This window comes from Roseateles flavus, from assembly GCF_039872765.1.
Taxonomy (GTDB): Bacteria; Pseudomonadota; Gammaproteobacteria; order Burkholderiales; family Burkholderiaceae_C; genus Roseateles_B; species Roseateles_B flavus.
Window position 1 is genome coordinate 390563 of the sequence record NZ_JBDPZC010000001.1, and the last position, 225433, is coordinate 615995.

Sequence of the window (225433 nt, forward strand, 5' to 3'; positions counted from 1 at the left end):
CTCGCATGGCCGCACCCTGGAGTTCAGATGGAGAACACCTGCTTTGCCGACGATGGTTCAGCCTCTGCATGGGCAACCGTGCGCCTGTACGAACACGGCTTTGTTGGCCGCGTGAGGTTCGTAGTGGACGTCGCACACGACAGTTCCGTTTGGCACGAATGCCTAAGGTTCAGAGACACTCACCAACAAGCCCTTGAAGACGCTCGCGCTGATGCGCGGAAGCTGGTTCAGCTGTGGGAGCATGATCGCGTGCGACTGAGCGACTGCGACTAGGCGGCAAGTACAGGATTTCCATGGTGCGCTGAACGAAATTCGGCGGCTCGGCGAAAGCGTCGCGCAAGAGGTGCACTGCTAGACTAGCTTTGAAGTCGAAACTCGTGTTCGACCTCCCTGCTTTTCCTCCCTTGTATCTTGTCGGCTCGGACTGGCCAAGGTAGCTCGATCCTCCCCGGGGCTTCGAAGCCCGTTGCTCAGCGATGAGCGCCTTGGCCGGACCGTCTTCTCCTCAACCCGAACGGTTGTTGGAACTCAGAGTTCGCATAGGCAAGGAAGGGAACGAGAGGACATGTCCGAACCCGTGTTTGTTGGAATCGACGTCGCAAGCGCGACGCTAGAGGTGGCGTGCTCAGGCTGCCCTGGGACTTGGCAAGTGACGAATGACGAAGCCGGCATAGCTGAGCTTGGGCTTCGCGTTGCTGAACTGCGCCCCGCGCTGGTCGTACTGGAGGCGACCGGTGGCTATGAGTTCTCAGCAGCTTCGACATTGCAGTCGCAGGGGCTCGCCGTTGCGGTTGTCAACCCTCGAACGGCTCGTGCTTTCGCCCGAGCGATGGGCTTGCTGGCAAAGACCGACGCTTTGGACGCCCGTCTACTGGCGTCATTTGCGCGCGTGCTGCATCAGCATCCTGAGCGTGACCGATTCGTGAAGCCGCTGGCTGACGATGCACGGCAGCAATTGCAAGCGCTGGTGCAGAGGCGCCGGCAGTTGGTTGAGATGCAGACCGCTGAGAAGCTGCGTCGCCGGCAGGCCCAGGCCGCGTCCAGCGCCAGCGTCGGACGCGTTCTCGCATTCTTGGCACAAGAGCTGGCCGAAAACCAATCCGCGATAGCGGCCCACTTGCAGCAGCATCACTCAGATTTGGCGGAAGCGCTCGCCACCGTTCCGGGTGTCGGACAGACAAGCGTGGCCGTGTTGATTGCCGATCTGCCGGAGCTTGGCAAGATCGACCGACGAAAAATAGCTGCGCTGGTTGGTGTTGCCCCGATGAATCGCGACTCCGGCCAGATGCGCGGCCAACGGTCCATCTGGGGTGGTCGCCACGATGTGCGCCGGACCCTTTACATGGCCACTCTGGTTGCAGTTCGGTTCTGCAGCGTTTTTCGGACGTTTTACCAGCACCTGCTGGCGAAGGGAAAGGCCAAAAAGGTCGCGCTCGTAGCGTCGATGCGCAAGCTGCTTGCGACGCTGAACTCGATGGCCAAGCACGGCTCCCGATGGAACCCCATGCTCCACGACGGATGTGTCCCAGTCACGACATGACCTGGTGCCACGACTAAAAGATCAGTCATCCGCGTCTGCATTCCAACGTGCAAAATGGTACGCGAGCGTTCCGCTCCCTGCTGTCCTCCCTCGGCAGGCTCGGTGCCGTCATCGGACCGAGGTTCCACCCCAGGCCAGCCTTGGCCTGGGGCTTTTCTCCCGCACGAGCGTCGGCGGCCAGGCGCTGCCATCACGCATCGGGCCTGCGCGTCACCCCTGTCAATCCCTGTCAGCTTCGAGACGGCGATGCCAATTCGTACCGGCATGACAGCGCTTTCTGACGAAAGTCAAAACTATTGCGCAACACGCGAGAAATGTAACCACCGGCGGCTGAGCACCAACCAGTTCTAGCCCTCGACAATCCGCTGCCGTCGATTTCTGACGGCATTTTTGCTTCATAGCTCTTCTTCAACCTTCAACCTTCAGACCTCAACCCACAAATGACTCTCGACAAGCTCAAAGTCTCGACTCGCTTGAACCTGCTTGCTGGTGTCCTTGGCCTGTTGTTGTTCTTGGTCGGGGCCATCGCTCTGTTGGGCCTGGAGCGCTCCAATGAAGCGCTCCGCACGGTCTACGAAGACAGCACCGTCCCCATGGGGCAGCTCGGCGAAATCAACGCCCTGATCCTGCACAACCGTGTAGCCATCAATGCCGTCCTCGTCACGCCGACGGACGACGTCGTCAAGACTCAAACGGCCGACATCGAAGCCAACATTGCCAAGGCCGGCAAGCTCTGGGATGTGTACATGGCCACCAGCCTCTCGCCAGAGGAGGCCAAGCTTGCCAAGGACTTCGCTGAGAAACGCAAAGCGTTTGTCGCCGAGGCCCTCCTGCCCATCGTGGCGGCCCAGCGGGCCGGCGACTTTCAGGGTGCCCACGACCTGGTCGCCACCAAGCTCCGCTCGATGGCCGCCCCTCTTGAGTCGAGCCTCGCGGCGCTGATTCAGCTGCAGATCGACGTGGCGAAGAAGAAGTTCGAAGACGGCGAGTCGCGCTATCACTTCATCCGCTCGATCTCCATCGGCATGGTCGTTGGCGGCCTGCTGTTCGCCATCGTCTTTGCCACGATGGTGGTCCGTTCGTTCTCGCGGCAACTCGGGGGTGAGCCCGGCTACGCAGCCAGGATCGCGCAGCAGGTTGCCGCCGGCGAGCTCAGCGTTCCGATCACGGTTCGCGCCGGCGATACCGCAAGCCTGATGGCGCAACTCAAGGCCATGCAAGACAGCCTTGCCGATGTCGTTTCCAAGGTCCGCAGCAATGCAGAAAGCGTTGCCACGGCCAGCGCCCAGATTGCCCAGGGCAACCAGGACCTGTCCAGCCGCACCGAAGAGCAGGCCAGTGCGTTGCAGCAGACCGCGGCTTCGATGGACCAACTGGGTTCGACCATCAGCCAGAACGCTGACAACGCCCGCCAGGCCAATCAGCTCGCGCTCGGCGCCAGCACGGTGGCCGTCAAGGGGGGCGAGGTCGTCGGGCGCGTCGTCGAGACCATGAAGGGCATCAACGACAGCTCCAAGAAGATCGCTGACATCATTGGCGTCATTGACGGCATCGCCTTCCAGACCAACATCCTGGCGCTGAACGCGGCCGTCGAGGCCGCCCGCGCCGGCGAGCAGGGCCGTGGCTTCGCGGTCGTCGCCGGCGAAGTGCGCAACCTCGCTCAGCGCAGCGCCGAGGCCGCCAAGGAAATCAAGTCCCTCATCACGGCAAGCGTGGAGCGTGTCGAGCAAGGCTCCGTGTTGGTAGACGAGGCCGGCACGACGATGACCGAAATCGTGAACTCCATCCGCCGCGTCACGGACATCATGGGCGAAATCAGCTCGGCCAGCGCTGAGCAGAGTTCCGGCGTGGCGCAGATCGGCGGCGCGGTGAGCCAAATGGACCAGGCAACGCAACAGAACGCAGCCCTGGTGGAAGAGAGCGCTGCGGCAGCCGAAAGCCTCAAGGCGCAAGCGAATGGCCTGGTCGAAGCCGTGGCCGTCTTCAAGCTCGCACACGCCGCCACTGGTGCCGCACCGCGGGTCCGAGCAGCCGCCGGCGCAGCGCGCCTGTCGCCAAGCCTGGCCACAGTGGCGAAGCCGAAGGGCGCAGCCAAGGTGCAGGCTCGACGGGCCCCCGCCCCTGCCGCCGACAAAGCGACGTTTGCGAGCCCCGGCGCTGACGAGGAATGGGCAAGCTTCTGAACCGGCCTGCACCCGCGCCACGGTTAGGACCAGACGCGGGTAGCTGAGTGCGCGGGCCAGGGCAGTGCGCTTTCACGCACGCCCGTGGTCGGGCCTTCCGGCGCTTCAACCTGCGGCTGGGTTTCTCCGCGTGAGCAGCCGGCCACACGTCATCGCCTCTGGCCGGCATCGTCCGCAATCAATCGTAGACTTGTAACAGAAGCGCTCCACCGCCTCGGTAGAGCGTTGCCTGCCTGTTGCGAGTGACCCGAGGTTGCCAGCGATGCATGCCCAGCGAACCCATAGATGCGCCTTCTGAGGTCTCTGCCCGGCCGGCTTGTCGCTGCTCTGCTGATGGCAGTCGCGCCACTACTCGCGGCGTCTGCGCGAGCGCAGCCTGTGGACGCCGCGGCGGTCGGCGAAATCAGGGTCGCCTACGACGCCGGCTTCGCTCCCATCAGCTATGCGGCCGAGGATGGCGAGGCCAAGGGTCTGGCAGTCGAAATCTTTCGTCGCACGGCCGAAGCCGCCAAGATCAAGTACCGCCTCACGGCCTTCCCCTCGTTTGGTACGGCACTGGCCGCACTCAAATCCGGGCAAGCCGATGTGGTTCTTGCCGCTGTGCGCAGCCCCGAGCGACTCGAGTTCGCGACATTCGTCGGACCGTACTACACCTCTCCGTCCGCCCTGGTGTCCCGGCTCGATGGCGGTGGCTGGCCCTCTCTGGACACGCTCGCCAATGGCAGCCTCGCTATTGACCAGGACCACTACCTCATACCCGTCATCCAGCGCGAGCATCCGCGCCTGCTGCTGAGGGTCGTGCCATCTGTCGAGCAGGTCCTGGTTGCGGTCGCTGACGGCCGAGCGGAGGCCGGACTGGCCAATGTCGAATTTGCGGCAGCCCAGATCGCGACGCGGTATGCAGGCCGGCTACAGGTTTCTGGCACCGTGGATCGACATCCCAGCGACCTGAGCTTCATGGTGCGTGCCGACCGGCCCGACGTCGAGGCGGCACTCAGGATGGGGCTCACGGCCGTACCTGAGCGTGAACGTCACATGCTGGCCAATGCGCTTCTGCGCACCAAGATTCCCACCGGACTGCAGTGGCGAGACGTCGCCCTCACGGTCGCGCCCTTCTTCGCCGGTCTGCTCGGGCTGCTGCTTGCGACCTTGCTCTACGCGCGCCGCCTGAAACTCGCCCGCGAAGAGCTGCGCCTGCAGCGGGACCTGGCCCGCAACGAGGCGCAAGCCAAGGCTGCCTTTCTGGCCGACGTAGGCCACGACGTTCGCACGCCTTTGGCAGCGTTGGCAAAGGGACTTCAGTTGCTCCAGAGGGAGCCTCTGGGCGACAAAGGGCGCGACATGGTCGGCGTCCTGCGCGGTTCGGCCGAGCGGCTGGTTGAACTGCTCAATGGGCTGCTCGACATTGCCAGGCTGGAGATGGGCCGCCTCGAACTCATGCGCCGCCCCGGCGACTTGCTTCAGTTGGTCAACGAAGCGGTCGAGCAGTTCCGTCCAATGGCGACCGCCCGCAACCTGGACCTCCGCGTCGAACTCCCGAAGCACCTGCCACTGCTGATGCTGGATTCGGCCCGCACGGCGCAGGTCGTCAACAACCTGCTGAGCAACGCGCTCAAGTTCACGGAGCAAGGATTCGTCCGGGTCACCATGACGGCCAAGCCGGTATCGGTGCGACTCTGGAAGATCACCCTGGTCGTCGCGGACACCGGGGTCGGCATGGACGAGACGACGAGAGTCCGCTTGTTCGAACGCTTCCGGCAAGGGCCCGACGCGCAACGACTGCATGGCGGGCATGGGCTGGGTATGTCCATCGTCAGCCAAATATTGCAACTGGCCCAGGGACGGGTCGATGTCCGTAGCACGCCAGGACAAGGGACCGAAGTCGAGGTCGCTGTGCTGATGGAAGAAGCCAACCAGACGGAACCTCTGTCGCGGGCCCAAGCGGCGCGCAGCGTCCTTCTCGTCGACGACGACGCCGTGGCCCAGATCGTCCTCGGCGAGCAACTGCGCAGCAAGGGCTTTGAAGTATCCGTCGCAGCGACCGCCGAAGAGGCTCTACAGCGTCTACATGAGGGGGGCATCGACGTACTCATCTCCGACGCCAACCTGGGCGTCGACTCGTCTGGCCTAGCCTTGGCAGCGCAGGCAAAAGGGGGCGCGAACGGAGCCGGCCTACGGGTCTTGATCCTTTCCGGGGATGCCGGGCCCCAATCGTTGCCGCCGTCCATTGACGGCTGGGTCCAAAAGCCGGTGAGCCCGGCCGATGAATCCTGGATGCAAGAGGTGAGCCGGCTGCTGAACGTTGGCAACCCGCAGGCGGCCTCGAGCAGTTGATGCCCTGATCGACGGGCGAGAGAAATCGACCACTTGCAGCGAGCCCCTTTGCTCTTGCGGGGCTTGGCAGGGAAACTGATGCGGGTCAACAAGAGCTTTGTGGCCGTCAACCAACCTGGGAGCGAGGCATGGAATTCTTGAACAACTGGCGCTTGCGCACGCGTGTCCTGGCAGGCTTTGCGCTGGTCATGGCGCTGCTGATTGGCGCCTCTGCCGTGGGTGTTGTCCGTGTCTCGAAGCTAGACCAGAGCATCGAGCAGATGGTCGAGGTCGACATGCGGGCGCTGGAGTTGACCCGCCAGTGGGCCGGCTTGAGCGAAATCAGCATCCAGCGCCGGGTCGTGTCGATGGCCGTCGATGACGAAGCCTTCGTCAAGGCGTTCACGCGCAAGTCCAAAGAGACCTCGGCCAGCATCGACAAGATTCAAAGCGAGCTGGACAAGCTTGCCCGCACGCCTGAGGCCGACAAGTTGACAGATGTGATCGGCGAGGCCCGCAAGAAGTACCAGGCGTCACGAGAGGAGCTCGTCAAGGCCAAGGCCGCCGGGACGGACATCAAGCCGCGGGTCATCGAGGAACTCATCCCCGCGATGGAGAACTATCTTCAGGCCATCAACGCCTACGCCGACTACACCCACACGCTCCTGGATGCCTCCAAGATTGCAGCCCGTGACGCGGCCTCGGCCACGCGCTCCATCGTGCTGGGCTTGCTGGCCCTGGCAACGCTGCTGGGCATCGGTGTGGCATTCGCGATTGCCGGTTCGGTCACTGGCCCTGCGGCTCAGGCGCGCCAGCTCGCCATGAGCATCGCCGACGGTGACTTGACCCAGCAAACAAGGCATCAAGGCCGCGACGAGATGGCTGAGCTGAATCAGGCGTTGGCGCACATGCAGACCAAGCTGGCCAGCACCATCCAAGGAGTTCGGAATGCGGCCGAGCAGGTCCGACTGGCTTCCAGCGAAATCGCGACCGGCAATCTCGACCTGTCGAATCGAACGGAACAGGCGGCGAGTTCGCTCGAAGAAACGGGCGCGGCAATGCAGGCCCTCAGCGAGGGTGTGCAGCAGAACGCAGACGCAGCACGTCAGGCGGATGGTTTGGCCAAGGAAGCCTCCACAGTGGCCGGCCGCGGCGGCGAGATGGTGGAGCAGGTCATCCAGACCATGGCCGAGATTCAGCAGTCGTCGACCAAGATCGGTGACATCATCGGCGTGATTGATGGCATCGCGTTCCAGACCAACATCCTGGCGCTGAACGCCGCCGTCGAAGCAGCCCGTGCTGGCGAGCAGGGCCGCGGCTTCGCCGTCGTGGCAAGCGAGGTGCGGGCACTGGCCCAGCGCAGCGCGCAGGCCGCGCGTGAAATCAAGACGCTGATTTCAGCATCAACCGAGCGCGTGGAGAGCGGCAGCCGCCAGGTCACCGAGACCGGAAGCACGATGCGGGACGTGGTGGGCAGCGTGCAGCGTGTGACGCAGATCATTGGGGAGATTTCCTCGTCCAGCGCCAGCCAGGCCCTGACCCTCGGCGAGATTGGCCAGGCGGTGAGCCATCTAGACCAGATGACCCAGCAGAATGCCGCGCTGGTCGAGCAGTCGGCTGCGGCGGCACAGAGTCTCAAGGAGCAGGCGCAGGAACTGGTGCAAGCTGTCGAAAGCTTCCGACTCTGATCGGTTGACGCGCTGGCTCGGAGTGCATCTCAGGCTGTGCGAGGGCGTCTCACTCTGTCTTGCCGTCATACACGAGGTCATGCGCAGTGCTTGCGCCGACGTAGCGCTTGGTTATGGCTTCCATCGTGCCGTCGCGGATCATGTCGTTGAGCGCCATCCGGATGCGGCGCCTGTCCTGGTCGCTGACGCGAGTGCGGGACAGAGCCAAACACACGACCGTCTTGTCTCCCTGGCCCCACGGGGGAAGGTGCAGCGACTCCGTGGGCTTCACGAGCTTCAATAACGCCGGGTAGCTCAACGGATTTACAACGATGGCGTCGACGCGACCCGCCTCGAAAAGCCTGGCCGCGGCGGCGAAGTCAGCCATCTCCTCGACGCGCCGCTGCGCGCGAAGTTGGCCGAGCCAGCCGTCGATCTTGGCACCATAGAGATAGGTCTTCACCACAGCAACCCGCAGCTGACTCGCGGCGACGAACGAGTCCGCGTTTGGAAGCTCAGCAGCGAGAGCGCCCCGAGTCACGACGAAGGAGCGGCCCTTCAGGTAGGGAACCAGTTCCGCCAGTTGTTCGCGCTCCGGAGAGGGCACTGCGGACAGCGTGATGTCCAAGGCTCCATGCCTGAATTGGCCCCAGATTCGAACCCGGGACTCAAGCACTTCGACGAGATTGCAACCCGTGCGGCGCGCCAGTTCACGGGCAACGTCAGCATCAACCCCTGCTTCTCGTCCCTGCTCGTCGCGGAAGAAGAGAAGGCCTTGCGCGTAGTGAGCAACCCTGTAGGTTGCGCAGGGCTCAGCTCTGACGGACTCACTCGCTCCCAGCAGGGCTAGCGTAATCAGGGCCGTCCATGGGGCAGCTGGCTGCCTCATCTGAAAACGGGCCCTGCCCACCTGCAGACTTTTCCGTCTTAGGAACAAACCTAGGCCCCCATCCCAACACCCCCGACTCTCGCGGGTTTTTCATGTATCAAGTTGTAGCACACTTAACGAACATCCCAACAAATGAGCGGCTGAATGCGGTTGCGCAAAGAAGTTGGCGCCACGGCCATGAAGCTGCCAGAGTTGGCGGGAGCTGATGATGGGGCGGAGAGTGATGGACATAGTCTGCGGGGCTGGCTTGGCGCCCAAGGGCCGATTCGGCGCGATAGACGTAGGCTCGACCACTCGACGGATACGGACGCCGTCCGATTGCCGCGCCCCTCGGTCAAACAGGGCGCGTAGAGCCATGCCAGGCGCAGTGCTCAGCGATGGCGCGCTGCGCGACACCTACCGACGCACCTGCCGGGTATCGACATGGCTGGTGGCCGCCGTCACCGCCGTCGACGCGGTAGCGCTGGCCGCACTTGGACTGCCCTTGTGGCGCTACCCGGCTGCGCTGAGCTTGCTGGCGGTGGTCATGCAGTGGGGCATGGTCGTCAGGTTGAGCGCCGAGGCCTTCGTTGGGTTGCTGGTCCTGGTGCTGTTGGCGCTCAGCGCCACGGCTGGCGTGCTCACTCTGGAGCTCGGTGTGGAGCCAGGCTTTCACATGCCGCTGTACGCCGTGGTCTTGCTGATTGCCGTGGCCAGCCGGCTTGGCCCCTTGTTCAAGCTGGTGATGGCGCTTGGTTTCGGCGCCGCCCTGCAGTTGCTGGAATTGCAGGCCAAAGGGGTGGATTCACATGCGGTCCTGGGGGAGTCGGTCAGCCACGCCTTCCGGAGCTTCAACCTGGCGGTGCTCTGCCTGACGAGCTTTGGCATCGCGCTGAGCTACCAGCTGCTGGCGCAGCGTCAACAGCAGGCGCTGCTGGCTTTGGCCGAGACTGACACATTGACGGGGTTGCCGAACCGACGGGCGCTGAATCACGCTGTCAGTCTGCTGCTGGCGCAGCGGGAGCGTCACGCCATGGTGATCGCCGTGGTGCTGGCCGACCTGGACCACTTCAAGAGCATCGACGACCGCGCCGGCCACGAGGCGGGCGATGCCGTTCTGCGTGAAGCCAGCCGGCGCCTTCAGGGCGCGCTGCGCCGAGGCGATTTGCTGGCGCGCTGGGGCGGCGAGGAGTTCGTCGCCGTGCTTCCTTTCACCGGCCTGGCCGGTGCCGAGAGCCTGGCGCAACGCATGCGGGAGGCCATGGAGGCCAGCCAGGTTCAGATCGGACATTTGCCGGTCGCGGTCACCGCGACGTTCGGCGTCACGGAAATGGGTTTGGGCGAGCCCCTCGAGGAGGCGTTGAATCGCGCAGACCAGGCGCTTTATCAAGGCAAGCGTGAAGGGCGCAACCGCGTCGTGGCACAAGCCTCCGGTCTGTCCACGGGGCAATCGTCATGAAGGTGACCCTGCTGCTTCTTTTGATGTGGGCGGGTGGCGCGCAGGCCGCCGACTGCCCTCGAGTGGTGTTTTCGGCGAACCCGAATTACCCACCGTTTCACTGGGTCGAGGACGGCAAGCTGGTGGGCGCCAGCATCGAGCTGACGGAGCGAGTCTTCAGAGAGTTGGGCGTCAGTGCTGAGGCTCGCTACCTCGGCCCCTGGAACAGAGTTTTGCGCGCGGCCGAGCTGGGGCAGATCGACATGGTCGCTGCCTTGAAAGTCACCCCTGAGCGCGAGGTCTACCTGGACTTTACAAGCGCGCGCTTCTCAGCAAATCCGATGGCGGTCTTTGTGCGCGCCAACCATCGGATTCCCTACGGCGGCTGGACCGACCTGATTGGACGTACCGGTCTCGTCGCGCGCGGCGACCGGTTCGGCGACGGCTTTGACGATTTCCTGCATGAGAAGCTGCAGGTCATGTCCAGCAACGACATGGCGGACGGATTTGCCAATCTGCAACGAGGCCGCGCCGAGTATTTTGTGACCAGCTACTTGGTAGGGAGTGCCTACCTGGCCGCAACGCGCCTCGACACCACCATGTTTCCGCTAAGCCCGATGGTTAACTCCGGCTCGATCCATCACGGATTTGTGCGTCAGTCGCCGTGCCTCAAGTACAAGGGAGCGGTTTCCGCCAAGCTAGTGTCCTACGAAGCAGACGGCACGACAGCGAAGCTGATCGAGAAGTACGACCAGCTGTGGAGGAAGAGGTCAGGCAATCAGGCCGAGTGACGTGAGTGAGCATTGACGGAACTACCCCGCATTGGCGGACAAGAACCTAGGTCCGTGCCCGCTTGCCGGCCAGACAGCCCCTTGCTCCAGGCCGCCTCAAGACGGCTTTCCCAAGACCGGAGACGATTTTCTTGAGATGCGGGCTATCAGGGCCATCGCCTCTGCACCTGCTCCCGTGCTCGGCTGCTGCGATTTGAGCAGCGGCTTCAAGAGACGACCAACTTCGGCGAGCTCGCACGCCAATTCCGCGTACAGCGATGGATGGCCATCACGAAGTTCTGCAGGCATGCACTGAATCAAATGCACGTCAGCAGCCCGGCAGAGCTCTTCAGCCGAGCCAATCAGTTTCTCGACCAACGTCACGAGCCTCTCATGCTCGTTCTGGTCAAACGGGAACGGGTCGCCCCGCAAGTGCACGCAGACGATGTGCATCGCCTCCAGCAACTCGAACATGGCACCCGACACCAAGCCAGCAATGTTTTCGTCTTCTGTCGGCTGGACCGAAAGGCTCATACAGCTGACCCCTGCATCGAGCAGTGATTCAAGCCTCGAGTTGCAACAGTGCAAGGCTCGCAGCTTTCGCGCCGGCACTCAAGGTGTGCAGGCTTTCCCCGAATGGTAGCGATTTGGGCAGCAAGGATTCATCTTCTGCTGCCGTGGCCTATTGACGATTAAGACGGTTGCTGAGCAGGTGCTTCGGCGTGATGACAGCGACGAAGCATTGTCGCCCCGGCCTCGTGCCGGGGTTTTTCTTTCCCTCGACGGGGTCTCGGTCGAAGAGCCTGTGAAGCTTACGAAATCTCCGGAGAGAGTCCATGACCGCTGAGCGGGTTGATAAGCATTCAACATCGCCCAGGATCACGTAGATGGCACTCCGAGTACGAGGCCCAGGGGGCAGGTTTTGACGGATGGATGTTGCTACCGGCCTAGCACCTTGCTGTGAAGCCGCAGCCCGAGCCTAACGATTCCCCCAAAGGAGTGACGAGGGCAAATCCGCAGTCTCGCAGCTAGCTGCCCGCCCATAATTGGCCGGACGGCCTCTTCAATTTCGATCCAACCCTCAGTAGCCACCGAAATCGGGCTCGGTGGCTCAATTCAACAAGGTTTACCTGCCGCGATCTGCGCCCGGCCTATGCCCTGCGGCGGCATATAGCCACTGACTGTTGGCATCGCAAGACGAGTTGGCTGTCAAGGTACGGCGCTCCAATCAGCTGTCATCCTCAACGGGCTATAGACTAACTCCGCCATTCGATCAGGACTCAACGCCATGTCGCTTCCAGCTCCCTTCGGACTGTTCATGGGAATGCAACTCACTGACTTTGCCGAGCCACTGCGGGAAGTTGCACCTTTCAAATTTGCACTTGACGTTCCGCCTAAGCCCCATCCGGCCTTTTCGCTTTACGTGCTGCAAATTACGCCAAAACATGGCCTCTCTTGGATCAAAGCAATCGGCCATGACGTCAAGACCAGCAGCTACGGACTTGAGCTAAAGGGCGCATTTGATGCAATGGAAGGGAAGCTCAAGAACACCTATGGTTCGAGTACGCGGAATGACTTCTTGATGGTGGATAGCATCTGGAACGAGCCCAAAGACTGGATGATGGCATTGCTAAAAAATGAGCGATTTCTGAGCAGCGTCTGGGATGCGAAGTCCGGCGCGAAACTTACAGAGGCAATCGAATCAATATATTTGGGCGCTTCGGGGTCGGACTCTGATACTGGCTACATAACGATTGAGTACAACCTGAAGAGCGGCGCTCAGGCCGATGCGGAGATCGCTGAAATTCAAGACGAGGTGCTGTAGTTACCGCTAGCCTACGTAGGTGCTTCCTGCGCCCCACCAGCTTGAACTGACCCCCAGAAGTTGGACAGCCAGGGTCCTTGCCTGGGCGAAGATGTGCAACCGGGTTGAGTAAAAGATTAGGGGACGGCTTTGCAGCATTCTCGGACGGTCGGTGGCTGCCGTCTTATGCACGCTGTTCGACTCATCGCGGTCATCGGGAGCCAAACCCCTATCGTGACATCAGCGACTTGTCTCTGGGGTGCGGCTGCCGTTCAGCGTGCGCGCGGCTATGGCCCTGCCGCCGTCCGGTCAGATGTCCGGTTCGAAAGCTATCGCACTCGCGTTGTCGATCCTGTGCCGACTTTCGTATTCACCGCCCCGGTCGATGCCGGTGACGGTGATGTGGCAGTTTCTATCAACGCCTGTAGTTCAGAGGCAACCTTCAGCGAAGCGTTCCACCCAAAGCTCGCCGCTGAGCAGAGGTTCGAACACGGAATCGACCTTTCTAGCCGCCAAAGGTGAATGAGGATTGCCCAGCCCGAAGAACTCTGTGGAATCACCCAAGAGCGCCTGAGGCAGGTGAAGTTGAGCGAAATCAAGGCGGCGGGCCAAGGGGTTGATCCTCCGTAAATTGTCCAAACCCGCCTCGGCCAACCAACGAATCGGCTCAATCTGACTGCCCTTAAGCTCTTGCTCGACCCGCTCGCCGAAGGTGATTGCGCGTGCATGTACCGAAGGCAAATCAATGCCAAGCGCTTCAATTGCTTGTCTCGCAACCGCCTCAGCTTCGTCTAGCGTCAAGCCGGGCTTGTGCGGAAGGCACCGTGTCATGAGATGGAAAGCAGTCCCTAGGTCCCGTGATCGAAGGCCATCACGCATCCGACGGCTGAAGGCATGATCGCTCGGCAGCCTGACCCGACGCATGAGCTCCTCATCTGCCGCCAATTCGTCAAACGCCTCGTCTGTGAGATTGAGGCAGACGCGTGTGAGCACCGCACACACGGCGAACGCACTGCCTACGTCCGGAGTTCCAAGCACGTTTGCTGCAAGGTGTACACAGACCGAGTATTCGGTGATGTCGGGGTTGTAAAGGTAGTCCATCAACCGCCGTGAAATCTCTCTCCGTTCGACGATGCCGTAGTCCTCGACGAGCGCCGAAACAAGGCCCATCCGGAACGCCGTCTCCTGCGCCATAGCGGACGATTCAAGGATGGAGACAGTTGACATGGGAGACCTAACCATCTCCTCGTCTGCCGCGTTGCTGAATCGTTGAAACAGGATGGGTCGGCCAGTGACCCTTCCATCCTTATCGAACACCTGACCCGCAGTGACGGTCGCGCGCCACGGCCGAGTGTTTTCAGCACCCCGCTTTACGGTGTAGTAGTCGGGCAGAGCAATGCTTCGCAGGAGGTCATAGAAGCGCTTTGCGTTCCAGAACTGGGCTTCATCCTGCTGAAATGCATCGCTGCAGGAGTATGCGGAGTTCATGCAGGACAGCAATTTCATACCCCATACCGTCGAAGTGCTGTCGACAAAATGGGTGTACTCGTGGGCGGCGAGCGGCATCACCTTCGCCATAGCCTCGTACTGAGGGCCTGAAAGCCTCTCTCCTCCCGCCAAGATTTCGCGCTGTTGAATGATGGCGTCGACATCACTTCGTTCTAAGCTCTCGAAGGACACCGTGGCTGTGCCGAAGTGATAGCTGCCCGCGACGTCGGATCGCTTCAGCACGTTGAAACGCTGTGTAGCTTGCTTAAATTCTTCAAAGTTCATTGATTTGTTCTCCCTTGACCGAGTAGCTATTGAAGCACCGAGGCGAGAGTGCACGTCGATCAGACTGAGGGGCACCTTGCCCGTTACGTTACCGCCACCAACGATGTACGCCCATGGATTCGGCGGGTGATGCCGAATTCCGCCTCGCGTGTTGCTGTATGACCGGTCCAGTAACAAGTGGCCGCCCGGTCTCCAGAATCGAGCGACGGCTGCCAGCCTGAAGCCGCCGGCGCCCCAGAAGGATCACGCCGACCTAGGGGTCAGCAGCAAGCTCTCGGGACCGCCACTGCTTAAGCTACCAAGTTGGGCGAAAGCACCAACTCTTGAAGTGCACCATCAAACTCATGGTTCGTGATGGGGTGCGCCCCCAGCAACTCCTCGATCAGCGACCGCACGACAAGTTCGACTTGATTGGCTGAGGCCTGCTCCCGTGCTCCAGCTGTGAAGCGCTGGTTGGTCACCGCTACCTTGCGGAACCTAGTGCCACGAAACCGAGCTTGGTATCTGGCTGCGCCGGCCGTCACCTCCTTGATGGCGTCCCAACCAATGTCTGCAGACTTCGAGCTCTTGCATTGCAGGAGTTCACCTTCCCGGTCCTTCAACGCAACAACGTCGATGCCACCATCACCGCCCCTCTTAGGTGTGACCGTTGCTTGGAATCCTTGCTTAGACCACAGCAAGCAGCAGAACACTTCGAACCCGTCTCCGTCCATGCGGTCGACGTCATCCATCGTCAGGTAGCGCTTCGGCAAGGCCTCGCCAGTTCCACCGCCCCCAACCAACTCGCTAAAGGTGGCGTCCCCACCGGAGCCATTGAGCATTGATGTCAGGCCGCCGTCGTCCAAGGTAGAGCCGGCCAACCCTGCTTTGCGTTTCAGCAGTTGGTCAAGGCGAACCTCGAAGGTATGAAAGTCGTCGGCAACTACCGTTGGGCAGTACACAAAAACATCCCGCTCCTGTCCAATGCGAAATGCTCGGTCGGTGGCCTGCGCCTCCTTCGAGGGGTTCCATGCACGGGTGAAATGAAACACATGATTTGCAGCCGTCACATTGAGGCCCGCTCCCGCAGCCAGCGTGGACAAGATGATGACGTCAAAGCCGGGCTTCGCCGAGAACCTGTCGATGTACCCCTGGCGCCCCTGCGAGTCTCCGTTGATGATGAACGGACGGATGCCGAAGCTCTCCTTCAGGAAGTAGTACAAGGCTGCCTGCGCTTCACGCAATTCCGTGAACACGATGGCCTTCTCGCCTGCCTGCTGAATTTCAGCCAAGCGGGCCAGCAACCAATCCAACTTGGGCGAGTTCGCAAGGTGGGGCTCCCGTCCGGCCTTGTCGACCATGAATTTCGCGCCCGGGAGGCAGTACGGCTCGGCGCAAACCGCCTTCATGAGGTGCAGCGCACCGAATGACAACTGTGCACGCTTTCGCCCGTTCGTCTCGTTGGCAGCGTCTTGCAGCTTCTTGAGCCCACCCTTGTAGAGAATGCGTTGATGCTCCGTGAGCCCAATTTCGAGCAATTCATGCTCGCCCAGGATGGGCTTGAACTGCAGCTCGACATCCGAAGCCTTCTTCATTGCGAAGAACTTCTTCGGTAGGTCTGCAGCGATGTCGGCCTTCGTGCGTCGCAGCGTCTGCGGCCCAATCGCTGTCTGAAGCCGCTTCAGCGCGGCCATCTGGTCTTCGGTCTCGCATTCAATGGGTCGCCGGTAAGTCTTCCCGAACTCTTCCAAGGCCCCAAGCAGCCCAGGTTGCACCAGGTCGAACAGGCACCAAAGGTCGGCGAGCGAGTTCTCGACAGGCGTTCCCGTACAGGCTATGCGGAAGTCAGCCTTCAACTTCTTGGCCGCCAACGTCACTAAGGTCCCCGGTGTCTTGATGCGCTGGGCCTCATCGCAGATGAGGAACGCGAAGGGCTGCTTGGCTAGCGAAAACTCGTAGGAGGTCAGCACCTCATAGGTAGTGATGACAACCTTCGCCGTCCCCGCCCAGTTCGGCATGAGCAGCTCCACGATGCCCTTATCCCTCAGTTGGCTGTCGATGAGTCCAAGCGGCTGCTTGCGTGCCTTCAGCTCGTCCCCATACAAGACCAGCACTTCCGGGAAGGAGTCGTTGAAAAACTTCTTGGCCTCATTCGCCCAGTTCTCCAGCAAGCTCTTGGGCGCAAAGATGACGGACGGAGCCGCATTCGGGTTAGCTTCGTAGTACCAGCTCAGCACCGACAGCAACTGCAGAGTCTTGCCGAGCCCCATGTCGTCGGCCAGAAGCGCCCCGCGGCATTCCGAGGGTGCCTTCGACACCAGATGCTGGAACCATGCGACTCCGTATTGCTGATGCGCCTTTAACTGGATGGACTGCCGCAGCGACCGCGGTAGCTCGGCCTTCCAACCGTCAGGCAAGGCAAGCGATGTCCGACGTTCCTCGAGGTAGTCAACGCCGTGAAAATTGGTCTTAACTAGCAAGGTTTCGCGCGGAGCCTGCTTCTCCTTCGGCTTCGACTCGCCCTCGACTTTCACCTTGTCTTGGCTCCCCAGCATCGCCTTGAAGCCGTCTGCAAGAGTGCGTGCTTGCGCGGTTGCAATGGACGTCGGCAGGCTCTCGTTCTTAACCTCGGCCGCGCCCTGTTGCTCAGCTTCCGCAACCTGTTTGTCGAAGTCCTTGACCCAGTCCTTCGTCAGGGGGATGAGCACCTGGCCCTCGTGTCCCTGCAGGGTCACCTTGACCATCGGTGTCAGGTCAGACGGAAGCCACCCTGAGTCGTCATCGCCGTCTTTCTTCTCCCGCTGAAAAACTGGCACGTAGATGGGCTTGGCCACACCGATGCCTTCGATGCGCCCACTGTATCCATCAAGCTGGTAGACGTCGTCAAAGCTGATGCGCTCCGCGGGCTGATTGCGCCAGAGGTGGGCAAGCTGCATACCTTGCTCAAGCTGCGCAGTAGATTCCGCGTCAACTGTCAGGTCGTATTCATCCCAAGCAAACCGTTCACGGTCCTGCTCGAGGGCGCCTCGTAGCGTCGCAAGAAACAAGTCCAGCTCTTCGGACGTTTTGAAGGTCTTAACGTCAGTTCTGGCGGAGCCGTCACCGAAGTGTTCCGTGACGAGCAAGTCAACCGTGTTGATGCGCCCGTGCTCAGTCCGACCAACGACGCTGAAGACCGCGGCAACAGCCCCAGCCTCCGCTCGGTCAGCCTCGAACTCGTCCTCCTTGAGCACCTCGTGCGCCGCATCGCCAAGAAACGCGAACGGGTTGTGAATGAACTTCTCAGCCTTTGCACCGGCGACCTTGCGTCCGGGCATCTCCCGTTTAATGACCGAAAGCACTTTTCGCACTGGGTCGGAGATGACTACGCGGACTCGGCCTGCGCCCCGCGTCAGGTCGTAGTGCGATTGCACAGAGTTGAACCCGTCGAAAGCGGTAAGCCACCCGTCGGGTGCGCCTTCAAAGGTCGGAGAGACAGTCAAGACCCGACCGAACGGCGTCTCGTCTTTCGACAGCGGAAGGCGAAGTGAGTCCGGCGTCAGTACGAGCGTCGTCTCGAGGTATGGGTTCGCATAGAGGGCTCCCGCACGGTCCGCAAGGCCTCGAATCCGCCCCCACGCAAGTTCTTGAGCATGCTGGTTCCGGCCTGATGAAGAACGCGAGCGCAGGGCACCAATCTCAGCGACAGTGGCCCAAGCCCACGACGACAACATTTGCGGCTTACCGCCGACCGTTGCCACTGCGCCTTCGAGGCCGTCGACCCGCACCTGCTGAGCACCATCGGTCCATCCTGCGACCTCCAGGTCAAAGTCATCCGACGACAAGGTTCCAGAGCCATCGACTATTGGACGCAACGGCCCTTGTGGCGGCAGGCCGAGAAGCTTCAACGCGCCTACGTGCTCGGCCGATGCCAGCAGGGCATAGACGTCTGACCACGGGATGGTTGCGCTGCCCAAGCCCAATCGGCACCGCCCCTCGGAGGCCAACTGGGCCAGGTAAGCCCCAAGCACGGTGTCCTCGGCGCCAGCTTCGTGGATGGCGTCCAGCAATCCTTCGGAGGTGGGCTCGGAAAGCTCCCGGGCAAAGTCAATGCGAACGCCTTCTTCCGTCCACGTGGTCTTGAGCGTTGACTCGGCCGCCTTGGAGATCGTTGAGCGCTTGAGAAAGTCGAACAGGCCCATCAAATCTCCGGGTAGTACCAAGCCTGCCGACTATTGGCCCACTTGAATCCAAGGGCCGTCAGCTCCGAGCCGAGTTGCACACGATTAAGGGGGTCTTCGACCCAAAGTCTTCCACCACTCGATGATGTCCGCCGGTCATCGACGGAGGCTCCCCTAAAGCGGCTGATAAGGGTGTTGAGCGTTGCCATGTCGGGCCCAGGAGGACTCGCGCCGTGCGCCACCGAAGTAGCGCGCTCTGCAGGCCGAGTTCCGGCGGTCGTGCTTGTTGTGCCTGCAGCTGGTACTCGACGAGGTGCGGGCTCGTCGGGGAGGATTCCAAGCTGGCGAAGGTCTTGCTCCGCGCGCCACCCCCAGCCTTCACGGTGGACGATGCGCAACGCGCAGCCAACGCGGAAGCCGGCAGCCAGGTCGGCCGTTCCGCCGTCATAGTGGCGGTCATACGGTTCGAATGGGAGTTGGTCTGCCTGATAGACGTAGCAGGCATTGGGCTTCTTGCTGAACTCGATAATGAGGTAAGAGCCGACCTGCATCATGAACGCATCGACTTCGGGCTTACTCGTGAGCTGCGCGTAGGCACCCTCCTCACGCGCTATGAGCTCGCGCACCCCTGCGTTAGTTCGCTTCAACGCCATCGTGTCGGCGCCAAACACAAGCCGAGTCCATGAAATTTGCTTTAGGTACTTTGACCAGAATGCGAGTCGCCCTTCATCGGCGTTATTCCGAGCTGCGAGGATGTCAAAGAAGTCTTTGAGATTGCGCTCGTTGACCCAACCCAGCACCATCCGCCACACCGGGTCTGGCACCCTGTTCCAAGCTGTCGCAATTCCCGCAGCCTTGAGCTTCGGGTTTTTCCAAACGGAGGGCTGACACACGAAGTCGCGCAGCCGCTCGTCGGGAGGTGCACCCTTGCACGCGTGGTACCTAATGAGGATGGTCTCTAACGCCTCGTCCCGAAACCCTGGCTTGCCTTGAATGAGCTTTAGTAGCTGCGGCACAAGCCTCCGGAACTCAGCATCGGCTTCAGTAGTTGCGCCTCGAACAGCTCCGAGGACCAACGCATGCCAGAACCAGCTCGACGGAGGAATTCCAAGGTCTTCTGCGAGACGGTCCGTTGGTTCGGTCTCTCCGCGCAAGTAGTCCATTGAATATTTCTCAACCGGCCCGGTGGTGAGGACTGATGCTTCCTTCCGCAGCACCTGCACCCAGTCTGGAACCATGTCCTCCCCGGCCTGGCTATCAATCAGAGGCCAAGTGCTCTCGAGAAAGTCCCGCAGAGCCTCCCACCCAGCGCGAGTGGGCTCGTCCTTGCCCGCCTCCGGATCAAAGTTGAAGTACGAGTACAGCAGGCCGTGCCAAGTCAGTCGCCACAGGTCACCTCGCTTCACCTCCTCTTGGTAAGAGGCTAGCAAAGACGGAAAGCGCTTCGATGCCAGAGCCGTAGCTCCTGACTGCTCGCGGATGGGCTCTGCGAGGGCAGAGGCGACGAGGTCGCGCTGCCACGCATCCAGCGGTTGGCCTCGCACGAAGGTGCGGGCAGCCGCGTAAGCGTCTTCCTTGCTGGGCTTTGCCTTCGCGTACCCCTGGAACAGTAGCTCGGCCTCACGCGTGGGCTTCTCGACAAGTTCAGGTCGGCCGAACTCCCCCACGCTCAGCCCCATCGCCGCGATAGAGGCCGTCAGGTCACGAGTCAACTGTAGGAATGCAGATTCGGCTAGCACCGACCGAACTCCTTGCCCTTCAGGACGTCGCTGGCACTTGGTACTCGCTCTTCCAAGCCCCAGAAATCAATCTTGAATTCCACACGCCGACTCTCGGCTTTGTCCTTCTTGATGGAGTTGAACGAGTAGCCTCCGACCAAAAACAGTTCCTGGACCTTGCGCAGTTGCTCTGGCGTCAGCGCCTCTGAAGCGCCGCTGCCCTGGAATAGGGAGCAGACGACACTTCGGCTGCGGTCCAGACTCAGCTGCAGGTTGTAGAGGTAGGTGCCGTCCTCATCGGTGAACCCTTCAACTACGACGCTGCGAATCCATCGCTGCCCTTCCGGGGTGTCTTTGGCCCGAAGGAGCACAGGGATATAGCTGCGCAGGAACTGCCCTGCTGTCGCACTGATGATGTAGCTGCCACTGTCGAACCGAACTTTCTTGCCGAGGTCGATGCGGTAGTTCTGCTGGTCAACACCAACTCCCGCGCTCTTCGGGTCCTTCGCAATCAGGGACATGATGCGGTTGATAGCAGCGCTGCGCTCTATGGTTGCGCGCGTTGCTGCGTCGATGCTCTGCGTGACCGACACCAACGTCACCGCCATCACGACCAGGAACAGCACCATCAGCGCCGACATCAGGTCCGAGAAGGAAATCCAAAATGGACTTTCCCCCTCGTGCTTGGCGCCTCGCTTGAGAACGAGTCGGGCAAGCACGTCAGGCCCTCTTCATGCGTTGAACAGCGTTTGCGAGTTCCTGCACTACGCCGTTGAGGTGACCGGTGCCTTGGGCAAGATGGCGGTCGGTCTCGGCGATAGTCGACTTGACTTGACTCACCAGGGAGTTTCCAAAGTCGCTGAAGGCCTTCACCAAAGCAGCGTTGACCTGGTCCAGATGCGAGCGCGCCTCCGCCTCAGACTGCCGCATGGTCTCGGCACTGGATTTGATGCTGTCGACCAACTCCTGCGACACGCCCGCTTCCCTCTTGACGGACTCGATGAGTCCCATGAGCGCAGCGACTTGCGTGTCCACCGTCCTACGCGTGGAGTCATATTGCTCGAACCCACGCTGAACTGCAGTCGACGCCGCCTGCAGCGACGCCGCAGTTGTTGCCAGTGTGTCCGCAACCTTTGTTGAACGGTCGAAAGCGCCGGTCACTGCAACACCTGCGGTCTCAAATCGCTGGGCGGCTGACCCCATGGTCAGCGCGCCCTGGTTCATGCCGTCGATGGCACGCAGCGATACGTCGCCTAGAGCGTCGATGTTGCGTTGAGTCTTTGCGACCTGGTCCGAGACCGCGCCAAGCAAAGACTCGACCTGCGTGGTCAGGCCCCCGACAAGCTGGTTCGTCTGTGTAGCCAACTTATCATTCCGGGTTCCCTCTTCTGCTGCAGACGCCTTTCGCACGTTCTCAAGCCCTTCCATAGCCATGGACACCTCGCCGAGGACCTTCATCACCGCCTCATCCATGGCGTGCTTGGACTTGTTCTGCTCTTCGGTCACCAGGCGACGGAAATCCTGCACGAACTCGCGCATCTGGTCCGTTAGCAGTTGCTGGTTGTCCGCAGCCTTCTTCATAGCGTCCTCGAGCGTCCCACTCATTTGCGAGGCAGCCTGCTCATTGGTTCGCTGAATATCACCGAGGAGCCCTTGCAGAGACGACTGAACGGCCGCCATCGAATCCATCGACCGCTGCATTTGCTCGTTGATGCCACGCATCTGGCCGCCAAAGGTATCCTCCAACTTGGCCATGAATCCGGTCAGCAGCGTCTCAAGCATGGAGTTCACCTGCTCGCCATTGCCACGTGACGTGACCTCCATGGCTTCCCCAACGCGTTTCATCGGTTCGGCGATAGCCGTCGAGATGGACTCGCCGATGTGCTTGCCCAAGGCAAGCGACGAAGCTTCTTGCGCCGCGATTTGCCGGTCGACCAAGTTGGTCATCATCTTGTGGAGGTCCTCCACAAGCGCGTCTTTGAGTTGCGCGGTGCTCGCCGCGTTTTGCTCCGAGGACTTGACCAGCCGCGCCAGGTACTCCTCACCTGCGCCAGTCGCGTACAGGCTGTCTACGGCATGGGTCAAGTGCTCGACCAACCGATATAGATAGGCCAGGGCGAGCCGGCTGATGAAGACCACCAGCATGGCACACGCGATAGCGGCGCCCGAAGCCAGAAATGCGTGCTGCACCCCCACCAGCAGCGGACCAAGCCCATTGACCGTGTTCTGGATTTTCTCCGGGTCGACCTTGAATTTCTCCAGCCCTTCCAGCAGGCCAGCGAACGTACCGATGATGCCAAGTCCCGTCAGGACGCCAGGAAGGTGGCGAGTGAACTCATCGAAAAGACGACCATCAACCAGAACTTCTCTGGTGAACATTGACTCTGCCGGGACTGTTGCTCGGAACTCGGTTTGGACAGTTGCCCCTGAAGCGGCCTTGCGCAATTCATGCAGCGTGTCAGCGTACTCTTCCCATAGGTGCTTGAGGGGCTCCCATCGAAATGCGCGGCCGACGTCTTTGGGGTCTGGAGCGACTCCCGACTTGCGAAAGCCGCGCACCTCCTTGAGGACGAACCGTATTTGCCACCAGACCTGGGTTCCCTTGATGGCATAGCCAACAAGAAATACGAAAGTCAGAACCGCAACAAGTAGGAAGACATAGAGCGGAAGCCCATGGAGAGCTTGAAGCGAAGGATGGACCGCGCCCAATGCCTTTGAGAATTCATTCACTTTTCTGTCCTCCCTGCCTAGCGCCCTTCATTGAGGGACTGGCAGTTTTATCGTCGATGTCGTTGCGCAAGCAAAACTCTTCGACCAAAACTTCGAGCATGTTCGTGAGACTTCGCCGCTCATGCTCGGCCGCAGCAGCGAGTAGCCTCTTGGTCCTGGGAGTTACCCTGAAGGAAATTCCGACGGTTTTCTCGGCTTGCATGTTTCAATGTATTGCGTTGCGCAACACACTTTACATATGTCCAAGTTTTCAAGCTAGGGCGAGCAGGGTCCTACCACTTGAAATGCGGGCTCCGGGGTCAACGGAATCAACTTGAGCATTGGCGCGCGCCATCAAAATCGCCGAAGCATCGGAACTCATTGAACCGGGGAAACCCAGGTGTCGTGTCCATCCAATCATCGCTATCCCAGCCTCCTCTGGCCGGCTGGCGCCGCCAACACCAACGGCATCCCGATCAGATGCCCGCGCCGCTTGCTGCGCATGATCTTTCTTGGCTCGCTATTGGCTGGGTTCCTTCTCGTACTTCATTCAGCAGCCTATGCGGAGACGCTCGTAGGCGAAGTCGTCGGCCTTGTCGATGGTGACACCGTCGCCGTACTCGCCACGAACAAGGTGATCCACAAGATTCGGATTGCGGGCATCGACGCTCCCGAGAAGCCGCAGCCGTTCGCAGGCCAATCGCGGCAACGGTTAGCCGATCTGGTCTTCCGCAAGCAAGTGATAGTCGACTGGCATAAGACCGACCGGTATGGCCGCATCATCGGCAAAGTTTCCGTCGGCGATGTCGACGCAGGGCTTGAGCAGATTCGAGCTGGCATGGCCTGGCACTACAAACAGTACGCTCACGAGCAGTCACCCGAGGACCGCGACATCTACTCCGCAGCCGAAGATTTGGCTCGGCAGAATCGGATCGGACTATGGCGACATGAGGAGCCCGTTGCACCATGGAAATTTCGTCGCGCGGCTGCGCGGACGGATCGTGACCGGTGAGCTTGGCCGCCCGGATCAAGCTCATGATTGCCGCAGCTCGCTGCCTACGCAGCTACCTTACACCATCGACGATTTGCTAAGTTGAAGCCCTGCCACCTGCTGCTCCGGAACTGTTGCGGTACCTCGGCGGGCGGCCGCATGAGCACTGCACAGGAACAAAGCGAACAAAGGCGGCGAGCCCTCATCGCCCCCCCGGGAAAGCTCTGGCTATAACCATAAAATCATTGTGGAAATTCCGGTTCGGCGGAGATGCCTCGATTTACAGAGCATGGGAGGGCATCGGGGTGCTACGACGAGAAGGAAATCATGATTCCAGCAGCAGTAGATGAAGCAGACGTCGACATCGACGCAGACGACGCGGAAAGCCTGAAAAGCTACCAGCGGCTGCCTGAGCACGAGCTCTGGTTGGCCAAGGTGTTCAAGATGGATGGCGACCAGCTGCTCGCTGCGCTTGCCATCAAAAAGCACACCCAAGCAGGCTACCTTCCATCGGAAGTGCTCGTGACATTGGCTCGCAACGGCTATGGCGGTAGCGCGCGAGTGCGTAATGCCATCGCAATCGCCCTAAACGAGCGCCTGGTTATCGGGTTCAAGGGCTACCTGAACCGCCACCTCAAATGGTTCAAGGTGGTGACGCGCAGCAGCGAGGCGCAGGTGGAGGGCGTGGCGTACGTACGCGAACGCATCTTCCGGAGTCGCGCTGAGGTGAGCTTTGCTGAGGCCCGGTTCGGAATGTTCGTCGGCATGCGGCTGTTGGACTGGTTCAAGTCGCAAACGGCGCTGAAGAACAAGGCGCCGTCGGTGGACGGTGAGCTGGCACCAAAGGACGAGGACGGAAACCAGCTCTCGTTGGCTGACCAGGTGCCCGATGAGGTTGGGCTCACCCCCGAGGCCGCCCTGCAGCAGAAGCAACTCTTCGCAAGCTGCCGCAGTGCCGTTCTCTCGCTGCCGGACAAGCAGCGAACTGCAGTGCTCCTTTGCTTTCATCAGAACATGACGCACAAGGAAGCCGGCAAGGTGATGGGCCTGGGCGAGAGCTCAGTGCAAAAGTATGTGATGGCGGCGCTGAACGCGCTGCGAAATGGAGACTGGCATGACTGACATGACGCGCTCGGCCAGCAGTGAAGCTTCGGACCTGATTGAAGCCTTCCTTGCGGCCAACCCACTCCCCTCCTCGGAGCAGTGGAAGGCGTTCACCCTTGCGAATCCGGAGCATGCGGCGCAGATCGCCGATACCGCGCTGATGCTGACGCTCGATGACGCTGACTTTGATGCCGAGGAATTGGATGTCGAACTGTTCAACGCCACTCGTAGCGCGATGCTCAACGCCGTCCACCTGAGTAGTGTCCCGGTCGCGGCGGCCAAGACCGCGCTGAAGGTATGTCGGGGGCCAATTGCACGCCGATATGCGCGAGACATTGGACTGGGTGAGCGTGTCGACCTATTCAACCAGATGCTTGCCGGAGAACTCTCCGCCCCGTACGTGCTCGTGAAGCGCCTCGCTAAGACCTTGCAGGTGCGCATGACGGCCCTGGCGGAGGTGTTCGCCTTGAACTTCCAGAACCAGCCGGTTCAGTCCTACAAGGCGGATGGCAAACCGAATGCTCTTCGGCAGCCCGTGAGCTGGGAGCAAGCGGTCAGGGATGCTGGGATCACCGGGGAGGAGGCCGCTCGCCTGCTCCACCTGGAGAAAGAGATGGACTGAGGTGAATCCTTTTCTGCGTGCGCGTGAAGAGGCGTTGAAGCTTCGAGAAGAGCTGGTGGGCAAGCAGGCGGGGTCGCCGGTTTCCTCGAAAGACCTGCTGTCCCGGGTCGAAGAGGTCATCGGCGAGCTTGGCATTCAACCAGTGCCAAAGGCCAGCGGAGTTCTGCGGGGCGCCAAGGCGACGCTTAGGCGCAATGAAGGATTCATCTACTACCGCGACGACTACGACTGGCCCAAGCAGGCGTATCTCATTGCCCATGAGTTGGGGCACTTCAAGCTCGATCCGGATGTCGATGAAGACGACCTCCATCGCGACGCTGAGGAGTTCGTGCCGGCGTCACCCACGGCGGCACACGTCGAAGCCTACGGGGCAAGAGAACGCGACGAGCTGCAGAAGAACGTCTTCGGCAGAGAGTTGCTGTTGCCCCGCCAGGTTGCTCGTGCGATGTTCTTTGCGGGCCAAGGCCCCCGAGCTATCGCGAAGGACCTGGGCATTCCGCTGGAGGTTGCCCGGCAACAGGTGCTGGATGCGGTGCTGCTGCCACCCTACGTGCCTCTGCCTCCAGGGCCACTTCCAAAGCCAAGCGCGGACCAGTTAAAGGCCATTTACGCGACGGAGAAACACGTCCATGTAGTGGCCGGCCCAGGAACCGGCAAGACGACTACGCTTGTACATCGGGTCAAGAAACTCATCGAGGAGGACAACGTCGATCCACGCAAGATTCTGGTCCTCACGTTCACAAACAAAGCCGCGGCGGAGCTGGTCGACAGGCTGCAGCGGGCCGGGGTCAGAGGCGCGTCCGAGATTTGGGCAGGCACCTTCCATGCCTTCGGACTGGAGTTCCTACGCAAGTATTTCCAGCACTTCAATGTGTCGCAGGACGTCGCTGTCGCGGACAAGATTACCCAGCTGACGCTCACAGCTCGGGCACTGGCGAACGCGCATCTAGAGTTCTACAAGCGCACCGACGACCCCTACGAATGGCTGCCACCGGTCCTCGAGACCGCGCTGCGCGTCAAGGAAGAGCTAGTTCCCATCGACGAGTACCTCGCAGCCGCGTTGGAAACGACGGATGACGACATAGAACGGGCTCGCTTCCGCGACGTAGCGACCGTCGCACGGACCTACGAGGACGCACTTCAAGAGCGAGGCGTTGTGGACTTCGTCGACCTGGTGGCCATGCCAGCGCAGGCCATAGCAACGGACCGAGCGAAATTCACTGATGTCGCTGACCGCTACGAGCATGTGCTGGTGGATGAGTTTCAGGACCTGACTTCCGCCATGCTTGCGATGACCGCAGAGCTGTCCAGGAATGCTCAATCCCTTTGGGTGGTGGGAGATGTCCGCCAAGCGATCTATCACTGGCGCGGAGCATCCTTGGATGCCCTGTTGGGTTTCGAACGGCGCTTCGCACGCGCGAAGCGGTACGACCTCGTTGAGAACCGACGCAGCGTGCAGGAGGTGATCGACCTCACCGCATTCGCCGGTGAGGTGCACCCCCTACAGGACGAGTTTCCGCTGACCGAAGCCAAGTGCAAACGAGGTCCCAGCGGGCGCCCACCGGTCATCTACCGGTCTACGGCTCGGCCTGCAATGTGGACCGCGTTGGCGAACAACATCCGGCAGGAGCTCAAAGACGGAATTGCGCTGCGGAACCAGGTGGTACTAGCCCGCAAGGGTGCTGTCGTTGCCGCAGCCGCCAAGGAGCTGAAGGAAGCGGGCATCCCAGTGGTGTACGTTGGCGAGTTGATGGAGCGTCAGGAGGTGAAGGACCTGCTGGCGTTTATTCAGCTGGTCGTCGAACGAAGCCCGCGGGCCTTGCTACGCATCGGCGAGCTCGTCGAGCCAAAGATGGGCACAGCGGACATCATGGCGACCCTTCAGGCCGTTGCCGATGACTCTTCGCTTCACCGAGCGGAGTGGGTCAATTCAAGCGAGGTTCCGTTGTCGCGGGGCGGGCACGCAAGCAGACGCGCTCTCGCTAAATTGATGCGTGGCTTCTCCTGGTCTTCAAGTCCCTGGGACTTCTTGTGCGAGCTGCTACTTGAGCGACGATTCCTCCTTGCAGACCTCGACGACCATTCAATTGATGGGCACCTTCGGAGATTGGCTCAGTGGCAGTTCGCCTACATGGCCCGCGTGGGCGATGGCGACAGGAAGCGAACGACGCTGTTCCGATTGCTCCACCGCGTCCGACTGCGTCAGCAAGTCCGCGACATCTACGTGGACCGCGAGCTGCCGCCTGAGACGAACGGACTGGAAGGCGTCAGAGTCCTGACCGTCCACGGCAGCAAAGGCCTTGAGTTCCAGGCGGTGCATCTCGCGTGTGTCAATGGCCGCGACTTTGCTGGCGACGATGAAGAGAACCCGCTGTTGCCGCCCGAAGCTATCCGCAGCACCGTGGAACAGCACCAGTTCGAAGCGGAGGTGGAGAAACACAACCTGCTGTACGTCGCCGTCTCACGCGCGAAGGATGCAATCTCCATCTACGAAAACAGCAAGGAGTTCCCCTTTGACCATGTAGTGGCGCTTGAGGAGGCAGTGGGAAGTGGGGTCTTGATCGAGCAAGATGGGCCCATCGGGAAAAGCGCAACGTCCTCTGCTACCAAGCCGACAAGCGGCACTGCGCCGGCCTACGTTGCACATGACCAACTCATGGCCTATGACCGCTGCCCACGTCAGTATCTCTATCGGTTTGGCTTCGAGCTGGGCCAAGAGCTGTCGCCAAATCCGGCGCTGCAGGCTCGTGCGCTGGTACGGCGAACATTGAAGGAGCTCGCCGAAGCCAATCAGTACGACAGGCTTGCGGAGACTTTTGCTCGGGCCTGGGCGCAGGCGCGCCTTCCGGACGCGAGTGCCGACCCCCAGCTTTGGTCACAAGCCTGGGCGTCAGCCGTGAGCGGTTCAACCTACCTATCGGGGCTCCAAGGAAAGTTCCTTCAGGCTTCAGCGGACGTTCGAAGCCTTGAGGTTGGACTGCCATGGGGCGTGGTGATCCGCGCACCTGGCGGATGGCACCTGCATTGCGTTGACTTCTACAGCGCATCGAAAACCACGCTCGAACGGCATGACAAGTTCCTCGGCCAGCTGATGCACCTCACCCCCATTGGGGGCAAAGTAGTCGCAGCGTCATTGCTTGATCTAAGTCGAGGTACTTCGCGGGACGTTACGCCTATCTACGTGGCGGATAGGTCGCTGCTCTCGACGCGCTCGCAGGGGCTCGCGAGCGGCGACTTCAATCCCAGCGGAGGCCGCTATCCGTGCGCGCGTTGCGCGTACTCGTATGTCTGCCCGTCCCTGCCATCCACCTGAGGTTTTCGAGGTCAGAGCAATTCGGGTTTGGGAGAGATGCGTCGATTGAGTAGGTGAGGGCCACATGTTGCATGGCCCGCTGAAAGAAGACCATGACCCAAGTTTTCCTGCAGTCCGAACTGCTCTCCGACGTCGAGGTTCTCGAACTCCACGAGGGTGCCACAAAGCATGACCTGCGCCAGGCTTGCCTGGCACGCATGCCCTCCAGCGAGCACCACGAGGCGCTCATCCTCTTCATCGAGGACGATGACGACGAGGGCGCTATCGACAAGCTCGAGGCCATCGTCGACGGCCTGCGTCTGCACCTGCACCGGCTCAAGGCCATCACGGTCAACGTTCGCTACGCCGGCCGTGAGGCGCACCGAACCTTCCGTCCCAACGCCACCATCTCTCGCGTCAAGCGCTGGGCGACGGATGAGTTCGGCATCGTTGCCTCCGACGCAGCGGAGCTCATGCTCCAGATCGCCGGCACCGACATCCGCCCGGACCCGGATGTGCACCTCGGTAGCCTGGTCAAGGCGCCACAGCAATCGGTCAGCTTCGACCTCGTGCCTGCTCCTCGCGTCAACGGCTAAGAGGACGCCATGAACCAGGAACTCCAAGCGCTGGAGGCGCACCTCGCTCAGGGCCGCTTCAAGGCGGGGGCCAGTCGCGGAAGGTGGCGACTGGTCACTCTCGCCTGGCCGTTCGCCTTCATTGAGGTTTTCGACCGCGACGGGCGGCCCACCTGCATCCGATTCGATTGCAGCGGCTACCCGGCGCGACCGCCTCAAGGAACACCCTGGGACCGCAGTTCGCAGCAGCAGCTCCCTGGAAACCTCTGGCCGCGCGGCGGCCGCGTGTCCCAGGTCTTCAACCCTGGCTGGAAGGGCGGCGCTGCGCTCTACATCCCCTGTGATCGTGAGTCCATCGTGGGTCACGACAACTGGTATTCCGAGTTGCCGCACCTCATCTGGAATCCCGCGCGCGGGCTTGTCCAGTACGTCGAAGCAATCCACGAGGTTCTGCAGAGCAATGAACTCCAACCGGCTTGAAGTATCGAGGGGGACGTGGCTCGACCTGATGGCGGACCTCCGCCAACGCGGGGGTGGAAGGAGAGAGTCGGGGGCGTTCTTGCTCGGACAGGTGCAGGGAAATACCCGGCATGTGCACTCTTGGGTGCCGTACGACGACCTCGACCCGGAAGCCTTGACGAAGGGCTACGTGAGGTTGGGAACAGCAGCCTTCACGAGGTTGTGGGCCGTGTGCGCGGCCCGCCAGCAGATGGTGGTTGCAGATGTGCATACCCACCCGCGAGGGCCGTATCAAAGCCTGTCTGACCGGACGAACCCGATGGTTTCCCAGGCCGGGCACATGGCGTTGATCGTGCCGCGCTACGCGCAGGGCAAGGTGACTCCCCGCTCCGTCAGCGTCAATGTTTACCTGGGCGCGAAGAGTTGGGCCAGCTACCTGGACCTCGAGGCCGAGACACGCATTCACTTGGTTTAAAGGGGATACCTTCATGCATGCAGATTCGTTCCATCGGTTGATGAAGATGCTCGTCGACAGCGGTGAGGTGGCGACTATCGACGAGGCAATCATTACTTTCGCTGGCTACGGCGTGTGCCTGACGCTGGGCGAAGACGTCGCGCAAGACAGCGGGCTTCAGATCATGGCGCTGACCGTTATTAACACCGCTGCGAGGAGCTTTCAGGGCAACGTCCACATCGTCGGCGACCTTAGTTTGACGCTGAACGTGCCTGGCTTTGAAGGCTCCTCTTTGGCCTCATTCGTCGGATGGGCAGGGGTGAACTCCACCTGCATACCTACAGAGGCTTGGCCGGAGATTCGAGTGGGTCGTTGTTCGGACCCGACCAGTCGCACGTCCCTGGAGCCGTGGGCAGCAGGGTGGCGCTTCGGCATCGGCCCGGCTCCCGCATCAAGGCACGCAGTCTTTGCACCGGCCTGCGTCGCGGCCGCGTCACTCGCTGTGAGTGAGGCCTTCTCCCTGCTCCGTAGAGACAACCCGTATGCGGGGCGCCGCCCTCTGTCGATGTCCCTCTGGTCGATGAAAGCCGATGCTGCGCAACCTACTGGAGACGTTGGCAGTGCGGTTAGTGGCGACCTATGGGTCGTCGGACTCGGTCACCTTGGACAGGCCTACTGCTGGACATTGGGCATGATGAAGCGCAGCAGCTTCACGCGACTGGTTTTGCAGGACATTGACGTCATCACGCAGTCGACCCTGACCACCTCGGTGCTGTCGAGCCCGGGCGACATCGGAAGCAAGAAGACCAGAACCGTGGCCTCCTGGATGGAGGCGCGTGGTTTCGATACGCGAATCGTTGAACGGCGGTTTGACGCAAACACCCGCCTTGCGCCCGGCGAGCCAACAACTGCGCTCTTCGGCGTGGACAACCCTAGCGCACGTCGAGTCTGTGAGGGCGCCGGCTTCTCACTGGTCTTGGACGCTGGGCTAGGCTCGGGGCACCGAGACTTCAGGGCATTACGGGTGCGGGGATTCCCGGGCACATCATCGGCCTCGCGAATCTGGGCACGCGATGACCTCGGAGCTTCGACGCAACTCGCGCCTGCATACCGTGCGCTCCTGCAGTCCGGCCGCGACCCTTGCGGCGTCACGACCTTGGCAACGAGGTCCGTTGGGGCTCCTTTTGTGGGGTGCTATGCCGCAGCTGTCCTCCTCGCCGAGTGGATTCGCCGTCAGGCTGGCCTCGCTGCACATAGCGTCATTGACGTGACCCTCCGGGCCCCAGATCGGCTCGAGGCTGCCTGAGTGAGGCTTGTTGAATGAATTCCAGTTTGGCGTCAGGAAGCCGCGGGAACCTGAGATGCCCGGCGCACCCACAACCCCCAACTGGGCGAGACGCGACAGTGGGCGCGCAAGAGTAGTCCACCGCCCGCGTGCTTGGACATTGCAACCATGCTGGCGACCCCAGGGCATTGCCGCTTCATCGCCAGTCCCTTCGATCTACGGCTAGGGCAAGCAGCACGTCTTGTACTTGCGTCCGCTACCGCAGTGGCATGGGTCCTTTAGCCCGATCTTCATTCGCCCTACCTCTCTCACGTATTCGGGGAGGGTAGCGATGCCGGAAAATGCAACCACCACAACAAAATCCAGGGAGAGAAGATGGCCAATACTTGCATCGTTTGCGGCCAGGCTGCTGGCTCGGGGGAGCATGTCTTCCCGGCGGCGCTCGGCGGGCGGCGGACCAACAAGAATATCTATTGCACGACCCACGATAACGGCTATTCCAGCCTAGTCGCGGACTTGGCGAACCAAGTAGATGTTCTCAATGCCATGCTCGGCGTTGTCCCGGACCATTCGGACGACGTCAAAAGCGTGCTTGCGCGCGACGACAGTTCGGGTGAGGAGGTGAGGCTCTCGGTAAAGGAGAGTTCGTTCACATCACCGCGCGTCATCTCCCAAGAACTCGTCGCCAATGGCGTGGTTATGAACATGTCCTTTCCGAGCCGGCAGGCGCTGAACCAATGGCTCGCCGAGCAGAAGGCCAATGGGATCGACGTGACGCCGCTGCAGAAGGCCCAGGAGCACCCTTACTACCTCGGGGCTGTCCACCACCAGCGGCGCTTTGGCGGTCCATGTGGCCTCGGCGCGGTGGCGTATGTGACGCAGACCTTCTTGGCCCAAGCGTTTCCCGCCCTCGCGCGCTCTGGCGACGTGGCGCAGTTCATCGCATACACGCAGGCCATCGCCAAGCTCGCCCAAATTTCGAGCGGATGCGGCGAGCCTAATGATGGCCCGGCCAATCCAAGGTTGGAAACTGCGCGACAGGCATTTGAGGCCGCGCTCGCGCCATGGGGTGGGCAGGCGCCCGTGTGGTGGGACTTCGACATTCAGCCGGATGCGGCCCCCAATGCCTTCGAGTTCGGCCACCGCGTGACGGTGGGCGTTGATGCGTCGGATGGGCAAATCTTTGGCCGCCTTTCGCTGTTCTCGTCGATCCACTTCGGCATGCGGTTTGGGACGGCGAGCGCGGGCGCCGAGACTAAGACCGTTACGGTGGACATCGACCCAATGGCGGCCCGTCCTCCCAACGACATCAAGAAGGTCGAGAGCGCCTCGGCCATCGCCCGAGTGGCGGTCCCCAAGCAGCCCACGGCGGGTCTGGCCGCCGCGATTTCTAATGGGAGCCAAGACGGCGTGTTCTCGGAGTTGCTACGCAAGATCGAGGCTCGTTCGTTGGGCAAGGCCGCAGCCAAGATGCATGCCGAACTCGCCGCCTATTCGACGCTGGCTGAGTTTGAGGGCGAGCAACTCATCAGCCGCGTGCTCGAGGGACAAGCGCAGCGCGTGTTGAACATCGCCAAGTGGGTGCTTCAAAATTTCAAGGCGACGCTCCCGGCTGAGGTGCTCCCTGGGCTGCAGCCAACGATTGATGCGATGACTGCCCACGATCCGAGTTCAACCAACGGGCTCACGCCCATGGCGAGCGCGACGCTGGCACTAGCCATCGGCGCGCTGGCCGCTCAGCTGCGCGAAGACATCAAGGCTGGCCGCCTCGACGAGCACCGCATTGCCGAGTTAATGGGAGAGGGGCCTGGCGCCGCAGTCGTAGGACGAGCTGTTCTGGCTCCGATTGTGCAGGCGCTGTCGCAGTGAACCGCACCTTGAAACATGTCAGCGTGTTTCAACTCTCCGGCGACGGTCAGCGCCGACCGCGTAGTTCCTCTCGCTGACGAAGGAGGGCGTCACCTGTGACGAACTCGACTAGGGCATGGAGCGCGTGACCGTTGGCGCAAAGGGGAGGTCCGGCTGATGACGAGGCCGAGCCACATGGGACGCCAATTTCGTCGCCGCGGGCTCAGGTTCGACCGCTGTGCCGATGGAAACCGGGGTCGACCAGGCGCGTGCAAGATTGCTAAGAGGCGGCCGATGACCGCCAACATGGGCACAACCGAGCCGGGCAGCTATCGTATTCGTACCGTACCTGTACCAGCCGCTCTGAGCGTTTCCGTCCGGGGGCCGAAAATTCCCTTCATCTGCTTCGCCGAGCGCCAACTACTCGCCCAGACTCGCGGCGATTTTCTCTGCCAAATTGAATCCCAGGAGCAATGCCGCTCTGGTGCTCACGTCCGCACGTCCGGCGTTCACGTAGCTGTACGCAGCGCGCATTGCGGTTAGCAACTCGCGGCCGGCCTGTGCAACCTCCTGCTCGCCTCGATCCATCGCGACTACGAGGCGCAGGACCTCGATAAGACGATCCGCCTCGCTCAGTTGCGCTCGAAGCTGACGCTGCCAAGGCTTGGACGTCGGCAAGGAAGTCAGGACGGCTCGCACGAGCGCGTCCAAGTCGCCGATAGCCTTCGCTACGAACCGAAGGTCAAGCGCTTCAGGCGTATGGGTCTGGGCATTCATATGGAGGCCCGCCGAGTCCGGCTTGAAACCGAGTTCCATGTAGTCGTTGTAATAGTACCGGAGTCACAAATCAAACGTGAAATCCGGAATGAATCCAACTTGCTCACCCTTTGCGCGATAGCCCAGACTATTTGAAACAACACGACACCGCCCTGCCTGATAGATATTGGGACAATGAAGATGGCCGTGAGCCCAAACATCGACGTAAGGGAATAAATGGTCTAGGGAATTGCAAAATCCAGCTGTACCCGGTGTAATTCCATAGCGCGGATCAGCGCTACGAAGGCTCGGGGCGAAATGTGAAACAACTAGGGTCTTTCCTTCAAATGGCTCAGCCAATGCGGTGGTAAGCCATTTTTGACAGGTCAATCCGAGCTCTCGTATGTCAGCCGCCAACAGCTGAGCTCCCCCAGCAAGGGTTGAGTTCTTCCGCAGATAGAAATTGGCCGCTCGAAATGCCTTCTCTCTAATGGCAATCGCCTTCTCATTATCCACTGGGCCCTTAAGCGTTGCGGTAAGTGCGTCGAAATCGCTCCAGAGCGTAGTTCCCAGTATTCTGATTCCGCTTAAGACAATGCTACTTCGCTCTAAGAACGTAATGCCTAAAGATTCACAAACATCAGCCAGACGAGAATGAGTTTCAAGGAAGTCAAGCTGATCGTATTCGTGGTTGCCAGGCACAAACAGAACATGATCCCATGGGCCGGACGATGGGGAAAAGCGAGAAAGACCAAAATCTCTAGCGGCGAGCAAAGACCCCGACTGGTAAGAGCCTATGTCCCCGGCGAGAATCAAAACTTCGGCGCCCTTAGCTGGCCGACATTGGAACAAAGGATCACGTTCCAAGTGCAGGTCTGAAATCAACTGGAATCGCATCCTCAGTCCGTATCTGGAAATCTAATCGAGCTTTGCTCGCAAGGGAACCACGCTCCCGCCTTTGAGAGCAACAAGCTCAACTCTCAGTTTGCGAATTTGCCTTAAGAGCGAAATTTCTCTACTGTACCCCGAAATAATTTTTGCCTCCGCTACAGCCAATTTTTCCCTGAGTTCAGCCAGGGCGTCCTTTCTCTTAGTTTCATCGCCTGAAGGCGATGACTTTCCAGCAGCCTTCTTAATCTCGCTGCGCAAGAAATCGAATTCAGGGCGAGACTTTTTTATACTCCCGGGTTTGCGGCCGGCCTCGCGGGATACAGAGTCATTGTTAATCTTCTCGCCCCGTTCCTTAAGTCGTTCAAGGGCATCAAAATAATCCTGAAGATCAGAGCTCATTGGAGGTGCCTTTCTCCTACCTGACGCAGGCGGGCGAGAATGTCTGCCTCGAAATTGTACTCGGAACTCTCCGGGCAAATCTTCGACAACCGCGCAACCTCCGACTCCTGACTGCGGATTATTAGTTTCAGCCTGTCCTTAACGCCAAGCATATGGCGACAATCATTCTCCAGGCAGTTCAAAGGCAGCCACTCAAGCGGAGGGATTTTGCATGGTTCAGGATTCGTGCAACCACCGAGTACAGTCTCTTTAAATCCAAGTTCACCTCGCTTAAACGCAGCCAAGGTATCTGATCTACGAGAGAATACAATCGGGTTTTCGGTCTTCAGATGCAGGGCAGAAAATGAGCTGTGTGCCCCGAATAGTTCGCCTTCCGGCAGAAATATTGCTTTCGTGTAGCCGGTGAATTCGGCCAGCGCCGTTGCTTCGTTCCATTCATGTGCAAAATGATCTGGATTCATTCTTATGAATTTATCCGCGAATGCTGAGCCCTTTGCGTAATACCTCGCCATTGCCGCCAAAATATGTTTCAGTTGGCGCTTCAGTGTGGGAATCGAGACAATGCCGCTGGCATGGGCGTATAACGCCAAGCTGCGCCTGAGTTGGTGGGGTGCGATTGGCCACACCTTACCAACCGTGAACTTCGCATCGGACTCCCATGGGCGAAATGGGTCGATGAGACACAACTCTTCGATGTCTTGATCCTGAATTGTGAGCGAATAGCGCCGGCTGATAGCACGGAAGTACGCTGGTAATCCTGAACTCTGCACGTCAGGCAAGTATCCTCTGCCTAGATACCCAGTACGGCAGAACAGCAAATAACTCCCGTCCTTCGATTTCAAATGTTTTCCGCCGCCCAGTATTTTGTGAAAAACTCCAAAGATGGTTTGGGCGAGACGTACGGCGCGTACGCCAATATCCGACGTAACCCACGTTGCACGAGCAGGACTTTTTTTAAGCTTTGTCGTAACGCCCTGGATGAGTGGGTACGCGTTCGGGCCACCTAGACCCAGATTCAGGCAGTTGAACGGCAAGCTAGACATCTCCTGCAATCGCATGCCTGAAAAGGTAATGATCGCGAGGCCGCAAACGCCACTTACTCGCGTAAGGATTTGTGCTACGCCGTGCGAACCATTTCTTAAACCCTCATCTTTGAGATACGAGGCAAGCTGCTCAGGGACTTCTGCGTTCGGGAAGCCTATGGCCAGACCATCGCTTAGATAGGCGCATAACGGCTGACATATGCCTTCTAGATTAGATAGGTCGCCCTCTAGGCTAGAGATGAGCTGAGAATAAATACGGGCCGGTATCGGTGGCGTCTGGTTGTATTGGAACTCGTGATGGGCTTTGAGAAGTTCTTTTCTGACCTCGGAAAATGGCACTTTCAGTGTTGTCTTGCTCTGCCCAAGCGCAACGAGCTTTCGAAGTAATGCATGAAGCCGAATCGCAGCTCTTTTTTGGGCTTGACCCGCTCCCAGAAAAGCTACGATGGAGCTCTTTGACTCCAGCGCTTGGAATACCGTTGCCCCCTTTTCGGCGGCATGCCTTGCGAGCATCCTCAGGAGGTACGCAGCATTTGTAATAGTATCGAGTTTAATTGGACCTGACGCATCTTTCAACCAGACATTAAATAGAATTGCTTTGGTCTGATTGGTCAAATCATGGCGCAGGGCCGGAGAGATAAAATCTGGCAGTAGATTTTCCCAGCATATTCCTCGCTCCCCTTGCGATCCCGCGTAAGCGCTGAGGTTCCAATACATATCAGAGAATCGCGAAGCTACTTCTTTGGACTTCCCAAATGTGACGGCGGTGTCATCGCTCGGAATAAATCCGTCAATTGCGACAACTGCTGCCATTGATGTTGGATCGCGCTGAATTTTCATATGATTCCTAGTTCGATAAGCTGGGATAGTTTTCCTTCCCAGTATGGATCAAGGTTTCCGTTTTCATATACATCTAACCGTATGCGCTCTATTTCGGAACTCGGCATATGGTTTTCTATGGTGCTCAAGACGTCGTCAATTCGTTTGATCAGGCTGGTTAGCCCATCATCATTCGTTGGAGTGGGGGAGAGCTCGAGGGTTAGGCTCAGGCACTTGCGGCAGCTGAGCAGCTTCCGAATATCTTTCTCGTCGGCATGCGGACGAAAATTCATGCAGAAGAGGCAACCCACTCCAGTGCCGCAAGCAACCTGGACCGGTGCGCTGGGGCTGATGGGTGTGGGGCTATTACGCGAACCACAGTGGCCCGTCGCGATCTCGTTCTCAGCTTGCTGCCTGGTAGAGGCTCGCTCCAACCCCTTAAGGTATGCCGACATCTCTTCTCGGTGAGCCTCGGCAGAGCCATTCGAGTAGGCCATTAGTGTGGTCTGGAGCGATTGCCCCATCACCTCTGCAGTGACCTTAGGGCTTTCCGTCCTAATTAGCCTATCGTGCTTTGCTGCGCGAAGCTTTCGTGAGAACAACCTCGGCAGCTCAATACCGAGCGTCGCCAACTTACCAAAAAGACGAGTTTGAAATGTATCCGTGATTTCACGAGGCGAAAGATATCTGTCTTGCGCGATCAGAAGTGTTCTGATTTTGGCCTCGCCAACAATATGACTTCGAAGTTGAAGAAAACGTCTTAGCAGCGGAATAAATGAGACAGGGAGCTCGATGAAAACTTCGTTGCCGTTAGCGCGAAACTTAATAGAGCGAAAGAGCTGGCGTGATACTTCAGCCTTGCTGATACGCCCTTCTAACTCTGAATCAAACTCTAGGTCACAAAGAGGTTGAAGATTCCAGCCCGAAGCCTGCGAAAGAATCATGCCGAAGCAATATGCAGCCGTATGGGCTAGTTCGCGTCTTGGACGATGATCGACGGAACTTGAGACGAGTTGGGTCCTGCGATGGATCGAATGTATATTGTGTGCAGTTTCACGCGGGTATTTGTACTTGTGCCCAATCGAGTCTCTTAGCTCGGCATAGGTTCGGGGTAGGCCAGTGACTTCATTCCAATGAGGATTGGATTTGAGGCTTGTGCGACCATCAGCCATGAAGATCACATTGATGCTCTCCGGATCAGGACCGAATGGTCCCGTTATTGAATGCGGGAAATTCTCTGGATTTAGTATGAGATTTGATATGCCAACGAACAATTGCTTGCATGCAGCATATAAGACGCCCAGGTCGGTTGTTGGTGGAACCTCTGTGGGTTGAGTATCTGATTTCGAATGCCTTAATCTGCGTAGTCGATTGCCCCATTGTTCGTCTTCGAAGATACCGCGAAATATGGATAGGATGCTGCCTTGATCCTGCGCCATTCCATTATTGCGGCTAGCTCCCAACGCGACTTCGCTGATTCCGTGTGCGAAATATCTCTCAACTAAAAGCTCCATCCTATAGGAGGAGTTGAGATTTACGGGGTACCTATTTTTATCTGCCCAATCAAGAAATGCTTCCAACCCGGCTAGGCGAGAATAGACGGACGCGGGCCGTAGGGCTTCAACGGTTTCAAAGGTGGACGCTAGCTTGATGACTTTTCTTATAAATTCATCGCGAATGTCTGTCTTGGAGTGCGGTGAGAAGTAGTGCTTTATCCTTTTGTTATTCGACGTATCTCTATTGAAAAACGCAAACTTTCCAAGATCAAATTTTCGGCCATAGCCCGGCCACGTCAGCATTGCCATCGAAGGGTCGATGACCGAATATGCCTCTGGCACGGGCATGACTACGTCGACAGTCTGTCTCATGTAGCCATCGCTTGCGAAGCTAAATCTTCCAAGTGAGCGAACCAACCATCATTCGCCTCGCGGGCCCAATTGGTCGACTCACGATACTTGATGTAGCGCTCAGTAATTTCCGTTGAGTCGTGCCATAAGAGTTGCGCTAGGTCCTGTAAGACCTTTTCCCTGCTCGTCGATCCGTCAGCAATCCTTGGTTGATTGAACTCCAGATAGTTCAGGCCGTAGGTGCCACGCAGGTCGTGGAACTGGTAGGTGAAATCCTGATCCTCTAGGATTTTTCGCATCGCCGGTATTACACGATTGGTCATAAACGCGCGGATTCCTTGCCCGGTCTTTACAGAGCGGAGGTCCTCACGAAGACGCCCAGCGATGATGTCTTCTTGTGTGTCGTAGAAGGACTGACCGCGCTGGCTGAGGAACAGGAATTGGTCGATGGAATAACCCAATGGTGACTTGCTGGCGCGATGTTTCCACCTGTCGCTCTGCAGGTACGTGTAAAGCGAAACATATAGCCACTTCGGCATAACGATTATTCCCCTCTTGTTCCGCTTGGTATCTATCCCTGTTAAGGGGCCGGCTGGAATCGGAATGTAGTCGCGCCTGATTTTTGACGGGGGCGTTAGGAAGTGGCCCTTACGGAGAGTTGAGACAGTCTGAATCCTGACGCCGGTAGAAAGAGACGAGACATGCATCAACGTCATTTCCGTGTTTCTCAGCTGCCGCAGGACAGTGATTAGCGCATGCTGCTCCTTCTTAGGTAAAGGTCGAATTTTTCCACCGTCCTCAATCCGGTCGTCATATGGGTTCTTTGACCTGCTCTCTTTAAGGGGAAGATCGGTCGATGCCAGTTCCTTTGAGTGCCGTTGACCTTCTTTGGTGCCGAAGAATATAGTCACCGTCTTCTCGTCCCATGGCGGATTCTCAAGGACGAGATATTTTGACTTAACCAGGTGTTTGTAAAATCGGATGACGCTTCTGATTATTCGATTGGCGTAACTCGAGGAAATTTCGCCTGCAGTGTGCAGAGTAAAGAGATATCTACGGAACTTGTATGTGGGGCGCCGGTTCTTGTCCTTAGGAAAGTCTGTCCATTCCGTACCAGAGTTCTCTAAGTACCTGCGATAGAAGGCCAAATCAGACGCCGACGTGGAGTAGTTGGACATCTTCGGGGCGTAATCGAGTTCCAGTCGATCAAGCAGGTAAAGCGTCGCCTCGGCCCAGGGCGTACCGTCGCTACAGAGCACGAGCGGGAAGAATGGATAGACCGACTTCTCCTCCGGCTCTTCAAAGCCTGGATGAGCAGCGTCCCGATGGGCGTACTGGTCCGATTCGGAACCAGTGTCGAGGTTCACAAGGATCGCGTCGCGGTCAGTCGGTTCAACCAGCTCTGTCAGGAAGAGCTTGGGGATGGTGAAGGGCTGGGCCAGGGCCATCGCATCGACTCCAACGATTCGGGGTGATGCTGTCCATCATAAAAAGAGTTGCTAGGCTCTTGTCAATGGCAAAGAGTTGCTAGTAGGCCGTGGATCCACAGCTGCACGCCGGGCATCAGCGCCTCGTCGTCATTGCAGAAGCTGGCGGTGCCGGGCTGCTTGCCGTAGCGTGGGTCGGCGCTCTTCAGGCTGGGGGCGAAATGGGTGATGACCACGGTGGCGTCCACGGCCTCGCCGCCGGTCACCGGCAGCGTGCGCTCCAGCCAGGCGCGGTTCTCCAGGCCCAGGCGTCGCACGGCCTCGGCTCCGAAGGGCTGGCCGTCCAGGCGGGCCGCCATGACGCGCTGGAAATAGCCGGCCGCGCGCATGGCACGCTCGCGCTGGGCGCTGCCGAAGACTTCGAAATCGCTCCAGCGCGTGGAGCCCAGGAAGCGGATGCGGCGGCCCTGGCTGTCATCCAGCACCAGGGCCTCGTCATCGAGCATGCGCAGGCCCAGGCGTTCGCATTCGCGGCGCAGCACGGCGCTGGTCTCGCGGATCTCGCGCTGGTCGTATTCATGGTTGCCCGGCACGAAAAGCACCGGCACCGGCCAGCCGGCGAAGGCCGAGAGGCCGCGCCAGCTGCTGTCCACATCGCCGGCCAGCACCAGCAGCTCGGCGCCGGGCGCCGGCTGGGGCTCGAAGGCCTCGGTCTCCATGTGGAGGTCCGAGAGGATCTGCAGCTTCATGGCGATGTCATCGCAGCGATGCCAGTCCCGGGCGGCGCCGGCGGCCGGCGCTCAGTTGGCGCCGTGGCACTGCTTGTACTTGCGACCCGAGCCGCAGGGGCAGGGGTCATTGCGGCCCACCTTGGGCGTGTCACGGCGCACCGCCTCGACCTTGTAGCGCAGGTCGGTGGTGAGGTCGTAGAGATCGGCCACATTGACCACCAGGTCCTCGATGGCGTCGTCGATGTCCTTGAGCGGGTGCTCGCGGTCCAGGGTGGCGACGATTTCCTTCTCCTCTGCCGTCTCCGCCGGCAGGTGGCGGTACAGGCGCGCCATGGCGTTCATCACGCCTTCGTCGTCCAGCTCGCCCAGCTCGGGGAAGCACAGGGCGGCATGCTGGAAGCCGGCCACCCAGGGCAGCAGGGTGCGGGCGATGGGCGAGAGCTGCTCGTCATCGGCCGCGTCAGCTTCGGGCTGCTCGCCGGACTCGGCCGCCGCGGCCGCTTCGGCGTCGAGATCCAGCACGACCGGGTCGAACCAGCCGTGCTCGGCCAGGCTGCGGTTCAGCGCGGCATGGCGGCGCAGCACCAGCTCCTGGATGCGGGCCAGCCACGCCGGGTCGGCATCGGCCGGCAGCTCGCCGCCGTCGTAGTCAAAGATGGGCGGCAGCCATTCCTCGACCTCGATCAGGCGGGGCTGGACCAGCACGCCACAGAGGTAGCCGTCCAGCATGGAGGCGTCCAGGGCTTGCAGGGGTGCGGGCGTGGTGGCCAGCAGTTCGTCGAGTTCGGCGAACTCGGTGTCGTTCAGGTCGGCGATCTTGCTCATCCGGCGATTGTCGCTGATCGCTGTCGTCCGCCGTTCAGGACGCTGCCAGCGCCGCGGCCAGCAGCAGCCGTTCCCGAAGCCAGCGCTGGGGCGGGCGGTCCTCGTTGCGCATGTGCCAGAGCATGTCCACGTGCACCGGCGCGAGGGCGAAGGGCAGGGGGCGCTCGATCAGCTCGCTCTTGTAGCCGGTGGCGCTCACGAAGCGCGCAGGCAGCACCGTCAGCAGGTCGGACTGGGCCACCACGCGGCCGGCGGTGAAGAACTGGTTGACCGTCAGCACGATGCGCCGGCTGCGGCCCAGCGCCGCCAGGGATTCGTCCACGAAGCCGTGTGGGCGGCCCGAGAAGCTCACCAGCAGGTGGTGGGCGGCGCAGTAGGTCTCCAGGTCCAGGGGCGCCTGCGCCAAGGGGTGGTCCCTGCGCATCACGCAGACGTACTGGCTCTCGTACAGCCGGTGCTGGCGGATGGCCGCCAGGTGGCCCTGCCCCTGCAACGCGGCGACCGCCTGAGGGAAATAGCCCAGGGCGAAGTCCGCCTCGCCTTGTTCCAGCAGGCTGCGGGGATCGCGGGTGGTCAGCGGCAGCACATGGACGCGCGCCCGGGCCTGCTGAGCCTCCAGATCCGCCACCAGCGGCGGCAGCACCAGGGCAGCGGTGGCGTCGGCCATGGCGATCTGGAAGGTGGCGTCCTCGCTTGCCGGCAGGTACTCGCGCGGATCCAGCACCGCCCGCAGGCGGTCCAGAGCCTGGCGCACCTCGGGCCACAGCCCCTCCGCCCGCGAGGTGGGCTTCATGCCAAAGGCCTGGCGGACGAAGAGCTCCTCGCCCAGCGCCTCACGCAGGCGCTTCAGGGCGTGGCTGACCGCCGGCTGGGTCATGGCCAGGCGCTCAGCGGCCCGGGTGAGGTTGCGCTCGGCCATCACGGCATCGAAGACGCGCAGCAGGTTGAGGTCGAGGTTGCGAAAGCTCATATGAACAGCGTTTATAGAGCAAATGCAAACAATTCATTTGGAGAATGTCTAGGGTTTACCCCAAAATTCATCCCATCGCACCACACCCTGGTGCCCACAATACCCACAAGGAAGTCAAATCATGAGCGTCGCCACCCAAACCTTCGGTCTGCCCCTGCACCGCACCGTTCGTCATGGGGGTTCCTTCGCTGCCATCGGCGCCCGCCTGTGGCTGAGCCTGATCGCCAAGGTCCAGGCTCATCTGGCTGCCGCCAAGGCTGCCCGCGAAGAGCGCGAACTGCTGGCCCTGGCCGCCCAGTACGAAGACAGCATGCCCAGCTTTGCTGCCGAACTGCGCGCCGCCCACGCCCGCAAGGACTGAGTCTCCTGCAACGGCCTTCGTGCCGTCTTGCTCTGTTGAGCCTGCCCGCTGATGAAGCCGGCAGGTTTTTTTACGTCTGATCGCGGCCTGGGGCGCCAGCGAGGATTCCCTGATCTGCGCCGCTAACAAGAAAGTTACGCTCCTCGCGTCACCACTCGGGTGACGTCAATCGTGGAGGAGCTTATGAAGCGCAAATGGACGGCCCTGTGTCTGGCCCTGGTCGCGGCTCTGGGTCTGAGTGCGGCCTGGGCGCGCCCCAGCTACGGCGTCAGGCTGGAATTCCTGGATGGCCAGGGTCAGGTCGTGGGCGGGCTGGCTCGCAGCTGTATCGGGCAGACTTACGACCGCTGGGGCAGTGTCACGGCCAACCAGCGTGTCGTGGATTCCTGGGAATGCCCTTGAGCGGATTCGGGCCTGAATCCGGACCTGAGTCAGGCCGGCAGTAAAAAAGCCCGCTCGGATCCGAGCGGGCTTCTATGTGGTCGGCAGGCGCTGAGGCCGGGTGATTACTCGGCGGCCAGGCGCTGCTCGATCTTGGCCTTGGTGGCCGGCAGCTCGGCCGGCAGGTGGTAGGCCAGCTGGGCAAAGAGCTCGTCGTGCAGCTTCAGCTCGGCGGCCCAGTCGGCCTTGTCGATGCGGGTGGCGACGTCGAACTGTTCCTTCGTGAAGCTCAGGCCTTCCCAGTTCAGGTCTTCGTAGCGCGGGGTCACGCCGAAGACGTGCTCCTCACCGGACTGGCTGCCGGTCACGCGGTCCAGCATCCACTTCAGCACGCGCATGTTCTCGCCGTAGCCGGGCCAGACGAACTTGCCGTCGGCGCCCTTGCGGAACCAGTTGACGCAGAAGATCCTGGGCAGGGTGGCGCCGCTGTCGGCCAGCTTCTTGCCCAGATCCAGCCAGTGCTGGAAGTAGTCGGCCATGTTGTAGCCCATGAAGGGCAGCATGGCGAAGGGGTCGCGGCGCACCACGCCCTGCTGGCCGGCGGCTGCGGCGGTGGTCTCGGAGCCCATGGTGGCGGCCATGTAGACGCCTTCCACCCAGTCGCGGGCCTCGGTCACCAGGGGCACGGTCGTCGAACGGCGGCCACCGAAGATGAAGCCGTCGATCGGCACGCCGGCCGGATTGTTCCAGTCGGGGTCCAGGGCCGGGTTGTTGGTGGCGGCCACGGTGAAGCGGGCGTTCGGATGGGCGGCCTTGGCGCCGGTCTCCTTGGCGATGGCGGGCGTCCAGTCCTTGCCTTGCCAGTCGATCAGGTGGGCCGGCGGGGTCTCGGTCATGGACTCCCACCAGACGTCGCCATCGTCAGTCAGCGCGACGTTGGTGAAGATGACGTCCTTGTTCAGGCTGGCCATGCAGTTGAAGTTGGTCAGCGTGTTGGTGCCGGGGGCGACGCCGAAGTAGCCGGCTTCCGGGTTGATGGCATAGAGGCGGCCGTCGGCACCGGGCTTGATCCAGGCGATGTCGTCGCCCACGGTGGTCACCTTCCAGCCAGCGAAGGCCTTGGGCGGGATCAGCATGGAGAAGTTGGTCTTGCCGCAGGCGCTGGGGAAGGCGGCGGCGAAGTGGTACTTCTTGCCCTCGGGCGAGGTGAGGCCCAGGATCAGCATGTGCTCGGCCAGCCAGCCCTGATCACGGCCCATGGTGGAGGCGATGCGCAGCGCAAAGCACTTCTTGCCCAGCAAGGCGTTGCCGCCGTAGCCCGAGCCGTAGGACCAGATCTCGCGGGTCTCGGGGTAGTGGACGATGTACTTGGTCTTGTTGCAGGGCCACTTGACGTCGGCCTGGCCGGCTTCCAGCGGCGCACCCACGGTGTGAACGCAGGGAACGAAGGCGCCGTTGTCACCCAGCACATCCAGGACGGCCTTGCCCATGCGGGTCATGATGCGCATGTTTACGGCCACATAGGGGCTGTCCGAGAGCTCCACGCCGATGTGGGCGATGGGCGAGCCGATGGGGCCCATGCTGAAGGGCACGACGTACAGCGTGCGGCCCTTCATGGCGCCCTTGAAGAGCGCCTTGTCACCGGTCTGCAGCAGCTCGCGCATCTCAGCCGGGGCCATCCAGTTGTTGGTGGGGCCGGCGTCTTCCTTCTTCTGCGAGCAGATGAAGGTGCGGTCTTCCACGCGGGCGACGTCACTGGGGTCGCTGCAGGCGAGGTAGCTGTTGGCGCGCTTGGCCGGGTTGAGTTTCTTGAAGGTACCGGCGTCGACCAGCTGCTGGCAGAGGCGGTCGTACTCTTCCTGGCTGCCGTCGCACCAGTAGACGTCCCTGGCCTGGGTCAGGGCGGCGATCTCCGCCACCCAGGCGATCAGGCGCTGGTGCTTGACATAGGCGGGCACGTTCAGGCGCAGCCCTTCCATCATGGGTTGGTTCATGGCAAGTCCTTCAATGTTGAAAAGCAGAATTGGGTCAGGCTCGGACAGCAGCCCCGGGGCAGTGAAGCGGGGGGAGTGCGGGCCGGGCCTGGCCCAATGCCGCTTCGAAAACGCAGCCGGATCGCCGGTCTGCCTCTCGATGTCAGGCACTTGCCGAGCCTCATGTTCAGCCCGGCGGGGTGTCCACCGCCGGGTTGCGGCGGGTGGGGAATCGATTGTCACCGCAATGTAATCACGCGGTAACTCCTCTGCTGGCGCCCCTCATGCGTTTCCGGAATAGATATCGCAGCTTCCGGCATCGAAGCGCCGGGCACCGTCGCTGGGGCGACAGTCCGCAGATCGCACCGTAACTTTTCCATACAGCAGCGGGCAGGGCGGCTCCGGACAATCCGGGCTCCGCCTGCTCCCTTGAGCCTCCAGACACCATGCAAAGCCTGCTCGGCCCCATTTCGCCGGACCATCCGGCCGGTGAGGATCTCTCCTTCTCCCCCGAGTTCGACACCATCCAGAAGCTGCGCGAGCAGGACGACCCCAGCCTGGACCAGGGGGAATGGGTGACCAGCCTGCGGGTGGCCGACTGGCCCGCCGTGCTAAAGCAAAGTGAGCAGTTGCTTACGCAGCGCAGCAAGGATTTGCGCCTGGCCAGCTGGCGGCTGGAAGCCCTCGGCCATGTGGAGGCCTGGCCCGGCCTGGCCCGCGGGCTGCGGGACTGGGTGGACCTCTGCGAAGCCTTCTGGACCGAGCTCCACCCGCGTGTCGAAGAGGGGGACTGGGACGAGCGCGCCGGCGTGTTGCGCTGGCTGCTGCAGACCGTGGAGCGCGGTGCACAGCAGGCCCGGCTGCTGGGCCGGGGACGCGACGCCTACAGCCTGCAGGACATGGCGGCCGCTCGCCATTGGGCCCAGCGTCTGGAACGGGATCCCCAGCTGCAGCAGCAGGCGGACGAGACCCAGCCAACGCCGGACCGGGTGGCCAAGGCCCTGAAGGACACGCCGGCCGCGCAGCTGCAGCAGGCGCGTGCGGCGGCCGAGCAGATTCTCGAGGAGTTGCGACGTCTGCAGGCCTGGGTGGATGCCGCCATGGGTGCCGAGGCGCCCGGATTCAGCAAGACCCTGGACCAGCTGGACGACGCCCGTCGCCAGATCGAGCGCACCTTGCGCGACGCCGGCCTGGCACCTGATGGCAGCGCATCCGCTCCGTCGCTGGCCGAGCCGCAGGACGCGGGCTCCGAGTCGCCGCGCGGAGCCCTTGCCCCCGCGGCGGCCGGCCCGCTGCAGAGCCGTCAGCAGGCGCTGCAGCAGCTGCGTGAGGTGGCGGCCTTCTTCCGCCGCACCGAGCCTCACAGCCCGGTGGCCTACCTCGCAGACAAGGCCGCGCGCTGGGGCGACATGCCTCTGCACGAGTGGCTGCGCCATGTGGTCAAGGATGGCGGCACCCTGGGCGCGCTGGAAGAGCTGCTGGGCACCGAGCCCCCGCCTCAACAGGAGTAGCCCGGTCAGCGCCAGGGCGCGGACGGGCCCGTACCTGGCGGCCCGTGGCGAGGCCCGCCGGCGCCTGCCCTGGCCGGCCACTGGCGAACGCAGCGGCCTGGGCGCTCAGATCCCGGCGCGGAACTCGATCCTGCGGTTCCGGGCGCGGCCTTCTTCCGTGGCATTGCTCGCCACCGGCTGGTCGGGCCCCACGCCGTCGATGGACAGCTGCTGGGCTGGCAAGCGGTGCTTCTGCACCAGGTACTGCCGCACGGCGTCGGCCCGTGCCAGCGACAGCGTGATGTTGCTCGCCCGCTCGCCCTGGCCATCGGTGTGGCCGACGATCTGCACGCGCTTGCCCTGCACCGACTGCAGCACGCTGCCGATCTCGTCCAGCAGGGCCATGCCCTGCGGCCGCAGCACGGCGCTGCCCGGCTCGAACTCGACGATGCGGCCCGCCAGCACCTGGTCGAGCTGGCCCTGCTCCGTGCTGCCCACGCGCAGGGCGTTCTTGAGGCTGTAGGCCCCATTGAGCTGCTGGGACAGGGACTGGGCGACATCCTGGCGCAGCGCCTCCGAGGCGACCTCGCCCTGCAGCTCCACCTGCTGGCCGCGCACGATCAGCTGGCCATTGCGCACCTGCTTGAGGAGGGGGTCCGCGAGCAGCTTCTGCACGTGCTGCAGCCAGTTGGGCGGCATCTGCACCCCGCTGACCTGCAGCTCGTTGACCACCTGGTCGGCGCCGTACTGGTCCCGCAGGCGCTGCAGCACGGCGGCCTTGGTGGCCTCGTCAGGCACTTCGCCACTGGCGACGACGGGTCGTGCCGCCTTGGGGGGCGGCACGGTGGCCGGCGCGCTCCAGGCCTGCAGGGCCAGCGCCGCCAGGCCCAGGCCCAGAGCCCGCGTGGGGGAGTTCAATCGCTTCACCATCTGTTCACCGTCCATCATTGCCAAACACGGTCTCGAAGCCACGCAGCACCTCGCGCAGCGAGAGGCCGGGATGCTCCAGCTCCGTGGACCAGCGCATCAGCTCACGCCACTCTCCCAGGCAGTCATCCACCCACAAGGGCTCGTCCAGGCTGATCATGTCTTCCTGGGCCATGTCGGGATGCAGGGCCGCGCAAAGGGCGCGTGTGCTGGCGCCGTGGAAGCTCAGCATCAGCCATTGGGGTGCGCGACGCGGCAGCATCAGCGCCAGCTCCACGCCCTGGTGCTGGACCTGGCTGGCCAGCAGCCGCAGCCAGAAGGCCAAGGCCTGGCTGCGCAGCGGTTCCTCCATGGGCATGGGCAGGCGCAGCCCCTTGGCCAGGGCCTGCGGGCCCTCCTGGCGCAGGGGCTCCAGCAGGATGCCCAGGGCGATCACGCAGCGGCGCAGGTCCACCTGCCGACCGTCGCTGGACATGCCCAGCTCCAGGTCCAGCAAGCCCTGCTCTTCCACCAGGGCCTGCCATTGGGCCCGGCAGGCGGCGTCGGCCGGAGGAACCTCCAGGGCCTGCGTGCGGCCCATGAGGGCCTGGACGGCTTCGTAGCTGTCGGCCCGCACGAGGGATTGGCCCAGCGCATCCAGCGTCTCCCACGCCGGACCCAGCTGCAGGCTGCCCTCGCCCAGCCAGCTCATGGGCTGGGTCGTCGGGAACTGGGCGGTCATGGAGAAGGGGAACAGCCGGCCCGAGGCGTCCTGGCTGGCGCGGATCTGGCCCAGCAGACCGACCTGGCTGCGCGAGCCCAGCACGGCGAAGTCCACTGGCGGGCACGTTTCCCAGAGTAGGCGCCAGCGCACGTCGTGAGCCAGGCGGGCCAGGGTCTGGGAGAACCAGGGGTCCAGGCGAGCGATCAGGGCCTGACCGGTGCTGGAGCGGATGAAGTCGCCACGGCAGGGCAGCTTGCCGAAGTAGATGAGGGGCCAGGCGGAGGCCAGTGTGCTCATCATGGCTCAGCCTCCGTTCGCCGGCGTGGTGCGGGTGGCGCCCGCATTGGCCTGACGGGCCTCCCCGCCGAGTTGGCCCACGACCTGGGCCGGCAGGGTCAGGCCTCGCAGGGCGGCCATGCCGCTCATGCCTGGCGATGCTCCGGCCGTGGCGGGCCCGCCGGTGCCGGCGGCCTGGCGCACCAGGCGCAGCATCACGGCCACGCTGAGCCTGCCCTGGGTCCAGCGCAGCTCGTGCAGGCCCTCGGGCGTCTTGCGCTTCTGGGCCGCTTCCACCATGCGTTGCAGGCCCATGCCGCCGGGCTCTTCCAGGAAGCTCACCGGACGACCCTCGAAGTCGACCCCGCTGATCTTCACGCCGGGCGCACCCTGACGCGAGGGCGAGACGAAGCTGACCCATTGCGGCGCGCTGTTGCGGTAGCGCAGGACCTGGCCGTCGATCTCCAGCGTGTATTCGCTCAGGCCGGGCGCGGGCAGGGCCTGGATCTCGAACTGGGTGGCGTCAGCCGCCGCTCCCCCGCCGGCGCCTGCCGTGGCTGCCGAGCCGCCGGCGGCTTCACCGCCAGCCATCCAGCTGCCGAAGGCCGTGCTGAACTCGGGCAGCAGGCGGATGCCCTGCTCGCCCCAGGTCCGGGCCTGCAGGGTGTCGCCGCGGCGATTCACCAGGCCTGCCAGGGTCTGGTCCGCGAACTTGGCGATGGCGCCCTGGGCGCCGAAGACCTTGGCGATATCGGCCGGCGCTGCCTCGATGCGTGAACTGGAGGAGAAGGGGTACTTGCCGGCCAGCTGCTTCTGGAAGGGCTCGTAGACCTGGGCCTGCCAGACGCGGTTGATCTCCTGCTCGGCAGTCGGCACCAGCACGGCGAAGGATTGCTGCAGCGGCCGCACCAGCATGGGCCGCAGCACGGCGCGCGTGTTGTCGGGCATGCCGCTGAGCATCTGCTCGTCCACCAGCTTGAGGGCGTCCACCAGTTCCGAGCCCTGGCCTTCCAGCGTCAGTTGCAGCAGCTGGCGCGCGGCGGGGCCGGGGTCGCCCTGGTTCTTCATCTGGTTGAAACGGGCGCGCAGCTTGCCCAGAGATTCCAGGTAGGACTTCAGCAGGGCCGACTGGCCATCGGCCGCCACCATCACCCGCTGGAGACTGCCGAACTCCTTGCCGATGGGGCCCAGCGCGATCTCGGCCTTGGGGGCTTCCAGCTTCACCTCGACCTGCACGGGGGCTTGGCCGAAGAGGCGCTGCTTGATCCAGTTGAGCACGCCTTCGCGGCCTTGGGACAGCTTGCCGTTGAGCAGACCGGGGTTGTCCCAGGCGGTTTCATCCCAGACCCGCTGCAGCACCTTGCCGATCGGCGACTGCTGGGGGTCGCCCAGCACGTTCATCTGCTGCTGTGCCTGTTCGAAGCTCGCGAACTCCGGCACGCTGATGTCCTGCACGAAACGGCGCCACTCGGACGCGTACTCGGCCTTGTAGAGCTGGACCAGGGCGCGCTTCACCTGTTCGGGGCTGCCTTCCAGGGTGAGGTCGTCGCGCTGGGCCGTCTTGAGGACCCAGTCCTCGGCCTGCAGCTCCTTGTTGGCCGCATCGTCGATGGCGGACTGCACATAGCCGGTCCAGGCCTCGCGGGTGAAGGCGCCGCTGACCACGCGACTGCCCTGCAGGCTGCTGCGGCCGGCATCGCCCACGATGCGGGCCACGGATACCGGCGTATAGCGCGCAGCGGCCCGGGCGCGGATCTCGGCGTAGACACGCTCGCGCGCCGGCAGGCCCTTGACCACCTGGCGCAGTAGCTCGCGGGACTGGTCGACCACGCTGTGGTTCATGGCCACCGCCGGGAAGCCGGGGCGGTTCAGCTGCGTACCCATGAAGGCCAGCAGCTTCTCGGCGCCGCGCACCAGTTCCTCGCGGGACTGGCCTTCGCGATTGGCCTCCAGCCACTGGCGCCAGAAGCGCGTCACCTGGTCGCTGAACACGCTGGGCTCGATGCGCTCGGGCTCGGCCAGCATCAGGTAGGCCTTGAGGGCGTTGTAGGCCTCGTCGGCATTGAGAGCCGAGGCCTGCTGGTACAGGGTGGACGCCGGCCGCGCGGCCGCTGCGGCAGGCGCCGTACCGGCCGGTGCCGAGGCGCCGGCGGCCGGGGTGGCCGCCTGCAGGTCCTGCGCACTGTGACGGGCGACCTCGCGCAGATAAGCCTCCATCTCGCCAGCAGCCGGCTTGAGCACGAGTTCCTTGAGCCCTGCCAGGTACTCGCGGCGCAGCTGCTGCTCCACCGCCTGGCCCTGGAACAGGCCGAAGGACAGGCTCCAGGGGCGCTCGCGCTGCAGGGTCTCCAGCTGGGCGAGGCGGTCGGAGATGAGCTCCAGTGCCTCCATGCGCGCGGCGACGTCGGTGCGGCCCTTCTGCAGCATCTGCACCTTCTGCAGGTCGGCCTGCACGCTGGCCACCCACTGGCGGTTGCCCATATAGGACCAGGTCCACAGGCTCAGCAGCAGGCCCAGGGTCAGGGCGCCGCCGGCAAAGCTGGCCATGCGCAGCCGGACCTTGTGGCGCGAGGTGTACTGGCGAACCAGGTTGCGGTCCTCGAAGATGACCTTGGTGAACAGGTCCTTGAGGAACATGCCCTGGGCGGTGGGGGCCTGCTTGCGCAGGGCCGGCAGCGATCCGCTCAGGCGGAAGCGCTGGGCGACCTTCTCGGCGCAGCTGCTGCGCGATTCCCCCTCGATGACGGCGCAGGTGAAGTAGAAGCCCCGCAGCACCGGGCAGAACTGGTAGGGGTTGTCTTCGAACAGGGTGGCCACGAAGCTGCGCAGGGCGGGCTTCAGGGATGCGAATTCGTCGGGGAAGGCCAGCAGGCCCGGCGGCAGCTCTTCGCCGCGATGCAGGCTCAGACGAGCCACGCTGGCGGCCTTCAGGCCATCGACCAGGGTGTCGAAGTGGCTCTGGAAGCGCTGCAGGGCCTGGGCGTTGGTCTGGTCGTCATAGGGGAGGGTGGCCCCCCAGGCCTTCTCCTGCTCCTCGGGCTGGCTGCCCTCGAAGAACTCGGTGAAGCCGGCGACCAGGTCCGCCTTGGTGAAGACCAGGTAGACCGGCGCCACGACCTCCAGGGTCTCGGTCAGCTCCTGCACGCGCTGGCGCAGGCGCTTGGCCAGGTCGACGACGGCATTGGCGGGCTGCCCACGCAGCTCTGCCAGGCTCACGGCGATCAGGATGCCATTGATCGGCGCCTTGGGCCGGTGCTTGCGCAGCAGGCCCAGGAAGCTGCGCCACTCGGCACGGTCTTCCTCGTAGACCGAGTAGCGGCCCGCGGTGTCCAGAAGGATGCCCTGGGAGGTGAAGAACCAGTCACAGCTGCGGGTGCCGCCCACACCCTGGATGATGTTCTCTGATGGATCGCCCAGCGGGAAGTGCAGGCCCGAGCGCGCCACCGCCGTGCTTTTGCCGGCCGCGGGATTGCCAATGATCATGTACCAGGGCAGCTCGTACAGCGCCGCCGAGCCGCGGTGCTGGCCGATGCGGGAGGTCTTGAGCATGCGGATGGCATCGCGCATGCGCTCGCGCAAGTCCTGGGCCTCGGCCTGCTTGTGGGCGCCGAGCGCATGGCCGGCGGCCACGGCCTGCTGGTCCACGGCCTGTTCGAGCGCCTGCGCCGCGCGCCGCTCCTTGCGCCAGCGCAGCAGCTGCACGCCGCCCCAGACCAGCACGGCCAGGAGCAGGATCAGCAGGGCCCAATACAGCGTCAGCTGCAGCGTCTCGGCCCCCAGGAAAAGAAAGGCTGCCAGGGCAGCCAGGCCGATCACCGCGATCACTCGCGTGTCGAACAGAAAGGACCAGAGTCGTTGCATTTGCTAACCAATTTGTTCGCTGCCCGTTTGGCGACGGGTGCGCCCAGCCATCGCCGTGGCGGCGTGGCCCTCCCATGACGCGTGTGTAGGAATTCTTCTCGTCAGTTCATGCGCGCCCGGCATGGCGGTGAAGCAGCGGGACGGATGAATGCGCGGAAAGCCCCATGAACACGGGCCGTTGCGGGCGGAGTCTATCCAGCGGGTGTGCAGTTCCGCACGCGTGCCTGCGTCAAGCTGTGAGGCGCTGTAACAATCAATGCAAGTCCTGCAATGGCTTGCAGTGCTCAGCCACCCGGCGACGCGGCGGCCTTCTTCTCTGCGCCGGCCAGCTCCACGTGGCCATAGTCACGCATGCGCCAACGACCACCCCATCGCAGCCCGTAACGCTCGGATTCTCGGCCAAACAATTCGTAACCTTGCAGCGCCCAGGGGTCGGACTCGCTGATCACCAGGCGGCCGTCGCGCAGGAAGGCGCTGTCGGCGGCCAGCCCATGCTGGTGATAGCTCTGCATGGGGCCGGCCTGCGTGACCTGCGGACCCTGGCGCTGCAGCATGGCCTGGCGCTCCGGGCTGCGGTAGCCTTCCAGCAGCACCATCTCGTAGCCCTGCTCGCGCATGGCCTTGTAGACGGCCAGCAGGCGCTGACGGAAGCCGGCATCGAGCAGCTCCCAGCGACGATCGGCGCTGACGATCTCCACGGCCAGGCCCTCGGCCTGCGCCCGGGCGAAGACCTCCGGCGGCAAGGGCGGCGGCGGCACCAGCTGCTCCCCGGCGAGGAGGGCGGCGAGGCGTTCATCCTGCGTGCCAGGGGTCTGGTCCGGCAGGCTCAGGCGCAGGCGCCAGCCACTCAGCACGACCAGCAGCGGCGGCAGGGCCAGCAAGGCCAGTGCGGCCCACATCCAGGGGCGCATGCGCTGCTTCAAGCGGCCGGGGGCAGGCGCAGCCTCAGCCTGTGCCGGGGCGGCCGACGCGCCAGCGCCGGCGAGCACGCCGCTGGTCCCCATGGTCTCAGGCCGGCCCGAGGCACCGCGGGCAGGGCGGTGGACGCCGAACCAGTAAATGCCCAGGCAACTCAGTGCCACGAGTAGCCAGATGAGGAGTGCAAATGTCACCGGGGTAACCAAGGGTAAGAAGCCACCTGTCGGTCTTCGCGGATGCCGACAATTCAGCGCGCCCTGCGGCGCGCCGCGCATTCCACCATGAGCCCGCGGGCGCTGCAAACAGGAAATCGTGACCGCATGCAGCGTTGCCGTGCACGTCCTGTCCGGACCCTGACCTGTTGGAGTCATTCTTGAGTCGACCTACCCTGCGAGCCACTTCTGCGAATCCGGCCGACCCCGTGCGCGCCAGCGCCCCCGATGCTGGTGACGCCGATGCCGACGGTCTGCTGTCCGTGCTGTCCCTGGAGGACCTGCAGGCACAGGCGCCGCGTCGCCGCAGCGGCGGCTCCATGATCTGGGCCTTGGGCGGTGCGGCGCTGCTGTGCGGCCTGTGGCTGGTCTGGCTGCTGTGGCCTTCCAGCCCTGCAGCGGAGCCGGCGCCCATGGTGCCGGAGTTGTCGACCCGTCCGGCACCTGCCCCCGCCGTGCTGGCGCAGGATCCCGCCCTGGGCTCGCGACCTGCAGCCATCATCGATGCGCCCCAGGACCCCGCGGTTGCCGCAGCCCTGCCGGCCCAAGCGGCCAGCTCGAGTCTGGCGACCCTGTCGGCCCTGCCCGCCAGCGCGAGCCTGCCGGCACAGGCGATGCCGGCCGCTGCCGTCGGCAATGGCGCCCCACAGGAGGCTGGGATGGCCTCCCAGGCCGTGGCTCCGGTGGCGCCTGCCGCCGTGGCGGCTGCTGCTGCGGTGCCGCGGGAGAACCGTCGCGTGGCGTCCAGGGATGCCAGGGAGTCCAAGCGCGCCGCAGCCAAGGCCGAACCGTCACGCAGTCGCGCGGCGGCGGGCGGTGGCAAGGCAGCCAGCGCCGATCCCGATGCGCAGCTGCTGGCGGCCGTCGTCCAGCATCTGGACCAGCAGCAGGCCCCCCATGACTTCAACGAGAGCCCCGAGGCCGCGCCCAAGGTGAACCTGGCGCAGTGCAAGGGCCTGCGAGGGGCGGATGCCAGCCAGTGCCGGGCCCAGGCTTGTGCCGGCCGCTGGGGTGTGGACCGCGCCTGCCCCATGCGCAACGGCGGTAAGTCCTGAAGGTCCTGAGCCGGGAGCGCTGGGCGCGGAACGAGGAAGCTAGGGTCTGCTGGGGCAGCCCTGCACGCCCGCACGCCGCGGCAACGGCCACTTGCGTGGCGATGCCTGCTGGTGTTGATGGCCGGCACTGACAGCCCATGACGTGCAACCAAGCCGCCGCCTTCCGGGCAGGCGGCATGAGGCCGTGCTGCCCGGTCAGGGCAGCTGGATGGTCACATGGGCCTGGCGCGGCGGCAGCTGAACCAGCTGCTGGTAGGGGGCCAGGTCTTGCTCGGTCTGGTGCCGCAGGCCGGTGCGCAGGCCGAGGTAGGCCAGCAGGGCCAGCAGGGCGAAGCCGCTGGCCACCGCCCACACGGGAATCTCGGTGCGCAGCACATGGATGATGCGGTCAGGAGCGCGCCAGAACGGCGCCAGCTCGCGGCGGCCGCCCTGGTGCAGCTGGATCTCGTCACCCAGCCGAGCGATCAGGAAGGCGAGCTTCTCCCGGCCTTCCAGCACATACATGCCCTGGAAGCCCAGCAGCAGGCACATCTGGTAGACCTCCAGCGAGGGCAGCCGGCGGGCGCCTTCGCGGCGCAGGTTCTCCAGGTGCTGGAAGAACTGGTCGCCTGCCAGCTGGTCGCCGAAGCACTCCAGCTGCAGCGGGCGCAGCTGCCACACGGCGGCAAGGGGGCCGTGGCCCTGCAGCACCACCTCGTCCAGCAGGGCGCAGAAGGCGTACTTGCTGAGGTGCACGTCCTCCGCGCTGGCGCCGCTGCGCTGGGCCTGGCGTTCGAAGTCCTGAAGAAAGCGCAGGACAGCCTCGCGGAAAGCGTCGGCGTCCGTACTGCTCTGGCCACTGCGCAGCAGGAAGATCAGTGTGAAGCCCTCGGCCATGAGGTCCACCAGCCTTGCCGGCCGCGTGAGGGCGCCGGCAGGGGCGGGGGCAGGGCGTTCCGGGGCGAGGCTGGGGACGGCGGCGTTCATGGGTTGATGGCGATCAGATCGGTCTGGAGCTCGGGGATGCCCGAGGGCGCGTAGAGGCACAGCGCGCGGGCCTGCATCATGCGGTCATACAGCGGGCCGCGCGCCTCGATCAGGAAGTAGTAGGTGTTGGGCTTCACGGGCACGGCCGAGGGCACCTGGGGCTGGTGCTGCAGGCGAAGGCCCGCCATGGCCGAGAGCACCAGCTTGGCCACGTCGTCCGGTGCGCCGATCTTGAGCCGCATGGGCATGGTCTCGACCAGCTCCTGCGGCGGCAGGCTGCTGCGGATGCCCAGCAGGAGCTGGGTCTGGGCGCCGATGAAGTCGCTGTCCAGCCGCGCGTGCCAGTAGCCCGGGCGCTGCTCGAGCAGGGCCAGGCTGAGGTGGCGGGTGGAGATCACGGTGTCCAGCAGCTCGCGGATGATGAGCTCCAGCTTGTCGAAGCCGGCGCCCGGGTTCTCGTGCTCGTAGACCGGCAGGTCGGCCAGGCGGTAGGACTTGGCGAAGGTCAGCAGCGCCCCGGCCAGCGAGAGCAGGCCCTGGAACAGGCGCTCGGGGTGCAGCTGGGGATGCCAGTGCAGGTGTGCCAGCTCGGCGAAGGCGCGGCTGGCGGTGTGCAGCAGCCAGAAGGAGGCCACGTCGCCGGAGCGGAATTCGATGAAGTCCTTGGAAGGCTCGCGGTGGAAGCCGTAGAGCGCGTCCACCTTGGCCTGCAGCATGTCCAGCAGCTGGCGCAGCCGGCGCTGCAGCAGTGGGCTGCCGCGCAGCTGGAGCAGGGGCGGCACGAATCCGGCGTCCAGCTCAAAGCCGCCCGCGGCGCCACGGCGCACGCGCAGCAGGGGCAGCGTGATCAGGCCGGAGCGGGGTTCCAGCTCCGAAAGCAGTCGCAGCGACTTGCGCAGCACGGTCAGCTCGGCCTCGGCGGCCTGCGTGAAGACGTCGCGGGTGGCTTGCTGGTCCAGCACATAGCGTTCCGAGCGTGCCGCCTCGCGGCTGTCCGCCACATTGCTGCCTGCGCTGCGCAGGGGTGCCAGGGCCAGGTGGAAGACCATCTCGGTCTGCTGCACCGGCCAGTCAGCCAGGCTGACGGCTGCGGGCAGCTCGTCCTCGCCGGGGGCATCCACGAGCTCGCCGTCGGGCATCACCACGCGCAGCTCGTCCACGCGCAGCAGGCCGGCGGCCAGGGATTCCTCGTCCACCTTCAGCTGCATCAGGCCGTGGGCATAGGGATGCAGGGCGCGGCTCATCTGCACCAGGCGCCATTCGTGATAGGCGTCCTGCTGCTGGAAGTGCTGCGGGCGAAGGAACAGGCCTTCGCCCCACAGTGGTTTGCTGGCTTGCATGGGCTTGGATCCGGGCTGGGCAGTTCGGTGAGGGGCTGGTGGCTGGGTCAGGAGCAGAAGGGCGGCGTGCTCTGGGCGAAGGCGCGATTCACGCCCACGGGCTCACCCTGCTGGACGCTCAGCGCGCAGGCATGGGCGCCCAGGATCAGTCCCTGCGGCGAGAGGCCCTCGGTCTTGAAGGCATAGCGCCAGCGTTGCGGGGCGGGCGCCAGGAACAGGCCCACCACGCCCACGAAAGGCTGCTCGGGCTCGAAGCTCTCCTCGACGCGCAGCGCCTGCCCGGGCACGAGCTGGACGTCACGCACGCTCAGCAGCTGCTCGCCCAGGACCTCGCGTTCGCGCTCCTTGTTGCCGAAGGTGTCGTAGGGAGCCGAGAGAAAGGCGTCGGCCTGCTTGAGCTTGTAGATCCGCACCCAGAGGCCCAGGGAGCGGCCCTTGGCATCGAGGTTGAGGGAGGGGCTGGCCTGCAGCCGGATGGGCAGGGGCAGGGCCTTGCTGGGCGGCGGCTTGGGGGCTTCAGCCTTTTTCAGGACGCCGACGGCCTCCAGGGCCTTGTCCAGGGTCTCGCCGGGCGCGCTGGCGCATCCCGCGAGCGCGCATGCGCCCAACAGTGCCATGCCGGCGCCAAGGCCGCGCCACGGGCTCCCTGTCTTGTCCATCCCCTGCGCTCCCTCGCTCTTGTGTCGGTACTTCACGGCGTGGATTGTGGAGTGCCGGGCCAAGCCGGGCCCGCGCTAACTCGAAACAGAAGCGCATCAAGTTGTTGCGAAAAGCTACTGGCGTAACCCAGTCTGTGAGCGCGATTTACCTGTGTGCAATCGAGGTTAGATGTGAAGTTGTGCACAAAACTTCCGTTTACATCTGTAACCCCGACGCCGCTGGGCCAGAGCGGCGGCGGCCAACAGAATCCACCGGGATCGCGTCGCCTCCTGCCTGTGCAGCGGGCATTCACCGACCTTGAGTTCCGCGAGTCGTCCGCCAGAGACGCCAGCGGCGCTCGCGACAGGCCCAGTTACGAGGGAGTTATCCATATGCAGTTCCGTTTCGAGCCCCGTCTGCGGGCCCTATGCCTCGCCTTTGCCGTCCTCGGTCTCTCCGCCTGCGAGACCATGCCCCGCGAGGGCAAACCCGCTCCCGTCGCAGAAATCCCCCTTGACGTGCGCATCCAGGATGCCCGCAAGCTGCTGGCCGCCAACGACGTCGCGGGCGCCCAGTCCGCGCTCCAGGAGGCCGCGCGCCTGAACCCCGGCAGCGCACGTCCCTGGCAGGTCCTCGCCCAGATGCACTTTGACGCCGGCAACTATGGCGCGGCCATCGTGGCCAGCCAGGAAGTGCTCGCGCGGGATGCCAACGACACCACCGCCAACAACATCATCGCTGTCTCCGGACTGCGCTCGGCCGTCGCGGCCATCGCCTACCTGCGCCGTGTGGACGGGATCCACGGCAGCGCGCGTCAGGAATCCGAACAGCTGGCCGAGCGCCTGCGTGACACCCTGGGCCTGCCGGTGCTGGTGCCGGCCCCGGAGTCCGTGGCCGCCAAGCCCGCCCCGAGCCCCCGCCGCACGACGGTGAAGCCCGCCGCACCCGCCGCGCCCGGCGCAACGGCGGCTGCGCCTGCGAGCACCAAGCCCGTGGCTGCCGCGCCGGCTGCGCAGCCCGCCAGCACCGCCGCAGCCCCCAAGCCGGCCGCAGCGACGGCAGCGAAGCCTGCGCCCGCGCCGGCCACGGCAGGCGCCACCGCACGCGATCCCTTCAGTTCCCTCAAGTAAACGCCTCACCCGGGAGAGACGGCCATGGCCAAGAAAGAAAGTGTTCAGAAGCGCCTGGAAAAGGTGCGCCCGCCCCGCGTGCAGCTCAGCTACGAGGTGGAGATTGGTGACGCCATCGAGGCGAAGGAGCTGCCCTTCGTCGTCGGCGTGATGGGGGACTTCTCCGGCAAGCGTGATGCGGATGCGCCGCTGCCCAAGCTGAAGGACCGCAAGTTCGTCAACGTCGACATGGACAACCTGGACGAGGTGATCGACGGCATCACCCCGCGCGCCAGCTACCGCGTCAAGAACACGCTGAGCCCCGAGGGCGGCGAGTTCGCCGTGAACCTGGAGTTCCACAAGCTGGATGACTTCCGCCCGGAGGCCGTCGTCGAGCAGGTGGAGCCGCTGCGCCGTCTCCTGGAGGCCCGCACCAAGCTGGCCGACCTGCGCAACAAGCTCGCCGGCAACGACAAGCTCGAGGATCTGCTGGCCGACGTGCTGCGCAGCACCGAGCAGCTGCAGCAGCTGCAGTCGCAGACCAAGGAGAACTGAGATGAGCGTGAGCGCCCTGCAAGACCGCCAAGCCGCCCCGGCCGAAGGCCTGGACCTGCTCGACCAGATCGTCACCCAGAGCAAGGTGGCCCGCTCGGAGACCGAGCACCAGCGAGCCCGTGACATCATCACCGAGCTAGTCCGCGAGGTGATGGACGGCACCGTGGTGGTCTCTGACAACCTCAGCGCCACCCTGGATGCCCGCGTGGCCGAGATCGATGAGCTGATCAGCCGCCAGCTCAGCGAAGTCATGCACCATGCCGATTTCCAGCGCCTGGAAGGCAGCTGGCGCGGCCTGCACTACCTTTGCCAGCAGACCTCCACCAGCTCGCAGATGAAGATCCAGCTCTTCAATGCGCAGAAGAAGGAGCTGGTCAAGGACTTTCGCACCGCCATCGACTTCGACCAGAGCGCTCTGTTCAAGAAGGTCTACGAAGAGGAGTTCGGCACCTTCGGTGGCGCGCCCTTCGGTGCTCTGCTCGGTGACTTCGACATCACCCGCCAGCCGGAGGACATGTACTTCCTCGAGCAGATGTCGCACGTGGCCGCGGCGGCCCATGCGCCCTTCATCTCGGCCGCATCGCCCGAGCTGATGGGCCTGGAGACCTTCTCCGACCTGTCCCGCCCGCGCGACCTCTCCAAGGTCTTCGACACCGTGGAGTACGCCAAGTGGAAGTCCTTCCGCGAGAGCGAGGACGCCCGCTACGTGGGCCTGACCCTGCCGCGCTTCCTGGGCCGCCTGCCCTACAACCCGCTGGACGGCACCACGGTGGAAGGCTTCAACTTCGTCGAGGAAGTCGACGGCAGCGACCACAGCCGCTACCTGTGGGTCAACACCTGCTATGCCTTCGGCGCCCGCCTGACGCAGGCCTTCGAGAACCACGGCTGGTGTGCGGCCATCCGCGGTGTCGAGGGCGGTGGCCTGGTCGAGGACCTGCCCACCCACACCTTCAAGACGGACGAGGGCGAGGTGGCGCTGAAGTGCCCCACCGAGATCTCCATCACCGACCGTCGCGAAAAGGAACTCAGCGACCTGGGCTTCATCCCCCTGGTCCACTGCAAGAACACCGACTACGCCGCCTTCTTCGGCGCGCAGTCCACGCAGAAGGCCCGCAAGTACGACAGCGACGCGGCCAACGCCAATGCGTCCCTGTCGGCGCAGCTGCAGTACATGTTCGCGGTGTGCCGCATCGCGCACTACCTCAAGGCCATGATGCGCGACAAGATCGGCAGCTTCGCCTCCGCCGCCAACGTCGAGGACTACCTGAACCGCTGGATCTCGCAGTACGTCACCAGCGATGACGCGGCCTCCCAAGCCACCAAGGCCCAATACCCGCTCCGCGAAGCCTCGGTGCAAGTCTCCGAGGTTCCGGGACGTCCCGGCGTCTACCGCGCCGTGTCGTTCGTTCGTCCGCATTTCCAGCTGGACGAGCTTTCGGTCTCGTTGCGGCTGGTCGCGGAACTGCCGCAAGGCACCCGCGGCTGATCCGGCACAGACCTCTCTTTCACCCTAACGGGAGCATTTAGAAAATGGCAAAAGACATTTACGTCGACTTTCACAGCAAGGGCGGCGACATCAAGGGGGACTCGCGCGACACCAAGCACAAGGACACCGTCGAGGTGTACTCGTGGTCGCATGTGGTCAAGCAGCCCAAGTCCGCGACGGCCTCGACCGCCGGTGGTCATACCTCCGAGCGTTGCGAGCACGGCGAGATGATCTTCACCAAGGACATCGACGGCTCGACCCCCAAGCTGCTGCAGGCCTGCTCGGCCGGCACCATCATCAACGATGTCAGCATCTACTTCTACCGCGCGCACGGCGGCAAGAACTCTGTCGGCAGCCCCTCGGGCACGCAGAGCCGTCACCAGTACCTGCGCGTGGACCTGAAGAACGTCATCGTCGCTTCGGTGCAGACCACCGTGTCGGCCGAAGGCATTCCTTCTGAAGTGTTCTCGCTCAAGTACTCCGCCGTGAAGTGGACCTACGACGAGCTGAACATCGCTGGCGAGAAGTCTGGCAAGGTCAATATCCAGGGTGCCTGGGACCTGGCCAAGAACGTGCCCAACTTCTCCTGATCCTTCCGAATGGCCCGGTCGCTGTGGCGCCGGGCCGGCCGCGCTGTGCCGTCGCCCGCTTGCGGGCGGGCCGCGCGGCTTGTCTGTCTTCTTGCCTCGAGTTGTTCATGGCCGCGCTGCGACCCAGTCTGCTGGACCGATTGCTGGATACCGAGCCTGTCCAGGCCGGCCTGCAGCAGCTGCAGTCCCTTGCCCGCATCAAGCAGGGCGTGGCCCGGGATCTCGAGATCCTGCTCAACACGCGCCGCGGTCTTGCCGCCGAACAGCTCAGCCCCTATCCGCTGGCCAGTGCCTCGGTCCTGGGCTTCGGCCTGGAAGACTTCGTGTCACTGACCCTGCTGTCCCCCACGGACCGCAGCAACATCTGCCGCGCCATCGAGCGCTGCATCCGGGATCATGAGCCGCGCCTGCGCGCCCTGCGCGTACAGCTGGAGGTCGATCATTCCAACCGCCACGCGCTGCGCTTCTCCATCCATGCCGTGCTTCAGCTGCATGCGCTGAGCGAGCCGGTCAACTTCAACGCCGTCCTCAGCACCATGACCCAGCAGTACGCCGTGCGCAGCGAGGGTCGCGGGCATGAGCAGCTCGCCAGCCCCGTCCTGGCCCATTACGCCTGAGGCGCCCGCGCATGGATGATCTGCTGCCCTATTTCGAGCAGGAACTGGCCTTTCTGCGTCGCCAGGGCGAGTCCTTTGCCCGGCAGTACCCCAAGCTGGCCGGCCGGCTGACGGTCTCGGGCGACCTGTCCGATGATCCTCACGTCGAGCGAATGATCCAGTCCTTCGCCCTGCTCAGCGCACGGGCGCACAAGCGGCTGGACGACGACTTCCCGCTCTTCACCGAGACTCTGCTGGATGTGCTGTACCCGCACTATCTGCGCCCCTTTCCCTCCTGCGCCATCGCGCAGCTGGAGCCGGCGCCGGGTGCCATGCTGCCGGCTGGTGCTGTGCTGCAGAGCCGCCAGGTGCAGGGTGTCAACTGCCGCTTCCGCAGCACGCATGTCGTGCAGAGTCCACCGGTGCGCCTGAGCGCACTGCGCTTCTCCGCCACCGTCCATGCGCCGCTGGGCACCCGCCTGCCGCCGCAGCTCAGCGCCATGCTGAGCCTGACGCTGCAGATCGATCCCTCCTGGCAGCCGGACGAGCCCCTGCCGTCCCGGCTGCGTGTCTACATCGACGGTGAAAGCGCGACGGTCTGCGCGCTGCGCCACGCCTTGTGCCAGCAGACCCGCGCCCTGTACCTGCAGCAGGCCGATCGCGAGGCCTGGGCCTGCCTGGGCCAGGGTGAGGAACCCGACTGGCGGCCGCGCCTGGCCGGCTTTGCGCCTGAGGAGGCCCTGCTGCCGCCGGATTCCCGCAGCAGCCCGGCCTATCGACTGCTCACCGAGTACCTGGCCTTCCCGCAGAAGTTCCAGTTCGTGGACCTGCCCCTGCAGCGCTGCCATGTGGCTCTGCGCAGCGGCCGGCCCTTCACCCTGCACTTCCTCCTGGGCGGGCTGCGGGCCGATGGCGAGGAGGCCCGGCTGCTGGACGGCGTGGGCGTCGACCACCTGCAGCTCGGCTGCGTGCCGGTGGTCAACCTCTTCGAGCAGCATGCCGACCCGGTGCGCGTCGACCATCGCCAGGCCAGCTACTCCGTGCTGCCGGATGCGCGCCGCGCCGCCTGCTACGAGGTCTACTCGCTGAGCCGCGTGCAGCGCGTCCGCAAGACCGAGCAGGGCGAGCAGGTGCAGACCCTGCGGCCTTTCTATGGGCTCGGGCACAGCTTCGAGTCCGAGGCCGGTGAGCCCGGCTTGTTCTACCACCTGCAGCGGGATTCGGAGCTGGCCAAGCTGAGCCCGGGCCACGAGCTGCAGATCAGCCTGGTCGACCCGGCCTTCGATCCGGCCGTCCTGCTGGGCGAGACCCTGTCCATCGACGTGCTGGCCACCAACCGCGAGCTGCCCACGCTGCTGCTCATCGGGCAGGCCGGCGGCGACCTGACGCCGGAAGGCGGTGGCAGCGTGCGGGGCCTGCGCCTGCGCAGCCGGCCGACCGCGCCGCTGCGCTTCACCCGTCAGCGCGGCACGCTGTGGCGGCTGATTTCGCACCTGAGCCTCAACCACCTGTCCCTCAGCGAGGGCGGCATCGAGGCCCTCAAGGACATGCTGCGCCTCTACGACCTGCCGCGCAGCCCGGTCAACCGGCGCCTGATCGACGCACTGCAGGCCGTGCGTTTCGAGGAGTCCACCGCCTGGATGCCCGGCAAGCCCTTTGCGAGCTTCGTGCGCGGCCTGGACATCGAGCTGCTGATCGATGAAGACGGCCATGTGGGCACCGGCATGGAGCTGCTGGCGCACGTGCTGGACCACTTCTTCGCGCTGTTCGCCCACGTCAACAGCTTCACCCGGTTGCGCCTGCGCGGCCACCGGTCCAAGGAGCTGCTGTTCAGCTTCCCGGCGAGGAGCGGATGGCACGCCCTGCTCTGATCGACCGCCTGGCGCAGCAGCCCCAGGGATTCGGCTTCTTCCAGGCCGTGCGCCTGCTGGAGCACTGGCTGGCGCGCCGCGCGAGCCCGTCCGGCGCCGCGCGCCCGCTGCCGCTGGAAGCGCCCAAGGGCTCGGTGCGGGCGTCGTCCTCGCAGGCCGTGCGCGAGCGGCTGCGCTTCATCAACCATGTCGCGCTGGACTTCCCGGCCAGCGAGGTGGCCTCCCTGCGGCTCAGCGACGAGCCCGGCGTGCCCAGCCAGCTGGCCCCGGCCTTCATCGGCCTGCTGGGGAACTCCGGCGCCCTGCCGCTGAGCTACACCGAGCTGCTGATGCGCCATGAGCAGCGGGAGAAGGACGGCAGCCTGCGCGCCTTCTACGACTGGATCTCGCATCCGGCGGTGGCCACCTTCTACGAGGCCTGGAAGAAGCACCGGCTGCATGTGCAGTACGAGCTCGACACCCGCCGCCAGTTCCTCCCCCTGGTGCTGGCGCTGGCGGGGCTGGGCGAGCCGGGTCTGCGCGAGCGCGTTCTGGGCAGCGAGCACGGCGGCGTCCATGACGAGAGCCTGGCCTTTCACGCCGGCATGCTGCAGCGGCGGCGGGTGAGCGCCGCGGAACTGGGGCCCGCGCTCAGCAGGCACTTCGGCGTGCCGGTGCTGCTGGAGAGCTTCGTGGGGGCCTGGTATGCGCTGCCCGAGGAGCAGACCGGTCGTCTCGGTCAGCGCCAGATGCGCCTGGGCCAGGACACCCTGCTGGGCGAGCGCGTCTGGCAGCGCCATCTGCGGGTGCGCCTGCGGGTGGGGCCGCTGACCCGGCAGCGCTACCGCGACTTCCTGCCCGGTGCACGTGCCACGCGGGCCCTGCGCTCGCTGTTGCGCCTGCTCATCGACCCCTGCATGGAGGTCGAGCTGCAGCCCGTGCTGCGCCGCGAGGACGTCCAGGGCGCCCGCCTGGGCGGTGAGGCGCTGCTCGGCTGGGACAGCCGGCTGGGGCACCGCCCCGCTGCCGCAGACCAGGACGACCTGCGCTTCACGCTCGGCCCGGCCGAGGCCCGTGCGGCCTGAACCCCTTTGACAAAGAACACCAGGAGAGGAACCCATGTCCCAGCATTTGAAGACCCTGATCGCCAAGCTGCACCCCGTCTGCCGCCAGGCCGCCGAGCGCGCTGCCAGCATCTGCATGAACCAGGGCCATTTCGAGGTGGACCTCGAGCACCTGCTGCTGGGCCTGATGGAGCAGCCCCAGGGCGATCTCGTCCTGCTGTGCCATCGCCATGACATCGACCCGCAGCGCCTGAGCCAGGACCTGGAGCGTGCCATGCATGCCCTGCGCCAGGGCAACACCCGCACGCCGGTGTTCTCTCAGAACCTCATGCAGTGGCTGGAGCATGCCTGGCTGATCGCCTCCCTGGACGGGCTGGAGCCGCGCGTGCGATCGGGCCACCTGCTGCTGGCCTTGCTGAACACGCCGGCCCTGGCCCAGCAGGCTCAGGCCATGAGCCCCCTGTTTGCCCGCTTCCGCATCGAGGACATCAAGCACCGCCTGGACGCGCTCACGCAGGGCTCCCTCGAGACCCCGGCCCCGGGCGAAGGCCCCACGGCCACGGCCGGCACGGACGAAACCGCCGAGGCGCCTGCCAGCGCCATGCCGGCCTCCACCCAGGCCCTGGACCGCTACACCACCAACCTCACCCAGCGGGCCCGCGAGGGGTCCATCGATCCGGTGATCGGCCGCGAACCCGAGATCCGCCAGCTGATCGACATCCTCATGCGCCGCCGCCAGAACAACCCCATCCTGACGGGCGAGGCCGGCGTGGGCAAGACGGCTGTGGTGGAAGGCCTGGCCCTGCGCATCGCGTCGGGCGAGGTGCCGCCGCCGCTGCAGGGCGTGGCCCTGCATGTGCTGGACCTGGGCCTGCTGCAGGCCGGCGCCAGCGTGAAGGGCGAGTTCGAGAACCGCCTCAAGCAGGTGATCAACGAGGTCAAGGCGAGCCCGCATCCCATCGTGCTTTTCATCGACGAGGCCCACACCCTGATCGGCGCTGGCGGCCAGGCAGGCCAGAACGATGCGGCCAATCTGCTCAAGCCAGCCCTGGCCCGCGGCGAGCTGCGCACCATCGCCGCCACCACCTGGAGCGAGTACAAGAAGTACTTCGAGAAGGACGCTGCCCTGGCGCGGCGCTTCCAGGTCGTGAAGGTCGAAGAGCCCAGCGAGCCCCTGGCTGCGGCCATGCTGCGCGCCATGGTGCCGCTGATGGAACAGCACTTCGGCGTGCGCGTGCTGGATGAAGCCATCGAGGACGCGGTGCGCCTCTCTGCCCGCTACATCAGCGGCCGCCAGCTGCCCGACAAGGCCGTGGGCGTGCTGGACACCGCCTGCGCCAAGGTGGCGCTGGGCGGCCATGCCCGGCCCGCGCCGCTGGAGATGGTCGAGCGCGACCTGCGCCACCTGGATGGCGCCATCGCGGCCCTGGAGCGCGAGCTCGCCGCCGGCGCGCCGCACCAGGATCGTCTGCAACAGATGCGCACGGAGCGCGAGGCCCTGCAAGCCCGCGAGGCGCAGCTGCGGGCCCGGCTGGAGCAGGAGCAGGCCCTGGTGCAGCAGATCCAGGCCTTGCGCCGACAGCTGGAAGACGAGAAGGCCGCCGAGCCTGCTGCACTGGGCGAGCCAGCGGCCGAGGCTCCGGCAGGCCGCCGCCGCCGCGGTGCCGCCCAGGCCACGCTGACGCCCGCGCAGGCCGAGCTGCGGGCCCTGCAGCAGCAGCTGGACACCCTCCAGGGCGACGAGCCCCTGCTGCCTCTGCAGGTGGACCGCCGCGTGGTGGCCGACATCGTCTCCGGCTGGACCGGCATCCCGCTGGGCCGCATGATCAAGGACGAGCTGCAGGCCGTGATGCAGCTGGAGTCCAGCCTGCAGGAACGCGTCATCGGGCAGGACCATGCGCTGGCCGCGATCGCGCAGCGCGTGCGCACCGCCCGCGCCCAGCTGGAAGACCCGAACAAGCCCAAGGGCGTGTTCCTGATGGTCGGCCCCTCGGGCGTGGGCAAGACCGAGACCGCCCTGGCCCTGGCCGAGACGCTCTTCGGTGGCGAGAAGAACCTCATCACCATCAACATGAGCGAGTACCAGGAGGCGCACACCGTGAGCGGCCTCAAGGGCTCGCCCCCCGGCTACGTGGGCTACGGGGAAGGCGGCGTGCTGACCGAGGCCGTGCGCCGCAAGCCCTACAGTGTGGTGCTGCTGGACGAGGTCGAAAAGGCTCACCCGGACGTCCTCGAGATGTTCTACCAGGTCTTCGACAAGGGCTGGATGGACGACGCCGAAGGCCGCGAGATCGACTTCCGCAACACCCTGATCCTGCTGACCTCCAATGTCGGTTCGGCCCAGGTCATGCAGGCCTGCATCAACAAGCCGGCCAGCGAGCGGCCGTCCGTCGAGGCCCTGGAGGAGCTGCTGCGCCCGGCCCTGTACAAGACCTTCAAGCCGGCCTTCATCGGCCGGACCAAGGTGGTGCCCTTCTATGGCCTGGACGACGACACCCTGGCCGCCGTGATCCGGCTGAAGCTGCAGCGCATCGCCGAGCGCATCCAGTCGCACCACCAGGCCGAGATGAGCTTTGACGACGCCCTGGTCGAGGCGGTGCTGGCCCGCTGTACCGAGGTCGACACCGGCGCCCGCAACATCGATCACCTGCTCAACGGCACCCTGCTGCCCGCGCTGGCCGCCCAGATGCTGGGCCGCATGGCCGAGGGCAAGGCCATCCAGCGCGTGAAGGTCGGCGTGAACGCCAAGGGCGACTTCGCCGTCAAGGTGCAATGATTCGCCACTCACGAGGAGCCCATTGCCATGAGTGACATCAGCGATCCCACCCTCGCGCAGTGCGCCGCCCACTGCCTGCCGGGCGACTGGCAGCAGCAGCAGGGCCAGGCCCTGGCCAGCACGGGCGCCGAGGCCTGCGGCCTGCCGGTCCTGCTCGTGCAGGCGCTGCAGCAGGCCCACCTGGGCCTGCGCGACCAGTCCCAGGCCCTATTGCGCCAGATGCAGCAGGGCTGGTGGAGCCTGCGCTTCGATGACGGCCCGGGCAATGCCGCGCTGAGCCTCAGCGCCATCGCACCCTGGCAGCTGGAGGTGCGCGCGGGTGCCCTGCAGCTGCGTGCCCTGATCCATCCGCAGCCCCTGCGGCTGCTGGCTCTGCAGGTGATCTGAGATGGGCGGCCCCGTCTACCGCGTCGTCCGTCCGGATGGCCGCGTCGAGTTCACCGACACCCCGCAGGGCGCTGGCACCGTCGAGGCCGTGCGACCCGGCCAGCAGGCGCGCACCCGCAGCGACGAGCAGAACAAGCAGGACTACGACGAAGCCAAGAAGCTGATCAAGGAAGCGCAAAAACGCATCCCGAAGATCAACGACTACCTCGACTACCTCAGCTACCTGCGCAGCAACAGCCCGCGCAAACTGGACCTGGTGCTGCAGGAGCTGCAGAAGTCCGACCCCAAGGCCTGGCTCGCCCTGCAGAAGTACCCTCAGTTCCGCCCGCTGCGCGACACCCTGGTCGGCGTGAAGGCCGGGGAGCGAAGCCTCACCGCCGGCCTGGGCCTGGCCACCGGCAGCTTTGGCGGCAGCGCCGAGAAGTGGCTGGAGTCCAGCGTCAAGGAAATGATGAAGCGCGACCGCTGGGGCCCCTACGCCGATGTGCTGGGCGCCAAGGCCAGCACCCTGCCGGCGCCCAAGGCACCCACGTACTCCAACTCGCGCCTGGGTCAGTACCTCAAGGTCGAGGACGCCCGCCAGGCGGCCGCGGCCAAGCAGAGCGCCAAGGAACTGGAGTCGGCCCGCGCGGGCATACGCACGGCGCGGGCGACGGCGGCGACGCGGGTGCTGAATCCCCTGCTGGACCTCGGCATCGGGGCGCTGGACCCGGACGTGTTCCGCGGCATCTCGGCCATCGAGGGCATGCGCCTGGGCAAGAAGCTGGTGGACAAGGGCATCCTGGAGCCCGAGGAGGCCCTGGAGCTGCGCAGCCTGATGGCACAGGGCAAGTTCGACGAGGCCCGGGCGCTCATCGACCAGGGCATCAAGCGCAAGGGAGGGCAGTGATGGGCGCACCTCGCCTCGCCCGCCTGCTCATCGGCATCGCCTGCCTGCTGATGCTGCCTGTTGCGCACGCCCAGGCGCCCGCGGCAAAGGCCGCAACAGCGTCCGCGCGCCAGGCGCTCAGCGCGGCGGAGCGGCAGGCCTGCGAGGCCCTGCTCGCCGCGCCGTCCTCGCGCCTGGTGGCCGGGCGTCCCTCCTCGGACGCCCTGTTGCGCCTGGTCTCCGAACAGACGGAGCCCCAGGTCCTGCGCCGCCAGCTGCAGGGGCAGGACCTCGACCGCACACGCGGCACGCAGGGCCTCACCCTGCTCGACCTGGCCGCCGGCGTGGGCAACCATGCCGCCGTGCGCGTGCTGCTGGACCTGGGCGCCAGGCTCCCCTCCAAGAGCGCTTCAGGCGACACCGCCCTGGATCACGCCATCCTGCAAGGCCAGGCCGCCACGGCCTGCCTGCTGATGCAGCAGGGGGCCTCGCTGAGCGATGCACGCCAGAAGCCCTACCTGCTGCCCGCCGCCCTGCTGACGGAGCGGTCCGCGCATGCGGACTGGCTGACCGGCGCCCTGCTGGCGCGCGGCTTCGATGCCAATGCGGCCATGAGCGGCGATCCGGCCCTGCTGATTGCCGCCGAACTGGGCCATGAGGGCGCCCTGCGCCGGCTGCTGCTGGCAGGCGCCGACCCTCGCCGCAGCAACGCCCGTGGCGAGAGCCTGCAGCAGGTGGCGACCCGCGGCGGGCACGAGGCCTTGCTGCGACGGGTGCTGGCGGCGAATCCGTCCCAGTGATGGACTGGCCGCGCGCATCGAGACCCTGGGCGGGCTGGCCGGGCCTCGTCCTTGGCCTGCTGCTGGCCGCGACCCTGGCTCCAGTGCAGGCCAAGCCCGCGGCCACCGACGCCCAGCTGCTGGAGATGGCTCGCCAGCACCTGCAGGAACCGCTTCGTCAGGCGCTGAGCCAACGGCCGGTCGCGACCCTGCCGCGCCCGACCTGGCAATCGCTGCTGGCCCTGTCTCTCATGCGCCGGGACCTGCCGACGCTGCAGCTGCTGCTCCCGCGTCCGGCCGCGGATCTGAATGCCAGCTTCGCCCTGCGCGAGTTTCCCGAGGCACCTCTGACGCCGCTGCTGCTGGCCGTCATCGCAAGGGCGGAGCCGGAGGCGATCCGGCTGCTGGTGCAGTCGGGGGCCCGCATCGACGGTGCCGATGCCGTTGATGACGCAGGCGGCGTCGCAAGAAAGACCGCACCACTACGCCTGGCCGTGCTGCTGCAGCGACTTCCTCAGGCGGAGGCCTTGCTGGCCCTGGGAGCCGACCCACAGCCCCAGGACGCCCCGGGCGGCATGACGCTCTGGCAGGAGCTGTCACCCAAGGCTGCCACGCTGACGCCCGAGGCCCTGGACCCGTGGGTGCGCTTGCTGCTTGCCCATGGCTGCCCGGTGGACCTGGCGGACGGGCGGGGGCGAACGGGCCTGATGCATGCCGCACGCTTCAATTCGCTGGCCCTTGCACGGGCCCTGCTGGAGCACGGTGCTCGCACCGATCTGCGTGACTACGAGGGGCAAAGCGCGCTGGGCGCGGCGATGCAAGGGGGGCACCAGGACATGGTTGACCTCCTGCTCGTGCATGGGGCGCTGCCCTGATCCCTGCGCTCCGCCCGGTCATGGCGGCCGGCCCTGGGGCGGGCGAAGTTCGCTGCCCGCCCGCTGGGTGTGCGCAACCCCTGAATGGAGGGGCGCTACCGGCGCCACTTCCTAACTTCTCAAGGCTTTAGAAACATTCGCTTGCAGTACGACGCACCTGCTTGCGGACAGTCGCCAGTCCCCTTGAAACAATCTGCCGCTTCTAGGGTTCTTCCGCATGGCGCCAGCAGGAGGCGTTGCGGCGGCTGAGGCCGCTGATGCCGCGAATGCCGCTGACACCAAGGGTTGGCGCTGTGCAGAGGAAGCCGCGGGATGCAAGCAAGGCAGCGCCCCAAGCGGGAGCGCTGTTCATCCAGGGTGGCCTGCACGGAAGTCAGTGCGGCGCGGCCTGGACCAGGGAGGAATCAACCATGTCATCACAAGCGCTGAGCGAAGCCAGCGGCGCGTTGCTGCAATTCATCCGGGGCCAACGCCAGAACGCGCGGCTGCTGCAGCTGCACTTCCCGCGGGACGACGGCCCCTCCGCGCTGATGGTGGCCAACCGCCTGGACGCGACGGAAGGCCTGTCCCGCGACTTCCACTTCGTGGTGGAGGTGCTGTCGGACCAGCCGGACATCGCGCTGAAGGACGTGCTGGGCAAGATGGTGAGCATCGAGCTGCTGCGGGATGACGGCAGCTCGCGCTTCTTCAACGGCCATGTCTTCGAGTTCCGCTTCGTGAAGAACGAGGGCGGCTTCGCGTACTACGACATGGTGCTGCTGCCCTGGCTGGCCTTCCTGCGCCTGACGCGCAACAACCGCCTTTTCCACTTCAAGACGGTGGAGCAGCAGACGGCGCAGCTGCTGGGCGAATGCCCGCATGCCGACTGGCGCAGCCAGCAGCTGGGCAGCGACCCGGTCATGACGGACGCCTGCCAGTTCGACGAGAGCAACTACAACTACCTGCACCGCCGCTGGGAGGCCCTGGGCTGGCACTACTGGTACGAGCACGCCAAGGACGGCCACACCCTGGTGATCAGCGGTGACTCCACCGCCTGCGAGCCCCTGGACGGCGGCGCGGCCGTGCCCTGGAAGGGTGACGCCGGCGTGCGCGAGCCCGGCGTGCAAGGCCTGACCCCCGTGCGCAATGTGGCGAGCACGTCCTTCAGCGCGTCGAGCTTCGACTTCAAGCGCCCGCGCCCGCAGATGGCGGACACGCCCACGCTGAACCAGCAGGGAGACATCCCGCAGCTCGAGGTCTACGAATACGCCGGTGCCTACGGCTATGCCGACGCCGGCGCGGGCCGCGACTACGTGCGCCGCCGCATGGAGGAGATCGAAGCCGCGGCCAAGCACTTCGTGGCCGTGTCCGACTTCCGCGGCATGCAGCCCGGCCGCTACTTCCAGCTCACCGGCCATGTGATGAGCGACAGCTTTGGTCTGGTGGACGATGGTGACGACACCAGCTTCCTCGTGCTGGAGGTGCGCCACAGCGCGAGCAACAACTTCGAGACCCAGCAGGGTCAGGTCTCGCACTACCAGGCCCAGCTGAGCTGCCTGCGCAAGAAGGTGCCCTGGCGCCCCGGGCGCAGCCACAACTCCATCGAGCCCAAGATCTACGGCCTGCAGACCGCGATCGTGGTGGGCCCTGCCGGCGAGGAGATCCACACCGACGAATACGGCCGCGTGCGCGTGCAGTTCCACTGGGACCGCGAGGGCACGTTCGACGACAAGAGCAGCGCCTGGGTGCGCGTGGCCTCGACCTGGGCGGGCAGCAACTTCGGCTTCGTGGCCATCCCGCGCATCGGGCAGGAGGTGCTGGTGCAGTTCCTGGACGGCAACCCGGACCGCCCGCTGATCACGGGCCGCGTCTACAACCAGGACAACATGCCACCCTGGGAGCTGCCGGCCAACAAGACGCAGACCGGCATGCTCAGCCGCTCCAGCAAGGGCGGCGGCTACGAGAACGCCAACGCGATCCGCTTCGAGGACAAGAAGGGCCAGGAGGAAGTCTGGCTGCATGCCGAGAAGGACCAGCGGATCGAGGTCGAGCACGACGAGAGCCACTGGGTGGGCCACGACCGCAGCAAGACCATCGACCACGACGAGACGGTGCACGTCAAGCACGACCGCACCGAGACCGTGGACCACGACGAGACGATCACGGTGCACAACGACCGCAAGGAGCGGGTGGACCACAACGAGACGATCAGCGTGGGGGACAACCGCACGGAGGACGTGGGGCAGAACGAGACCATCACCATCGGGCAGAACCAGACGGTGAGCATTGGGTCCAATCGCAGTGTGACCATCGGCGGGGCCAAGACCGAGACCATCGCGCTGGCCAAGGCCGAGACCATCGGCCTGGCCAAGGCGCTGAGCATCGGCCTGGCCTACCAGACTACCGTCGGCGCGGCCATGAACACGATCGTGGCGCTGAACCAGAGCGCGCAGATCGGCATGAGCAAGAGCACGACGGTGGGCAAGACCTACACCATCGAGGCCGGCGACGAGCTCAGCATCACGGTGGGCAAGGCGAGCCTGACGATGAAGTCGGATGGGACGATCACGATCAATGGGCATACCTTCAGCGTGGGGACCACAGATTCCCAGAGCTTCAATGCCGATGGCGAGATCACCGTCAAGGGCAAGAAGATTCTGGAGAACTGAGGTGCCGTCGACCAATCAACGCCAGGCCCAGCTTGCCGAGGCTGTGCAGGACGGCACGTCCCACCTGGAGGCCGTCGTCCAAAGCACCATGCCGGGCATGGGGCAGATCGTCCTGGGCACCCTGTGCCTGCGCGGCACTGAGCTTGCCCTCAGCACCCCGGCCCTGGGTGAGCTGACGCTGGGAGGCAGCCTGGTGCCCCTGGGTGCCGAACATGTGGGCCGCCAGGTGGCCATGAGCCTGATGTCGGCCCAGTCGGCCCTGGTGCTCGGCTTGGTCTGGGATCAGATGCCGGCATCCGTCCAGGTGAAGGACTTGCGCGTGGACGGTGAGCATCATGTGATCGAGGCTCAGGAGAGCATCGAGCTGCGCTGCGGCGAGGCCGCCATTCTGCTGCTGGCCGACGGGCGCATCCAGCTGCGGGGGACCTACATCACCAGCCATGCCTCCGCCACTCAGCGCATTGTGGGTGGCTCGGTGCATGTGAACTGAGGTCTTGCACATATGCAGATTCATGTTGGAGGCAAGCACTTGATTGCCGACGTGGCTGTGGCACTGGACGTTTCTGGCCGCGAGCATCTGGTGGTGGTCGCCAAGAGCAGCTGGCAGATTCCCATGCCGGGACAGCGACCCAGGCCGCGCATGCCTGAGCCTTTGTCTGTTTCAGACGACTTTTACGGTGAGCCTGGCGCCAGCGCCCTGCGCTATCCCAGTGACTTCGCCCGTTTCAAGCCGCGCTGCGACGTGCTGTTCGACGCATGCGCACATTCACCTACCGGGCAGCCGGTGAAGGAGATGCTTGCCAGCTGGCAAGTGGGGCCCTTGAAGAAGTCCTTGCGCGCCCATGGGCCGCGGCATTGGTTCAGGACACTTGGTGTCAATTCGTTGAGCCCCAGCCAGCCTGCAGTCAGCGTGCCTTTGCACCTCGGGTATGCGTTCGGAGGTTCGGTGCCGCTGAGCAAAGGCGGCGCAGGGACAGGGGAAGCCGACGTCTATTCTCCAAACCCCATTGGGCGAGGCTTTGCAGGCAAGCGTACTGCGGATCAGATCGACACCATGCCCGCCGCGCAGCTGGAAGCCGTTGACCAGCGGCTGAAGTCGCCGTTTGACAAAGTGAGGCCGCAGGCCTTCTCCGCCGTCCCGAGCAATTTCCCGAGCCGCCTTCGGTTTGCCGGAACCTACGACGAGGCGTGGGAGCAGGACGTTGCCCCGTTTTTGCCTGACGACTTCAGCGATGAATTCAACCAGTGCGCGCCTTCTGACCAGCAGATGCCGTATCCCAAGGGCGGGGAGCAAGTCCTCTTGGAGGGCATGCTCAGAGGAATTCCCAGGCTCCAGTTCCGGCTGCCTGACCTCGCCTCTCTGGAGGTTCGGATCCTGCGCACGGATTACAGCGTGGAGGTCGTGCCAGCACCTGCGGACACCTTGTTCTTCGAGTTGGAGCAGGGCCGCTTCAGCGTTGTTTGGCGCGCCAATGCGCCCTTGCGTCGCCGTATCCAGGAAATCGACACAGTGACGATTGGCAAGGTTGACAGTGCATGGTGGGACGCTCGGCGCCTGGGGTTTGAGCAGGAAGGTGGATGCGCCGGATGCGGCGACATGCCGCCCGAGGCGCTTCTTTCTCGGGAGATCGCAGAGTGATCATCGAGAAGCTGAATGCATGGTGGCGCCGCTTACCAAGCGTGGATCCTGCCCAGCCTGGTACTGCGCTGCGCGCACCGCTCTACATCAAGAGCGCAGGCCTCTGTTGCGCTGTAGGCTATGAGTTGGCGGCGGCGCGTGCCTGCATTGCTGCAGGGATGGATCACTTCCAGCAAAGCCATTTCAAGACACACACCGGAGAGCGGGTCCTGGTTGCAGCGATGCCCGAGCGCCGACTGTGGGGTGCCTCAAGGCTGGCCATCTGGCTGACGAAGGCCCTGGAAGATTGCTTGAAGGGCATGCCGGGGCTGAATCCGAGCCGTGTAGCCGTGGTCTGGCTGGCACCAGACCGGCCAGAGTATCCCCTCGACGGCAATCAGTGGGATGTGACGTTCACCAGGGCCGTGGAGGCCTTGAACCTATCCTTCCACCCTGAATCCGGCGTGCTGCCTCTCGGGCGTGCAGGTCTGTCGGATGCACTCGCGCAAGCACAACGGCTGCTGCAGGCCCCTGAGGTCGATGCGGTCCTGCTGGCGGGGGTGGACAGCCTGATCGATGCCGCCACCATTAGCCGGCTGATGGGCGAGGAGCGCTTGCTGGTGCAGCAGAACTCTGACGGCTTCATCCCCGGCGAGGCTGCCGCGGCCGTGCTGTTGCAGCAGGAAAGACCTGACCCGATTGAGCCTGCCGTCTGCGTTCTGGGGCATGCCTCGTCCCAGGAGGAGGGGCGTGTGGATGGCAGCACGCCCAGCCGAGCGCAAGGCCTCACCCGAGCGCTGAGGGCAGCGTTGGCCGAGGCGGCGCTGGACTACCGTGACCTGGACTTCCGCTGCAGTGACCAGAACGGCGAGGCCTTCTACTCACGAGAGTCTGCCAACGCCATGTCGCGCATCGCACCCTCTGGTGGCGACGCACTGGACCTGCTGACCCTGTGTGACAGCCTCGGTGAGGTCGGTGCTGCCTTGGGCCCTGCGATGCTGGCCTATCTGTCGAGGAGCATGCTGCACCCGCTGTCGCCCGGGTCCTGCGGCATCCTTCATCTTGCATCTGACGACGGGCGGCGTGCCGCCGTGGTTGTCGCCACCGTATAAGCGAGCCTGCAATGGAAACTCATGTGTATGCCAACGGGAACGAGGTGTGCTCCAAGGCGGCGGACGGCGTCTCCCGGTGCGCCTTTCCTGATCCCTGTTGGAGTCCCCCTCCCCCCAGTGCCGGTCCGCAGTTGATCCCCTATCCCAATACAGCACTGGCTTCCCAACTCCAGGAGGGCAGCTCCACGGTGTTCATTTGCGGTACGCCATTGGCGCTCAAGAACGTCAGCTTCCTGGCCAACAGCACGGGCAATGAACCCGCCACCATGGCCTTTGCCAAAGGCCGGCAGACCGGCGTCATCAAGGGCAAGGCCTATTTCACGGAGTGGTCTGGCAACGTCAAGGTGGAGGGGCTGAATGTCTGTCGGCACACCGACCCCATGACGCACAACCATCGGTGATCCTGTCATGGCAAGAGCAGCAAATGTGAAGCCCCGCAAGCGTGTGGGTGACAAGGGAGCGGGCAGCAAGCCGCGCAAGGGCGCGCCGTCGGTTGGAAACACGGCGACCTTCCCCTATCTCGATTCCAAGGCCGTCAAGAAGTACTGCGGCAAGGAGAAAGAGCGCATCGAAGAGGCCTGCAAACCGGAGGATGACAATGCCAAGGCCCAGCGCCATGCCAAGCGCTCGGGCCCCTTGAGCAAGCTGAAGCTGCCCAAGCATACGGGTACCGGCAGCGGGGGCACCGCTTGGCTGGGCGACCATTGCGACTTCCTGATGTTCAAGCCCGGAAGTGCTGACGATCTCTTCAAGGAGATGAGCGAGTTGCCGGCCAAGGCAGCCGAGCAACTGGGCATGAAGGCGCTGGAGGCCGTGGAGCAAAAGGCCATTGACGCGCTGGAACGGGCCGTCAAGAAGAAGCTGGCCAAGATGGCGCTCAAGCAGGGCTTCATCCGGGTGGCTTCATTCCTGGGCGGACCGGTCGTCGGGATCGCCGTGAACGTGGCGATGACGGCGGATGCAGCCCGCGACCTGGCGAATGCCATCCACGAGTTTCCCGAGCTCAAGAAGGAGATCGAGAACGCTCGCCGAGCCATCGATACGGCGACTCAGAAGGTCAAGGAGATGGAGTCGCTGCTGGATCGCTACAAGGATCCGAAGACCGGCGCACTCAAGCGCGACGAGTTGGTGTCCGATGCGATGGAAGGTGCCGCGCGCACCAATGACTGCATTACTGCGCGGCGCTGCCAACTGGTGCCCTACAACCAAACGGGCAGTGCCGCTGCATTGAAAGGCAAGGGCTGCTGTCCGGGGCAGACGGGTCACCATCTGCTGCCAGAGGCGATGTTTGACCATTGCAAGAACTACAACGGTTCGCAGCACGCCAATGCGCCAACAATGTGCGTGGAGGGCGCTAACAACAGCTTGGGGTCACACGGGAAGGCGCACAAGTCGCTGCTGAACGTGCTCGACGACAAGCACAGGACGGTGCCCTTCGGGGGCAACATGAAGAAAAGCAGCGCCATTGACGCAGGGGTTGAATCAGTGAGAAAGACTTTTCCGGAATCCAGGTGCAGCGAGGCCTGCCTCAAGGCCCAGCTCAAGGATTTCTACGACAAACTGAATTGCAGGCCCAAGAAGGAATCCGGGATTGCAGGGAATCCAGTTGACAGCGCGGGAGACAGGATATGAGCACTATCTACAAATTCGACGAGTCCTATCTGAAGCGTGCCTTCGACAATCGCTGGGTTTTCGATTGCGCTGTCATTGATCGGCATGCAGTCAGCTTCATCTTGTTCAGCCGAGTGGCGAAAGACGACGGCAATCGGGTGCTGTGCTCCGTTTCCTTTGGTGCCAACGCCAATCTGGAGGGGCGGAAGTACACGGGCTTCCTGTTCCCTTTGCTGGGGACTGCCCCCAACTTGGGCAAGACCTCCGTGATGCTGGGGCGAGTCAAGAGCGTGGCAGTGCACGGGGATGCCGGGGATGGCATGTGGCCGGACATTCCTCGATCAGACCAAGGCCCCTTGAGCTCTGGCCCCAAGAACCTCAGCACCATTGACGGACGCTTGTACGTTTGTGGCGGCTGGCGTCATGTCTGCTATTTGGATGATGATCAGACCTGGGTATCCATCCGTGCCAACCTGACGGACCCCCCTGCAGAAAAGGTGACGGACTATGGTTTTGACGCAATCGCCGGCTTCAATGCCAACGATATCTACGCTGTAGGCGGCGAAGGCGATGTCTGGCGGTACGACGGCAAGCTATGGCGCCAATGTGCCGTTCCCACCAATATGTTGATGGAATCGGTGTGCTGCGCCGGGGACGGAAACGTCTACGTGGGCCTGCAATCCGGCGGCCTGATGCGTGGGCGCGAGGACAGCTGGGAGGTCATCCATGAAGACCGCATGAGTGTGCCCTTCAAGGACATCGTCTGGTTCCAGGACAGGCTGTGGTGCACTTCCGAATACGGCCTGTGGACGCTGGATGCCAAGGGCCGGCTGGTGGATGCCGATGTGCCGCCCGAAGTCCGTGCTTGCGCCGGAAACCTGTCAGCGGCGGATGGCGTGATGTTGCTGGGGGGCCTCGGTGGCGCGGCAATCTGCGATGGCAAGGCCTGGCATCGGCTGTATTGAGTCGCCTGGATTCTGCGAATAGCCCGAAAGCTAGCCATGGAAAACGAACTTCTTGAAAAGGCGTTCCGCATTCATCAGCGCTTGTGCAATCTTGAAAAAGATGAATCGGCCAAGGGGGCGGGGGGCAAGCCACCACAGGCCAATTCAAATGTAGCTGGCCATGCGGCCGGTTTTATGGTTGCCGAAGATGGCTCCAGCTACGAGGAGCTTGGATTCCTCATTGACAGAGGAGCCAGCCCCCGTCTTGTGCATCTTGGCGATCTGACGGTTCAAGGGGACATTACCGGGAAGTGGCTGGCAAAGATTTCCCGGAGTTTGGGCTGCAAAAAGCCGGTACATGACCTGATCGTTGTCGGGAACTTGAAAGTCCTCGGGGATCTGATTGATGATGTCGGCCTGGGCCTTTCGGTGTCGGGTGATGTGGCATGCAACTTTCTGGATTCAGGGCGTGGTCACAAGGAAGTTCTTGGAAATTTGACGTCAATATTCGGAATCCTCGGTCGCGGGAACGATGGCATGCTCAAGGTCGGAGGCGTTGTGAATGCCCCGTACATTGTTGTCGATGACCAGCAGATGCCCCGCACTGCTCAATGTGAATATATCTATATTGAAGGTGCGGAAGGTTTCGAGGCGGAGTCCGTTGGAATCGGGCGCAGCACCGGAGCAAAGCATGGATGGGGATGGCACTACTACGACGATCCGCAAAGTTACCTGAAGCCCGAGGTCTTGTCCGAAGAAGACGGCTTTGATCCATATGGCTTCTTCGATCTGGTGAAGTCTGGTCTCAATCCCTTTCTGCCGCCCAGCCGATGAGCGCCGAGCCTCTCTCGACTCCTGTGATCGGTGCTCTGGTACAGCGCCACATCCAGGACGCCGCCTTCTACTGGCAGCAACTCGACAACGCACCCCACGAACCCGGCCTGCGCGCCGAGCGCCTTCAGCATTTCGCAAGGCTTCTGGCCGCGCACCTGGAGGGGCTGACGGTGGCTGGCGCCGCCGCCTGGCCGGACGCGCTGGCGGCCCTGCAGCGCTGGCGCAAGCCGGGCGAGGCCTATGTGGCCAGCCATGTGGCGCTGGGCTTGGATGAGAGGGAGGCGCTGGCCTCTGTGCTGACCCAGGTGGCGCGCCAGCCGGACCTGCTGCTACGTGGCCTCGTCAGTGGGCTGACGGCGGCCCCGGAGGCGGCGGTTCAGCGCTTCTGCGAGGCGGCCTGGCCGCTGATTGCCAGCGATGCCAAGCCCGACCAGGTGCAACTGGTCGCCGCGCTTCGATGCTGCGCCTTGCGCGGCATCGAGCTGCCGGCCCAGGTGCTGGCAGCCGCCCTGGCGCATCCGAACCCGGCGGTGCGTGCCGCTGCATGCCGCGCCAGCGGCGGCGCCCCTTCGCTGCTGCCCTTGTTGCAGGACAGCGACCTGTCTGTGCGCGCCGAGGCTGCCATTGCCTTGGGCCGCCACGCCGGCACCGCGGGCTCCGTGCTCATGCAGGCCGTAGCTGAGCAGTCGAAGATCAGCCAGCAGGCCACGGGCTGGAACCGCCTGCAGGCGCAGCGCCGCCTGGCCCGTTGGCTGCGGCAGCTGGCGTGGCTGGTGGACCCGGCGGAGCAGGGCGCCGAGCTGGCGTCGTTGATGGGGCAGCTGCCAATGCGGGAAGCCTTGCGCTTCGTGCTCTTCCTTGGCGCCCCGGCTCATCTGGGCTTTGTGCTGAAGGCGCTGGATGATGAGCAACAGGCCCGCTGGGCAGGCTTCGTCTGGCAGAGCCTTACGGGCGTGGACCTGGCCGAGCAGGGCCTGAGCGCAGCCGAGCCGCCCATTGACCTGGATGCCGGCCTGACGCGCGCCCGTCAGGATGGCGACCAGGGCCTGCCGCTGCCCGATGCCCAGGCCGTGCGCGCCCACCCCGTGAACGCCATGCTGGCCTTGCAGGCCGGGCACCGCGTGCTCCTGGGGCAAGACCTGACCCCGGAGCGCCTGGCGGCGCTGCTGCGCATCGAATCCAACCAGCCGCAGCTGCTGCGCGCTGTGGCGGCGCAGGCCTGGAATGCCCAGGCTCAACAGGCGCCATCGCTACAGACCGGCCATCGCATCCAGCTTCGGGCTGGCGCCATCGCATTGATGGCTCAGGACGAGGCGCTCGCAAGCCTCACATGACCATGCAAACCCAAGCCCTCGATCCCTGGACCGATGCCCAGGCCCTGGCCCTGCGCCTGGCGCACCCAGGCGCCGAGCTGCTGGTGGCGCTCGGCGCCGAATCCTGGTGCCAGAAGTGCGCAGCCCTGCGCCCGGCCTTCGAGGCGCTGTGCGCGCAGCAGGACCAGGCCGAGCTCACCTGGCTGTGGCTGGACCTCGAAGACCACGCCGAATTCCTGGGCGACTTCGTCCCAGAAGACCTGCCCCTGCTGCTGCGCTGGCGCCAGGGGCAGCTGCAGCAGGTGGCGGTGCTGGAGGCCATCGATCCGGCGCCTGCGCCCGGCGCCGTGCCGGAGCGGCTGAGGGAGTTGCCCATCAGCGCGGAACTGCCGGATCTGTGGGCGGCGTTCAGTGCGAGGAACTGGGCGGCTTGAGGGCTGCGACGAGACGGCGGTCGTTCCCCCCGATCGCAGCCACACCCAGCTGCCCGACCCGCGTACGCTGTAGGGGCTGGTCTACGGCTCGGGGCTCCTGCACCAGATCAATATCGCGGTGGACGGCCGCCACGCGCTGATCAGCGATATCGAGCGCGATGCCCTGCCCTGCGAAGTGGGCCGCAGGCAGGGGCTGGCCAGCCTGTACGAGCATGACCCGCAGGGCCGGCTGCTCAAGCACCGGGCCTTGCGGATGGGGAACGCACAGCAGGTGGCGCTAGAGCGCAGCTACCAGTACGACGCGTCCGGCAGCCCGGCCTAGGCAACTTCGATGAATGGCGCCAGGAGTTTGGGGACATTCAGAACTCGATCAAGAAGATCGCTGACACCCTCAAGGACAACGTCATCGGGAAGCTGGAGCAAGAGGCTCTCGAGTACACCGGCAAGCAGCTTGCCAAGCTGGCAGTGCGCCGCGGGCTGACGGGCTGGATTCCCGTCGTGGGCTGGGTGATGACGGCGGTGGATGTGGCCGTGACGGCGCACGACGCCATCGGCAAGGTGCAGACCATCCGGGAAACCGTGGCGGATCTCAAGGGAACGGTGGAGCGTCTCAAGGAGGCTGCGGGCAAGATCTCGGGCACGCTGAACAAGTACAAGGATGAGCTCAAGGACTTCGGCAAGCTCAGCAAGGAGCAGCAAAAGAAGGTGGCGCGCGAGGTGATGGCGGATATCCAATCGGCCTATGCGGCTGCAGATCCCTGCCTGCGCGCGCGCAAGTGCATGCTCGTTCCGTTTGACAAGAAGACGGCGGCCAAATGGGCCGGCAAAGGCTGCTGCCCGGGACAGACGGGGCACCACCTGTTGCCAGATGCCATGTTCCGAGATGAGGCCAAGGGCGCAGAGGCAAAGAAGGCATGGGCGGCTGACCCGAAGAATCTGGATGACAAAGGGAAGCTCAAGAACTCAATGCCGCGGGACAAGCTGCCCAAGCGAGCTTGCTGGGATGGCTACAGCGAAGGTGGTTCTCCCACGATGTGCGTGGAGGGGAACAACCAGCATGAAGGGTCGCATGGGGTTTTGCATGGATTGACCAAGGTCGAGCTGCGCAAATCAGGTCATGCTGGAACGGCATCCATGCCTTACACCAAGGCGCGGGATCTTGTGCTGGATGAAGTGAGCCGTGTATATGGCTGCGACAAGGAATGCCTGCAGGCGCAGCTGGACAGCTATTACTGCGGCAAGGCCGCCAGCAATGGGCCGGGGTGCCTTGACTGCAAGCATGCAACGGTAAGGCCGCATGATGGGACAGGGGAACAACCTGAGAGCCAAGGCGGTGCGGAAGATTGATATGGAGAACATGATGGTGTTTGATAAATCAGCTTGGAAGAAGTACATGGATGGCTTCTTCGTTCGTGATTGCACCTTTGGATTCGAGGATGGTCGGCTTGGATTCCTCATTTACGAAGAGGTTGAGGCGGATGCCCATCTTGAACATGGGTGGCAAATGCGCTTGCTTGCGGTCAAGCTGACTAATCCGATAGACACGCGCTTCTTCTATATAACGACCAATTCCATAGGTGTGGGTGGGATGATTGCGTCAGCTTGGCAACCTAAGCAGCCAGAATTTGTTGTCGCCGGTATCGGAAGAGAGATCTATTCCTACAAGCCGAAGGAGTACAAAGGGCGAGAGCTAGAGATCCCGTTCGATGGAAAGGGATACGGCTACCAAGACGTCGGTGAAGTCGGCTGCGCGATTTCGAAGACCGTGCGCGTAGGTCACACTGTTTTCGCCGTCGGCGCCCCGATGCGCGTCTTCGAGCGCACGGCAGGCCAGCAATGGGTGACCCATGAAGAGATCCCCATTCCGGCCGGCCTCAAGCTGGGCCGCAGCGACGAGGAGATCCGCGCTGCGCTGAGCGACGCGAACCTCAACGACCTGGCCGGCCTGAACGAGCAGGAGATGTACGCCGTGGGCCACGCCGGCACCCTCTGGCAACGCACCCAAGACAAGTGGCGCCAGCGCGCCTTCCCCACCAACCTCGATCTCTTCACCGTGGCCGTGGCGCCTGACGGCACGGCCTACATCACTGACCGGCGCTGCTCGGTGTGGAAGGGCCAGGAGGAGCGCTGGGAGCGCATCGTGCAGGCGGACAGCACGCTGCCCTACCAGGACTCGGCCTGGTTCGCGGGGAGGCTGTGGTGCACCAATGACAGCGCCGGCCCCTTCGTGCTGGAGGGCAAGAAGATGGTGCCCGCGCACCAGGCCAAGAAGGACCCGATGCCGGCGCAGGTGGCGTGCTTTGCGCACCGCATTGATGTCTCGCCGGACGGCAAGACGATGCTGGTGGCGGGGCGCCATGGTGCGGCCACCTATGACGGCAAGACCTGGACCGTGCTGTTCGACGGCATGCCGGATGACTGAGTTGGTCGACGTGGCGGAAGCCGCAGGTCTGGCCGCCGGGCCTGATCTTGATCCGCCCTGGCGCATCCGAACCCAGTAGTGCGTGCCGCTGCCTGCCGCGCCAGCGGCGGCGCCCCTTCGCTGCTGCTCTTGTTGCAGGACAGCGCCTGTCTGTGCGCGCCGAGGCTGCCATTGCCTTGGGCCGCCACGCCGACACCGTGGGCTCCTTGCTCATGCAGGCCGCGGCTGAGCAGTCGCAGATCAGTCAGCAGGCCACGGGCTAGCAGAAGCCTTTGCCAGTGAGCAGAAGGCCCTGCAGTCCATCGAGGAAGCCTGCCGGCCTTTCGCTTCGCCGCCCTGGCCGCGCTCATGGTCGCGGTGAAGGAATGCGCAGCCATGCGTCAAGGCGATGGCCACGAACGCACCGAGCCTGGCTGCCGATTCGCCGATGACAGCGCTAGCCTCGCCCCTTCGCCGGCCACAAACCATGCGGCCTCACCAGCATCGTGCCGACCATGGTCAGCGCGATGAGCAGGGGGCGCAGGACGCCCGCATCCAGGCGGCCCTCGCTCCAGGCCTGCAAGGGGCCGGCCACGTAGCGCAGGGCCTCGGGCAGGCCGGCCAGGACGACGGCGCCCAGCAGCACGCCGGGCAGGTGGCCCATGCCACCGAACACCACCATCGCGACGATGAAGATGGACTCCTGCAGCGTGAAGGACTCCGGCGAGATGAAGCCCTGGAAGCTGGAGAACATGGCACCAGCCACGCCGCCGAAGCCGGCGCCTACCGCAAAGGCCAGCAGCTTGAGCCGGCTCGTGGGCAGGCCCATGGCCTCGGCCGCGACCTCGTCCTCGCGGATGGCCATCCAGGCGCGGCCGATGCGCGAGCGCTGCAGCCGATGGCAGGCCAGCAGCGTGGCCAGGGTCAGGGCCAGGAAGAGGTAGGCGTGCTGCGTCACGGGCGCGATCTCGTGGCCGGCCAGCAGGAACGGCCGGCTGAGATCCAGGCCGAAGACCTGCAGCGGTCCGACCGGACCGATGCCGCGCGCGCCGTTGGTGATGTTGACGGGCTCGGCGCCCAGGTTGTTGATCAGCAGGCGCAGCACCTCGCCGAAGCCCAGGGTCACCACCGCCAGGTAGTCACCCCGCAGCCGCAGCGTGGGCGCGCCCAGCAGCAGACCCAGCAAGGCGGCCACGGCACCGGCCACGGGCACGGTGATCCACCAGGCCGTTGAGAAGCCACTGCCTGAGAGGGCGGCCGCCCAGGCGAAATGCTCGCTGAGCTGGGCGGAGTTCAGAAGCGCGCACAGATAGGCCCCCATCGCATAGAAGGCCACATAGCCCAGGTCCAGCAGCCCGGCATAGCCCACGACCACATTCATGCCCAGGGCCAGCATCACGTAGAGCAGGCAGAGATCCAGGCTGCGCACCCAGTGGCTGCCGGCGGCCTGCAGCACCAGGGGGAGGGCCAGCAGGACGGCGGCAAGGCCCAGGCCGTGGGCCAGCGAGCGAGGCAAGGGCATTCAAGCCTCCAGGCCACGTGGACCGGCTGCCCAGGCAAGACCTGGCACCGGCTTGCGGCAGGAAGTGGTCGGGCCAGTGGCGCTGACGTGGGCGCTGCAGTACGGGCTGACGGCCTCACTGAATGCCTCATTGAATGCCGTACGGAATGCCGGATTGAACGACTCACGGAAGGCCAGGGCGCGGGGCGAGTCCCCGGCAGGGCGGGGGCAAGGGCAGGGCAGTGCTTTCATGGCAGGCGGGGGCTGGGAGTGTGAGCGAAGGGTAGACTTCTGCGCCATCGGCATCAATGCGCTGGCGCTCCGTTCCAGCCGGAACAAAACGCTGCAATCGGCCCCGCTGCGCCGGTGCTGCAATCGGAGGCTGGAACCGAGCCGAGGTCTGGAGTGCGATGGACAAGCTGAGTGGCCTGCTGGCCTTTGTTCGAACGGCCGAGCGGGGCAGCTTCGTGGCCGCGGGGCGGGACCTGGCGCTGTCGGCTTCCGCGGTGGGCAAGGCGGTGGCCAGGCTCGAGGAGGAGCTGGGCGTGCGCCTGATGCATCGCAGCACCCGCAGCGTGCAGCTGACCGAGGAAGGCCGGCAGTTCCACGAACGCTGCCGCCGCATCCTCGAAGACCTGGACGATGCCCGCGCCCAGCTGGGACGGGCCACGGCCGCACCGCGGGGCCGCCTGCGTGTCAGCGCGCCCATCGTGGGGCACCACTTCCTGATGCCCCTGGTGCCGGGCTTCCTGGCGGCCTGCCCCGAGGTGGAGCTGGACCTCGTCTTCACGGACCGCACGGTGGACCTGATCGAAGAGTCTGTCGACATCGCCATCCGCAGCGGCGCGCTGCCGGATTCACGACTCGTGTCCCGGCCGCTGAATGCGTTCCGGCTGCTGCTGTGCGCCTCGCCGGACTACCTGGCGCGCCGGCGGGCGCCGACAGACGTGACGGAGCTGGCATCGCACGTGGCGGTGCGCTTCCGGCACCCGAACACGGGCAAGCTGCTGGACTGGCCGCTGCCACCCGAAAGCCAGGAGGTGAACGCGCGCCTGCGCACGGCGCTGGCCTGCAACAACATCGAGGCCCTGAAGAGCGCGGCCCTGCGCGGCGTCGGCATTGCCTGCATGCCGGACTTCCTGGTGCGCGAGGAGCTGGCGGCGGGGCGCCTGTGCGAGGTCCTGCCGGGGCAGGTGAGCCTGTCCGGCCGCTTCAACGCGGTCTGGGTCTCCAGCAGGCAGCTATCTCCCAAGGTACGCGCCTTCGTGGACTGGCTTGCCGGGGGCGGGCGGTAGCTCGGCAGGGTCTGGGTGGGGCAAGGCCCGGGCCACCAACCGGCAGGAGGCCGGCAAGCCGCCGTCAGTCACTCGGTCGGTGGACGGCGCACCCCTGCAGCGCCAGTTGATGGCATCGTTGCCAGGGGGCGGCCTCGACTTGGCCGAGCCCGCGGCTTCACCCGGCACATGGCCTTGTCTGGCCTTGATGGGCGTGACTGCACGCCGCTGGATCTCCCCAGGTCCGTGGCCGCCAGGGTGTCGACGTCCCCGGCTCACGCGCCCCCCAGCAACGGAGAAGGCGGAGCCGGTCCGCCGGAAGTTGCTGGCCTCGGCGCCCAGCAGAGGGGCCTAGGGCTCGGGAAGGCGGGTGAGCGGGGTGCGCGTAAGGCGGGCTTACGGGACGACCACAACCTCCAGCGTGAGGATGGCGCTACCTTCCAGTGCGTCCTTGGCGGACACCGTGACGGTGTAGCGCCCCGCAGCCAGGCCGGCCACGGAGATTGGAATGGAGAAGGTCTCGCCGACGTCGGCCTGGGAATAGACCAGCAGGTCACCCAGCCGGACCTCGAGCCTGACCGCGCTGTGTGCCTGCTCGCGCTTCCCGCTGAGCGTAAAGCTGTTATGGACGGAGGCCCCCGTCACGGGCGAACTCAGGGAGATCATCGGATTCACCTGGGCCTCGACCTGCAGCGTGCGCTCGGCGCCGGCCTTGTCGCGTGCGTAGAGGTCCAGGGTCACCTTGCCACTGCCGGTCTGGGCCGCGCTCACCGGGAAGTAGTAGCTGGTGAAGGGGCCGGGGCATGCCGGGGACTCGCCACAGGCGTTCGGTGCGCTCAGCTCGCCCAGCACCGTGCCCTTGTAGGACAGCCGCACCTTGTCCACGCCATAGACCGACTGGGCTTCCACCACGATGGCGGTATTGCCGTAGTACCACACATACGGCTTGCTCAGCTTGATGCTGGGGGTCTTGACCTGGACCTGCCGCTCCACCTGGGCGGTGATGCCGCTGCCGTAATCCAGGCGGGCCTGGATCAGGTGCGGCCCGTCCGTCTGAAAGCCGGCGTCCCAGGCGATGAGCCCGGCGTCGTCCTGCTTGCCTTCGCCCAGCTGCCTGCTGTCGACGTACCAGGTCACCTTGTTGAAGGCCACCTTGCGGCTCAGGCGCAGCTGGACCGGGCCGCCCAGGGGCTCGGCCTGGTCCAGGGCGATGCTCAGGGCCGGGGCGGCCTGCACGTCCAAGGTCTTGGTCAGGCGGGATTCGCCGCCCTTGCCGTCGCTCACCCGGATGGCCACGCCGTAGCGGCCGGGGGCGTCGGGGATCAGGTAGCTCAGGCCCGGGGCACTGGTGCCCAGCTGCACCGTGCTGCCCGTCGGGCGCTCCGTGATCGACCACTCGAAGCTCAGCGGGTCGCTGTCGGGGTCGCTGCTGGTGCGGCCGTCCAGGAGGACGGGGTCGCCGGTGTAGAGGGGCGAGGCCACGTCGGCCATGCGCGCCACCGGCGCCGCATTGGCCGGCGGCGTGGTGCCGCCACCGCCGCCTCCGCAGGCAGTCAGCAGCAGAGACAGTGTCAGCAGCACGGGCGGGACGCCCAGGCGCTGGATTTCTTTTGACAACATTGTTGGATCTCCCTTGGATTCGCAGATGCCCCGAGTTCGCCGAGCCTGCTCGGGCGACATGCTAGGTCCCAGGAGCACTGGCCGGCAACGTCCCTCCGACGAGGGGGCGGCACCGTGCGCGGATTGTGCAGCGCCGCCTGGACAGCGCCTGTCGCAGCCCCCGGTGACGGTGACGCGCTGTGTGCGCAGGGCGACCTGTCTGGCCGGCTCGCGCCCTCTTTGCGGCAGGCAGTTGAAAGTCCTGATGACGAGATGTGAGCAAGCGTCACAAATGGCGCTTCGCTGGCCTGGCGCTCACTATCATCCGGGCCACAAAAAGATGACATGGTCCGGGGAGAATCAGCAGGTAGGCGGGCGCAACGATGGTCTGCCACCCGGGCGGCCTTGGCCCCTCAGCCTTTCCTGGATCGGTCACCGACCCCGTCGCCTCGCCCTCGTCTTGCGGCCGTGGCGGCCCCATTCCAGACGGTACGTCGTGATCACTGGCTCCACGCCCGCTGCCGCCCCGCCCTCGCTTTCGCTTTCGCTTCCATGAGAACCCCCTCCCTCGCACTCGCCCTTGCCCTGCTCCTGCCTCACGTGCTGATCGGCACTGCCCAGGCCCAGACGCTGCCGTCGGCCCTCGCCCAGATGCAGCAGCAGGCCGGCCCGCTGGACTATGCCCGCGACGTCCAGCCGCTGCTGGCTGCGCTCAACGGTCGCGAAAGCGAGCAGCAGCAATGGGAGGCGCTGAAGCTGCTGAGCGGCCTGCTGGACCGTGACGCGCGGCAGCCGGCGGACATCACCACCCCCCTGCGGCCTGCGCTGGGCGCGCAGATCCTGGCCTTCGCGCGCCAGGAGCGCTTCAGCGTGATGAAGCGCGACGCCGCCCTGATGCTGCTGCGCGAGATCCAGGCCGATCCCGCCACGCTGGCCGATGGCATCCAGCTGGCCGAGGCGGAGTCCGCCAAGGGGCGCCCGCATTTCGGCAACACGGCGCGCCTGCTGCGCCTGCATCAGGAGCGCCTGGGCGGGGCCGCCGCAGGCACCAGCGCAGGGCCAGCGCCGGCGCCAGCCCAGGCGGCGCAGCGCCCGGCCGCTTCGCCCGCGGCGGCGCCTGCGCAAGACTTCCACAGCCAGATGGTGGCCGCGCAGCGCGCCATGTCGGCGCTGGACTATCCGCGGGTGATGCAGCTGGTGCAGGGGCTCGAGGCAGACCTGAAGCGCCGCGATCCGGGCTTCTCCGAGAAGGAGGAATGGGCCTGGGTGCTGGACTTCAAGCGCTTCGCCCTCTACGAGACGGGCCGCATTCCGGAGGCCCTGGCGAGCTGCCGTCTGGCCGTGAAGCAGCTCGTCGGGTCGGCCGACTGGGCCTATCTGGAGAGCTACAACATCGTGCGGGCCACGCGCCGGGCCTGCCACAACATGCTGGCCCACGAGGGCATGGAGAAGGCCCGCTCGCTGGCCGCGCTGCAGGAGTCCATCGAGCACATCGACGCGGTCTTCGACATCGGCTCGCCCATCGAGGGCGAGGGCGTGCACGACGCCTTCTTCGAGACGCGGCTGCGCGTCTATCTCAAGGCCGCGGCCTGGGACCCCAAGCGCTACCGCGAACCCTTGCTCCAGGCCCTGAACGAGGCGGAGCATCGCGAGGTGGAACTGCCCGATGACTGGCCCGAGCTGGACGCTTTGCGCCGCTCGGCCGAGTACCAGCGCTACCGCAAGGCCCATCCCGCGGGGCAGGACTGAACGGCCACCGCAGGCCTTCCCGATTCCCGCGCTCGCCGATCCCCCGACTTTCCAAACCGCCCGACACCTCCCATGAAGCTCTCTGCCTTCCATCGCCGCACCTGCCTGACCGCCCTGGCCCTGGCCCTGCCCGCCGGTGCTGCCCTGGCCGCCCCTGCCGCTGACTGCGTGCTGCTGGCCCGCGACGAGGTCCGCGCGCAGCTGGGCGGGGCCTACACCTTGATGAGTCAGGATCCAGCCGGCATGTGCAGCTGGAGCAGCGGTGCCGCGGGCACGCTGATGCTCAACCTTCTGCGCCGGCCCGTGGCCGGGGAGGCCGCCCAGGTCTTCGACGCCCACATCGCCGCAGGCCGTGACAGCGGGCAGCAGCTCGTGGCTGTCCCGGCGTTGGGCCAGCGGGCCAGCTTCCTCGTTTCCCCCGCGGATGCGCCGATGCAGAGCCTCAGCCTGATCATCCAGGACCAGACGGACACGCTCACCCTCATGCTCTACGGTGCGGCCGGTAGCTCGGAAGACACCCGCCGGGCCCTGGCCAGCCTGGGCCAGCAGGCCCTGGCCCGGCGCGCCAAGGCGGACCAGAGCTTCGGCACGTGCGAGTGGTTCACGCCCGCGCAGGCCGCGGCTTTGATCGGCCCGAATCCGCAGATCCACCGCATGGGCGCCCAGCATTGCTCGGCCAGCGTCGGCAGCACCTCGGCCGCCCTGGTGGCCATGAGCAGCCCGGTGGCGTCCGTCGAGGTCCTGCGCAACATGAAGGCCGGGGCGGCGGACTCCTGCCAGCAGCTGGACCTCCCCGAGCTGGGCGAGGGCGCCTTTGCCCAGCACCACTGCGCGGCGCCGGGCCATCTGGCCCTGAGCGTGTATCTGCAGGTGGGATCGCGCCAGGTCAACTGGGTGCTGAACCCTGGCACACGCCCCGCCGGGGCCGAGGACCTCAAGGCCTTGCTGCCCGTGATCCAGTCCTCCCTCGCGCATGCCGAGCGCCTGAAGCCCTGAGCGGCGGCCGGCGGGCATGGCGTAGAGTGGCGGCCTCACTGCCGTCCTGCCATGAAGATCCTTTCGCTCAACACCGGTCGCGTCCACCCCCTGCTCGTCGAGGGCCAGTCCCATGTCAGCGGCATCCGCAAATCGCCGCGCGAGGGGCGGGTGGCGGTGGCGCCCCTGGGGCTGGAGGGCGACGAGCAGGCCGACCTTAGCGTGCACGGCGGCCTGAGCAAGGCCGTCTACGCCTATCCGCAGGAGCACTACGCCTTCTGGCAGACGGTGCGTGCCCAGGCCCGGGTCGCGGGCTGGAACGAGCCGCTGGCGCCTGGTGCGCTGGGCGAGAACCTCACCCTGCAGGGCCTGACCGAAAAGGATGTGTGGGTGGGCGACGTGCTGCGCTTCGCCGACTGCGACCTGGCCGTCAGCGAACCGCGCCAGCCCTGCTTCAAGTTCAATGCCGTGATGGGCTTCAACCAGGCCGCCAAGCTGATGAGCCAGAGCGGCTGGTGCGGCTTCTACCTGGCCGTGCTCAAGCCCGGCAGCCTGCAGGCCGGCGAGGACTTCGCACTGGTGCCGGGCCCGCGCGAGGTCAACATCGCCGAGCTGTTCCGCGCCAAGATGCGCCGGGCCTGAAGCGGCCCGGCCTGCCTGGCTCAGCGCGTGAGCCAGGCCTCGGAGCGGCTCAGGCCAGGGCCGGGTAATCGGTGTAGCCCTTCGCGCCGCCGCCATAGAAGGTGCTGCGGTCGGGCTGGGCCAGTTCCGCGTTCAGGCGCAGGCGGCGCACCAGGTCCGGGTTGCTGATGAAGTCCCGGCCGAAGGCGACCAGGTCGGCCTGCCCCTCGGCGACCACCTTCAGCGCCATCTCGCGGCTGTAGCCGTTGTTGACCATCCAGGCGCCCTTGAAGCGCTGGTGCAGGGCGGCGAAGTCGAAGGGGGCGATGTCTCGGGCGCCGCCCGTCATGCCCTCGATCACATGCAGGAAGGCCAGGTTCAGCGGCGCCAGCTGCTCGACGGCATGGTTGAAGAGAGCCTGGGCCTGGCTGTCCTGGCCGGCGTCGTTGACTGGCGTGACCGGGCTCAGGCGCAGGCCGGTGCGGCCGCCGCCGATGGCCTGGCTCACCGCGGTCATGACCTCCACGAGGAAGCGGGCGCGGTTCTCGATGGAGCCGCCATAGGCGTCCGTGCGGTCATTGATGCTGTCGCGCAGGAACTGGTCGATCAGATAGCCGTTGGCGCCATGCACCTCCACCGCATCGAAGCCGGCCTCCATGGCGCAGCGCGCCGCATGCGCGAATTGGGCCACCACGCCGGGGATCTCCTCGGTGCGCAGCGCGCGGGCCGGGGTCACGGGCTCCAGGCCGCGGGCGGTGAAGGTCTTGGCCTGGATGGGCCGGGCCGTGGAGGACACCGGCGCGCCGCCGCCGGGCTGGAAGTCCGCATGCGAGATCCGGCCCACATGCCACAGTTGCACGGCAATCTTGCCGCCTTCGGCATGCACGGCGTCGGTGACCTTCTTCCAGGCCTCGACCTGCTCGGGGCTGTGGATGCCCGGGGTGTCCAGATAGCCCTGGCCCTCAAGGCTGACCTGGGCGCCCTCGGTGATGATGAGGCCGGCATTGGCCCGCTGGCGGTAGTACTCGACGGCCAGCGGGCCGGGCTTTAGGCCCACGGAGCGGCTGCGCGTGAGCGGGGCCATGACGATGCGGTTGGCGAGCTCGAGGTCGCCGGCGCGGAGAGGGTCGAAGAGGTTGGGCATGGGACTTCTGGTGCGGCTGCAGGCCGCAGGAACGAGGAAAGTGCCGCAAGCGTAGCCAATATGCCGGCCCGCCGCCTGCCACGCTGGCGACAGCGCCCGTGGCGGCCCGGGCTTGGGCAGGCGCACTGCAGCGTCGCCGCCGCTGTGCTAGGGCGCTCCGTTGAGAGTGATGGCCCTAGGTGGCGCGGCGGCCGCTTGCTACAGTGCGCACATGCTCGCCTATCGACACGCCTTTCATGCCGGCAACCATGCCGACGTTCTCAAACACCTGGTGCTGGCCCGCGTCCTGCGCTACCTGGGCGAAAAGGACAAGCCCTACACCCTGGTCGACACCCACGCCGGGGCCGGTGGCTATTCCGTCGAGGGCCGCTACGCGCAGAAGAACGCCGAGTACGGCAGCGGCATCGCCCGGCTCTGGGACCGCAAGGACCTGCCCGAGCCCCTGGCGGCCTATGTCCAGCTGGTCAAGGACTTCAACCCGGACGGCCAGCTGCGCCAGTACCCGGGCTCCCCGGCCGTCGCCAACCTGTTGATGCGCGAGGCCGACCGCCTGCGGGCCTACGAGCTGCACCCCACCGATCACCGCATCCTGGCCAGCTACCTCGAGTCACGGCCCAACACCCAGGTCGCCGACACCGACGGCTTCGCCTCGCTCAAGGGCGAGCTGCCGCCGCCCTCGCGTCGGGGGGCCGTGCTGATGGATCCGCCCTACGAGATCAAGACCGACTACGGCAAGGTGCTGACCGCCCTGCGCGAGGGCCTGCAGCGCTTTGCCGACGGCGTCTACATGATCTGGTACCCGCAGTTGCAGACCCTGGAGTCGGCCCAGCTGGCCACGCGCCTCAAGGCCGCGGCCGATGCCGCCGCCAAGAAGGGCTGGCTGCATGTGCGCCTGACCGTCGCCCAGCCCGACGAACGTGGCTTCGGCATGCTGGGCAGCGGCATGTTCGTGGCCAACCCGCCCTTCACCCTGCACGACGAGCTGCAGGAGTGCCTGCCCTACCTGGTCGAGCATCTGGGCCAGTACGACGGCGCGAACTTCGTGCTGGAGCAGCGGGCGAGCTGAGGCCCGGCCGCCGGGCCGCACCGGCGGTCCGCCAAGAAAGAAAAAGGGGGCCGAGGCCCCCTTTGCTGTTGGTGCGCTGTTGGTGCGCTGTTGGTGCGGCGGGATCAGCGGATGCCCTGCTCGCAGTTCATCGGCAGCTTCTTGGGCGTGACGTCCCCCTGCATCTCGCAGACCCACAGCAGGCTGCCGTCCTTCTGCACCTGGGGCACCAGATTCAGCGTGGATTTGCCCAGGACGATGGACAGGGTCATGTTCTCACTGTTGAGGCTCAGCTGGGCGCCGGAGGGCAGTGTGCTGCCAATGCCGACTTCATCGAGCGTGTCGGGCACCGTTTCCTGCGCCTGATAGAAGGCGGACAGCGCCTGGCGGGCCGGCGCGCTGTCCGTCAGCGCTGTGGCGACCTTGGCCACGAGCTGGTACTCCTGGTATTTGGGCAGCGCGATTGCTGCCAGTACGCCGATGATGTAGACCATCATCAGCAGGCCGAAGCCGGCACCGAGGCGGCCGGCATAGGGCACGAAGACGGCCAGCAGCCAGGCCAGCGGGTTGCGGGACGGCACCTTGGCCTCCGGCAGCACGCGGGCGACGCGCTTGGTGTGCCAGGGGTAGGCCGCACAGAGCTCGTGGAAGGACATCCAGAAGCCGCCGGTCTCGCGCAGTTGGCGGAGGTAGCTCGGCAGGTCCAGGTCGCGCCAGCGCTGCGAGCCGGCGGCCAGCGCGGCCAGGGCCCGGGCCGCGCCCTCGGGGGTGTTGCAGCAGGCGGCGCCGTGGCGGTCACAGGTGTACTCGCGGGCCCGCGAATAGGCCGCGCCCAGCAGGGGCAGCCACAGCACCGGCCAGCGCAAGACCTGACCCTGCAGATGCTTCATGCGCAGATGGCCCAGCTCGTGACCCAGGTAGAAGCGCACGCCGTCCTCGTGCTGAGCCATGGCCTCCAGCGTCCCGCTCAGCAGCACGACGTACTGGGTGCCCAGGAATCGCGTGGCAAAGGCGTTGAGCATGCCGTCGCCGTTGAGCACATAGGCGCGCGGGAGCTGAGCGATGTCCAGGCGGCGGCAGCAGTCCTCGAACTGCTCCCAGAGGTCGGGAAACTGGCTGGCCGTCAGCTCGACGCCATTGCCCTTGATGTAGGAGATCAGTGCCGACTGCGCAAAGACATAGGCCAGGAAGGCCAGCAGCAGGCCGATCAGGGCGGTGCCGAAGGTGCCGACGATGAGCGCCAGCCAGACGAGGACCCCCAGCACGAGGGTGATGAGACCCAGCGTGCGTTCCTTGGGGTAGACGAGTTCTTTCATGGGACTTCCGTTGAGGCCGGGGCTCCGCAAGGGAGCATGGCCTGGGTGCAGGGCGGCCATCACGGCGCCCGGGGCCGCGATTGTGCCCAGCCGCCGCGCGTCGGCCGTCCCTCCGATGGGGGTGAATCGCATGCCTGCAACAGCGCCAGACGGGCGATACGCATGTCCATCGGCCGGCGCCGCGGGCCCGGGCCTGCTAGGCTGCGCCTCTTCCGTACCTGATCTCGCGAGGCGCATCTTGAGCAGCTCCGGCAGCCTTCCCTTGAGGCATTTCCTGCTGGCCCTGGCCGTGGTGGCCATCTGGGGCAGCAACTTCGTGGTGATCCGGCTGGGGCTCAACGCCTTCCCCCCGCTGCTCTTCGCGACCCTGCGCTTCTCGATGGCGGTGCTCCCGGCCATCTTCTTCCTGCCCCGGCCGGACGTGCCCTGGCGCAATCTGGCGGCCTATGGGGCGCTGGTGGGCGTGGGGCAGTTCGGCCTGCTCTACCTGGCCATGGGCTCGCAGATCTCGCCGGGCCTGGCCTCGCTGGTGATCCAGACCCAGGTCTTCTTCACCCTGCTGCTGGCCATGCGCATCACCCACGAGCCGGTGCGGGGCTTCCAGTGGCTGGCGCTGGGCCTGGCGGCCTGCGGCCTGGCCGTCATCGCCAGCCATACCGACGGCAGCACCACGGTGACGGGCCTTTGCATGGTCCTGCTGGCGGCCTTCAGCTGGGCCAGCGGCAATATCGTCGGCAAGAAGGCCGGGCGGGTGAACATGCTGGCCTATGTGGTCTGGAGCAGCTTCTTCGCGGCGCCGCCCCTGCTGCTGATGTCCCTGGTCTTCGAGGGGCCGGCCCGTATCGGCGAAGGGCTCAGCCAGGCCGGCTGGGGCGCCTGGGGGGCGGTGGCCTGGCAGGCCTTCGCCAACACGCTCTTCGGCTATGGCGTGTGGAGCTGGCTGCTGTCGCGCCATGCGGCCTCGCAGATCGTGCCCATGGCCCTGCTGGTGCCGGTCTTCGGCATGAGCACGGCGGCCTGGTACCTGCATGAGCCGCTGCCGGGCTGGAAGCTCACGGCGGCGGCCCTGGTGCTCAGCGGTCTGGCGCTGAACCTGCTGTGGCCCCTGCGGCCCTGGGCGAAGGCGGGAAACAAGCCCGCGACCACCGGCTGATCCCGGGCTCGCGGCCAGGGCCGCGGCGTATGCTCAGGCCATGGATGCCTCTCGCCGTGCGCTGCTGAGCCTGTTCGCCTCTCTGGTCCTGAACCTGGCCCTGGTGCTGCCCGCCCGGGCGGCCGAGCCGCGCGTCAATCTGTGGGTGGAGCTGCGCTGGGTGGACAGCCGCGTGAGCCAGGCGGCCGTCGCCGGCGTGCGTGATGGCGCGGTGGTGGTGGGCACGGGCGGCTCGGTCTCGCCCCGCGGCGCCATCGTGCTGAGTACCGAGCAGCACGCCGCGCAAGGCCAGCTGTTGCAGCGCCTGACCGTCCTCAACGGCTTTCGGGCTTCGGTGCAACTGGCCGAGCTCACGCCCCTGCAGTGGCTGGACATGAGCGTGCCGGTCTCTCCGGGCTCGACGGGACAGGCGCCGGCCCGGGACGCGGGCCGAGCCCAGCTGCGCCAGGGCTATGTCGAGCAGGTGCGCGGCTTCAGCCTGGAACCCCATTGGTCGGGCGGCCGCGAGCCGGTGCGGGTCACCTTGCGGACGCAAGACCTGACCCCCAGCGAGTCCGGCGCCGGCCAGCCGCCGGTGCGCACCGAGCTGGAGTCCACGGCCCTGGTCCCGCTGGACGAATGGGTGACCGTGGCCCGCACGGGTGGCCCGCTGCGGCGCAGCGAGCGCGGCACCTTCAGCACCCGTGACGCCGAGTCGGTGAGCAGCCGCGAGCTGCAGGTCCGCATTCAGGTGGCGCCCTGAGTCTGGAGCGCCTGTTTCGGTTAATTGGTATTCAAGTGGCATCTAATTTGCGCTAGGCTGCGAGCTCTTGCGTGAAAGGATCGCCATGCTCAAGTCCCTCCGGCCCCGTCGCCTGTGCCGCAGCCTGTGCCTGCTGCTGGTGGCGGGTCTCGTCGCCTCGGCCTGGGCCGACCCTCAGCCTGCGCCGCCGCCGCCCGCGGGCCTGTTCACGCCCGGCGCGCTGGACTTCGAGCCGACCAGCGGCAAGGTGCTGGGCCTCTACGTGGCCAACTGGGAGCCACCCAGCCGTGTGGCCGCCCTGCCCGCGGGCAGCCTGACGCATGTGCTCTACGCCTTCCTGCGCGCCTGCGGCCCCGGGCAACTGCCCAAGGACGCGCCCAAGTGCGAGGGCCGGGCCGAGCATTCTTTGGGCTGGAGCGCCGTCGATGCCCGCTTCGATGCTGCCTTTGCCGCGCTGAAGTCGCGTGCGCCGCAGCTGAAGGTGCTGGCCTCCGTGGGCGGCTGGGGTGGCTCGGATCCCTTCTTCCACTTCGCCAACGAGGCGCCGCGGCGCGCCGTCTTCGTGGCCTCGGCCCTGCAGTTCCTGCGCGAGCATCCGGCCTTCGACGGCATCGACATCGACTGGGAGCACCCCGGCGGCAATGGCAGCGCCAACGGTGTCGCGCTGGGCAGTCCGGCGGACGGGCAGGGCTTTGCCGATCTCATGCAGGACCTGAGGGCGGGCCTGGACCGCCTGACGGCTGAGACCGGCCGGCTCTACCAGCTGACCGTGGCCGTCAACCCCATCCAGCAGATCACCCGGCGCATCGACTACCGCCGCGCAGCGCCCGCCCTGGACCTGGTCTTCATGATGAGCTACGACTACCACGGCGGCTGGTCCGAGCGCGTGGGGCACCACAGCGCGCTGCACGGCTCGGCGCCGCAGTCGGACGATAGCCTGGCGCAGTCGGTGCAGAACCTGGTCGAGGCGGGCGTGCCCCGGGCCAAGCTGGTGGCCGGCGTGGCGATGTACGGGCGAGGCTTCAGCGGCGTGCGCGAGCCGCGGCACGGGGCCGGCAAGACGGGCGCCTTCCCGGGGGGGGACGGCTCCATGGGTTGGGCCGCGCTTTCGCAGCGTTATTTTGATGGGCAGGGTCGGCCGCGGCATGGCTACCAGGTGCTGTTCGATCCCCTCACCCAGGCCTATGCCCTCTACCAGCCGCGCCTGCAGCTGTGGATGGGCTATGACGATCCGCGCGCCGTGCTGGCCAAGGGGCAGTTCGTGCGCGAGCAGGGCCTGGCCGGGCTCTTTGCCTGGGAGTGGAGCCAGGACAACGGCGCCCTGCTCAACGCCATGAACCGCGGCCTGGGGCATCCGGTACTGCCGTGAGCCAGGTCAAGGCGCGGCGGCCCGGCTGCCAACAAGATGAGGACTCCCGCCCGCACGGAGCTCTCCATGACACGCATCCTGATCCTGCAAGGTCATCCTGATGCCGATGCACCGCATCTCTGCCATGCGCTGGCCGAGTCCTATGGCGCCGGCGCCCGCGAGGCCGGCCACGAGCTGCGCCAGGTGGACGTGGCCCGCCTGGACTTCCCTCTGCTGCGTTCCCAGCAGGACTGGGAGCAGGGGGCGCTGCCGCCCGGCCTGCGCCAGGCGCAGGAGGACATCGCCTGGGCGCAGCACCTGCTGATCGTCTTTCCCTTGTGGCTGGGCGAGATGCCGGCCCTGCTGAAGGGCTTTCTGGAGCAGGTGGCGCGGCCGGGCTTTGCCTTCAAGGCCGAGGGCGGCAACCCCTTCGGCCGCAAGGGCCTGCAGGGGCGCTCGGCCCGCGTGCTGGTGACCATGGGCATGCCGGCCCTGGTCTACCGCTATTACTTCCGGGCGCACAGCCTCAAGTCCCTGGAGCGCAACATCCTGGGCTTCGTGGGCATCGCGCCCATCCACGAGACCCTCATCGGCATGGTCGGCCAGCTCAAGCCCGCGCAGCTGCAGGCCCAGCAGGAGAAGCTGCGCCGGCTGGGGCAGCGCGCGGCCTGAGCCGCCTCAGTGCCACCACCGCAGCCAGCGGCTGCGCAGCGCCTGGCGCCAGTTGATGCGGGTGAAGAGCCAGACGCCCGCCAGCAGCAGGCACTGGCTGACGACGAAGTAGATGCCACCGGCCAGGCCGCTGAGCTGCAGCTCCAGCTGGCGCCCGGCATAGGCACCGCCGATCACGGCGACCGTGTAGCTGATGAAGCGCCCCACGAAGAAGGGCCAGGCCAGCAGCCGCAGCGGCGCCCGGGCCAGGCCGTAGGCCAGGAACAGCACGTTGGAGGGCAGGGGGCTGATGGCGAAGGCCAGGAAGGCCAGGGTGCTGGCTCGTTCGTGGCCCTTGATGGCGTCGGCCACCTCGTGCATGTTGGCGCGCATGGCGGGGCGCATCCAGCGGCTGGCGCTGATGCGCTGGGCGGAGCGGGCCAGCATCAGCCGACCGCCGGTGGCCGCGACGGCCGCCACGCCCGCGATGGCCAGCGGCGCGGTGCCGGGTTGCTGCAGGGCGTAGAAGGCGAGCAGCATCCAGGTCGGCGGGGCGAAGGCCGGCATGGCATTGAGCACGAAGACGCCGCCCGCCAGCAGCAGCAGCAGGCTGAACTCAGGCATGCGCGCCTCCGGGCACGGCCGGTTGTGCCGAGGGCGCCAGCAGCTCGACCAGGCGCTGGCCGGCCCGGCCCAGCGGGCGGTCCAGGCGCTGCACCAGCCAGGGCGTGAAGCGGTAGCGCGAGCCGCCCTCGTAGGCCAGCTCCTGCAGCGCTCCGCTGGCCAGGGGCTCGTCGGCCAGGTAGCGGGGGATCCAGCCGAAGCCCATGCCCATCAGCAGCGCCTGGCGCTTGGCCATGAAGCCGGAAAGATAGAAGACGCGTTCACCGCCAAACATGTGCCGATCATCGCCGCGTTCGCTGCTGTCCTGCACGCTGAGCTCCACATGGGCCTGCAGCTCGGCCAGCGTGGCAGGCCGCCCCAGCCGGGCCAGGGCGTGCTCCGGCGCGATGCACAGCACGCATTCCACCTCCGGCAAGGCCAGCGCCCGGCACTGGGCATTGGGCTCGTATTCCTTGACCAGCATCAGGTCGGCGTGGTCCTTGTCGAAGCGGTACTGCACGCCGTGCAGGAACTCGATCTTGAGCTGGATCCGCGTGGGGATGCCCTCTTCGGCCAGCTGCTTGAGCGCCTGCAGGGTGTCCGCCTGCGGCAGGATGCCGTCGACCACCACCAGCAGGCGCGGCTCCCAGCCCGAGGCCAGCTGCTGGGCGAGCGCCTCCAGCTGATGGGCGTGCTGCAGCAGGCGCCGGCCTTCGTTGAGCACGGCCTCGCCCTGCGGCGTCAGGCGCACGCGGTAGCCGCTGCGGTCCAGCAGGGGCAGGCGCAGCTGCTCCTCCAGCTTCTTGACCTGGTAGCTGACGGCCGAGGTGACCTTGTGCAGGTGCTCCGCGGCCTGTGCATAGCTGCCGTTGCGGACCACGGCGTCCAGCGCGGCAAGGGCCTCCAGGTCGAGCTTCATGATCGATTTTCTTGAATGAGTTTCGCAAGGAAATTCGCTTTCTTCGAATTTGAGCCCCAAGAAGAATCACGGTCAATCCACCCCCCCGCTCTACCCAGGAAAAGAGGAGACCCCATGAGCCAGATCAATCCCTGCGGCCTTCGCGGCATCGAGTTCACCGAGTTCTGCGGCCCGGATCTGCAGCATCTGGAGTCTCTGTTCTGGGCCTTCGGCTTCTCCAAGCTGCGCCGCCATGCGTCCAAGGACATCGCCTACTTCCGCCAGAACGACATCCACTTCCTGCTCAACGGCGAGCGCGAAGGCCATTCGGCCCAGTTCGCCCGCCGCCATGGCCCGGCCATCAGCGCCATGGGCTGGCGCGTGGACGACGCCCAGACTGCCCTGCACGCGGCGGTGAGCCGCGGCGCGGTGGAGGTGCCGGCCGCCCTGAAGGACCATGCCTATCCGGCCGTGTGGGGCATCGGCGAGAGCGTGATCTACTTCATCGATGCCCAGTCCTGGGGCTCCGCGCCCCTGTCGCTCTACGAGCGTGACTTCGTGGCCCTGGAGCAGCCCCTGGTCCAGCCGGACAAGGGCTTTCTGGTGGTGGACCACCTGACCAACAACGTGCCGCCCGGCGAGCAGGACAAGTGGGCGGACTTCTACCGCGACATCTTCGGCTTCACCCAGGTGCGCTACTTCGACATCCAGGGCGTCAAGACCGGGCTGACCAGCTTTGCGCTGCGCTCGCCGGATGGCTCTTTCTGCATCCCCATCAACCAGCCCAAGGATGACAAGGACCAGATCGCCGAGTACCTGCGCGAGTACAAGGGCCCCGGCGTCCAGCACCTGGCCTTCCTGACGCGCGACATCCTGGCCTCGCTGGATGCGCTCAAGGGCAGCCCCATCGAGACCCTGGAGATCGATGCGGACTACTACCGCGAGGTCTTCGAGCGCGTGCCCGGCGTGCGCGAGGACCACGCCCGCCTGGCGCAGCATCAGGTGCTGGTCGACGGCGACGAGCAGGGCTACCTGCTGCAGATCTTCACCAAGAACATCATCGGGCCGATCTTCATCGAGATCATCCAGCGCGCGAACAACCTGGGCTTCGGCGAAGGCAACTTCGGCGCCCTGTTCCGCTCGCTGGAGAAGGACCAGGAGCGCCGCGGCCTGATCTGAGGCTCGCACAAGGGCGCCCCCGGCGCCCATAGTTCACGGCAGGGCGGCCGGCGTTTGTGCGCTGTCAGCGTGCGCGCCGGCCTGCGGCGCTAGCCTTGGCAGGTTCCGGAGCCCTGCCCATGAAGAAGAAGTTGCTGGTCGTCGAAGACCAGTCCGAGATCCGCCAGCTCTTGCGCATGACCCTCGAGGACGAGGGCCTGGAGATTTTCGAATGCGCGGACGCCGCCACCGGCGAGATCCTGGCCCGCGAATGCCGGCCCGACGCCATCGTGCTCGACGTGATGATGCCCGGGCCCTTCGACGGCCTGGAGCTGTGCCGCCGGCTGAAGGCCGACCCCACGCTGTCCGGCATCAAGGTGCTGATGGTCAGTGCGCGCGGGCACCGCAACGATGTGCTGATCGGCCGCCAGGCCGGTGCCGACGAATACCTCATCAAGCCCTTCAGCCCTGCCCGCCTGGCCGAGCAGCTGCATCTCTGGTTCGACGAGCCCCCGCCGCTGCAGCCGGACATCGCCGTCTGAGCCCGGCCGCGGCAGGCGGCCTCGGTCCGGGCAAATACTGATCCCCCCGTTCGTGACAAATGTCGCGCCCCCGAGCGGCCTGGGGCGGGGATCAGGTCCGCGTCAGGATTAACCCCTTGGTCAGCGCCTGCGAGCTTTGCGACCCTTCGCCCCGATTCATTCCAGCCCCCAGCTTGAAAGGTGCGTGATGCGCAAGCAGTTGTTGCTCATTGAACCCCGGACGGACATTCGCAGCCTCCTGCGAGCCAGCCTCGACGCCGAGGATGTGGACATCCTGGAATGCGCCGACGCCGCCACCGGCGAGATCCTGGCGCGCAGCTGCCGCCCGGACGCCGTGGTGCTGGACCGCTTCATGCCCGGCCCCATCGACGGCATGGAGCTGTGCCGCCGCATCAAGGCCGATCCCAGCCTCTGGCGCACCCGCGTGCTGATGCTGGGCGGCGACCAGTTCGAGGAGATCGTCATCGACCTGGCCGAAGGCGCTGACGAATATCTGCCCGAGTCCTGCGCGCCCGAGCATGTCCAGCAGCAGCTCTCGGCCTGGCTGGAAGACGTGCCCGAGACCATTCTCGATATCTCGCTGTAACGCCTGCGCCCTATCATGGGTCGCATGAAGCTGGCCCTGATTGCCCACGACGGCAGGAAGAAGGAGATGGTGGCCCTGGCTGGGGAGTTCCTCGGCCTGCTGGGCCGCTGCACGCTGATGGCCACCGGCACCACCGGTGGGCGGTTGCAGCGCGAATGCGGGCTGCAGGTCGAGTGCCTGCTCTCGGGCCCGCTGGGCGGTGACCTGCAGATCGGCGCCCGCCTGGCCGTGGGCGGGGTGGACGCCGTGGTCTTCCTGCGCGACCCCATGACCCCGCAGCCGCATGAGCCGGACATCAACGCCCTGGTCCGCGCCTGCGATGTGCACGACGTGCCCTGCGCCACCAATGTGGCCAGCGCCCGGCTGATGCTGCAGGCCTTGCAGGATCGCCTGGGGCCGGGCTGACGCTCAGGCCAGCGTGCGCCGGAGGAAGTCCACGCTGCGCTGCCAGGCCAGCGCGGCGGCGGCGGCATCGAAGACCTCCGGGCGGGCGTCATTGAAGAAGGCGTGGTCGGCCTCGTAGTGGAAGCACTCGGGCTGCTGGCCGGCGGCCCGCATGGCCTGCTCCAGCTGCGCCGCCGCGGCCGGCGTGCACCAGTCGTCCCGTGTGGCGAAGTGGCCCTGGAAGGGCTTGCGGATGCGGGCCGGGTCGGCAAAACCAGCGGACGGAATGCCGTAGAAGCAGACGGCCGCATCGAGCTCCGGCACATGCACGGCGGCGGCCACGGTCAGCGCGCCGCCCATGCAGAAGCCCAGGGCCCCCACCTTGCGGCCCGTCGCGGCCAGGTGCAGCACCGCGCCGCGCAGGTCCTGGTGCGTGGCATCGGGAAAGTCCAGGCCGTTCATCAGGTGGCTGGCTTCGTCGGCGCTGCTGGCCAGGCGGCCGCGGTAGAGGTCCGGCGCCAGGGTCTCGAAGCCCGCGGCGGCGAAGCGGTCGGCCAGCGCCCGGATGTGCCCGTTGAGCCCCCACCATTCCTGGATCAGCACCAGGCCCGGCGCACCGGGCTCGGCCGGGGCGAGGTAGGCGGCGCTGCGCTGGCCGTCGGGTCGCTTGAACTCGATCATCTGTCCCATGGAGGCTCCTCAGGGTCTGGGTGGGCGGGCGCTGGCTATCATCGCACCGGTCCTGCCCATGTCGCGGGGCCGTCCGTGGCGGGCAGCGCACCCGTCCGTTGTCGGGACCGCCTGGCGCTGGGCCGAGGCGGGCATCACCCCGTGAGATGCGGGGCAGCCATGGAGGGCATGCATGAGTCTGCATGAGCAGCTGTATCGATGGACGGCCGAGCAGGGCCTGGACGGCACCCGGGCACGGCGCCTGTGGGCCCTCAGCGGCCTCGATCAGGCCCCGCCGGACGCCCTGGGCCGCTTGCGCCTGGGTGCAGCCGGCCTGGCCGCTGGCCTGCTGGGCCTGGGCACGATGATGTGGGTGGCCGCGAACTGGGGCGAACTGGCGCGCAGCACGCGTTTCCTGCTGCTGCAGGGCCTGCTGGCCGCTGCGCTGCTGGGGGCCTGGGCGCGGCCCGCCTGGCGCGGGGCCGCGGGCCTGCTGGCCCTGCTGAGCCTGGGGGGCCTGCTGGCCCTCTTCGGCCAGACCTATCCCACCGGTGCCGACGCCTGGCAGCTCTTCGCTTTGTGGGCCACGCTGGCCCTGCCCCTGTGCTGGGGGGCGCGCAGCGAGCTGGTCTGGACGCCCTGGGTGCTGGTGGTCGTCACGGGCATCAGCCTGTGGACGCACACGCACGCCGGCTTCCAGTGGCAGGCCACGACGGCCACGCTGGGGGTGCATGCCTGCGGCTTCCTGGCCTTCGCGCTGCTGGGCGCGGGCATGGCCCTCAAGCCGCCCACGCCCGGCGTGCAGCCCTGGGCCTGGCGGGCGGCAGTGCTGCTGGGTGTGGTCGGGCTGTCGGCCACGGCGCTGGGCAGCCTGATCGCGAGCCATGTGCAGCCGCAGTACCCGCTGGGCCTGCTGGTGCTGGCCGGCGGCCTGGCGGCGGCCTGGTACTGGCGTGAGGTCTATGCGCTCAGCGCGCTGGCCCTGGCCCTGGACACCCTGCTGCTGGCCGGCTTGGGCCGGCTGATGCTCAAGGGACAGCACGGCGACCCCATCGGCGCCATGCTGCTGCTGGGCCTGGTCGCGGCGGGCCTGCTGACGGCCAGCGTGCAGCTGATCCTGCGGCGCGCGCGGCCGCAGGGCGGGGCAGGGGAGGGCGCGCCATGAGCACCCCCTCCCTGCCTGACTGGATGGTGCAGGCGCGGCAACAGGGCCTGCTGCCGCCCGAGGCCAGCCTGCCCGTGGCGGAGCGCCCCTGGCCGGTCCAGCTGCTGACGGCCCTGGGCGCCTGGCTGGCCCTCATCCCTTTCGTCATCTTCCTGGCACTGCTGCTGGGCCGGGCCTGGGAGCATGGGGTGACGGCCTATGTCGTCGGCCTGCTGCTGCTCGCGGCCGGCGTGGGCCTGCTGCGCTCCGAAAGCGTGGGGCGTTTCCTGGAGCAGCTGGCCCTGCCCCTGCTAATGCTGGGGCTGGGCAGCGTGGGCTATGCGCTGGGCCGCGACCTGCCCAGCCGTCTGGCGCCGGCCCTGGGACTGCTCCTGTGTGCTGCCCTGGTGCTGGCCCTGCCGCGGCACTGGCTGCGCCTCATGCTGGGCGTGGCGGGGGCCTGGCTGTGCCTGCTGCTCGTCCGGGGGCCGCACTGGATCGGGGGCGATCTCGCCCCGCTGTGGTGGTCGGTCTACCTGACGCTGGGCCTGTGGGGGCTCGCCCAGGCCTGGCTGCACGCCCAGGGCCTGCGCGCGCCGGGCGCTGCCGCGGCGGCCCTGCTGGAGCCCGTGCTCCGGGGCTGGGTCCTGGGCCTGCTGCCCGTGCTGGCCTGGCTGTCCGGGCCCACCTTCATGATGAGCGGGGGGCTGGGGTCAGGTCTTGCCAGGGAGCTGCATGCGGCCTTCGGCGCGCACCTCTGGGCCTCGGGCCGAATGGGGCCGGCCGCGATGTCGGTGCTGGCTGCCGCGCTGGGCCTGGCGGCACTGCCGCAGGCCTGGCCCGTCCTGCGGCAGTGGCGGCTGCTGGTGCCGGCGCTGCTGCTCCTGGGGCTGTCCTTTGTGCTGCCTGCCCTGGGCGCCTGCCTGCTGGTCCTGGGCCTGGCCCTGGTGCGCAGCCGCCGCGTGCTGGCCCTCGGCGCGGCCGCCGTGGCCCTGTGGACGCTGGGCAGCTTCTACTACCAGCTGGCGCTGCCCTTGACGGACAAGGCCCTGATCCTCGTGGCCTCGGGCACCGTGCTCGGGGCCTGGCTGTGGCTGACGGCCGAGCGCCGTCCGCTGCGGCTCGGCCTTGCGAAGCCCGAGGGCGCCGCGCGGTGGTCGATCCCCGTGTGCGGCCTGCTCTGCCTGGGCGTGGTCAACGGGCTGATCTGGCAGAAGGAGCGGCTCATCGCGCAGGGCCGGCCGGTCTTCGTGGGGCTGGCGCCGGTGGACCCGCGATCACTGATCCAGGGCGACTACATGCGCGTCAACTACGCCCTTCCGCCGCTGCCTCCCGTGGCCGAGATCGCCGGCCCCTGGCAGGAGCGGCCTCGGCTGGAGGCCCGGCTGGACGCCCGCGGCGTGGCCACCGAAGTGCGCCTGCTGCAGGCGCAGGAGGCGCCGGCCGCCGGCACCCAGCTGCTGATGCTGAGCCCGGTCAATGGCCACTGGACGCTCGTCAGCGATGCCTGGTACTTCCAGGAAGGCCAGGAGCCGCGCTTGCGCGCAGCGGCCTTCGGTGAATTCCGCGTGATGCCCGACGGCCGCGCCCTGCTCGTGGGCCTGGCCGACAGGGACCTGCGGCGGCTGCCCTGAGTCCTCGGCTTCAGCCCGCCTCGGGATCGCCGCCGTCCAGCATCAGGTCGATCAGCTGGTGCAGGAAGTCCAGGGCCTCCTCGGCGGAGGCGAAGTAGTACTCGCCCCCGAGGTCGGCCGCGTCCCCATCCGGGCCGATGTGGGCCAGTCCCCAGCCCTCGGCGCCGCCCCCGATGGCCAGCACGGCGAAGCTGCCGGGCGGCAGCTCGCGGGCGCTGCCGCTGGTGATGCGGATGTCCTTGCCGCGGTAGGTCTGGAAACGTTTGAGGGGTTGGTACATGGCCCGGATTGTCGGCGCAGCGCGCAGCCGCGGGCGCAGCCTATAGTCGCGGCATCTTCACCTTGGGAGCCCTGGCCATGAAAGCCATCTGGAACGGCGTGATCCTCGCCGAGAGCAATGACACCGTGCTGGTGGACGGCAACCACTACTTCCCCGAGTCCGCGCTGAACAAGGCCTACACCAGCTTCAGCAACCACCGCAGCAGCAGCGAGAAGGGCCAGGCTCAATACCTGAGCCTGCTGGTCAACGGCGAGTTCAACCCGGACGCCGTGTGGTTCTACGCCGAGCCCAACGAGGCATTCGCCGCCATCAAGGGCCGCGTGGCCTTCTGGAAGGGCGTGCAGGTCACGGAGTGAACCCCTGGCGCCCTGGCGGGTTCAGTGGCGCTGGCGCCACTGCTCCAGCCAGGTCGGCAGGTCGTCGAAGGGCATGGGCCGGCTGATGCCGTAGCCCTGCCCGCAGTGGCAGCCCAGCTCCAGCAGGCGCTGCCAGCAGTCCGCCGTCTCCACGCCCTCGGCCACCAGGCGGATGTCCAGGGAGCGGCAGAACACCACCAGGCTGGTGACCAGGGACAGGTCGAACTGGTTCTGGCCGAGCGTGATGATGTAGGACTTGTCGATCTTGATTTCCTTGATGGCGAAGTCGCGCAGGTAGCCGAAGGAGGTGAAGCCGGCGCCGAAGTCGTCGATGGACAGCTCAAGGCCCTCGGCCGCCAGCGCATCGATCACCCGCCGCGCCTGCACGGGGTTGGCGATCAGCGCGGTCTCGGTCAGCTCCAGGGTCAGTTGCCCGGGCTGCACCCCGTGCTGCCGGAGCACGGCCAGCAGCTGCTCGACGAAATCCGGGTACTCCAGGATGCGCGCCGAGATGTTGACCGCCACCCGCGCCTCCGCCGCTGCTGCCGGCAGGCGGGAGAGCTGGCTGAACACGCGGTTGAAGGTCTCCAGCGTGAAGCGCGGCAGCAGGGGCGAGGGCTCGACGGCCGCGATGAACACGTCCGGTGGCACGTTGCCGAACTTGCGATGCTGCCAGCGCGCCAGCACCTCGAAGCCGAGGATGTGTCCGTCCCGCAGGTCGATCTTGGGCTGCCAGTGCCAGTCCAGCTCGCCGCGGTCCAGGGCCAGCTCCAGGTCGCCCAGCAGCATCAGGCGGTCGGTGAAATTGCTGCTCTTGGGCTCCAGCTCGTCGTAGATGACGGCCTTGTCGAGACCCTTCTTGGCGCGGTACATGGCGTTGTCCGCGCGGCTCAGCAGGGTGTTGGGTTCCTGGCCGTGCTGCGGGCACAGGGCGATGCCCACCGAGGCGCCGATGCGCAGCACGTCCGCCCCCAGCGCGAAAGGCTGCTCCAGCAGCTTCACCACCTTCTGCGCCATGGCCTGGGCCACCTCCAGCGAATGCACGCCGTGCAGGATCATGGCGAATTCGTCGCCGCCCAGGCGCGCCACGGTGTCGGCCTCGCGCACGCTGTCCGCCAGGCGGCGCGAGACCTCCACCAGCAGCCGGTCGCCGACGACGTGGCCGCGCATGTCGTTGACCTCCTTGAAGCGGTCCAGATCCAGCATCAGCACCGCGAAGGGGTCTGACTTGCGGCGGTGGATCATGCAGAACTGCTCCAGGCGGTCGAAGAACACATGGCGGTTGGGCAGATCGGTCAGCGCGTCATGCAGGCTCTTGTGCAGCAGATCCTGCTCGGCCTGGCGCAGCCGCGCCTGCACCTGGATCCACTTGAGACCCTCGTCGATCGCGCTGCTGACCTTGTCGGTGGAGAGGTCTACCTTGGAGAGGTACTCGCGGATGCCCAGCTTGATGGCGTCCGCCGCGGTCTTCTCGCTGCCGCCGCCGGTGACCGCCACGACCACGCAGTCGGCGCCCACGCTTTCCCAGATGTCGGGCAGCAGATCGCGGCCGTCGCCGTCGTCCAGCTTGAAGTCCAGGAAGATGAAGGAGAAGCGCACCTTGCGCTCGCGCAGCTCGGCCAGGGCGCCGGACTTGGACGAGGCCTCGGCAATGTGGATGGGCCGCCGGTAGCGCTTGAGCATGCGCGCCAGGCGCTCGCGGTCCACGTCGTCGTCGTCGACCAGCAGGGCGTAGATGTCACCGGTCTCGGCAATGCTCAGCGCTTCCATGCGAGGCTCCGGGTCAGGGCAGGTAGACCGAGGCGGAGTACTTGTCGAGGAAGCTGGCCAGCAGCGAGAACTGCGGGCCCACGGCCGACTTGACCATGAAGCCGGCCACGTTCTCGTTGTAGGCTCGGGCGCGGTCGGTGTCCCGGGCCGAGGTGGTCAGCACGAAGACCACGGTCCGCTTCAGCGCCGGGTCCTTGCGCAGAACCTCCAGGAACTGAAAGCCATCCATGCGCGGCATGTTCAGGTCCAGCAGCACGAGGAAGGGACCGCTCAGGCGCCGCGTGGGATGCTGGTTGCGCAGGATCTCCAGGGCCACCAGGCCGTCCTCGGCCGTGACGGTGTTGCAGTGGATGCCCAGCTTCTTGAAGCTGCGCAGCACGCCTTCCGTGGCCACGTCGTCGTCGTCCACGAGCAGCACGCTGAAGGGGGCGCTGGCCGGGAGGGCCTGAGGGCTGTCGGAGCTAGTCATCGTCGACCTCCTTCATGACGATGCGGGGCCAGTGGACACGGAAGCAGGCGCCGCCGAGCAGGCCCTGCCGGCTGGTGACGATGGCGCCGCCGTGGGCGTTGATCATGCGCCGCGTCACCGCCAGCCCGACGCCGTGCCCTGCCGTCGTGGTGTTGGCGCGATGGAAGAGCTTGAAGATCCGTTCATCGGCCCCCGCGGGGATGCCCTGGCCGTCGTCCTCGATGGTGAAGACATTGAAGCGGCCCTCTTCTCGCATCTGGATGAGGATCCGGCCCTTCGTCCCACCGTGGTGCTTGACGGCATTGCTGACGAGGTTGCGCAGGCTGAGGCTCAGCGGCACGCGCGGGGTCGTGAAGGCCTGCCCTTCGACGTCCACCTCCACCTGGAAGTCCGGCGGGATGTGCACCAGTGACAGGACTTCCTCGATCAGCAGCCTGGGATCCACCGCCTCGAGGCGCTGGTCACGCTGGCCGGCGCGTGCGTAGTCCAGCAGGTCGTCGATCATGCGTTCGGCCCGCTCGATGCGGGTGCTGGCGCGCTCGAAGTTCTGCAGCACGGCGGGTGTCAGGGCCGATTCGGGCAGGTCCTCGCGGATCCAGCTGAGCAGGTCGCCGATGCCGCGCAGCGGGGAGCGCAGGTCGTGCGAGGCCACGTAGGTGAACTCTTCCAGCTGGGCATTGGTCTGCTGCAGGGCCGCCTCGGCCTTCTTGCGCAGCGAGATGTCGCTGACCATGGCCAGGGCCTGGCGGCCGTCGTGCATGTCCAGCATGGCCAGCGCGATCTCCACCGGGAACTCCTGCCCTGACTTGTGCAGGGCCGTGAGATCGCGGCCCGCTCCCATCCAGCGCTGCGTGGGCTGCCGGGCGTAGCTGTCGCGGTGATGCACATGGCCGGCCCGGTAGCGCTGCGGCAGCAGGACTTCCATCGGCTGGCCCAGCAGTTCGCCGGCCGCATAGCCGAACTGCGCCTCCAGCGCGGGATTGCTGAGCTTGATCCGGCCCTGCTCGTCGACGATGAGCAGGCCCTGGGGCATGGCCGCGAAGATCTGCTCGAACTGGCGCTGCATCTGGCGCCGCAGGGAGAGGTCGGAGATGTAGGCCGCGGCGCAGAGCTGACCATCCAGCTGCATCGGCGCCAGTGCGATCTCCACCGGCACGGCGTGACCCTCGCGGTGCTGCGCGAACAGCTCGCGTCCGGCGCCCATGCGGCGCTGGCGCGGGTCGGCGAAGAACTCGGCCATCCAGGCGTCGTGATGAGGCCGTGCGGCCTGCGGCAGCAGCTGCTCCAGGGTCTGGCCGGTCAGGGAGCCGGGCTCGTAGCCCAGCATCCGTTCCAGCGCGATATTGGCATACAGGATGCGCGCGGGGGCCCGGCTCACCACCAGCACGCCGACCGGCGCATGCTCGAGGACGGCACGCAACTCCCCGACGGACGGTGACAAGCTCTGCTCTACAGCCATGACCAACGCTCCCTGGAATCGGGTTGCATAGACCCGCGCTCGTGCCCGGACCTTATCTGCATTCCCGAGGGCACACAAGCCTGGGTGTCCTGCCAGGGCGTCGGAAGCGCCCATGGGCAGGGCGATCTGCGCGGTGCTACCTGGCCGGGTAAGCGTCCATCGGGGGTGGCGATGAGGGTGCGTTCACGACAGCACGGGACCCATTCGCCGCGGATGCACGCCTGTTCGTCGGCGGAGCGCGGCCTGCTGGCTCAACTGCGCGGCCAAAGCACCCACAGCTTCAAGGGTTGCTTCATGCGCCCCGCCTGGGCTTCGGCCTCGGGGCCCCAGCCCCAGAAGAAGTCGGCACGCACCGCGCCGACGATGGCGCTGCCGGTGTCCTGCGCCACGACCAGGCGGCGCAGGGGCGTGCTGCTGAGGGGCTCGGTGGCATCCAGCCACACGGGCGTGCCATAGGGGATGCTGGCCTTGTCGACCGCAATGGAGCGACCCGGCGTCAGTGGCACGCCCTGGGCGCCCTTGGGGCCCAGTTCGGGATCAGGCAGCGCTTCCTCGCGGAAGAACACATAGCGCGGATTGGCCCACAGCAGCTCGGTCATGCGCGCCGGATTGCGCCGCGCCCAATCGCGGATCTGCGGCCAGGAGGCCTCGCCGGGCCGCAGCTCGCCCTTGTCGATGAGATAGCGGCCGATGGACTGGTAGGGCTGGTCGTTATGCCCTGCGAAGGCCAGGCGCAGCAGGCGGGTCTGGCCATCGGGCTCGCGCATCTGCACCCGGCCTGATCCCTGGATGTGCAGCACCAGGGCCTCCAGCGCGTCGTCCACGTAGGCCAGCTCCAGCGGCCTGAGGCGTGCCTTCACTGCGGCATCGCCCTCGATCTGGGCGCGCGTGTAGAAGGGCTTGCGCTGTGCCAGGTCCGGCGGCACGCCGTGCAGGGGGATGCGGAAGGCGCCCTGCGGCTTGCGGGCCGCCTGCAGCAGGGGCTCGAAGTAGCCGGTCACCAGGCCTTCGGTCTGCCCCTCCAGGCTCTCGACCCGCCAGGGCTGCAGGTGCTCGCGGAGCCAGGCGCGCATCTCGATCTCGTCATGCGGGTTCGCGGCCAGGGCCTGGGCGCAGGCCTGGGTCCAGCCCGGTGCCGGCTTGCTGCAGGAGCGAAGGAGCGCGGGCCAGGCGGCCAGGGCGCTGTCCTCGCTCCAGCCGGGCAGCTCGGCCCAGCTGGCCTGCACCCAGCGCGAACGCTCGCGCAGCATCACCGGGGCGCTGCCCTGGGGCGTCTCCACCGAGGGCGTGCCCGGCGGGACGGTGACGGGCGCCGTCGGCGGCGGCTGTGTGCTGCTGCACGCGGCCAGCAGCCCTAGAATCGCCGCGCCCAGCCAGCCTCGCCGGCCCCGGCCGGGAGCAGCAGTGGATGGGCGGGCCTGGAAGGAAGAGGAAGCGAACAACATGGGCGTGATTGTGCTGGAGGCCCTGGGGGCCCTGGGCCTGCTGATCTTCATCGTCTGGTGGACCATGTTCTCTGGCCGCAAGCGCGGCGAGCGCGAGGTGCCGCCCGAGCAGGACGACAGCAGGCGCTGACCACCGCCTTCCCCGGCGATGCCCCGCTGCCGCTGCCGTGGGTGCATCCACCGGGAGCAGGCGAGGCCGGCAGGGGCCGCCCCGTCACCGGCCGGCGGGGCCTGCCGGGGGGGAGAGGAAGCTTCCCGGCGAACGGCGCAGGCGGTGCCAGATCGCGCGGCGCACGCGGGCGCGGTCCGCCAGCTGGATGCCGCGCGAGCGCAGCGCCACGCGGAAGGCCAGGGCGAAGCTCACCACCAGGTTCAGCACGCCGGTGCCCGCAATGCCCAGCACGCACAGCCAGAAGGGTGCCGTGAGCGCCACGCCGGGCCCCAGCGCGCCCACGGCGGCCGCGAGCTGACCTGTCGAGAGGGTCACGTGGCGCACCTCGATCGGCAAGCCCAGGAACTGCAGCAGCGCCGGCACCAGGCCCAGCATCAGGCCCAGGCTGATGTTGGCGGCCATGCCGGAAACATTGGCCCGCCACCACGCCGCCCAGGCCTGCGCCCGTGTGGGCCCCAGGCGCGCCACGATGCGCGGGTTCCAGGCGATGGCGCTGTCCAGGCGGTGGAAGACGAACCAGTTCTCCGCCCAGCCCGCAATCAGGCTGGAGATGAAGAGCAGCACGCCGGTGAAGGCCGCATACAGCCACGACGGTCCCAGCACATTGAGCGAATGCAGGGTGTAGTGCGCGTCCTTCTCGCCCACCAAAGGCGCGCCGGCCAGCAGCACGGCGGCACCCTGCACCAGCAGCACGAGGGGGGCCACGACGGCCAGGTTGCCCAGGATGCCCGCCACCTGCGAGCGCACCAGGTGCGCCACCTCGTCGACGAAGCCGTCCAGGCCTTCGTCGGTGCCGATCTGGCTCAGCTTGTGAGCCATGGCCGGCGCCGTCATGGCGGGCTGCTTGGTGGCCACGGTCCAGTGCAGCAGGTGGATGATGACGAAGCTCAGCGCATAGTTGGCGCCGGCCCAGAAGCCGGCCCAGAAGGCGCTGAGCCCCAGGGCCATCACCGCGAATTTCGCGAAGACGGTGCCGGCGATCACCGCCCCGCCGCCGGCCGCGCGGCGCAGCATGCTGCGGTATTCATCGCGGTCACGGGTGATGTAGTGCTCGCCCGTCTCGGCGCTGCGCTCGGCCACCTTGCGGGCCAGCAGCGAATAGTGGCGCGCGAAGAGCGTGCGCAGGCTGCGGCGCTCGTGGGTGACACGGACGAGGTCGGCGGTGAGCTGCAGCAGGCGCGGCGCGGGGTCCGGCGCGACCAGGCAGTCCAGCAGATCCTCGATGCGGCGCAGGCGCTCGGTGAGCTGCTCGACGTCGAAGATGATGTCCACCGAGACGCCATAGGCCTCCAGGTGCTCGGGCACGGACTGCACGGCGCTGCGGCACTGGTCCAGCAGGGCGCGCAGCACCTGCAGGGCCTGGCGCAGGGCGGTTTCGTCAGGACCATCCAGGGCCTGGACGAACTGCTCGCTGGCCCGCGCCAGCTGCTCGAAGGGGTGCCCGGCCAGCGTGTCCGCGCCCATGCGCAGGCGCAGCGGCCCGGACAGCCCGGCTGCCCGCACGGAGCTGACCAGCACGGTCAGCGCGTCGCGCATGGGGGCGCGCCAGCCGCCGTCGTCGTCCTGCGGGAACACCAGGGCCTGCAGGCGGGCCAGCAGGGGGGCGTCGATCTGGCGCAGCCAGGCCTCGTCGGTGGCTTCAGGGAAGAGCTGCGCGAAGAGCTCGCCCAGCTCGGAGGTGTCCACCGTGCCCGGCAGCAGGCGCAGCCGAAAGCGGTGGAAGACCTCGCCCCACAGGGCCATGCGCGGCGCGAAGCCGACATCGGCAAAGAGGCCGATGGCATTGAGCTCGCTCCAGCAGCGGGCGATCACGCCACGCACCGCGGCCTGATGCTCGGGATGCCGGTCCAGCACATTGAGCAGGTGCTTCAGGCGCAGCAGGGGCAGGGCGGTGGCGCCGGCGGCGCGGGCATCCTCGCGCGAGGTGGGCGCGTGGCGCAGCCACTCCAGCAGGCGGGCCAGCCACAGATTGCGTGCCGGTAGCGCGGCCTTGGGGTCGGCGGCGTTGAGCAGGGCCGTGAGGTCCCAGGCCGCGGGGTTCCTGAAGAAGCGGCCCGCCATCAATGCAGCTGGCTGGCCTCGGCCAGCAGGAATTCGGGAATGTCGGCGTAGAAGACTTCGGCGTCTTCGCTCACGCAGAGGTAGCGCCCGCGCATGGTGCCCTGGGGCGTGGCGATCTGCGCCCAGGAGCTGTAGCGGAAGCTCTCCCCCGGCTGCAGCAGCGGCTGGTGTCCCACGACGGCGAGCCCGCGCACTTCCTGCACCGTGCCGGCGGCATCGGAGATGGTCCATTCCCGCGCGATCAACTGAGCGGGCGTGTCACCGGCATTGGTGATGGTGATGGTGTAGCTGTAGGCATGCAGACCGCGATCGGGGTCGGTCTGCTCGGGCAGCGCGGCGACTTGCACCGTGCACTTGAATTCGAGATGGGCCATGCGACCCATTCTATGGACTGACGCCAAAGCCCTGGTAGTTGTGCGATGTGCGTCACTCGCACAGATGGAGGACGACGGCGGGGCGCGGCCGCGCTTAAGCTCCGGGCCTTTCCCGACGCCGCGAAGGCTCCGCCATGAACACCCGAATCCATGTGGCCGAGGACGGCCAAGCCCGCTGCGCCTGGTGCGAGGCGCCGGGCTTCGAGGCCTACCGTCACTACCATGACACGGAATGGGGCTTTCCCGTCAGCGACGAAAAGCGCCTGTTCGAGAAGCTGTGCCTGGAGGGGTTCCAGTCAGGGCTCAGCTGGCGCACCATCCTGGCCAAGCGCGAGGCCTTCCGCGCGGGCTTTGCCGGTTTCGATCCCGACCGGGTCGCAGCCTTTGACGACTCCGACGTGCAACGCCTGCTGGCCGACGCCGGCATCGTGCGCCACCGCGGCAAGATCGAGGCGGCCATCCACAATGCCCGCCTGGTGCCGGCCCTGCGCGAGGAGTTCGGCTCGCTGGCGGCCTTCTTCTGGGCCTTTGAGGAGACGGCCGCGGCCGAGGCGCCGGTGCGCGGTGAATCCGAGACCTCGCGCCGCCTGTCCAAGACCCTGCGCGCCCGGGGCTTCAAGTTCGTCGGCCCCACCACCTGCTATGCCTTCATGCAGGCCATGGGCCTGATCAACGACCACGCCCCCGGCTGCGGCTGGCGGGTCCGGGTGGACCAGGCGCGGCAGGCTTTCACGCCGCCGCGCTGAATCCGGCGCCGCCGGGGTGGCGTGCTTTCGTAAAATCACGGGTTCTGCCTCCCCGGCCCCCTGACGGCCGGGGCCGATTCTCCCAAGCACCGCCCGCCATGAGCCACCGCATCGCCCCCAGCATCCTCTCCGCCGACTTCGCCCGCCTGGGCGAGGAGGTCCGCAACGTGCTGGCGGCCGGCGCCGACTGGATCCACTTCGACGTGATGGACAACCATTACGTGCCCAATCTGACCTTCGGCCCCATGGTGTGCGAGGCCCTGAAGAAGCACGCCGTCAAGCCGGACGGCACGCCCGCGCCCATCGACGTCCACCTGATGGTCCAGCCCGTGGATGCCCTGGCCCAGGCCTTCTGCAAGGCCGGCGCCGACCTGGTCAGCTTCCACCCCGAGGCCTCGGCCCATGTCGACCGCACCTTGCAGCTGATCAAGGGCGAGGGCAAGCAGGCCGGCCTGGTCTTCAACCCGGGCACGCCGCTGGATGTGCTGGAATGGGTCATCGACAAGGTCGACCTGGTCCTGATCATGAGCGTGAACCCCGGCTTTGGCGGCCAGAGCTTCATCCCCAGCGCGCTGAAGAAGCTGGAGAAGGCCCGCCGGATCATCGAGGCCAGTGGTCGTGACATCCGTCTGGAGATCGACGGCGGCGTCAAGGTCGACAACATCCGCCAGATCGCTGACGCCGGCGCCGACACCTTCGTGGCCGGCTCCGCCATCTTCGGCAAGCCCGACTACAAGGCCGTCATCGATGCCATGCGCGCCGAGCTGGCGCGCTGATCGCGGGGTCAGCCGCTGCGGCGGCTGCCGCGTTGAGCCCGGATGAGCGCTTCTCCCACTCTCGGACGCCTGGCCGCGCTGCTCGCGCTGCTGGGCGCATGCCATGGCGGTGCCCACGCCTTCCGCTGCAACGCCTTCGTGATCGATCCGGGGCTGCGCAAGGCCGAGGTGCTGGGCAAGTGCGGCAGCCCCTTCACCCAGGACCAGCGCACCGAGTACCGCCTCCAGCGCGTGCGCGAGACGGTCTGGGGTCGCGCCTCTCCGGGCGGGCCGCCCGTGCAGACGGCGGTGGAGGTGGAACGCCAGGTGCCGGTGGTGATCGACGAGTGGGTCTACAACTTCGGCCCGCAGCAGTTCATGCAGGCCCTGCGCTTCGAGAACGGCACGCTGGTCGAAGTGCGGGACCTGGGCTACGGCCACTGAGCCCGGGCTGGCGCCTGATGCCCAGCTGATGCCGGCGCCGCCAAGCGGCCTGATTAGCATGGCAGACGTTCTCCGCGGGGCACCCTCCTGGGTTTCCCGTCCCTGTCGTGCGCCTGCTGACTTCTATACTCCCCGCCATGCCACGGGGCCGCAGGCCCCCATGCGAAGACCCATCGCCGCAAGACCTGACCCTCTCGGGGCAGCCGCGCGGCGCCACAAGGTGCAGGGACATGACAGTCACGGGGACCGTTGCCGCCGCCGCCGCCGCCGCCGGCAACGCGGGGCAGGCGAGGCCGCCTGCTGAACGCTTTGAGCTGGGAGACTGGCGGGTCGATCCGGCCGCCAACCGGCTGCATCATGCCTCCGAGGGGGAGCTTGCCCTCGAGCCGCGCGCCATGGCCGTGCTCCTGGCCCTGTGCGAGCACCCCGGCGAGGTGGTCAGCGCCGACGCCCTGCTCGTGCGCTGCTGGGGCGACGCACTGGTCGAGGGCGGCCTGGGAGACAACCCCGTCCACAAGAGCATCAACCAGCTGCGCCGTGCCTTGGGTGACAGCGCCACAGCGCCCCGGTACATCGAGACCATCCGCAAGCGCGGCTACCGTGTCATTGCGCCGGTGCGCGGCGGCCAGGGGCAGGCGAGGCCCGGCGCCTGGCACGGTGGCTCGCCCTTCCGCGGCCTGCAGGCCTTCGACACCCGCCATGCCGAGGTCTTCTTTGGCCGTGAGCAGGCCACGCAGGACCTGCTGCGCAGCGTGAGCCAGCAGCTGCAGCGTCAGCACGGGCTGGTGCTGGTGCTGGGCCCCAGCGGCTCGGGCAAGACTTCGCTGGTGAGCGCCGGCCTGATTCCCGCGCTGGCCCGGGAGCCGCTGGCCGGCCGCTGGCGTCTGGTCAGCCACAGCCAGTTGGACCTGGCCGACCTCAGCGTCCCGTTGGCGGAAGAGGCGGCCGATCACGCCAGCCCCTTTGCCCTGGCCCTGGCGGCCGCCCTGCTGGACTGGGAGACGGTCGACGGCGAGCCGCTGCTGGACGGCTTCAACGCGCATGACCTGGCACGGGCCCTCAGGGAGACCCCTGCGGCCGTGCTGGCCGAGCTGCGCGCCGCAATGGCGCGGCAGTCCAGCGGCAACCAGGCCTTTGTCCTGCTCTTCATCGACCGTCTCGAAGCCCTGTTCCGCCCGCCTCTGGGTGAAGACGGGCCGCGGGCCGCCGCCCTGCAGTTGCTGCAGGCCCTGGCCGAGAGCGGCTGCGTGCTGGTGGTCGCCGCCTGCCGCAATGACTACTACCCTCAGCTCGCCCAGCACCCCTGGCTGATGCGGGACAAGGCGCTGGGCGGCCATCTGGACCTCGCACCGCCCAGCCGCGCAGAGATCGCCCAGATGGTGCGGCTGCCTGCCCGCGCCGCGGGCCTGAGCTTCGGCATCGACCCGTCCACGCAGCAGCGCCTGGACGACCTGCTCTGCGATGCCGCCGCCGCCAGCCCCGATGCCCTGCCGCTGCTGCAGTACACGCTGGAGCAGCTCTACCAGCAGCGCAGTCCGCACGGCGAGCTCAGCTTTGCGGCCTACCAGGCCCTGGGGGGCGCGACCGGGGGCATGGGCGGCCTGGAGGGCGTGATTGCCGAGCAGGCCGAGCAGCTCATCCGCGGCCTGACGCCCGTGCAGCAAGGGGCGCTGCCGCATGTGCTGTCCCTGCTGGTGCTGGTGGGCGAGGACGAGTCCAGCCCCGTGGGCGGGCGGCGGGCGCTGTGGAGCGAGCTGCGCAGCGCTGCCGAGCGCGAGCTGGTGCGAGCCCTGGTGGATGCACGCCTGCTGGTCAGCGAACACAGCACCGAATTCGCCCGCGAGGAGCCTGCCTTCCGCGTCGCCCACGAAGCCCTGCTGCGCCGCTGGCCTCGGGTGACGGACTGGATCGCCCAGCACCGCCAGGACCTGCAGACCCGTGCCCGCCTGCGCCAGCAGGCGCAGCGTTGGGAGCAGGGCGGCCGGGCTGCTGAGTTCCTGTGGCCGCGGGGGCGGCAGCTTCAGGAAGGCTTGAGGCTGGGCAGCAGCGCCGCAGTGGCCCTGAGCGCCACGGAGTGGCAGTTCCTGAAGACCAGCGAGGGGCGGGCTGCCCTGGGCAAGCGTCTGGGCTGGGCGACCTTCGTGCTGATCACCTTGCTGGCCGGCGTTGCGAGCTGGTCGGCTTGGCGCAACGCCGGGCTGGTTCAGGAGATCGGGCGCAAGAACGAGAACAGCCAGGCCCTGGTCAGCCTGGTGCTGGGCCGGGTGCTGGACGAGCTGCGACCGGACTCCCGGCTCGCCGTGCTGGAAGGCATCGGCAAGCAGGCCCTGGAGGTGCTGGGCAGTCACTCCGAGGAGAAGTTGAGTGCCGTGGTGCGCCTGCAGCGGGCCAAGGCGCTGAGCGTCGTGGGCGAGGCTGCCTTTGGCAAGCGCCAGATGGACACGGCGCAAGGCGCCCTGAACGAAGCCTGGGCCTTGCTGAGCGCGGGAGAGCCGGCGCCCGAGCATGCCGCCGGCTGGGTCAAGATCCAGGGGGCGGTGGCCTATTGGCAGGGGCAGCTCGCCCTGGCCGAAGGGCGGTCCGCGCAGGCCCGTGACTGGTCCTTGCGCTACCGGGACCTGATGGCCGAGCGCGTCAGCCGGGCGCCCGGGGACCGCGAGGCCTGGGTGGAGCTGGGCTACGCCCTGACGACCCTGGGCAATATGGAACTCAAGTCCGGGCGCTGGAACGATGCCGCCCGCCTCTTTGCCGAGTCCTCCAGCTGGCTCCAGAAAGCCCTGCAGGCCCAGCCGGAGGACGCCGCCCTGGCCGCCAACTGGGCGCATACGCTGGGCTACCAGGCCTCGGTGGCCCGGATCCAGGGACAGATGAACGAGGCACTGGCACGCTGTGACCAGATGGTCAGCGTGCTGCGGGGCCTGGTGCGGGCGGGGGGCAATGACCTGCAGCTGAAGTACCGGCTCGGCAAGGCCCAGCGCGTGAGGTACTGGGTGCTGGCCGACATGCGCCGTGACCGGGAGGCCGCCGAAGCCCTGGCCGAGGCCCTCGAACTGGCCCGGCTGCTGGCCGGCCGGGACCCGGAGAACGTGGAATGGCGCGCCGGCCAGCTCTGGGCGGAGCTTGACGCCCTGGCCTTTCACGTCGGGCGCCAGCCTTTCCAGGCCGCCCTGCCTCCCGAACAGATCCCCGACATGCTTGAGCGGGCCCGCCCCATGCTGAAGGCGCAGCCCGGCATCCTGTCGCGCATCCAGGCCGCCTGGACGCAGCTGCGGGCGCAACTGGCACTCCAGCAGGGGCAGATCGATGCGGCGGAGGCACTGATCTCGCAGGCGGCCCAGCAATGGGCGGAACGCCTGCAGGCTCAGCAGAACGACCCCTATCTGCTCAACCAACTGGCACAGGCCGATCTGTTCAGGGCCAGGCTGCCCGCGAGGGGCGACCCCGCCGCCACCCTGGCCTGGTGCAGCAGCGCCCAAGAGCGCTGGAACCAGGTGGTCCAACTGGGCTTTGGTGCCGCACCACTTGAGGCCAAACTGATCCTGGGGGCTTGCGACGGCAAGGCCCCCTTGCCCCAGGATTGGTCTGCCCTGGTCGCTCATGGCTATGCGCCGGGCGGCCCTGCACGCTTTCATTCAACAGCCAAGGAGAAGTCTCTGTGATGAATACCTACTGGGTCCTGGTCCAACAGCAGGGGACCGGCTACAGCTACACCTATTTCCCGTCCGTCAAGGCGACCCCGGTCCCGCCCAAGCCCTGGGATGGCCCCGATGCCGAGCCGGTGCGGCCCAACTTCGCGGCTCCGATCCAGCAGAACTCGAAGGGCCAGCTGCAGCTCCCGACCGGCACGGGCAGCAACCTGATCGCCGTGGCCCAGGTGACGCCGCAGAATCAACCGCCCGCCCCCTATGTCCCGGCCCGCAACGTGGCGCTGTTCGGCGCCGTGGCCAAGACCCTGATGGAGAACGCCGGCCTCAACCCCTACTCGCAGGCCGACGGTGGGCTGGTGGTGCTGTCCGTGGCGAATGCAACCGCGCGCGGCTGCTCGCTGGTGTTCCAGAACCAGGATGACCAAGGGCGCACCGTGGGCATCTTCTGCTCGCCGGATCCCATGCCCATCCAGCCCGGACCGGACGAATAAATGGCACAGCGGGGCCAGTATTCCTGGCCCCCTATCTGCCACCGCCATCCACGCCGGCCGTCAGGCATTCATGGAGCAAACCCCGGAGTGCCGCGCGCCGGCAGTTTTCCCGCCGGCTGAATCAGCCCGGTCTGGCATTTCTCTGGGTTCAGTTTTCGCGCTGGTTTTTTCTTGATGTCGCCGTGATTGGAAGGCATCCGCTGCTTCCATTGACGGCCCGGTAGATTTCTCTCCTTTCAAAATCAGATCCCGGGAATTCGCCTGCGGTCCGCCAGGTGCCCCTTGATTTTCAGACAATGAAATGCGGTGGGGTTCCGCAGGGCCACGGTCTGGCAGCGTTTTGAGCCATGCCCACCACCTGCCGGAAACCTGCGACAAGCTTCCCGGCGGCTGCGCCCACCTGGATTTGATCTGATCCCCAGACGCCACCCCTCTGCCCCAGGGCTGGCGCTGACGACGGGGCCGCTGTTGCGCACAATGAGCACACGGCGTCATCCTCCGACCTTCGGACGTCCGGCCGCGTCAGCGGGTCAAAAGCTAGGGTTAACCCTCAAATCTGATCCCCTGCAGACGCCTATCAGCCACCGGAAGGTTTCCGGAAGGCGAGTTTTCCTCCGATTTCCTATCGTTCAGGTCATCGATGCACCGCGCATCGACGCGCCGCCCGCCCGCCTCCCCGGCTTCAGCAGGCCCGCCCCTTCAGTCACATCTGATGAGGTCACCATGAGCAAGGAAATCGACACCAGCCTGAACGAGGAGTCTCCGGCTGCCCCCACCGTTGCCGAGAATGCAGTGCCCGCTGCCGGCGAATCGCTGTCTTATGAAAATATGCTGGCCCAAGTCGCAGCGGCCATGAATCCGGCCCCTGCCGTGCGTTATGAACCCATGGTCCAGCAGGGCCGGGTATTCCTGGTCAAGGATGTGCTGAAAAGCCTGCGCAACGAGAAACTTCAGACCCAGGAGGAAATGGCGGAAAGCTGCCAGCAGGGCCGATTTCGCGTCTCCATTGCCTCCATCAAGCGGGCAGAAATCGGGCGGCCGGTGCTTTTTCGTGTCGCGCGGGAACTAGCCCGGTATTTCAATGTGCCTGTGGAGAAAATCGTGAAGATGCGTCCGGTTACCGTTGCTGAATATCTGGCCGGGGAAACGAAGCACTGAGCGGCCTCTCGGCCCGGGCGCTGTCGGGGAAGGGGTGCCAGGCCCCTTGATCGACAAGCCTTGAGTGACAAGCCCGCCGCGCCAGCAGATGGGGGTCAGGCCTTGCCTGCCTCGCCACACCCGCGGCTGCAGGGGCGAGGGAGTGCGGCGCCCGCGGCGCGCTCGCCCATAATGCCCGCCATGCAATCCCTGCTGCTGGTCTGCACGGCCAACATCTGCCGCTCGCCCATGGCCGAGTCGGTGTTCAAGGCGCAGGCTGCCCTCCTCGGCCTGGGGCGGGTGGCTTCGGCCGGCGTGCGCGCGTCCTCGCGTGCGCAGGGCATGGATGCCCGGGCCATCACGGCGCTGGGCCGCCGCAAGTATCCCGTCGACAAGAAATGGCGCTCCCGCCGCGTGGAGGCCGAGGACTACCTGCGCTTCGACCACATCCTGGCCATGGAGCAGGACAATCTGGACGCCCTGCGGCGCCAGTGCCCGCCCGAGCAGCAGCACAAGCTGCGCCTGCTGCTGGACCTCGTGCCGGGCCGGCAGGGGCAGGAGGTGCCGGACCCCTACTTTGGCAGCCCGGTGGGTTTCGAGAATGTGCTGGACCTGATCGAGCTGGCCGCGCGCAGCTGGTCAACAGCCCGGGCGCTCGCTCGATAGACCATGTCCGGCAAGCCCTCCACCATGCTGTTCCGGACCAAGCTGGCCCTCAATCTCGTCGCCCAGATCGTGCTGGTGCTGGTGACGACCGCTGCGGTGGGCTATCTGGTCGCCGGCTACCGCAGCGTGATGGAGCAGGGCCGCCATTTCCTCGAGCGCGACCACCTGGTGGCCCAGCTGCAGCGCAGCTCGGACGAGCTGACGCGCATGGCTCGGCTTTTCGTGGTGAGCCGCGACCCGCAGTTCGCCGACCACTACCGCGAGGTTGCGCGCATGCGCGAGGGCCTGCAGGCCGAGCCCGAAGGCTATGACGAGGTCTACTGGGACCTTGCCCTGGACCAGCCCCGTGCCGCCGGCCGCCCGGCCGCGGCACGCTCGCTGCAGGAACGCCTGCTCGAGGCCGGCTTCGATCCTGACGACTACGCCCGCCTGGCCGAGGCCCTGCGCCGCTCCGAGGCCCTGATGAAGACGGAGCAGCAGGCCATGGGCCGCGTCGACACCCGCGGGTCCTCGCATCCCCTGGCCGAGGAGGACTGGAAGGAAGCGCTGGAGATGCTGCACGGCCCGGCCTACCGCCATGCCAAGGCCGAGATCATGGGGCCGCTGCGTGCGGTGCGGCAGTCCCTGAAAGCCGGCCACGAGGCCTGGATGCAGCCCCTGCAGGACAACCTCCGCTTCACCGCCTGGCTGGCCATCGTCTGCCTGGTGCTGACGGCGGCCAATGCCGTCTTCATGGCCCTGCGCTACGACCGCTCGGTGCGTCGTCCGGTGGAGTTGCTGCGCCATTGGGCCAAGCAGGTGCGCAAGGGGCAGCAGCAGGGGCAGCGCGTCAGCCTGGGCCACAGCTCGGAGTTCGGCGAGCTCTCGCAGGCGATCGACGAGATGGCCGAATCGGTGGAGCGCAGCCTGGACGAGCTCAAGGAAGAGGTGGCCCGGCGCGCGCGTGCCGAGCAGGTGGTGCGCCACCTGGCCAACCATGACGCGCTGACCGGCCTGCCCTCCCTGCGCCTGCTGCATGACCGCCTGGACCGCGCCCTGGCCCAGGCCCAGCGCAAGAACCAGGGCCTGGCCCTGATCTTCGTGGACCTCAACGATTTCAAGCCCATCAACGACCGCTACGGCCATGAGGCGGGCGACCAGGTGCTCAAGGTCGTGGCCCAGCGCCTGGCCGCTTCGCTGCGGGAGGCGGACACCGTGGGTCGCATCGGCGGAGACGAGTTCCTGGTGCTGCTGCCCGACGTCGACAGCCTGGCCCAGGCCCAGCAGGTCAAGGCCAAGCTGGTGGGCCTGCTGGAGCAGCCCATCTTCATCTCGGTGCACAACCTGGCCGTGCGGGTCAGCGCGGCCATGGGCATTGCGGTCTACCCCGCCATGGCCAATGATGCGCAGGGCCTCATGCGCATCGCCGACCAGGACATGTACCGCGACAAGGCCGAGCAGAAGGCCCAGGCCACGCGGACCGGCTGAGCGCCGGGGCGGGCCGGCGGCCTCAGCTGCCGTGCGCCGTCATGCGGACCTCGCTGACCTCGCGCAGGTCCGGGCCTGAGCCGCTGAAGCGGTCCAGGGCCAGGTAGATCACCGGCGTGATGTAGAGCGTCACCGCCTGCGACACGATCAGCCCGCCTACCACGGCCAGGCCCAGCGGCTGGCGCAGCTCCGCCCCCGCGCCCAGGCCCAGGGCGATGGGCAGGGCGCCCATCAGCGCGGCCAGCGTCGTCATCATGATGGGCCGGAAGCGCAGGCGGCAGGCCTCGCGGATGGCCTGCTCCGGGCTCATGCCGCCGGCGCGCTGGGCGTCCAGGGCGAAGTCGATCATCATGATGGCGTTCTTCTTCACGATACCGATCAGCATCACGATGCCGATGGTGGCGATGATGGTCAGCTCCATGCCGAAGAGCTCCAGCGTGGCCAGCGCGCCCACCGCGGCCGAGGGCAGGCCGGCCAGGATGGTCACCGGGTGGATGTAGCTCTCGTAGAGCACCCCCAGCAGCACGTAGATCACCGCCAGTGCCAGCACGATGAGCAAGACCTGACCCCCTTGCGAGTCCTGGAACACGGCCGCGTCACCGCCGTAGCTGGTGATGATGGAGGGCGGCAGCTGCATCTCGCGCACGTAGCCGTCCAGCTTGGCGGTGGCCTGACCCAGGGGCACGTCCGGGGCGAGGTTGAAGGCCACGGTGATGGCCTGCAGCTGCCCCTGGTGGTTGACGGCCGTCGGGCCCAGGCCGCGCTGCACGGTGGCGAAGGCCTGCAGGGGCACCAGGGTGCCGTTGCGGCCGCGCAGCTGGATCTTGGCGAAGGCGTCCTCGGTGCCGCGGTCCTCGGGGCTGGCCTCCATGATCACCTGGTAGGTGTTGCTCTCGGCATAGATGCTGGAGACCTGGCGCTCGCCGAAGGCGTCGTAGAGGGCGGAGCGCAGGTCCTGCATCTGCACGCCCAGCAGATTGGCACGCTCGCGGTCGATGAGCAGATTGGCCTGCAGGCCGCGCTGCTGGGAGTCGCTGGTCACGTCGCGGAACATGGGGTCGCCGCGCAGCTTCTCCTGCAGCTTCAGCGCCCACTGGTTGAGCTCGCCGGCGCTGACGGGCTGCAGCGAGTACTGGTAGCGCGCCTTGCTCTGGCGGCCGCCCAGCTGCAGGTTCTGCACCGGGCGCAGGTAGACGGCGATGCCCGGCACCTTGCGCAGCTCCTTGCGCAGGCTTTCCAGCACCTGGGGCATGGGCGCGCGTTCCTTGCGGGGCTTGAGGTTGATGAACATGCGGCCGTTGTTGACCGAATTGCCACCGCCACCGCCCGCGCCCAGCGCGGAGGCCACGCTGGCCACGGCCTCGTGCTGGCGCACGATCTCGGCCAGGCGCTGCTGCAGCTGCTCCATGGCGGCGTAGCTGATGTCCTCGGAGGCTTCGGTGCTGGCCTGGATCTGGCCCACGTCCTCCTCGGGGAAGAAGCCCTTGGGGATCAGCGTGTACTGGATGAGGGTCGCCACGAAGCTGGCCAGGGCCACCGCCAGCACGGCCTTGCGGTGCGCCAGGGCCCAGTCCAGGCTGCGTTCGTAGGCGCCCAGCACGGCGCTGAAGCCGCGCTCGAACGTCTTGCCCAGGGCCGATTCCTCGACGGCGTGGTGCGGCTGCAGAAAGCGGCTGCACAGCATGGGCACCAGGCTCAGGGAGACCACGGCCGAGACCAGGATGGACAGCATCACCACCACCGCGAACTCGTGGAAGAGCAGACCGATGACGCCCGGCATGAAGAAGATGGGGATCAGCACCGCCACCAGGGAGATGGAGATGGAGAGGATGGTGAAGGCCATCTCCCGCGCGCCGCGGATGGCGGCGTCGAAGGGCGCCATGCCATCCTCGACGTGGCGCACGATGTTCTCCAGCATCACGATGGCGTCGTCCACCACCAGACCCACGGCCAGGGTGATGCCCAGCAGGGAGATGTTGTCCAGGCTGTAGCCCAGAGCGTAGAGCAGGGTCAGCGCGCCGATCAGCGAGATGGGCAGGGACAGGGTCGGGATCAGCGTGGCGACCGCGCGGCGCAGGAAGAGGAAGATCACCAGCACCACCAGGGCCACCGTGAGGGCCAGGGTGAAGTAGACGTCGTGCAGGGACTCGCGGATGGACATCGAGCGGTCGTTGAGCGTGCTCATCTGCACCGAGGCCGGCAGCTGGGCCGCCATGCGCGGCAGCATAGCCTTGACGGCGTCGACCACAGCCACGGTGTTGGCGTCCGGCTGGCGCTGCACGGCCAGGGTGATGGAGCGCTCGCCGTTGAAGCTGGCGTAGGACTTGGTGGTCTCGAAGCTGTCCTGCACCTCGGCCACGTCGCGCAGGAAGATGGGCTGGCCGTTGCGGCTGGCAATCACGATGGCGCCGAACTCCTTGGCGTTCCTCAGCTGCTTGTTGGCCTGGATGGTGAGGGTCTGGCGCGCGCCGTCCAGTACGCCCACCGGCGTGTTCGCATTGGCCGAGCGGATGGCCGCCTGCAGCTCCTCCAGCGTGATGCCGCGCTGGGTGAGGGCCTCGGTCCGGGTCTGGATGCGCACGGCGTAGCGCTTCTGGCCGAAGATGGACACCTGGGCCACGCCGTTGATGGTCGAGAGGGCCGGGGTGATCAGGTTCTCGGCGTAGTCGTTGAGGTCCGAGAGGTTCAGCGAGGGCGAGGTCAGTGCCACCATCAGCACCGGCGCATCGGCCGGGTTGACCTTGCGGTAGGACGGCGGCGAGCTCATCTCGGTGGGCAGGGCGCGCAGGGAGCGGAACAGCGCGGCCTGCACGTCCACGGCCGCGGCGTCGATGTTGCGGCTGGGGTCGAACTCCAGGGTCAGCGAGGTGCTGCCCAGGATGTTGGTGGACGAGATGCTGGACAGCCCGGCGATGGTGGAGAACTGCTTCTCCAGCGGCAGCGCCACCGAGGACGCCATGGTCTCGGGGCTGGCGCCCGGCAGGCTGGCCTGCACGTTGATCACCGGCGTGTTGTAGGAGGGCAGGGCCGCGACCGGCAGCTTCGAGAAGGCCGCGAGGCCGGCAATCACCAGCGAGAGGTTCAGCAGCACGGTCATCACCGGCCGCCGGATGAAGAGCTCGGTCAGTCTCATGCCCCAGCTCCCGAGGCTGCCGTCGACGCCGCGCTCGCCGCGGTGTCGGCCCGCTGCGCACGGCCCGGGTCCACGGCGGCGGGCTGCACCTTCAGCGGCGTGCCGGGCCGCAGGTTCTGCTTGCCCTCCAGTACCACCTGCTCGCCGGCCTCCAGGCCCTCGACGACGGCGAAGTCGCCGAAGCCGTAGCGCAGCTGCACGGTCTTGAGCTGGGCGGTCTTGTCGGGTCCGACCACATAGAGCGTGCGCTCGGCGCCGCGCAGGATCAGCGCGGCCTGGGGCACGACCACGGCGTTCTTCAGCGTGCGCAGCGTCAGGCGCACCCGCACGTACTGGCCGGGCCACAGCTGCTGGCCGGCGTTGTCGAATTCCGCGCGGGCCTTGATGGTGCCGGTGCTGGCATCGACGAGGTTGTCGACAAAGCCGAGATGGCCCTTCAACGCGGGCTCTGCGGACTTGCCCCTGCCCCGCGGCGCGCCGGGCAGGCTCACCTGCACGTCCAGGGCTTCGGTCTTGCCGTCGGCGTCCGGGCGCACGGCGGCGAGCAGGGGCTGCAGCTGCGTCTCGGGCACGACGAAGCTCACGCCGATGGGCGAGAGCTGCGCGATGTTCAGCAGCGGTGTGGCCGTGGCATTGGCCTGCACCAGGGCGCCGGGCATGGCGTTGACCAGACCGGCACGGCCGGACAGCGGGGCGCGCAGCTCGTTGTAGCTCAGGCTCACCTGCGCGGCCTGCACCGCGGCTTCGTCGGACTGCACCAGGGCGCGCTGGGCCTCGACGTTGGTCAGCGCCGTGTCCACCGCACTCTGGGCGACGAAGTTCTGGCGCAGCAGGTCCTGGGCGCGCTGGAGCTGGCGTTCGGCGTCGGCGAGGCTGGCGCGATCGCGCGCGAGCTGGGCACGGGCCTTGTCGAGGTTGGCACGGTCGGTCCGGTCGTCGAAGCGGAACAAGACCTGACCCTTGCTGACCATCTGCCCGTCCTTGACCAGCACCTCGCGCACCGTGGACGTGGTCTGGGCTCGCAGGTCCACGCTCTGCAGCGTGGCCACGGTGCCGGCGGCCTCGATGCTCACCGGCACGTCCTGGCGCTGCACCGTCACCACGCCCACGGCCTGCGGGGCCGGCGTGCCCTTGCCGCCAGCCGCCGACGCCGCACCGGCGGGAGGCGTGGCGCCGGGCTCTGTCGGGGTGGACTTCCAGCGCCAGGCAGCGGCGGCGAGGATCAGCAGGAGGACGGTGGCAACGACGGGCGTGCGGCGCATGGGGCTTGTCTTTCTGACCTGGGCCCGGGGCCAGCAGGTCCGCACGCGAAGCGGCGGAACCCGGGCAAGCCGCGGGCTCAGCAGGTGAGCTGGAGAGAAGTCCCGAAGCTTAGCCGGGCAGGCTCGCCAGCGTATTGCCCCGATGTGAAGTCAGCGCATGACTTTATGCACGCAGCAAGGCTAGGGCCAGGCGCGCACCGGCGCGGGCGTTGTGGCGGACCAGGGCGATGTTGGTTGCCAGGCTGCGGCCGCCGGTGAGTTCCTTGATGCGGGCCAGCAGATAGGGCGTCACGGCCTTGCCCTGGATGCCCTGGGCCTCGGCCTCCTGCAGGGCCTGCGTGGTGATGCGCTCGATCTCCTCGCGCGGCATGGCCTCGTCGGCGGGCACGGGGTTGCTGATCACCACGCCGCCGGCCAGGCCCAGGCTCCACTTGGTCCGCAGGAAGCGGGCCTGCTCGGCGGGTTCGTCGATGCGGAAGTCGGCCTTGAGGCCGCTGTCCGGCGTGTAGAAGGCCGCGAAGTTGTCCTGGCCGATGGAGAGCACCGGCACGCCGTGCGTCTCCAGGTACTCGAGGGTGAGCGGCAGGTCCAGGATGCTCTTGGCGCCCGCGCAGACCACAGCCACCGAGGTGCGGGCCAGCTCCTGCAGATCGGCCGAGATGTCGAAGCTGGTCTCGGCGCCGCGGTGCACGCCGCCGATGCCGCCGGTCACGAAGACCTGGATGCCCGCCAGCTGCGCGCAGATCATGGTGGCGGCCACGGTGGTGGCGCCCACGCGGCCGCTGCTCAGCGCGTAGGGCAGGTCGCGGCGGCTGAGCTTGAGCGCGTCGGGGCTCTGGCCCAGCAGTTCCAGCTCCTCGTCCGCCAGGCCGATGCGGATCTTGCCGCCCATCACCGCGATGGTGGCCGGCACGGCGCCCTCGGCCCGCACGATGGCCTCGACCTCGCGGGCCGTCTGCACGTTCTGCGGATAGGGCATGCCATGGGAAATGATGGTCGACTCGAGGGCGACGATGGGGCGGCCCTGCTCGCGGGCTCGGGCGACTTCAGGGGCGAAGATCAGGGGCAGGTTCATGGCGTGGTCTCCTCCAGGAGGGCAGGGCTCAGCAGCGGCGACACCGTGGCCGCGCTTTGCAGGGTGAGGGCGGCCAGGCGCTGGCCCAGCCGGCAGGCGGCGGCCAGGTCCTGCGGCGCGCGCTGCAGGCCGGCGATCACGCCGGCCGAGAAGGCGTCACCGGCGCCGGTGACCTCGACGATGTCCGCCACCGCCGGTGCCGGCACGCGTGCCAGCGGCTGGCCGGCCCAGGCGCAGCGGACCTCGCCGCTGCCCTGCGTCAGCACCAGCCCCTGCAGGCCGCGGGACTGCAGCCGGGCCCAGGCCTCGTCCAGCGCGGCTTCGCCGTCCAGGGGCAGCCCGGTGCAGGCGGCCAGCTCGTCGCGGTTGAGCAGCAGCAGGGTGAGGCCGCGCAGGTCCTGCGGCAGCCGGTCCATCTTGGGCACGGAGGCCGCCACGGCGGCGAGCCGGCGCGGGCCGGCCGCGGCCTCTGCCATCAGGGCGGCGACGGTGGCTGCGGGCAGGTTCAGGTCCAGTACGGTCCAGCTGGCGCTGCGGCGCAGGGCCTGGGTGGATTGCAGGAAGCCGGCGTCCAGGGCTTCGCAGGCCTGCATCTGGGCCAGGCCGATGATGAGCTCGCCCTGCGCGTCCAGCACCGCGGTGTAGCTGCCGGTGGGAAGCTCGGCCAGCTGCAGACTGCCCTGGGTGCGGATGCCCAGCGCGGCGGCCTCGGCGAGCAGGGCCTGGCCGGCGGGGTCCTGGCCCACGGCTGTCAGCAGTTGCACGGGCAGGCCCAGGCGGGCGAGGTTCTCGGCGATATTGCGCGCCACGCCGCCCGCGCTCTCGAGCTGCGAGGCCGGATTGGAACTGGCCAGGCGAGCCGGGCCCGTCGTGCGCAGCTTGCGGTCGCGGTTGGCGGCGCCGATGCACAGCAGCTGGCGCGGCTCGGCCAGCACGTAGGCGCGGCCCAGGATCAGGCCTTCACGCGTCAGCTGGGCGAGCTGGTGGGTGAGGGTGGAGCGCGCCAGGCCCAGCTGGGCGGCGAGGGCATCCTGGGTGATGAAGGGCTGCTCGCGCAAAAGGGCGAGCAGCCGCTGCTTGGGGCTGTCCATCCAGACATTCTAGACAAATGTCTTGATAATTGGACAAATGTTTGAAACAAGGCTCAGGCAGTGCCCGCTGCCTCGGCCGCAGGCCCTGCACGACGCTGGGCCACCTTGGCGGCCAGGGCGAAGACTGCCAGCGCGGCGGCGCCGATGGCGGCCTCGGACTGCAGCATGCCGTTGTTGCCCCAGTGGGTCTGGGAGTAGCCGGCCACCAGGGTCATCCAGCTGAGCGGCATGTTGGCCAGGGAGGCCAGCAGGCTGTACTTGGTGGCGGCGGCGCCCTTGCCGATGGCTTCCAGCACCACGGCGGCATAGCCGGTGTAGCAGAGGCCGGTGGTCAGGGCATAGAGCGTGGTGAAGATGACGAAGCTGGACTCGCTGTGCGGGGCCGCGGCCATGGCCAGGGCGCACAGGGCCTGCAGGCCACCGAAGAGGCAGTAGGCCCACTTGCGGTCCATGCGGTCGCAGATGAAGCCACCCAGCAGGCTGCCGCCGGCCGACACGATGCCGCTGAGCACCCCGGTGACGAGGGCGACGGTGGCCGCTCTGGCATGCCAGTCCGGTGCCACCACCGACCACAGATTGCCGGCGCCGCCGCTGCCGATGGGCAGGAAGCACACCAGGATGGCCAGCAGGCCCAGGCGGGAGCTTGCGACCTCCCAGAGGTCCTTGCCTGCGGCGCGGGCGCTGGCCCTCAGGCTGAAGCCCTCGTTGCTGCTTTCGGGGGCGGGCTCGCGCACCAGGGGCAGGGCGGCGGCGCAGACCAGGGTCAGCACGGCCATCAGGCTGCTGGTGAGCATGGGGGACACATGCAGGTCCTCCATCATCCACAGCGCCAGGCCGCCGCCGAGGCTGGCGCCGGCCATGTTGCCGGCCTGCATCCAGCCGGCGGCCCGGCCCTTCTCCTGCGCCGGCGTGGCGTGCGCCATGAGGCTCTCCACCGACATGCCCAGCAGGCTGGCGGCAATGCCGGCCGCCACGGCCACGGCCGTCAGGAAGGGGATGGATTCGAGCCTGTAGGGCGTCATCCCCGTGATGAAGATGCCTGCGGCCGAGCCCGCGCAGCCGATCAGGTACCAGGTCTTGCGCGTCAGCGTGAGGTCCACGATGGGCGCCCAGAGGAACTTGACCGCATGCGGCATGAAGGTCACCGCCAGCAGGCCGGCGATGGCCTCGGCCGGCACCTTGGCCTGGGCCAGTGCATAGGCCGCGGCGATGCCCAGGTAGCCGCTGAGGGCGCTGAAGGGGGCGAAGAGAACGAAATAGACGGCCGGGTGCGAGGCCCGGCGCGAGGCCGGGTGCAGGGAAGAGGCGGACATGGGGTAATGCTCTGGAAGCCCGGGAGGGGGCGGGGCGATGCGGCATTGTCCCCGGCCTGCGTATAGTCACTGCTCCGCATCTACCCAGGGGCGCGGCCGGGCCCCCGCCGCATGAGCACTTCCGGAACCTCCTCCGAGCTGGACCCCCGGCTGCTGCACTGGCTCAACCTGCTGCTGCAGGAGGGCAGCGTCAGCCGCGCCGCCCTGCATGCCAACGTGACGCAGTCGGCCATGAGCCATGCTCTGCGTCAGATGCGGGCGCATTTTGGCGACCCCCTCCTGGTGCGGGCCGGGCGCGGCATGCGGCTCAGCGCGCGGGCGGAATCCCTGAAACAGCCGCTGCAGCAGGCCCTGCGCCAGTTGCAGGAGGTGGTGGCGCCGCAGCCCGGCTTCGAGCCCGCGGCCGGTGCGCATGCGTTCCGCATCGCCATGCCCGACTATGGGGACCTGGTCCTGGCGCCGGCGCTGCTGGGTCGACTGCGCCGGCTGGCGCCGCAGTCCACCCTGCATTGCGTGCAGCCCAGCGACTTCGACCTCCTGCAGGCCGCCACGCAGGTCGACCTGCTGATCGGCCGCTACGAGCAGGCGCCGCAGAGCCTGCACCGGCGCGTGCTGTGGGATGAAACCTTCGTGGTGATCGCCAGCCGCCGGCATCCGCGTTGGCGGGCGGACGCCATCACGCTGGACGACTACCTGGCGGAGTCGCACGTGCTGGTGAGTCCCACCGGCGTGGGGCTGGGCCCGGTCGACAGCTGGCTGCAGCGGCAGGGGCGCCGCCGGCATGTGGCCTGCACCTTCACGCAGTTCGCGAGTGCGGCGCGGCAGGTGGCCGAAAGCGAGCTGGTCTGCACCCTGCCGCGGCGCGTGGCGCTGGGGCTGTCCCGGCATCTGGCGCTGCGCTGCTGGGAGCCGCCGCTGCCGCTGCCCTCGCATGCAGTGGTGATGCTGTGGCACGCGGCCCAGCACCGCGATCCGCGCCACCGCTGGCTGCGCCAGCAGGTGGTGGCGGCCCTGCGGGGGGGCTGATCAGGCGGCTTCGGCGCGCGTCTCGAGGGGCTTGTCGAGAGGCCTTTCGGGGGGAGGCAGTCCCGGCAGGCGCCGCAGCAGCCGCTCGCCCACGCCGGCCAGGGTCGTCGCGTCCTGCTGGTGGGTGCCGTATTCGACATGGGGCGGCAGGTACTGCATGCCCAGCATGCCGGCCGTGCGCTGCAGGGGCTTGAGCAGCTCGCTGAGGCTGTACTCGTTGAAGCCGCCGGCCTGGTAGTCCTCGGCGGTACCGCCGGCACTGATCACGGACCACCACTGCTTGCCGTGCAGCGTGCGCACCCCGCGGCCATAGGCCCAGCCATGCTGCAGCACCTCGTCCATCCACGCCTTCATCAGCGGCGGCACGGAGTACCAGTACAGCGGATGCTGGAAGACGATGCGCTCATGGGCCAGCAGCAGGGCCTGCTCGCGGGCGATGTCGATGCGGCCGTCGGGGTACTGCTCATGGACCAGGTTGAGCGTGGTGCCCGGCAGCGTGCGCCAGGCCTCGGCCCAGCGGCGGTTGATGTTGGACTGGCCCAGGCGGGGGTGGAAGAGATGGACGAGTGTTTTCATGGCCGCCACGGTATCGGCCCCTGGCGGCCCCGACTGTCATCGGCCCTCATGTCGGCCATGAGCGGCATTCATGGGTCGCAGGACCCGCTAGGATCCAGGGCCCATCCCCACCTGCCGGCTCGAGCCGGCCTGAGCCTCCGATGTCCGCCCATCCGTCTGCCAGAGCCTTCCTCGTCGACCTTGACGGCACCCTTGTCGACACCGTCGGCGACTTCGTGGCCGTACTGGCCCTCACCCTGGCCGACCTCGGCCTGCCCCCGGTCTCACGGGCGTGGGTGCTGCAGGCCGTGGGGCGCGGCAGCGAGCCGCTGATCCGCTCGGCCCTGCGCGAGGTGGGCGGCGATGCCGGGCTGTACGAGGCGGCCTGGGCCCGCTACCAGGCGCACTACCTGCAGCTCAACGGGCAGGCCTCGGACCTGTTCCCGGGCACAGTGGAGGGCCTGGATCTGCTGAAGGCGCAGGGCCTGCCCATGGCCTGCCTGACCAACAAGCCGGCGCGCTTTGCCCGCGACCTGCTGGCGGCCAAGGGGCTGGCGGGCTACTTCGACCGGGTATTCGGCGGTGATGACTTCGAGCGCAAGAAGCCCGATCCTCTGCCCCTGCTCAAGACCTGCGAGGCCCTGGGCGTGCGGCCGCAGGAGGCCTGGATGATCGGGGATTCAAGCAACGACGCGCAGGCCGCGCATGCAGCCGGCTGCCCGGTGGTGCTGCTGCGCCATGGCTACAACCACGGCGAGCCCATCGATGCCGTGCCCGCCCTGGCGCACCTGGACCGGCTGGACCAGATCGGGCGCCTGCTGGCACCCTGAACGCCTCGTGGGCCGGCCTGCTGCTCAGCGGCTGCGGCCCTGGGCCTGAATGCCCAGCAGGGCATCCTTGAGCTGGCCATCCGCCGGGTTCTTGCCCAGCCAGATGCGCATCAGCGTGGTGAAGAACTCCGGCTCCTTGATGGGCTCGCCCTGCACCTTGCCGTTGACCGAGATCACCGTGCCGGTGCCGGGGACGAAGTCCACGGCAAAGCCCTCGCCGGCGCTCATCTTCTTCTTGGCTGCGAAGACTTCGGCGATGCGCATCACGCCGGGGATGGACTTGGAGAAGTCCTCGGGCGTGGCGTTGTCCTGCATGCCCTTCGTGAAGAGCTTGCCGAGCTCGTTGGCATCGATCTCGCGCAGCATGTGGATGGACAGGCGCTTGGGGCCGCTCATGCCGAACACGCCGTCGGGCGTGCCGGTCTTCTCCTTGAGGTAGAGGCCGGCGGTATAGACCTTGAAGATGGCCTTGTAGCGGATGCCCGCACCATTGAGGACCAGCTTCTGGCCACCCAGTTCGGCCTGGGGCTCGTACTTCACCCCGGCCAGTTCCACGGCCTGGGCCTGAGCGCCCAGGGGCACTGCCAGCGCTACCAGCGCTGCAAGAATCAAACGACGCATGTCTCGCTCCAAGGATGTCTGCATGACAGCTGCAGAACTTGTAAAAAGGAGTATGTCTGAACGGCGAAGGCTTGAGCTAGGGGCAGGTCTCAGTTTTCGTGTAGCACTGCTACACTCGCCCGCACTATGTTCATCACGCGCAAGCAGATCAAGGGGTCGAACGACCGGGGAGCCTGGCCCTGGCGATGCCCGTCCGCCTTCACCCACTGAAGCGCCTGGCCTGCTTGCCGGCCCCGGTTCCCGGGGTCCACACTTCCGCGTCATTTCCTCGTAGTTCCCGCGAAAGCTGTTGCGAATCCGTGCGCCGGTGCTGCCCCTGGCAGCGCCGCGGCATGTCAGCCAGGCTGATCTGTACGATCGGGCTCCGCCGCCCCTGGGCCGGTGCCCCTGATATCGCGAGAAGAGAACGTGATCACCGAACTCGAATTCCAGAGCTTGGCCGCAGAAGGCTACAACCGCATCCCTCTGATCAGCGAGGCCTTTGCGGACCTTGAAACCCCCCTGTCCCTCTACCTGAAGCTCTGTGCCGGTGCCGGCCAGGGGCGCTACAGCTTCCTGCTGGAGTCCGTGGTGGGCGGCGAGCGCTTCGGGCGCTACTCCTTCATCGGCCTGCCGGCGCGCACCGTGCTGCGCAGCCACGGGCAGCGCACCGAGGTGCGCCGCGATGGCGAGGTGGTCGAGACCCACGAGGGCAACCCCCTGGCCTTCATCGAGGCCTACCAGCAGCGCTTCAAGGTGGCCCTGCGCCCCGGCATGCCGCGCTTCTGTGGCGGCCTGGCCGGCTACTTCGGCTACGACGCCGTGCGCTACATCGAGCCGCGCCTCGCCAAGACCGAGAAGCCCGGCGGCCTGGACACCCCCGACGTCATGCTGCTGCAGTGCGAGGAGCTGGCCGTCATCGACAACCTGTCCGGCCGCCTCTACCTGATCGTCTATGCCGACCCGGCCCAGCCCGAGTCCTACTTCAAGGCCAAGAAGCGCCTCGCCGAGCTGCGGGACAAGCTCAGCTACAGCGTCTCGGCGCCGCAGGTGAAGCGCGGGCAGTCGCATCCGGTGCTGCGCGAGTTCGCCAAGGCCGACTACCTCGACGCCGTGCTGCAGGCCAAGGAGTACATCGCCGCCGGGGACATGATGCAGGTCCAGGTGGGCCAGCGCCTGTCCAAGCGCTACACCGAATCCCCGCTGAGCCTCTACCGCGCGCTGCGTTCGCTCAATCCCAGCCCCTACATGTACTTCTATGACATGGGGGACTTCCAGATCGTCGGCGCCTCGCCCGAGATCCTGGTGCGCCAGGAGCGCACGGCAGAGGGGCAGAAGGTCACCATCCGCCCGCTGGCCGGCACCCGGCCGCGCGGCGCCACGCGCGAGCAAGACCTGGCCCTCGAGGCCGAGCTCAAGGCCGACCCCAAGGAGCGCGCCGAGCACCTGATGCTGATCGACCTGGCCCGCAACGACATCGGCCGCATCGCCACCACCGGCAGCGTCAAGGTGACGGATGCCTTCGTCATCGAGCGCTACTCGCACGTGATGCACATCGTCAGCAATGTCGAGGGGCAGCTGCAGCCCGGCGTCAGCAATATGGACGTGTTCCGCGCGACCTTCCCGGCCGGCACCCTCACCGGCGCGCCCAAGGTCCGGGCGATGGAGATCATCGACGAGCTGGAGCCCGTCAAGCGCGGCATCTACGGCGGCGCCTGCGGCTACCTCAGCTACGCGGGCGACATGGACCTGGCCATTGCCATCCGCACCGGCATCGTGCAGGACCAGATGCTCTATGTGCAGGCCGCGGCCGGCGTGGTGGCGGACTCCGTGCCCGAGCTGGAATGGAAGGAAACCGAGGCCAAGGCGCGGGCCCTGCTGCGCGCGGCCGAGCTGGTCGAGGAGGGCTTCTGATGCGCCCCGCACCGACCCTCGAGCTGGTGCTGGTGGGTGACCGCGACGATGCCATCACCGCCCACCGCGCCATCCCCCTGGCCCTGGACCTCGCCAGCCAGGCGCTGGACCTGCCCCTGCAGGCCCGCTGGATGGCCACCGACGAGGTGGGGGATGCCCGCGCGCTGCAAGCCGTCCACGGCGTCTGGTGCGTGCCGGGCAGCCCTTACCGCAGCATGGACGGCGCCCTGCGCGCCATTCGCCAGGCGCGCGAGAGCGGCCAGCCCTTCCTGGGCACCTGCGGCGGCTTCCAGCATGCCGTGGTCGAGTACGCTCGCCATGTGCTGGGCTGGGCCGACGCCGAGCACGAGGAGACCGCCGGGGCCGGCGAGCGGCGGGTGATCCATCACCTGGCCTGCGAGCTGGTGGAGCAGCACGAGCGGTTGGCCCCCCTGCCGGGCACCCGCCTGCATGCCGTCTATGAGGGGCAGCCCTTCAGCGAGGGCTACCGCTGCCGATTCGGGCTCAACCCCGACTTCGTGGCGGCCCTCACCGCGGGGCCACTCCAGGCCGCCGCCCAGGGGCCGGCCGGCGATGTGCGGGCGGTTGAACTGGCCGGGCATCCCTTTTTCGTGGCAGCGCTGTTCCAGCCGGAACGCCAGGCGCTGCAAGGCAATCTGCCGGGCCTGGTCAAGGCCTGGGTCGAGGCTGCGGCCGTGCGCGCCGCTGAACTGGAGGCGCGCTCATGCTGCTGATGATCGACAACTACGACAGCTTCACCTTCAACCTGGTGCAGTACTTCGGCGAACTCGGGACCGAGGTGAAGGTGGTGCGCAATGACGAGATCACCGTCGGCGAGATCGCGGCCCTGAAGCCGGCTCACCTGGTCTTCTCGCCGGGTCCCTGCTCACCTGCCGAGGCCGGTGTCTGCGTGGAGGCCATCCGTCACTTCGCGGGCAAGCTGCCCCTGCTGGGCGTGTGCCTGGGCCATCAGAGCATGGGCGCGGCCTTCGGGGCCAACATCGTCCGCGCCAAGACCCAGATGCACGGCAAGACCAGCGTGATCCACACCGATCAGCAGGGCGTGTTCGCCGGCCTGCCGCAGGACTTCACCGTGGTGCGCTACCACTCGCTGGTGGTCGAGGAGGCGACGTTCCCCAAGGAGTTCGTCGTCACTGCCCGCAGCGAGGACGGCGAGATCATGGGCCTGCGCCACCGCGAGCTGGCCGGCACGGCTACGCCGCTGGAGGGGGTGCAGTTCCATCCGGAATCCATCCTGTCCGAGCACGGCCATGCCATGCTGAGGAACTTCCTGCAGCTGCGGAAGTGAGAGGGCGCCCCGCCGCGTCCCGCGGCAGACGGCGCCCAGCGAAGACCGATTGCCAAGGAGTAGTCAGGCCATGATTGACTTGCGAAGCGACACCGTCACCCAGCCCACGCCGGCCATGCGCGAGGCCATGAGCGCTGCGCCCCTGGGTGACGATGTCTTCGGTGACGACCCCAGCGTCAACGCGCTGCAGGAGGACCTGGCCGCGCGGCTGGGCTTCGAGGCCGCGCTCTTCATGCCCACGGGCACGCAGAGCAATCTCTGCGCGCTGATGGCCCACTGCCAGCGCGGCGACGAATACATCGTCGGCCAGATGGCCCACACCTATCGCTGGGAAGGCGGTGGCGCGGCGGTGCTGGGTTCCATCCAGCCGCAGCCCCTGGCGCAGCAGCCGGACGGCAGCCTGCTGCTGGCCGACATCGAGGCCAACATCAAGCCCGACGACGCGCACTTTGCCCGCACCCGGCTGCTGACCCTGGAGAACACCATCGGCGGCAAGGTGCTGCCCATGGACTACCTGGCCGCGGCCTCGGAGCTCGCGCAGCGCCGCGGCCTGGCCCGCCACCTCGATGGCGCGCGGCTCTTCAACGCAGCCGTGGCGGTGGATGCGGCCGATCCCTACGCCGCGGCGCGCCGCATCTGCAGCCATTTCGACAGCGTCTCCGTGTGCTTCTCCAAGGGCCTGGGCGCGCCGGTGGGCTCGGTGCTGTGCGGCTCGCGTGACTTCATCAAGAGTGCCCACCGCTGGCGCAAGATGGCCGGCGGCGGCCTGCGCCAGGCGGGCCTGCTGGCCGCCGCGGCCCACCATGCCCTGGACCATCACGTGCGCCGCCTGACCGAGGACCATGCCCTCGCGCGCCGGCTGGCCGAGGGCCTGGCCGGGGTGCCAGGTCTTGCCATCGAGGCGCCGCAGACCAACATCGTCTTCGCCGACGTGCGCGATGCCGATCGCGCCGCCGGCCTGCTGTCCTTCCTGAAGGAGCGCGGCGTGCTGGCCACGGGCCTGTACCGCCTGCGATTCGTGACCCATCTGGACGTCGATGCGGCGGGCGTGGACCGCGCCATCACCGCCGTCCGCGACTACTTCAAAGCCTGAACGGGAACCGCCATGCCCATCACCGATAACGAAGCCCTGACGCGGACCATCGAGCACCGCGAGATCTTCCACGACGAGATGCTGACCCTGATGCGCCGCATCATGAGCGGGGACATGTCCCCCGTGATGGCCGCAGCCCTGCTGATCGGCCTGCGCGTCAAGAAGGAGACCATTGGCGAGATCACCGCCGCCGCGCAGGTGATGCGCGAGTTCTCGGTCAAGGTCCCGCTGGGGCCGAAGCCGCATCTGGTCGATGTGGTGGGCACCGGCGGCGATGGCGCCCACACCTTCAACATCAGCACCTGCTCGATGTTCGTGGCCGCGGCGGCCGGCGCGCAGGTGGCCAAGCACGGCAACCGCAGCGTCTCCAGCAAGACCGGCAGCGCCGACGTGCTGGAGGCCCTGGGCGCCAACATCATGCTCAAGCCCGAGCAGGTGGCGGCCAGCGTGGCGCAGTGCGGCATCGGCTTCATGTTCGCGCCCAACCACCACCCGGCCATGAAGAACATCGCCCCGGTCCGCAAGGAGCTGGGCGTGCGCACCATCTTCAACATCCTGGGGCCCCTGACCAACCCGGCCGGCGCGCCCAACATCCTGATGGGCGTGTTCCATCCGGACCTGGTCGGCATCCAGGTGCGCGTGATGCAGCGCCTGGGCGCCGAGCACGCCGTCGTCGTGTACGGCAAGGACGGCATGGACGAGATCTCGCTGGGCGCGGGCACGCAGGTGGGCGAGCTGAGGAACGGCGAGATCCGCGAGTACGAGATCCACCCCGAGGACTTCGGCCTGGCCATGGCCTCCAACCGCAGCCTCAAGGTCGCCGGGCCGGAAGACAGCCGCCAGATGCTGCTGGGCGCCCTGGCCGACGAGCCCGGCCCCGCGCGCGACATCGTGCTGCTCAACGCCGGCGCCACGCTCTACGCTGCGAATGTGGCGGACAGCATCGGCGAAGGCATCGAGCGCGCGCGCGAGGCCATCCGCAGCGGCGCGGCGCGGGCCAAGCTCGACCAGTTCATCGCGACCACGCAGGCCCTGGGCGCCGCATGAGATCCAATGCCGCCCTCTGGCGCCGCCTGCGGGATGACATCCCCCAGGCCCGCCAGGTGCTGCTGCCGCGCGTGGAGGTGCACCCGCTGTCCTGGGGCCTGGGCCTGAGCGGCACGGCGCTGGGCCTGTGGGGCGTGCCCCTGCTGCCAGACGCCTGGCGCACGGGTGCCGGCTGGCTGGCCCTGGGCCTGGTGGTGGCCGGCATGGCTGCCTGGGGCCTGCTGAAGCGCGAGCACCTGGGCTGGCGCCTGGACTTCGCTTCGCGCGAGCTGGCGCCGGTGGGCGTTGATGGCGAGCCACGCCGCCTGGACGGCCCCGGCTGGGGCCTGTATTGCGTGGGCGGATCCAAGCGCCGCTCACTGGCGCTCGAGTTCCGTCACGAGGACGGCGGCAAGGCCCTGCGCGTGCTGGAGACCCGCGGCGGCGCCAGCCGCGAGGAGCATCAGCTCGTGAGCCAGATCGCCGACGCGCTGGCGCAGCGGCTGCAGCTGCGGCGCGAGGGGCTCAGCCTGTGAGCGCGCCGATTGCCAGCCTGCACACGACATCCTGACTCAAGGCCAAGACCATGTCCGACATCCTGAACAAGATCAACGCCGTCAAGCACGAGGAAGTGGCCGCGGCACGCGCCATGCGTTCGTTGGCCAGCCTGCGCGACGAAGCTGCGGGCCAAGGCCCGGTGCGGGGCTTCGTGGCCTCGCTGCGCAGCGCCATCGCGGCCGGGCGTAGCGGCGTCATCGCCGAGATCAAGAAGGCCAGCCCCAGCAAGGGCGTGCTGCGCGAGGACTTCCGCCCCGCCGAGATCGCGCAGAGCTATGCCCGCCACGGCGCGGCCTGCCTGAGCGTGCTGACCGACCGGCCCTTCTTCCAGGGCGCGACCGAATACCTGCAGGCCGCCCGCGCCGCCTGCACGCTGCCGGTGCTGCGCAAGGACTTCATGGTGGACGAGTACCAGATCGTCGAAGCGCGGGCCATGGGCGCGGACTGCGTGCTGCTGATCGCCGCCAGCCTCGATGACGCGCTGATGGCCGATCTCGAAGCCTGCGCGCTGGATCTGGGCATGGATGTGCTGGTCGAGGTGCACGACGGCGCCGAGCTGGAGCGCGCCCTGCGGCTGAAGACGCCGCTGGTGGGCATCAACAATCGCAATCTGCGGACCTTCGACGTCACGCTGGACACCACCCTGGGCCTGCTGGACCGTGTGCCGGCGGACCGCCTGCTGGTGACCGAATCCGGCATCCTGCAGCGCACCGATGTGCAACGCATGCGGGACCACGGCGTGCACGCCTTCCTGGTGGGCGAGGCTTTCATGCGTGCCCCCGAACCCGGCGAGGCCCTGTCGGCCTTGTTCGCCTGATGCAGGCCTCGCTGCTGGATGACGACGGCGCCCCCGCGGCGGCGCCCAATGCCCTCGCGCGCCCGCTGGGCGAGGTGCTGGATGCCACGCCGCTGTCGCCCGGCTGGCAGGCCGAGGTGGAAGGGTGGCGCCAAAGCGCCGCAGGCCAGGCGCTGGTCGCCTATGTCGAGCGGCGCCAGCGTGAGGGGGCCACGGTGTTCCCGGCCCAGCCGCTGCGGGCCCTGAGCCTGACGCCGCTGGAGTCGGTGCGCGTGGTCATCCTCGGCCAGGATCCGTATCACGGTGCCGGTCAGGCCGAGGGCCTGGCCTTCTCGGTCCCGCCGGGCCAGAAGCTGCCGCCCTCCCTGCGCAACATCTACAAGGAGCTGCAGCGCGACCTGGGCCAGCCGCCGGCGCGGGACGGCCATCTGATCGCCTGGACGCACCAGGGCGTGCTGCTGCTCAACACCTCGCTGACGGTGGAGGAGGGCGCCGCCGGCAGCCATGCGAAGAAGGGCTGGGAAGCCCTCACCGATGCGCTGATCGCCGCCACGGCGGCGCACGCCGCCCCCAAGGTCTACCTGCTGTGGGGCGCCCATGCCCAGGCCAAGGCGCCGCTCATTGCGGCAGCAGGCCCGCAGCACCTGGTGCTGCAGGCCAACCACCCCTCGCCGCTCTCCGCCACGCGGCCGCCCCAGCCCTTCATCGGCTGCGGGCACTTCTCCGCCGCGCAGACCTGGCTGGCGGCGCGCGGACAGCGCCTGGACTGGCGCGTCTGAGCCCAGGCCCCGCCGCCGCGGAGCGGCGCTCCCCGCCCGCCCGCTCCGGGTAGACCCTGGGGCCAGCCCCATGCCGAACTTGGTTCTAAACTGGTATTGTTCCGCTGGGTGCGATACCCGTTCGCACCTGTCTGCTACCCCGTGAAATCGTGATCAAAGCCAGGCATCGCCGGTGGATCGGCTGAGTGGGTGGATTTGGATGTAAGCCAGTGCAATACCAATTGACGCTCGGCTAATTCTGGTACTAAACTGGTATTACTATGAACAAGCCCCTGCCTCTGCATCACACCCTGGCGCGCGCTGAAGCGCTGGCCGCGGTGCGCTACCACGTGGGGGTGGATGGCGGCGGTACCGGGACGCGAGTCAAGCTGGCGGACGCCGCCGGCCGCGTGCTGGGTCAGGGCGAGGCCGGACCTTCGGCGCTGGGGCAGGGCGTGGCCCAGGCCTGGCGCCACATCCTGGACGCCCTGCAGCAGGCGGCCGGGCAGGCCGGCCTGTCGCCGGTGCCGCTGGCCGAATGCGCGCTGGGCGCGGGCCTGTCGGGGGCCAATCTGCTGGCCGACGCGCAGGACTTCATCCGCACGCAGCCCGGCTTCGCCGCGGTACTGCTGGAGAACGATGGCTTCACCACCGTGCTGGGCGCCCATGGCGGCCGTCCGGGCGTGGTGGTGGCAGCCGGTACCGGCACTGTGGGCGAGGTGCTGCGGCCCGATGGCTCGCGGGGCATCGCCTCGGGCTGGGGCTGGATCACCGGTGACGAGGGCAGCGGCGCCTGGCTGGGGCTGCGCGCCATGGGGCATGCCCAGCAGGCCATGGACGGGCGCGTGCCCGTCAGCCAGCTGGCTGTGGCCGTGTGGGAAGTGGCGGGCCGTGATCGCGAGTCCATCCTGGCCTGGTGTGCCGCGGCGGGCCAGCACGGCTTCGCGTCCCTGGCGCCGCGGGTCCTGGACGTCGCCGAGGCGGGCGACAAACCGGCCCAGGCCCTGCGCATGCAGGCCGTGGTGGCCCTGGAGCAGCTGGCCCACAGCCTCGATCCCCAGGAGGAATTGCCCCTCGCCCTGGCCGGCAGCATCGCCAAGCGTCTTTTGGCTCATTTCTCAGGCAACATTCGTGCCCGTTGCGTCGAGTCCCAAGGAGATTCGGCCGACGGCGCACTGCTCTTGGTCGGCAGTGCACTCAACGACAAGACGGGTACACGATGACAAAGCTGCCGTTCCAATTCAAGCCTGATCCCGAAGCCGCCTCGCCGCTGTACATGCAGCTGGCCCACAAGCTGGCGCAGGCGATCCGCGAAGGCCACTACCAGGCCGATGAAGCCCTGCCTTCCGAGCGGGTGCTCTCCGAGTCCCTGGACCTCTCCCGCGTGACGGCCCGCAAGGCCATCGACCGCCTGGTGGAGCAGGGCCTGATCATCCGCAAGCGCGGCTCCGGCAACTACATCGCCCCCAAGCTCGAGCAGCCGCTGTCGCGCCTGACGAGCTTCTCGGAGGAACTGCACCAGCGCGGCTTCAAGCCGAGCTCGCGCTGGCTGACGCGCGGCTTCTCCCTGGCCGCGCCGGACGAACAACTCTCCCTGGGCCTGACCACCGGCCAACGCGTGGCGCGCCTGGAGCGCCTGCGCCTGGCCGATGCCGTGGTCATGGCCTACGAAGTGAGCGTGCTGCCCGAGGCGGTGCTGCCGGACCCCGAGTCCGTCAGCGCCTCGCTCTATGAGCACCTGGGCCGCCTGGGTGGCGCCCCGGTGCGCGCGCTACAGCACATTCGAGCCATCAACGCCGACTCCCGCCTTGCCAGCCTGCTGGAAGTGCCCGTGGGTCAGGCCGTGCTGTTCATCACACGGGTGGGCTATCTGGAATCGGGTCAGGCCGTGGAGCTGACCCATTCGTACTGCCGCAGCGACTACTACGACTTCGTTGCGGAGATGAGGCGGGATGGATGACCGAAGCACAGCGCACTGACGGATTCGTACTGACACCTGCGGGATTCGTCCGCGGTGTGCTGGAGCATCAAGGAGGCCGCATCACCCGCATCGAGGGTGATGAGGTCACCGAGTACGAGGTCCGCCACGGATCTCAGGATCTGCCCCTGATCCTCCCCGGCTTCATCGACGTGCATGTGCACGGCGGTGGCGGCCGGGACACCATGGAAGGCGGTGACGCCGCCCGGGCCATCGCCCGGCTGCATGTGCGCCATGGCACGACCTCGCTGCTGGCCACCACCATGACCGCGCCCATGGACGAGATCCGCGCGGCCCTGGCGGCCCTGGGCCCGGTGTGCCGCGAGCGCGAGCCGCAGGCCGCCCGCGTGCTGGGTGTGCATCTCGAGGGGCCCTACATCAACCCCGGCAAGCTGGGCGCCCAGCCCGACTTCGCCCGCGCCGCGCAGCTGGCCGAGGTGCAGGCCCTGCACGCCCTGGCCCCCATCCGCCTGATCACGCTGGCGCCCGAGCTGCCCGGCAATCTGGACCTCACCGAGCAGCTGCGCGCGGCCGGCTTCCAGGTGCAGATCGGCCACACGCTGGGCACCTACGAAGATGGCGTCGAAGCCTTGGAGCGCGGCGCCGGCGGCTTCACCCACCTCTTCAATGCCATGACGGGTCTGCATCACCGCGAGCCCGGCATGGTGGGCGCCGCGCTGGCCCATGCGCGCTACGCCGAGATCATCCCGGACCTGCTGCATGTGCATGAAGGTGCCGTGCGCGTGGCCCTGCGCTCCATCCCCTGCCTGTTCTGCGTGACCGACTCGACGGCCGCCGCGGGCATGCCCGATGGCGAGTACAGCCTGGGCCGCCACCGCGTCACCAAGTGCATGGGCGGCGTGCGCCTGCCCGACGGCACGCTGGCCGGGAGCACGCTGACGATGGACCAGGCGCTGCGCAATCTGGTGGGCCTGGGGCTGGAGATGGCGGACGCCTCGCGTCGCGTCTCGACCCATGCAGCGGACTACCTGGGACTCGGAGACCGTGGCCGCCTGGCTGTCGGCGCCTGGGCGGATTTTGTGATGTTGGACCGTGATTTGCAGGTGCAAGGCGTGGTCGTTGAAGGAGATGGAATTGACCTCGCTTGATATCAAGACCCGCATGCTGGAGGAGTGCCTGTCGGCGCCCGCGGCTGTTGCGCGCCAGCTGGCCGCTGACCAGAACGCCTATGCGGCCCTGGGTGAATCGCTGCGCGACGCGCCGCCCAGCAGCCTGCTGACCGTTGCCCGTGGCAGCTCGGACCACGCCGCCCACTACATGGCCTACCTGGTGATGGCGCGCCTGGGCCGGCTGGTCACCTCGCTGCCCATGTCCCTGATCACGCTGTACCAGAGCAAGATCGCCTGCGAGGGCCTGGTGTCCCTGGCCTTCTCGCAATCGGGCCAGAGCCCGGACCTGGTGGCGCCGACGCGTTTCTTCCGTGAAGGCGGTGCACGCACCGTGGCCTTCGTCAACGCCGAGGGTTCGCCCCTGGCCGCCGCAGCGGAGCATGTCTTCTCGCTGCATGCCGGGCCGGAGAACAGCGTGGCCGCGACCAAGAGCTACATCGCGCAGCTGGTGGCGGGCGCCCGCGTGGTCGCTGCCTGGCAGGGGGATGAGGACCTGGCCGCCGCCCTGCAGCAGCTGCCCGACGACCTCGTCAAGGCCGCCGGCCTGCGCTGGGATGCTGCCGTGGAAGCGCTGCGCGGCGCGGACAAGCTCTTCGTGATCGGCCGCGGCACCAGCCTGCCCATCGCGCTGGAGGCCGCCCTGAAGTTCAAGGAAACCTGCGGCATCCAGGCCGAGGCCTTCTCCGGCGCCGAGGTCAAGCACGGCCCCATGGCCCTGGTGGAGGAGGGCTACCCGCTGCTGGTCTTCGCGCCGCGCGGCCCGGCCCAGGCCGGCCTCGTGGCCCTGGCCGAGGAAATGCGCGGCCGCGGTGCCCGCGTCCTGCTGGCAGCGCCGGCCGGCACGCCCGGTGCCGAGCTGCCGCTGGCCTGCACCGGCAACGAGGACCTCGACCCCATTGCCGCCATCCAGAGTTTCTATCCCATGGTCGAGGCCCTGGCCCGCGCCCGCGGCCTGAACCCCGACCAGCCGCGCCACCTGGCCAAGGTCACCAAGACCCACTGAGCGAGGCGCCGTCATGACCCAAGCATTCACGCCCGAAGACGCCGGCCAGCTGGTGATGGTCGACATCCAGGGCAAGACTCTGGACGCCGCCACCGCGGCCTTCCTGCGCGAGCACAAGATCCGCGCCGTCTGCCTGTTCCGCAAGAACCTGGGCACGGAAAAGGAAGTGCGCCAGCTGACCCGCGAGCTGCGCGAGGTGATGGGCCCCCACGCCCTGATCGGCCTGGATCAGGAAGGCGGCTCCGTGGTGCGTGCCACCTTCCTGCCTCAGGCGCCCTCGGCCATGGCCCTGGGCGCGGCGGGCGACAGCGAGCTGTGCGAGCGCGTGGGCGCCGCCGTGGCCCGCGGCCTGCGCAGCATCGGCGTGAACTGGAACTTCGCCCCGGTGCTGGACATCAACAACAACCCGGCCAACCCGGTGATCGCCGAGCGCAGCTTCTCCGAGCGCGCCGACGAGGTCACCCGGCTGGCCGGCGCCTGGATGTGGGGCTCGCTGCGCGAGGGCGTGGCCTGCTGCGTCAAGCACTTCCCCGGCCATGGCGACACCCATGTGGACTCGCACCTGGCCCTGCCCACGGTGGACAAGAGCCGTGCCGAGCTCGATGCCCTGGAGCTGCGCCCCTTCCACGCCCTGCGCGAGATCGCGCCGGCGGTGATGACGGCGCACATCGTCTACCCGCAGATCGACCCCGAGTACCCGGCCACGCTGTCCGCCACCATCCTCGGCGGCATCTTGCGCAAGGAGTGGGGCTACGAGGGCGTGGTGATCACCGATGCGCTGATGATGAAGGCCATCTGCGAGCGCTACGGCTATGACCGCGCCGCCGTGCTGGCCCTGCAGGCCGGTGCCGACATGATCCTGGCCCAGGGCTCGCTGGAAGAGCAGGGTCAGTCCTTGCGTGCCCTGCGCGAGGCCTTCGCCCGCGGCGAGCTGACGCCGGCGCAGGGCGCCCGGGCCCGCGACCGCCTGGACCGCCTGGCGCGGGCCTATCCGGTCAGCCACGACGACTATGACGGCGCCGTTCGCGAGGCCGACGGCGCGCTGATGGCCGAGGCCTGGGCGCGTGGCCTGACGGCGCTGCGCGCCGCGAAGGCGCCTGCGCTGCATGCGCCGCTGCGCGTCTACGTGCAGACCGACGTCCCCACCGACATGGTCAGCGAGGCCGGCCCGACCGGCGCCCAGATCGCCGGCCTGTTCAGCGGCTTCGCGGACGCCGAGATCGTGATGCTGGACGACCTGCTGGGCCTGGACTGGTCGCAGGTGCCGCAGGACGGCCGCCAGACCATCGTCGCCTCCACACACCGGATGCGCTACGGCGCCCATGCCGGCCAGTGGCGGCCGGACCTGCACCTGGTGCTGTGGAACCCCTTCCAGGCGCTCGATGTGCAGGGCCCCACCGTCGTCAGCTGGGGCTATGCGGACGGTGCGCTGGCGGCCCTGAAGAGCTGGCTGCAGGGCGAGCTCGCCGCGACGGCCGCATCGCCGGTCAGCCTGGGCTGAGACCCGCGTCGGACAACAACAAGGACATCCCATGAGCGCGATCCAGGACTCCTCTTCGGCCAGCCCCCTGCGCTGGGTGCCCACGCTGTACTTCGTGCAGGGCCTGCAGTTCTTCGTGGTCATGCTGATCGCCAGCATGATGTACAAGAAGCTGGGCGTGGAGAACGACCAGATCGCGCGCTGGACCAGCCTCATCGGCCTGGCCTGGGCCTTCAAGCCGCTGTGGAGCCCCTTCCTGGAGCTGATCCCCAGCAAGAAGCGCATCGTCGTGAGCATGCAGTTCCTGGGAGCGGCCGGCCTGCTGGCGGTGGCGCTGACGCTGCAGCTGCCCAGCTGGTTCGGCGCCTCGCTGGCGGTGTTCTTCGTGCTGGCCTATGCCTCCGCCACCCATGACATCGCCTGCGACGGCCTTTACATGGCCTCGCTGTCGGACAAGGAGCAGGCCGCCTACGCAGGCTGGCAGGGGGCCTTCTTCAACGCCTCCAAGTTCCTCACGCAGGGCGGCCTGCTGATCCTCGCCGGCCTGCTGGCCGAGCGCTTCGGCCTGAGCAATGCCTGGACGAGCATCTTCGTGATGCTGGGCGTGCTGCTGGCCCTGCTGGCCAGCTACAACGCCGTCGCGCTGCCCAACCCGCTGCCCGCACAGGCGCCCAAGGGCGGAGCCTCGGCGGTCTGGCAGACCTTGGTGGAGGTGATCGGCGACCTGCTGCGCAAGCCGGGCATCTGGGGCTTCATGCTCTTCATCGTCCTGTTCCGCCTGGCGGAAGGTCAGGTGCAGACCATCGGGCCCCTGTTCCTGCTGGAGGCGCGCGAGAAGGGCGGGCTGGGACTGACGCAGGAACAGACGGGCGGCGTCTACGGCACGGTGGGCACTGCCGCCTTCCTGGTGGGCAGCATCCTGGGCGGCTACTTCACGTCGAAGCTGAGCCTGCGCCGCGCCATGCCGGTGCTGCTGCTGGCCATGGCGGTGCCCAGCGTCACCTTCTACTACCTGGCTGCGGCACGGCCGACCGACATCACCCACATCGGCGCGGCCATCGCGCTGGAGATGTTCGGCTACGGCTTCGGCTTCGTCGGCATGATCCTCTTCATCATGCAGGTGGTGGCGCCCGGCCGCTTCCAGACGGCCCACTATGCGCTGGGCTCGGGCGTGATGCAGCTGGGCTTCATCCTGGCCCGTTCGTTCAGCGGCGATGTGCAGCTGGCCCTGGGCTACGAGCGCTTCTTCCTCTGGACTATCGCCTGCGGTGCCCCGGCCCTGCTGCTGTACTTCTTCGTCCGCTTCCCCCAGGGCCAGGCCGCAGCTGCGCAGGACGAGGCCCCCCAGGCAAGCGCCTTGCCGGCAGGTCGCTGAGCGCTCCGGCATGCGTGCTCACGTTCTTCATGTGGTAGGCCTTGTGCTTGCCTTGTCTCTTGGGCCGGCCTCCGCGCAGAGCGGGGCCGGCCGTTTTTTTGACGATTTCAGCGACGCCGACCTGGCCGGCCTGCAGGCCGCCGGCTGGACGGCTCGCACGGCGCCGGGCCACCCCGGCGTGCCCGGCGCGCAGTGGGGCGAGTCCCAGCTGCGGCTGCTTGACGATCCTGCGCAGAAGGGCAACCGCCTGCTGCGCCTGGTGGCCGAGACCGACGGCACCGGCCCCGGCACCCGCCAGGCCCAGCTGTGCCAGCAGCGCAAGTTCTTCGAGGGAACCTACGCCGCGCGCATCCGCTTCAGCGATGCGCCGGTGCAGGGCGCGGACGGCGACCCCGTCATCCAGACCTTCTACGCCGTCGCGCCGCTGCGCCACGACTTCGACCCGCAGTTCAGCGAGATCGACTGGGAGTACCTGCCCAACGGCGGCTGGGGCAGCGAGAAGACCCGGCTCTACGGCATCAGCTGGCAGACCGTGCGCATCGAACCCTGGCTGGCCTACAACGGCTCGCATGAGGAGATGGGCGCGCTGGGGGCGAGCGATGCGGCCTGGCATGTGCTGCTGATGCAGGTGGCCGGTGGCCGCGTGCGTCTCTTCCTGGACGGTCGGCAGGTGGCCGAGCACGGCGGGCGCAACTACCCCGTGGTGCCCATGTCCATCAACTTCAACCAGTGGTTCTCGCCCGGCGGCCTGCTGCCCGCAGGCGGCCCGGCACGCCGCTACGAGCAGGACGTGGACTGGGTCTTCCATGCGCGCAACGAGGTCCTGAGCCCGGCGCAGGTCGAGGCGGCCGTGGCCGCCTACCGCCGCCAGGGCAGGGGCCGCGAGGACACCGTGCCCGCCGCACAGCCCGCGCTGGACAGCCGCTGCGATTTCTGAGCCCGCGCCTTGCGCCATTCCCGATGACTGCGAACTCCCGTCTGGCCTCCGTCGATGCCCTGCGCGGCCTGACCGTGGCCGCCATGCTGCTGGTCAACAATCCGGGCGACTGGGACCATGTGTTCTGGCCCCTGGAGCACGCCGCCTGGAACGGCTGCACGCCCACCGACCTCATCTTCCCCTTCTTCCTGCTGATTGCCGGTGCCAGCCTGAGCCTGGCCACGGGCGGGCGCTGGAGCCGTGGCGAGCCGGCCGGCTTGGTGCTGCCGCCTCTGCTGAAGCGTGCGTTGAAGGTCTTCGTGCTGGGCCTGGTGCTGCACCTGCTGGCCTGGTGGCTGATGGACAAGCCGCAGTACCGGCTGATGGGCGTGATGCAGCGCATCGGCCTGTGCCTGGCCTTCGCGGCCCTGCTGGGCACCGCCTGGCGCAGCGAACGCGCGCGCTGGGGCGGCCTGGCCGTGCTGCTGCTGGGCTATGGCGGGTTGATGACGTGGGGTGGGGCCTGGGGCGCAGGCTGGGAGCCGCAGACCAATCTCGCCTCGCGCCTGGACAGCCTGATCCTGGGCCGCTGGAACTACCAGTGGGATGCGGCGACCGGCCTGGGTCACGACCCCGAGGGCCTGCTCAGCACCCTGGGCGCCCTGGCCAGCACGGTGCTGGGCCTGATCGCCGGAGAGCGCCTGCGCCAGGGGCGCGGCCGCAGCCTGTGGATGCCCGCGGCCCTGCTGCTCCTGCTGGGCGCGCTGGCCACGCAATGGGTGCCCTGGAACAAGCAGCTGTGGACGCCCAGCTTCGTCCTCTGGACCGGCGGCTGGGCTTTCGCGGCCCTGGCACTGGCCTACGAGCTGGTGGACCGCCGCGGCCTGCCGCCGCTGGGGCGAGCCTTCGGCGTCAACGCCATGGCCGCCTATGCGGGGGCCTGGATGTGCACGGTGTTCCTGGAGGGCTTCGGCTGGATGGGGCCGCTGTACCGCAGCGTGTTTGCGCCCGTCGGGGCGCTGGTCGGCCCTGAGGTCCAGTCCCTGGGCTTTGCCCTGGCCTTCGTGGCGGTGTGGAGCTTCATCGTGTGGGCCCTGGACCGCCGGGGCTGGTACTGGAAGCTCTGAGCCAGGCCTTCTCGCAGGAGGGCCGACCCTCACGGGCCGGCCCGGCGCACGGCGCTGACGCCGGTCAGGGGATGGGGCAGGACTTGGACGGGTCGCGCAGGCTGCACTTCCACTGCCACTGCACGTTCAGCTTTTCAATGAGATCCACCGAGAAGCTCACGCCAGGCACGCTCAGATTGAGGGTGATGACCCTGCCGCTGATCACGTTGGACATGGGCTCGCCGGTCCCGTAGACCCCCTGGACCACCGCGCCTTTGCCCAGCTGCACGCTGATCTGGCTGTTGGCGATCAGATAGGCCAGGTTGTTGTTGACGTACTGGCCGATGGGGAAGGTCTGGCCATTGGGCAGGGACACCACCTTGTCGGCCGGGATCAGCTTGTTCAGGCCGGTCAGGTAGTTCTGGTCACGGCCGAAGAAGAGGCTGTCCTTGACCAGGGCCAGTGAGCCCTGCACGCCGTTCAGCACGCCCTGGTCGATCTTGCCCTCGACCTTGTTGACGATGATGTTGCCCAGGATGGGCAGGATCCAGCTGAGGTTGGAGTCGCAGTCGGTCGAGGAGCCCACGTTGGCGGTGACGCCGATCTTGTCCGAGGGCAGCTCGCCGTTCGCCGCGCCGTACTGGGCCGTGACCTGCAGATTGCCCAGGGAGGCGTGGTTGACGCAGCTGTAGGAGATGATGCCCCAGCGCTTGCCGCTGAACTGGGTGTAGGCGTCGTAGCTGATGCCGCCCAGCGTCATCAGCACGGTGCCATTGCCCTGCGGCTGGACCCGCACATTGACGTCGCCCGTCAGCGCGCCACTCTGGAAGTTGACGCCCTGGTTGGCAGCGGCCTGACGCATGAAGTCGTTCAGGCCGTTCTGCATGCTGTAGGGCACGGCCTTCATCTGGCCGGCCAGGGTGCCCAGGGGGCCGCTGCTGCGCCAGTCTTCGGCATAGCTCAGGCTGCCGCCGCCATAGGACACGGTCGCCACGTACTGGCCGGACATGACACGGGGTGACCAGTCGGCATGGGCCGCGCCGGCGCACGCCAGGATCACGGCACCCAGAAGCAGGTGTTGTCGCTGCATAGTTCCTCAGTCCCGCCCTCGACCTGGCCGTGCGCGCGCGGCGTGCATCGGCATTTCCCCGCTCATGGTCTTGGGCGCCCTCCCGTCCGAGGCAGGTATGGGGTAGGACGGGCGCTTGCTGACACCGACCCCTCCTGGCTCGGCGCGGCAGGAGAATCGCAAAAAACGCCAGGCCGCGCCACTGAAAGACTTGCGAGGTTCGAAGGGACCGGTGCGAACAGCGGCCACGCGATAGACAGCGGCGTGGCATTCATGCCAGAGGCGCGGGAGCCTGCCGGATGCCTGGGCGGCGCAGCGCTCATGGTTGATGTTGATTGACTACCACTTAAATACCAATCAGCATTCCCTGCCAGAGGGCCGAAGCAGGGCGGCCCGACAAGCATTCGCTGCCGCAGGACCTGGCAGCGCCTTCGTCCGCGCGGCGGTACCAGTCAGGGCATCCATGAAGATCAAGACGATTGCAATCATCGGCGGCGGCACGGCAGGCTGGCTGGCGGCCAACCACCTCGGGCGCGAACTGGCGGCCGATCCGGAGCTGAGCATCACGGTCATCGAGTCGGACGAGGTGCCCATCATCGGCGTGGGCGAGGGCACGGTGCCCTTCATCAAGCAGTCGCTGCAGAAGTTCGGCATCGGCGAGGCCGAGCTGATGCTGTCCTGCGAGACCACCTTCAAGACCGGCATCCGCTTCCAGGGCTGGCTGGATGCGGCCCGGCATGGCGCCGACCACCACTACCTCCACGCCTTTGCCTCGCCCTTCCCCGGCGGGCTGGACGTGACGCCCGCCTGGCTGGAGGACAGCGGCGGGCGGCCCTTCGACGATGTGTCCGTCGCAGCCCGCCTCTCGGAGGCCGGGCGCAGTCCCAAGCAGATCTCCTCCGGGCCCTATGTCGGCGAGGCCGACTACGCCTATCACGTCAACGCGCAGCAGTTTGCCCAGCTCCTCTCGCGCAATGCGCAGCAGCGCTTCGGTGTCCGGCACCAGCTCGCCACCATCGTCGGCGCCGAGCGCGCGGCCGACGGCGGCATCGCGGCCCTGCGCACCCGCAGCGGCGAGCGTCTGGCCTTCGACTTCTACGTGGACTGCAGCGGCTTCGCCTCCCTGCTGACCCAGGGCGTGCTCAAGGTGCCCTTCGTGGACAAGTCGCACCAGGTGCTGACGGACACCGCCCTGGTCCAGCAGGTGCCCTTCGGCCCCGACGAGCCCATCGCGCCCTACACCCTGGCCACGGCACACCGCGCGGGCTGGATCTGGGACATCCCCGTGACCCAGCGTCGCGGCACCGGCTTCGTCTACGCCAGCGCCTACATGGGCGAGGACGAGGCCGTGGCCGCCTTCGCGCGCTACCTGGGCCGCCCCGAGGCCGGCTTCGTGCCGCGCAAGATCGCCATGAAGATCGGCTACCGCCAGCAGATGTGGAGCCACAACTGCGTGGCCCTGGGGCTGGCGCAGGGCTTTGTCGAGCCGCTGGAGGCCACGTCCATCCTGCTGACGGACTTCTCGGCCCAGCTCCTGTCCCGGAACTTCCCCCGTCAGCAGGGCGACGAGCCCGCGCTGCGGCGCCATTTCAATGAAGCGACCGGCCAGGCCTGGGAACGGATCATCGATTTCGTCCAGCTGCACTACCACCTGTCGGACCGCAGCGATTCCGACTTCTGGCTCGACAACCGCCAGCCTGGCCACCTGTCCGAGGTCCTGCGCGAGCGCCTGGCGAAATGGCGCGTCGCCCCGCCCCAGGCCACGGACTTCGGGAGCCGCTTCGAGCTCTTCAGCGTCGAGAACTACCTGTACGTGCTCTATGGCATGAAGTTCGCCACCCGCGGCTTCCCCATCGGCGAGGCCGAGCGCCGGGAGGCGCGCCAGCAGCTGGCCCAGGTCGAGGCGCGCGCCCGCCGCCTGGTGGAGAGCCTGCCGTCCCATCGCGAGTGGCTCGACGGCCTGCGCGCCGCCGCCGCGCAGGCGCGCGGCTGAGCCCGCAGTTCAGGCGCTCCCGCGCATCGGCAGGCGGCCGGGCCGCGGCCGCCTGCGCCGCGCTCCGGCGTTTCGCATGATTTCGCCGGCACGGGCCGGTGCAGCGGCGCGCTTCGCTGCAGGCGCCTGTCCGCCCGGTCTGTTCATGCGTTGAAACCGGGCCACTCCCTTGACCTGTAAGAACTGACAGGTGGGGCAGCCGGGGGCTCATTCCCCTGGATTCCATGCTTGCGCTGGATTTGTGCAGGTATTAAATTGGTATTCAAATATAGAAACTGGATCCTGATTGGTGCTTCGCTGATTCAGTGGCGAGGTGGCCGGGAAGGCAGGGCATCAGGTGGTGTGCAGATGTCGGGGCGCTGACCTAATGGATTGGGTCGGTGGTGCTCTGGTGCATGCGCGGTCGCCTGTGCAGGGTCTGGTGTCGAGCGCCGGAAACACGGCGCCAGCACATCGTGCAGGACGGAGATCCGCTGCCAGGGCCTGGCCTGCGGCTGTGGTGGATCTCCGGCGTCATTCGTTTCGTCTCGGAGGGAGACCATGAAAGAGCTGATCGCGCCGGCGGGCTTCGCCGTGCTGCGCCGCCCCCTGCTGCCCCTGCGGCATTTCCAGGACTGGCAGCGGAGCGAGGACCCGGAGTCCTTCATCCTGTCCTTGTATGCCCAGCCGTGGCTGGAAGAGGGGCTGTATGTGTCCAGTCCCTCCCTGCATGCCCGCCTGCAGGAGCTGAGGCAGGGCGTGGGGGAGGTCAGCCGCCTGCCGACGGAGCGCAAGAAGCTGGTCGCCAGCCTGGCGCGCTTCCTCAGCCGCGCGGCCTACCGCTGCACGCCTTTCGGACTCTTCGCCCAGGTCCAGCTGGCGACGACGGGGGCGCACGAAGAAGCGGAGCCGGATCCCGCGTCCGCCCCGATGACGCAGGCCCTGCAGCGCGGCATCCACCTGGACAGCGGCGTGGAAGCCTGCCTGCTGGAGCGGGCCCTGCAGGACCGCGGCTGGCGTGAGCAGCTGCACTGGCAGATCAGCAACACGGCGGTGCGCTGCGGTGAGCACCTCAGCTATGTGGACTGGATCTACCAGGCCAACCGCCAGCGCAGCTACCGCGCCGTCGAACTCGTCCACGGCGAGGCCCTGCAGCTGCTGCTGGATGGCGCCCAGGTCCCGCAAGCCTTCGGCACCTTGAACGGGCTGCTGTGCCGGCAGCTGGAGGTCGAGCCGGCGGAGGCCACGGACTTTCTGCACGAGCTGATCGACCGCCGCTTGCTTCAGCCTCTGCTGGCTCCCACGGCCAGCCCGGGCTGCAGCCTCGATCAGGCCCTGGCCCGGACGTCGCCGCATCCGGCGCTGGAGGCGTTGCTGGACATCCAGCGGCATCTCCAGGGCCTGCGGGCCCAGGCGGGCAGTGAGGCCTCCCTGGTGCCGGCCTACCAGGCCTTGCGCGAGCGCATCGAGGCCGAGATCGGCAGCGAGGACTTGAGCCGCGGCGTCCTGCAGATCGACACCCTGGACCCGCGCCCCGCCCGGCTGGACCCGGCCCTGGTGGCCAGCCTGGTGAGCCGGTTGCAGACAGTGATGGGGCTCACGGCCCGCCGCACGGCCCAGCGGCAGGATTACAAGCGCCTGTTCCGCGAGCGCTTCGAGGAGCGCGAGGTCAACCTGGCCTATGCGCTGCATCCGGAGCTGGGCCTGCCTTATCCGAACCGCGGCAGCCTGGCCTCCCCTCTGCTGGAGGGCCTGAAGCTGGGCGGTGCTGGCGGCGGTGAGGGTGGCGGTGCGCTGCCCATGCTGCCGCTGGAACGCCTGGTGCTGAGCCGGCTCTTCGCGCAGGGCGGGCAAGGTGAGCCCATCGAACTGAGCACGGAGGACCTCAAGGGCCTGGGCCAGCCGGCCGAACCGACCCTGCCCGAGGGGCTCTATGCCCAGGTCGCGCGCCTGCCGGCGCCGGCCGGGCAGGCGCCCCAGTTCGAGCTGCGCGGCCTGGGCGGGCGCAACGGCCTGGAGCTGGTCGCCCGCTTCTGCCACCTGAGCCCGCAGCTGACCGAGGCCGCCGCCCGCTATGCCCGCGAGGACCGCGACGAGCAGCCGGACTGCCTCTACGCCGAGCTGATCCATCACCCGCAGGACCGCCTGCTCAATATCCTGCGCCGCCCGGCCCTGGCCAGCCACGAGCTCGTCTATGCCGGCAGCAGCGACAAGCCGCGCGAGCAACAGCTGTGGCTCAGCGACCTCAGCATCCAGCTCGTGGGCGATCGCTTCGTGCTGCGCGAGCGGCGCAGCGGTCGCCGCGTCATCCCGCGTCTCAGCAGCGCTCACAACTACAGCGCCCGCCAGCTGGGCACCTATGAGTTCCTGGCCGGTCTGCAGGACGAAGACGGCCCCTGGATGGGCTTTGCCTGGCCTCAGGCCGTCCAGCACCTGCCCTTTCTGCCGCGGGTGGCCTGCGAAGGCCTGATCCTGGCGCGCGCCCGCTGGCTGCTGGATGCCCCCGGCATCGAGGCCCTCAACAAGGCCGCAGCGCAAGGCAGCCTGGGCGCCTGGCGTGCCGAGCGCGGCCTGCCGCGCTTCGTCACCTGGGACCAGCACGACAACCACCTGCCGGTGGACCTGGACAACCCCGGATCGGTCGCCCTGCTGCTGGACGAGATCATCAAGCTGCCGCAGGCCCTGCTGCACGAGTGCCTGGCCCTCAACGCTGCGCAGCAGCACCAGGCCTTCGATCAGCACAGCCAGGAATGGCTGCTGCCGCTGCGGCGCCCGAAGCGCGCGGCCGCGCCTGCGCAGCCCGCAGCCTGGCATCCGGAGCGCGAGGCGCTGGTGGCGGAAGGCGAGCGCCGCCCCTGCCTGGATGACTGGATCTATCTGCGCCTCTACACCGGCGCGGGCTATGCCGACCGGGTGCTGCGCGAGCACGTCGCCCCGCTGATGCGGGAGGCTCAGTCGCAGGGCCAGCTCAAGGCCTGGTTCGTCGTGCGCTATCAGGACAGCTTCGAGCACCTGCGCCTGCGCTGCCGCGCCCGCGACCGCGACACCCTGGTGCAGCTGCACGAACGGCTGCAGTCCAGCCTGGCGCAGGCCCAGCGGCGCGGCCTGCTGTGGCGCGTGCAGACGGACGACTACCTGCCGGAGCTGCAGCGCTACGGTGGCGCCGGTGGTCTGGCGCTGGCGGAGCAGCTCTTTGCCGTGGATTCGGACGAGCTGCTGGCCCTGCTGGACCTCGAAGCCGAGGCTGGCGAGGCCGGTGTGGAGGCGGCACCGCGCTGGCTCCACGCCCTGGCCTCCCTCGACGCCTATGCCGGCCAGCTGTGCCCCGACCCGGCACGGCGCGAAGCCCTGCTGGACAAGCTGGCCCGGCAGTTCCTGGAGGAGCAGGCCGGCAGCGCGGGCCGCTCGGCAGCGCTGGTGGCCATCGGCGCCCGCTTCCGGGAGTTCAGGCGCGAGCTGGAAGGGCTGCAGAAAGGGGAGGGCAGCCTCGGCCGATGGCTGGCGGTGCTGGCCCTGCATGCTCCACGCCGTGAGCCGCTGCTGCAGGCGCTGCAGGTGCAGCTGCAGACGCTGCCGGAGGCGCAGCGCGAGCAGGTCCTCGAAAGCCTGCTGCACATGCATTGCAACCGCCTGGCGCCCAGCGAGCCGCGTCGCCACGAGACCCTGCTCTATGACTTCGCGAGGCGCCTGCTGCGCGCCCGCCAGGCGCGGCGAGCCCCCGTGGCCGCCGCGGAGCCGGCCGCATGAGCCCGGCGCAGCTTCGCCTGGTCGAGACCGTGCGCGGGCACCTGCGCCGGGCACTGGACCAGGACTGGCGCGATGCCACCTATGCGCGCGGTGCCGCCGGGCAGCTCCTGGCGCTGGCCGCACTCGACGAGCTGGCCGTGGCGCGCGGTGCTCCGCCCAGCCTCGACGCGGGCTGGCTGGCCGAGCGCTTGGCGCGCCTGCTGTCCCAGCTTCCGCGCTACCCGCACGGCCTGTTCCAGGGTGTCCAGGGACTGCTGTTCGCCGCGCTGGAGCTGGACCGCGTCCACGCGCTGGGCATGGCGGAAGAGATGGCCCGGGACGCGGACGAGCACCTGATGGACTGCCTGCGCCGTGGAGAGGGGCTGCCCGAGCACTTCGATCTGATCGGCGGCCTCAGCGGGCTGCTCGTCTACGCGGCCTATCGCGAGCAGCAGGGCGGGGACCTGCCCCTGGCCGAGGCCTGCCTCCGGCGCCTGGCTGCCCAGGCGCGGCCGGACGGCACGGGCGGCCTGTCCTGGTTCACCCCCGCGGCCTGGATACGCGGATTTCCCATGGGCGATGTGCATCCCACTGGGTGCACGGACCTCGGCGTCGCCCACGGGCAGGCGGGCGTGCTGGCCGCATTGGCCTATGCCCAGACCGTGGGGGCCAGCGGCGCCGCGCAGGGGCGTGAGCTGCTGCTGGGCAGCCTGCAGACGCTCAGGCGCCACGAGCAGCAGGGCGGGCCGGCTCATTTCGGCGTGGCGGCGGAGGAGGCGGGCGGATCGCGCTGCGCCTGGTGCTATGGCGATCTGGGCATGGCCGCGGCCCTGCAGCTGTCGGCGCAGGCGCTGGCAGATCCGGGCCTGGAGGCCTGGGTGGAGCGCCTGCTGCAGTCGCTCTCTCGACGCCCGCTGCCGAGCCTGGGCTTTTCCGACGCGTGGCTGTGCCACGGCAGCATCGGCTCGGCCTGGCTGCTGCGCCAGCTGGCCCCGCAGCGGGCCGAGATGGCCGCCCGCTTCCAGCGGCAGCATGCCCTGGAGGGCGAGGGCGGCCTGCTCGCGGCGCTGGAGGCGGACGCAGCGCCGGATCTGAGCCTGCTCGAAGGCCATGCCGGGCTCGCCCTGGTGCTGGCCGAGCTGCAGCAAGACCTGACCCCCGCGCTGCACTGGAGCCTGCCATTTCTGGCCGGACGCCGCGCCCTGCAGGCCCGAGCGACCGCACCGGCCTGACGACTGACGCAGTGCCTGCTTTCGAGCCGCGCAGGCAGCCGTTCAAGGCGGCTCATCACGCAAGGAAGAACCATGAGCAAGAGCAACAAGCTGGGGCTGAGCACGACCTCCATCCGGCATCTCAACGAGGGCGAGCAGCAAGGCGTGGCCGGGGGCTACACGCCGCCCATCTCCTACACGGGGCCGGCGCAGGCCGGCTGCGCCGGCTGGTCCGTGGGCTGCCCCGTCAGCAACACCTGCCCTCCGGCGACGGCCGACTGCCCGCCCGCCACTGGTGGCTGCCCGCCGGCGAGCCTCCCGACCTGCGTGTCGCCCACGCATGACCGCGGCTGCGCTCCCACGGGCGCCGTCTGCGTGCCCTGGGCCTGATTCGCGGCCCGGGCGCGATGCCTGAACACGCCGCCGTGCAGGAGGGCTCGGCCGGGCCTGAGCGCAGGGCGGCGCCCTCGACACCTTGGTGCTCCTGGAGCTGCACGGAGCTCCCGGAATGCCAGGTGCCGACGCCGACGGACCGCCGTGAACGGCCCCGGCGACTCTCCGCGGCAGCGCTTGCGCTGCCTTCCTCTCCCAAAAGGATCATCCATGAGCAACTCCACCCGCCTGCGACTGAGCACGACCTCGGTGCGCAGCCTGTCCTCTTCCGAAGTCGGCCAGGTAGCCGGCGCCGACGGCGGCCCGACCGGCAACACCTCGCTGTCCAACGCCTACTGCGGCCCCTGCCCGTCCAACAACCCCTGCCAGACGAACTACTGCCCGCCGCCGGCCACGGCCACCTGCCCGCCGGCCACCACCAACTGCCCTGCGCCCACGACCAACGTCACCAAGGGCTGGTGCATCTGAGCGCCGCGGCGCTTTCCACGACATCCATCAAGGAGACTGACCATGAGCAAGAAGCTGAAGCTGTCCACCACCTCGGTGCGCCAACTGGGCGCCAGCGAACTGACCGACGTGGCCGGTGGCTACACCTCGATCGCCGCCTGCGGCGACGACCCCACCAACCGCCCCTGCATGACCATCAATGCTGCCTCGGGCTGCCCCACGGGCGTGCCCGAGACGCAGACCTGCCCGCCCGCCACCGGTGCCTGCGCCACCAGCGCCTGCCCGCCGGTGTCGCGCACGCCGCGTTGCGGCGGCGGTGCCAGCTATCTGTGCTGATGCAGGCGGCCTGCCATCGGCCCGGGACCGCCTCGGAGGGCCTCGTCGCCGTCCGACAGCAGCGCTTGAGCGGCTGATGGCGGGTTGATCGCGAGTGGATGCCACCAGGCATCCACTCGCCTCCCGATTCCCCTTTCCCGCGGACGCGCGCCGGCCCCAGCGCCGGGTGCGCGGACGCCGATCCCGTCTCCGACCCGAGCGAGTCCCCCACATGCTGTTTCGTCAAGCCGCCCTCGATCACCTGCGGCGCGGTCATGCGCAGGGTCAGGTCTTGCTGCGCAGCCCGCGCAGCTTCTGGTGGATGTCCTCGGCCGCGCTGGCACTGGGCCTGGGCGTGCTGGTGCTGCTGTTCCTGGGCAGCTACACGCAGCGCGCCCGCGTGAGCGGCCATCTGGTGCCGGACAAAGGCCTGGTGCCGCTGAGTGCCCTTCAGCCCGGCCTGCTGGCCGAGGTGAGGGCCAGCGAGGGCGATGCCGTGCGGCAGGGGCAGGTCTTGTTCCGCCTGCGGTCCGAGCGGCAATCGCTCAAGGGCGAGCTGAGCCAGCAGGCCGTGCGCAGCCTCCAGGAGCAGCGCAGCGGCCTGGAGCGCGAGCTGAGGCTGCTGGACGCACTGGCCCAGACCCAGGCCCAGGCGTTGCGGCAGAAGCAGCGCGAGCTCGAGCAGGCGCTGCCACGCGCCCAGGCCGAGCAGGCCCTGCAGCGGAGGCGCCTGCAATCTGCACAGGCCACGCTGCAGCGCTACGAGGAGCTGCAGCGCACCGGCTTTGCCAGCCCCCTGCAGCTGCAGCAGCGTGCCGACGAGGTCCTGGACCAGCAGGCCCGGCTCGCGGTGCTGGAACGCAGCGAGCACGAACTCAAGGCCCAGCTGCAGGCGCTCCAGCTGGACCTGCAGGCCCAGACCCTGCGCGACGACGGCCCCCGCGCCCAGGCCCGGCGCCAGCTGGCCGCACTCGACCAGGAACTGGCCGAGGCGGAAGGGCGGCGCGAATGGGTGCTGACCGCGCCGGTGGACGGCGTGCTGACCTCGCTGCGCGCGCACCCGGGCCAGCTGGTGCAGCCCGGTCAGGAGCTCGGCCTGGTGCTGCCTCAGGGCTCGCAGCTGCTGGCGGAGCTGCAGCTGCCGTCCAGCGCAGCGGCCTTTGTGCGGACGGGCCAGCGCGTGAACCTGCGCTACGCCGCCTTCCCGTATCAGAAGTTCGGCCAGCAGCAGGGCGTGGTGAAGGAGCTCTCCCGGGCGGCCGGGCAGGGCGCGGCCGCGGGCGGCGGGGAGCGCAGCTACCGGGTGCTGGTGAGCCTGCCTCGCCAGCAGGTGATGGCCTACGGTGAGCCGGTGCCGCTGCAGCCCGACATGCAAGTGGAGGCCGATGTGATGCTGAGCCAGCGGCGCCTGATCGAGTGGATCTTCGAGCCCATGCTGGCCTTGAAGGGACGGCTGTGAACCTGATGCAGGGATTGCGATTCGGATTCGGCGCCCGGCTGCCCATGCTGCAGCAGGCCGAGACCGCCGAGTGCGGGCTGGCCTGCCTGGCCATGATCAGCTGCTTCCACGGCCGCTGGGTCGAGGTGCAGACGCTGCGCCAGCAGCTCCAGGCCTCGGCCAAGGGAATGAACCTCAAGCAGCTGATGGAGCACGCCACGGCGCAGGGCTTCTCCACCCGCGCCGTCCGCCTGGAACTGGAGGACCTGCCCCAGCTGCAGCTGCCCTGCATCCTGCACTGGGACATGAACCATTTCGTGGTGCTGCGCCGGGTCAGCGGCCGGGAACTGCTCATCCACGACCCGGCTCAGGGGGTGCGCCGGCTGGGCCTGGCCGAGGCGTCGCGGCATTTCACCGGCGTGGCGCTGGAGCTGGCGCCCATGCCGGACTTTCAGCGCAGCGAGCCCAAGCCGGCGGTGAGCCTTGGGCAGCTGGTGGGCCAGGTGCGCGGCCTCAGGCGCTCGGTGCTGCAGGTGCTGATGCTGTCGCTGGCGCTGGAGATCCTCGCGGTGGTCTCGCCCTTCTTCCAGCAATGGGTGCTGGACGGCGTGATCGTCCAGCATGACACCGACCTGCTCCAGGTGCTGGCGATGGGCTTCGGCATGCTGATGCTGCTGCAGCTGGCCATCAGCACGCTGCGCAGCTGGATGGTGATCTACTTCTCCACCCAGCTGAACCTCCAGTGGGCCGCGGGCGTGCTGAGCAAGCTGCTGCGCCTGCCCATGGACTACTTCATGCGGCGCCATCTTGGCGACGTGATCTCGCGCTTCGGCGCCATCCAGAACATCCGGCAGACGCTGACCTCGGCCGCCCTGAATGCGGTGCTGGACGGGCTGATGGCCGGCGTGGCGCTGGTGATGATGCTGGTCTACAGCCTCAAGCTGGCCGCGGTGACCCTGCTGGCGCTGGCGGCCTATGTGCTGATCCGCGTGCTGTCCTATGAACCCTTCAGGCAGGCCAACGAGGAGCAGATCGTCCATGCCGCGAGGCAGGACGGGCATCTGCTGGAATCCGTGCGCGGCGTGCAGTCGCTCAAGCTCTTCAACCGCGAGGACGAGCGCCTGGCGCACTGGCTCAATCTGCTGGTGAACACCAGCAACCGTGAGCTGGCCACGCAGCGGCTTTCGACGCTCTACCAGAGCGCCAACACCCTGGTCTTCGGCGCCGAGAACATCGCGGTGGTGTACCTGGGCGCCCTGCTGGTGATCCAGGGCGAGCTGTCCATCGGCATGAGCTTCGCCTATGCCGCCTACAAGACCCAGTTCAGCGGGCGTATCAGCGCCCTGGTCGACCTCGGCTTCCAGGTGCGCATGCTGCGCATCCAGCGCGAGCGGCTGGCGGACATCGTGCTCAGCGAGCCCGAGCCTGCGGGCGGCACCGGCCTGCCGAGCGATGCGGTGCCCGACATCGAGCTGCGCCAGGTGCGTTTCCGCTATGCCGCGAACGAGCCCTGGGTGCTGGACGGCGTGAGTCTGCGCGTGGAGGCCGGGGAGTCGGTGGCCATCGTGGGGCCGTCCGGCTGCGGCAAGACGACCCTGCTCAAGCTCATGCTGGGCCTGCTCCAGCCGACCGAGGGCGAGATCCTGGTGATGGGGCGCCCGCTGGGCGCCGTCGGCCTCAGGGCCTGGCGCGAGTGCCTGGGCGCGGTGATGCAGGAGGACCAGCTCTTTGCCGGCACCATCGCCGAGAACATCGCCTTCGGCGACCCCGAGCTGGACCTGGCCCGTGTGCAGCTCTGCGCTCGCCAGGCCGCCGTGGAGGAGGACGTGCTGGCCATGCCCATGGGCTGGCAGACCCTGATCGGCGACATGGGGGCGGCCATCTCGGGCGGGCAGAAGCAGCGCCTGCTGCTCGCCCGGGCCCTGTACAAGCAGCCGCGCGTGCTCTTTCTGGACGAGGCCACCAGCCATCTCGACGCCCAGCGCGAGCTGCAGGTCAACGAGGCCATCCAGGCACTGCGCCTCACCCGCGTGGTGATTGCCCATCGCCAGGAGACCATCGAGCGCGCGGGCCGGGTGATCCGGCTCGCGGCGGTGGCGGCGCCGGCGCTGCGCTGAAGACCGCACTGGCGCACTGCCTGTCAGCCTGCTTCGCCGCCGTGAAGGGGCCACGCTCTGATCCGGCGTCTGCTGGTGCGTGCGGTTGCATGGGGGTGCATGTGGGTGCATGTGGGTGCTCGTCCGCCAATAGCCCCTTGCCTGCGTGCCTGCACGCCCTGAGTGGGCTGGAGTGAGCCCGTCCGGGGATGCGCTCTAGCAGGCAAGTGTGCCCAGCGAATAACGTCTGAAGTGACGTCCCGCTTCTGTGCAGGCGGGCGTGCTCGACCCAGGCCCCAGGCGCTCGCCGGCACCAGCCCGGACCGGCAGCGGGGTGGCTGGTCGTTCCTGATGTGCGCGGCCGGCTTGGCGCATGCCGGCTCCCTCGCGTGACGCGGGAGCCAGGGCAACTGCCGCGCCGGTCCTGTTCTGGACACGCGGCGTCGCGGCCAGGGCTGAGACCCTGAATCGGGGTCGACATGGCGCTTGGTCAGCGGCGCAGAACACCAGGACGAAAAAAGCCCGGCTGAGCCGGGCTTGGAGGGGCCTACAGGCGACGGATCGCTTAGAACTTGGCGCTCAGGCCGAGGCGGTAGGTCGTCTCGCCCATGAAGGACCAGGCCGGGTAGCCCACCTTCATGCTGCCCTTGACGTCCGGGTTGCCGGCGTCGGCGGCACCGTACTGCACGTCGTCCTTCTTCAGCAGATTGACGGCTTCGAAGGTCAGGCGCAGGTTCTTGTTGATGTTCCAGCCAGCGCTGAAGTCCAGCGAACCGTACGGATCGTGCATGCGGTAGCTGTAGTAGCCCGTCTCACGGATCATGTACTTGGAACGCCAGTTGTAGGCCAGGCGAGCGGTGTAGTTCTCCGTTTCGTAGAAGCCCACCAGGTTGACGGTGTGCTTGGACGATTGGGTGAACAGGGCCAGGCCGTCCGGGTAGCTGGAAGCGGGCGCCTTCGCGTCAGCGTAGGTGTAGCTGCCGGCGAAGCCGAAGCCGCTGTCCAGGCTGTGGTTGATCTGGGCTTCGAAGCCGTTGATCTTGCCGCCGCCGGCGTTGATGTACTGGTTGACGGTCCAGTTGTCGACCTTGCTCAGCGGATCCACCACGCCCAGCTTCTGGTTGGTCTTGACCAGGGCGGTGACGAAGTTGTCGATCGACTTGTGGAAGATCGCGGCGGACACCATGTTGCCCTTGCCGTAGTAGTACTCGATGCCCAGGTCGAACTGCTTGGAGGCCTGGGGCTTCAGGCCCACGGAGCCGAAGGTCATGGACTCGTTGCCGACGCGGTCATCGTTGTAGCCGGCCTGCTTGGTCAGGAACATGTACTCGAAGTTGGGGCGGGTGATGGCCTTGGAGGCGGCCAGTCGCAGCACCGTGTTCTTGTCAATGTTGTAGGCCGCATTCAGGCTGGGCAGCCAGTCGCTGTAGCTGGCCTTCTCCTCGCGGATGGTGTTGCCCCAGCCGTCGTTGTTGGGCACATCGTTGGCGGCCAGCGGCGTGCCATCGAACTTGTAGCCACGACCGGTCACGTTGGTGTGGACGTAGCGCAGGCCGAAGTTGCCGCGCCAGCCGGCCTTCTCGAACTCGAACATGCCGTAGGCGGCACGGTTGTCTTCCTCGATCTCGGCGAAGCTGGAACGCTGGGGCGTCCAGGAGGCGGTGTTCTTGTCATACAGGGCGGCCATGGCGTCCAGGTTGGCCTTGGGGAAGTCCCAGCCATTGGGGCCCATCTTGATGGAGCCGCTGTACAGGTCGCTGGTGTTGCCCGAGACCACGGTGGGGCTGAACTTGGCGCGCAGGGCGCTCTGCTCGTACTTGTGGCTGGTCGCACGGACACCGGCCTTGAAGGAGGTCAGGCCGTTCCAGTCCAGGTCGTAGGTGGCGTCCGCCTGGGCGAAGTTCTCCTTGTCGGCATTCGGCTGCTGCTGGTCGGTGGCCCAGCCGGTCGGCACGAGCTTGGAGGGCAGGTTGGACACCTTCACGTCCATGGGGACGGTCGGGGAGATCACGATCTGCTTGCCGGTGGCGTCGATGGTGCCCTTGAACTTGGGCAGGCTCTGGCCCTCATCCCACCAGCCCACGCCGTAGTTCATGGTGTGCGAGGTGCCGCCCTTGGCCTTGGTCTGGCCGGCCACGGCGTCGATCTTGAGACCATCGGCGCGGAAGGAGCCGTTCAGCACCAGGCTGTCCGAGCTCATCTTGCCCTGGCGGGCCCAGGTCTGCATGAAGGTGTTGACGGGATCGCTGTCGCCAGCCACCGCCTTGACGCACAGGCCAGCAGCGTTCTTCTGCTTGCAGTTGCTGTCGTTCTGACCCATGAACAGGTACAGATTGCTGTTCGTGTTGTCGCCCGTCAGGTCCAGGCTCAGGTAGTTCAGGCCCAGGTCGATGTTGTCAGCCGGCTTGCCCTGCAGCGTCACGTTCATGGCCGTGCGCTTGCGATCCTGGACGAAGGTGGCCGGGGCCACGTCGCCAGCCCAGCCTGCGTCGGACTCGATGCCGCGGCGGACGTACTCGCTCTTCTCCACAGCGCCAGCGACCAGCACACCGAAGGACTTGGCTTCATTGCGCCAGCTGTAGAGGCCGGCGACGTCCTTGGACAGGTCGGTACTGACCGTGCCCTTGCCCAGCTTGAGGCTGGCGAAGGCGGTGCCGGCCTTGAGGTCCAGGGGCTTGCGCGTCTTGACGATCACGGTGCCGCCGATGCCGCCTTCGGTCAGGTCAGCCTGGGAGGACTTGTAGACCTCCATGCCGCCGATCAGCTCGGAGGGCAGCAGGGAGTAGTTGAAGGAGCGGTCCACCGTGGCCTGGTCGTACCAGCCGGTGGAGGCCACGCTCTGGCCGTTCAGGGTGGTGTAGGTCATCTGCGGATCAGAGCCGCGCACCGACACCGTGGCACCTTGGCCGAAGGCGCGGCCGACCGTGATGCCGGGCAGGCGGCCCAGCGATTCGCCGACGTCCGAGTCCGGCAGCTTGCCCACGTCTTCGGCGGTCACGGCGTCGACGACGGCGTTGGCATTTCGCTTGATGTTGGCTGCCGACTGCAGCGAAGCGCGGATGCCGGTGATGACCACCTGGTCCAGCTGATTGCCTTCCTTCTTGGCCGGCTCAGCCTGCTGCGCTTGCGCTGCCATGGCAACGCCCAGCAGGGTGATGGTCACCGCCGCGGCGATGGGGGTCTTTGAGACCTTCATGAACTGCTCCTCTTAGTGGCCAGTGAATTCGGTCTGGCCTGTTGAAAGACTTGGCATCAGAGGGCGGGATGAAAACTCATCCCCACTACGACACCACCAATACACACCTCAAATGCAACCAATGCCATGCCACTATAACGATCAATAGATCCACTTTGCTACCACTTTGAGGGGCGTGTTTTCCCTGCTGTGGCATGGCTGCGACCGCTGCTGAGCGGCGGGGTGCGGCCGCGTCGAATGCTGGTGGATATGGGCGTGGATATGAGGGGCGGGCCGGCTGGCTTGGTAGTTGATTGGTATTGTTGATCGGCGGCGTGGTTAAGGGTGATTCCAGGACGGGCTTGCCTCGGGGTGGTGTGGGGGCCTGCGCGTCCGGGCGCAAGTCCGGTGGCGTCATCTTGATATGCCTTCGCGGAAGCTGCTATAGTCGTGGGCTCCGCTGATGCGGGTCTGGTTCGGGGTGATGTTTCGTGGCGCAAGCCACGAAAGGTTGCCAGGAAGCGGGCCGGCAGCTGGGGCGCAGTGGCTCTGGTCCAGGTGCTTGAAGAATGCTTGAAAGAGTTTTCGAAAGTTGCTTGAGATCTAGAAAAGTTGTGCTACAGTAGCGGGCTTGCCTCGGAGGGGTGGCCGAGTGGTTAAAGGCAGCAGACTGTAAATCTGCCCGCTTACGCGTACGCTGGTTCGAATCCAGCCTCCTCCACCAAGGCAAAGCACACTCGATGAGTCGGTGGTTCTGGCTCAAAGAGAAAACTCCCGGGCGGGAGTAGTTCAATGGTAGAACCTTAGCCTTCCAAGCTAATGACACGGGTTCGATTCCCGTTTCCCGCTCCAGCGGCAGCTTGAAGGTCATGTCGGCACCGGTTTGATGAAAGCTCTTTCGTCGTCGTCAAACCCGTGTCGATGCCCATGTGGCTCAGTGGTAGAGCACTCCCTTGGTAAGGGAGAGGTCACGCGTTCGATCCGCGTCATGGGCACCACCTCCTTTCTCCCCTTCTCTTTTCTGATCTGATCGCCAGGAGCGCAAGATGGCAAAAGGCAAGTTTGAACGTACCAAGCCGCACGTGAATGTGGGCACGATTGGTCACGTTGACCATGGCAAGACCACGCTGACGGCTGCTATCGCGACCGTGCTGTCGAAGAAGTTCGGCGGCGAGGCCAAGGCCTACGACCAGATTGACGCAGCGCCGGAAGAAAAGGCTCGTGGCATCACGATCAACACCGCGCACGTCGAGTACGAGACCGCCAATCGCCACTACGCTCACGTGGACTGCCCGGGCCACGCTGACTATGTGAAGAACATGATCACGGGTGCTGCCCAGATGGACGGCGCGATCCTGGTGTGCTCGGCCGCTGACGGCCCGATGCCCCAGACCCGCGAGCACATCCTGCTGGCGCGTCAGGTCGGTGTGAAGTACATCATCGTCTTCCTGAACAAGTGCGACATGGTGGACGACGCCGAGCTGCTGGAGCTGGTGGAAATGGAAGTCCGCGAGCTGCTGAGCAAGTACGACTTCCCCGGCGACGACACCCCGATCGTGAAGGGTTCGGCCAAGCTGGCGCTGGAAGGCGACACGGGCGATCTGGGCGAGCAGGCCATCATGCGCCTGGCTGACGCTCTGGACAGCTACATCCCCCAGCCTGAGCGTGCCGTGGACGGCGCGTTCCTGCTGCCGGTGGAAGACGTGTTCTCGATCTCTGGCCGTGGCACCGTGGTGACCGGTCGCGTCGAGCGCGGCATCATCAAGGTCGGCGAAGAAATCGAAATCGTCGGTATCCGTGATCTGCAAAAGACCACCGTGACCGGCGTGGAAATGTTCCGCAAGCTGCTGGACCAAGGTCAGGCTGGCGACAACGTCGGTATCCTGCTGCGCGGCACCAAGCGTGAAGACGTCGAGCGCGGCCAAGTGCTGGCCAAGCCCGGCACGATCAAGCCGCACACCCACTTCACCGCTGAGATCTATGTTCTGAGCAAGGAAGAGGGCGGCCGTCACACCCCGTTCTTCAACAACTACCGTCCCCAGTTCTACTTCCGTACCACGGACGTGACCGGTGCCGTGGAGCTGCCGAAGGACAAGGAAATGGTCATGCCCGGCGACAACGTCGGCATCACCGTGAAGCTGATCGCTCCGATCGCCATGGAAGAAGGTCTGCGCTTCGCTATCCGCGAAGGTGGCCGTACCGTCGGCTCGGGCGTGGTTGCCACCATCATCGAGTAATCTTTGAAAGGCCACAGGGGCATAGCTCAATTGGCAGAGCGTCGGTCTCCAAAACCGAAGGTTGGGGGTTCGAGACCCTCTGCCCCTGCCAGCAATCTCTGATCAGGATTGTTGGTCTTTGTGGTCAAGCCAAGCCCGCGGGAGTTCGTCTCGGCGGGCTTTGCTGCTGATGGGTCAGGATTGACCCTTGCCCGATACGGGCGCTGAAAGCGAATCGAATGTCCAATCCTCAAGTCGAAACCGTCACCTCCGGTGCCGACAAGGTCAAGCTGGCCGGTGCCGTGCTGCTGCTGATCGGCGCACTGGTGGCCTTCTATGCCTTGTCCAAGCAGGGCGCGCTGGCCCAGTGGGGCGCCTTGCTCGTGCTGCTGGCTGCTTCGGCCGGTGCCTTCTTCACCTCCGAATCCGGCAAGTCCCTGATCGCCTATGGCCAGGACTCGCTGCGCGAGGTGCGCAAGGTGGTGTGGCCCACCCGCAAGGAAGCGACGCAGATGACGGGCTACGTCTTTGCCTTCGTTGTCGTGATGGCGCTCTTCCTGTTCCTTACGGACAAGACCCTGGAATGGGTGTTGTATGACCTGATTCTGGGTTGGAAGCGCTGAGTTGGTGCAAAAGGACTGATATGAGCGAAGAGCAACAAGTTGCCGCGACTGACGCCGCACCGGCCGGCCTGCCCAAGCGCTGGTACGTGGTCCATGCCTATTCGGGCATGGAGAAGGCTGTCGAGCGCAACCTGCGCGAGCGCATCGATCGCGCCGGCATGCAGGACAAGTTCGGCCGCATCCTGGTCCCTACCGAAGAAGTGGTGGAGCTGAAGAACGGCAAGAAGTCCGTGACCGAGCGTCGCTTCTTCCCTGGCTACGTGCTGGTGGAGATGCTCATGGACGACGACACCTGGCACCTGGTCAAGAACACCTCCAAGGTGACGGGCTTCGTGGGCGGCGCCAAGAATCGCCCCGCTCCGATCTCCGAGCACGAAGTCATGAAGATCGTCAACCAGATGCAGGAAGGCGTCGAGAAGCCCCGGCCCAAGGTCGAGTGGACGGTCGGCGAAATCGTCCGCGTCAAGGAAGGCCCCTTCACCGACTTCAATGGCGCCATCGAGGAAGTCAACTACGACAAGTCCAAGGTGCGCGTCTCGGTCACGATCTTCGGTCGTGCCACGCCGGTGGAGCTGGACTTCTCGCAGGTCGAGAAGGTCTGACGCCAAGAACAAGGGCCCGATGCGGCCCTTCAGGTGCTTCTGGCATCTGGACAACGCATCCGTAGCCAGTCCGGGACGAGACACGGACAAGAGGAGCCAGGGTAAAGGCGCAAGCCCCAGTCCCTGGCGCTAGCACTCAGGCGCAACGGCGAGGCCGCCGTGGCGCTTCTAGGAGAAAACATGGCCAAGAAGATTGTCGGCTTCATCAAGCTGCAAATTCCGGCTGGCAAGGCAAATCCTTCGCCTCCGGTCGGTCCCGCGCTGGGTCAGCGCGGCCTGAACATCATGGAATTCTGCAAGGCGTTCAACGCCCAGACGCAGGGCTATGAGCCGGGCATGAAGCTGCCGGTGGTGATCACCGCCTTCGCAGACAAGAGCTTCACCTTCATCATCAAGTCGCCTCCCGCGACCGTGCTGCTGAAGAAGGCTGCCAAGATCGAGAAGGGCTCGCAGCGCCCCCACCTGGACAAGGTCGGCAAGCTGACCCGTGCCCAGCTGGAAGAGATCGTCAAGACCAAGCAGAAGGATCTCACCGCTGCTGATCTGGACGCTGGCGTTCGTACGATCGCTGGTTCGGCCCGCTCGATGGGCATCATCGTGGAGGGTGTGTGACATGGCTAAGCTGACCAAGAAGCAAAAAGCTCTGCAAGGCAAGGTCGAGACCACCAAGCTGTATCCCCTGGGTGATGCTCTGAACCTGGTCAAGGAACTGGCCACCGCCAAGTTCGATGAGTCCATCGACGTGGCCGTGCAACTGGGCATCGATGCCAAGAAGTCGGACCAAGTGGTGCGCGGCGCTGTCGTGCTGCCCCATGGCACCGGCAAGACCAAGCGCGTGGCGGTGTTCGCCCAAGGCGCCAAGGCTGAAGAAGCCAAGGCTGCCGGCGCTGACGTCGTCGGCATGGAAGACCTGGCTGAGCGCGTGAAGGCTGGCGACATGCCCTTCGACGTGGTCATCGCCTCGCCCGACACCATGCGTATCGTCGGTACCCTGGGTCAGATCCTGGGCCCCCGCGGCCTGATGCCGAACCCCAAGGTCGGCACCGTGACCCCGGACGTCGCCACCGCTGTCAAGAACGCCAAGGCTGGCCAGGTCCAGTTCCGCGTCGACAAGGCCGGCATCATCCACGGCACCATCGGCCGTCGTTCCTTCGACACCGACAAGCTGCAAGACAACCTGCGTGCACTGGTCGAGGCGCTGAACAAGTCCAAGCCGGCTACCAGCAAGGGCGTCTACCTGCGCAAGGTGGCTGTTTCTTCGACGATGGGCGTCGGCGCCCGCGTCGAAATCGCCAGCATCAACGCTGCAGCCGCTGCCTAAGTGCAGAAGCCTGGCGCCCCGGCGCCAGGCGGCAATGAATCTGCGCGGTGCGAGTCTGGCATCGCGCGACAAGATTGGTGGGGCGCTTTTGTCATCTGACGGAAGCGCGTCATCCAAGACCGCTGGTGTGAAGCCCTGCAGTACCGGGGGTGACGCTTAATGGCCACTTCGTGTGGCAGCCAGCGCAGATGGCGAACCCGCTGAAGGGAAAGTTTTGTGCCCGGGCCGTGAGGTCCAGGCGTGAGTTCCTGACAGAAGGTCGCTGAATTCCGGTGTGCCGGAGGTCGCAAGACCGAAGGCATTTTTGTGAGGAGTAGACCTTGAGTCTCAATCGCAACGAGAAAGCTGCCGTCGTGTCGGACGTGGCAGCCCAGGCTGCCAAGGCCCAGACGCTGGCGCTGGCCGAGTACCGTGGCCTCACCGTTGAAGCCTTGAACAAGCTGCGCGTCACTGCGCGTGCCCAAGGTGTGTATCTTCACGTGCTGAAGAACACCCTGGCGCGTCGCGCTGTCGCTGGCACCTCGTTCGAGGTCGCATCGGAGAGCATGGTCGGCCCGCTGATCTACGGCTTTTCGGAAGATGCTGTCGCGGCTGCCAAAGTCATCGCTGACTTTGCCAAGACCAATGACAAGCTGGTGATCAAGGGCGGAGCCTATGGTGGCAAGGCCCTGGACGTCAATGGCGTGAAGGCCCTGGCCGCCGTGCCGAGCAAGGAAGTGCTGCTGTCGCAAGTGGCCGGCCTGCTCAAGTCGCCCGTGCAGCGTACCGCTGCCGTGCTGGCTGCACTGGCTCAGCAACGTGGTGGCGGCGCAGAAGCCGAAGCCCCGGCTGCCGCCTGATCGACGACGATCACCGCATCAACTGCAACTTATCTGTATTTAGGAAACATCATGGCATTCGATAAAGACGCATTCCTGGCTGCTCTGGACAGCATGACCGTTCTGGAACTGAACGACCTGGTCAAGGCCATCGAAGAGAAGTTCGGCGTGTCCGCCGCTTCCATGGCTGCTCCCGCTGCTGGCGGTGCTGCTGGCGGCGGCGCTGCTGCTGCTGAAGAAAAGACCGAGTTCACCGTGGTGCTGGCTGAAGCCGGTTCCAACAAGGTGGGCGTGATCAAGGCCGTGCGTGAAATCACCGGCCTGGGTCTGAAGGAAGCCAAGGACCTGGTCGACGGCGCTCCGAAGCCCGTCAAGGAAGGCGTTGCCAAGGCTGACGCCGAAGCCGCCAAGAAGAAGCTGGAAGAAGCCGGCGCCAAGGTCGAACTCAAGTAATTCGTACGGCGTTCGGCTACTGCGCCGGCCGATCTCGGGCTTTCGACGCTCGCCGTACCCAAGTACGGCTGCGCGTCTCAAGATCGACCTCGACCGGCTCGCTACGCCGCCCGCCGCACGAATTCAGGTTCACCTGGATTCGAGAAGGGGTTGCCTTTGGGCTTCCCCTTTTTCGTCATTGCGGGTTTATCTTGATTGAGAACAGCTGAAAGTGCTTCGCGAGGTATCATTCGCGGTTCTTTCAAGTGTTCTCTGATCCGACTGCAGAGAGCAGGTTTGGTCGGACTCTGGTGACGCATGAGCATGCGGCCGGGGTTGTCCGCCAGCGGTTGGTAGTGGCCAACCACCAAGCTTCGGGTGCAATGCCTGAATAGCCAGTCGCCGACGCAGCCCCTGCCATGGCCAGGTGGGGGCTAGCCACGGAGTGTTTATGGCGCAAACAACCCCCTACAGCTATACCGAGCGCAAGCGTATCCGCAAGAGCTTCGGCAAGCGCGAGAACGTCCAGAACGTTCCCTATTTGCTGACCATGCAGAAGGACTCTTACGTCGCCTTCCTGCAAAAAGACCTTCCCCCCGCCAAGCGCAAGCCAGAAGGCTTGCAGGCAGCCTTCCTCTCCGCCTTCCCGATCGTGTCGCACAACGGGTTCGTGGAGATGAAGTTCCTCGAGTACAACATCGCCAAGCCGCCGTTTGACACCCGCGAGTGCCAACAGCGTGGCCTGACCTATGCAGCGGCCGTGCGCGCCCGCCTGCAGATGATCATCTACGACCGCGAGAGCCCCCAGGCCAAGACGGTCAAGGAAATCAAGGAACAAGAGGTCTACATGGGCGAAGTGCCCCTGATGACCGACTACGGTTCCTTCATCGTCAACGGCACCGAGCGTGTCATCGTCTCGCAGCTGCACCGCTCGCCCGGTGTGTTCTTCGAACACGACAAGGGCAAGACCCACTCGTCCGGCAAGCTGCTGTTCTCTGCCCGCATCATTCCCTACCGCGGCTCCTGGCTGGACTTCGAGTTCGACCCGAAGGACATCCTGTATTTCCGCGTCGACCGCCGCCGCAAGATGCCGGTCACCATCCTGCTCAAGGCCATCGGCCTGAATCCCGAGCAGATCCTGGCCCACTTCTTCGTGTTCGACAACTTCCGTCTGATGGACTCCGGTGCCCAGATGGAATTCGTGGCCGACCGCCTGAAGGGTGAGGTCGCCCGCTTCGACATCACCGACAAGAGCGGCAATGTGCTCGTCGAGAAGGACAAGCGCATCACCGCCCGCCATGTGCGCCAGTTGGAGCAGTCCGGCACGCAGCACGTCACGGTGCCCGAAGACTTCCTGGTCGGCCGCGTGCTGGCCAAGAACATGGTCGACGGCGACACCGGCGAGATCATCGCCAAGGCCAATGACGAGCTGACCGACTCGCTGCTGAAGAAGCTGCGCAGCGCCGGCATCAAGGACATCCAGTGCCTGTACACCAACGAGCTGGATGAAGGCGCCTACATCAGCCAGACCCTGGCCCTGGATGAGACCACCGAGCAGCTGGCTGCCCGCGTCGCCATCTACCGCATGATGCGCCCTGGCGAGCCGCCGACGGAAGACGCCGTCGAGGCCCTGTTTAACCGCCTGTTCTACAGCGAAGACACCTACGATCTGTCGCGCGTCGGCCGGATGAAGTTCAACGCCCGCGTGGGCCGCGACACGCCGGAAGGCAACATGACCCTGTCGAACGAGGACATCCTCGACGTGGTCAAGATCCTGGTGGAGCTGCGCAATGGCCGCGGTGAAGTCGATGACATCGACCACCTGGGCAACCGTCGCGTGCGCTGCGTCGGCGAACTGGCCGAGAACCAGTATCGCTCGGGCCTGGCCCGTATCGAGAAGGCCGTGAAGGAGCGTCTGGGCCAGGCTGAAACCGAAGCCCTGATGCCGCACGACCTGATCAACTCCAAGCCGATCTCCGCGGCGCTCAAGGAGTTCTTCGGTGCCTCGCAGCTGTCCCAGTTCATGGACCAGACCAACCCCCTGTCCGAGATCACGCACAAGCGTCGTGTCTCCGCACTGGGCCCGGGCGGTCTGACCCGTGAGCGCGCCGGCTTCGAAGTCCGTGACGTGCACCCCACCCACTACGGCCGCGTCTGCCCGATCGAAACGCCGGAAGGCCCGAACATCGGTCTGATCAACTCGCTGGCCCTGTACGCCCAGCTGAACGAGTACGGCTTCCTCGAGACGCCCTACCGTCGCGTGGCTGATGGCAAGGTGACCGACCAGATCGACTACCTGTCGGCCATCGAGGAAGGCAAGTACGTCATCGCCCAGGCCAACGCCACCCTGAACAAGGAAGGCCAGCTGGTCGACGAACTGGTGTCCGCCCGTGAAAATGGCGAATCGGTGTTGACCTCGCCGGAGCGCATCCAGTACATGGACGTGGCCCCGACGCAGATCGTGTCGGTTGCAGCTTCGCTCGTGCCCTTCCTGGAGCACGATGACGCGAACCGCGCACTGATGGGCGCCAACATGCAGCGTCAGGCTGTGCCGACCCTTCGCCCCGAAAAGGCCTTCGTCGGTACCGGCGTGGAGCGCGTGGCGGCCAAGGACTCGGGCACGGTTGTCGCGGCCCGCCGCGGCGGTATCGTGGACTATGTCGACACCAACCGTATCGTGATCCGCGTCAATGACGAGGAAACGGTGGCCGGCGAAGTCGGCGTCGACATCTACAACCTGATCAAGTACCAGCGTTCCAACCAGAACACCAACATCCACCAGCGCCCGATCGTGCGCCGTGGTGACAAGGTGGCGGCCGAGGACATCATCGCTGATGGCGCCTCGACCGACATCGGTGAACTGGCCCTGGGCCAGAACATGCTGGTCGCCTTCATGCCCTGGAACGGCTACAACTTCGAAGATTCGATCCTGATCTCCGAACGCGTGGTGGCCGAAGACCGCTACACCTCGATCCACATCGAGGAACTGGTGGTCATGGCCCGTGACACCAAGCTGGGCTCCGAGGAAATCACCCGCGACATCCCGAACCTGTCCGAGCAGCAGCTGGCTCGCCTGGACGAGTCCGGCATCGTCTACATCGGTGCGGAAGTCGGCCCCGGCGACGTGCTGGTCGGCAAGGTGACCCCGAAGGGCGAAACCACCCTGACCCCGGAAGAGAAGCTGCTGCGCGCCATCTTCGGCGAGAAGGCGTCCGACGTGAAGGACACCTCGCTGCGCGTGGACCAGGGCACCTCCGGCACCGTCATCGACGTGCAGGTCTTCACCCGTGAAGGCATCCAGCGCGACAAGCGCGCCCAGCAGATCATCGACGACGAGCTGAAGCGCTTCCGCCTGGACCTGAACGACCAGCTGCGCATCGTGGAGGCCGACGCCTTCGACCGTATCGAGAAGCTGCTGAACGGCAAGGTCGCCAATGGCGGTCCCAAGAAGATTGCCAAGGGCACGGTCATCACCAAGGAATACCTGGCCGAGGTCGAGAAGTTCCACTGGTTCGACATCCGTCCCGCCGAGGATGATGTCGCCAACCAGCTGGAATCGATCAAGAACTCGCTGGAGCAGACCCGTCACAGCTTCGACCTGGCCTTCGAGGAGAAGCGCAAGAAGCTGACGCAAGGCGACGAGCTGCCCGCTGGCGTGCTGAAGATGGTCAAGGTCTACCTGGCCGTCAAGCGCCGCCTGCAGCCTGGCGACAAGATGGCCGGCCGTCACGGCAACAAGGGTGTCGTGTCCAAGATCACCCCGATCGAAGACATGCCCTACATGGCCGACGGCACCCCCGCCGACATCGTGCTGAACCCGCTGGGCGTGCCCTCGCGGATGAACGTGGGTCAGGTTCTGGAAGTGCACCTGGGCTGGGCCGGCAAGGGCATCGGCCAGCGCATCGGCGACATGCTCCAGCAGCATGCTGCCGTCAGCGAACTGCGCAAGTTCCTGGACGAGCTCTACAACAAGAGCGGCGGCAAGTCTGAGAACCTGGACGAGCTCAGCGACAAGGAAGTCGTCGAGATGGCCCAGAACCTCTCCAAGGGCGTGCCTTTCGCGACTCCGGTCTTCGACGGTGCCAAGGAAGAGGAAATCCGCGGCATGCTGAAGCTGGCCTACCCGGACGACATCGCCGCCAAGAAGGGCCTGACCGAAACCCGCACCCAGGCCTATCTGTACGACGGCCGCACCGGCGAGCAGTTCGAGCGTCCGACGACCATCGGCTACATGCACGTGCTGAAGCTGCACCACTTGGTGGACGACAAGATGCACGCCCGCTCGACCGGCCCGTACTCGCTCGTCACGCAGCAGCCGCTGGGTGGTAAGGCGCAGTTCGGTGGCCAGCGCTTCGGTGAAATGGAAGTGTGGGCCCTGGAAGCCTACGGCGCGTCTTACGTGCTGCAGGAAATGCTGACCGTGAAGTCCGATGACGTGAACGGCCGCACCAAGGTCTACGAGAACATCGTCAAGGGCGAGCACGCCATCGACGCCGGCATGCCGGAGTCGTTCAACGTGCTGGTGAAGGAAATCCGTTCGCTCGGTATCGACATCGAGCTCGAGCGCAACTAAGAGACGGAACAGGAGAAACACATGAAAGGTTTGCTGGACCTGTTCAAGCAGTTCACGCCGGACGAGCACTTCGACGCGATCAAGATCGGGCTGGCTTCGCCCGAGAAGATCCGTTCGTGGTCTTTCGGTGAAGTGAAGAAGCCCGAGACCATCAACTACCGGACCTTCAAGCCGGAGCGTGATGGCCTGTTCTGCGCCAAGATCTTCGGCCCGATCAAGGACTACGAGTGCCTGTGCGGCAAGTACAAGCGCTTGAAGCACCGCGGCGTGATCTGCGAGAAGTGCGGCGTCGAAGTGACCCAGACCAAGGTGCGCCGCGAGCGCATGGGCCACATCGACCTGGCGGCTCCCTGCGCCCACATCTGGTTCCTGAAGTCCCTGCCTTCGCGCCTGGGCCTGGTGCTGGACATGACGCTGCGCGACATCGAACGCGTGCTGTACTTCGAAGCCTATGTGGTCGTCGATCCCGGCATGACCCCGCTGAAGAAGTTCTCGATCATGAGCGAGGACGACTACGACGCGAAGCGTGCCGAGTACGGTGACGAGTTCATCGCGCTGATGGGCGCCGAGGGCATCAAGAAGCTGCTGGAGGAGATGGATCTCGACATCGAGATCGATCGCCTGCGCAACGACATGACCGGCTCGGAGCTCAAGGTCAAGAAGAACTCCAAGCGCCTGAAGGTCATGGAGGCCTTCAAGAAGTCCGGGATCAAGCCGCACTGGATGATCATGGACGTGCTGCCCGTGCTGCCGCCGGACCTGCGTCCGTTGGTGCCGCTGGATGGCGGCCGCTTCGCGACCTCCGACCTGAACGACCTCTACCGTCGCGTCATCAACCGCAACAACCGTCTGGCTCGTCTGCTGGAGCTGAAGGCCCCTGAGATCATCGTGCGCAACGAAAAGCGCATGTTGCAGGAAGCCGTCGACTCCCTGCTGGACAACGGTCGCCGCGGCAAGGCCATGACGGGTGCGAACAAGCGCGCCCTGAAGTCCCTGGCCGACATGATCAAGGGCAAGAGCGGTCGCTTCCGTCAGAACCTGCTGGGCAAGCGCGTGGACTACTCCGGTCGTTCCGTGATTACCGTGGGCCCGACCCTGAAGCTGCACCAGTGCGGCCTGCCGAAGCTGATGGCGCTTGAGCTGTTCAAGCCCTTCATCTTCTCGCGCCTGGAAGCCATGGGCATCGCCACGACCATCAAGGCGGCCAAGAAGGAAGTCGAATCCGGCACCCCGGTGGTGTGGGACATCCTGGAAGAGGTGATCAAGGAGCACCCGGTGCTGCTGAACCGCGCACCGACGCTGCACCGCCTCGGCATCCAGGCTTTCGAGCCCGTGCTGATCGAAGGCAAGGCCATCCAGCTGCACCCCCTCGTCTGCGCGGCCTTCAACGCCGACTTCGACGGTGACCAGATGGCCGTCCACGTGCCCCTGTCCATCGAAGCGCAGATGGAAGCCCGCACCCTGATGCTGGCCTCCAACAACGTGCTGTTCCCGGCCTCCGGCGAGCCCTCCATCGTCCCGTCTCAAGACGTGGTGCTGGGCCTGTACTACGCCACTCGCGATCGCATCAACGGCAAGGGCGAAGGCATGGTCTTCTCCGACGTGTCGGAGATGCTGCGTGCGCTGGAAAACGGCGTGGTGGAAATCACCGCGAAGATCAGCGTGCGTCTGACCGAGTACACCAAGGACAAAGACACGGGTGAGTGGATCCCCGAGACCAAGCTGGTGGACACGACCGTCGGTCGCGCCCTGCTGTCCGAGATCCTGCCCAAGGGCCTGCCGTTCTCGAACATCAACAAGGCGCTGAAGAAGAAGGAAATCTCGCGCCTGATCAACACCTCCTTCCGCAAGTGCGGCCTGAAGGAAACCGTGGTGCTGGCAGACAAGCTGCTGCAGTCCGGTTTCCGCCTGGCCACGCGCGCCGGCATCTCGATCGCCATCGATGACATGCTGGTGCCCAAGCAGAAGTACGAGCTGATCGAGCGCGCCGAGAAGGAAGTCAAGGAGATCGAGCAGCAGTACGTCTCGGGTCTGGTGACCGCCGGTGAACGCTACAACAAGGTGGTGGACATCTGGGGCAAGACCGGCGATGAAGTCGGCAAGGTCATGATGTCGCAGCTGTCCAAGCAGAAGACCATCGACCGCAACGGCAAGGAAGTGGATCAGGAGTCCTTCAACTCCATCTACATGATGGCTGACTCCGGTGCCCGCGGTAGCGCGGCCCAGATCCGCCAGCTGGCCGGTATGCGGGGCCTGATGGCCAAGCCGGACGGCTCGATCATCGAGACGCCCATTACCGCGAACTTCCGCGAAGGCCTGAACGTTCTGCAGTACTTCATTTCCACCCACGGCGCCCGTAAGGGTCTGGCGGATACGGCACTGAAGACCGCGAACTCGGGTTACCTGACCCGTCGTCTGGTCGATGTGACGCAGGATCTGGTGGTGGTCGAGGACGATTGCGGCACCGACAACGGCATCAATATGCGTGCCCTGGTCGAGGGCGGTGAAGTCATCGAGTCCCTGCGCGACCGCGTGCTGGGCCGTGTGGCTGCCATCGATGTCGTGCATCCGGAGACGCAAGGCGTCCTGCTGACGGCCGGCAACATGCTGGACGAAGACACCCTGGACGTGCTGGAACAGGCCGGCGTGGACGAGATCAAGGTCCGCACCCCGCTGACCTGCGGCACTCGCTTTGGCCTGTGCGCCAAGTGCTATGGCCGTGACCTCGGCCGTGGCGGTCTGGTCAACACCGGTGAGGCCGTGGGCGTGATTGCTGCACAGTCGATCGGTGAGCCGGGTACCCAGCTGACCATGCGTACGTTCCACATCGGTGGTGCCGCTTCGCGTGCTGCCGTGGCCTCGAGCGTGGAAGCCAAGTCGGACGGCATCATCGGCTTCAATGCCACGATGCGCTACGTCACGAACGGCAAGGGCGAGCTGGTGGTGATTTCCCGTTCCGGTGAAATCATCATCGCCGACCAGCACGGCCGTGAGCGCGAGCGTCACAAGGTGCCGTACGGCGCGACCCTGAACGTCAAGGCCGACCAGACCCTCAAGGCTGGCACGGTGCTGGCGAACTGGGATCCGCTGACCCGCCCGATCATCACGGAATTCGCCGGCCAGGCGAAGTTCGAGAATGTCGAGGAAGGCGTCACCGTGGCCAAGCAGGTCGACGAAGTGACCGGTCTGTCCACCCTGGTGGTGATCGATCCCAAGCGTCGTGGCGCCGCCAAGGTGGTGCGTCCGCAGGTCAAGCTGCTGGATGCCAATGGCCAGGAAGTGAAGATCCCCGGCACCGACCACTCGGTGACCATCGGCTTCCAGGTCGGCGCGCTGATCCAGATCCGCGACGGTCAGGACCTGGCTCCTGGTGAAGTGCTGGCCCGTATCCCGGTCGAAGGTCAGAAGACCCGAGACATTACCGGCGGTCTGCCTCGCGTGGCAGAACTGTTCGAAGCCCGCTCGCCCAAGGACAAGGGTGTGCTGGCCGAGCAGACCGGTACCGTCTCCTTCGGCAAGGAAACCAAGGGCAAGGTTCGCCTGCAGATCACCGATCCGGACGGCAAGGTCTGGGAAGAACTCGTGCCCAAGGAAAAGAACATCCTGGTGCACGAAGGCCAGGTGGTCAACAAGGGTGAAGGCATCGTCGACGGCCCGGCCGATCCGCAGGACATCCTGCGTCTGCTGGGTATCGAGGAACTGGCTCGCTACATCGTCGACGAAGTGCAGGACGTCTACCGTCTGCAGGGCGTGAAGATCAACGACAAGCACATCGAGGTGATCGTTCGCCAGATGCTGCGCCGCGTGCAGATCGTCAACCCGGGTGACTCGCACTACATCATCGGTGAGCAGGTCGAGCGCTCCGAGCTGCTGGACACCAACGACCGCCTGCGCGGCGAGGGCAAGCTGATCGCCACGCATGCCGACGTGCTGCTGGGCATCACGAAGGCCTCGCTGTCGACCGACTCCTTCATCTCGGCCGCTTCCTTCCAGGAAACGACCCGCGTGCTGACCGAGGCTGCCATCATGGGCAAGCGCGACGAGCTGCGTGGCCTGAAGGAAAACGTGATCGTGGGTCGCCTGATCCCCGCCGGTACCGGCATGGCCTTCCACCAGGCCCGTCGTGCCAAGGAAGAAATGGACGACGCCGAGCGTCGCGCCATCGCCATGCAGGAAGCCGAGGAAATGGCTGCCGTGCAGCTGGCCGCTCTGGACGAGCCGGCTGGCGAAGGCTCTGCCGAGTAAGGCCGGACGCAAGGGCCGGGGCAACCCGGCCTGCGCCCCCGACAAGCCGCCGCACCCGCAAGGGGCGGCGGCTTTTTTCTACCCGGATCTCGCGCCAGCGCGCGGATCAGCGAGGGCTAGGTGCCCGCCTGCATGAGCGCCAGCCACTGATCGGGCTTCAGGATGGCCAGCCCGTGCTTGCGGGCGCGCTTGGCCAGGGCCAGGACGTCGCCGTCCCGGCTGATCAGGGCGTCCGCCTTCTGGGCCAGCGCCAGGTCAATGAACTTCTGGTCATCCTTGTCGCGACATTTGAGGAGGGGTAGGGCGGCCCCTTCCGCGAGGGGCTCGTGCATCCGGCACAGGCGTGCGAACACCTCCGCGATGCTGGCCGGGTCCGGACTCCAACGGGCCGCCACGCCTCGTGACAGGACATGGAGCAGCTCATCCCGCATGGCGGCGCTGCCAATCCAGACCCAGTGGCCAGCCTCGATGGGCTCGGCCAGGGCTCGAATGCCGGGATCGCGGAACACCAGCCACTCCATCACCACCTGGGTGTCCAGCACCAGCCGCGGCGCTGCGCTGGTGGCGGTAGCCGGCCCGGCTGCAGTCTCGCCGTGGCGGGAGATGACGGTGTGGACGGGGGGACTCGAAGGCAAGGTGGGCATCAGGAGATGAAGCAGGTCAGGGGAGGGGGCGGCACATCACTGTCACCACTGCCCAGGAGGCCCCTGGCGGTTGGAGCCGAGGAATGCCAGGCCGGTGGCTGATCGTGAGTCGTCAGGAGTTGCTCATTTTCCCGGCAATGCCCCTGCCCATCGGCATTGCGGGCACGGCCGCTTGTGCAAAAGATGGTCGCTGGCATACAATCGAGGGCTCTCTAGTTAGTCTAGCTGCGTCCGCCACCATTGGAAAAGACGCAGACAGCTTGAACTCAGCGTGCGGCGCCTTGGCGTTGCGCGCTTTTGTGCTTCTTTTTGTGCTTCTCGCAGGAGCGCATGGGCGCGATATTCAGGCGGTGTTTTGCCAGGGGGTGAAACATGTCGGGCGACTAGAGGTCTGTGACTTCAAACGGGAACAAGTTACTTATGCCAACCATCAACCAGCTCGTGCGCCAAGGTCGTGAGACCGAGGTCACGAAGTCCAAGTCGCCTGCCATGCAGGCATGCCCCCAGCGTCGTGGCGTGTGCACCCGCGTGTACACCACGACCCCCAAGAAGCCGAACTCCGCTCTGCGTAAGGTCGCCAAGGTTCGCCTGACCAACGGCTTCGAGGTGATTTCCTACATCGGCGGTGAAGGCCACAACCTTCAAGAGCACAGCGTCGTGCTGGTGCGCGGCGGCCGTGTGAAGGATCTGCCGGGTGTTCGTTACCACATCGTCCGCGGCTCGCTGGACCTGCAAGGCGTCAAGGATCGCAAGCAGTCTCGCTCCAAGTACGGTGCCAAGCGCCCGAAGAAGGCTTAATTGAGTTGTCACGACCGGCCCTCAGGCTCTGGTCGGATGTTTTTGCGGAGCGCATGACCCCAAGGTGGGCACAGCGGCCGAGTAAGTGGATGTCCCGAATGCGTGGTCATCCCCGGTTGCGGCAGATGGCAGCGAGCCATTGCCAGACCAACTGAAGCGAAGAAGGAAATACCCATGCCACGTCGTCGCGAAGTACCCAAGCGCGAGATCCTGCCTGATCCCAAGTTCGGTAGCGTTGATCTGTCCAAGTTCATGAATGTCATCATGGAGTCGGGCAAGAAGGCTGTCGCAGAGCGCATCATTTACGGCGCCCTCGAGCAAGTCGAGAAGAAGGCCGGCAAGGATCCGCTGGAAGTGTTCATGATCGCCTTGAACAACGTGAAGCCCATGGTCGAAGTGAAGTCCCGCCGTGTCGGCGGTGCGAACTACCAAGTTCCCGTGGAAGTTCGCCCCGTCCGCCGGATGGCTCTGGCCATGCGCTGGCTGAAGGAATCGGCCCGCAAGCGTGGCGAGAAGTCCATGGCTCAACGCCTGGCCAACGAACTGCTGGAGGCCTCGGAAGGCCGCGGCGGCGCCATGAAGAAGCGTGACGAAGTCCACCGTATGGCTGATGCCAACAAGGCGTTCTCGCACTTCCGCTTCTAAACACGACTTTTCTGGCCGCCTCGGGTTTCTACTGACCCGCTGGCGGCTCACTGCATCTGGAGCAAGATCATGGCCCGCAAGACCCCCATCGAGCGCTACCGCAATATCGGTATTTCGGCGCACATCGATGCCGGCAAGACCACGACGACCGAGCGCATCCTGTACTACACCGGTGTGAACCACAAGATCGGTGAAGTGCATGATGGCGCCGCCACCATGGACTGGATGGAGCAGGAGCAGGAGCGTGGCATCACGATCACCTCCGCTGCAACCACCTGCTTCTGGAAGGGCATGGACATGTCCTACCCGGAGCACCGCTTCAACATCATCGACACCCCGGGGCACGTGGACTTCACCATTGAGGTGGAGCGTTCCATGCGCGTGCTGGACGGTGCCTGCATGGTCTATTGCGCCGTGGGCGGCGTGCAGCCCCAGTCGGAAACCGTCTGGCGCCAGGCCAACAAGTACAAGGTGCCGCGTCTGGCCTTCGTGAACAAGATGGACCGTACCGGTGCCAACTTCTTCAAGGTCGTCGACCAGATGAAGACGCGCCTGAAGGCCAACCCTGTGCCCATCGTGATCCCCATCGGCGCTGAAGACAACTTCAAGGGCGTCGTGGACCTGCTGAAGATGAAGGCCATCATTTGGGACGAAGCTTCCCAAGGCATGAAGTTCAGCTACGAGGACATCCCGGCCGATCTGGTCTCCGTCGCTCAAGAGTGGCGTGAGAAGATGGTCGAGGCTGCTGCCGAGGCCACCGAAGAGCTGATGAACAAGTACCTCGAGACGGGTGACCTGTCCGAGGAAGAGATCAAGCTCGCCCTGCGCACTCGCACGATTTCCACCGAAATCCAGCCGATGCTCTGCGGCACCGCCTTCAAGAACAAGGGCGTGCAGCGCATGCTGGATGCCGTGATCGACTTCCTGCCCTCTCCGGTGGACATTCCCCCGGTGAACGGCACCGACGAAGACGAGCAGCCGGCCACCCGCAAGGCCGACGACAGCGAAAAGTTCGCCGCGCTGGCCTTCAAGCTGATGACCGACCCGTACGTCGGTCAGCTGACCTTCGTTCGTGTGTACTCGGGCGTGCTGCAATCCGGCGCTACCGTGTACAACCCGATCCGTGGCAAGAAGGAGCGTATCGGCCGTATCCTGCAGATGCACGCCAACCAGCGTGAAGAAATCAAGGAAATTCTGGCCGGTGATATCGCTGCCTGCGTGGGTCTGAAGGACGTCACCACCGGCGAAACGCTGTGCGATCCGGAATCCGTGATCACCCTGGAAAAGATGGTCTTCCCTGAGCCCGTGATCTCGCAGGCCGTGGAACCCAAGACCAAGGCTGACCAGGAAAAGATGGGTCTGGCTCTGGGTCGTCTGGCTGCAGAAGATCCTTCCTTCCGTCTGCGTACCGACGAAGAGTCCGGTCAGACCATCATTTCCGGCATGGGCGAGCTCCACCTGGAAATCATTGTCGACCGCATGAAGCGCGAATTCGGCGTGGAAGCCAACGTGGGCAAGCCTCAAGTGGCCTACCGCGAAACCATCCGCAAGACCGCTACCGACGTCGAAGGCAAGTTCGTTCGTCAGTCGGGCGGTAAGGGCCAGTATGGTCACGTCGTGCTGACGGTCGAGCCGCAAGAAGCCGGCAAGGGCTTCGAGTTCGTCGACGCCATCAAGGGCGGTGTGGTGCCTCGCGAATACATCCCGGCGGTCGAGAAGGGCATCATCGATTCCCTGCCGAACGGCGTGCTGGCGGGCTTCCCCGTCGTGGACGTGAAGGTCACCCTGACCTTCGGTTCGTACCACGATGTGGACTCGAACGAAAACGCGTTCAAGATGGCCGCTTCGATGGGCTTCAAGGAAGGCTGCCGTCGCGCCAGCCCCGTGATCCTCGAGCCGATGATGGCTGTGGAAGTCGAGACCCCGGAAGACTACGCCGGCAACGTGATGGGCGATCTGTCCAGCCGTCGCGGCATGGTCCAGGGCATGGATGACATGGTCGGTGGTGGCAAGGTCATCAAGGCCGAAGTCCCCCTGTCGGAAATGTTCGGCTACTCGACCACCCTGCGCTCGATGTCGCAAGGCCGCGCCACGTACACCATGGAGTTCAAGCACTACAGCGAAGCTCCGAAGAACGTGGCCGACGCGATCATTACCGCTCGCGCCAAGTAAAGACCACTTCCTACCGCCTGCGGCGGCCCCCTCAAGGGGGCGAGCCCGTAGGACCGGCGAAGCCGGATCCTCGGGCTCCATGCGAGGTGTCGGCCCGTTGGGCCTTCCTCGGGCCGCAGTGGTGGGGCATGAATCGTCTTCGTCGAGAGTCTCCTGCTTGCCAGCCGGCAGGGAACAAGGCCTCGGCGGAAACGCTAAACCCTCAGACTGGATGAATGCTCTTTTTGGAGAATTGAAATGGCAAAAGGCAAGTTTGAACGTACCAAGCCGCACGTGAATGTGGGCACGATTGGTCACGTTGACCATGGCAAGACCACGCTGACGGCTGCTATCGCGACCGTGCTGTCGAAGAAGTTCGGCGGCGAGGCCAAGGCCTACGACCAGATTGACGCAGCGCCGGAAGAAAAGGCTCGTGGCATCACGATCAACACCGCGCACGTCGAGTACGAGACCGCCAATCGCCACTACGCTCACGTGGACTGCCCGGGCCACGCTGACTATGTGAAGAACATGATCACGGGTGCTGCCCAGATGGACGGCGCGATCCTGGTGTGCTCGGCCGCTGACGGCCCGATGCCCCAGACCCGCGAGCACATCCTGCTGGCGCGTCAGGTCGGTGTGAAGTACATCATCGTCTTCCTGAACAAGTGCGACATGGTGGACGACGCCGAGCTGCTGGAGCTGGTGGAAATGGAAGTCCGCGAGCTGCTGAGCAAGTACGACTTCCCCGGCGACGACACCCCGATCGTGAAGGGTTCGGCCAAGCTGGCGCTGGAAGGCGACACGGGCGATCTGGGCGAGCAGGCCATCATGCGCCTGGCTGACGCTCTGGACAGCTACATCCCCCAGCCTGAGCGTGCCGTGGACGGCGCGTTCCTGCTGCCGGTGGAAGACGTGTTCTCGATCTCTGGCCGTGGCACCGTGGTGACCGGTCGCGTCGAGCGCGGCATCATCAAGGTCGGCGAAGAAATCGAAATCGTCGGTATCCGTGATCTGCAAAAGACCACCGTGACCGGCGTGGAAATGTTCCGCAAGCTGCTGGACCAAGGTCAGGCTGGCGACAACGTCGGTATCCTGCTGCGCGGCACCAAGCGTGAAGACGTCGAGCGCGGCCAAGTGCTGGCCAAGCCCGGCACGATCAAGCCGCACACCCACTTCACCGCTGAGATCTATGTTCTGAGCAAGGAAGAGGGCGGCCGTCACACCCCGTTCTTCAACAACTACCGTCCCCAGTTCTACTTCCGTACCACGGACGTGACCGGTGCCGTGGAGCTGCCGAAGGACAAGGAAATGGTCATGCCCGGCGACAACGTCGGCATCACCGTGAAGCTGATCGCTCCGATCGCCATGGAAGAAGGTCTGCGCTTCGCTATCCGCGAAGGTGGCCGTACCGTCGGCTCGGGCGTGGTTGCCACCATCATCGAGTAATTCCTGCGTGACTCTCGGGCGGCCCTGGGGGCCGCCTGTCATCACCATTTACGCGGCGTCACCGCCGCATGCTCTTTGAAGGAACAGTCATGCAAAAGCAAAAGATCCGCATCCGCCTGAAGGCCTTCGATTACAAGCTGATCGATCAGTCGGCTCTGGAAATCGTGGACACCGCCAAGCGTACCGGCGCCATCGTCAAGGGCCCCGTGCCCCTGCCGACCCGCCTGGAGCGTTTCGACATCCTGCGTTCGCCGCACGTCAACAAGACCTCGCGCGACCAGTTCGAAATCCGCACCCACCAGCGTCTGATGGACATCGTCGACCCGACCGACAAGACGGTTGACGCCCTGATGAAGCTGGACCTGCCGGCTGGCGTGGACGTGGAAATCAAGCTGCAGTAATGCGGCCTGGTGAGAGTGGTCCTTGGGGCCATTCCGCCACCCAAGCGTGAGAAGGGCAACCTCCAGGTTGCCCTTTTTTCTTGACCCCGATGTGACGCCGCTTGCGGCCCGCTCAGGGTTGACGCTATACTCGCAGACTTTTCCGCGCTGGTTCCCGCCAGCGCGGCTTTAGTGCATCGCCTGGATGCGTGCCTTGGGGCGCCTTTACCGGCCCGAGGGGTGAGTTCCAAGCGGTGTTTGGTCAGCCCGACCAATCGTTGTCGGGTGTTTGTAAATGGCTCTTGGAGCTGCGGGGCTTTGGCCTGGCGGCGAAAGGGGCTGGAGAAAAAACATGAGTCTTAGCAATCGTCTCGGATTGCTGGGCCGCAAGGTGGGCATGATGCGCATCTTCACGGACGATGGCGACGCCATTCCCGTGACCGTGCTGGACGTGTCCAACAACCGCGTGACCCAGGTCAAGACCGAAGAGACTGACGGCTACAGCGCCATTCAAGTGGCGTTCGGTGCACGCAAGGCCTCTCGCGTGACCAAGCCGGAAGCCGGCCACCTCGCCAAGGCGGGTGTGGAAGCCGGTGAAATCCTCAAGGAATTCCGCGTCGCAGCTGACGTCGCCGCCGAATACAAGGCTGGCGCTCAGGTGCCCGTGACCCTGTTTGCCGCCGGCCAGAAGGTCGACGTGCAAGGTACTTCGATTGGTAAGGGCTTTGCCGGCACCATCAAGCGCCACAACTTCGGTTCGCAGCGCGCTTCCCACGGTAACAGCCGTTCGCACAATGTCCCGGGCTCCATCTCGATGGCGCAGGATCCGGGTCGCGTGTTCCCGGGCAAGAAGATGTCCGGCCACATGGGCGACGAGACCGTGACCACCCAGAACCTCGACATCGTGCGCGTTGACGAAGCTCGTCAGCTGCTGCTGGTCAAGGGTGCCGTGCCGGGCGCCAAGAACGGCCATGTGGTCGTGCGTCCCGCTGTCAAGGTCAAGGTCAAGAAGGAGGCCAACTGATGCAGCTCGAGCTTCTGAACGAGCAGGGTCAGGCCACCTCCAAGGTGGACGCGCCTGACACCGTCTTCGCTCGCGAATACAACGAAGCCCTGGTGCACCAGGTGGTCGTGGCCTTCCAGGCCAATGCCCGCCAAGGCACCCGCGCTCAAAAGGACCGCGAACAGGTCAAGCACTCGACCAAGAAGCCTTTCCGCCAGAAGGGCACCGGCCGCGCTCGCGCCGGTATGACCTCCTCGCCGCTGTGGCGTGGGGGTGGTCGCATCTTCCCGAACCTGCCGGAAGAAAACTTCTCGCACAAGCTGAACAAGAAGATGTATCGCGCCGGCATGGCCGCCATCCTCTCTCAGCTGGCCCGCGAAGGCCGCCTGGCCGTGGTGGATTCGATCTCCGTCGAAGCCCCCAAGACCAAGCTGCTGGCTGCCAAGTTCAAGGCCATGGGTCTGGAATCCGTGATGCTGATCGCTGACCAGGTGGATGACAACCTGGCGCTGGCTTCGCGCAATCTGGCCAACGTGCTGGTTGTCGAGCCCCGTTACGCCGATCCCCTGTCGCTGGTCTTCTACAAGAAGGTGCTGGTGACCAAGGCCGCAATGGAGCAACTCAAGGAGATGCTGGCATGAGCGCCCCGAAGTTTGCAGAAGGCCGTCTGGCCCAGGTGCTGCTGGCTCCCATCGTGTCCGAAAAGGCCACCCTGGTTGCTGAGAAGCACAACCAAGTGTTGTTCAAGGTCCTGCGTGACGCCACCAAGCCCGAGATCAAGGCTGCCGTTGAACTGATGTTCAAGGTTGAAGTCGAATCCGTGAGCGTGGTGAACACCAAGGGCAAGGTCAAGCGCTTTGGCGGCCGTATCGGCCGTCGTGACCACGTCAAGAAGGCGTATGTGTCCCTGAAGGCTGGCCAAGAGCTCAACTTCTCCGGGGAGGCTGCGTAATGGCTGTCGTTAAAGTAAAGCCGACCTCGCCTGGCCGTCGTGGCGTGGTGAAGGTGGTGCACAAGCACCTGCACAAGGGCGCTCCCGAAGCGTCGCTGCTGGAGCCGCAAAAGCAAAAGTCTGGCCGTAACAACAACGGCCACATCACGATGCGCCACAAGGGCGGTGGTCACAAGCACCACTACCGCGTGGTGGACTTCCGTCGCAACAAGGACGCGATCCCCGCCAAGGTCGAGCGTATCGAGTACGACCCGAACCGTACGGCTCACATCGCTCTGGTGTGCTACGCCGACGGCGAACGTCGCTACATCATCGCTCCGCGTGGCCTGGAAGTCGGTTCCACCATCCTGAGCGGTGCCGAGGCTCCGATCAAGGCTGGCAACACCCTGCCCATCCGCAACATCCCCGTGGGTTCGACGATCCACTGCGTGGAAATGCTGCCTGGCAAGGGTGCTCAGATGGTGCGTTCGGCAGGTGCTTCCGCTGTCCTGATGGCTCGTGATGGCGTCTACGCCCAGATCCGTCTGCGTTCGGGTGAAGTCCGCCGTGTCCACATCGACTGCCGCGCCACCATTGGTGAAGTGAGCAACGAAGAGCACAGCCTGCGTCAATACGGCAAGGCCGGCGCCATCCGCTGGAAGGGCATCCGCCCGACCGTCCGTGGTACCGCCATGAACCCGGTTGATCACCCGCACGGTGGCGGTGAAGGCCGTACCGGTGAAGGCCAGGCGCCTGTGTCGCCGTGGAACACCCTCACCAAGGGCTACCGCACTCGTAACAACAAGCGCACGCAGACGTTCATCGTTTCGCGTCGCAAGAAGTAAGGGGTAGACCAACATGGCTCGTTCCCTCAAGAAGGGTCCGTTCGTGGACCATCACCTGCTGGCCAAGGTCGACAAGGCTGTGGCCAACAAGGACAAGAAGCCCATCAAGACCTGGTCGCGCCGCTCGACGATCCTGCCCGAATTCATCGGGCTGACGATCGCGGTGCACAACGGCAAGCAGCACGTGCCGGTCTATGTGTCTGACCAGATGGTCGGTCACAAGCTGGGTGAGTTCGCGCTGACCCGCACCTTCAAGGGTCACCCTGGTGACAAGAAGGCCAAGAAATAAGGATTGAGACGATGGAAACCCGTGCAATCGTTCGCGGTGTCCGCCTGTCGGCCGACAAGGGCCGTCTGGTGGCGGACCTGATCCGCGGCAAGAAGGTGGACCAGGCGCTCAACATCCTGGAATTCACCCAGAAGAAGGCGGCACTCATCATCAAGAAGGCGCTGGAAAGTGCCATCGCCAACGCCGAGCACAATGACGGCGCTGACATTGATGAGCTGAAGGTCACCTCGATCTATGTGGAGCAAGGCACCACGCTGAAGCGCTTCTCGGCTCGCGCCAAGGGCCGCGGCAACCGCATCAGCAAGCCCACCTGCCACATCTTCGTGTCGGTCGGTAACTGAGGCCAAGAGGAAGACTATGGGACAGAAAATCCATCCGACCGGCTTCCGCCTGCCTGTCACCCGTAACTGGGCTTCGCGCTGGTACGCGAACAACCAGAACTTCGCCACGATGCTGGCTGAGGATCTGCAAGTTCGTGAGTACCTGAAGCAGCGCCTGAAGAATGCCGCCGTGTCGCGCATCCTGATCGAGCGTCCCGCGAAGAACGCCCGCATCACCATTTTCTCGGCTCGTCCGGGTGTGGTGATCGGCAAGAAGGGCGAGGACATCGAAAACCTGAAGGCCGAACTGACCAAGCGTCTGGGCGTGCCGGTGGCCGTGAACATCGAAGAAGTGCGCAAGCCCGAAATCGATGCTCAGCTGATCGCCGACTCGATCACCCAGCAGCTGGAAAAGCGCATCATGTTCCGTCGCGCCATGAAGCGTGCGATGCAGAACGCAATGCGTCTGGGCGCCCAGGGCATCAAGATCATGTCCGCCGGCCGTCTGAACGGCATCGAAATCGCTCGTACCGAGTGGTATCGCGAAGGCCGCGTGCCTCTGCATACCCTGAAGGCCGACATCGACTATGGCTTCTCCGAGGCCAAGACGACCTACGGCGTCATCGGTGTGAAGGTGTGGGTGTACCGCGGTGACCGCCTGGCCAATGGCGAGGCTCCCGTGATCAACACGCCCCCTGGCGCTGAAGATGATCGTCGTCCGCGTCGCAACGCCCGTCCGGGCGCTCCGGGTGGCCGTGGCCGTCCCGGCGCTGACAAGCCCGCCGACGGTGGCGACAAGCCCGGCGCTAAGCGCGTGGTCCGCAAGGCCCCCGCTGCTGGCGAGGCCAAAGGAGAATAAACATGCTGCAACCCGCTCGTCGCAAATTCCGCAAAGAGCAGAAGGGTCGTAACACTGGCGTGGCCACTCGCGGCGCCAATGTGTCGTTCGGTGACTTCGGCCTGAAGGCCACTGAGCGCGGCCGTCTGACGGCTCGCCAGATCGAAGCGGCTCGTCGTGCAATCTCGCGCCATATCAAGCGCGGTGGTCGTATCTTCATCCGCATCTTCCCGGACAAGCCCATCTCCCAGAAGCCCGCCGAAGTCCGTATGGGTAACGGTAAGGGCAATCCGGAGTACTACGTCGCTGAAATCCAGCCCGGCAAGGTGCTCTACGAGATCAACGGTGTGCCGGAAGCCCTGGCTCGCGAAGCGTTCACGCTGGCTGCTGCAAAGCTGCCCCTGCGTTGCACCTTCGTGGCGCGCCAGGTCGGCCTCTGATTGGAGAGATCACCATGAAAGCATCTGAACTGCGTGGCAAGGATGTCGCTGCCCTGGAAAAGGAAGTGACCGATCTGCTCAAGGCCCACTTCGGCCTGCGCATGCAAAAGGCCACCCAACAGCTGAGCAACACCACTCAGCTGGGCAAGATCCGTCGCGACATCGCTCGCGTCAAGACCGTGCTGGCCGAAAAGAAGAAGGGGGCCTGATATGACGCAAGCTCAAGAAAAGAACACCCGCACCCTGGTGGGTCGCGTGGTGAGCGACAAGCGCGCCAAGACCGTCACGGTCCTGGTTGAGCGTCGCACCAAGCACGAGCTCTACGGCAAGATCGTGGCCCGTTCCCGCAAGTACCACGCCCACGATGAAAAGGGCGAGTACAAAATGGGTGATGTGGTCGAGATCGCCGAAGGCCGTCCTCTGTCCAAGACCAAGAGCTGGGTCGTGACCCGCCTGGTCGAGAAGGCAGAAGCCGTCTAAGGCCTCTTTGGTCAAAGGCGCAGGATCCCTGGGGTCTTGCGCCTCAGGCCCTGCAAACGGTCGGATCGCTGGTGATACTGGCGGCCGACCGTTTTTTACTTTCTGCCCGGCCGCGCATGCGCCGGGCTTTGCTTTTGAGGAGACTCTCATGCTGAAGATTGGCGACAAGCTGCCCAGTGCCACCGTGCAGGAATACGTGGAAGTGGAGGGCAATGGCTGCTCCATCGGCCCGAATGGCTTTGATGCTGCTGCGGCCGCTGCCGGCAAGACCATTGCCATCTTCGCCCTGCCTGGTGCCTTCACGCCGACCTGCTCGGCCCAGCATGCGCCCGGCTACATCCAGCAGGCGGACGCCCTCAAGGCTGCGGGCGCCGATGAGATCTGGTGTGTCTCCGTCAATGACGCCTTCGTCATGGGTGCCTGGGCTCGCGAGCTCGGCGCGGCTGGCAAGGTGCGCTTCATTGCTGATGGCAGCGCTGACTTCACGCGCGCAGCCGGCCTGACCCTGGACCTGCAGGCGCGCGGCATGGGCTTGCGTTCGCAGCGTTACAGCATGCTCGTGGTGGACGGCGTCGTGAAGACGATCAATGTCGAAGCGCCCGGCAAGTTTGAAGTCAGCGGCGCTGACACCATGCTCGCGCAGCTCAAGGCCTGATCTCCCGCGGCAGCACAAGGCTGCCCTGACAGATCAAGACCGGGCGCCCTGCTGTTTAGAGGGGGCGTCCGAGTTTCAGTGCGGTGGGAGCTTGACATTGCTCCCACTTCACTGGCACAATCTAATGCTTCGCCGAACGTTGGGCGCATCATGCGGTGCGTCTCGGCCTCGGATCCGCCCTCAACCGCTGAAGGCGCTGGCTGGCACACAAGTTGTGTCGGTGGGTGCTAAAGGCTTACGGGCCCAAGACTGACCGGTTTGGTCTGTTGCGATGGTCGCAGCAGGTCGAGGCGGGAAAAGTTGGGGACAGACATGATTCAAATGCAATCGCGACTGGATGTCGCGGACAACACTGGCGCCAAGTCCGTTCAGTGCATCAAGGTGCTTGGTGGTTCCAAGCGTCGGTATGCCGGCATTGGCGACATCATCAAGGTCAGCATCAAGGAAGCTGCTCCGCGAGGCCGCGTCAAGAAGGGCGAGGTCTACAGCGCTGTGGTCGTGCGCACCGCCAAGGGCGTGCGTCGCCAAGACGGTTCGCTGGTGAAGTTCGACGGCAATGCCGCCGTTCTGCTGAACGCCAAGCTGGAGCCGATCGGCACCCGTATCTTTGGCCCGGTCACGCGCGAACTGCGTACCGAGCGCTTCATGAAGATCGTGTCGCTGGCGCCCGAGGTGCTGTAAGCCTCGTCAAGTCAAAGGTACTGCCATGAACAAGATTCGTAAGGGCGACGAGGTCATCGTGCTGACCGGCCGCGACAAGGGCAAGCGGGGCGTTGTCGCTTCGCGTGTCGATGCTGACCACCTGATCGTGGACGGCGTGAACGTCGTGAAGAAGCACGCCAAGCCCAACCCCATGAAGGGCACCACCGGCGGCGTGGTCGACAAGACGATGCCGATCCATCAATCCAACGTGGCGATTTTCAACGCCGCCTCCGGCAAGGCCGATCGCGTGGGCATCAAGCTGCTCGACGACGGCAAGAAGGTGCGCGTCTACAAGTCGACCGGCGAAGAGATCAAGGCTTAAGAGGTTCGACATGGCTCGTTTGCAAGCGTTTTATCGCGAAAAAGTCGTCCCCGGCCTGACCGAGAAGTTCGGCTACAAGTCCGTGATGGAAGTGCCGCGCATCACCAAGATCACCCTGAACATGGGTGTCAGTGAAGCCGTGGCGGACAAGAAGGTCATGGATCACGCCGTGGGCGACCTGACCAAGATCGCCGGCCAGAAGCCCGTGGTCACCAAGTCCAAGAAGGCCATCGCCGGCTTCAAGATTCGTGACGGCGTGCCTATCGGTTGCATGGTCACTCTGCGTGGCGTCCAGATGTATGAATTCCTGGATCGCTTCGTGACCATCGCCCTGCCGCGCGTGCGTGACTTCCGTGGTATCTCCGGTCGTTCCTTCGACGGCCGCGGCAACTACAACATCGGCGTCAAGGAACAGATCATCTTCCCCGAAATCGAATACGACAAGGTGGATGCTCTGCGTGGTCTGAACATCAGCATCACGACGACTGCCAAGACGGACGACGAAGCGAAGGCCCTGCTGGCCGCGTTCAAGTTCCCGTTCAAGAACTGAGGTGATCCGTGGCAAAACTCTCGATCAAGCAACGTGAGCTGAAGCGCGAACAACTGGTCGCCAAGTTCTCGAAGAAGTATGCAGAACTGAAGGCCATCATCGACGACTCCAAGAAGTCCGATGAAGAGCGCTACGCCGCTCGCCTGGAGCTGCAGAAGCTGCCCCGCAACGCCAACCCCACTCGCCTGCGCAACCGCTGCGAGCTGACCGGTCGTCCCCGTGGCACCTTCCGCAAGTTCGGTCTGGCCCGTAACAAGATTCGTGAACTGGCTTTCAAGGGCGACATTCCTGGTGTCGTCAAGGCAAGCTGGTAATCGGCAGGTTTAGGAGATTTCGTATGAGCATGAGTGATCCTATCGCCGATATGCTGACTCGCATTCGCAACGCTCAAAGCGTTGAGAAGGCCAGCGTCGTGATGCCTTCCAGCAAGCTGAAGGTTGCGATCGCCAAGGTCCTCAAGGACGAGGGCTATATCGACGGTTTCGCGGTGCGTGGCGATGCAGCCCGTCCCGAACTCGAGATCGCGCTGAAGTATTACGCCGGTCGTCCGGTGATCGAGCGCATCGAACGCGTGAGCCGTCCTGGCCTGCGCATCTACAAGGGCCGCCACGACATCCCGCAGGTCATGAATGGCCTGGGTGTGGCGATCGTCACCACCCCCAAGGGTGTGATGACCGACCGCAAGGCACGTCAAGCCGGTATCGGCGGCGAAGTGCTCTGCTACGTCGCCTAAGCGCAAGGAGAGACAGACAATGTCCCGCGTTGGAAAAATGCCGGTCGCACTCCCGCAAGGCGTGGATGTGACGATCTCCGCTGAGCAAATCAGCGTGAAGGGCGCCCTGGGTACGCTGGTTCGTGCAGCCAACCCCCTGGTCGCGATCAAGAACGAAGGCGGCAAGCTGAGCTTCAGTCCGGCTGACGCTTCTGCTGAAGCTGACGCCATGAGCGGCACCTTCCGCGCCCTGGTGGCCAATATGGTCAACGGCGTGAGCAAGGGCTTCGAGAAGAAGCTGAACCTGGTTGGCGTGGGTTACCGCGCCCAGGCTCAAGGCCAGAAGCTGAACCTGCAGATCGGTTTCTCTCACCCCGTGGTGAAGGACATGCCGGCTGGGATCAAGGTGGAATGCCCGACCCAGACCGAAATCCTGATCAAGGGTGCCGATCGCCAAGTGGTGGGTCAGATTGCCGCCGAAGTGCGCGCCATCCGTCCTCCCGAGCCCTACAAGGGCAAGGGCATCCGCTACGCCGATGAAAAGGTCTCCCTCAAAGAGACCAAGAAGAAGTAAGGAGCCGCGCAATGTTGACCAAGAAAGAACAGCGCATCCGTCGTTCGCGCCAGACCCGTGCCCGCATCGCAGTGCAACGTGTCGCCCGCCTGACGGTTTTCCGCTCCAACCTGCACATCTACGCCAGCGTCATCTCCGAAGATGGCACTCGCGTCCTGGCCAGCGCCTCGACGGCCGAGAAGGACGTCCGCGCCCAGCTGGGTGGCGAAGGCAAGGGTGGCAATGTGGCCGCTGCCACGCTGATCGGCAAGCGCATCGCCGAGAAGGCCAAGGCTGCTGGCGTCGAGAAGGTGGCGTTCGACCGCGCTGGCTTCGCCTACCACGGCCGTATCAAGGCCCTGGCCGAAGCTGCCCGCGAAGCCGGCCTGCAGTTCTAAGCGCAAAAAGGATTGATGAACATGGCAAAGTTTCAACCCCGCGTGCAGGACGAAGGTCGTGACGACGGTTTGCGCGAGAAGATGATCGCGGTGAACCGCGTGACCAAGGTGGTGAAGGGCGGCCGTACGCTGTCGTTCGCAGCACTGACCGTGGTCGGCGACGGTGATGGCCGTATCGGCATGGGCAAGGGCAAGGCGAAGGAAGTTCCGGTCGCCGTGCAGAAGGCCATGGAATCGGCTCGCCGCAACATGGTCAAGGTGAACCTGCGTAACGGCACGATCCACCACAACGTGGTGGGTGAGCACGGTGCTTCGCGCGTCATGATGGCTCCGGCTCCTGCCGGTACCGGCGTGATCGCTGGCGGCCCGATGCGTGCCGTCTTCGAAGTGATGGGCGTGACCGACATCGTGACCAAGAGCCACGGTTCGACCAACCCTTACAACATGGTTCGTGCCACCCTGGACGCCCTGAAGCGCTCGACCACGGCCGCTGAAGTCGCAGCCAAGCGCGGCAAGACCGTTGAAGAAATCTTCAACTGAGTCGCCAGGATTGGAGAGACAGATGTCTGACAAGAAAACTCTGACGGTCAAGCTCGTGCGCAGCCCGATCGGCTGCCGTGCCTCGCACCGCGCCACCGTGACCGGTCTGGGCCTGCGCAAGATGAACAGCACCCGTGTCCTCGAGGACACGCCTGCTGTGCGCGGCATGATCAACAAGATTGCCTACCTCGTGCAGGTGCTGTAAGCACGGCGCGAACTGAGGACTAGAAATGCAACTCAACACCATCAAGCCTGCCGCTGGTGCCAAGCACGCCAAGCGTCGCGTGGGCCGTGGCATCGGCTCCGGTCTGGGCAAGACTTGCGGCCGCGGCCACAAGGGCCAGAAGTCGCGTGCTGGCGGCTTCCACAAGGTTGGCTTCGAAGGCGGTCAGATGCCCCTGCATCGTCGCCTGCCCAAGCGTGGCTTCAAGTCGCTGACGCTGCCGTTTAATGCCGAGATCACCCTGAGCGATCTGCAAGGCCTGGCCGGTGACGAAATCGACCTGCTGACGCTGAAGGCTGTTGGCCTGGTTCCCGAACTCACGAAGGCCGTCAAGGTCATTCTGTCGGGCGAGATCAGCCGCAAGGTCACGCTGAAGGGCGTGGGCGCCACGGCCGGTGCAAAGGCTGCGATCGAAGCCGCTGGCGGCTCCGTCGCTGCTGAGTAAAGCTCAAGGATCAGGCAACAGTGGCTACCAACCCGAATCAACTGGCCAAGAGCGGCAAGTTCGGTGACCTGCGTCGCCGGCTTGTGTTCCTGTTGCTGGCTCTGGTCGTTTACCGCATCGGGGCGCATATCCCCGTGCCCGGTATCGATCCTGTCCAGCTTCAGCAGTTCTTCAAGGGCCAGCAGGGTGGCATCCTGAGCCTGTTCAACATGTTCTCTGGCGGTGCGCTGTCGCGCTTTACCGTCTTCGCGCTGGGCATCACGCCCTACATCTCGGCCTCCATCGTGATCCAGCTGATGGGTTACGTGGTGCCGAGTCTGGAAGCGCTGAAGAAGGAAGGCGAGGCCGGTCGTCGCAAGATCACGCAGTACACACGCTATGGCACGCTGGGCCTGGCGATCTTCCAGAGTCTCAGCATTGCGCTGGCCCTGGAAAGCTCGCCTGGTCTGGTGCTGGCGCCCGGTTTTGGCTTCCGCCTGACCGCTGTCAGCAGCCTGGTGGCTGGCACCATGTTCCTGATGTGGCTGGGTGAGCAGATCACCGAGCGCGGCCTGGGCAATGGCATCTCGATCCTGATCTTCGGCGGTATCGCTGCAGGTCTGCCGGGCGCCATCGGCGGCCTGCTGGAGCTGGTGCGTACGGGTGCCATGTCGATCTTCTCCTGCCTTGTGGTGGTGGCGATCGTCATCGGTGTCACCTGGCTGGTGGTCTTCGTCGAACGTGGTCAGCGCAAGATCTTGGTGAACTATGCCAAGCGCCAGGTGGGCAACAAGGTGTACGGTGGTCAATCGTCGCACCTGCCGCTCAAGCTGAACATGTCGGGTGTGATTCCGCCGATCTTCGCATCGTCCATCATCCTGCTGCCGACCACGCTTGTGAGCTGGTTCGCCACGGGTGACAGCATGCGCTGGTTGAAGGACATCGCGGACATGCTGCGTCCGGGTCAGCCGATCTACGTGCTGCTCTACGCATCTGCGATTGTCTTCTTCTGCTTCTTCTACACGGCGCTGGTTTTCAACAGCCGTGAGACCGCGGACAACCTGAAGAAGAGCGGTGCCTTCATCCCCGGGATTCGTCCTGGTGAGCAGACCGCGAAGCACATCGACAAGATCCTTTCGCGTTTGACCATGGCGGGTGCCATCTACATCACGGGTGTGTGCCTGCTGCCTGAGTTCCTGACGCTGAAGTACAACGTCCCCTTCTATTTCGGTGGCACCTCGCTGCTGATTATTGTGGTGGTGACCATGGACTTCTGGGCCCAGGTGCAGTCTTACGTAATGAGTCAGCAGTACGAGTCGCTGCTGAAGAAGGCAAATTTCAAGGCTAACTGAGCGTCAGCTCGGTCAGCCGATCCATCAACAACCGTACCAACTGAAGCGACAACGAGGCATGGCGAAAGACGACGTCATTCAAATGCAGGGTGAGATTCTCGAGAACCTGCCCAATGCCACGTTTCGAGTGAAGCTGGAGAACGGTCACGTCGTTCTCGGTCACATCTCCGGCAAGATGCGTATGCACTACATCCGCATCCTGCCTGGCGACAAAGTGACCGTTGAATTGACGCCGTACGATTTGAGTCGTGCTCGCATCGTGTTCCGGGCGAAGTGAGCGAATTTGTCCCCCGGACGCGCTGTTTGAGCGAATAGATTAGGTCAAGGAGCAGACCATGAAAGTTTCGGCATCCGTCAAGAAGATGTGCCGCAATTGCAAGATCATCCGTCGCAAGGGCGTGGTGCGTGTGATCTGTACCGATCCGCGCCACAAGCAGCGCCAAGGCTGATTGCTGCACGACACGAGCGAATTAGAGGACGCAAATGGCACGTATTGCTGGTATCAACATTCCGCCGCAAAAGCACACGGAGATCGGTCTGACCTCGATCTACGGCATTGGCCGTACGACCGCGCAGAAGATCTGCAACGCTTGCGGTATCCCGTTCGACAAGAAGGTCAAGGACCTCAATGACTCCGATCTGGAAAAGATCCGTGAGGAAGTGGGCAAGCTGACCATCGAAGGCGACCTGCGCCGTGAGATGTCGATCAACATCAAGCGTCTGATGGACCTGGGTTGCTACCGTGGTTTCCGTCACCGCCGTGGTCTGCCGATGCGCGGCCAGCGTACGCGCACCAATGCCCGCACCCGTAAGGGTCCGCGCAAGGCTGCGCCGACCGGCAAGAAGTGATCCAGCGGCAACCCTGAAGAGAGCTCACCATGGCAAAAGCACCTAACAACTCGGCTGCCCAGCGCGTTCGCAAGAAGGTTCGGAAGAACGTGGCTGACGGCATCGCCCACGTCCACGCTTCTTTCAACAACACCATCATCACCATCACCGACCGTCAAGGCGGCGCCCTGTCCTGGGCTTCGTCGGGTGGTCAGGGCTTCAAGGGCTCGCGCAAGTCGACCCCCTTTGCAGCCCAGGTGGCAGCGGAAGTGGCCGGCCGCGCTGCGCAAGAGCAGGGCATCAAGAACCTGGACGTCAAGATCAAGGGCCCCGGCCCGGGTCGCGAGTCCTCCGTTCGTGCACTGGCAGCGCTGGGCATCCGCATCAATTCGATCTCGGATGTGACGCCTGTCCCGCACAATGGTTGCCGTCCGCAAAAGCGTCGTCGCATCTAAGACGATTTTGCTGCGATAATCGCGGACCGTTTTCCCGCGCCGGCGGGCACGAAAGTGCCGCGCCGGCTGTTTTGCTGAGTGCAACTCCGGTTGCTGCTCATGAAGCCCACCGTTCGAGCCTATAAAAACACGGGCCGGACTCGCGCAGGAACCTATGAAGGGCTTGCGTCAGATTGAACAAGGACACGCAAAGTGGCACGTTATCTCGGCCCCAAGGCCAAACTTTCCCGCCGTGAAGGTACCGACCTGTTCCTGAAGAGCGCCCGCCGCGCCATCAGCGACAAGGCCAAGTTTGACACCAAGCCCGGTCAGCATGGCCGTACCTCGGGTCAGCGTACCTCCGACTTCGGCCTGCAGCTGCGTGAAAAGCAGAAGGTCAAGCGCATGTATGGCGTGCTGGAGCGCCAGTTCCGCCGCTACTTCGCTGAAGCCGAGCGCCGCAAGGGCTCGACCGGCGTGAACCTGCTGACGCTGCTGGAATCGCGTCTGGACAACGTCGTGTACCGCATGGGCTTCGGCTCGACCCGCGCTGAAGCACGTCAGCTGGTCTCGCACAAGGGCATCACCGTCAACGGCGAAGTGGTGAACATCGCTTCCTACCTGGTCAAGGCCGGTGACGTCGTGGCCGTGCGTGAAAAGGCCAAGAAGCAGCTGCGCATCCAGGACAGCCTGAAGCTGGCTGAGTCCATCGGCATGCCGGCTTGGGTGCAGGTCGATGCCTCCAAGATGGAAGGCGTCTTCAAGAAGACCCCGGATCGCGATGAATTCGGCGCTGAGATCAACGAGTCGCTGATCGTTGAGTTGTACTCGCGTTAATTCTTTCGTGCCTGCCGAGCGGCCCTTCCTGGGCCTGCTCGGCTTTTCCTCGTCCGGGTTCCGTGTTTTCGCGGGATCCGGTTGGTCCCTCAGCCTTATCGGTGTAACGAACCGAGGGTATTGAAAGAAAGACCTCATGCAAACCAATCTGCTCAAACCCAAATCCATCAATGTGGAGCCCCTGGGCGGTCATCGCGCCAAGGTCACCCTGGAGCCGTTCGAACGCGGCTATGGCCACACCCTGGGCAACGCCCTGCGCCGTGTGCTGCTGTCCTCGATGGTGGGTTATGCGCCGACGGAAGTGACGATCGCTGGGGTGCTGCACGAGTACTCGGCCATCGACGGCGTGCAGGAAGACGTGGTTCACATCATGCTGAACCTCAAGGGTGTGGTGTTCCGCCTGCACAACCGTGAGGAAGTGACCCTGGTGCTGCGCAAGGAGGGCGAAGGCCCCGTGACTGCTGCAGACATCCAGACTCCGCACGACGTCGAGATCATCAATCCCGAGCACGTCATCGCCCATCTGTCGCAAGGCGGCAAGCTGGACATGCAGATCAAGGTCGAAAAGGGCCGCGGCTACGTGCCGGGCACCATGCGCCGCTATGGCGACGAGCCGACCAAGTCTATTGGCCGCATCGTCCTGGATGCGTCTTTCTCGCCGGTCAAGCGCGTCAGCTATGCCGTTGAGAATGCTCGCGTGGAGCAGCGTACCGATCTGGACAAGCTGGTGATGGAGATCGAAACCAACGGCGCCATCTCGCCCGAGGAAGCGATCCGCGCTTCGGCCAAGATCCTGGTCGAGCAGCTGGCGGTCTTCGCCCAGCTGCAAGGCACCGACCTCGTCGATGCCTTCGACCAGCCGGCCCAGCGTTCCAGCACCTTCGACCCCATCCTGCTGCGTCCCGTGGACGAGCTGGAGCTGACGGTGCGCTCGGCCAACTGCCTGAAGGCCGAGAACATCTATTACATCGGCGACCTGATCCAGCGCACCGAGACCGAGCTGCTCAAGACCCCGAATCTGGGTCGCAAGTCGCTCAACGAGATCAAGGAAGTGCTGGCTTCGCGCGGCCTGACCCTGGGCGCCCGCCTGGAAAACTGGCCGCCGCAAGGTCTGGACAAGCGCTGATCAGGTTCTCCCCCTGCGCGCTGACGCGCGCTCCCGTCAGGGGGCAAGCTTCTAGGACCGGTGGAGCCGGACCCTGAAGCTTCGCGGGGGAAGAGCATTGAAATGTATTTTGAAAGGGGTGGGGTGTTGACAAACCCCGCCCGGTGCCCCGGCAGTACCTGATACGGCTGCTGGTATTACATAGTAGGAAAGGAAAGCACCATGCGTCATCGTAACGGCCTCCGCAAGCTGAACCGCACCAGCGAGCACCGCAAGGCAATGCTGCGCAATATGGCAGTCTCGCTGCTGCAGCACGAAGCCATCAAGACCACCGTCCCCAAGGCCAAGGAACTGCGCCGCGTCGTCGAGCCGCTGATCACCCTGGCGAAGGAGCCCACGCTGGCCAATCGCCGCCTGGCTTTCGATCGTCTGCGTGACCGCGACATCGTCAGCAAGCTGTTCAACGAGCTGGGCCCCCGTTTCGCCGCTCGTCCGGGCGGCTACACCCGTATCCTGAAGATGGGCTTCCGCGTGGGCGATAACGCCCCCATGGCCTATGTCGAGCTGGTGGACCGCGCCGAAGAGGCTGCCGAGGCTACTGCCCAGGCTGAATAAGCCCTGGCTGCAGCAGCTTCTGCTGCTTGCATTCAAGAAGGCCGGCTCATGCCGGCCTTTTCTCGTTCTGGGCCCGCTGGCACCGCGGGCGCAGGGCGGCCCTGCGATTCCGTGGCCTATCGCATCCCTGCTGGCGGTGTGCTGGCACTGCCGCTAAGCTGCGCGCTTCCCAATCGGCGCCGTGACCCCTGCCTGGCAAGGGGGGGCTTCGGCGCAGCGAGACATCACCATGAACATGATCAAGCAGGCGGTCGCGGGCGGGCTCAGGCCTTGGCTCGCATCGCTTTTCCTGATGCTGGGCCTGCTGGGCGCCACGCAAGCGCTGGCCGATGACTTCCTGGAGCCCGAGCAGGCCTTCAAGCTGGCGGCGCGCGTGCTGGAGGACAAGAGCGTCGAGCTGCGCGTGAGCATTGCGCCCGGCTACTACATGTACCGCGAGCAGTTCCAGTTTGTCGCTGACGGTGTGCAGCTGCAGGCCCGGGTGCCCGATGGCAAGAAGAAGTTCGACGAGACCTTCCAGAAGGAAGTGGAGGTCTATCGTGAAGGCCTGAGCATCAGGCTCGACGTGGCTCAGGCGCCGGCCAGTTTCGAACTCAAGGTCACGGGACAGGGCTGCGCCGACAAGGGGCTGTGCTATCCGCCGATGACGCGCCCTGTCCAGATTCAGCTCAAGGGCTTTGGCGGCGCAGGACAGGTGACGCTGCTACCGCCTGGCGAGGGGCTGGGCAGCTTCGGCGACGGTGACGCCATCGCTGCGTCGACTCCTGTGAGCAAGTCCTCCGTCCTCCCCGTGGACGCTCAGCCGGCTGCCGCTTCTGGCGAAGCCGCCGCGGCCAAGGCCTCCGGTGGGGGCTTGGAGGCGGCCTTACAGTCCGGGCGCTTCTGGCTGGTGGTGGGTCTGTTCTTCATTGGTGGTGTGGGCCTCTCGCTGACGCCCTGCGTCCTGCCCATGGTGCCCATCCTGGCCTCCATCATCGTCGGGGGCGGGCAGCAGGTCTCGCGTGGCCGTGGCTTTGCCCTGGCACTGGCCTATTCACAAGGCATGGCACTGGTCTATACGTCCTTGGGCATCGCGGCCGGCCTGGCGGGGGAGGGGCTGGCGGCCTACTTCCAGTCGCCCTGGGTGCTGGGATCCTTTGGTCTCGCGCTGTGCCTCTTTGCCCTGTCGATGTTCGGTGCCTATGAGCTGCAGCTGCCCAGCCGCTTTGCCAACCGGCTGAATGATGCCTCGCAGCGCCTGCAGGGCGGACGCCTCTTCGGCGTGTTCATGATGGGTGCGCTGTCGGCCCTGCTGGTGAGCCCCTGTGTGACTGGCGTGCTGGCCAGTGCCCTGCTGTATCTCAGCAAGACGCACGATGTCGTGCTGGGGGGCTCGGCGCTCTATGCCATGGCCAATGGCATGAGCGTGCCGCTGCTTCTGCTGGGACTTTCCGCGGGGTCTCTGCTGCCCCGCGCCGGCGCGTGGATGGACGGCGTGAAGCACTTCTTCGGCATGCTGCTGCTGGCGGTGGCCTTGTGGACGGTCCAGCCCTTGCTGCCGGATGCCGCAACGCAGCTGGTGATGGGTGCCCTGGCAGTCGCCACGGCCCTGGCGCTGGGACTCTTCAAGAGCTGGCATCCGCATGCAGGCCCGCGCGCCTGGCTGGGCAAGACCGCAGCCCTGGCGGCGCTCGTCTTCGGGCTCCTGCAATGGGTGGGCGCTGCGGCCGGGGGCACGGATCCGCTGAAGCCCTTGCGCGGTGTGTTCGGTGCGGCGGGGGCGCAGGCCCCGGGCGCAGCAGGTCCTGTGGTCGCGGGCCAGTCGCTGGTGTTCCAGAAGATCCATAGCGTGGCCGAACTCGACGCCGCGCTGAAAAGTGCCGGCCGGCCCGTCATGCTCGACTTCTACGCCGACTGGTGCAAGTCATGCAAGGAGATGGATCGATTCACTTTCAGTGACGCTCAGGTCCAGCAAAGGCTGGGCAAGGCGCTGCTGCTCAAGGCGGATGTCACAGCCAACAACGCCGATGACCGCGAGCTCCTCAAGCGTTTCAAGCTCTTCGGTCCGCCGGGCACGATCTTCTTCGACGAACGCGGGCAGGAGTTGCTGGACAAGCGGGTGATCGGCTTCCAGGATGCCGCCACCTTCCTCGGCTCGCTGGAGGCCGCAGGCATTTGATCAGCATGCCAAAAACGTGCTACACTCTTAGCTTCAGTCGCGGGGTGGAGCAGTCTGGTAGCTCGTTGGGCTCATAACCCAAAGGTCGTAGGTTCAAATCCTGCCCCCGCAACCAGTTTTCGAAAGCACATGAGCTTCATCGTGTGTTTTCAAGCAAGCCGCCAAAAGCCAGGGCCATTCATCAGCCCGGTGCCAGGCGGCTTGTTTTCCCCCGGATCCAGCCGGGGCGATGTTTGCCGGTGCAGGACCTTCGGTCGAGGCGCAGCAGGGGTCGGCGACAGATCAGTCGCGGGGTGGAGCAGTCTGGTAGCTCGTTGGGCTCATAACCCAAAGGTCGTAGGTTCAAATCCTGCCCCCGCAACCAAGTATGGAAGTGAAGGCCTGTGAGTCCGGTGCTCATGGGCCTTTTTCTTTTGTCGAGGCCTGCCTCGAGGCTTTCGAGGGAGCTTTGTGCCCTCTGACATCATGTGCCATGCGGCATTGGGGCCGAGACTTGGCACAATCCGCCTTTTGCACCTTTGAATCGAACCCATGTCTGAACCGACCTCTCAGCCGGGGGCTGAACAACAAGCCCTGCAGGCGGCCTGTGCCGAGCAGCTCAAGGCGCTGTTTCCCGCCCTGTTCACCGGCGCACCGAAGCCGGTGAAGCTGCGCATCCAGGCCGACATCCAGGAGCGTGCCCCGGGTCAGTTCAGCAAGCAGCAGCTCTCTGCCTTTCTGCGCCGTCATACCGGCAGCACGGCCTATCTCAACGCCGTCATCAAGTCTACGCACCGCTTTGACCTGGATGGCAAGGAGGCGGGTGAGATCACGGCCGAGCACAAGCAGGTCGCGCGTGACGAATTGAGTCGTCGCCGTGCTAAGCATCAGGAACGGCAGGTGCAGGAGGAGGCCGCTCAGCGCCAGCGATTCGAGCTGCTGCGCGCCTTCGAGACCACGACGCTGACCCGTGCCAATTTTTGTGCGTTGAAGGGTCTCGCGGAAGCCAAACTGGACGGCTTGCTGGCCCAGGCACGTGAAGAGGCAAAGGCCTGGGCCGCTCGGCCGCGGCCCGCGGACGGCGGGCGGGGTGGTGCGCCAGGCGATCGCCGGGGCGGTCCGGGTGCGGATCGTCGTGGGCCTCGCCAGGGGCGGCCGGACGATCGCCGGCCGGGTCGTGGACCTTCCGGCAAGGGCGCCGGCCAAGGTCGTCCGCAAGGTGGCCGTTCGGCGCCTGCGCGTCCGGAGTCGGCCCGGGCCCAGCCCGCGGAGGCCACGCGTGAAGCGGCCGCGCCGGTGGATGCCGCTGTGCAGGCTCCCGCTACCGACGTGGGGCAAGGCGAGGCCTGACTGCACCACATGGACGGTGCCCGCTAATGGTGCCGCTGCGCCCTCATGTCATGATGGGCTCAGAGCCATCCGTCGCGAAAGAGGGTGGGGCTGCGCGCCCGGTGATGCGGGCAAGCGGCAAAGGGTGCGTGTAGCGCGTCTAAAGCGCAGCTGCTGACCTGCCGCATGTCACTCTGCTTGGCTGTGCGGTGGGGGTTGGCTAAATGGCCAGGCCCTGCCAAGGCAGGCAGATGCCGGGCGGGTAGGCCAGGCGATGCGGGGGTGGTGTCAGGACGCTTTCAAAGCGTGGATTTGACGCCAGTCTTGGTGTCCGCGGCGCAGCCCAGCTTGCAGACCACCTCATTGCGGCCCAAGATGCGCTTGGATTGCAGGGCGCTCGGCGGCCGGTGCTTGCCGCACTTGAAGCAGGACCGGGTGTGACCGCTGCCGAGGAAGGGCGAGCCGCCCAGTTTGGACTCGTAGCGCAGGCCGTCTTCGCTGACCGCCGTGTATGTATCTTTGCTCATTCTTGTCCTTGTCCTGGCCCACCTCTTGCCATACTCAGCGAGGGTGAAGGGCGAACCGAGAATGTCGAAATCCCTCAACACCCATTTAGGCACAGGCCGGGCGCTGCCGCTACCTCGCAAACCCACGCTCTTGTCACAAAGCGCATCGTTGATCGACGGAGCGCCCCCGTGAACACGGGGCGGCAATGCCGGGCCGGGTTTCCAATGGGGCGTAACTCCCGTCGGCGGCCAGCTTTTGATGCATCATGGAGGGCCCTGATCTCCCCGCCCTCCCATCTTTTCCATGCAAGACCTGCCGCCAGAAGCGCTCCAGCAGATTGCCGCCTATTTCCAGGTGCTCGCCGAGCCTACGCGGCTCAAGCTGCTCAACGCCCTGCGAGAGGGGGAGCGCAATGTTGGGGAGCTGGCTGCCCTGTGTGTCTCGACGCCAGCGAACGTCTCCCGCCACCTGTCGCAGTTGGCCAAGCAAGGGCTGGTGGAGCGCGAGGGGCGTGGCAACAGCGTCTACTACCGCATGGCCGATGACTCGGTCTACGCCCTGTGCGATCTGGTCTGCGGCAATATCGCGCGGCGTTTCGAGCGGGAGGTCCAGTCCAGGGAGCTGTTCCGCGCCACGGGCGTGACGGAGCGCGCCAAGACCGACTGAGCAGTCGGTGCCGCTTGCAGCCAGGCGGGCCTGCCGGCTTGGCGCACAATGCCGGCTTTGCCCGCGCCGGACCTCGCCATGGCCAAACTGTTTTTCCGCTACGCCGCGATGAATGCCGGCAAATCGACTGCTTTGCTGCAGGTGGCCCACAACTACGAGGAGCGAGGGCATCGGGTGCGCATCTTCACGGCGCAGCTGGACGATCGCTACGGGCGCGGCTATGTGACCTCACGGCTGGGGCCGCAGCGAGCTGCGGAAGTCTTCACCCCAGACACCGATTTCATGGCGCTGATGGCGGCGGATCCCGGCATTGCCTGCATTCTGGTCGATGAGGCCCAGTTCCTCAGCAAGGCCCAGGTCCACGCCCTGCACGAGATCGCGCATCTGCACAATCTACCGGCCATCTGTTATGGCTTGCGCACCGATTTCCGGGGTGAGCTTTTCCCGGGCTCGGCCTGCCTTCTGGCGCTGGCCGACGAGATGGACGAGATGAAGACCATCTGCGATTGCGGCCGCAAGGCGACCATGAATATGCGCGTTGACGAAAGCAACCGCAAGGTCACGGAAGGGGCGCAGGTGGAGATTGGCGGGAATGCCCGCTACCGGGCCGTGTGCGGGCGTTGCTTCCGCCAGGCCGGTTGAGGCTGCGCAGCCTCGAGGCACACTGCGCATGAAAAACGGCCTGGGCGGAGGCTCAGGCCGTTGGGCTTGCTATGCGGGGAGCCCGGACGGGCTCCGCCGGCTCAGCTCTTGCTGCCGAGCTGCTCTTCCAACTCCTTGCAGGAGGGCGCGCAGACCGGCTGAGACTTGCCCAGCAGCTTCTTCGACTTCAGCATGGCCCGTGGGCGATGCTTGCCGCAGAGAAAGCACGACATGGTGGCCGCGCCGAAGGAAGAGGTGGCCGCAAAAGGCGAGCCGGGAGCTTTTGATCGGTAGCGCAGACCATCGGCGTCGATGGTCGTCTTGGTACTGTCCTTGGCCACGCTGGTCCTGACTGGTAAGTGAACGACGGGGATCCGGCCCTCTGGCTTCCTCTGCCCGAGAAACCGGCCTTTCTACACCCCGTATTTTCCATCATCAGGCGCCGTTCGGCACGACCCAGAGGCGAGAATTTCGCCGCCGTCCCTCGGTCATGGGGCCGAATCCTGTGGCCTGCCCGCGCCTTCCAGCAGACGCCCCCGGGGTTCCCGTCGAGTTCCGGAGGCGTCCGCGATGGGACTTCGGTGAGCGGGCTCAGCGGCCCTGGAAGCGCGGAGGCCGGCGCTCCTGCCAGGCACGGACGCCTTCGACCAAGTCTTCCGACGCCGCCGCACGGGCGATGTCGGCCGCCAGCTGAACGCTGTCCAGCTCGTGCCGCGCCAGGGCATTGAGATGCCGCTTCATGCCGCACAGCGCCAGTGGCGCCAGTTCGCACAGGGACTGCGCGAGTTCCAGGGCCTGGGCTTGCAGCTGCGCCTCGTCGTCATACAGGCGATCGAGAAAGCCGCAGTCGAGCATGGCCTGGGCATCCAGCGTTTCACAGGCGAGCAGGATGCGCTTGGCCATGCCCAGGCCCAGACGGTTGACGTAGCGAGCCATGCCTCCGCGGTAGAAATGCAGGCCCAGCCGAGCGGCAGGGACGAACATCTCGCAAGCGCGCGTCCCCAGCCGAAAGTCGCAGGCCAGCGCCAGGTCTGTGGCTCCGCCATAGACGCCCCCCTGGATGGCGGCAATGGTGATGGGGCGGGCATTCTCCCAGGCATCGGTCAGCCGCTCGAAGAGCGCGCCCGCGTCCACGCCGGGAACCGCGCCGATGTTGAAACCGCTGCAGAAATGCCGGCCTTCCCCTTCCAGTAGCAGCACACGCACGTCAGCCAGTGCATTCACCGTGTCCAGCTGCTGCTCCAGCGTCTGCAGATCCTCGATTTCCAGGCGGTTGGCCACTCGCGGGCGGCGCAGGGTGATGCGGGCGAAGTGCTGGTCGATCTGCAGACGAGGGGCGTGGGAAGGCATGGTTGGGGTGCGGTGAACGAGGCTCCGCCAGTGTAGGCGGCGGTTCCGGGCGATATTCCCTGAGTGCCTCACTGGGATATTGGGTGTCTGGAACGCCGAGTGGGCCCGCAGGAATGTCTGTGCGGCGTCAATGTCGGCGCTAAGTGCGGTAAATCCGGTGCGGGAATTCGCCTACCGACCGGTCGGACTATTTCTTGAGCCTTGTCAATGCGCGTTGCCACGAAGCGCCGTGTCAGGCGCATTGTTTAGAGTGGGCCGCAACAAGAGGCGGTGTCCATGGATTTCACGATTGCAGGCATTCTCGCGCTGGACGGGCTCACCAACGGCGCCATCTACGCGCTGCTGGCCCTGGCCACAGTGCTGGTCTTTGCGGTGACACGGGTGATCTTCATCCCGCAGGGTGAATTCGTGGCCTTTGGCGCCCTGACCCTGGCGGCCTTGCAGCAGGGCCAGACGCCGGCGACGGCGCACTTCCTGCTGGTGATGACCGCGCTGGTGGCCCTGCTGGATGGCTGGGCGGCCTGGCGCGGCGGGCAAGGGAGGCGTGGTTTGCTAAGGGTCCTGGTGCAGGCACTGCCCGGCCTGCTGATCGGCTTGCTGGCCTTGTGGGCGGCACCGCGCCAATGGCCCCTGCCGGTACAGGCCGCCTTGAGCCTGGCCATCGTGACGCCCATGGGGGCCCAGATCTATCGCTTGGCCTACCAGTCGCTGGCTGATGCCTCGGTGCTGGTCCTGCTGATCGTGTCCGTGGGCGTGCATTTCGCGCTGACCGGCCTGGGCCTCGTGTTCTTCGGCGCGGAGGGCTCCCGCAATCCGGCGTTCTGGGACGCCAACTTCTCAGCCGGTGCGCTGAGCCTCTCTGGCCAGACCGTGATCATCATGGCGGCGGCGCTGGCTCTGATCAGCGCCCTGTGGCTGTTCTTCGAGCACAGCCTGCGCGGCAAGGCCTTGCGCGCCACGGCGGTGAACCGCCTGGGGGCGCGCTTGATGGGCATCTCCAGCACGGCGGCGGGCCAGCAGGCCTTCACGCTGGCGGCCTTCATCGGCGCGCTGTCGGGGCTGCTGATCAGCCCCACGACCACCATCTTCTATGACAGCGGCTTCCTCATCGGCCTCAAGGGCTTCGTGGCCGCCGTGTTCGCCGGGCTGGCGAGCTATCCGGGCGCGGCGCTGGGCGCCGTGCTGGTGGGCCTGCTCGAGTCCTTCAGCTCCTTCTGGGCCAGCGCCTACAAGGAAGTCATCGTCTTCACCTTCATCCTGCCTGTGCTGCTGTGGCGCTCCCTGCGCGACCCGCATGGCGAAGAGCACTGAGCAGGGGGCCGCCATGTCGCAAAGCAAAGTTCTTCCCGCCCTCGCCTTGCTGCTGTTCTTTCTGCTGCCAGCCCTGCCGGTGCCGGAATTCTGGATCACGCAGCTCAACTACATCGGCATGTTCGCGCTCGTCGCGCTGGGCCTGGTGCTGCTGACAGGGGTCGGCGGCTTGACGTCATTCGGCCAGGCGGCCTTCGTGGGCCTGGGGGCCTACACCACGGCCCTGCTGTCCACGCGGTATGGGATGTCACCGTGGCTGGGCCTCTTTGCGGGCCTGGCCATCACGGCGGCGGTCGCCCTGCTGCTGGGCCTGTTGACCCTGCGCATGTCCGGGCACTACCTGCCGCTGGCCACCATCGCCTGGGCACTGAGTCTCAACTACCTGATCGCCAATACCGAGTTCCTGGGCAAGTACGACGGCCTGCTGGGGCTGCCCGCGCTGGAGCTGGGCTCTGTCTCCCTGGCCAGCGGACGGGCCATGTATGTGCTGATCTGGCTGTGCGCGCTGCTGGCGGCGCTGGGTGTCAAACACCTGCTGGATTCGCGCCCCGGCCGTGCCATCCGCGCCCTCAATGGCGCCACCACCATGGCCGAGGCCATGGGCGTCTCGACCTTCCGCTACAAGCTCAGCGTCTTCGTGCTGGCGGCCCTGCTGGCCTCGCTGTCGGGCTGGTTGTTCGCTCATTTCCAGCGCACGGTGAACCCCAGCCCCTTCGCGCTGAAGATGGGCATCGAGTACCTCTTCATGGCGGTGGTCGGCGGCATTGCTACGGTGCCGGGCGCCTTCGTGGGCGCCGGCGTGGTCAAGCTGCTGGAAGACCAGCTGAAGGAGCTGCTGCCGCGCCTGCTGGGCAGCAATGGCAATTTCGAGATCATCGTGCTGGGCGTGATCCTGGTGCTCATGCTGAAGTACGCACCCAAGGGGCTGTGGCCCTTCGTGCAGGCGGCCTGGCAGCGACGCCATCCCACGCGAGCCCGGCTCAGGAACTGGGACGGCGCCACGGCGCTGCCGGCGCGTGACAAGCCCAGGCGCGGCGAGCTGTTGCTGGACGTGGACCGGATCCGCAAGCAGTTTGGCGGACTGGTGGCGGTCAATGACGTCAGCTTCCAGATCCGCGCGGGCGAGATCATCGGCCTGATCGGCCCCAATGGCGCGGGCAAGTCCACCACCTTCAATCTGATCAGCGGCGTGCTGTCGGCCACGAGCGGGCGGGTGCAATTCCGCGGGCAGTCCGTGGCAGGCCTTGGCTCGCGCCAGATCGCCGAGCGGGGCATGTCCCGCACCTTCCAGCATGTGAAGATGATCGCGGACATGACGGTGCTGGAGAACGTCGCCCTGGGCGGCTACCTACGCAGCCGGGCGGGCCTGGTGCGCAGCATGCTGAGGCTCAACGCGGCCGAGGAGCGCCAACTCTTCGCGGAGGCCGAGGCTCAGCTGCGCCGTATCGGCATGGCGGAGCAGATGCATGAGCTTGCGGGCAACCTTGCCCTGGGGCCTCAGCGCCTGATGGAGATTGCCCGCGCGCTGTGCAGCGATCCCTCGCTGCTGCTGCTGGACGAGCCCGCTGCCGGCCTGCGTCACAAGGAGAAGCAGGCCCTGGCCGCCGTGCTGCGCCAGTTGCAGGACGAGGGCCTGAGCATCCTGCTGGTGGAGCACGACATGGAATTCGTGATGGGCCTGACCGACCGCCTGGTGGTGATGGAGTTTGGCACCAAGCTGATCGAGGGCACGCCGCAGGAAGTCCAGGACAGCCCCATCGTGCGTGCCGCCTACCTGGGCACCGAGCACTGAACCCGCGCAGGAGAGAGACCATGACGCAATTGCTGCAAGTGCGCGGACTGCATGCCGGCTACGGCCGCGCCGAGGTCCTCAGCGGCCTGGACCTGGACCTGGCCCAGGGCCAGGTGGTCACGGTGATCGGCCCCAATGGTGCGGGCAAGAGCACCACGCTCAACGCGCTGATGGGCGTGCTGCCCTCACGCGGCCAGGTGGTCTTCGACGGCGAGGATCTGGCCGCCAGCGGCCTGGAGGACCGCGTGATGAGGGGGCTGGCCCTGGTCCCCGAGAAGCGCGAGCTCTTCACCACCATGAGCGTGCAGGACAACCTCGTGCTGGGCGGCTTCCGCCCCATGCGCCTGGGCCAGCGCGACTGGCGCGAGGAGCTGGAGCGTGTCTACCAGATCTTCCCTCGGCTCAAGGAGCGGCGCGAGCAGCTGGCCGGCACGCTCTCGGGCGGCGAGCGCCAGATGCTGGCCGTGGGTCGCGCACTGATGTCCCGCCCCAAGCTGCTGATGCTGGATGAGCCCAGCCTGGGCCTGGCGCCGCTGATCGTGAAGGAGATCTTCCGCATCGTGGCCCAGCTGCGCGACGCGGGCGTGAGCATCCTGCTGATCGAGCAGAACGCCCGTGCTGCGCTGGAGGTGGCGGACTATGGCTATGTGCTGGAGACCGGCGAGATCGCCCTCCAGGGCCCTGCGGCCGAGCTGGCCCGGGACGCCCGCGTGATCGAAACGTATCTGGGCGCGGCGAGGAAGCCCGCCTGATCCGGCGCAGGCCCGCCACTGGCCGCGCTCCGCCTTTCATCTGCACCCCGTTCCGCTGGGGACCGCGCTCATGCAGCCTGTCGCCAGCCCCTGGCGGGCGCGTGGGGCGGCTGGCTATCCTGGACGCAAGTTTCAACATCTGTCCAGGAGATGCCCCATGAACAAGCGCTTCTCGCCTTCCCTCGCCGCCGCGCTGCTGCTTTCGGCCCCGCTGCTGATGGCGGCACCAGCCGCGCTGGCGCAGGCGGACAAGGCCTCCCGCACGGCCAGCTCCAACGGCTTCAGCGCCGGCATCGAGTTCAAGCAGCAGGCCACGCCGGCCGATGTGGGCCTGCCGGCCTATCCCGGCGCCCAGCCTCAGTACGACAAGAAGGACGACCTCGCTTCCCTGACCATGGGCCTGTGGGGCGGCACCTTCGGCTTCAAGCTGGTGGTGACCAAGTTCTCCAGCGAGGACAGCCTGGAGACCGTCAGCCGCTTCTACAAGGACGCGCTCGCCAAGTACGGCCCCGTGCTGGACTGCAGCCAGAACAGCGGTGGCGGCAAGAAGGACGACAAGATCCTGGGCTGCGACGACGACAAGCCCGAGAAGGGTGGCCTGCTCTTCAAGGCGGGCAAGCCCGAGGCCTACCGCATCGTCTCCCTGCAGCAGCGGGGCAAGCTGGTGCATTTCCAGCTGGTGCGCATCGAGGCGCCCAAGCGCTGACCGGCCGGGTCAGCGCTCGTCCAGCAGGCTTGCGATCGGCAGCGGCTGCAGCGGGAAACGCACGCCGCGCTGGGGGTGCGCCTCGGGCCAGCCCAGCAGCTGCTGGCTGATCGGCCCGCAGATCCGGCCCTGGCAGGCGCCCATGCCGCAGCGGGTCTGCAGCTTGGCCTCGCGCCAGCCTGGATGAGGCTGGAGTTCGCGCAAACGCACACCCTCGCAGCGGCATACGCGCACCTCCGGCGTGCAACGGGCCCACTGGGCCGGCGTCGGGCCGAAGTGGCGGGCCAGTCGCTGCGAGAAGGCCAGGGCCCCGGCATGTGCGCGAGTCAGGGCGCCCGGGATGTCCTTGCCGAGCATGGACAGCGCCGCCAGCTGGCCTTCGATCCAGGCCTTGCCCATGCCCCCGATGCCCGTGCACTCGCCCGCGGCGTAGACGCCCGGCCGGCTGCTGAGCAGGCCGGTGTCGACCACGATGCGGCCGTCAGGGCCGGTGTCGCAGCCCAGCATGGCGGCGAGCTCGCTGTTGGGGAGGAGACCGAAGCCCAGGCCCAGGGCCTCGCAAGGCTCGTCCCATTCGCGCAGGCCGTCGCTCAGCCGCACCCCTTCAACGCGGGACTGGCCCAGCACTCGCACCACCTGCACGCCGATCCGGTAGGGCACGCGACGTAGCTGCCAGCGCAGGGCCAGGGCCTGCTGCCATTGCGCCAGGTTCAGCCGACTGGCGAAGAGGGTCAGGTCTTGCCAGGCGCGCAGCTCGATGATGCCACTCAGGGTGGCGCCGGCCTCCTGCAGTGTCTTGGCGGTGGCCAGCAGCAGCGGGCCGCTGCCGGCCAGCATCATGCGTTTGCCTGCGACCGGCCAGCCGCCCTTGACCAGCGCCTGCAGGCCGCCCGCCCCGGTGACGCCAGGTAGGTCCCAGCCTGGCACCGGCACATGCAGTTCGCGCGCGCCCAGTGCCAGCAGGGTCTTGTCGCCCCGCAGCTGCTTGAGACGGCCGCCACTCATGTCCTGGGCCAGGATCCCGCCTTCCGGGGTGGTGCCGACGGCCATGTGCCCGGGCAGGAAGCGAAGGCGTGGACTTGCCAGCAGCTGCGGCAGCACGGGTGCCAGGCGCCGCGCCTGGGCGTCCTGCGCTGCCGGGCCGCCGCGCCAGATCTGGCCACCGGCCTGGGCCTGGTTGTCCAGCCACAGCACCTCGGCATCGGCCTTCAGCAAGGTCTGCACCGCAGCCAGGCCGGCCGGGCCGCTGCCGATCACGAGATGGGGCGCCTGAAACGAGCTCATGCCTGGGTCTCCACCCGCATGCCTTCGGCGACCAGGCGCATGCAGGCCAGGCTCTCGTCCTGGCCATCGATGCGCACCCGGCAGGCCTGGCACTGGCCCATGCCGCAGAACACGTCGCGCGAGCTGCCGTAGACGGTCTGCCCGAAGAGGGTGACATCGCAGCGGCGCAGGGCCGACGCGACGGTGATGCCGGCAGGTACCGCACGCGCGTGGCCGTTGATGTGCAGGGTGAGGGTCTTCATGCGGGAAGGGCGATGCAGAAGCGCGCCGGGTCGTAGGGGCGGGCATCCAGGCCTGCGGGCTGTGCCAGGCTGAGGTCCGCCACCAGCTCCGCGCTGGCCAGCGAGGTCGTGATGCCCAGGCCCTCGTGCCCGCAGGCCACCCAGGTGTTGCGCAGCGTGGGGTGGGCGCCGATCAGCGGCTGGCCATCGGCGCTGGCGGGGCGGATGCCGCTCCAGCAGCGCAGCAGGCTCTGCTGAGGCAGGGAAGGGAGGTAGTCTGCAGCGCAGGTCAGCATGCGGCGCAGCATGGGGAGATCGATCTCGCGATCCTCGCGGCCGATCTGGCGCGAGGAGCCGATGAGCCACTGACCGGCAGGGCGCGGCTGGACGTTGAAGGACACGGTGTCCTCGTCCACCAGATGGGCCTTCTTGATGTAGCCCAGCTCGACCAGCTGGTGGCGCAGGCGCTGCTCGCGGGCCTGCGTGATGGCCAGCTGGCCCTTCTTGGGCAGCAGACTGCCGGCAGGCAGGAAGCGCTGGCTGGCCAGGCCGCCGCACAGCACCACCATGGCGGCGCTGAAGAGGCGGCCGTCCTGCAGGCGCACGCGGCCGGGCCGCAGGTCGCGGACCTCACCGCGGATCAGCGTGGCGCGCGATTCATCCAGCCAGCGTTGCACGACCTTGGGCGGGTAGACGCGCCCGTCGGCCGGCACGCGCAGGGCGCCGACCAGGCGGTGGTGCAGCAGCGGCTCGAGCTGGCGCAGGGCCTGCGCGTCCAGCAGCTCGGCGTTCATGCCCTGGGACTGCAGCCAGCACGCCTTGCGCTGGGCGAGTTGCCATTCCTCGTCGTCCGCGGCCAGCCACAGCGTGCCGCAGCGCTGGAACTCGGACACGTGCTCATGCTCGCCCGATTCGGCCAGCCATTGGCCCCACAGCTGCATGGAGCGGCGCGAGAGCCGGTACTCGTGGTCGTCGCTGGCGCCCTCGGCATCGACCACCAGCAGGTGGCCCATGGAGGCCGCCGTGGCGCCGCCGCCCGGTGCCGACTGCTCGACCACGGCGACGGACAGCCCACGCCGCGCGAACTCGCGTGCACAGGCGGCGCCGACGATGCCGGCACCGATGATCAGCACATCGGCCTGCAGCATGGCGGGCGGCTCAGCGGGGGATGCCCCAGGCGAAGGGATCGCCGGGCTGGATGATCAGTTGAGCGTCCAGGTTGACATAGGCACGCCCGGTGATGGTGGGCAGGATGTGACCAGCCGCGCCGTCGGGCGCGGGCAGGTAGCGGCCCTCGAAGACGCTGCCGATCACGCTTTCCTGGCGCCACAGGGCGCCCGGTGCGAGCTTGCCCTCGGCGGCGAGGCAGGCCAGCTTGGCACTGGTACCGGTGCCACAGGGGGAGCGGTCATAGGCGCTGCCGGGGCACAGCACGAAGTTGCGGCCGTGGTTGGCCGGGTCGGCCGGCGGGCCGATCAGCTCGATGTGGTCGATCTCGGCGCCGTCCGCCCCCGTGATGCCCTGGGCCTGCAGGGCCAGGCGGATCTGCTCGGAGAAGGCGGTGAGCATCTGCGCCTGTCCCGGGGTCAGGTCTTGCCCATGGTCGTCGCAGAGGAAGAACCAGTTGCCGCCCCAGGCGATGTCGCCGTGCAGGCGCCGGCCGCCGACCTGCACCGGCACCTGCCGGGCCAGGCGGTAGGCCGGCACGTTGGCGATGCTCACGGAGCCATCCTCGTGCAGGGTGGCGGTGATCTCGCCCACCGGCGTTTCGATGCGATGCGCGCCGGGCTGAATGCGGCCCATATAGGCCAGGGTGGCGATCAGGCCGATGCTGCCGTGGCCGCACATGCCCAGGTAGCCGACGTTGTTGAAGAAGATCACGCCTGCCGTGCAGGCCGGATCGACCGGCTCGCAGAGCAGGGCGCCGACCAGGACATCCGAGCCGCGCGGCTCGTTCATCAGGGCGCGGCGCCAGGCGTCGTGCTCGGTGCGAAGGCGCAGCAGGCGCTCGGCCATGGAGCCGCGGCCGAGGTCCGGACCGCCGGCAACGATGGTGCGGGTCGGCTCGCCGCCGGTGTGGGAGTCGATGATGCGGGTCGGCGTGATCGGGTTCATGAGGAAGGGAATGGGCTCAGGCGATCACCTGCTGCGCGAACTGCCGCAGGTAATCCATCAATTGGTCCGCCGCCGCCGCGGCCGCCTCGCTCTGCCCCTGGGCGATGGCTTCGGCGAGCAGCTGGTGGCAGCGCGCGCCTTCGCTCATGTCGCCCTGGTGCTGGTAGGCGGTCCAGAAGCGTCGGCACTGGATCACCATGGGGATCACGGCAGCGACGGCAGCCTGGTTGCGGCAGGCGGCGTGGTTGACATGGTCCAGGGCCTGGTCCGCCTGCAAATAGGCGCTCAGGTCCCCGGCGGCGGCGGCGGTGGTCATTTCGGCGGCGCAGCCGAGCAGGGCCTCGCGCTGTGGCGGCGTTGCGCGGCGGGCACTGGTGCTGGCGATCAGCCGCTCCAGCGCCCGGCGCGCCTCCAGCAGGTCCAGGTGCTGGGCCAGCTGGATGTCGCTGACCAGCAGGCCGCGGCGCGGCAGCTGCACGATCAGGCCGTTGGCGACCAGGCGCATCAGGGCCTCGCGGGTGGGCGTGCGGCCCAGGCCGATGCGCTCGATCAGCTCGGCCTCGACGATGGGCGCCCCGGGCTTCAGGGCCAGCGTGGCGATGAGGTTCTCGATGGCGTCATAGGCCTGGTCGGCCACGCGGCGCTTGTCGATGGCATCGTCGCCCGCCTCGTGCGGGATGGGGGAGGACGTTGTTGCGTTCATTCCCGCATCTTCGCAGCAGATGCCCGTCTGGCTATGCCTGATTACGCGAAATGGCTACAGCCAGGGGGCTCAGAAGAACTGGCGCAGGTCCGGACGGGTGTCCAGGCCCTTCTGGATGATGGCCTGCACGCGCTCGCGCTCGGCACCGACCAGGGGCAGGCGGGGGCGGCGCACGTGCTCGTTGCCCACGCCCACCATGGCCTCGACCAGCTTGAGGTTCTGGACCAGCTTGGTCGAGACATCCAGGTGCAGCAGGGGGGTGAACCACTGGTAGAGCTTCAGGGCTTCGTCGTAGCGCTTGGCCTGCATCAGGCGGTACAGCGCCACGGTCTCGGCCGGGAAGGAGGTGCACAGGCCGGCCAGCAGGCCGTCGCAGCCCAGTGCCAGGCCTTCGAAGCTGAGGTCGTCCACGCCGATGAAGAGCTGGTAGCGGGTGCCCAGGGCATTGCGCAGGTCGGTCAGGCGGCGGATGTTGTCGGTCGATTCCTTGATGGCGACCAGCCATTCGCAGTCAGCCAGCTCGACGAAGTTGTCCGGCGTCAGGTCCACGCGGTAGGCCACCGGGTTGTTGTAGACCATGGTGGGCAGCTGGGCGGCGTTGGCGATGGTGCGCACATTGGCCATGGCTTCGCGGGCGTCGGCTACGTAGATCACCGCGGGCATGAGCATCAGGCCCTGCACGCCAATCTTGTTGGCGCCGTCCACATAGCGCAGCGCCTCGCGGGTGCTGGTCTCCGAGACATTGGCCAGCACCGGCACGCGGCCGGCGGACACCTTCACGGCGATCTCGGCCACCTGCAGCTTCTCTTCCAGCGTCAGGGTGCTGGCCTCGCCCAGGGAGCCGCCAGTCACGAGACCATCAACCCCATTGGCGATGAGGAACTCGAAGTGGCGCTCCATGGCCGGGACGTCCAGGTTCTCGTCGGCATCGAACTTGGTCGTCACGGCGGGGAAGATGCCGCGCCATTGAGGCAGGGGGCGGGAACTCATCGAGCAATCTCCTGTTGAAATATATTTGCAGAATATTCGTTGAGAATCGCCCTGTCAACCCCAGATGGGTGGCTGAGCCGGCCAGCGTGCCCGTGCAGTCGCCTTCGCTGCCGCCGAAGCCGCGGCAGGGCGGGGCTGGCCCCAAGGCGGGCAGCGCAGGCTGCCGCATACAATCCGCGATCCGTCCATGATGGCGCTGCTGCGCCCATGGGCCATTCCTAGAGGGTTCAGACCGTGTTCATTTCTACTGCTTTTGCCCAGACCGCCGCTCCGGCAGCCCAAGGCCCCGAGTCCAGCCTCATGGGCATGTTGCCCCTGGTGCTGATGTTCGTCGTGCTGTATTTCGTGATGATTCGTCCCCAGATGAAGCGTCAGAAGGAGCACAAGGCCATGATCGAGGCCCTGGCCAAGGGCGATGACGTCGTCACCAGCGGCGGCCTGCTGGGCAAGGTGGCCAAGCTGGACGAGAACTTCGTGAACCTGGAAGTCGCCAGCGGCGTCGAGATCAAGGTGCAGCGCTCGGCCGTGGTCCAGGTCCTGCCCAAGGGCTCGGTCAAGTAAGAAAGCCTGGCAGCCCTGCTGTTCAGGGGCTGCTCATCACTCATCGAGCCCGGGCCGCGCCCAGCGGTGCCGGGCCTCATTTCAGGGCAAGAGCCCAGGTCTGGTCCAGACCTCCTGAGGATGCCTCCATGAACCGTTATCCCTTGTGGAAGTACGCGCTGCTGCTCGTGGCGCTGCTGATCGGTCTGATCTACACCCTGCCCAATTTCTTCGGCGAAGCGCCGGCGGTGCAGGTCTCCAGTGGCAAGGCCACGGTCAAGCTGGACGCGGGCATGGTCGCCCGTGTCGAGGCCGCCATCCAGTCGGCCGGCGTCAAGGCAGACACGGTGGCCTTCGAGGGCAACTCCGTGCGGGCCCGCTTCAATGACACCGACACCCAGCTCAAGGCCAAGGACGCCATCAACAAGGCGATCAATGCCGATCTGGCTGATCCCTCCTACATCGTGGCGCTGAACCTGGTCTCGCGCTCGCCGGAGTGGCTCAAGAGCCTGCATGCCTTCCCCATGTACCTGGGCCTGGACCTGCGCGGCGGCGTGCACTTCCTGATGCAGGTGGACATGAAGGCGGCCATCGCCAAGAAGGTCGAGTCCCTGGTCGGTGATGCCCGCAGCATGCTGCGCGAGAAGAACCTGCGTCATGCCGGCATCAGCAAGGACGGCAATGACCTCGTCATCGCCTTCCGCGAGGCCGAGACCCGCACGGCCGCCCTGGCCCTGCTGTCCGACAAGCTGCCAGACATCCAGTGGCTGGCCCAGGGCGAAGGCAGCGAGCTGAGCCTGCGCGGCAGCTTCAAGCCGCAATCCCTGGTGGCGGTGCAGGAAGCCGCCCTCAAGCAGAACATCACCACCCTGCAGAACCGGGTCAACGAACTGGGCGTGGCCGAGCCGGTGATCCAGCAGCAGGGCCTGGACCGCGTCATCGTGCAGCTGCCGGGCGTGCAGGACACGGCCAAGGCCAAGGACATCATCGGGCGCACGGCCAACCTGGAGTTCCGTCTGGCCGACATGTCGGCCGAGGCCCAGGCAGCGCTGGCCGGCACCGGCCCCGTGCCCTTCGGCCGCGAACGCTTCGGCGTGGGCCGTGGGGCCCCGGTGATCGTGCACAAGGAGGCCATCGTCACCGGCGACATGCTGACCGACGCCCAACCCCGCCAGGACGAGAACCACCAGCCCGCCGTGTCCGTCCGGCTGGATGCCAAGGGCGGTCGCCAGATGAAGGAGATGTCGCGTGCCAACGTGGGCAACTACATGGCCGCCATCCTGTTCGAGAAGGGCAAGGGCGAGGTGCTCACCGTGGCCCGCATCAACAGCGAGCTGAGCGCCGACTTCCAGATCACCGGCATGGGCTCCACCGAGAACGCCACCGATCTGGCCCTGCTGCTGCGTGCCGGCGGTCTGGCCGCGCCGATGGAAGTCATCGAGGAACGCACCATCGGCCCGACCCTGGGTGCCGAGAACATCGCCAAGGGCATGCACAGCGTGGCCTGGGGCTTTGCCGCGGTGGCGCTGTTCATGTGCCTCTACTACATGCTCTTCGGCGTGTTCTCCACGCTGGCGCTGGGCTTCAACCTGCTGATGCTGGTGGCCGTGCTGTCCATGCTGCAGGCCACGCTGTCTCTGCCGGGCATGGCCGCCATCGCCCTGGTGCTGGGCATGGCCATCGACTCCAACGTGCTGATCAACGAGCGGGTCCGCGAGGAGCTGCGCAGCGGTGCCTCGCCGCAGGCGGCCATCTTCGCCGGCTATGAGCGGGCCTGGGCCACCATCCTGGACTCCAACGTCACCACGCTGATCGCGGGTCTGGCCCTGCTGGCCTTCGGCTCGGGCGCCGTGCGCGGCTTTGCCGTGGTGCACTGCCTGGGCATCATGACTTCCATGTTCTCCTCGGTGATGTTCTCGCGCGCCCTGGTCAACCTCTGGTATGGCCGTCAGAAGAAGCTGAAGTCCCTCTCCGTGGGCCAGGTGTGGAAGCCGGCTGCCGAACCCGGCAGCGCCTCCCCCGATGGCGTCGAATTGACCGAAGGCAAGGCCTGACCCCCTGACAGGAATCCGACATGGAACTCTTCCGAATCAAGCGGGACATCCCGTTCATGAAGCACGCGTTGGTCTTCAACGCGATTTCCTTCCTCACCTTTGCCGCGGCGGTCTTCTTCCTCTTCACGCGGAACCTGCACTACTCCATCGAGTTCACCGGCGGTACCGTCGTCGAGGTGGCCTACGCGCAGAGCGCGGACATCGAGAAGACCCGGACCACGGTCGAGCACATGGGCTTCGGTGAGGTGACGGTGCAGAAGTTCGGCACCTCGCACGACGTGATGATCAAGATGCCGCCCCACAAGGCCATCAAGCAGGACAAGGTCGTCGAGAAGGTCTTCGCCGAGCTGTGTGCCGCCGAGCAGGGGCAGGTCTCCAAGCGCCAGACGGTCTCCGACAAGGGCGAGGCCATCGAGAAGGACGTCTGCACCACCGCGGCCAATGCCGAGCCGGTCAAGCTCTCGCGCAGCGAAGTGGTGGGTCCCTCGGTAGGCGCCGAGCTGGCCGCCGATGCCGGCAAGGCCCTGGCCATGACCGTCGTCGGCATCATGATCTACCTGGCCTTCCGCTTCGAGTGGAAGTTCGCCGTGGCCGGCATCATCGCCAATCTGCATGACGTCGTGATCATCCTGGGCTTCTTCGCCTTCTTCCAGTGGGAGTTCTCGCTCTCCGTGCTGGCGGCCGTGCTGGCGGTGCTGGGCTATTCGGTGAACGAGTCGGTGGTGATCTTCGACCGGGTGCGCGAGGCCTTCCGCAAGTACCGCAAGCTGACGACGCACGAGGTGATCGACCACGCCATCACCTCCACCATGAGCCGCACCTTCATCACCCACGGCTGCACGCAGCTGATGGTGCTGTCCATGCTGCTGTTCGGTGGCCCCACCCTGAAGTACTTCGCCGTGGCGCTGACCATCGGCATCTGCTTCGGCATCTATTCCTCCGTGTTCGTGGCCGCAGCCATCGCCATGTGGCTGGGTGTGAAGCGTGAGGATCTTGTCAAGGTCGGTTCCTCTACCAAGGAAGATCCGGACGATCCGAACGCCGGAGCGGTGGTGTAGAGTCGTCCGCATGGTCGACTCCCTGTTCCCTGGCCCATGAGCGGCACTGATCCGCGCCGGCAAGCCCAGGCGGCCCAGGCACGGCGCGTCTTCAGCGAGGCCCTGGTGCGCGGCGTTGCCGCGGCCGGGGCCGCGCTCCATGAGGCGGGCGCACAGCTGCTGCTGCAACCGGCGGAACATGCGGTGAGCGTGTCCCGCCGCGACTGCGTCGGCCTTTGGCAGCGCCGCGGCGTGGTGTGGCTGAGCATGCTGCGCGACGCCGTGCGCTCGGCGTCCACCCAGGGTGTGCCAGACCATGTGACGGTCAGTGGAAGTGCCAGCCTCAGTCTGGTCGACGACGACACCATCGAACGCCAGATCACCGCCTCCCGCCTGGCCCTGGCCATGATGGACAAGGCCACCTGGGAGTTCAACGACCTGCGCACCCGCATGCTCCTGCTCGAAGGGCATGAGGATCTCGCGACGAACGATTTGCTCCGCGCACAGGCCCTGGCCCGGCTTGTCCTTGATTGTTGGTACGCCAGTGGTCTCACGCGTACGGAATGGCAGCTTTTCCTCACCCCTCTGCACGAGGAGATGTCGCATCTGCTGCTGGAGGCCTACCACGAGACCAATGACTGGCTGATGCAGCAGGGCGTCTTGCCGGAGGTCGACCTGCGGCCCTATATCCGCCGCACGGCAGGCAGCCGCAGCACGCCGGCTCCCGTCGACGCCTCCCAGGATCCGGCTTTTGCCCCGACCACCCTGTACGCCCGTGGCATGGGTGCCCTGCCCGACGGGCTGCCCCCGAATGGCGGCATGGCCGCGCTGCGCGACGCCCAGGCGCCCTCGGCGGCAGCGGCAGGCGCGGCAGGCGCGGGCCCGGTGAAGTCAGCGGTGCGCAGCTCGGCCGAGCAGGTGATGGCGCAGCTGCAGCGGGTGCTGAATCGCCAGGTGCCAGGCATGGCGCCGCCGGGTTCGGCGCCGCAGGGGAGCACTGCCCAGGCCCAGGCTCAGCCCGTCGATCCACGCGGCGAGCGTGCCGGCCCGGTCACCCTGACCGGCCGTCTGCATGCCGCCATCAACCATGCCCAGGAAATGCTGCGCCATCGCGCGCAGCCCCAGGGGATGCCTGCCGGCGCGGGCAG

209 protein-coding genes and 6 tRNA genes (1 of these 215 only partly in view) are annotated in these 225433 nt (G+C 66.2%); 157 read left to right on the forward strand and 58 right to left on the reverse strand.

The genetic code is table 11. The annotated features are described in order from the left end of the window. Nucleotides 1-565: 565 nt before the first annotated feature. The 4 genes from ABDJ40_RS01720 to ABDJ40_RS01735 all read left to right on the forward strand — a co-directional run bounded on the left by ABDJ40_RS01720 (nucleotide 566) and on the right by ABDJ40_RS01735 (nucleotide 7724). Nucleotides 566-1540: an IS110 family RNA-guided transposase gene (locus ABDJ40_RS01720; RefSeq protein ID WP_347605293.1), complete on the forward strand. Its 975-nt coding sequence runs from the start codon at nucleotides 566-568 to the stop codon at nucleotides 1538-1540. 440 nt (nucleotides 1541-1980) lie between these two features. Further along, the gene (locus ABDJ40_RS01725) at nucleotides 1981-3723 is read left to right on the forward strand and encodes a methyl-accepting chemotaxis protein (protein WP_347605296.1); all 1743 of its coding nucleotides are present in this window, start codon (nucleotides 1981-1983) and stop codon (nucleotides 3721-3723) included. A gap of 378 nt (nucleotides 3724-4101) precedes the next feature. Beyond that, nucleotides 4102-6057, forward strand: coding sequence for an ATP-binding protein (locus ABDJ40_RS01730; protein ID WP_347605299.1), 1956 nt, complete (start codon nucleotides 4102-4104; stop codon nucleotides 6055-6057). Nucleotides 6058-6185: 128 nt separating this feature from the next. After that, nucleotides 6186-7724, forward strand: coding sequence for a methyl-accepting chemotaxis protein (locus ABDJ40_RS01735; RefSeq protein ID WP_347605302.1), 1539 nt, complete (start codon nucleotides 6186-6188; stop codon nucleotides 7722-7724). A 49-nt stretch (nucleotides 7725-7773) separates the two neighbouring features. On the opposite strand, the gene ABDJ40_RS01740 is transcribed toward ABDJ40_RS01735, so the two are convergent. After that, complete coding sequence (locus ABDJ40_RS01740) at nucleotides 7774-8592, reverse strand: substrate-binding periplasmic protein (protein WP_347605305.1); 819 nt, start codon at nucleotides 8590-8592, stop codon at nucleotides 7774-7776. Between the two features lie 355 nt (nucleotides 8593-8947). On the opposite strand from ABDJ40_RS01740, the gene ABDJ40_RS01745 reads away from it, so the two are divergent. Then, a complete protein-coding gene (locus tag ABDJ40_RS01745; protein ID WP_347605308.1) occupies nucleotides 8948-10030 on the forward strand; it encodes a GGDEF domain-containing protein in 1083 nt (360 codons plus the stop codon). Next, on the forward strand, nucleotides 10027-10800 hold the full coding sequence (locus ABDJ40_RS01750; RefSeq protein WP_347605311.1) for a substrate-binding periplasmic protein: 774 nt from the start codon (nucleotides 10027-10029) through the stop codon (nucleotides 10798-10800). The genes ABDJ40_RS01745 and ABDJ40_RS01750 overlap by 4 nt, the downstream gene beginning before the upstream one ends. A 96-nt stretch (nucleotides 10801-10896) precedes the next feature. Here ABDJ40_RS01750 and ABDJ40_RS01755 read toward each other — a convergent pair whose 3' ends face one another. Further along, a complete protein-coding gene (locus tag ABDJ40_RS01755) occupies nucleotides 10897-11313 on the reverse strand; it encodes a hypothetical protein (RefSeq protein WP_347605314.1) in 417 nt (138 codons plus the stop codon). A gap of 784 nt (nucleotides 11314-12097) precedes the next feature. Here ABDJ40_RS01755 and ABDJ40_RS01760 point away from each other — a divergent pair. Then, nucleotides 12098-12604: a hypothetical protein gene (locus tag ABDJ40_RS01760; RefSeq protein WP_347605317.1), complete on the forward strand. Its 507-nt coding sequence runs from the start codon at nucleotides 12098-12100 to the stop codon at nucleotides 12602-12604. Between the two features lie 408 nt (nucleotides 12605-13012). Here the strand turns inward: ABDJ40_RS01760 and ABDJ40_RS01765 are convergent, their stop codons facing one another. The 5 genes from ABDJ40_RS01765 to zorA all read right to left on the reverse strand — a co-directional run bounded on the left by ABDJ40_RS01765 (nucleotide 13013) and on the right by zorA (nucleotide 22943). Next, nucleotides 13013-14356, reverse strand: coding sequence for a hypothetical protein (locus ABDJ40_RS01765; protein WP_347605320.1), 1344 nt, complete (start codon nucleotides 14354-14356; stop codon nucleotides 13013-13015). Between the two features lie 290 nt (nucleotides 14357-14646). Next, the gene (locus ABDJ40_RS01770) at nucleotides 14647-18516 is read right to left on the reverse strand and encodes an SNF2-related protein (protein ID WP_347605323.1); all 3870 of its coding nucleotides are present in this window, start codon (nucleotides 18514-18516) and stop codon (nucleotides 14647-14649) included. Beyond that, on the reverse strand, nucleotides 18516-20207 hold the full coding sequence (locus ABDJ40_RS01775; protein ID WP_347605326.1) for an EH signature domain-containing protein: 1692 nt from the start codon (nucleotides 20205-20207) through the stop codon (nucleotides 18516-18518). Before ABDJ40_RS01775 ends, ABDJ40_RS01770 begins: the two co-directional genes overlap by 1 nt. Nucleotides 20208-20227: 20 nt before the next feature. Further along, the gene (locus ABDJ40_RS01780) at nucleotides 20228-20932 is read right to left on the reverse strand and encodes an OmpA family protein (protein ID WP_347605329.1); all 705 of its coding nucleotides are present in this window, start codon (nucleotides 20930-20932) and stop codon (nucleotides 20228-20230) included. Between the two features lies 1 nt (nucleotide 20933). Continuing rightward, on the reverse strand, nucleotides 20934-22943 hold the full coding sequence (zorA, locus tag ABDJ40_RS01785) for an anti-phage ZorAB system protein ZorA (RefSeq protein ID WP_347605332.1): 2010 nt from the start codon (nucleotides 22941-22943) through the stop codon (nucleotides 20934-20936). Between the two features lie 481 nt (nucleotides 22944-23424). On the opposite strand from zorA, the gene ABDJ40_RS01790 reads away from it, so the two are divergent. The 8 genes from ABDJ40_RS01790 (at nucleotide 23425) to ABDJ40_RS01825 (ending at nucleotide 31725) form a co-directional block, all read left to right on the forward strand. Beyond that, complete coding sequence (locus ABDJ40_RS01790) at nucleotides 23425-23934, forward strand: thermonuclease family protein (RefSeq protein WP_347607334.1); 510 nt, start codon at nucleotides 23425-23427, stop codon at nucleotides 23932-23934. Between the two features lie 306 nt (nucleotides 23935-24240). Beyond that, nucleotides 24241-25035, forward strand: coding sequence for an RNA polymerase sigma factor (locus ABDJ40_RS01795; RefSeq protein WP_347605335.1), 795 nt, complete (start codon nucleotides 24241-24243; stop codon nucleotides 25033-25035). Beyond that, nucleotides 25028-25639 (forward strand): hypothetical protein, encoded by a 612-nt coding sequence (locus ABDJ40_RS01800; protein WP_347605338.1) that lies wholly within the window; start codon nucleotides 25028-25030, stop codon nucleotides 25637-25639. The genes ABDJ40_RS01795 and ABDJ40_RS01800 overlap by 8 nt, the downstream gene beginning before the upstream one ends. 1 nt (nucleotide 25640) lies before the next feature. Continuing rightward, nucleotides 25641-28952: a UvrD-helicase domain-containing protein gene (locus ABDJ40_RS01805; RefSeq protein ID WP_347605341.1), complete on the forward strand. Its 3312-nt coding sequence runs from the start codon at nucleotides 25641-25643 to the stop codon at nucleotides 28950-28952. Between the two features lie 92 nt (nucleotides 28953-29044). Next, on the forward strand, nucleotides 29045-29527 hold the full coding sequence (locus tag ABDJ40_RS01810; RefSeq protein WP_271007439.1) for a hypothetical protein: 483 nt from the start codon (nucleotides 29045-29047) through the stop codon (nucleotides 29525-29527). 9 nt (nucleotides 29528-29536) lie between these two features. Further along, nucleotides 29537-29986 (forward strand): DUF7665 family protein, encoded by a 450-nt coding sequence (locus ABDJ40_RS01815; RefSeq protein ID WP_347605345.1) that lies wholly within the window; start codon nucleotides 29537-29539, stop codon nucleotides 29984-29986. A 124-nt stretch (nucleotides 29987-30110) separates the two neighbouring features. Then, nucleotides 30111-30440, forward strand: a complete 330-nt coding sequence (locus tag ABDJ40_RS01820; RefSeq protein ID WP_347605348.1) for a hypothetical protein — start codon at nucleotides 30111-30113, stop codon at nucleotides 30438-30440. Nucleotides 30441-30480: 40 nt separating this feature from the next. Next, nucleotides 30481-31725, forward strand: coding sequence for a hypothetical protein (locus tag ABDJ40_RS01825; RefSeq protein ID WP_347605351.1), 1245 nt, complete (start codon nucleotides 30481-30483; stop codon nucleotides 31723-31725). A gap of 201 nt (nucleotides 31726-31926) precedes the next feature. On the opposite strand, the gene ABDJ40_RS24725 is transcribed toward ABDJ40_RS01825, so the two are convergent. Then, nucleotides 31927-32130: an SEC-C metal-binding domain-containing protein gene (locus ABDJ40_RS24725; RefSeq protein ID WP_430765601.1), complete on the reverse strand. Its 204-nt coding sequence runs from the start codon at nucleotides 32128-32130 to the stop codon at nucleotides 31927-31929. Between ABDJ40_RS24725 and ABDJ40_RS01830 the strand changes: the two genes are divergently transcribed. After that, nucleotides 32080-33573, forward strand: coding sequence for a hypothetical protein (locus ABDJ40_RS01830; RefSeq protein ID WP_347605354.1), 1494 nt, complete (start codon nucleotides 32080-32082; stop codon nucleotides 33571-33573). The two genes, ABDJ40_RS24725 and ABDJ40_RS01830, sit on opposite strands and share 51 nt — an antisense overlap. A 399-nt stretch (nucleotides 33574-33972) precedes the next feature. Here ABDJ40_RS01830 and ABDJ40_RS01835 read toward each other — a convergent pair whose 3' ends face one another. The 9 genes from ABDJ40_RS01835 to ABDJ40_RS01875 all read right to left on the reverse strand — a co-directional run bounded on the left by ABDJ40_RS01835 (nucleotide 33973) and on the right by ABDJ40_RS01875 (nucleotide 43260). Next, complete coding sequence (locus ABDJ40_RS01835) at nucleotides 33973-34368, reverse strand: hypothetical protein (RefSeq protein ID WP_347605357.1); 396 nt, start codon at nucleotides 34366-34368, stop codon at nucleotides 33973-33975. Between the two features lie 24 nt (nucleotides 34369-34392). After that, nucleotides 34393-35205 carry a metallophosphoesterase gene (locus ABDJ40_RS01840; RefSeq protein WP_347605360.1) on the reverse strand — a complete coding sequence of 271 codons (813 nt, stop codon included), beginning with the start codon at nucleotides 35203-35205 and terminating at the stop codon, nucleotides 34393-34395. A gap of 21 nt (nucleotides 35206-35226) precedes the next feature. Then, on the reverse strand, nucleotides 35227-35598 hold the full coding sequence (locus ABDJ40_RS01845; protein ID WP_347605363.1) for a hypothetical protein: 372 nt from the start codon (nucleotides 35596-35598) through the stop codon (nucleotides 35227-35229). Then, the gene (locus ABDJ40_RS01850; RefSeq protein ID WP_347605365.1) at nucleotides 35595-37481 is read right to left on the reverse strand and encodes a hypothetical protein; all 1887 of its coding nucleotides are present in this window, start codon (nucleotides 37479-37481) and stop codon (nucleotides 35595-35597) included. The genes ABDJ40_RS01845 and ABDJ40_RS01850 overlap by 4 nt, the downstream gene beginning before the upstream one ends. After that, nucleotides 37478-39328 carry a hypothetical protein gene (locus ABDJ40_RS01855; protein WP_347605368.1) on the reverse strand — a complete coding sequence of 617 codons (1851 nt, stop codon included), beginning with the start codon at nucleotides 39326-39328 and terminating at the stop codon, nucleotides 37478-37480. The genes ABDJ40_RS01850 and ABDJ40_RS01855 overlap by 4 nt, the downstream gene beginning before the upstream one ends. Further along, nucleotides 39325-40755, reverse strand: coding sequence for a hypothetical protein (locus tag ABDJ40_RS01860; protein WP_347605371.1), 1431 nt, complete (start codon nucleotides 40753-40755; stop codon nucleotides 39325-39327). Before ABDJ40_RS01860 ends, ABDJ40_RS01855 begins: the two co-directional genes overlap by 4 nt. 62 nt (nucleotides 40756-40817) lie before the next feature. Continuing rightward, nucleotides 40818-41483, reverse strand: coding sequence for a metallophosphoesterase family protein (locus ABDJ40_RS01865; protein WP_347605374.1), 666 nt, complete (start codon nucleotides 41481-41483; stop codon nucleotides 40818-40820). 51 nt (nucleotides 41484-41534) lie between these two features. Further along, entirely contained in the window at nucleotides 41535-42290 is a 756-nt protein-coding gene (locus ABDJ40_RS01870; protein WP_347605377.1) for a UPF0149 family protein, read from the reverse strand. A gap of 34 nt (nucleotides 42291-42324) precedes the next feature. Further along, a complete protein-coding gene (locus ABDJ40_RS01875) occupies nucleotides 42325-43260 on the reverse strand; it encodes a LysR family transcriptional regulator (RefSeq protein ID WP_347605380.1) in 936 nt (311 codons plus the stop codon). Nucleotides 43261-43381: 121 nt separating this feature from the next. Between ABDJ40_RS01875 and ABDJ40_RS01880 the strand changes: the two genes are divergently transcribed. Together ABDJ40_RS01880 and ABDJ40_RS01885 are read left to right on the forward strand one after the other, a co-directional pair. Beyond that, nucleotides 43382-43621: a hypothetical protein gene (locus ABDJ40_RS01880; RefSeq protein ID WP_183105918.1), complete on the forward strand. Its 240-nt coding sequence runs from the start codon at nucleotides 43382-43384 to the stop codon at nucleotides 43619-43621. Between the two features lie 183 nt (nucleotides 43622-43804). Then, nucleotides 43805-44023 (forward strand): hypothetical protein, encoded by a 219-nt coding sequence (locus ABDJ40_RS01885; protein ID WP_347605384.1) that lies wholly within the window; start codon nucleotides 43805-43807, stop codon nucleotides 44021-44023. A 104-nt stretch (nucleotides 44024-44127) separates the two neighbouring features. Here the strand turns inward: ABDJ40_RS01885 and ABDJ40_RS01890 are convergent, their stop codons facing one another. Next, entirely contained in the window at nucleotides 44128-45996 is a 1869-nt protein-coding gene (locus ABDJ40_RS01890) for a phosphoenolpyruvate carboxykinase (GTP) (protein ID WP_347605387.1), read from the reverse strand. 425 nt (nucleotides 45997-46421) lie between these two features. Between ABDJ40_RS01890 and tssA the strand changes: the two genes are divergently transcribed. Next, nucleotides 46422-47486 (forward strand): type VI secretion system protein TssA, encoded by a 1065-nt coding sequence (gene tssA / locus ABDJ40_RS01895; protein ID WP_347605390.1) that lies wholly within the window; start codon nucleotides 46422-46424, stop codon nucleotides 47484-47486. Nucleotides 47487-47591: 105 nt separating this feature from the next. On the opposite strand, the gene ABDJ40_RS01900 is transcribed toward tssA, so the two are convergent. The 4 genes from ABDJ40_RS01900 to ABDJ40_RS01915 all read right to left on the reverse strand — a co-directional run bounded on the left by ABDJ40_RS01900 (nucleotide 47592) and on the right by ABDJ40_RS01915 (nucleotide 54143). Next, entirely contained in the window at nucleotides 47592-48392 is an 801-nt protein-coding gene (locus ABDJ40_RS01900; RefSeq protein WP_430765602.1) for an OmpA family protein, read from the reverse strand. Between the two features lie 7 nt (nucleotides 48393-48399). Beyond that, nucleotides 48400-49395, reverse strand: a complete 996-nt coding sequence (tagF, locus tag ABDJ40_RS01905; protein WP_347605393.1) for a type VI secretion system-associated protein TagF — start codon at nucleotides 49393-49395, stop codon at nucleotides 48400-48402. Nucleotides 49396-49398: 3 nt separating this feature from the next. After that, a complete protein-coding gene (gene tssM, locus ABDJ40_RS01910) occupies nucleotides 49399-53232 on the reverse strand; it encodes a type VI secretion system membrane subunit TssM (RefSeq protein WP_347605397.1) in 3834 nt (1277 codons plus the stop codon). A gap of 284 nt (nucleotides 53233-53516) precedes the next feature. Continuing rightward, a complete protein-coding gene (locus ABDJ40_RS01915; RefSeq protein ID WP_430765585.1) occupies nucleotides 53517-54143 on the reverse strand; it encodes a M15 family metallopeptidase in 627 nt (208 codons plus the stop codon). A gap of 380 nt (nucleotides 54144-54523) precedes the next feature. Here ABDJ40_RS01915 and ABDJ40_RS01920 point away from each other — a divergent pair, with 380 nt between their 5' ends. Then, on the forward strand, nucleotides 54524-55417 hold the full coding sequence (locus ABDJ40_RS01920) for a hypothetical protein (protein WP_347605400.1): 894 nt from the start codon (nucleotides 54524-54526) through the stop codon (nucleotides 55415-55417). A gap of 195 nt (nucleotides 55418-55612) precedes the next feature. Here ABDJ40_RS01920 and icmH read toward each other — a convergent pair whose 3' ends face one another. From icmH to tssJ, 3 genes are read right to left on the reverse strand one after another with little or no spacing between them, the layout of a single operon-like run. After that, nucleotides 55613-56383 carry a type IVB secretion system protein IcmH/DotU gene (gene icmH / locus ABDJ40_RS01925; protein WP_269632165.1) on the reverse strand — a complete coding sequence of 257 codons (771 nt, stop codon included), beginning with the start codon at nucleotides 56381-56383 and terminating at the stop codon, nucleotides 55613-55615. Then, nucleotides 56380-57723 (reverse strand): type VI secretion system baseplate subunit TssK, encoded by a 1344-nt coding sequence (gene tssK, locus ABDJ40_RS01930; protein ID WP_269632164.1) that lies wholly within the window; start codon nucleotides 57721-57723, stop codon nucleotides 56380-56382. The genes icmH and tssK overlap by 4 nt, the downstream gene beginning before the upstream one ends. A gap of 47 nt (nucleotides 57724-57770) precedes the next feature. Next, complete coding sequence (gene tssJ, locus ABDJ40_RS01935; RefSeq protein WP_269632163.1) at nucleotides 57771-58340, reverse strand: type VI secretion system lipoprotein TssJ; 570 nt, start codon at nucleotides 58338-58340, stop codon at nucleotides 57771-57773. A gap of 414 nt (nucleotides 58341-58754) precedes the next feature. Between tssJ and ABDJ40_RS01940 the strand changes: the two genes are divergently transcribed. The 25 genes from ABDJ40_RS01940 (at nucleotide 58755) to ABDJ40_RS02060 (ending at nucleotide 84233) form a co-directional block, all read left to right on the forward strand. Next, nucleotides 58755-59492, forward strand: a complete 738-nt coding sequence (locus ABDJ40_RS01940; RefSeq protein WP_347605405.1) for a tetratricopeptide repeat protein — start codon at nucleotides 58755-58757, stop codon at nucleotides 59490-59492. A gap of 24 nt (nucleotides 59493-59516) precedes the next feature. Beyond that, nucleotides 59517-60026 carry a type VI secretion system contractile sheath small subunit gene (tssB, locus tag ABDJ40_RS01945; protein WP_347605408.1) on the forward strand — a complete coding sequence of 170 codons (510 nt, stop codon included), beginning with the start codon at nucleotides 59517-59519 and terminating at the stop codon, nucleotides 60024-60026. Nucleotide 60027: 1 nt separating this feature from the next. Then, nucleotides 60028-61512, forward strand: a complete 1485-nt coding sequence (tssC, locus tag ABDJ40_RS01950; protein WP_347605411.1) for a type VI secretion system contractile sheath large subunit — start codon at nucleotides 60028-60030, stop codon at nucleotides 61510-61512. A gap of 44 nt (nucleotides 61513-61556) precedes the next feature. After that, a complete protein-coding gene (locus ABDJ40_RS01955) occupies nucleotides 61557-62102 on the forward strand; it encodes an Hcp family type VI secretion system effector (RefSeq protein ID WP_183106795.1) in 546 nt (181 codons plus the stop codon). Between the two features lie 107 nt (nucleotides 62103-62209). Then, nucleotides 62210-62719, forward strand: a complete 510-nt coding sequence (tssE, locus tag ABDJ40_RS01960) for a type VI secretion system baseplate subunit TssE (RefSeq protein WP_347605415.1) — start codon at nucleotides 62210-62212, stop codon at nucleotides 62717-62719. Between the two features lie 11 nt (nucleotides 62720-62730). Continuing rightward, complete coding sequence (tssF, locus tag ABDJ40_RS01965) at nucleotides 62731-64569, forward strand: type VI secretion system baseplate subunit TssF (RefSeq protein ID WP_347605418.1); 1839 nt, start codon at nucleotides 62731-62733, stop codon at nucleotides 64567-64569. Beyond that, the gene (tssG, locus tag ABDJ40_RS01970; protein ID WP_347605421.1) at nucleotides 64551-65633 is read left to right on the forward strand and encodes a type VI secretion system baseplate subunit TssG; all 1083 of its coding nucleotides are present in this window, start codon (nucleotides 64551-64553) and stop codon (nucleotides 65631-65633) included. Before tssF ends, tssG begins: the two co-directional genes overlap by 19 nt. A gap of 34 nt (nucleotides 65634-65667) precedes the next feature. Next, nucleotides 65668-68388, forward strand: coding sequence for a type VI secretion system ATPase TssH (gene tssH / locus ABDJ40_RS01975; protein ID WP_347605424.1), 2721 nt, complete (start codon nucleotides 65668-65670; stop codon nucleotides 68386-68388). Between the two features lie 27 nt (nucleotides 68389-68415). Then, nucleotides 68416-68775: a hypothetical protein gene (locus ABDJ40_RS01980; protein ID WP_347605427.1), complete on the forward strand. Its 360-nt coding sequence runs from the start codon at nucleotides 68416-68418 to the stop codon at nucleotides 68773-68775. A gap of 1 nt (nucleotide 68776) precedes the next feature. Beyond that, entirely contained in the window at nucleotides 68777-69664 is an 888-nt protein-coding gene (locus ABDJ40_RS01985; protein WP_347605430.1) for a DUF4124 domain-containing protein, read from the forward strand. Next, the gene (locus ABDJ40_RS01990; protein ID WP_347605433.1) at nucleotides 69664-70443 is read left to right on the forward strand and encodes an ankyrin repeat domain-containing protein; all 780 of its coding nucleotides are present in this window, start codon (nucleotides 69664-69666) and stop codon (nucleotides 70441-70443) included. Before ABDJ40_RS01985 ends, ABDJ40_RS01990 begins: the two co-directional genes overlap by 1 nt. After that, nucleotides 70443-71297: an ankyrin repeat domain-containing protein gene (locus ABDJ40_RS01995; protein WP_347605436.1), complete on the forward strand. Its 855-nt coding sequence runs from the start codon at nucleotides 70443-70445 to the stop codon at nucleotides 71295-71297. Before ABDJ40_RS01990 ends, ABDJ40_RS01995 begins: the two co-directional genes overlap by 1 nt. 410 nt (nucleotides 71298-71707) lie before the next feature. Next, nucleotides 71708-73945 (forward strand): type VI secretion system Vgr family protein, encoded by a 2238-nt coding sequence (locus ABDJ40_RS02000; protein ID WP_347605439.1) that lies wholly within the window; start codon nucleotides 71708-71710, stop codon nucleotides 73943-73945. 1 nt (nucleotide 73946) lies between these two features. Then, nucleotides 73947-74435: a hypothetical protein gene (locus ABDJ40_RS02005; protein WP_347605441.1), complete on the forward strand. Its 489-nt coding sequence runs from the start codon at nucleotides 73947-73949 to the stop codon at nucleotides 74433-74435. Between the two features lie 12 nt (nucleotides 74436-74447). After that, the gene (locus ABDJ40_RS02010; RefSeq protein WP_347605444.1) at nucleotides 74448-75584 is read left to right on the forward strand and encodes a DUF2169 family type VI secretion system accessory protein; all 1137 of its coding nucleotides are present in this window, start codon (nucleotides 74448-74450) and stop codon (nucleotides 75582-75584) included. Continuing rightward, nucleotides 75581-76675 (forward strand): hypothetical protein, encoded by a 1095-nt coding sequence (locus tag ABDJ40_RS02015; protein ID WP_347605447.1) that lies wholly within the window; start codon nucleotides 75581-75583, stop codon nucleotides 76673-76675. Before ABDJ40_RS02010 ends, ABDJ40_RS02015 begins: the two co-directional genes overlap by 4 nt. An 11-nt stretch (nucleotides 76676-76686) precedes the next feature. Continuing rightward, nucleotides 76687-77076, forward strand: a complete 390-nt coding sequence (locus tag ABDJ40_RS02020; protein WP_183106363.1) for a DUF4150 domain-containing protein — start codon at nucleotides 76687-76689, stop codon at nucleotides 77074-77076. Between the two features lie 25 nt (nucleotides 77077-77101). Then, nucleotides 77102-78307 (forward strand): HNH/endonuclease VII fold toxin-2 domain-containing protein, encoded by a 1206-nt coding sequence (locus ABDJ40_RS02025; RefSeq protein ID WP_347605451.1) that lies wholly within the window; start codon nucleotides 77102-77104, stop codon nucleotides 78305-78307. Next, nucleotides 78304-79251 (forward strand): beta propeller repeat protein, encoded by a 948-nt coding sequence (locus tag ABDJ40_RS02030; protein WP_347605454.1) that lies wholly within the window; start codon nucleotides 78304-78306, stop codon nucleotides 79249-79251. Before ABDJ40_RS02025 ends, ABDJ40_RS02030 begins: the two co-directional genes overlap by 4 nt. Before the next feature lie 36 nt (nucleotides 79252-79287). Next, the gene (locus ABDJ40_RS02035; protein ID WP_347605457.1) at nucleotides 79288-80064 is read left to right on the forward strand and encodes a hypothetical protein; all 777 of its coding nucleotides are present in this window, start codon (nucleotides 79288-79290) and stop codon (nucleotides 80062-80064) included. Continuing rightward, entirely contained in the window at nucleotides 80061-81398 is a 1338-nt protein-coding gene (locus ABDJ40_RS02040) for a HEAT repeat domain-containing protein (protein ID WP_347605460.1), read from the forward strand. The genes ABDJ40_RS02035 and ABDJ40_RS02040 overlap by 4 nt, the downstream gene beginning before the upstream one ends. 2 nt (nucleotides 81399-81400) lie before the next feature. Then, nucleotides 81401-81811, forward strand: coding sequence for a thioredoxin domain-containing protein (locus tag ABDJ40_RS02045; RefSeq protein ID WP_347605462.1), 411 nt, complete (start codon nucleotides 81401-81403; stop codon nucleotides 81809-81811). Between the two features lie 118 nt (nucleotides 81812-81929). After that, nucleotides 81930-82133 carry a hypothetical protein gene (locus ABDJ40_RS02050; RefSeq protein ID WP_347605465.1) on the forward strand — a complete coding sequence of 68 codons (204 nt, stop codon included), beginning with the start codon at nucleotides 81930-81932 and terminating at the stop codon, nucleotides 82131-82133. A 176-nt stretch (nucleotides 82134-82309) separates the two neighbouring features. Continuing rightward, entirely contained in the window at nucleotides 82310-83158 is an 849-nt protein-coding gene (locus tag ABDJ40_RS02055) for an HNH/endonuclease VII fold toxin-2 domain-containing protein (RefSeq protein ID WP_347605468.1), read from the forward strand. Nucleotide 83159: 1 nt separating this feature from the next. Beyond that, entirely contained in the window at nucleotides 83160-84233 is a 1074-nt protein-coding gene (locus ABDJ40_RS02060; RefSeq protein ID WP_347605471.1) for a hypothetical protein, read from the forward strand. Between the two features lie 436 nt (nucleotides 84234-84669). On the opposite strand, the gene ABDJ40_RS02065 is transcribed toward ABDJ40_RS02060, so the two are convergent. Continuing rightward, nucleotides 84670-85734, reverse strand: coding sequence for a branched-chain amino acid ABC transporter permease (locus tag ABDJ40_RS02065; RefSeq protein WP_347605474.1), 1065 nt, complete (start codon nucleotides 85732-85734; stop codon nucleotides 84670-84672). Nucleotides 85735-86123: 389 nt separating this feature from the next. Between ABDJ40_RS02065 and ABDJ40_RS02070 the strand changes: the two genes are divergently transcribed. Beyond that, complete coding sequence (locus tag ABDJ40_RS02070; RefSeq protein ID WP_347605477.1) at nucleotides 86124-87008, forward strand: LysR family transcriptional regulator; 885 nt, start codon at nucleotides 86124-86126, stop codon at nucleotides 87006-87008. Between the two features lie 375 nt (nucleotides 87009-87383). Here the strand turns inward: ABDJ40_RS02070 and ABDJ40_RS02075 are convergent, their stop codons facing one another. Then, on the reverse strand, nucleotides 87384-88607 hold the full coding sequence (locus ABDJ40_RS02075) for a PKD domain-containing protein (RefSeq protein ID WP_347605480.1): 1224 nt from the start codon (nucleotides 88605-88607) through the stop codon (nucleotides 87384-87386). A gap of 531 nt (nucleotides 88608-89138) precedes the next feature. On the opposite strand from ABDJ40_RS02075, the gene ABDJ40_RS02080 reads away from it, so the two are divergent. From ABDJ40_RS02080 to ABDJ40_RS02090, 3 genes are all read left to right on the forward strand, one after another. Further along, a complete protein-coding gene (locus tag ABDJ40_RS02080; RefSeq protein ID WP_347605483.1) occupies nucleotides 89139-90335 on the forward strand; it encodes a hypothetical protein in 1197 nt (398 codons plus the stop codon). A 72-nt stretch (nucleotides 90336-90407) separates the two neighbouring features. Then, nucleotides 90408-91331 carry a hypothetical protein gene (locus ABDJ40_RS02085; protein ID WP_347605486.1) on the forward strand — a complete coding sequence of 308 codons (924 nt, stop codon included), beginning with the start codon at nucleotides 90408-90410 and terminating at the stop codon, nucleotides 91329-91331. A 51-nt stretch (nucleotides 91332-91382) separates the two neighbouring features. Beyond that, nucleotides 91383-91952, forward strand: coding sequence for an MOSC domain-containing protein (locus ABDJ40_RS02090; RefSeq protein ID WP_347605489.1), 570 nt, complete (start codon nucleotides 91383-91385; stop codon nucleotides 91950-91952). 49 nt (nucleotides 91953-92001) lie between these two features. Here ABDJ40_RS02090 and ABDJ40_RS02095 read toward each other — a convergent pair whose 3' ends face one another. Further along, the gene (locus tag ABDJ40_RS02095; protein WP_347605492.1) at nucleotides 92002-93075 is read right to left on the reverse strand and encodes an alkene reductase; all 1074 of its coding nucleotides are present in this window, start codon (nucleotides 93073-93075) and stop codon (nucleotides 92002-92004) included. Between the two features lie 211 nt (nucleotides 93076-93286). Between ABDJ40_RS02095 and ABDJ40_RS02100 the strand changes: the two genes are divergently transcribed. Continuing rightward, nucleotides 93287-94141 (forward strand): 23S rRNA (adenine(2030)-N(6))-methyltransferase RlmJ, encoded by an 855-nt coding sequence (locus tag ABDJ40_RS02100; RefSeq protein ID WP_347605495.1) that lies wholly within the window; start codon nucleotides 93287-93289, stop codon nucleotides 94139-94141. 104 nt (nucleotides 94142-94245) lie between these two features. On the opposite strand, the gene ABDJ40_RS02105 is transcribed toward ABDJ40_RS02100, so the two are convergent. Further along, nucleotides 94246-95436, reverse strand: a complete 1191-nt coding sequence (locus ABDJ40_RS02105; protein WP_347605498.1) for a M48 family metalloprotease — start codon at nucleotides 95434-95436, stop codon at nucleotides 94246-94248. A 238-nt stretch (nucleotides 95437-95674) separates the two neighbouring features. Here ABDJ40_RS02105 and ABDJ40_RS02110 point away from each other — a divergent pair, with 238 nt between their 5' ends. The 4 genes from ABDJ40_RS02110 to ABDJ40_RS02125 all read left to right on the forward strand — a co-directional run bounded on the left by ABDJ40_RS02110 (nucleotide 95675) and on the right by ABDJ40_RS02125 (nucleotide 99351). Continuing rightward, nucleotides 95675-96589, forward strand: coding sequence for an EamA family transporter (locus ABDJ40_RS02110; RefSeq protein WP_347605500.1), 915 nt, complete (start codon nucleotides 95675-95677; stop codon nucleotides 96587-96589). Between the two features lie 40 nt (nucleotides 96590-96629). After that, a complete protein-coding gene (locus ABDJ40_RS02115; protein WP_347605502.1) occupies nucleotides 96630-97331 on the forward strand; it encodes a hypothetical protein in 702 nt (233 codons plus the stop codon). An 85-nt stretch (nucleotides 97332-97416) separates the two neighbouring features. Continuing rightward, a complete protein-coding gene (locus ABDJ40_RS02120; protein WP_347605505.1) occupies nucleotides 97417-98700 on the forward strand; it encodes a glycoside hydrolase family 18 protein in 1284 nt (427 codons plus the stop codon). 66 nt (nucleotides 98701-98766) lie between these two features. Then, nucleotides 98767-99351: an NAD(P)H-dependent oxidoreductase gene (locus ABDJ40_RS02125; RefSeq protein ID WP_347605508.1), complete on the forward strand. Its 585-nt coding sequence runs from the start codon at nucleotides 98767-98769 to the stop codon at nucleotides 99349-99351. Nucleotides 99352-99357: 6 nt separating this feature from the next. Here ABDJ40_RS02125 and ABDJ40_RS02130 read toward each other — a convergent pair whose 3' ends face one another. Together ABDJ40_RS02130 and ABDJ40_RS02135 are read right to left on the reverse strand one after the other, a co-directional pair. Next, complete coding sequence (locus ABDJ40_RS02130; protein WP_347605511.1) at nucleotides 99358-99954, reverse strand: hypothetical protein; 597 nt, start codon at nucleotides 99952-99954, stop codon at nucleotides 99358-99360. Beyond that, nucleotides 99947-100852: a LysR family transcriptional regulator gene (locus ABDJ40_RS02135; RefSeq protein ID WP_347605514.1), complete on the reverse strand. Its 906-nt coding sequence runs from the start codon at nucleotides 100850-100852 to the stop codon at nucleotides 99947-99949. The genes ABDJ40_RS02130 and ABDJ40_RS02135 overlap by 8 nt, the downstream gene beginning before the upstream one ends. Nucleotides 100853-100966: 114 nt before the next feature. On the opposite strand from ABDJ40_RS02135, the gene hppD reads away from it, so the two are divergent. The 4 genes from hppD to ABDJ40_RS02155 all read left to right on the forward strand — a co-directional run bounded on the left by hppD (nucleotide 100967) and on the right by ABDJ40_RS02155 (nucleotide 103522). Then, entirely contained in the window at nucleotides 100967-102010 is a 1044-nt protein-coding gene (gene hppD, locus ABDJ40_RS02140) for a 4-hydroxyphenylpyruvate dioxygenase (RefSeq protein ID WP_347605517.1), read from the forward strand. A 119-nt stretch (nucleotides 102011-102129) separates the two neighbouring features. Further along, nucleotides 102130-102531, forward strand: a complete 402-nt coding sequence (locus tag ABDJ40_RS02145) for a response regulator transcription factor (protein WP_347605520.1) — start codon at nucleotides 102130-102132, stop codon at nucleotides 102529-102531. A 187-nt stretch (nucleotides 102532-102718) separates the two neighbouring features. Continuing rightward, a complete protein-coding gene (locus ABDJ40_RS02150) occupies nucleotides 102719-103117 on the forward strand; it encodes a response regulator transcription factor (RefSeq protein WP_347605523.1) in 399 nt (132 codons plus the stop codon). A 24-nt stretch (nucleotides 103118-103141) separates the two neighbouring features. Further along, nucleotides 103142-103522: a methylglyoxal synthase gene (locus ABDJ40_RS02155; protein ID WP_347605526.1), complete on the forward strand. Its 381-nt coding sequence runs from the start codon at nucleotides 103142-103144 to the stop codon at nucleotides 103520-103522. Nucleotides 103523-103525: 3 nt separating this feature from the next. On the opposite strand, the gene ABDJ40_RS02160 is transcribed toward ABDJ40_RS02155, so the two are convergent. After that, nucleotides 103526-104191: a dienelactone hydrolase family protein gene (locus ABDJ40_RS02160; RefSeq protein ID WP_347605529.1), complete on the reverse strand. Its 666-nt coding sequence runs from the start codon at nucleotides 104189-104191 to the stop codon at nucleotides 103526-103528. Between the two features lie 172 nt (nucleotides 104192-104363). Here ABDJ40_RS02160 and ABDJ40_RS02165 point away from each other — a divergent pair, with 172 nt between their 5' ends. Together ABDJ40_RS02165 and ABDJ40_RS02170 are read left to right on the forward strand one after the other, a co-directional pair. Beyond that, nucleotides 104364-105335 carry a DUF2157 domain-containing protein gene (locus ABDJ40_RS02165; RefSeq protein WP_347605532.1) on the forward strand — a complete coding sequence of 324 codons (972 nt, stop codon included), beginning with the start codon at nucleotides 104364-104366 and terminating at the stop codon, nucleotides 105333-105335. Then, complete coding sequence (locus ABDJ40_RS02170; RefSeq protein WP_347605535.1) at nucleotides 105332-106948, forward strand: GDYXXLXY domain-containing protein; 1617 nt, start codon at nucleotides 105332-105334, stop codon at nucleotides 106946-106948. Before ABDJ40_RS02165 ends, ABDJ40_RS02170 begins: the two co-directional genes overlap by 4 nt. A 10-nt stretch (nucleotides 106949-106958) precedes the next feature. Here ABDJ40_RS02170 and ABDJ40_RS02175 read toward each other — a convergent pair whose 3' ends face one another. After that, nucleotides 106959-107228 (reverse strand): hypothetical protein, encoded by a 270-nt coding sequence (locus ABDJ40_RS02175; RefSeq protein ID WP_347605538.1) that lies wholly within the window; start codon nucleotides 107226-107228, stop codon nucleotides 106959-106961. A 77-nt stretch (nucleotides 107229-107305) separates the two neighbouring features. Between ABDJ40_RS02175 and ABDJ40_RS02180 the strand changes: the two genes are divergently transcribed. Beyond that, a complete protein-coding gene (locus tag ABDJ40_RS02180) occupies nucleotides 107306-107584 on the forward strand; it encodes a DUF427 domain-containing protein (RefSeq protein WP_347605541.1) in 279 nt (92 codons plus the stop codon). 21 nt (nucleotides 107585-107605) lie between these two features. Here the strand turns inward: ABDJ40_RS02180 and ABDJ40_RS02185 are convergent, their stop codons facing one another. The 4 genes from ABDJ40_RS02185 to mltA form a co-directional block, all read right to left on the reverse strand. Further along, nucleotides 107606-109354, reverse strand: coding sequence for a putative bifunctional diguanylate cyclase/phosphodiesterase (locus ABDJ40_RS02185; RefSeq protein ID WP_347605544.1), 1749 nt, complete (start codon nucleotides 109352-109354; stop codon nucleotides 107606-107608). Nucleotides 109355-109367: 13 nt separating this feature from the next. After that, on the reverse strand, nucleotides 109368-109823 hold the full coding sequence (locus tag ABDJ40_RS02190) for a response regulator (protein WP_269632060.1): 456 nt from the start codon (nucleotides 109821-109823) through the stop codon (nucleotides 109368-109370). Further along, on the reverse strand, nucleotides 109816-111282 hold the full coding sequence (locus tag ABDJ40_RS02195; RefSeq protein WP_347605547.1) for a sensor histidine kinase: 1467 nt from the start codon (nucleotides 111280-111282) through the stop codon (nucleotides 109816-109818). Before ABDJ40_RS02195 ends, ABDJ40_RS02190 begins: the two co-directional genes overlap by 8 nt. 251 nt (nucleotides 111283-111533) lie before the next feature. Then, a complete protein-coding gene (gene mltA, locus ABDJ40_RS02200) occupies nucleotides 111534-112727 on the reverse strand; it encodes a murein transglycosylase A (RefSeq protein WP_347605550.1) in 1194 nt (397 codons plus the stop codon). On the opposite strand from mltA, the gene ABDJ40_RS02205 reads away from it, so the two are divergent. Then, complete coding sequence (locus ABDJ40_RS02205) at nucleotides 112726-112857, forward strand: hypothetical protein (RefSeq protein ID WP_347605553.1); 132 nt, start codon at nucleotides 112726-112728, stop codon at nucleotides 112855-112857. The two genes, mltA and ABDJ40_RS02205, sit on opposite strands and share 2 nt — an antisense overlap. An 84-nt stretch (nucleotides 112858-112941) precedes the next feature. Here ABDJ40_RS02205 and ABDJ40_RS02210 read toward each other — a convergent pair whose 3' ends face one another. After that, the gene (locus tag ABDJ40_RS02210; RefSeq protein WP_347605556.1) at nucleotides 112942-114960 is read right to left on the reverse strand and encodes a site-specific recombinase; all 2019 of its coding nucleotides are present in this window, start codon (nucleotides 114958-114960) and stop codon (nucleotides 112942-112944) included. Continuing rightward, complete coding sequence (gene apaG, locus ABDJ40_RS02215) at nucleotides 114960-115334, reverse strand: Co2+/Mg2+ efflux protein ApaG (protein WP_269632055.1); 375 nt, start codon at nucleotides 115332-115334, stop codon at nucleotides 114960-114962. Before apaG ends, ABDJ40_RS02210 begins: the two co-directional genes overlap by 1 nt. Before the next feature lie 134 nt (nucleotides 115335-115468). On the opposite strand from apaG, the gene ABDJ40_RS02220 reads away from it, so the two are divergent. From ABDJ40_RS02220 to ABDJ40_RS02255, 8 genes are all read left to right on the forward strand, one after another. Then, entirely contained in the window at nucleotides 115469-116080 is a 612-nt protein-coding gene (locus ABDJ40_RS02220; protein ID WP_269632054.1) for a DNA-3-methyladenine glycosylase I, read from the forward strand. 98 nt (nucleotides 116081-116178) lie between these two features. Further along, nucleotides 116179-116856, forward strand: a complete 678-nt coding sequence (gene rpe / locus ABDJ40_RS02225; protein ID WP_269632053.1) for a ribulose-phosphate 3-epimerase — start codon at nucleotides 116179-116181, stop codon at nucleotides 116854-116856. A gap of 42 nt (nucleotides 116857-116898) precedes the next feature. Further along, on the forward strand, nucleotides 116899-117279 hold the full coding sequence (locus tag ABDJ40_RS02230; RefSeq protein ID WP_347605561.1) for a DUF2845 domain-containing protein: 381 nt from the start codon (nucleotides 116899-116901) through the stop codon (nucleotides 117277-117279). Between the two features lie 230 nt (nucleotides 117280-117509). Next, complete coding sequence (locus ABDJ40_RS02235; RefSeq protein ID WP_347605564.1) at nucleotides 117510-120938, forward strand: nSTAND1 domain-containing NTPase; 3429 nt, start codon at nucleotides 117510-117512, stop codon at nucleotides 120936-120938. Next, on the forward strand, nucleotides 120938-121417 hold the full coding sequence (locus ABDJ40_RS02240) for a hypothetical protein (RefSeq protein WP_347605567.1): 480 nt from the start codon (nucleotides 120938-120940) through the stop codon (nucleotides 121415-121417). Before ABDJ40_RS02235 ends, ABDJ40_RS02240 begins: the two co-directional genes overlap by 1 nt. A gap of 723 nt (nucleotides 121418-122140) precedes the next feature. Next, the gene (locus tag ABDJ40_RS02245; RefSeq protein WP_347605570.1) at nucleotides 122141-122575 is read left to right on the forward strand and encodes a helix-turn-helix transcriptional regulator; all 435 of its coding nucleotides are present in this window, start codon (nucleotides 122141-122143) and stop codon (nucleotides 122573-122575) included. Nucleotides 122576-122755: 180 nt separating this feature from the next. After that, nucleotides 122756-123220 (forward strand): low molecular weight protein-tyrosine-phosphatase, encoded by a 465-nt coding sequence (locus tag ABDJ40_RS02250; RefSeq protein WP_347605573.1) that lies wholly within the window; start codon nucleotides 122756-122758, stop codon nucleotides 123218-123220. Between the two features lie 3 nt (nucleotides 123221-123223). Continuing rightward, nucleotides 123224-124687 carry a diguanylate cyclase domain-containing protein gene (locus ABDJ40_RS02255; protein ID WP_269632047.1) on the forward strand — a complete coding sequence of 488 codons (1464 nt, stop codon included), beginning with the start codon at nucleotides 123224-123226 and terminating at the stop codon, nucleotides 124685-124687. Between the two features lie 22 nt (nucleotides 124688-124709). On the opposite strand, the gene ABDJ40_RS02260 is transcribed toward ABDJ40_RS02255, so the two are convergent. The 5 genes from ABDJ40_RS02260 to ABDJ40_RS02280 all read right to left on the reverse strand — a co-directional run bounded on the left by ABDJ40_RS02260 (nucleotide 124710) and on the right by ABDJ40_RS02280 (nucleotide 132561). Then, nucleotides 124710-127820: an efflux RND transporter permease subunit gene (locus ABDJ40_RS02260; RefSeq protein ID WP_347605577.1), complete on the reverse strand. Its 3111-nt coding sequence runs from the start codon at nucleotides 127818-127820 to the stop codon at nucleotides 124710-124712. Beyond that, nucleotides 127817-129082, reverse strand: coding sequence for an efflux RND transporter periplasmic adaptor subunit (locus ABDJ40_RS02265; RefSeq protein WP_347605580.1), 1266 nt, complete (start codon nucleotides 129080-129082; stop codon nucleotides 127817-127819). Before ABDJ40_RS02265 ends, ABDJ40_RS02260 begins: the two co-directional genes overlap by 4 nt. Before the next feature lie 163 nt (nucleotides 129083-129245). Continuing rightward, complete coding sequence (locus ABDJ40_RS02270) at nucleotides 129246-130157, reverse strand: pseudouridine-5'-phosphate glycosidase (RefSeq protein ID WP_347605583.1); 912 nt, start codon at nucleotides 130155-130157, stop codon at nucleotides 129246-129248. Then, on the reverse strand, nucleotides 130154-131248 hold the full coding sequence (locus ABDJ40_RS02275; protein WP_347605586.1) for a carbohydrate kinase: 1095 nt from the start codon (nucleotides 131246-131248) through the stop codon (nucleotides 130154-130156). Before ABDJ40_RS02275 ends, ABDJ40_RS02270 begins: the two co-directional genes overlap by 4 nt. A 53-nt stretch (nucleotides 131249-131301) precedes the next feature. Continuing rightward, nucleotides 131302-132561, reverse strand: coding sequence for an MFS transporter (locus ABDJ40_RS02280; protein WP_347605589.1), 1260 nt, complete (start codon nucleotides 132559-132561; stop codon nucleotides 131302-131304). Nucleotides 132562-132672: 111 nt separating this feature from the next. On the opposite strand from ABDJ40_RS02280, the gene ABDJ40_RS02285 reads away from it, so the two are divergent. Continuing rightward, nucleotides 132673-133587, forward strand: a complete 915-nt coding sequence (locus ABDJ40_RS02285; RefSeq protein ID WP_347605592.1) for a LysR family transcriptional regulator — start codon at nucleotides 132673-132675, stop codon at nucleotides 133585-133587. Here ABDJ40_RS02285 and ABDJ40_RS02290 read toward each other — a convergent pair whose 3' ends face one another. Beyond that, a complete protein-coding gene (locus ABDJ40_RS02290) occupies nucleotides 133588-134163 on the reverse strand; it encodes an NAD(P)H-dependent oxidoreductase (protein ID WP_347605595.1) in 576 nt (191 codons plus the stop codon). A gap of 140 nt (nucleotides 134164-134303) precedes the next feature. Between ABDJ40_RS02290 and gph the strand changes: the two genes are divergently transcribed. After that, nucleotides 134304-134972: a phosphoglycolate phosphatase gene (gene gph, locus ABDJ40_RS02295; protein ID WP_347605598.1), complete on the forward strand. Its 669-nt coding sequence runs from the start codon at nucleotides 134304-134306 to the stop codon at nucleotides 134970-134972. 24 nt (nucleotides 134973-134996) lie between these two features. Here the strand turns inward: gph and ABDJ40_RS02300 are convergent, their stop codons facing one another. After that, complete coding sequence (locus ABDJ40_RS02300) at nucleotides 134997-135593, reverse strand: chalcone isomerase family protein (protein WP_347605601.1); 597 nt, start codon at nucleotides 135591-135593, stop codon at nucleotides 134997-134999. Nucleotides 135594-136001: 408 nt separating this feature from the next. On the opposite strand from ABDJ40_RS02300, the gene trpE reads away from it, so the two are divergent. From trpE to ABDJ40_RS02380, 16 genes are all read left to right on the forward strand, one after another. Further along, the gene (gene trpE / locus ABDJ40_RS02305; RefSeq protein WP_347605604.1) at nucleotides 136002-137486 is read left to right on the forward strand and encodes an anthranilate synthase component I; all 1485 of its coding nucleotides are present in this window, start codon (nucleotides 136002-136004) and stop codon (nucleotides 137484-137486) included. Next, on the forward strand, nucleotides 137486-138220 hold the full coding sequence (locus tag ABDJ40_RS02310) for a CTP synthase C-terminal region-related (seleno)protein (RefSeq protein ID WP_347605606.1): 735 nt from the start codon (nucleotides 137486-137488) through the stop codon (nucleotides 138218-138220). The genes trpE and ABDJ40_RS02310 overlap by 1 nt, the downstream gene beginning before the upstream one ends. Then, entirely contained in the window at nucleotides 138211-138795 is a 585-nt protein-coding gene (locus ABDJ40_RS02315; protein WP_269632035.1) for an anthranilate synthase component II, read from the forward strand. The genes ABDJ40_RS02310 and ABDJ40_RS02315 overlap by 10 nt, the downstream gene beginning before the upstream one ends. Before the next feature lie 70 nt (nucleotides 138796-138865). Further along, the gene (gene ltaE / locus ABDJ40_RS02320; RefSeq protein WP_347605609.1) at nucleotides 138866-139888 is read left to right on the forward strand and encodes a low-specificity L-threonine aldolase; all 1023 of its coding nucleotides are present in this window, start codon (nucleotides 138866-138868) and stop codon (nucleotides 139886-139888) included. Nucleotides 139889-139900: 12 nt separating this feature from the next. Continuing rightward, a complete protein-coding gene (gene trpD / locus ABDJ40_RS02325; protein WP_347605612.1) occupies nucleotides 139901-140935 on the forward strand; it encodes an anthranilate phosphoribosyltransferase in 1035 nt (344 codons plus the stop codon). Then, nucleotides 140932-141450 carry a hypothetical protein gene (locus ABDJ40_RS02330; RefSeq protein ID WP_347605615.1) on the forward strand — a complete coding sequence of 173 codons (519 nt, stop codon included), beginning with the start codon at nucleotides 140932-140934 and terminating at the stop codon, nucleotides 141448-141450. The genes trpD and ABDJ40_RS02330 overlap by 4 nt, the downstream gene beginning before the upstream one ends. 50 nt (nucleotides 141451-141500) lie before the next feature. Then, a complete protein-coding gene (trpC, locus tag ABDJ40_RS02335; protein WP_347605618.1) occupies nucleotides 141501-142289 on the forward strand; it encodes an indole-3-glycerol phosphate synthase TrpC in 789 nt (262 codons plus the stop codon). Further along, the gene (locus ABDJ40_RS02340; RefSeq protein WP_347605621.1) at nucleotides 142289-143047 is read left to right on the forward strand and encodes a uracil-DNA glycosylase; all 759 of its coding nucleotides are present in this window, start codon (nucleotides 142289-142291) and stop codon (nucleotides 143045-143047) included. Before trpC ends, ABDJ40_RS02340 begins: the two co-directional genes overlap by 1 nt. Nucleotides 143048-143307: 260 nt before the next feature. Then, nucleotides 143308-144249, forward strand: a complete 942-nt coding sequence (locus ABDJ40_RS02345) for a glucosamine kinase nucleotide-binding domain-containing protein (RefSeq protein WP_347605624.1) — start codon at nucleotides 143308-143310, stop codon at nucleotides 144247-144249. Beyond that, entirely contained in the window at nucleotides 144246-144986 is a 741-nt protein-coding gene (locus ABDJ40_RS02350; RefSeq protein WP_183103958.1) for a GntR family transcriptional regulator, read from the forward strand. The genes ABDJ40_RS02345 and ABDJ40_RS02350 overlap by 4 nt, the downstream gene beginning before the upstream one ends. Continuing rightward, the gene (gene nagA / locus ABDJ40_RS02355; RefSeq protein ID WP_347605627.1) at nucleotides 144983-146113 is read left to right on the forward strand and encodes an N-acetylglucosamine-6-phosphate deacetylase; all 1131 of its coding nucleotides are present in this window, start codon (nucleotides 144983-144985) and stop codon (nucleotides 146111-146113) included. Before ABDJ40_RS02350 ends, nagA begins: the two co-directional genes overlap by 4 nt. Then, nucleotides 146094-147137 carry an SIS domain-containing protein gene (locus ABDJ40_RS02360; RefSeq protein WP_430765586.1) on the forward strand — a complete coding sequence of 348 codons (1044 nt, stop codon included), beginning with the start codon at nucleotides 146094-146096 and terminating at the stop codon, nucleotides 147135-147137. Before nagA ends, ABDJ40_RS02360 begins: the two co-directional genes overlap by 20 nt. Before the next feature lie 13 nt (nucleotides 147138-147150). Beyond that, complete coding sequence (nagZ, locus tag ABDJ40_RS02365) at nucleotides 147151-148638, forward strand: beta-N-acetylhexosaminidase (RefSeq protein WP_347605630.1); 1488 nt, start codon at nucleotides 147151-147153, stop codon at nucleotides 148636-148638. A 31-nt stretch (nucleotides 148639-148669) separates the two neighbouring features. Then, entirely contained in the window at nucleotides 148670-149992 is a 1323-nt protein-coding gene (locus ABDJ40_RS02370; RefSeq protein WP_347605633.1) for an MFS transporter, read from the forward strand. 43 nt (nucleotides 149993-150035) lie between these two features. Next, the gene (locus ABDJ40_RS02375) at nucleotides 150036-150929 is read left to right on the forward strand and encodes a glycoside hydrolase family 16 protein (protein WP_347605636.1); all 894 of its coding nucleotides are present in this window, start codon (nucleotides 150036-150038) and stop codon (nucleotides 150927-150929) included. 23 nt (nucleotides 150930-150952) lie between these two features. Beyond that, complete coding sequence (locus ABDJ40_RS02380) at nucleotides 150953-152035, forward strand: acyltransferase family protein (protein WP_347605639.1); 1083 nt, start codon at nucleotides 150953-150955, stop codon at nucleotides 152033-152035. 64 nt (nucleotides 152036-152099) lie between these two features. Here ABDJ40_RS02380 and ABDJ40_RS02385 read toward each other — a convergent pair whose 3' ends face one another. Next, entirely contained in the window at nucleotides 152100-153104 is a 1005-nt protein-coding gene (locus ABDJ40_RS02385; protein WP_347605642.1) for a hypothetical protein, read from the reverse strand. A 442-nt stretch (nucleotides 153105-153546) separates the two neighbouring features. On the opposite strand from ABDJ40_RS02385, the gene ABDJ40_RS02390 reads away from it, so the two are divergent. The 8 genes from ABDJ40_RS02390 to ABDJ40_RS02425 all read left to right on the forward strand — a co-directional run bounded on the left by ABDJ40_RS02390 (nucleotide 153547) and on the right by ABDJ40_RS02425 (nucleotide 164702). After that, a complete protein-coding gene (locus ABDJ40_RS02390; RefSeq protein ID WP_347605645.1) occupies nucleotides 153547-155076 on the forward strand; it encodes a tryptophan halogenase family protein in 1530 nt (509 codons plus the stop codon). Between the two features lie 540 nt (nucleotides 155077-155616). After that, nucleotides 155617-158802 carry a lantibiotic dehydratase gene (locus tag ABDJ40_RS02395; protein WP_347605648.1) on the forward strand — a complete coding sequence of 1062 codons (3186 nt, stop codon included), beginning with the start codon at nucleotides 155617-155619 and terminating at the stop codon, nucleotides 158800-158802. Then, nucleotides 158799-160013 (forward strand): lanthionine synthetase LanC family protein, encoded by a 1215-nt coding sequence (locus tag ABDJ40_RS02400; RefSeq protein ID WP_347605651.1) that lies wholly within the window; start codon nucleotides 158799-158801, stop codon nucleotides 160011-160013. Before ABDJ40_RS02395 ends, ABDJ40_RS02400 begins: the two co-directional genes overlap by 4 nt. A gap of 72 nt (nucleotides 160014-160085) precedes the next feature. Further along, nucleotides 160086-160382 (forward strand): hypothetical protein, encoded by a 297-nt coding sequence (locus ABDJ40_RS02405; RefSeq protein ID WP_269632018.1) that lies wholly within the window; start codon nucleotides 160086-160088, stop codon nucleotides 160380-160382. Between the two features lie 213 nt (nucleotides 160383-160595). Then, the gene (locus ABDJ40_RS02410; protein WP_269632017.1) at nucleotides 160596-160853 is read left to right on the forward strand and encodes a hypothetical protein; all 258 of its coding nucleotides are present in this window, start codon (nucleotides 160596-160598) and stop codon (nucleotides 160851-160853) included. 42 nt (nucleotides 160854-160895) lie between these two features. Then, nucleotides 160896-161168: a hypothetical protein gene (locus ABDJ40_RS02415; protein ID WP_347605655.1), complete on the forward strand. Its 273-nt coding sequence runs from the start codon at nucleotides 160896-160898 to the stop codon at nucleotides 161166-161168. Between the two features lie 211 nt (nucleotides 161169-161379). Then, nucleotides 161380-162606: an HlyD family secretion protein gene (locus tag ABDJ40_RS02420; RefSeq protein WP_347605658.1), complete on the forward strand. Its 1227-nt coding sequence runs from the start codon at nucleotides 161380-161382 to the stop codon at nucleotides 162604-162606. A gap of 5 nt (nucleotides 162607-162611) precedes the next feature. Beyond that, nucleotides 162612-164702, forward strand: coding sequence for a peptidase domain-containing ABC transporter (locus ABDJ40_RS02425; protein ID WP_347607338.1), 2091 nt, complete (start codon nucleotides 162612-162614; stop codon nucleotides 164700-164702). A 544-nt stretch (nucleotides 164703-165246) separates the two neighbouring features. Here the strand turns inward: ABDJ40_RS02425 and ABDJ40_RS02430 are convergent. Then, nucleotides 165247-167877, reverse strand: coding sequence for a TonB-dependent receptor (locus ABDJ40_RS02430; protein WP_347605661.1), 2631 nt, complete (start codon nucleotides 167875-167877; stop codon nucleotides 165247-165249). Nucleotides 167878-168494: 617 nt separating this feature from the next. Here ABDJ40_RS02430 and ABDJ40_RS02435 point away from each other — a divergent pair. From ABDJ40_RS02435 to rpoC, 13 genes are all read left to right on the forward strand, one after another. Continuing rightward, nucleotides 168495-168580: transfer RNA gene (locus ABDJ40_RS02435), tRNA-Tyr, on the forward strand. Between the two features lie 54 nt (nucleotides 168581-168634). Further along, nucleotides 168635-168708: transfer RNA gene (locus tag ABDJ40_RS02440), tRNA-Gly, on the forward strand. 71 nt (nucleotides 168709-168779) lie between these two features. After that, a tRNA-Thr gene (locus ABDJ40_RS02445) sits at nucleotides 168780-168854 on the forward strand. Between the two features lie 48 nt (nucleotides 168855-168902). Beyond that, a complete protein-coding gene (gene tuf / locus ABDJ40_RS02450; RefSeq protein WP_183103973.1) occupies nucleotides 168903-170093 on the forward strand; it encodes an elongation factor Tu in 1191 nt (396 codons plus the stop codon). Nucleotides 170094-170108: 15 nt separating this feature from the next. Beyond that, nucleotides 170109-170184, forward strand: a tRNA-Trp gene (locus ABDJ40_RS02455). Nucleotides 170185-170311: 127 nt separating this feature from the next. Beyond that, nucleotides 170312-170695: a preprotein translocase subunit SecE gene (gene secE, locus ABDJ40_RS02460; protein ID WP_269632015.1), complete on the forward strand. Its 384-nt coding sequence runs from the start codon at nucleotides 170312-170314 to the stop codon at nucleotides 170693-170695. Nucleotides 170696-170715: 20 nt separating this feature from the next. Then, the gene (gene nusG / locus ABDJ40_RS02465) at nucleotides 170716-171297 is read left to right on the forward strand and encodes a transcription termination/antitermination protein NusG (RefSeq protein WP_269632014.1); all 582 of its coding nucleotides are present in this window, start codon (nucleotides 170716-170718) and stop codon (nucleotides 171295-171297) included. A 180-nt stretch (nucleotides 171298-171477) separates the two neighbouring features. Next, on the forward strand, nucleotides 171478-171909 hold the full coding sequence (gene rplK / locus ABDJ40_RS02470) for a 50S ribosomal protein L11 (protein WP_195795794.1): 432 nt from the start codon (nucleotides 171478-171480) through the stop codon (nucleotides 171907-171909). 1 nt (nucleotide 171910) lies between these two features. Beyond that, complete coding sequence (rplA, locus tag ABDJ40_RS02475; RefSeq protein ID WP_347605667.1) at nucleotides 171911-172618, forward strand: 50S ribosomal protein L1; 708 nt, start codon at nucleotides 171911-171913, stop codon at nucleotides 172616-172618. A 320-nt stretch (nucleotides 172619-172938) separates the two neighbouring features. Beyond that, nucleotides 172939-173457 (forward strand): 50S ribosomal protein L10, encoded by a 519-nt coding sequence (gene rplJ / locus ABDJ40_RS02480; RefSeq protein WP_183103978.1) that lies wholly within the window; start codon nucleotides 172939-172941, stop codon nucleotides 173455-173457. A gap of 51 nt (nucleotides 173458-173508) precedes the next feature. Beyond that, on the forward strand, nucleotides 173509-173889 hold the full coding sequence (rplL, locus tag ABDJ40_RS02485; protein WP_269632011.1) for a 50S ribosomal protein L7/L12: 381 nt from the start codon (nucleotides 173509-173511) through the stop codon (nucleotides 173887-173889). A gap of 430 nt (nucleotides 173890-174319) precedes the next feature. Then, on the forward strand, nucleotides 174320-178441 hold the full coding sequence (rpoB, locus tag ABDJ40_RS02490) for a DNA-directed RNA polymerase subunit beta (protein ID WP_347605671.1): 4122 nt from the start codon (nucleotides 174320-174322) through the stop codon (nucleotides 178439-178441). A gap of 21 nt (nucleotides 178442-178462) precedes the next feature. Next, complete coding sequence (rpoC, locus tag ABDJ40_RS02495; protein ID WP_347605674.1) at nucleotides 178463-182686, forward strand: DNA-directed RNA polymerase subunit beta'; 4224 nt, start codon at nucleotides 178463-178465, stop codon at nucleotides 182684-182686. Between the two features lie 116 nt (nucleotides 182687-182802). Here the strand turns inward: rpoC and ABDJ40_RS02500 are convergent, their stop codons facing one another. Further along, on the reverse strand, nucleotides 182803-183321 hold the full coding sequence (locus ABDJ40_RS02500) for a putative toxin-antitoxin system toxin component, PIN family (protein WP_347605677.1): 519 nt from the start codon (nucleotides 183319-183321) through the stop codon (nucleotides 182803-182805). Nucleotides 183322-183750: 429 nt separating this feature from the next. Between ABDJ40_RS02500 and rpsL the strand changes: the two genes are divergently transcribed. The 38 genes from rpsL to ABDJ40_RS02690 all read left to right on the forward strand — a co-directional run bounded on the left by rpsL (nucleotide 183751) and on the right by ABDJ40_RS02690 (nucleotide 207636). After that, nucleotides 183751-184128 carry a 30S ribosomal protein S12 gene (gene rpsL / locus ABDJ40_RS02505; protein ID WP_183103984.1) on the forward strand — a complete coding sequence of 126 codons (378 nt, stop codon included), beginning with the start codon at nucleotides 183751-183753 and terminating at the stop codon, nucleotides 184126-184128. Between the two features lie 174 nt (nucleotides 184129-184302). Continuing rightward, nucleotides 184303-184773 (forward strand): 30S ribosomal protein S7, encoded by a 471-nt coding sequence (gene rpsG, locus ABDJ40_RS02510; RefSeq protein ID WP_183103985.1) that lies wholly within the window; start codon nucleotides 184303-184305, stop codon nucleotides 184771-184773. A gap of 69 nt (nucleotides 184774-184842) precedes the next feature. After that, nucleotides 184843-186945 carry an elongation factor G gene (gene fusA, locus ABDJ40_RS02515; RefSeq protein WP_347605682.1) on the forward strand — a complete coding sequence of 701 codons (2103 nt, stop codon included), beginning with the start codon at nucleotides 184843-184845 and terminating at the stop codon, nucleotides 186943-186945. A 237-nt stretch (nucleotides 186946-187182) separates the two neighbouring features. Further along, nucleotides 187183-188373 carry an elongation factor Tu gene (tuf, locus tag ABDJ40_RS02520; protein WP_183103973.1) on the forward strand — a complete coding sequence of 397 codons (1191 nt, stop codon included), beginning with the start codon at nucleotides 187183-187185 and terminating at the stop codon, nucleotides 188371-188373. Nucleotides 188374-188462: 89 nt separating this feature from the next. After that, complete coding sequence (rpsJ, locus tag ABDJ40_RS02525) at nucleotides 188463-188774, forward strand: 30S ribosomal protein S10 (protein ID WP_130434746.1); 312 nt, start codon at nucleotides 188463-188465, stop codon at nucleotides 188772-188774. 331 nt (nucleotides 188775-189105) lie between these two features. Next, nucleotides 189106-189777, forward strand: coding sequence for a 50S ribosomal protein L3 (gene rplC / locus ABDJ40_RS02530; RefSeq protein WP_183103987.1), 672 nt, complete (start codon nucleotides 189106-189108; stop codon nucleotides 189775-189777). Beyond that, nucleotides 189777-190397: a 50S ribosomal protein L4 gene (gene rplD, locus ABDJ40_RS02535; protein ID WP_183103988.1), complete on the forward strand. Its 621-nt coding sequence runs from the start codon at nucleotides 189777-189779 to the stop codon at nucleotides 190395-190397. Before rplC ends, rplD begins: the two co-directional genes overlap by 1 nt. Further along, nucleotides 190394-190708, forward strand: a complete 315-nt coding sequence (gene rplW / locus ABDJ40_RS02540) for a 50S ribosomal protein L23 (protein WP_269632006.1) — start codon at nucleotides 190394-190396, stop codon at nucleotides 190706-190708. The genes rplD and rplW overlap by 4 nt, the downstream gene beginning before the upstream one ends. Beyond that, nucleotides 190708-191532 carry a 50S ribosomal protein L2 gene (gene rplB / locus ABDJ40_RS02545; protein WP_269632005.1) on the forward strand — a complete coding sequence of 275 codons (825 nt, stop codon included), beginning with the start codon at nucleotides 190708-190710 and terminating at the stop codon, nucleotides 191530-191532. Before rplW ends, rplB begins: the two co-directional genes overlap by 1 nt. Nucleotides 191533-191545: 13 nt before the next feature. Then, nucleotides 191546-191821 (forward strand): 30S ribosomal protein S19, encoded by a 276-nt coding sequence (gene rpsS / locus ABDJ40_RS02550; RefSeq protein ID WP_183103991.1) that lies wholly within the window; start codon nucleotides 191546-191548, stop codon nucleotides 191819-191821. Between the two features lie 11 nt (nucleotides 191822-191832). After that, the gene (rplV, locus tag ABDJ40_RS02555) at nucleotides 191833-192162 is read left to right on the forward strand and encodes a 50S ribosomal protein L22 (protein WP_183103992.1); all 330 of its coding nucleotides are present in this window, start codon (nucleotides 191833-191835) and stop codon (nucleotides 192160-192162) included. A gap of 16 nt (nucleotides 192163-192178) precedes the next feature. Continuing rightward, on the forward strand, nucleotides 192179-193000 hold the full coding sequence (rpsC, locus tag ABDJ40_RS02560; RefSeq protein WP_183103993.1) for a 30S ribosomal protein S3: 822 nt from the start codon (nucleotides 192179-192181) through the stop codon (nucleotides 192998-193000). 2 nt (nucleotides 193001-193002) lie between these two features. After that, nucleotides 193003-193419 (forward strand): 50S ribosomal protein L16, encoded by a 417-nt coding sequence (gene rplP, locus ABDJ40_RS02565; RefSeq protein ID WP_183103994.1) that lies wholly within the window; start codon nucleotides 193003-193005, stop codon nucleotides 193417-193419. 14 nt (nucleotides 193420-193433) lie between these two features. Continuing rightward, nucleotides 193434-193628, forward strand: coding sequence for a 50S ribosomal protein L29 (gene rpmC, locus ABDJ40_RS02570; RefSeq protein WP_183103995.1), 195 nt, complete (start codon nucleotides 193434-193436; stop codon nucleotides 193626-193628). 1 nt (nucleotide 193629) lies between these two features. Then, on the forward strand, nucleotides 193630-193899 hold the full coding sequence (rpsQ, locus tag ABDJ40_RS02575) for a 30S ribosomal protein S17 (RefSeq protein ID WP_183103996.1): 270 nt from the start codon (nucleotides 193630-193632) through the stop codon (nucleotides 193897-193899). Nucleotides 193900-194047: 148 nt separating this feature from the next. Next, nucleotides 194048-194554, forward strand: coding sequence for a peroxiredoxin (locus tag ABDJ40_RS02580; protein WP_347605693.1), 507 nt, complete (start codon nucleotides 194048-194050; stop codon nucleotides 194552-194554). A gap of 312 nt (nucleotides 194555-194866) precedes the next feature. Further along, nucleotides 194867-195235, forward strand: a complete 369-nt coding sequence (rplN, locus tag ABDJ40_RS02585; RefSeq protein WP_183103998.1) for a 50S ribosomal protein L14 — start codon at nucleotides 194867-194869, stop codon at nucleotides 195233-195235. A 25-nt stretch (nucleotides 195236-195260) separates the two neighbouring features. Beyond that, entirely contained in the window at nucleotides 195261-195578 is a 318-nt protein-coding gene (gene rplX / locus ABDJ40_RS02590) for a 50S ribosomal protein L24 (protein WP_269632003.1), read from the forward strand. A gap of 10 nt (nucleotides 195579-195588) precedes the next feature. After that, nucleotides 195589-196128, forward strand: a complete 540-nt coding sequence (gene rplE, locus ABDJ40_RS02595) for a 50S ribosomal protein L5 (protein WP_133605052.1) — start codon at nucleotides 195589-195591, stop codon at nucleotides 196126-196128. 8 nt (nucleotides 196129-196136) lie between these two features. Continuing rightward, nucleotides 196137-196442 (forward strand): 30S ribosomal protein S14, encoded by a 306-nt coding sequence (gene rpsN, locus ABDJ40_RS02600; protein WP_269632002.1) that lies wholly within the window; start codon nucleotides 196137-196139, stop codon nucleotides 196440-196442. A 23-nt stretch (nucleotides 196443-196465) separates the two neighbouring features. Then, nucleotides 196466-196861 carry a 30S ribosomal protein S8 gene (rpsH, locus tag ABDJ40_RS02605; RefSeq protein WP_133605050.1) on the forward strand — a complete coding sequence of 132 codons (396 nt, stop codon included), beginning with the start codon at nucleotides 196466-196468 and terminating at the stop codon, nucleotides 196859-196861. A 19-nt stretch (nucleotides 196862-196880) separates the two neighbouring features. After that, nucleotides 196881-197414: a 50S ribosomal protein L6 gene (gene rplF, locus ABDJ40_RS02610; protein WP_183104001.1), complete on the forward strand. Its 534-nt coding sequence runs from the start codon at nucleotides 196881-196883 to the stop codon at nucleotides 197412-197414. A gap of 11 nt (nucleotides 197415-197425) precedes the next feature. Continuing rightward, nucleotides 197426-197791, forward strand: coding sequence for a 50S ribosomal protein L18 (gene rplR / locus ABDJ40_RS02615; protein ID WP_183104002.1), 366 nt, complete (start codon nucleotides 197426-197428; stop codon nucleotides 197789-197791). A gap of 21 nt (nucleotides 197792-197812) precedes the next feature. Continuing rightward, on the forward strand, nucleotides 197813-198331 hold the full coding sequence (gene rpsE / locus ABDJ40_RS02620; protein WP_347605702.1) for a 30S ribosomal protein S5: 519 nt from the start codon (nucleotides 197813-197815) through the stop codon (nucleotides 198329-198331). Between the two features lie 22 nt (nucleotides 198332-198353). Then, a complete protein-coding gene (gene rpmD / locus ABDJ40_RS02625) occupies nucleotides 198354-198536 on the forward strand; it encodes a 50S ribosomal protein L30 (protein ID WP_183104004.1) in 183 nt (60 codons plus the stop codon). A gap of 25 nt (nucleotides 198537-198561) precedes the next feature. Further along, the gene (rplO, locus tag ABDJ40_RS02630; RefSeq protein WP_183104005.1) at nucleotides 198562-198999 is read left to right on the forward strand and encodes a 50S ribosomal protein L15; all 438 of its coding nucleotides are present in this window, start codon (nucleotides 198562-198564) and stop codon (nucleotides 198997-198999) included. 20 nt (nucleotides 199000-199019) lie between these two features. Further along, the gene (secY, locus tag ABDJ40_RS02635; RefSeq protein WP_183104006.1) at nucleotides 199020-200330 is read left to right on the forward strand and encodes a preprotein translocase subunit SecY; all 1311 of its coding nucleotides are present in this window, start codon (nucleotides 199020-199022) and stop codon (nucleotides 200328-200330) included. Nucleotides 200331-200388: 58 nt separating this feature from the next. Then, nucleotides 200389-200607 (forward strand): translation initiation factor IF-1, encoded by a 219-nt coding sequence (infA, locus tag ABDJ40_RS02640; RefSeq protein WP_009855680.1) that lies wholly within the window; start codon nucleotides 200389-200391, stop codon nucleotides 200605-200607. Nucleotides 200608-200665: 58 nt separating this feature from the next. Beyond that, on the forward strand, nucleotides 200666-200779 hold the full coding sequence (gene rpmJ / locus ABDJ40_RS02645) for a 50S ribosomal protein L36 (protein ID WP_035036301.1): 114 nt from the start codon (nucleotides 200666-200668) through the stop codon (nucleotides 200777-200779). 34 nt (nucleotides 200780-200813) lie between these two features. Continuing rightward, nucleotides 200814-201179: a 30S ribosomal protein S13 gene (gene rpsM / locus ABDJ40_RS02650; protein WP_269631996.1), complete on the forward strand. Its 366-nt coding sequence runs from the start codon at nucleotides 200814-200816 to the stop codon at nucleotides 201177-201179. A 29-nt stretch (nucleotides 201180-201208) separates the two neighbouring features. Beyond that, nucleotides 201209-201613 (forward strand): 30S ribosomal protein S11, encoded by a 405-nt coding sequence (gene rpsK, locus ABDJ40_RS02655; protein ID WP_056194196.1) that lies wholly within the window; start codon nucleotides 201209-201211, stop codon nucleotides 201611-201613. Between the two features lie 192 nt (nucleotides 201614-201805). After that, nucleotides 201806-202429: a 30S ribosomal protein S4 gene (gene rpsD, locus ABDJ40_RS02660; RefSeq protein ID WP_269631994.1), complete on the forward strand. Its 624-nt coding sequence runs from the start codon at nucleotides 201806-201808 to the stop codon at nucleotides 202427-202429. Nucleotides 202430-202565: 136 nt separating this feature from the next. Then, a complete protein-coding gene (locus ABDJ40_RS02665) occupies nucleotides 202566-203555 on the forward strand; it encodes a DNA-directed RNA polymerase subunit alpha (protein WP_183104009.1) in 990 nt (329 codons plus the stop codon). 201 nt (nucleotides 203556-203756) lie between these two features. Beyond that, nucleotides 203757-204149, forward strand: a complete 393-nt coding sequence (gene rplQ / locus ABDJ40_RS02670; protein WP_269631993.1) for a 50S ribosomal protein L17 — start codon at nucleotides 203757-203759, stop codon at nucleotides 204147-204149. A 229-nt stretch (nucleotides 204150-204378) separates the two neighbouring features. Next, complete coding sequence (dsbD, locus tag ABDJ40_RS02675; protein ID WP_347605714.1) at nucleotides 204379-206307, forward strand: protein-disulfide reductase DsbD; 1929 nt, start codon at nucleotides 204379-204381, stop codon at nucleotides 206305-206307. A gap of 38 nt (nucleotides 206308-206345) precedes the next feature. Further along, a tRNA-Met gene (locus ABDJ40_RS02680) sits at nucleotides 206346-206422 on the forward strand. A 172-nt stretch (nucleotides 206423-206594) separates the two neighbouring features. Further along, nucleotides 206595-206671 (forward strand) — tRNA-Met (locus ABDJ40_RS02685). Between the two features lie 167 nt (nucleotides 206672-206838). After that, entirely contained in the window at nucleotides 206839-207636 is a 798-nt protein-coding gene (locus tag ABDJ40_RS02690; RefSeq protein ID WP_347605717.1) for a ProQ/FINO family protein, read from the forward strand. 278 nt (nucleotides 207637-207914) lie between these two features. On the opposite strand, the gene ABDJ40_RS02695 is transcribed toward ABDJ40_RS02690, so the two are convergent. After that, nucleotides 207915-208142 (reverse strand): hypothetical protein, encoded by a 228-nt coding sequence (locus ABDJ40_RS02695; protein ID WP_347605720.1) that lies wholly within the window; start codon nucleotides 208140-208142, stop codon nucleotides 207915-207917. Between the two features lie 283 nt (nucleotides 208143-208425). On the opposite strand from ABDJ40_RS02695, the gene ABDJ40_RS02700 reads away from it, so the two are divergent. Together ABDJ40_RS02700 and ABDJ40_RS02705 are read left to right on the forward strand one after the other, a co-directional pair. Further along, the gene (locus ABDJ40_RS02700; RefSeq protein ID WP_347605723.1) at nucleotides 208426-208788 is read left to right on the forward strand and encodes an ArsR/SmtB family transcription factor; all 363 of its coding nucleotides are present in this window, start codon (nucleotides 208426-208428) and stop codon (nucleotides 208786-208788) included. Nucleotides 208789-208866: 78 nt separating this feature from the next. Continuing rightward, on the forward strand, nucleotides 208867-209430 hold the full coding sequence (locus ABDJ40_RS02705) for a thymidine kinase (RefSeq protein ID WP_347605726.1): 564 nt from the start codon (nucleotides 208867-208869) through the stop codon (nucleotides 209428-209430). A gap of 101 nt (nucleotides 209431-209531) precedes the next feature. Here ABDJ40_RS02705 and ABDJ40_RS02710 read toward each other — a convergent pair whose 3' ends face one another. Both ABDJ40_RS02710 and ABDJ40_RS02715 read right to left on the reverse strand, forming a co-directional pair. Further along, nucleotides 209532-209771 carry a hypothetical protein gene (locus ABDJ40_RS02710; protein ID WP_269631986.1) on the reverse strand — a complete coding sequence of 80 codons (240 nt, stop codon included), beginning with the start codon at nucleotides 209769-209771 and terminating at the stop codon, nucleotides 209532-209534. Between the two features lie 250 nt (nucleotides 209772-210021). Further along, complete coding sequence (locus ABDJ40_RS02715) at nucleotides 210022-210780, reverse strand: enoyl-CoA hydratase/isomerase family protein (RefSeq protein WP_347605729.1); 759 nt, start codon at nucleotides 210778-210780, stop codon at nucleotides 210022-210024. A gap of 276 nt (nucleotides 210781-211056) precedes the next feature. Between ABDJ40_RS02715 and ABDJ40_RS02720 the strand changes: the two genes are divergently transcribed. The 4 genes from ABDJ40_RS02720 (at nucleotide 211057) to ABDJ40_RS02735 (ending at nucleotide 215341) form a co-directional block, all read left to right on the forward strand. Further along, nucleotides 211057-212091 (forward strand): branched-chain amino acid ABC transporter permease, encoded by a 1035-nt coding sequence (locus ABDJ40_RS02720; RefSeq protein WP_269631984.1) that lies wholly within the window; start codon nucleotides 211057-211059, stop codon nucleotides 212089-212091. 13 nt (nucleotides 212092-212104) lie between these two features. Next, entirely contained in the window at nucleotides 212105-213883 is a 1779-nt protein-coding gene (locus tag ABDJ40_RS02725) for a branched-chain amino acid ABC transporter ATP-binding protein/permease (RefSeq protein ID WP_347605733.1), read from the forward strand. Nucleotides 213884-213903: 20 nt separating this feature from the next. Then, nucleotides 213904-214635, forward strand: coding sequence for an ABC transporter ATP-binding protein (locus ABDJ40_RS02730; protein ID WP_347605736.1), 732 nt, complete (start codon nucleotides 213904-213906; stop codon nucleotides 214633-214635). 157 nt (nucleotides 214636-214792) lie between these two features. After that, nucleotides 214793-215341, forward strand: a complete 549-nt coding sequence (locus ABDJ40_RS02735; protein ID WP_347605739.1) for a hypothetical protein — start codon at nucleotides 214793-214795, stop codon at nucleotides 215339-215341. 9 nt (nucleotides 215342-215350) lie between these two features. Here the strand turns inward: ABDJ40_RS02735 and ABDJ40_RS02740 are convergent, their stop codons facing one another. The 6 genes from ABDJ40_RS02740 to ABDJ40_RS02765 all read right to left on the reverse strand — a co-directional run bounded on the left by ABDJ40_RS02740 (nucleotide 215351) and on the right by ABDJ40_RS02765 (nucleotide 220654). Then, nucleotides 215351-216625: an FAD-dependent oxidoreductase gene (locus ABDJ40_RS02740; protein WP_347605742.1), complete on the reverse strand. Its 1275-nt coding sequence runs from the start codon at nucleotides 216623-216625 to the stop codon at nucleotides 215351-215353. Further along, complete coding sequence (locus ABDJ40_RS02745; protein ID WP_347605745.1) at nucleotides 216622-216867, reverse strand: (2Fe-2S)-binding protein; 246 nt, start codon at nucleotides 216865-216867, stop codon at nucleotides 216622-216624. The genes ABDJ40_RS02740 and ABDJ40_RS02745 overlap by 4 nt, the downstream gene beginning before the upstream one ends. Beyond that, nucleotides 216864-217994 (reverse strand): NAD(P)/FAD-dependent oxidoreductase, encoded by a 1131-nt coding sequence (locus ABDJ40_RS02750; RefSeq protein WP_347605748.1) that lies wholly within the window; start codon nucleotides 217992-217994, stop codon nucleotides 216864-216866. Before ABDJ40_RS02750 ends, ABDJ40_RS02745 begins: the two co-directional genes overlap by 4 nt. Nucleotides 217995-218004: 10 nt before the next feature. Then, complete coding sequence (locus ABDJ40_RS02755) at nucleotides 218005-218961, reverse strand: 4-hydroxyproline epimerase (protein WP_347605751.1); 957 nt, start codon at nucleotides 218959-218961, stop codon at nucleotides 218005-218007. Between the two features lie 16 nt (nucleotides 218962-218977). Next, on the reverse strand, nucleotides 218978-219664 hold the full coding sequence (locus ABDJ40_RS02760; RefSeq protein ID WP_269631976.1) for a GntR family transcriptional regulator: 687 nt from the start codon (nucleotides 219662-219664) through the stop codon (nucleotides 218978-218980). Between the two features lie 69 nt (nucleotides 219665-219733). Beyond that, the gene (locus tag ABDJ40_RS02765; protein ID WP_347605754.1) at nucleotides 219734-220654 is read right to left on the reverse strand and encodes a dihydrodipicolinate synthase family protein; all 921 of its coding nucleotides are present in this window, start codon (nucleotides 220652-220654) and stop codon (nucleotides 219734-219736) included. Between the two features lie 234 nt (nucleotides 220655-220888). On the opposite strand from ABDJ40_RS02765, the gene yajC reads away from it, so the two are divergent. The 4 genes from yajC to ABDJ40_RS02785 form a co-directional block, all read left to right on the forward strand. Continuing rightward, on the forward strand, nucleotides 220889-221215 hold the full coding sequence (yajC, locus tag ABDJ40_RS02770; protein WP_269631974.1) for a preprotein translocase subunit YajC: 327 nt from the start codon (nucleotides 220889-220891) through the stop codon (nucleotides 221213-221215). A gap of 128 nt (nucleotides 221216-221343) precedes the next feature. Continuing rightward, complete coding sequence (secD, locus tag ABDJ40_RS02775; protein ID WP_269631973.1) at nucleotides 221344-223248, forward strand: protein translocase subunit SecD; 1905 nt, start codon at nucleotides 221344-221346, stop codon at nucleotides 223246-223248. 20 nt (nucleotides 223249-223268) lie between these two features. Beyond that, a complete protein-coding gene (secF, locus tag ABDJ40_RS02780; protein ID WP_269631972.1) occupies nucleotides 223269-224306 on the forward strand; it encodes a protein translocase subunit SecF in 1038 nt (345 codons plus the stop codon). Between the two features lie 36 nt (nucleotides 224307-224342). Next, nucleotides 224343-225433: the 5' end (the start) of a DUF1631 family protein gene (locus ABDJ40_RS02785; RefSeq protein ID WP_347605759.1), read on the forward strand. The gene runs 1366 nt beyond the window's last position; only the first 1091 of its 2457 coding nucleotides appear in the window; its start codon is at nucleotides 224343-224345; the stop codon falls past the right edge of the window.

Coding starts and splice junctions, on each gene's coding strand:
- ABDJ40_RS01720 (WP_347605293.1), top strand. CDS start 566: ATGTCCGAACCCGTGTTTGTTGGAATCGACGTCGCAAGCGCGACGCTA.
- ABDJ40_RS01725 (WP_347605296.1), top strand. CDS start 1,981: ATGACTCTCGACAAGCTCAAAGTCTCGACTCGCTTGAACCTGCTTGCT.
- ABDJ40_RS01735 (WP_347605302.1), top strand. CDS start 6,186: ATGGAATTCTTGAACAACTGGCGCTTGCGCACGCGTGTCCTGGCAGGC.
- ABDJ40_RS01740 (WP_347605305.1), bottom strand. CDS start 8,592: ATGAGGCAGCCAGCTGCCCCATGGACGGCCCTGATTACGCTAGCCCTG.
- ABDJ40_RS01745 (WP_347605308.1), top strand. CDS start 8,948: ATGCCAGGCGCAGTGCTCAGCGATGGCGCGCTGCGCGACACCTACCGA.
- ABDJ40_RS01750 (WP_347605311.1), top strand. CDS start 10,027: ATGAAGGTGACCCTGCTGCTTCTTTTGATGTGGGCGGGTGGCGCGCAG.
- ABDJ40_RS01755 (WP_347605314.1), bottom strand. CDS start 11,313: ATGAGCCTTTCGGTCCAGCCGACAGAAGACGAAAACATTGCTGGCTTG.
- ABDJ40_RS01760 (WP_347605317.1), top strand. CDS start 12,098: ATGGGAATGCAACTCACTGACTTTGCCGAGCCACTGCGGGAAGTTGCA.
- ABDJ40_RS01765 (WP_347605320.1), bottom strand. CDS start 14,356: ATGAACTTTGAAGAATTTAAGCAAGCTACACAGCGTTTCAACGTGCTG.
- ABDJ40_RS01770 (WP_347605323.1), bottom strand. CDS start 18,516: ATGGGCCTGTTCGACTTTCTCAAGCGCTCAACGATCTCCAAGGCGGCC.
- ABDJ40_RS01790 (WP_347607334.1), top strand. CDS start 23,425: ATGATCTTTCTTGGCTCGCTATTGGCTGGGTTCCTTCTCGTACTTCAT.
- ABDJ40_RS01795 (WP_347605335.1), top strand. CDS start 24,241: ATGATTCCAGCAGCAGTAGATGAAGCAGACGTCGACATCGACGCAGAC.
- ABDJ40_RS01800 (WP_347605338.1), top strand. CDS start 25,028: ATGACTGACATGACGCGCTCGGCCAGCAGTGAAGCTTCGGACCTGATT.
- ABDJ40_RS01810 (WP_271007439.1), top strand. CDS start 29,045: ATGACCCAAGTTTTCCTGCAGTCCGAACTGCTCTCCGACGTCGAGGTT.
- ABDJ40_RS01815 (WP_347605345.1), top strand. CDS start 29,537: ATGAACCAGGAACTCCAAGCGCTGGAGGCGCACCTCGCTCAGGGCCGC.
- ABDJ40_RS01825 (WP_347605351.1), top strand. CDS start 30,481: ATGAAGATGCTCGTCGACAGCGGTGAGGTGGCGACTATCGACGAGGCA.
- ABDJ40_RS01830 (WP_347605354.1), top strand. CDS start 32,080: ATGGCCAATACTTGCATCGTTTGCGGCCAGGCTGCTGGCTCGGGGGAG.
- ABDJ40_RS24725 (WP_430765601.1), bottom strand. CDS start 32,130: ATGCTCCCCCGAGCCAGCAGCCTGGCCGCAAACGATGCAAGTATTGGC.
- ABDJ40_RS01835 (WP_347605357.1), bottom strand. CDS start 34,368: ATGGAACTCGGTTTCAAGCCGGACTCGGCGGGCCTCCATATGAATGCC.
- ABDJ40_RS01840 (WP_347605360.1), bottom strand. CDS start 35,205: ATGCGATTCCAGTTGATTTCAGACCTGCACTTGGAACGTGATCCTTTG.
- ABDJ40_RS01845 (WP_347605363.1), bottom strand. CDS start 35,598: ATGAGCTCTGATCTTCAGGATTATTTTGATGCCCTTGAACGACTTAAG.
- ABDJ40_RS01850 (WP_347605365.1), bottom strand. CDS start 37,481: ATGAAAATTCAGCGCGATCCAACATCAATGGCAGCAGTTGTCGCAATT.
- ABDJ40_RS01855 (WP_347605368.1), bottom strand. CDS start 39,328: ATGAGACAGACTGTCGACGTAGTCATGCCCGTGCCAGAGGCATATTCG.
- ABDJ40_RS01860 (WP_347605371.1), bottom strand. CDS start 40,755: ATGGCCCTGGCCCAGCCCTTCACCATCCCCAAGCTCTTCCTGACAGAG.
- ABDJ40_RS01865 (WP_347605374.1), bottom strand. CDS start 41,483: ATGAAGCTGCAGATCCTCTCGGACCTCCACATGGAGACCGAGGCCTTC.
- ABDJ40_RS01870 (WP_347605377.1), bottom strand. CDS start 42,290: ATGAGCAAGATCGCCGACCTGAACGACACCGAGTTCGCCGAACTCGAC.
- ABDJ40_RS01875 (WP_347605380.1), bottom strand. CDS start 43,260: ATGAGCTTTCGCAACCTCGACCTCAACCTGCTGCGCGTCTTCGATGCC.
- ABDJ40_RS01880 (WP_183105918.1), top strand. CDS start 43,382: ATGAGCGTCGCCACCCAAACCTTCGGTCTGCCCCTGCACCGCACCGTT.
- ABDJ40_RS01885 (WP_347605384.1), top strand. CDS start 43,805: ATGAAGCGCAAATGGACGGCCCTGTGTCTGGCCCTGGTCGCGGCTCTG.
- ABDJ40_RS01890 (WP_347605387.1), bottom strand. CDS start 45,996: ATGAACCAACCCATGATGGAAGGGCTGCGCCTGAACGTGCCCGCCTAT.
- tssA (WP_347605390.1), top strand. CDS start 46,422: ATGCAAAGCCTGCTCGGCCCCATTTCGCCGGACCATCCGGCCGGTGAG.
- tagF (WP_347605393.1), bottom strand. CDS start 49,395: ATGATGAGCACACTGGCCTCCGCCTGGCCCCTCATCTACTTCGGCAAG.
- tssM (WP_347605397.1), bottom strand. CDS start 53,232: ATGCAACGACTCTGGTCCTTTCTGTTCGACACGCGAGTGATCGCGGTG.
- ABDJ40_RS01915 (WP_430765585.1), bottom strand. CDS start 54,143: ATGCGCCCCTGGATGTGGGCCGCACTGGCCTTGCTGGCCCTGCCGCCG.
- icmH (WP_269632165.1), bottom strand. CDS start 56,383: ATGAACGCCGCCGTCCCCAGCCTCGCCCCGGAACGCCCTGCCCCCGCC.
- tssK (WP_269632164.1), bottom strand. CDS start 57,723: ATGCAAGCCAGCAAACCACTGTGGGGCGAAGGCCTGTTCCTTCGCCCG.
- tssJ (WP_269632163.1), bottom strand. CDS start 58,340: ATGGCACTGTTGGGCGCATGCGCGCTCGCGGGATGCGCCAGCGCGCCC.
- ABDJ40_RS01940 (WP_347605405.1), top strand. CDS start 58,755: ATGCAGTTCCGTTTCGAGCCCCGTCTGCGGGCCCTATGCCTCGCCTTT.
- tssB (WP_347605408.1), top strand. CDS start 59,517: ATGGCCAAGAAAGAAAGTGTTCAGAAGCGCCTGGAAAAGGTGCGCCCG.
- tssC (WP_347605411.1), top strand. CDS start 60,028: ATGAGCGTGAGCGCCCTGCAAGACCGCCAAGCCGCCCCGGCCGAAGGC.
- ABDJ40_RS01955 (WP_183106795.1), top strand. CDS start 61,557: ATGGCAAAAGACATTTACGTCGACTTTCACAGCAAGGGCGGCGACATC.
- tssE (WP_347605415.1), top strand. CDS start 62,210: ATGGCCGCGCTGCGACCCAGTCTGCTGGACCGATTGCTGGATACCGAG.
- tssF (WP_347605418.1), top strand. CDS start 62,731: ATGGATGATCTGCTGCCCTATTTCGAGCAGGAACTGGCCTTTCTGCGT.
- tssG (WP_347605421.1), top strand. CDS start 64,551: ATGGCACGCCCTGCTCTGATCGACCGCCTGGCGCAGCAGCCCCAGGGA.
- tssH (WP_347605424.1), top strand. CDS start 65,668: ATGTCCCAGCATTTGAAGACCCTGATCGCCAAGCTGCACCCCGTCTGC.
- ABDJ40_RS01980 (WP_347605427.1), top strand. CDS start 68,416: ATGAGTGACATCAGCGATCCCACCCTCGCGCAGTGCGCCGCCCACTGC.
- ABDJ40_RS01985 (WP_347605430.1), top strand. CDS start 68,777: ATGGGCGGCCCCGTCTACCGCGTCGTCCGTCCGGATGGCCGCGTCGAG.
- ABDJ40_RS01990 (WP_347605433.1), top strand. CDS start 69,664: ATGGGCGCACCTCGCCTCGCCCGCCTGCTCATCGGCATCGCCTGCCTG.
- ABDJ40_RS01995 (WP_347605436.1), top strand. CDS start 70,443: ATGGACTGGCCGCGCGCATCGAGACCCTGGGCGGGCTGGCCGGGCCTC.
- ABDJ40_RS02000 (WP_347605439.1), top strand. CDS start 71,708: ATGTCATCACAAGCGCTGAGCGAAGCCAGCGGCGCGTTGCTGCAATTC.
- ABDJ40_RS02010 (WP_347605444.1), top strand. CDS start 74,448: ATGCAGATTCATGTTGGAGGCAAGCACTTGATTGCCGACGTGGCTGTG.
- ABDJ40_RS02020 (WP_183106363.1), top strand. CDS start 76,687: ATGGAAACTCATGTGTATGCCAACGGGAACGAGGTGTGCTCCAAGGCG.
- ABDJ40_RS02030 (WP_347605454.1), top strand. CDS start 78,304: ATGAGCACTATCTACAAATTCGACGAGTCCTATCTGAAGCGTGCCTTC.
- ABDJ40_RS02035 (WP_347605457.1), top strand. CDS start 79,288: ATGGAAAACGAACTTCTTGAAAAGGCGTTCCGCATTCATCAGCGCTTG.
- ABDJ40_RS02040 (WP_347605460.1), top strand. CDS start 80,061: ATGAGCGCCGAGCCTCTCTCGACTCCTGTGATCGGTGCTCTGGTACAG.
- ABDJ40_RS02045 (WP_347605462.1), top strand. CDS start 81,401: ATGCAAACCCAAGCCCTCGATCCCTGGACCGATGCCCAGGCCCTGGCC.
- ABDJ40_RS02060 (WP_347605471.1), top strand. CDS start 83,160: ATGGAGAACATGATGGTGTTTGATAAATCAGCTTGGAAGAAGTACATG.
- ABDJ40_RS02065 (WP_347605474.1), bottom strand. CDS start 85,734: ATGCCCTTGCCTCGCTCGCTGGCCCACGGCCTGGGCCTTGCCGCCGTC.
- ABDJ40_RS02070 (WP_347605477.1), top strand. CDS start 86,124: ATGGACAAGCTGAGTGGCCTGCTGGCCTTTGTTCGAACGGCCGAGCGG.
- ABDJ40_RS02075 (WP_347605480.1), bottom strand. CDS start 88,607: ATGTTGTCAAAAGAAATCCAGCGCCTGGGCGTCCCGCCCGTGCTGCTG.
- ABDJ40_RS02080 (WP_347605483.1), top strand. CDS start 89,139: ATGAGAACCCCCTCCCTCGCACTCGCCCTTGCCCTGCTCCTGCCTCAC.
- ABDJ40_RS02085 (WP_347605486.1), top strand. CDS start 90,408: ATGAAGCTCTCTGCCTTCCATCGCCGCACCTGCCTGACCGCCCTGGCC.
- ABDJ40_RS02090 (WP_347605489.1), top strand. CDS start 91,383: ATGAAGATCCTTTCGCTCAACACCGGTCGCGTCCACCCCCTGCTCGTC.
- ABDJ40_RS02095 (WP_347605492.1), bottom strand. CDS start 93,075: ATGCCCAACCTCTTCGACCCTCTCCGCGCCGGCGACCTCGAGCTCGCC.
- ABDJ40_RS02100 (WP_347605495.1), top strand. CDS start 93,287: ATGCTCGCCTATCGACACGCCTTTCATGCCGGCAACCATGCCGACGTT.
- ABDJ40_RS02105 (WP_347605498.1), bottom strand. CDS start 95,436: ATGAAAGAACTCGTCTACCCCAAGGAACGCACGCTGGGTCTCATCACC.
- ABDJ40_RS02115 (WP_347605502.1), top strand. CDS start 96,630: ATGGATGCCTCTCGCCGTGCGCTGCTGAGCCTGTTCGCCTCTCTGGTC.
- ABDJ40_RS02120 (WP_347605505.1), top strand. CDS start 97,417: ATGCTCAAGTCCCTCCGGCCCCGTCGCCTGTGCCGCAGCCTGTGCCTG.
- ABDJ40_RS02125 (WP_347605508.1), top strand. CDS start 98,767: ATGACACGCATCCTGATCCTGCAAGGTCATCCTGATGCCGATGCACCG.
- ABDJ40_RS02130 (WP_347605511.1), bottom strand. CDS start 99,954: ATGCCTGAGTTCAGCCTGCTGCTGCTGCTGGCGGGCGGCGTCTTCGTG.
- ABDJ40_RS02135 (WP_347605514.1), bottom strand. CDS start 100,852: ATGAAGCTCGACCTGGAGGCCCTTGCCGCGCTGGACGCCGTGGTCCGC.
- hppD (WP_347605517.1), top strand. CDS start 100,967: ATGAGCCAGATCAATCCCTGCGGCCTTCGCGGCATCGAGTTCACCGAG.
- ABDJ40_RS02145 (WP_347605520.1), top strand. CDS start 102,130: ATGAAGAAGAAGTTGCTGGTCGTCGAAGACCAGTCCGAGATCCGCCAG.
- ABDJ40_RS02150 (WP_347605523.1), top strand. CDS start 102,719: ATGCGCAAGCAGTTGTTGCTCATTGAACCCCGGACGGACATTCGCAGC.
- ABDJ40_RS02155 (WP_347605526.1), top strand. CDS start 103,142: ATGAAGCTGGCCCTGATTGCCCACGACGGCAGGAAGAAGGAGATGGTG.
- ABDJ40_RS02160 (WP_347605529.1), bottom strand. CDS start 104,191: ATGGGACAGATGATCGAGTTCAAGCGACCCGACGGCCAGCGCAGCGCC.
- ABDJ40_RS02165 (WP_347605532.1), top strand. CDS start 104,364: ATGAGTCTGCATGAGCAGCTGTATCGATGGACGGCCGAGCAGGGCCTG.
- ABDJ40_RS02170 (WP_347605535.1), top strand. CDS start 105,332: ATGAGCACCCCCTCCCTGCCTGACTGGATGGTGCAGGCGCGGCAACAG.
- ABDJ40_RS02175 (WP_347605538.1), bottom strand. CDS start 107,228: ATGTACCAACCCCTCAAACGTTTCCAGACCTACCGCGGCAAGGACATC.
- ABDJ40_RS02180 (WP_347605541.1), top strand. CDS start 107,306: ATGAAAGCCATCTGGAACGGCGTGATCCTCGCCGAGAGCAATGACACC.
- ABDJ40_RS02185 (WP_347605544.1), bottom strand. CDS start 109,354: ATGGAAGCGCTGAGCATTGCCGAGACCGGTGACATCTACGCCCTGCTG.
- ABDJ40_RS02190 (WP_269632060.1), bottom strand. CDS start 109,823: ATGACTAGCTCCGACAGCCCTCAGGCCCTCCCGGCCAGCGCCCCCTTC.
- ABDJ40_RS02195 (WP_347605547.1), bottom strand. CDS start 111,282: ATGGCTGTAGAGCAGAGCTTGTCACCGTCCGTCGGGGAGTTGCGTGCC.
- ABDJ40_RS02205 (WP_347605553.1), top strand. CDS start 112,726: ATGGGCGTGATTGTGCTGGAGGCCCTGGGGGCCCTGGGCCTGCTGATC.
- mltA (WP_347605550.1), bottom strand. CDS start 112,727: ATGTTGTTCGCTTCCTCTTCCTTCCAGGCCCGCCCATCCACTGCTGCT.
- ABDJ40_RS02210 (WP_347605556.1), bottom strand. CDS start 114,960: ATGGCGGGCCGCTTCTTCAGGAACCCCGCGGCCTGGGACCTCACGGCC.
- apaG (WP_269632055.1), bottom strand. CDS start 115,334: ATGGCCCATCTCGAATTCAAGTGCACGGTGCAAGTCGCCGCGCTGCCC.
- ABDJ40_RS02220 (WP_269632054.1), top strand. CDS start 115,469: ATGAACACCCGAATCCATGTGGCCGAGGACGGCCAAGCCCGCTGCGCC.
- rpe (WP_269632053.1), top strand. CDS start 116,179: ATGAGCCACCGCATCGCCCCCAGCATCCTCTCCGCCGACTTCGCCCGC.
- ABDJ40_RS02230 (WP_347605561.1), top strand. CDS start 116,899: ATGAGCGCTTCTCCCACTCTCGGACGCCTGGCCGCGCTGCTCGCGCTG.
- ABDJ40_RS02235 (WP_347605564.1), top strand. CDS start 117,510: ATGACAGTCACGGGGACCGTTGCCGCCGCCGCCGCCGCCGCCGGCAAC.
- ABDJ40_RS02240 (WP_347605567.1), top strand. CDS start 120,938: ATGAATACCTACTGGGTCCTGGTCCAACAGCAGGGGACCGGCTACAGC.
- ABDJ40_RS02245 (WP_347605570.1), top strand. CDS start 122,141: ATGAGCAAGGAAATCGACACCAGCCTGAACGAGGAGTCTCCGGCTGCC.
- ABDJ40_RS02250 (WP_347605573.1), top strand. CDS start 122,756: ATGCAATCCCTGCTGCTGGTCTGCACGGCCAACATCTGCCGCTCGCCC.
- ABDJ40_RS02255 (WP_269632047.1), top strand. CDS start 123,224: ATGTCCGGCAAGCCCTCCACCATGCTGTTCCGGACCAAGCTGGCCCTC.
- ABDJ40_RS02260 (WP_347605577.1), bottom strand. CDS start 127,820: ATGAGACTGACCGAGCTCTTCATCCGGCGGCCGGTGATGACCGTGCTG.
- ABDJ40_RS02265 (WP_347605580.1), bottom strand. CDS start 129,082: ATGCGCCGCACGCCCGTCGTTGCCACCGTCCTCCTGCTGATCCTCGCC.
- ABDJ40_RS02270 (WP_347605583.1), bottom strand. CDS start 130,157: ATGAACCTGCCCCTGATCTTCGCCCCTGAAGTCGCCCGAGCCCGCGAG.
- ABDJ40_RS02275 (WP_347605586.1), bottom strand. CDS start 131,248: ATGGACAGCCCCAAGCAGCGGCTGCTCGCCCTTTTGCGCGAGCAGCCC.
- ABDJ40_RS02280 (WP_347605589.1), bottom strand. CDS start 132,561: ATGTCCGCCTCTTCCCTGCACCCGGCCTCGCGCCGGGCCTCGCACCCG.
- ABDJ40_RS02285 (WP_347605592.1), top strand. CDS start 132,673: ATGAGCACTTCCGGAACCTCCTCCGAGCTGGACCCCCGGCTGCTGCAC.
- ABDJ40_RS02290 (WP_347605595.1), bottom strand. CDS start 134,163: ATGAAAACACTCGTCCATCTCTTCCACCCCCGCCTGGGCCAGTCCAAC.
- gph (WP_347605598.1), top strand. CDS start 134,304: ATGTCCGCCCATCCGTCTGCCAGAGCCTTCCTCGTCGACCTTGACGGC.
- ABDJ40_RS02300 (WP_347605601.1), bottom strand. CDS start 135,593: ATGCGTCGTTTGATTCTTGCAGCGCTGGTAGCGCTGGCAGTGCCCCTG.
- ABDJ40_RS02310 (WP_347605606.1), top strand. CDS start 137,486: ATGCGCCCCGCACCGACCCTCGAGCTGGTGCTGGTGGGTGACCGCGAC.
- ABDJ40_RS02315 (WP_269632035.1), top strand. CDS start 138,211: ATGCTGCTGATGATCGACAACTACGACAGCTTCACCTTCAACCTGGTG.
- ltaE (WP_347605609.1), top strand. CDS start 138,866: ATGATTGACTTGCGAAGCGACACCGTCACCCAGCCCACGCCGGCCATG.
- trpD (WP_347605612.1), top strand. CDS start 139,901: ATGCCCATCACCGATAACGAAGCCCTGACGCGGACCATCGAGCACCGC.
- ABDJ40_RS02330 (WP_347605615.1), top strand. CDS start 140,932: ATGAGATCCAATGCCGCCCTCTGGCGCCGCCTGCGGGATGACATCCCC.
- trpC (WP_347605618.1), top strand. CDS start 141,501: ATGTCCGACATCCTGAACAAGATCAACGCCGTCAAGCACGAGGAAGTG.
- ABDJ40_RS02340 (WP_347605621.1), top strand. CDS start 142,289: ATGCAGGCCTCGCTGCTGGATGACGACGGCGCCCCCGCGGCGGCGCCC.
- ABDJ40_RS02345 (WP_347605624.1), top strand. CDS start 143,308: ATGAACAAGCCCCTGCCTCTGCATCACACCCTGGCGCGCGCTGAAGCG.
- ABDJ40_RS02350 (WP_183103958.1), top strand. CDS start 144,246: ATGACAAAGCTGCCGTTCCAATTCAAGCCTGATCCCGAAGCCGCCTCG.
- nagA (WP_347605627.1), top strand. CDS start 144,983: ATGACCGAAGCACAGCGCACTGACGGATTCGTACTGACACCTGCGGGA.
- ABDJ40_RS02360 (WP_430765586.1), top strand. CDS start 146,094: ATGGAATTGACCTCGCTTGATATCAAGACCCGCATGCTGGAGGAGTGC.
- nagZ (WP_347605630.1), top strand. CDS start 147,151: ATGACCCAAGCATTCACGCCCGAAGACGCCGGCCAGCTGGTGATGGTC.
- ABDJ40_RS02370 (WP_347605633.1), top strand. CDS start 148,670: ATGAGCGCGATCCAGGACTCCTCTTCGGCCAGCCCCCTGCGCTGGGTG.
- ABDJ40_RS02380 (WP_347605639.1), top strand. CDS start 150,953: ATGACTGCGAACTCCCGTCTGGCCTCCGTCGATGCCCTGCGCGGCCTG.
- ABDJ40_RS02385 (WP_347605642.1), bottom strand. CDS start 153,104: ATGCAGCGACAACACCTGCTTCTGGGTGCCGTGATCCTGGCGTGCGCC.
- ABDJ40_RS02390 (WP_347605645.1), top strand. CDS start 153,547: ATGAAGATCAAGACGATTGCAATCATCGGCGGCGGCACGGCAGGCTGG.
- ABDJ40_RS02395 (WP_347605648.1), top strand. CDS start 155,617: ATGAAAGAGCTGATCGCGCCGGCGGGCTTCGCCGTGCTGCGCCGCCCC.
- ABDJ40_RS02400 (WP_347605651.1), top strand. CDS start 158,799: ATGAGCCCGGCGCAGCTTCGCCTGGTCGAGACCGTGCGCGGGCACCTG.
- ABDJ40_RS02405 (WP_269632018.1), top strand. CDS start 160,086: ATGAGCAAGAGCAACAAGCTGGGGCTGAGCACGACCTCCATCCGGCAT.
- ABDJ40_RS02410 (WP_269632017.1), top strand. CDS start 160,596: ATGAGCAACTCCACCCGCCTGCGACTGAGCACGACCTCGGTGCGCAGC.
- ABDJ40_RS02415 (WP_347605655.1), top strand. CDS start 160,896: ATGAGCAAGAAGCTGAAGCTGTCCACCACCTCGGTGCGCCAACTGGGC.
- ABDJ40_RS02420 (WP_347605658.1), top strand. CDS start 161,380: ATGCTGTTTCGTCAAGCCGCCCTCGATCACCTGCGGCGCGGTCATGCG.
- ABDJ40_RS02425 (WP_347607338.1), top strand. CDS start 162,612: ATGCAGGGATTGCGATTCGGATTCGGCGCCCGGCTGCCCATGCTGCAG.
- ABDJ40_RS02430 (WP_347605661.1), bottom strand. CDS start 167,877: ATGAAGGTCTCAAAGACCCCCATCGCCGCGGCGGTGACCATCACCCTG.
- tuf (WP_183103973.1), top strand. CDS start 168,903: ATGGCAAAAGGCAAGTTTGAACGTACCAAGCCGCACGTGAATGTGGGC.
- secE (WP_269632015.1), top strand. CDS start 170,312: ATGTCCAATCCTCAAGTCGAAACCGTCACCTCCGGTGCCGACAAGGTC.
- nusG (WP_269632014.1), top strand. CDS start 170,716: ATGAGCGAAGAGCAACAAGTTGCCGCGACTGACGCCGCACCGGCCGGC.
- rplK (WP_195795794.1), top strand. CDS start 171,478: ATGGCCAAGAAGATTGTCGGCTTCATCAAGCTGCAAATTCCGGCTGGC.
- rplA (WP_347605667.1), top strand. CDS start 171,911: ATGGCTAAGCTGACCAAGAAGCAAAAAGCTCTGCAAGGCAAGGTCGAG.
- rplL (WP_269632011.1), top strand. CDS start 173,509: ATGGCATTCGATAAAGACGCATTCCTGGCTGCTCTGGACAGCATGACC.
- rpoB (WP_347605671.1), top strand. CDS start 174,320: ATGGCGCAAACAACCCCCTACAGCTATACCGAGCGCAAGCGTATCCGC.
- rpoC (WP_347605674.1), top strand. CDS start 178,463: ATGAAAGGTTTGCTGGACCTGTTCAAGCAGTTCACGCCGGACGAGCAC.
- rpsL (WP_183103984.1), top strand. CDS start 183,751: ATGCCAACCATCAACCAGCTCGTGCGCCAAGGTCGTGAGACCGAGGTC.
- rpsG (WP_183103985.1), top strand. CDS start 184,303: ATGCCACGTCGTCGCGAAGTACCCAAGCGCGAGATCCTGCCTGATCCC.
- fusA (WP_347605682.1), top strand. CDS start 184,843: ATGGCCCGCAAGACCCCCATCGAGCGCTACCGCAATATCGGTATTTCG.
- tuf (WP_183103973.1), top strand. CDS start 187,183: ATGGCAAAAGGCAAGTTTGAACGTACCAAGCCGCACGTGAATGTGGGC.
- rpsJ (WP_130434746.1), top strand. CDS start 188,463: ATGCAAAAGCAAAAGATCCGCATCCGCCTGAAGGCCTTCGATTACAAG.
- rplC (WP_183103987.1), top strand. CDS start 189,106: ATGAGTCTTAGCAATCGTCTCGGATTGCTGGGCCGCAAGGTGGGCATG.
- rplD (WP_183103988.1), top strand. CDS start 189,777: ATGCAGCTCGAGCTTCTGAACGAGCAGGGTCAGGCCACCTCCAAGGTG.
- rplW (WP_269632006.1), top strand. CDS start 190,394: ATGAGCGCCCCGAAGTTTGCAGAAGGCCGTCTGGCCCAGGTGCTGCTG.
- rplB (WP_269632005.1), top strand. CDS start 190,708: ATGGCTGTCGTTAAAGTAAAGCCGACCTCGCCTGGCCGTCGTGGCGTG.
- rpsS (WP_183103991.1), top strand. CDS start 191,546: ATGGCTCGTTCCCTCAAGAAGGGTCCGTTCGTGGACCATCACCTGCTG.
- rplV (WP_183103992.1), top strand. CDS start 191,833: ATGGAAACCCGTGCAATCGTTCGCGGTGTCCGCCTGTCGGCCGACAAG.
- rpsC (WP_183103993.1), top strand. CDS start 192,179: ATGGGACAGAAAATCCATCCGACCGGCTTCCGCCTGCCTGTCACCCGT.
- rplP (WP_183103994.1), top strand. CDS start 193,003: ATGCTGCAACCCGCTCGTCGCAAATTCCGCAAAGAGCAGAAGGGTCGT.
- rpmC (WP_183103995.1), top strand. CDS start 193,434: ATGAAAGCATCTGAACTGCGTGGCAAGGATGTCGCTGCCCTGGAAAAG.
- rpsQ (WP_183103996.1), top strand. CDS start 193,630: ATGACGCAAGCTCAAGAAAAGAACACCCGCACCCTGGTGGGTCGCGTG.
- ABDJ40_RS02580 (WP_347605693.1), top strand. CDS start 194,048: ATGCTGAAGATTGGCGACAAGCTGCCCAGTGCCACCGTGCAGGAATAC.
- rplN (WP_183103998.1), top strand. CDS start 194,867: ATGATTCAAATGCAATCGCGACTGGATGTCGCGGACAACACTGGCGCC.
- rplX (WP_269632003.1), top strand. CDS start 195,261: ATGAACAAGATTCGTAAGGGCGACGAGGTCATCGTGCTGACCGGCCGC.
- rplE (WP_133605052.1), top strand. CDS start 195,589: ATGGCTCGTTTGCAAGCGTTTTATCGCGAAAAAGTCGTCCCCGGCCTG.
- rpsH (WP_133605050.1), top strand. CDS start 196,466: ATGAGCATGAGTGATCCTATCGCCGATATGCTGACTCGCATTCGCAAC.
- rplF (WP_183104001.1), top strand. CDS start 196,881: ATGTCCCGCGTTGGAAAAATGCCGGTCGCACTCCCGCAAGGCGTGGAT.
- rplR (WP_183104002.1), top strand. CDS start 197,426: ATGTTGACCAAGAAAGAACAGCGCATCCGTCGTTCGCGCCAGACCCGT.
- rpsE (WP_347605702.1), top strand. CDS start 197,813: ATGGCAAAGTTTCAACCCCGCGTGCAGGACGAAGGTCGTGACGACGGT.
- rpmD (WP_183104004.1), top strand. CDS start 198,354: ATGTCTGACAAGAAAACTCTGACGGTCAAGCTCGTGCGCAGCCCGATC.
- rplO (WP_183104005.1), top strand. CDS start 198,562: ATGCAACTCAACACCATCAAGCCTGCCGCTGGTGCCAAGCACGCCAAG.
- infA (WP_009855680.1), top strand. CDS start 200,389: ATGGCGAAAGACGACGTCATTCAAATGCAGGGTGAGATTCTCGAGAAC.
- rpmJ (WP_035036301.1), top strand. CDS start 200,666: ATGAAAGTTTCGGCATCCGTCAAGAAGATGTGCCGCAATTGCAAGATC.
- rpsM (WP_269631996.1), top strand. CDS start 200,814: ATGGCACGTATTGCTGGTATCAACATTCCGCCGCAAAAGCACACGGAG.
- rpsK (WP_056194196.1), top strand. CDS start 201,209: ATGGCAAAAGCACCTAACAACTCGGCTGCCCAGCGCGTTCGCAAGAAG.
- ABDJ40_RS02665 (WP_183104009.1), top strand. CDS start 202,566: ATGCAAACCAATCTGCTCAAACCCAAATCCATCAATGTGGAGCCCCTG.
- rplQ (WP_269631993.1), top strand. CDS start 203,757: ATGCGTCATCGTAACGGCCTCCGCAAGCTGAACCGCACCAGCGAGCAC.
- dsbD (WP_347605714.1), top strand. CDS start 204,379: ATGAACATGATCAAGCAGGCGGTCGCGGGCGGGCTCAGGCCTTGGCTC.
- ABDJ40_RS02690 (WP_347605717.1), top strand. CDS start 206,839: ATGTCTGAACCGACCTCTCAGCCGGGGGCTGAACAACAAGCCCTGCAG.
- ABDJ40_RS02695 (WP_347605720.1), bottom strand. CDS start 208,142: ATGAGCAAAGATACATACACGGCGGTCAGCGAAGACGGCCTGCGCTAC.
- ABDJ40_RS02700 (WP_347605723.1), top strand. CDS start 208,426: ATGCAAGACCTGCCGCCAGAAGCGCTCCAGCAGATTGCCGCCTATTTC.
- ABDJ40_RS02705 (WP_347605726.1), top strand. CDS start 208,867: ATGGCCAAACTGTTTTTCCGCTACGCCGCGATGAATGCCGGCAAATCG.
- ABDJ40_RS02715 (WP_347605729.1), bottom strand. CDS start 210,780: ATGCCTTCCCACGCCCCTCGTCTGCAGATCGACCAGCACTTCGCCCGC.
- ABDJ40_RS02720 (WP_269631984.1), top strand. CDS start 211,057: ATGGATTTCACGATTGCAGGCATTCTCGCGCTGGACGGGCTCACCAAC.
- ABDJ40_RS02725 (WP_347605733.1), top strand. CDS start 212,105: ATGTCGCAAAGCAAAGTTCTTCCCGCCCTCGCCTTGCTGCTGTTCTTT.
- ABDJ40_RS02730 (WP_347605736.1), top strand. CDS start 213,904: ATGACGCAATTGCTGCAAGTGCGCGGACTGCATGCCGGCTACGGCCGC.
- ABDJ40_RS02735 (WP_347605739.1), top strand. CDS start 214,793: ATGAACAAGCGCTTCTCGCCTTCCCTCGCCGCCGCGCTGCTGCTTTCG.
- ABDJ40_RS02740 (WP_347605742.1), bottom strand. CDS start 216,625: ATGAGCTCGTTTCAGGCGCCCCATCTCGTGATCGGCAGCGGCCCGGCC.
- ABDJ40_RS02745 (WP_347605745.1), bottom strand. CDS start 216,867: ATGAAGACCCTCACCCTGCACATCAACGGCCACGCGCGTGCGGTACCT.
- ABDJ40_RS02750 (WP_347605748.1), bottom strand. CDS start 217,994: ATGCTGCAGGCCGATGTGCTGATCATCGGTGCCGGCATCGTCGGCGCC.
- ABDJ40_RS02755 (WP_347605751.1), bottom strand. CDS start 218,961: ATGAACCCGATCACGCCGACCCGCATCATCGACTCCCACACCGGCGGC.
- ABDJ40_RS02760 (WP_269631976.1), bottom strand. CDS start 219,664: ATGAACGCAACAACGTCCTCCCCCATCCCGCACGAGGCGGGCGACGAT.
- ABDJ40_RS02765 (WP_347605754.1), bottom strand. CDS start 220,654: ATGAGTTCCCGCCCCCTGCCTCAATGGCGCGGCATCTTCCCCGCCGTG.
- secD (WP_269631973.1), top strand. CDS start 221,344: ATGAACCGTTATCCCTTGTGGAAGTACGCGCTGCTGCTCGTGGCGCTG.
- secF (WP_269631972.1), top strand. CDS start 223,269: ATGGAACTCTTCCGAATCAAGCGGGACATCCCGTTCATGAAGCACGCG.